Source organism: Acinetobacter sp. WCHAc060006, assembly GCF_004209135.1.
Classification (GTDB): Bacteria; Pseudomonadota; Gammaproteobacteria; order Pseudomonadales; family Moraxellaceae; genus Acinetobacter; species Acinetobacter cumulans.
Genome location: NZ_SGSS01000002.1, coordinates 1 through 218,489 on the forward strand (window position 1 = coordinate 1; position 218,489 = coordinate 218,489).

187 protein-coding genes, 7 tRNA genes, 2 other RNA genes, 2 pseudogenes and 1 riboswitch are annotated in these 218,489 nt (G+C 40.8%); of the genes and pseudogenes, 110 read left to right on the forward strand and 88 right to left on the reverse strand.

Features of this window, described 5'->3' with window-relative positions; translation table 11 throughout:
* Nucleotides 1–210: 210 nt before the first annotated feature.
* The 5 genes from EXE29_RS01685 to EXE29_RS01705 all read left to right on the forward strand — a co-directional run bounded on the left by EXE29_RS01685 (nt 211) and on the right by EXE29_RS01705 (nt 12,062).
* Entirely contained in the window at nt 211–4,275 is a 4,065-nt protein-coding gene (locus EXE29_RS01685; protein WP_120363848.1) for a beta strand repeat-containing protein, read from the forward strand.
* 118 nt (nt 4,276–4,393) lie between these two features.
* Nucleotides 4,394–5,578, forward strand: a complete 1,185-nt coding sequence (locus EXE29_RS01690; protein ID WP_120363847.1) for a low temperature requirement protein A — start codon at nt 4,394–4,396, stop codon at nt 5,576–5,578.
* 291 nt (nt 5,579–5,869) lie between these two features.
* Nucleotides 5,870–7,150: a carbohydrate porin gene (locus tag EXE29_RS01695; RefSeq protein ID WP_120363846.1), complete on the forward strand. Its 1,281-nt coding sequence runs from the start codon at nt 5,870–5,872 to the stop codon at nt 7,148–7,150.
* A gap of 165 nt (nt 7,151–7,315) precedes the next feature.
* On the forward strand, nt 7,316–9,718 hold the full coding sequence (locus tag EXE29_RS01700; RefSeq protein ID WP_120363845.1) for a glucose/quinate/shikimate family membrane-bound PQQ-dependent dehydrogenase: 2,403 nt from the start codon (nt 7,316–7,318) through the stop codon (nt 9,716–9,718).
* A gap of 235 nt (nt 9,719–9,953) precedes the next feature.
* Nucleotides 9,954–12,062, forward strand: coding sequence for a TonB-dependent receptor family protein (locus tag EXE29_RS01705; protein WP_120363844.1), 2,109 nt, complete (start codon nt 9,954–9,956; stop codon nt 12,060–12,062).
* A gap of 47 nt (nt 12,063–12,109) precedes the next feature.
* On the opposite strand, the gene EXE29_RS01710 is transcribed toward EXE29_RS01705, so the two are convergent.
* The 3 genes from EXE29_RS01710 to EXE29_RS01720 all read right to left on the reverse strand — a co-directional run bounded on the left by EXE29_RS01710 (nt 12,110) and on the right by EXE29_RS01720 (nt 18,354).
* The gene (locus EXE29_RS01710) at nt 12,110–13,180 is read right to left on the reverse strand and encodes a hypothetical protein (RefSeq protein ID WP_106985475.1); all 1,071 of its coding nucleotides are present in this window, start codon (nt 13,178–13,180) and stop codon (nt 12,110–12,112) included.
* A 94-nt stretch (nt 13,181–13,274) separates the two neighbouring features.
* Entirely contained in the window at nt 13,275–14,564 is a 1,290-nt protein-coding gene (locus EXE29_RS01715; RefSeq protein ID WP_120363843.1) for a ribonucleotide-diphosphate reductase subunit beta, read from the reverse strand.
* Between the two features lie 958 nt (nt 14,565–15,522).
* Nucleotides 15,523–18,354, reverse strand: coding sequence for a ribonucleoside-diphosphate reductase subunit alpha (locus tag EXE29_RS01720; RefSeq protein ID WP_120363842.1), 2,832 nt, complete (start codon nt 18,352–18,354; stop codon nt 15,523–15,525).
* Nucleotides 18,355–18,954: 600 nt separating this feature from the next.
* Here EXE29_RS01720 and bfmR point away from each other — a divergent pair.
* Nucleotides 18,955–19,671, forward strand: coding sequence for a response regulator transcription factor BfmR (gene bfmR / locus EXE29_RS01725; RefSeq protein WP_106985478.1), 717 nt, complete (start codon nt 18,955–18,957; stop codon nt 19,669–19,671).
* A gap of 40 nt (nt 19,672–19,711) precedes the next feature.
* Entirely contained in the window at nt 19,712–21,370 is a 1,659-nt protein-coding gene (bfmS, locus tag EXE29_RS01730) for a sensor histidine kinase BfmS (protein ID WP_117006412.1), read from the forward strand.
* A 108-nt stretch (nt 21,371–21,478) separates the two neighbouring features.
* Here bfmS and EXE29_RS01735 read toward each other — a convergent pair whose 3' ends face one another.
* On the reverse strand, nt 21,479–21,835 hold the full coding sequence (locus EXE29_RS01735) for a hypothetical protein (protein WP_106985480.1): 357 nt from the start codon (nt 21,833–21,835) through the stop codon (nt 21,479–21,481).
* Nucleotides 21,836–22,444: 609 nt separating this feature from the next.
* Between EXE29_RS01735 and ndhC the strand changes: the two genes are divergently transcribed.
* The 24 genes from ndhC (at nt 22,445) to EXE29_RS01855 (ending at nt 48,669) form a co-directional block, all read left to right on the forward strand.
* Nucleotides 22,445–22,990 (forward strand): NADH-quinone oxidoreductase subunit A, encoded by a 546-nt coding sequence (ndhC, locus tag EXE29_RS01740; protein ID WP_106985481.1) that lies wholly within the window; start codon nt 22,445–22,447, stop codon nt 22,988–22,990.
* A 6-nt stretch (nt 22,991–22,996) separates the two neighbouring features.
* Nucleotides 22,997–23,674 carry a NuoB/complex I 20 kDa subunit family protein gene (locus EXE29_RS01745; protein WP_086212662.1) on the forward strand — a complete coding sequence of 226 codons (678 nt, stop codon included), beginning with the start codon at nt 22,997–22,999 and terminating at the stop codon, nt 23,672–23,674.
* Between the two features lie 87 nt (nt 23,675–23,761).
* Nucleotides 23,762–25,549, forward strand: a complete 1,788-nt coding sequence (nuoC, locus tag EXE29_RS01750; protein ID WP_106985482.1) for an NADH-quinone oxidoreductase subunit C/D — start codon at nt 23,762–23,764, stop codon at nt 25,547–25,549.
* A gap of 13 nt (nt 25,550–25,562) precedes the next feature.
* A complete protein-coding gene (gene nuoE, locus EXE29_RS01755) occupies nt 25,563–26,072 on the forward strand; it encodes an NADH-quinone oxidoreductase subunit NuoE (protein WP_106985483.1) in 510 nt (169 codons plus the stop codon).
* Nucleotides 26,069–27,400 carry an NADH-quinone oxidoreductase subunit NuoF gene (gene nuoF, locus EXE29_RS01760; RefSeq protein ID WP_106985484.1) on the forward strand — a complete coding sequence of 444 codons (1,332 nt, stop codon included), beginning with the start codon at nt 26,069–26,071 and terminating at the stop codon, nt 27,398–27,400. Before nuoE ends, nuoF begins: the two co-directional genes overlap by 4 nt.
* A gap of 11 nt (nt 27,401–27,411) precedes the next feature.
* Nucleotides 27,412–30,090, forward strand: coding sequence for an NADH-quinone oxidoreductase subunit NuoG (nuoG, locus tag EXE29_RS01765; RefSeq protein ID WP_120363841.1), 2,679 nt, complete (start codon nt 27,412–27,414; stop codon nt 30,088–30,090).
* Nucleotides 30,091–30,093: 3 nt separating this feature from the next.
* The gene (nuoH, locus tag EXE29_RS01770) at nt 30,094–31,101 is read left to right on the forward strand and encodes an NADH-quinone oxidoreductase subunit NuoH (protein WP_117006415.1); all 1,008 of its coding nucleotides are present in this window, start codon (nt 30,094–30,096) and stop codon (nt 31,099–31,101) included.
* A gap of 16 nt (nt 31,102–31,117) precedes the next feature.
* Nucleotides 31,118–31,660, forward strand: a complete 543-nt coding sequence (gene nuoI, locus EXE29_RS01775; RefSeq protein WP_106985487.1) for an NADH-quinone oxidoreductase subunit NuoI — start codon at nt 31,118–31,120, stop codon at nt 31,658–31,660.
* Entirely contained in the window at nt 31,660–32,178 is a 519-nt protein-coding gene (gene nuoJ / locus EXE29_RS01780) for an NADH-quinone oxidoreductase subunit J (protein ID WP_171406245.1), read from the forward strand. The genes nuoI and nuoJ overlap by 1 nt, the downstream gene beginning before the upstream one ends.
* Nucleotides 32,178–32,486, forward strand: a complete 309-nt coding sequence (gene nuoK, locus EXE29_RS01785; protein ID WP_005007970.1) for an NADH-quinone oxidoreductase subunit NuoK — start codon at nt 32,178–32,180, stop codon at nt 32,484–32,486. The genes nuoJ and nuoK overlap by 1 nt, the downstream gene beginning before the upstream one ends.
* The gene (gene nuoL, locus EXE29_RS01790; RefSeq protein ID WP_120363840.1) at nt 32,483–34,372 is read left to right on the forward strand and encodes an NADH-quinone oxidoreductase subunit L; all 1,890 of its coding nucleotides are present in this window, start codon (nt 32,483–32,485) and stop codon (nt 34,370–34,372) included. Before nuoK ends, nuoL begins: the two co-directional genes overlap by 4 nt.
* A gap of 1 nt (nt 34,373) precedes the next feature.
* Nucleotides 34,374–35,984: an NADH-quinone oxidoreductase subunit M gene (gene nuoM / locus EXE29_RS01795; RefSeq protein ID WP_117006418.1), complete on the forward strand. Its 1,611-nt coding sequence runs from the start codon at nt 34,374–34,376 to the stop codon at nt 35,982–35,984.
* Nucleotides 35,985–35,987: 3 nt separating this feature from the next.
* Complete coding sequence (gene nuoN, locus EXE29_RS01800) at nt 35,988–37,532, forward strand: NADH-quinone oxidoreductase subunit NuoN (RefSeq protein ID WP_106985491.1); 1,545 nt, start codon at nt 35,988–35,990, stop codon at nt 37,530–37,532.
* 123 nt (nt 37,533–37,655) lie between these two features.
* Nucleotides 37,656–38,291 (forward strand): uracil phosphoribosyltransferase, encoded by a 636-nt coding sequence (upp, locus tag EXE29_RS01805; protein WP_106985492.1) that lies wholly within the window; start codon nt 37,656–37,658, stop codon nt 38,289–38,291.
* Between the two features lie 83 nt (nt 38,292–38,374).
* A complete protein-coding gene (locus tag EXE29_RS01810; protein ID WP_106985493.1) occupies nt 38,375–38,668 on the forward strand; it encodes a cold-shock protein in 294 nt (97 codons plus the stop codon).
* A 379-nt stretch (nt 38,669–39,047) separates the two neighbouring features.
* Nucleotides 39,048–41,087 (forward strand): UvrD-helicase domain-containing protein, encoded by a 2,040-nt coding sequence (locus EXE29_RS01815; RefSeq protein ID WP_117006419.1) that lies wholly within the window; start codon nt 39,048–39,050, stop codon nt 41,085–41,087.
* 43 nt (nt 41,088–41,130) lie between these two features.
* On the forward strand, nt 41,131–41,583 hold the full coding sequence (dut, locus tag EXE29_RS01820) for a dUTP diphosphatase (RefSeq protein WP_106985495.1): 453 nt from the start codon (nt 41,131–41,133) through the stop codon (nt 41,581–41,583).
* A gap of 585 nt (nt 41,584–42,168) precedes the next feature.
* On the forward strand, nt 42,169–43,590 hold the full coding sequence (locus EXE29_RS01825) for a phosphomannomutase/phosphoglucomutase (RefSeq protein WP_117006420.1): 1,422 nt from the start codon (nt 42,169–42,171) through the stop codon (nt 43,588–43,590).
* Nucleotides 43,591–43,600: 10 nt separating this feature from the next.
* Nucleotides 43,601–44,509, forward strand: coding sequence for an acetylglutamate kinase (gene argB / locus EXE29_RS01830; RefSeq protein WP_117006421.1), 909 nt, complete (start codon nt 43,601–43,603; stop codon nt 44,507–44,509).
* Nucleotides 44,510–44,660: 151 nt separating this feature from the next.
* The gene (locus EXE29_RS01835; protein ID WP_120363854.1) at nt 44,661–45,440 is read left to right on the forward strand and encodes a GNAT family N-acetyltransferase; all 780 of its coding nucleotides are present in this window, start codon (nt 44,661–44,663) and stop codon (nt 45,438–45,440) included.
* A gap of 101 nt (nt 45,441–45,541) precedes the next feature.
* Complete coding sequence (locus EXE29_RS01840) at nt 45,542–46,390, forward strand: class II glutamine amidotransferase (protein ID WP_106985522.1); 849 nt, start codon at nt 45,542–45,544, stop codon at nt 46,388–46,390.
* 276 nt (nt 46,391–46,666) lie between these two features.
* A complete protein-coding gene (locus EXE29_RS01845; RefSeq protein ID WP_106985498.1) occupies nt 46,667–47,122 on the forward strand; it encodes a bacteriohemerythrin in 456 nt (151 codons plus the stop codon).
* Between the two features lie 141 nt (nt 47,123–47,263).
* Nucleotides 47,264–48,346: an SLC5/6 family protein gene (locus EXE29_RS01850; RefSeq protein WP_117006422.1), complete on the forward strand. Its 1,083-nt coding sequence runs from the start codon at nt 47,264–47,266 to the stop codon at nt 48,344–48,346.
* Nucleotides 48,346–48,669 carry an RnfH family protein gene (locus tag EXE29_RS01855; protein WP_106985500.1) on the forward strand — a complete coding sequence of 108 codons (324 nt, stop codon included), beginning with the start codon at nt 48,346–48,348 and terminating at the stop codon, nt 48,667–48,669. The genes EXE29_RS01850 and EXE29_RS01855 overlap by 1 nt, the downstream gene beginning before the upstream one ends.
* Nucleotides 48,670–48,712: 43 nt before the next feature.
* Here EXE29_RS01855 and EXE29_RS01860 read toward each other — a convergent pair whose 3' ends face one another.
* Nucleotides 48,713–49,111, reverse strand: coding sequence for an outer membrane protein assembly factor BamE (locus EXE29_RS01860; protein WP_106985501.1), 399 nt, complete (start codon nt 49,109–49,111; stop codon nt 48,713–48,715).
* Between the two features lie 112 nt (nt 49,112–49,223).
* Here EXE29_RS01860 and fur point away from each other — a divergent pair, with 112 nt between their 5' ends.
* Nucleotides 49,224–49,661: a ferric iron uptake transcriptional regulator gene (gene fur, locus EXE29_RS01865; RefSeq protein WP_067766225.1), complete on the forward strand. Its 438-nt coding sequence runs from the start codon at nt 49,224–49,226 to the stop codon at nt 49,659–49,661.
* Nucleotides 49,662–49,775: 114 nt separating this feature from the next.
* On the opposite strand, the gene EXE29_RS01870 is transcribed toward fur, so the two are convergent.
* Nucleotides 49,776–50,897, reverse strand: coding sequence for a PilT/PilU family type 4a pilus ATPase (locus EXE29_RS01870; protein WP_106985502.1), 1,122 nt, complete (start codon nt 50,895–50,897; stop codon nt 49,776–49,778).
* 31 nt (nt 50,898–50,928) lie between these two features.
* Nucleotides 50,929–51,966, reverse strand: coding sequence for a type IV pilus twitching motility protein PilT (locus tag EXE29_RS01875; protein ID WP_106985503.1), 1,038 nt, complete (start codon nt 51,964–51,966; stop codon nt 50,929–50,931).
* 123 nt (nt 51,967–52,089) lie between these two features.
* Between EXE29_RS01875 and EXE29_RS01880 the strand changes: the two genes are divergently transcribed.
* Entirely contained in the window at nt 52,090–52,779 is a 690-nt protein-coding gene (locus EXE29_RS01880) for a YggS family pyridoxal phosphate-dependent enzyme (RefSeq protein WP_120363839.1), read from the forward strand.
* Nucleotides 52,780–52,836: 57 nt separating this feature from the next.
* Here the strand turns inward: EXE29_RS01880 and EXE29_RS01885 are convergent, their stop codons facing one another.
* From EXE29_RS01885 to EXE29_RS01895, 3 genes are all read right to left on the reverse strand, one after another.
* Nucleotides 52,837–56,433: an AAA family ATPase gene (locus EXE29_RS01885; protein WP_120363838.1), complete on the reverse strand. Its 3,597-nt coding sequence runs from the start codon at nt 56,431–56,433 to the stop codon at nt 52,837–52,839.
* 9 nt (nt 56,434–56,442) lie between these two features.
* Nucleotides 56,443–57,696, reverse strand: a complete 1,254-nt coding sequence (locus tag EXE29_RS01890; protein WP_120363837.1) for an exonuclease SbcCD subunit D — start codon at nt 57,694–57,696, stop codon at nt 56,443–56,445.
* 139 nt (nt 57,697–57,835) lie between these two features.
* Entirely contained in the window at nt 57,836–58,213 is a 378-nt protein-coding gene (locus EXE29_RS01895) for a VOC family protein (RefSeq protein ID WP_117006426.1), read from the reverse strand.
* A 440-nt stretch (nt 58,214–58,653) separates the two neighbouring features.
* On the opposite strand from EXE29_RS01895, the gene EXE29_RS01900 reads away from it, so the two are divergent.
* Entirely contained in the window at nt 58,654–59,103 is a 450-nt protein-coding gene (locus EXE29_RS01900; protein WP_106985508.1) for an ABZJ_00895 family protein, read from the forward strand.
* A 65-nt stretch (nt 59,104–59,168) separates the two neighbouring features.
* Nucleotides 59,169–60,077 carry a TIGR01777 family oxidoreductase gene (locus EXE29_RS01905; RefSeq protein WP_120363836.1) on the forward strand — a complete coding sequence of 303 codons (909 nt, stop codon included), beginning with the start codon at nt 59,169–59,171 and terminating at the stop codon, nt 60,075–60,077.
* Nucleotides 60,078–60,144: 67 nt separating this feature from the next.
* On the opposite strand, the gene thiO is transcribed toward EXE29_RS01905, so the two are convergent.
* Nucleotides 60,145–61,254, reverse strand: coding sequence for a glycine oxidase ThiO (gene thiO / locus EXE29_RS01910; protein ID WP_120363835.1), 1,110 nt, complete (start codon nt 61,252–61,254; stop codon nt 60,145–60,147).
* Between the two features lie 199 nt (nt 61,255–61,453).
* On the opposite strand from thiO, the gene EXE29_RS01915 reads away from it, so the two are divergent.
* Complete coding sequence (locus EXE29_RS01915; RefSeq protein WP_120363834.1) at nt 61,454–62,695, forward strand: OmpP1/FadL family transporter; 1,242 nt, start codon at nt 61,454–61,456, stop codon at nt 62,693–62,695.
* Between the two features lie 64 nt (nt 62,696–62,759).
* Here the strand turns inward: EXE29_RS01915 and hemB are convergent, their stop codons facing one another.
* Nucleotides 62,760–63,773, reverse strand: coding sequence for a porphobilinogen synthase (gene hemB, locus EXE29_RS01920; RefSeq protein ID WP_120363833.1), 1,014 nt, complete (start codon nt 63,771–63,773; stop codon nt 62,760–62,762).
* Nucleotides 63,774–63,880: 107 nt separating this feature from the next.
* Between hemB and EXE29_RS01925 the strand changes: the two genes are divergently transcribed.
* From EXE29_RS01925 to EXE29_RS01935, 3 genes are all read left to right on the forward strand, one after another.
* The gene (locus EXE29_RS01925) at nt 63,881–64,378 is read left to right on the forward strand and encodes a thioesterase family protein (RefSeq protein ID WP_120363832.1); all 498 of its coding nucleotides are present in this window, start codon (nt 63,881–63,883) and stop codon (nt 64,376–64,378) included.
* A gap of 251 nt (nt 64,379–64,629) precedes the next feature.
* Nucleotides 64,630–65,781 (forward strand): HlyD family secretion protein, encoded by a 1,152-nt coding sequence (locus EXE29_RS01930; RefSeq protein ID WP_106985514.1) that lies wholly within the window; start codon nt 64,630–64,632, stop codon nt 65,779–65,781.
* Nucleotides 65,782–65,787: 6 nt separating this feature from the next.
* Nucleotides 65,788–67,317: a DHA2 family efflux MFS transporter permease subunit gene (locus tag EXE29_RS01935; protein WP_106985515.1), complete on the forward strand. Its 1,530-nt coding sequence runs from the start codon at nt 65,788–65,790 to the stop codon at nt 67,315–67,317.
* Between the two features lie 73 nt (nt 67,318–67,390).
* Here EXE29_RS01935 and glpK read toward each other — a convergent pair whose 3' ends face one another.
* Nucleotides 67,391–68,875 (reverse strand): glycerol kinase GlpK, encoded by a 1,485-nt coding sequence (gene glpK / locus EXE29_RS01940; RefSeq protein WP_120363831.1) that lies wholly within the window; start codon nt 68,873–68,875, stop codon nt 67,391–67,393.
* 129 nt (nt 68,876–69,004) lie between these two features.
* On the opposite strand from glpK, the gene ssrA reads away from it, so the two are divergent.
* Both ssrA and EXE29_RS01950 read left to right on the forward strand, forming a co-directional pair.
* Nucleotides 69,005–69,363, forward strand: a transfer-messenger RNA (tmRNA) gene (ssrA, locus tag EXE29_RS01945).
* Between the two features lie 514 nt (nt 69,364–69,877).
* Complete coding sequence (locus tag EXE29_RS01950) at nt 69,878–70,462, forward strand: TetR/AcrR family transcriptional regulator (RefSeq protein WP_120363830.1); 585 nt, start codon at nt 69,878–69,880, stop codon at nt 70,460–70,462.
* Nucleotides 70,463–70,477: 15 nt separating this feature from the next.
* Here the strand turns inward: EXE29_RS01950 and EXE29_RS01955 are convergent, their stop codons facing one another.
* Entirely contained in the window at nt 70,478–70,834 is a 357-nt protein-coding gene (locus tag EXE29_RS01955; RefSeq protein ID WP_228198699.1) for a MarR family winged helix-turn-helix transcriptional regulator, read from the reverse strand.
* Between the two features lie 227 nt (nt 70,835–71,061).
* On the opposite strand from EXE29_RS01955, the gene mhpT reads away from it, so the two are divergent.
* From mhpT to EXE29_RS02005, 10 genes are all read left to right on the forward strand, one after another.
* Nucleotides 71,062–72,279 carry a 3-(3-hydroxy-phenyl)propionate transporter MhpT gene (mhpT, locus tag EXE29_RS01960; RefSeq protein WP_120363828.1) on the forward strand — a complete coding sequence of 406 codons (1,218 nt, stop codon included), beginning with the start codon at nt 71,062–71,064 and terminating at the stop codon, nt 72,277–72,279.
* A 70-nt stretch (nt 72,280–72,349) separates the two neighbouring features.
* Complete coding sequence (locus tag EXE29_RS01965) at nt 72,350–74,419, forward strand: 3-hydroxyacyl-CoA dehydrogenase NAD-binding domain-containing protein (RefSeq protein WP_165382472.1); 2,070 nt, start codon at nt 72,350–72,352, stop codon at nt 74,417–74,419.
* A gap of 71 nt (nt 74,420–74,490) precedes the next feature.
* Nucleotides 74,491–76,146: a long-chain-fatty-acid--CoA ligase gene (locus EXE29_RS01970; RefSeq protein WP_120363826.1), complete on the forward strand. Its 1,656-nt coding sequence runs from the start codon at nt 74,491–74,493 to the stop codon at nt 76,144–76,146.
* Nucleotides 76,143–77,933: an acyl-CoA dehydrogenase gene (locus EXE29_RS01975; RefSeq protein WP_120363825.1), complete on the forward strand. Its 1,791-nt coding sequence runs from the start codon at nt 76,143–76,145 to the stop codon at nt 77,931–77,933. Before EXE29_RS01970 ends, EXE29_RS01975 begins: the two co-directional genes overlap by 4 nt.
* 3 nt (nt 77,934–77,936) lie before the next feature.
* Nucleotides 77,937–78,341, forward strand: coding sequence for a PaaI family thioesterase (locus EXE29_RS01980; protein WP_117006439.1), 405 nt, complete (start codon nt 77,937–77,939; stop codon nt 78,339–78,341).
* A gap of 214 nt (nt 78,342–78,555) precedes the next feature.
* Complete coding sequence (locus tag EXE29_RS01985; protein WP_165382473.1) at nt 78,556–79,818, forward strand: OprD family outer membrane porin; 1,263 nt, start codon at nt 78,556–78,558, stop codon at nt 79,816–79,818.
* A gap of 374 nt (nt 79,819–80,192) precedes the next feature.
* Nucleotides 80,193–82,313, forward strand: coding sequence for a TonB-dependent receptor (locus EXE29_RS01990; protein ID WP_120363823.1), 2,121 nt, complete (start codon nt 80,193–80,195; stop codon nt 82,311–82,313).
* Nucleotides 82,314–82,432: 119 nt separating this feature from the next.
* On the forward strand, nt 82,433–82,720 hold the full coding sequence (locus EXE29_RS01995; protein ID WP_120363822.1) for a hypothetical protein: 288 nt from the start codon (nt 82,433–82,435) through the stop codon (nt 82,718–82,720).
* Complete coding sequence (locus EXE29_RS02000) at nt 82,686–82,976, forward strand: hypothetical protein (protein ID WP_120363821.1); 291 nt, start codon at nt 82,686–82,688, stop codon at nt 82,974–82,976. The genes EXE29_RS01995 and EXE29_RS02000 overlap by 35 nt, the downstream gene beginning before the upstream one ends.
* Before the next feature lie 6 nt (nt 82,977–82,982).
* Nucleotides 82,983–84,596, forward strand: a complete 1,614-nt coding sequence (locus EXE29_RS02005) for a PepSY-associated TM helix domain-containing protein (RefSeq protein WP_120363820.1) — start codon at nt 82,983–82,985, stop codon at nt 84,594–84,596.
* A gap of 565 nt (nt 84,597–85,161) precedes the next feature.
* Here the strand turns inward: EXE29_RS02005 and EXE29_RS17445 are convergent.
* A pseudogene (locus tag EXE29_RS17445) lies at nt 85,162–85,578 on the reverse strand (guanosine-3',5'-bis(diphosphate) 3'-pyrophosphohydrolase); the annotation flags it as partial.
* 663 nt (nt 85,579–86,241) lie between these two features.
* Entirely contained in the window at nt 86,242–86,436 is a 195-nt protein-coding gene (locus EXE29_RS02015) for a hypothetical protein (RefSeq protein ID WP_106984439.1), read from the reverse strand.
* 584 nt (nt 86,437–87,020) lie between these two features.
* On the opposite strand from EXE29_RS02015, the gene sbmA reads away from it, so the two are divergent.
* From sbmA to EXE29_RS02035, 4 genes are all read left to right on the forward strand, one after another.
* Complete coding sequence (gene sbmA / locus EXE29_RS02020; RefSeq protein WP_106984440.1) at nt 87,021–88,217, forward strand: peptide antibiotic transporter SbmA; 1,197 nt, start codon at nt 87,021–87,023, stop codon at nt 88,215–88,217.
* Between the two features lie 317 nt (nt 88,218–88,534).
* Nucleotides 88,535–89,488, forward strand: a complete 954-nt coding sequence (locus EXE29_RS02025) for a hypothetical protein (RefSeq protein WP_120363818.1) — start codon at nt 88,535–88,537, stop codon at nt 89,486–89,488.
* An 89-nt stretch (nt 89,489–89,577) separates the two neighbouring features.
* Nucleotides 89,578–90,093: a hypothetical protein gene (locus EXE29_RS02030; RefSeq protein ID WP_120363817.1), complete on the forward strand. Its 516-nt coding sequence runs from the start codon at nt 89,578–89,580 to the stop codon at nt 90,091–90,093.
* 145 nt (nt 90,094–90,238) lie between these two features.
* Nucleotides 90,239–90,631, forward strand: coding sequence for a lysozyme inhibitor LprI family protein (locus tag EXE29_RS02035; RefSeq protein WP_120363816.1), 393 nt, complete (start codon nt 90,239–90,241; stop codon nt 90,629–90,631).
* Nucleotides 90,632–90,818: 187 nt separating this feature from the next.
* Here the strand turns inward: EXE29_RS02035 and EXE29_RS02040 are convergent, their stop codons facing one another.
* Nucleotides 90,819–91,436: a hypothetical protein gene (locus EXE29_RS02040; RefSeq protein ID WP_120363853.1), complete on the reverse strand. Its 618-nt coding sequence runs from the start codon at nt 91,434–91,436 to the stop codon at nt 90,819–90,821.
* Between the two features lie 360 nt (nt 91,437–91,796).
* Here EXE29_RS02040 and EXE29_RS02045 point away from each other — a divergent pair, with 360 nt between their 5' ends.
* Nucleotides 91,797–92,720 (forward strand): hypothetical protein, encoded by a 924-nt coding sequence (locus tag EXE29_RS02045; RefSeq protein ID WP_117006450.1) that lies wholly within the window; start codon nt 91,797–91,799, stop codon nt 92,718–92,720.
* A gap of 47 nt (nt 92,721–92,767) precedes the next feature.
* On the opposite strand, the gene gatB is transcribed toward EXE29_RS02045, so the two are convergent.
* From gatB to gatC, 3 genes are read right to left on the reverse strand one after another with little or no spacing between them, the layout of a single operon-like run.
* Nucleotides 92,768–94,243 (reverse strand): Asp-tRNA(Asn)/Glu-tRNA(Gln) amidotransferase subunit GatB, encoded by a 1,476-nt coding sequence (gene gatB / locus EXE29_RS02050; RefSeq protein ID WP_117006451.1) that lies wholly within the window; start codon nt 94,241–94,243, stop codon nt 92,768–92,770.
* The gene (gene gatA, locus EXE29_RS02055) at nt 94,243–95,721 is read right to left on the reverse strand and encodes an Asp-tRNA(Asn)/Glu-tRNA(Gln) amidotransferase subunit GatA (protein WP_117006452.1); all 1,479 of its coding nucleotides are present in this window, start codon (nt 95,719–95,721) and stop codon (nt 94,243–94,245) included. Before gatA ends, gatB begins: the two co-directional genes overlap by 1 nt.
* Before the next feature lie 52 nt (nt 95,722–95,773).
* Nucleotides 95,774–96,088 carry an Asp-tRNA(Asn)/Glu-tRNA(Gln) amidotransferase subunit GatC gene (gatC, locus tag EXE29_RS02060; RefSeq protein WP_106984448.1) on the reverse strand — a complete coding sequence of 105 codons (315 nt, stop codon included), beginning with the start codon at nt 96,086–96,088 and terminating at the stop codon, nt 95,774–95,776.
* A gap of 133 nt (nt 96,089–96,221) precedes the next feature.
* On the opposite strand from gatC, the gene EXE29_RS02065 reads away from it, so the two are divergent.
* The 6 genes from EXE29_RS02065 (at nt 96,222) to EXE29_RS17450 (ending at nt 100,983) form a co-directional block, all read left to right on the forward strand.
* On the forward strand, nt 96,222–97,268 hold the full coding sequence (locus EXE29_RS02065; protein ID WP_106984553.1) for a rod shape-determining protein: 1,047 nt from the start codon (nt 96,222–96,224) through the stop codon (nt 97,266–97,268).
* 16 nt (nt 97,269–97,284) lie between these two features.
* A complete protein-coding gene (gene mreC, locus EXE29_RS02070) occupies nt 97,285–98,142 on the forward strand; it encodes a rod shape-determining protein MreC (RefSeq protein ID WP_117006453.1) in 858 nt (285 codons plus the stop codon).
* Nucleotides 98,129–98,620, forward strand: coding sequence for a rod shape-determining protein MreD (mreD, locus tag EXE29_RS02075; RefSeq protein WP_117006454.1), 492 nt, complete (start codon nt 98,129–98,131; stop codon nt 98,618–98,620). The genes mreC and mreD overlap by 14 nt, the downstream gene beginning before the upstream one ends.
* The gene (locus EXE29_RS02080) at nt 98,608–99,174 is read left to right on the forward strand and encodes a Maf family nucleotide pyrophosphatase (protein ID WP_117006455.1); all 567 of its coding nucleotides are present in this window, start codon (nt 98,608–98,610) and stop codon (nt 99,172–99,174) included. The genes mreD and EXE29_RS02080 overlap by 13 nt, the downstream gene beginning before the upstream one ends.
* Nucleotides 99,175–99,212: 38 nt before the next feature.
* A complete protein-coding gene (gene rng / locus EXE29_RS02085) occupies nt 99,213–100,667 on the forward strand; it encodes a ribonuclease G (RefSeq protein WP_117006456.1) in 1,455 nt (484 codons plus the stop codon).
* Between the two features lie 142 nt (nt 100,668–100,809).
* Complete coding sequence (locus EXE29_RS17450) at nt 100,810–100,983, forward strand: PA1571 family protein (RefSeq protein ID WP_165382474.1); 174 nt, start codon at nt 100,810–100,812, stop codon at nt 100,981–100,983.
* Between the two features lie 119 nt (nt 100,984–101,102).
* Here the strand turns inward: EXE29_RS17450 and EXE29_RS02090 are convergent, their stop codons facing one another.
* Both EXE29_RS02090 and EXE29_RS02095 read right to left on the reverse strand, forming a co-directional pair.
* Nucleotides 101,103–102,482, reverse strand: a complete 1,380-nt coding sequence (locus tag EXE29_RS02090) for a WS/DGAT/MGAT family O-acyltransferase (protein WP_120363815.1) — start codon at nt 102,480–102,482, stop codon at nt 101,103–101,105.
* A gap of 167 nt (nt 102,483–102,649) precedes the next feature.
* The gene (locus tag EXE29_RS02095) at nt 102,650–103,384 is read right to left on the reverse strand and encodes a phosphoadenylyl-sulfate reductase (protein ID WP_120363814.1); all 735 of its coding nucleotides are present in this window, start codon (nt 103,382–103,384) and stop codon (nt 102,650–102,652) included.
* 211 nt (nt 103,385–103,595) lie between these two features.
* Between EXE29_RS02095 and thrH the strand changes: the two genes are divergently transcribed.
* Complete coding sequence (gene thrH, locus EXE29_RS02100; RefSeq protein ID WP_106984455.1) at nt 103,596–104,213, forward strand: bifunctional phosphoserine phosphatase/homoserine phosphotransferase ThrH; 618 nt, start codon at nt 103,596–103,598, stop codon at nt 104,211–104,213.
* Between the two features lie 85 nt (nt 104,214–104,298).
* On the opposite strand, the gene EXE29_RS02105 is transcribed toward thrH, so the two are convergent.
* The 4 genes from EXE29_RS02105 to EXE29_RS02120 form a co-directional block, all read right to left on the reverse strand.
* Nucleotides 104,299–105,429, reverse strand: a complete 1,131-nt coding sequence (locus tag EXE29_RS02105) for an OmpP1/FadL family transporter (protein ID WP_120363813.1) — start codon at nt 105,427–105,429, stop codon at nt 104,299–104,301.
* A 295-nt stretch (nt 105,430–105,724) separates the two neighbouring features.
* A complete protein-coding gene (locus EXE29_RS02110; protein ID WP_120363812.1) occupies nt 105,725–106,972 on the reverse strand; it encodes an OmpP1/FadL family transporter in 1,248 nt (415 codons plus the stop codon).
* Between the two features lie 607 nt (nt 106,973–107,579).
* Nucleotides 107,580–107,655 (reverse strand) — tRNA-Arg (locus EXE29_RS02115).
* Between the two features lie 86 nt (nt 107,656–107,741).
* Nucleotides 107,742–109,097 carry an amino acid permease gene (locus EXE29_RS02120; RefSeq protein WP_106984458.1) on the reverse strand — a complete coding sequence of 452 codons (1,356 nt, stop codon included), beginning with the start codon at nt 109,095–109,097 and terminating at the stop codon, nt 107,742–107,744.
* A 328-nt stretch (nt 109,098–109,425) separates the two neighbouring features.
* Between EXE29_RS02120 and prpF the strand changes: the two genes are divergently transcribed.
* Nucleotides 109,426–110,616 (forward strand): 2-methylaconitate cis-trans isomerase PrpF, encoded by a 1,191-nt coding sequence (prpF, locus tag EXE29_RS02125; RefSeq protein ID WP_120363811.1) that lies wholly within the window; start codon nt 109,426–109,428, stop codon nt 110,614–110,616.
* A 371-nt stretch (nt 110,617–110,987) separates the two neighbouring features.
* Nucleotides 110,988–111,899 carry a polyprenyl synthetase family protein gene (locus EXE29_RS02130; protein WP_120363852.1) on the forward strand — a complete coding sequence of 304 codons (912 nt, stop codon included), beginning with the start codon at nt 110,988–110,990 and terminating at the stop codon, nt 111,897–111,899.
* Between the two features lie 94 nt (nt 111,900–111,993).
* Here EXE29_RS02130 and putP read toward each other — a convergent pair whose 3' ends face one another.
* From putP to EXE29_RS02155, 5 genes are all read right to left on the reverse strand, one after another.
* Nucleotides 111,994–113,484 (reverse strand): sodium/proline symporter PutP, encoded by a 1,491-nt coding sequence (putP, locus tag EXE29_RS02135; RefSeq protein ID WP_120363810.1) that lies wholly within the window; start codon nt 113,482–113,484, stop codon nt 111,994–111,996.
* A 219-nt stretch (nt 113,485–113,703) separates the two neighbouring features.
* Nucleotides 113,704–114,558 carry an SPFH domain-containing protein gene (locus tag EXE29_RS02140; protein ID WP_106984461.1) on the reverse strand — a complete coding sequence of 285 codons (855 nt, stop codon included), beginning with the start codon at nt 114,556–114,558 and terminating at the stop codon, nt 113,704–113,706.
* Between the two features lie 15 nt (nt 114,559–114,573).
* Entirely contained in the window at nt 114,574–115,041 is a 468-nt protein-coding gene (locus tag EXE29_RS02145) for an NfeD family protein (RefSeq protein ID WP_106984462.1), read from the reverse strand.
* 222 nt (nt 115,042–115,263) lie between these two features.
* On the reverse strand, nt 115,264–116,181 hold the full coding sequence (locus EXE29_RS02150; protein ID WP_120363809.1) for a patatin-like phospholipase family protein: 918 nt from the start codon (nt 116,179–116,181) through the stop codon (nt 115,264–115,266).
* Between the two features lie 83 nt (nt 116,182–116,264).
* Entirely contained in the window at nt 116,265–116,891 is a 627-nt protein-coding gene (locus EXE29_RS02155; protein WP_106984464.1) for a 1-acyl-sn-glycerol-3-phosphate acyltransferase, read from the reverse strand.
* Between the two features lie 131 nt (nt 116,892–117,022).
* Between EXE29_RS02155 and EXE29_RS02160 the strand changes: the two genes are divergently transcribed.
* From EXE29_RS02160 to EXE29_RS02175, 4 genes are all read left to right on the forward strand, one after another.
* A complete protein-coding gene (locus tag EXE29_RS02160; protein ID WP_117006465.1) occupies nt 117,023–118,276 on the forward strand; it encodes an MFS transporter in 1,254 nt (417 codons plus the stop codon).
* Between the two features lie 183 nt (nt 118,277–118,459).
* Entirely contained in the window at nt 118,460–120,121 is a 1,662-nt protein-coding gene (locus EXE29_RS02165) for a phosphoethanolamine transferase (RefSeq protein ID WP_120363808.1), read from the forward strand.
* A 13-nt stretch (nt 120,122–120,134) separates the two neighbouring features.
* Entirely contained in the window at nt 120,135–120,809 is a 675-nt protein-coding gene (locus EXE29_RS02170; protein WP_106984467.1) for a response regulator transcription factor, read from the forward strand.
* Nucleotides 120,810–122,147, forward strand: a complete 1,338-nt coding sequence (locus EXE29_RS02175) for a sensor histidine kinase (protein ID WP_120363807.1) — start codon at nt 120,810–120,812, stop codon at nt 122,145–122,147.
* Nucleotides 122,148–122,576: 429 nt separating this feature from the next.
* Here EXE29_RS02175 and EXE29_RS02180 read toward each other — a convergent pair whose 3' ends face one another.
* Nucleotides 122,577–123,284, reverse strand: coding sequence for a phosphatase PAP2 family protein (locus EXE29_RS02180; protein ID WP_106984469.1), 708 nt, complete (start codon nt 123,282–123,284; stop codon nt 122,577–122,579).
* Between the two features lie 189 nt (nt 123,285–123,473).
* Here EXE29_RS02180 and EXE29_RS02185 point away from each other — a divergent pair, with 189 nt between their 5' ends.
* A complete protein-coding gene (locus EXE29_RS02185; RefSeq protein WP_120363851.1) occupies nt 123,474–124,181 on the forward strand; it encodes an HAD family hydrolase in 708 nt (235 codons plus the stop codon).
* Nucleotides 124,182–124,382: 201 nt separating this feature from the next.
* Here EXE29_RS02185 and EXE29_RS02190 read toward each other — a convergent pair whose 3' ends face one another.
* From EXE29_RS02190 to EXE29_RS02210, 5 genes are all read right to left on the reverse strand, one after another.
* Nucleotides 124,383–125,570: an ammonium transporter gene (locus EXE29_RS02190; protein WP_120363806.1), complete on the reverse strand. Its 1,188-nt coding sequence runs from the start codon at nt 125,568–125,570 to the stop codon at nt 124,383–124,385.
* 499 nt (nt 125,571–126,069) lie between these two features.
* Nucleotides 126,070–126,795, reverse strand: a complete 726-nt coding sequence (locus tag EXE29_RS02195; protein ID WP_171356292.1) for an amino acid ABC transporter ATP-binding protein — start codon at nt 126,793–126,795, stop codon at nt 126,070–126,072.
* 14 nt (nt 126,796–126,809) lie between these two features.
* Entirely contained in the window at nt 126,810–127,493 is a 684-nt protein-coding gene (locus tag EXE29_RS02200; RefSeq protein WP_120363805.1) for an ABC transporter permease subunit, read from the reverse strand.
* Entirely contained in the window at nt 127,493–128,236 is a 744-nt protein-coding gene (locus EXE29_RS02205; protein WP_106984473.1) for an amino acid ABC transporter permease, read from the reverse strand. The genes EXE29_RS02200 and EXE29_RS02205 overlap by 1 nt, the downstream gene beginning before the upstream one ends.
* A 68-nt stretch (nt 128,237–128,304) precedes the next feature.
* Nucleotides 128,305–129,255 carry a transporter substrate-binding domain-containing protein gene (locus tag EXE29_RS02210; protein ID WP_106984474.1) on the reverse strand — a complete coding sequence of 317 codons (951 nt, stop codon included), beginning with the start codon at nt 129,253–129,255 and terminating at the stop codon, nt 128,305–128,307.
* 631 nt (nt 129,256–129,886) lie between these two features.
* Here EXE29_RS02210 and EXE29_RS02215 point away from each other — a divergent pair.
* The 3 genes and pseudogenes from EXE29_RS02215 to EXE29_RS02225 all read left to right on the forward strand — a co-directional run.
* Nucleotides 129,887–131,557 (forward strand): sensor domain-containing diguanylate cyclase, encoded by a 1,671-nt coding sequence (locus EXE29_RS02215; protein ID WP_120363804.1) that lies wholly within the window; start codon nt 129,887–129,889, stop codon nt 131,555–131,557.
* A 112-nt stretch (nt 131,558–131,669) separates the two neighbouring features.
* On the forward strand, nt 131,670–132,713 hold the full coding sequence (locus tag EXE29_RS02220) for a molecular chaperone DnaJ (protein WP_120363803.1): 1,044 nt from the start codon (nt 131,670–131,672) through the stop codon (nt 132,711–132,713).
* 252 nt (nt 132,714–132,965) lie between these two features.
* A pseudogene (locus EXE29_RS02225) lies at nt 132,966–133,082 on the forward strand (DUF559 domain-containing protein); the annotation flags it as partial.
* A gap of 41 nt (nt 133,083–133,123) precedes the next feature.
* On the opposite strand, the gene EXE29_RS02230 reads toward EXE29_RS02225, so the two are convergent.
* Nucleotides 133,124–133,732 (reverse strand): hypothetical protein, encoded by a 609-nt coding sequence (locus tag EXE29_RS02230; RefSeq protein WP_120363801.1) that lies wholly within the window; start codon nt 133,730–133,732, stop codon nt 133,124–133,126.
* 74 nt (nt 133,733–133,806) lie between these two features.
* Here EXE29_RS02230 and EXE29_RS02235 point away from each other — a divergent pair, with 74 nt between their 5' ends.
* The gene (locus EXE29_RS02235) at nt 133,807–134,175 is read left to right on the forward strand and encodes an endonuclease domain-containing protein (RefSeq protein ID WP_120363800.1); all 369 of its coding nucleotides are present in this window, start codon (nt 133,807–133,809) and stop codon (nt 134,173–134,175) included.
* Nucleotides 134,176–134,241: 66 nt separating this feature from the next.
* On the opposite strand, the gene EXE29_RS02240 is transcribed toward EXE29_RS02235, so the two are convergent.
* Nucleotides 134,242–135,354, reverse strand: a complete 1,113-nt coding sequence (locus EXE29_RS02240) for a hypothetical protein (protein WP_120363799.1) — start codon at nt 135,352–135,354, stop codon at nt 134,242–134,244.
* Nucleotides 135,355–135,412: 58 nt separating this feature from the next.
* On the reverse strand, nt 135,413–138,307 hold the full coding sequence (locus EXE29_RS02245) for a valine--tRNA ligase (protein WP_120363798.1): 2,895 nt from the start codon (nt 138,305–138,307) through the stop codon (nt 135,413–135,415).
* Nucleotides 138,308–138,485: 178 nt separating this feature from the next.
* Here EXE29_RS02245 and EXE29_RS02250 point away from each other — a divergent pair, with 178 nt between their 5' ends.
* Nucleotides 138,486–139,151 (forward strand): hypothetical protein, encoded by a 666-nt coding sequence (locus tag EXE29_RS02250; protein WP_106984481.1) that lies wholly within the window; start codon nt 138,486–138,488, stop codon nt 139,149–139,151.
* A 41-nt stretch (nt 139,152–139,192) separates the two neighbouring features.
* Nucleotides 139,193–139,999, forward strand: coding sequence for an SDR family oxidoreductase (locus tag EXE29_RS02255; RefSeq protein WP_106984482.1), 807 nt, complete (start codon nt 139,193–139,195; stop codon nt 139,997–139,999).
* 91 nt (nt 140,000–140,090) lie between these two features.
* On the opposite strand, the gene EXE29_RS02260 is transcribed toward EXE29_RS02255, so the two are convergent.
* The 9 genes from EXE29_RS02260 to sdsA all read right to left on the reverse strand — a co-directional run bounded on the left by EXE29_RS02260 (nt 140,091) and on the right by sdsA (nt 151,184).
* Nucleotides 140,091–140,516: a type II secretion system pilot lipoprotein GspS-beta gene (locus tag EXE29_RS02260; RefSeq protein WP_120363797.1), complete on the reverse strand. Its 426-nt coding sequence runs from the start codon at nt 140,514–140,516 to the stop codon at nt 140,091–140,093.
* Nucleotides 140,517–140,548: 32 nt separating this feature from the next.
* Nucleotides 140,549–140,983 carry a YbjQ family protein gene (locus tag EXE29_RS02265; protein WP_106984484.1) on the reverse strand — a complete coding sequence of 145 codons (435 nt, stop codon included), beginning with the start codon at nt 140,981–140,983 and terminating at the stop codon, nt 140,549–140,551.
* Nucleotides 140,984–140,987: 4 nt separating this feature from the next.
* Nucleotides 140,988–141,344 carry a YbjQ family protein gene (locus EXE29_RS02270; RefSeq protein ID WP_106984485.1) on the reverse strand — a complete coding sequence of 119 codons (357 nt, stop codon included), beginning with the start codon at nt 141,342–141,344 and terminating at the stop codon, nt 140,988–140,990.
* A 107-nt stretch (nt 141,345–141,451) separates the two neighbouring features.
* Nucleotides 141,452–142,900 (reverse strand): multidrug efflux RND transporter AdeIJK outer membrane channel subunit AdeK, encoded by a 1,449-nt coding sequence (gene adeK / locus EXE29_RS02275; RefSeq protein ID WP_106984486.1) that lies wholly within the window; start codon nt 142,898–142,900, stop codon nt 141,452–141,454.
* Nucleotides 142,900–146,079: an efflux RND transporter permease subunit gene (locus tag EXE29_RS02280; protein ID WP_106984487.1), complete on the reverse strand. Its 3,180-nt coding sequence runs from the start codon at nt 146,077–146,079 to the stop codon at nt 142,900–142,902. The genes adeK and EXE29_RS02280 overlap by 1 nt, the downstream gene beginning before the upstream one ends.
* Nucleotides 146,080–146,091: 12 nt before the next feature.
* The gene (locus tag EXE29_RS02285) at nt 146,092–147,339 is read right to left on the reverse strand and encodes an efflux RND transporter periplasmic adaptor subunit (RefSeq protein WP_117006479.1); all 1,248 of its coding nucleotides are present in this window, start codon (nt 147,337–147,339) and stop codon (nt 146,092–146,094) included.
* A 32-nt stretch (nt 147,340–147,371) separates the two neighbouring features.
* Nucleotides 147,372–147,977, reverse strand: coding sequence for a phosphatase PAP2 family protein (locus EXE29_RS02290; protein WP_120363796.1), 606 nt, complete (start codon nt 147,975–147,977; stop codon nt 147,372–147,374).
* A 153-nt stretch (nt 147,978–148,130) separates the two neighbouring features.
* Entirely contained in the window at nt 148,131–150,182 is a 2,052-nt protein-coding gene (locus tag EXE29_RS02295; protein WP_120363795.1) for a site-specific recombinase, read from the reverse strand.
* Between the two features lie 24 nt (nt 150,183–150,206).
* Complete coding sequence (gene sdsA / locus EXE29_RS02300) at nt 150,207–151,184, reverse strand: All-trans-nonaprenyl-diphosphate synthase (protein WP_106984491.1); 978 nt, start codon at nt 151,182–151,184, stop codon at nt 150,207–150,209.
* A gap of 453 nt (nt 151,185–151,637) precedes the next feature.
* On the opposite strand from sdsA, the gene rplU reads away from it, so the two are divergent.
* From rplU to EXE29_RS02340, 8 genes are all read left to right on the forward strand, one after another.
* Entirely contained in the window at nt 151,638–151,949 is a 312-nt protein-coding gene (rplU, locus tag EXE29_RS02305) for a 50S ribosomal protein L21 (protein ID WP_106984492.1), read from the forward strand.
* Nucleotides 151,950–151,968: 19 nt separating this feature from the next.
* Nucleotides 151,969–152,223 carry a 50S ribosomal protein L27 gene (rpmA, locus tag EXE29_RS02310; RefSeq protein ID WP_106984493.1) on the forward strand — a complete coding sequence of 85 codons (255 nt, stop codon included), beginning with the start codon at nt 151,969–151,971 and terminating at the stop codon, nt 152,221–152,223.
* A 209-nt stretch (nt 152,224–152,432) separates the two neighbouring features.
* Complete coding sequence (lolA, locus tag EXE29_RS02315; protein WP_120363794.1) at nt 152,433–153,128, forward strand: outer membrane lipoprotein periplasmic chaperone LolA; 696 nt, start codon at nt 152,433–152,435, stop codon at nt 153,126–153,128.
* A gap of 203 nt (nt 153,129–153,331) precedes the next feature.
* A complete protein-coding gene (locus EXE29_RS02320; RefSeq protein WP_106984495.1) occupies nt 153,332–154,120 on the forward strand; it encodes an RsiV family protein in 789 nt (262 codons plus the stop codon).
* A 131-nt stretch (nt 154,121–154,251) separates the two neighbouring features.
* Nucleotides 154,252–155,523: a serine--tRNA ligase gene (serS, locus tag EXE29_RS02325; protein WP_106984496.1), complete on the forward strand. Its 1,272-nt coding sequence runs from the start codon at nt 154,252–154,254 to the stop codon at nt 155,521–155,523.
* Nucleotides 155,524–155,600: 77 nt separating this feature from the next.
* Nucleotides 155,601–156,977, forward strand: coding sequence for a siroheme synthase CysG (gene cysG / locus EXE29_RS02330; protein ID WP_117006481.1), 1,377 nt, complete (start codon nt 155,601–155,603; stop codon nt 156,975–156,977).
* Nucleotides 156,978–157,013: 36 nt separating this feature from the next.
* Nucleotides 157,014–157,493, forward strand: coding sequence for a tRNA (cytidine(34)-2'-O)-methyltransferase (locus EXE29_RS02335; RefSeq protein WP_106984498.1), 480 nt, complete (start codon nt 157,014–157,016; stop codon nt 157,491–157,493).
* Nucleotides 157,494–157,656: 163 nt separating this feature from the next.
* Nucleotides 157,657–158,124: a hypothetical protein gene (locus EXE29_RS02340; RefSeq protein WP_227865864.1), complete on the forward strand. Its 468-nt coding sequence runs from the start codon at nt 157,657–157,659 to the stop codon at nt 158,122–158,124.
* A gap of 148 nt (nt 158,125–158,272) precedes the next feature.
* Here the strand turns inward: EXE29_RS02340 and EXE29_RS02345 are convergent, their stop codons facing one another.
* From EXE29_RS02345 to rpoD, 6 genes are all read right to left on the reverse strand, one after another.
* Complete coding sequence (locus EXE29_RS02345; RefSeq protein ID WP_106984499.1) at nt 158,273–159,661, reverse strand: APC family permease; 1,389 nt, start codon at nt 159,659–159,661, stop codon at nt 158,273–158,275.
* A 277-nt stretch (nt 159,662–159,938) separates the two neighbouring features.
* A complete protein-coding gene (locus EXE29_RS02350) occupies nt 159,939–161,123 on the reverse strand; it encodes an iron-containing alcohol dehydrogenase (RefSeq protein WP_117006482.1) in 1,185 nt (394 codons plus the stop codon).
* Nucleotides 161,124–161,126: 3 nt separating this feature from the next.
* Nucleotides 161,127–161,660 (reverse strand): hypothetical protein, encoded by a 534-nt coding sequence (locus tag EXE29_RS02355; protein WP_106984501.1) that lies wholly within the window; start codon nt 161,658–161,660, stop codon nt 161,127–161,129.
* A gap of 75 nt (nt 161,661–161,735) precedes the next feature.
* Nucleotides 161,736–162,386 (reverse strand): lipoyl(octanoyl) transferase LipB, encoded by a 651-nt coding sequence (gene lipB, locus EXE29_RS02360; protein ID WP_410159304.1) that lies wholly within the window; start codon nt 162,384–162,386, stop codon nt 161,736–161,738.
* A gap of 144 nt (nt 162,387–162,530) precedes the next feature.
* Nucleotides 162,531–162,818 (reverse strand): YbeD family protein, encoded by a 288-nt coding sequence (locus EXE29_RS02365; RefSeq protein ID WP_106984557.1) that lies wholly within the window; start codon nt 162,816–162,818, stop codon nt 162,531–162,533.
* Nucleotides 162,819–162,944: 126 nt separating this feature from the next.
* The gene (gene rpoD / locus EXE29_RS02370) at nt 162,945–164,834 is read right to left on the reverse strand and encodes an RNA polymerase sigma factor RpoD (RefSeq protein WP_106984503.1); all 1,890 of its coding nucleotides are present in this window, start codon (nt 164,832–164,834) and stop codon (nt 162,945–162,947) included.
* 407 nt (nt 164,835–165,241) lie between these two features.
* Between rpoD and EXE29_RS02375 the strand changes: the two genes are divergently transcribed.
* Together EXE29_RS02375 and EXE29_RS02380 are read left to right on the forward strand one after the other, a co-directional pair.
* Nucleotides 165,242–165,451: a PA3496 family putative envelope integrity protein gene (locus tag EXE29_RS02375; RefSeq protein WP_106984504.1), complete on the forward strand. Its 210-nt coding sequence runs from the start codon at nt 165,242–165,244 to the stop codon at nt 165,449–165,451.
* 69 nt (nt 165,452–165,520) lie between these two features.
* Entirely contained in the window at nt 165,521–166,045 is a 525-nt protein-coding gene (locus EXE29_RS02380; RefSeq protein WP_106984505.1) for a YecA/YgfB family protein, read from the forward strand.
* Between the two features lie 80 nt (nt 166,046–166,125).
* Here the strand turns inward: EXE29_RS02380 and EXE29_RS02385 are convergent, their stop codons facing one another.
* From EXE29_RS02385 to trhO, 3 genes are all read right to left on the reverse strand, one after another.
* A complete protein-coding gene (locus tag EXE29_RS02385; protein ID WP_213072624.1) occupies nt 166,126–166,545 on the reverse strand; it encodes an ABZJ_00895 family protein in 420 nt (139 codons plus the stop codon).
* A gap of 147 nt (nt 166,546–166,692) precedes the next feature.
* Entirely contained in the window at nt 166,693–167,319 is a 627-nt protein-coding gene (locus EXE29_RS02390) for a DedA family protein (RefSeq protein ID WP_106984507.1), read from the reverse strand.
* 194 nt (nt 167,320–167,513) lie between these two features.
* Nucleotides 167,514–168,446 (reverse strand): oxygen-dependent tRNA uridine(34) hydroxylase TrhO, encoded by a 933-nt coding sequence (gene trhO / locus EXE29_RS02395; RefSeq protein ID WP_106984508.1) that lies wholly within the window; start codon nt 168,444–168,446, stop codon nt 167,514–167,516.
* Nucleotides 168,447–168,636: 190 nt separating this feature from the next.
* Here trhO and EXE29_RS02400 point away from each other — a divergent pair, with 190 nt between their 5' ends.
* Together EXE29_RS02400 and EXE29_RS02405 are read left to right on the forward strand one after the other, a co-directional pair.
* Nucleotides 168,637–169,128 (forward strand): DUF1289 domain-containing protein, encoded by a 492-nt coding sequence (locus EXE29_RS02400; protein ID WP_120363792.1) that lies wholly within the window; start codon nt 168,637–168,639, stop codon nt 169,126–169,128.
* Nucleotides 169,129–169,177: 49 nt separating this feature from the next.
* The gene (locus EXE29_RS02405; protein ID WP_117006486.1) at nt 169,178–169,789 is read left to right on the forward strand and encodes a LysE family translocator; all 612 of its coding nucleotides are present in this window, start codon (nt 169,178–169,180) and stop codon (nt 169,787–169,789) included.
* Here EXE29_RS02405 and EXE29_RS02410 read toward each other — a convergent pair.
* Nucleotides 169,781–170,344: a TetR/AcrR family transcriptional regulator gene (locus EXE29_RS02410; protein ID WP_120363791.1), complete on the reverse strand. Its 564-nt coding sequence runs from the start codon at nt 170,342–170,344 to the stop codon at nt 169,781–169,783. The genes EXE29_RS02405 and EXE29_RS02410 overlap by 9 nt on opposite strands.
* Nucleotides 170,345–170,449: 105 nt before the next feature.
* On the opposite strand from EXE29_RS02410, the gene EXE29_RS02415 reads away from it, so the two are divergent.
* Complete coding sequence (locus EXE29_RS02415) at nt 170,450–170,974, forward strand: HPP family protein (protein ID WP_117006488.1); 525 nt, start codon at nt 170,450–170,452, stop codon at nt 170,972–170,974.
* A gap of 94 nt (nt 170,975–171,068) precedes the next feature.
* On the opposite strand, the gene ribB is transcribed toward EXE29_RS02415, so the two are convergent.
* On the reverse strand, nt 171,069–171,728 hold the full coding sequence (gene ribB, locus EXE29_RS02420) for a 3,4-dihydroxy-2-butanone-4-phosphate synthase (RefSeq protein WP_120363790.1): 660 nt from the start codon (nt 171,726–171,728) through the stop codon (nt 171,069–171,071).
* A 104-nt stretch (nt 171,729–171,832) separates the two neighbouring features.
* A riboswitch (FMN riboswitch) is annotated at nt 171,833–171,982 on the reverse strand.
* 269 nt (nt 171,983–172,251) lie between these two features.
* Between ribB and EXE29_RS02425 the strand changes: the two genes are divergently transcribed.
* Together EXE29_RS02425 and EXE29_RS02430 are read left to right on the forward strand one after the other, a co-directional pair.
* Nucleotides 172,252–174,051 (forward strand): DUF2157 domain-containing protein, encoded by a 1,800-nt coding sequence (locus EXE29_RS02425; RefSeq protein WP_120363789.1) that lies wholly within the window; start codon nt 172,252–172,254, stop codon nt 174,049–174,051.
* The gene (locus EXE29_RS02430) at nt 174,048–174,581 is read left to right on the forward strand and encodes a GDYXXLXY domain-containing protein (protein WP_117006490.1); all 534 of its coding nucleotides are present in this window, start codon (nt 174,048–174,050) and stop codon (nt 174,579–174,581) included. Before EXE29_RS02425 ends, EXE29_RS02430 begins: the two co-directional genes overlap by 4 nt.
* A 112-nt stretch (nt 174,582–174,693) precedes the next feature.
* Here the strand turns inward: EXE29_RS02430 and panD are convergent, their stop codons facing one another.
* From panD to EXE29_RS02485, 11 genes are all read right to left on the reverse strand, one after another.
* Entirely contained in the window at nt 174,694–175,074 is a 381-nt protein-coding gene (panD, locus tag EXE29_RS02435; RefSeq protein ID WP_067668515.1) for an aspartate 1-decarboxylase, read from the reverse strand.
* Nucleotides 175,075–175,225: 151 nt separating this feature from the next.
* The gene (gene pth, locus EXE29_RS02440; protein ID WP_106984516.1) at nt 175,226–175,801 is read right to left on the reverse strand and encodes an aminoacyl-tRNA hydrolase; all 576 of its coding nucleotides are present in this window, start codon (nt 175,799–175,801) and stop codon (nt 175,226–175,228) included.
* A gap of 19 nt (nt 175,802–175,820) precedes the next feature.
* Nucleotides 175,821–176,117, reverse strand: a complete 297-nt coding sequence (gene rplY, locus EXE29_RS02445; RefSeq protein ID WP_106984517.1) for a 50S ribosomal protein L25 — start codon at nt 176,115–176,117, stop codon at nt 175,821–175,823.
* Nucleotides 176,118–176,216: 99 nt separating this feature from the next.
* Entirely contained in the window at nt 176,217–177,170 is a 954-nt protein-coding gene (locus EXE29_RS02450; protein ID WP_106984518.1) for a ribose-phosphate pyrophosphokinase, read from the reverse strand.
* A 37-nt stretch (nt 177,171–177,207) separates the two neighbouring features.
* Nucleotides 177,208–177,282 (reverse strand) — tRNA-Gln (locus EXE29_RS02455).
* A gap of 91 nt (nt 177,283–177,373) precedes the next feature.
* Nucleotides 177,374–177,448 (reverse strand) — tRNA-Gln (locus EXE29_RS02460).
* An 18-nt stretch (nt 177,449–177,466) separates the two neighbouring features.
* Nucleotides 177,467–177,541, reverse strand: a tRNA-Gln gene (locus EXE29_RS02465).
* A 28-nt stretch (nt 177,542–177,569) separates the two neighbouring features.
* Nucleotides 177,570–177,644 (reverse strand) — tRNA-Gln (locus EXE29_RS02470).
* The gene (ispE, locus tag EXE29_RS02475; protein WP_106984519.1) at nt 177,643–178,479 is read right to left on the reverse strand and encodes a 4-(cytidine 5'-diphospho)-2-C-methyl-D-erythritol kinase; all 837 of its coding nucleotides are present in this window, start codon (nt 178,477–178,479) and stop codon (nt 177,643–177,645) included. The genes EXE29_RS02470 and ispE overlap by 2 nt, the downstream gene beginning before the upstream one ends.
* A 323-nt stretch (nt 178,480–178,802) precedes the next feature.
* Entirely contained in the window at nt 178,803–179,414 is a 612-nt protein-coding gene (lolB, locus tag EXE29_RS02480) for a lipoprotein insertase outer membrane protein LolB (RefSeq protein ID WP_106984558.1), read from the reverse strand.
* A 9-nt stretch (nt 179,415–179,423) separates the two neighbouring features.
* Nucleotides 179,424–181,136, reverse strand: a complete 1,713-nt coding sequence (locus EXE29_RS02485; protein ID WP_120363850.1) for a tetratricopeptide repeat protein — start codon at nt 181,134–181,136, stop codon at nt 179,424–179,426.
* 78 nt (nt 181,137–181,214) lie between these two features.
* On the opposite strand from EXE29_RS02485, the gene hemA reads away from it, so the two are divergent.
* On the forward strand, nt 181,215–182,498 hold the full coding sequence (hemA, locus tag EXE29_RS02490; RefSeq protein WP_106984520.1) for a glutamyl-tRNA reductase: 1,284 nt from the start codon (nt 181,215–181,217) through the stop codon (nt 182,496–182,498).
* A 63-nt stretch (nt 182,499–182,561) separates the two neighbouring features.
* Here hemA and EXE29_RS02495 read toward each other — a convergent pair whose 3' ends face one another.
* Nucleotides 182,562–184,496: a DNA primase gene (locus EXE29_RS02495; protein WP_117006491.1), complete on the reverse strand. Its 1,935-nt coding sequence runs from the start codon at nt 184,494–184,496 to the stop codon at nt 182,562–182,564.
* Nucleotides 184,497–184,718: 222 nt separating this feature from the next.
* Nucleotides 184,719–185,711, reverse strand: a complete 993-nt coding sequence (locus tag EXE29_RS02500) for an outer membrane protein assembly factor BamD (RefSeq protein WP_120363788.1) — start codon at nt 185,709–185,711, stop codon at nt 184,719–184,721.
* Between the two features lie 71 nt (nt 185,712–185,782).
* Between EXE29_RS02500 and rluD the strand changes: the two genes are divergently transcribed.
* The 4 genes from rluD to EXE29_RS02520 all read left to right on the forward strand — a co-directional run bounded on the left by rluD (nt 185,783) and on the right by EXE29_RS02520 (nt 189,927).
* Nucleotides 185,783–186,835, forward strand: coding sequence for a 23S rRNA pseudouridine(1911/1915/1917) synthase RluD (gene rluD / locus EXE29_RS02505; RefSeq protein ID WP_120363787.1), 1,053 nt, complete (start codon nt 185,783–185,785; stop codon nt 186,833–186,835).
* Nucleotides 186,836–186,937: 102 nt separating this feature from the next.
* Nucleotides 186,938–187,678, forward strand: coding sequence for a peptidoglycan editing factor PgeF (gene pgeF, locus EXE29_RS02510; RefSeq protein WP_120363786.1), 741 nt, complete (start codon nt 186,938–186,940; stop codon nt 187,676–187,678).
* A 40-nt stretch (nt 187,679–187,718) separates the two neighbouring features.
* The gene (locus EXE29_RS02515) at nt 187,719–188,270 is read left to right on the forward strand and encodes a flavodoxin family protein (protein WP_117006494.1); all 552 of its coding nucleotides are present in this window, start codon (nt 187,719–187,721) and stop codon (nt 188,268–188,270) included.
* 232 nt (nt 188,271–188,502) lie between these two features.
* The gene (locus EXE29_RS02520) at nt 188,503–189,927 is read left to right on the forward strand and encodes a hypothetical protein (RefSeq protein ID WP_120363785.1); all 1,425 of its coding nucleotides are present in this window, start codon (nt 188,503–188,505) and stop codon (nt 189,925–189,927) included.
* A gap of 86 nt (nt 189,928–190,013) precedes the next feature.
* Here EXE29_RS02520 and smpB read toward each other — a convergent pair whose 3' ends face one another.
* Nucleotides 190,014–190,493, reverse strand: a complete 480-nt coding sequence (smpB, locus tag EXE29_RS02525) for an SsrA-binding protein SmpB (RefSeq protein ID WP_086176263.1) — start codon at nt 190,491–190,493, stop codon at nt 190,014–190,016.
* Nucleotides 190,494–190,629: 136 nt separating this feature from the next.
* On the opposite strand from smpB, the gene coaD reads away from it, so the two are divergent.
* The 5 genes from coaD (at nt 190,630) to EXE29_RS17680 (ending at nt 192,876) form a co-directional block, all read left to right on the forward strand.
* Nucleotides 190,630–191,121, forward strand: a complete 492-nt coding sequence (gene coaD, locus EXE29_RS02530; protein WP_106984528.1) for a pantetheine-phosphate adenylyltransferase — start codon at nt 190,630–190,632, stop codon at nt 191,119–191,121.
* A 1-nt stretch (nt 191,122) separates the two neighbouring features.
* Nucleotides 191,123–191,386 (forward strand): YfhL family 4Fe-4S dicluster ferredoxin, encoded by a 264-nt coding sequence (locus tag EXE29_RS02535; protein WP_120363784.1) that lies wholly within the window; start codon nt 191,123–191,125, stop codon nt 191,384–191,386.
* A gap of 26 nt (nt 191,387–191,412) precedes the next feature.
* Nucleotides 191,413–191,790: RNase P RNA component class A (rnpB, locus tag EXE29_RS02540), an RNA gene on the forward strand.
* Between the two features lie 73 nt (nt 191,791–191,863).
* Nucleotides 191,864–191,940 (forward strand) — tRNA-Met (locus EXE29_RS02545).
* Between the two features lie 99 nt (nt 191,941–192,039).
* A complete protein-coding gene (locus EXE29_RS17680; protein WP_228198698.1) occupies nt 192,040–192,876 on the forward strand; it encodes a hypothetical protein in 837 nt (278 codons plus the stop codon).
* A 14-nt stretch (nt 192,877–192,890) separates the two neighbouring features.
* On the opposite strand, the gene EXE29_RS02555 is transcribed toward EXE29_RS17680, so the two are convergent.
* The 5 genes from EXE29_RS02555 to carA form a co-directional block, all read right to left on the reverse strand.
* Nucleotides 192,891–193,517, reverse strand: coding sequence for a CatB-related O-acetyltransferase (locus EXE29_RS02555; protein ID WP_120363783.1), 627 nt, complete (start codon nt 193,515–193,517; stop codon nt 192,891–192,893).
* A 56-nt stretch (nt 193,518–193,573) separates the two neighbouring features.
* Nucleotides 193,574–194,446: a class I SAM-dependent methyltransferase gene (locus EXE29_RS02560; protein ID WP_120363782.1), complete on the reverse strand. Its 873-nt coding sequence runs from the start codon at nt 194,444–194,446 to the stop codon at nt 193,574–193,576.
* 178 nt (nt 194,447–194,624) lie between these two features.
* A complete protein-coding gene (gene greA, locus EXE29_RS02565; protein ID WP_106984533.1) occupies nt 194,625–195,104 on the reverse strand; it encodes a transcription elongation factor GreA in 480 nt (159 codons plus the stop codon).
* A 91-nt stretch (nt 195,105–195,195) separates the two neighbouring features.
* Nucleotides 195,196–198,426: a carbamoyl-phosphate synthase large subunit gene (gene carB / locus EXE29_RS02570; protein ID WP_106984534.1), complete on the reverse strand. Its 3,231-nt coding sequence runs from the start codon at nt 198,424–198,426 to the stop codon at nt 195,196–195,198.
* Nucleotides 198,427–198,439: 13 nt separating this feature from the next.
* Entirely contained in the window at nt 198,440–199,582 is a 1,143-nt protein-coding gene (carA, locus tag EXE29_RS02575) for a glutamine-hydrolyzing carbamoyl-phosphate synthase small subunit (RefSeq protein WP_106984535.1), read from the reverse strand.
* A 308-nt stretch (nt 199,583–199,890) separates the two neighbouring features.
* On the opposite strand from carA, the gene EXE29_RS02580 reads away from it, so the two are divergent.
* Nucleotides 199,891–200,370, forward strand: coding sequence for a hypothetical protein (locus EXE29_RS02580; protein WP_120363781.1), 480 nt, complete (start codon nt 199,891–199,893; stop codon nt 200,368–200,370).
* Nucleotides 200,371–200,693: 323 nt separating this feature from the next.
* On the opposite strand, the gene EXE29_RS02585 is transcribed toward EXE29_RS02580, so the two are convergent.
* The gene (locus EXE29_RS02585) at nt 200,694–201,233 is read right to left on the reverse strand and encodes a DOMON-like domain-containing protein (RefSeq protein ID WP_120363780.1); all 540 of its coding nucleotides are present in this window, start codon (nt 201,231–201,233) and stop codon (nt 200,694–200,696) included.
* Nucleotides 201,234–201,242: 9 nt separating this feature from the next.
* The gene (locus EXE29_RS02590; RefSeq protein WP_120363779.1) at nt 201,243–201,566 is read right to left on the reverse strand and encodes a YhbY family RNA-binding protein; all 324 of its coding nucleotides are present in this window, start codon (nt 201,564–201,566) and stop codon (nt 201,243–201,245) included.
* 194 nt (nt 201,567–201,760) lie between these two features.
* Between EXE29_RS02590 and rlmE the strand changes: the two genes are divergently transcribed.
* From rlmE to EXE29_RS02610, 4 genes are all read left to right on the forward strand, one after another.
* Nucleotides 201,761–202,411, forward strand: a complete 651-nt coding sequence (rlmE, locus tag EXE29_RS02595) for a 23S rRNA (uridine(2552)-2'-O)-methyltransferase RlmE (protein WP_106984539.1) — start codon at nt 201,761–201,763, stop codon at nt 202,409–202,411.
* 131 nt (nt 202,412–202,542) lie between these two features.
* Nucleotides 202,543–204,432 (forward strand): ATP-dependent zinc metalloprotease FtsH, encoded by a 1,890-nt coding sequence (ftsH, locus tag EXE29_RS02600; RefSeq protein ID WP_120363778.1) that lies wholly within the window; start codon nt 202,543–202,545, stop codon nt 204,430–204,432.
* A gap of 125 nt (nt 204,433–204,557) precedes the next feature.
* Nucleotides 204,558–205,415: a dihydropteroate synthase gene (folP, locus tag EXE29_RS02605; RefSeq protein WP_106984541.1), complete on the forward strand. Its 858-nt coding sequence runs from the start codon at nt 204,558–204,560 to the stop codon at nt 205,413–205,415.
* Between the two features lie 117 nt (nt 205,416–205,532).
* A complete protein-coding gene (locus tag EXE29_RS02610) occupies nt 205,533–205,847 on the forward strand; it encodes a DUF5713 family protein (RefSeq protein WP_106984542.1) in 315 nt (104 codons plus the stop codon).
* A gap of 495 nt (nt 205,848–206,342) precedes the next feature.
* Here EXE29_RS02610 and EXE29_RS02615 read toward each other — a convergent pair.
* Nucleotides 206,343–206,429, reverse strand: a tRNA-Leu gene (locus tag EXE29_RS02615).
* Nucleotides 206,430–206,628: 199 nt separating this feature from the next.
* Between EXE29_RS02615 and EXE29_RS02620 the strand changes: the two genes are divergently transcribed.
* Nucleotides 206,629–208,407 carry an alkaline phosphatase D family protein gene (locus EXE29_RS02620; RefSeq protein WP_120363777.1) on the forward strand — a complete coding sequence of 593 codons (1,779 nt, stop codon included), beginning with the start codon at nt 206,629–206,631 and terminating at the stop codon, nt 208,405–208,407.
* A 58-nt stretch (nt 208,408–208,465) separates the two neighbouring features.
* On the opposite strand, the gene EXE29_RS02625 is transcribed toward EXE29_RS02620, so the two are convergent.
* Nucleotides 208,466–209,200: a hypothetical protein gene (locus EXE29_RS02625; protein WP_106984544.1), complete on the reverse strand. Its 735-nt coding sequence runs from the start codon at nt 209,198–209,200 to the stop codon at nt 208,466–208,468.
* A 179-nt stretch (nt 209,201–209,379) separates the two neighbouring features.
* Between EXE29_RS02625 and EXE29_RS02630 the strand changes: the two genes are divergently transcribed.
* Nucleotides 209,380–209,886: a hypothetical protein gene (locus EXE29_RS02630; protein WP_106984545.1), complete on the forward strand. Its 507-nt coding sequence runs from the start codon at nt 209,380–209,382 to the stop codon at nt 209,884–209,886.
* An 80-nt stretch (nt 209,887–209,966) separates the two neighbouring features.
* Here EXE29_RS02630 and EXE29_RS02635 read toward each other — a convergent pair whose 3' ends face one another.
* The 4 genes from EXE29_RS02635 to EXE29_RS02650 form a co-directional block, all read right to left on the reverse strand.
* The gene (locus tag EXE29_RS02635) at nt 209,967–211,307 is read right to left on the reverse strand and encodes a CitMHS family transporter (RefSeq protein ID WP_120363776.1); all 1,341 of its coding nucleotides are present in this window, start codon (nt 211,305–211,307) and stop codon (nt 209,967–209,969) included.
* 293 nt (nt 211,308–211,600) lie between these two features.
* The gene (locus EXE29_RS02640; RefSeq protein ID WP_106984547.1) at nt 211,601–211,885 is read right to left on the reverse strand and encodes a hypothetical protein; all 285 of its coding nucleotides are present in this window, start codon (nt 211,883–211,885) and stop codon (nt 211,601–211,603) included.
* An 84-nt stretch (nt 211,886–211,969) separates the two neighbouring features.
* Entirely contained in the window at nt 211,970–213,295 is a 1,326-nt protein-coding gene (gene paeA / locus EXE29_RS02645; protein ID WP_120363775.1) for a polyamine export protein PaeA, read from the reverse strand.
* A 126-nt stretch (nt 213,296–213,421) separates the two neighbouring features.
* Entirely contained in the window at nt 213,422–214,411 is a 990-nt protein-coding gene (locus EXE29_RS02650; RefSeq protein ID WP_106984549.1) for a LysR family transcriptional regulator, read from the reverse strand.
* 645 nt (nt 214,412–215,056) lie between these two features.
* Here EXE29_RS02650 and EXE29_RS02655 point away from each other — a divergent pair.
* The gene (locus EXE29_RS02655) at nt 215,057–216,661 is read left to right on the forward strand and encodes an isocitrate lyase (protein WP_106984550.1); all 1,605 of its coding nucleotides are present in this window, start codon (nt 215,057–215,059) and stop codon (nt 216,659–216,661) included.
* Between the two features lie 155 nt (nt 216,662–216,816).
* On the opposite strand, the gene EXE29_RS02660 is transcribed toward EXE29_RS02655, so the two are convergent.
* Complete coding sequence (locus EXE29_RS02660) at nt 216,817–217,200, reverse strand: diacylglycerol kinase (RefSeq protein ID WP_120363774.1); 384 nt, start codon at nt 217,198–217,200, stop codon at nt 216,817–216,819.
* Between the two features lie 258 nt (nt 217,201–217,458).
* On the opposite strand from EXE29_RS02660, the gene EXE29_RS02665 reads away from it, so the two are divergent.
* A partial coding sequence (locus EXE29_RS02665; protein ID WP_130125642.1) for an MBL fold metallo-hydrolase occupies nt 217,459–218,489 on the forward strand: 1,031 nt, incomplete at its 3' end.

Here is a 218,489-nt window from a genome sequence, read left to right on the forward strand (position 1 = left end):
CAAATAGAAAGTTGACCATGAGATGCCTGTGTATCGCTTGAACTGAGGATCAGAAAGCTTGTTTGAATCGATGTATTTCATCCGCAGATTATGCACGAATGCTAAGAAATCCGGAGTGCAAATATTAACCAAAAAGAAGATCGTTTTTTGATTTATGAAAGAGATCTTTTGAAGAGCGGTGAAATAATTACAGTTGATAATTTTTTTACAATGCCAGTGAATTCAAATTATTTCGTATTTGAGCATGATAATAAATTATATTGGGCTGAGTTTACGGATGCTCAAGGCAATGTTTTTACCGATCTTATCCGTTATCATCCATTAGATTCGAGCTTGGTTGGAGCAACAGGTGGTGGAGGTGTTTTTGCTGGAATATGGCCTTGGGCTTTAGGGGCTGTAGCTATTGGAGGTGGTGTTGCAATTGCCAGTAATAACTCAAACTCAAAAGATTCAGTACCTACAACCAGTGATACGACAGCACCTGATAAACCTCAAATTACTGCTTTCGACGGTAAGGTGCTACAAGGCAAAACTGAGCCAAATGCTGTTGTTAATGTGAAGGATACTACGGGAAATTTGCTCGGTTCTGCAATTGCAGATAGTAATGGTAATGTCACTATCAATTTTCAGCCACCTTTGACTGAAGGTAAAATTGTAGATGTCACTGCTGTAGATCAGTCTGGTAATATTTCAGATAAAATTCAAACATCTGTGCCAGATAGCACAAGTCCGCAGATGACCAGTGCCGTGGTAAATGCTGCAGGCGATATTATTTTAGGTTTTAACGAAGCACTAGATCCAAATGCCAATATAAATCCAGCAAAATTTATTGTTGTTGTGGATGGAAAAGTTGTTTTACCTGCCGAATATTCAGTAAGCATCAATGGTCAGCAAATAGAAATAAAATTAGATAATAAAATTTATGCAGGTCAGGATGTTCAAGTTATTTATACAGATACAAACCCCAATGTGAATGACAGCACTGGCGTCATCCAAGACATCGCAGGCAATGATGCCAATGGCTTTAGCACCAACAACTTAATTGGTGGTCTGGTCAACGGCTCGACCCAAACCCCGCCAGCGACACCAGACACCACAGCACCGTACTTAAGCAGTGCAAGCGTTGCGACGGATGGTAAGAGCATCAGCCTAAGCTTCAGTGAAACATTAGACTCTGGGGTAAAACCAGCAGGGGCACAATTCAATGTCTTGGTGAATGGCCAATTACAGACCATTAGCGATACAGATGCCAGCATCAACGGCAACACCGTGACTCTCATACTGCCACAAACCATCTACAGCACCGATGTGGTGAACGTGGTCTATGCAGACAAAACACCAATCCTGAATGACAGCACTGGCGTCATCCAAGACATTGCAGGCAATGATGCCAATGGCTTTAGCACCAACAACTTAATTGGTGGTCTGGTCAACGGCTCGACCCAAACCAAGCTTATTGCTACAGATGATACGCTTATACTTGATATTATTTCTAAAACAACAGTAGCCCATGCAGCACAAACCAGTAGCAATTTAGATGTGATTGGTCTTTTGGATTCAAACTACAACGCTGGCAATAGTGCATCCGTTACCGTTGCAGCAAATAGTGCAGGTACGCTTTCGATCCAAATTAAGCAGACAGCGTTAGTATCTGTTGCCAATGCTTTTAGATTGGATGTTATTGATGCGACAGGTAAGGTGGTTTATTCAGCAGTAACATCGAATTCTTTACTTGGTAACGTCGCTGGCTTGCCTGTTTTAGGTTTACTTGGAAATGATACTTTAGCTGCCACAATTAATGGACTTGAACCGGGTACTTATAATGTTGTGGTACGTAGCGACTCAAGTCAGTTAAATCAATTGGTACAAGGCTTAACGATTGCCGATTTGGGTGCCAATGGTATGGTTTTAGGTGCTGATAATCAGGTATTGATCGTAAATGCTGTTAAAAGCGCACTCGGTGGCGGTGCAATTGCAGATAGTATAGGTGTGCTATTAAATGGCATATTAACACCATTGAATGGCTCGGGTTTGGGTGTTGTTGTTGGTGAAATTACAACATTGCTAAATGCTCAAAGTGGATTGTTAGCACCGTTATTTGTTACAGGTGGGTTATTAACATTAACGGATAAAGTCTTGGATGCTGTATCGCAGGCTTTGTTAAACAATACTTTGACTATACTGCAAGATACGAACATTACTACGCAGTTAACCGAAACTGTATTTGGTAATTTTGATCAAGTGGGTAACGTGATTACAGGTGTTGGCGGTGCTTCAGCAGATACGCCAGCTATAGGCTCTGAGCTTATAAAAGTTACCTTCAATGGCAAAGATTATTTCCCAGATAGTCTTACAAATAAAATTACGGTTTATGGTGTGTATGGCAAGCTCGTTATTGATAAAACAGGGGATTATACCTATATAGTCACTAATGCAAATTCTGTTGGTCAGTCAGATAGTTTTAGCTATACCATCAAAAACGGTACAGATCAGGCCAGTGCAGTCCTTAAAATCAATATTGTTGATCATACAGTGGGACAATTAACTGCTGTACTTGCTCAGGATACGGGATCTCTCGCGACGGATCATATTACTTCAAATGGTAAAATCAATATCGATGGGCTTGAACAAAGGGCTACATGGTATTACAGCAAAGATGGTACGACATGGGTTCAAGGTTCTGGCAAAAGCTTCACTTTGACAGATGGAACTTATAATAATCTGCAAGTTAAACAGGTTGATACAGCTGGAAATAGTTCAGTTACAAACTTACCTGTGATTACGGTTGATACGACAGCACCTAAGCTTGCCATTTTAAGCGCGCAGGATGACACAGGTTCAAGTCAAGGAAGCTTATACAGTGGTGGCTCAACCGATGATACGCAGCCGACTTTATATGGTACTGCTGATCCTGGTGCAAGTATTAGTCTTACATTGCCAGATGGTACGTTAACATCTGTAATAGCTGATGCAATTACAGGAAAGTGGTCTTATACACAACCTACAGCTTTGGCGATAGGCACACATACTTGGTCGGCAACTACGACAGATGTAGCTGGAAATCAATCAACATCTACTTTTGATTTATCAGTAAAAGGTGCTGACCCAGTGATTGCCAATACACTACCTGTGGCGATTATTCAAACAGGTTCTTTACTTGGCTTGGTTGGCGCAGATTTACTTGGTGTTCTGAAATTGGAAGATCGACCATTTGCTGCCTATGATGTAAATAATGATTTGAAACAAGTAGAAATATCTCTTGTTTCAGTAATGACTTTAGCTGGAGGCTGGAAATATTCAACAGTACTTGCAGATCAGTTAGGTCTTCAAGTTGTTCAAACTTATGATGCAGGTGTATTAGGAGCTATCGCTGCAACTTATGGATTAAGAATTTCGGCGTCGGATGGGGGATTGGTTTCTAATGCTGCTATTTTAGAATTCTTAAGCACAGTCCATCAGTCAGCCTTACTTGGATTAAATGTGGCAAGTACATTAATAGTAGATGTGTGGGATGCGACACAATCAGGCATACCTAGTCCTACTTCTACAATACCTACATTTATTGCAAATGCATCCCCAATATTACCGCTCGTACCGATAATTCCGACGCCTCAGTCTCCAACAGGTCAATCCACTACAACCTTAGCCGATGTGAAACTGTTGGGTGCATCGCCGACTTACTTTGATCAAGCCGCTGATTATGATCAGCACGCTAATAGTACAGATGTCCGAATTTATGGATCAACTGGAAATGACACGTTAACAGGCGGTTCAGGTCATGACTTGTTAAGAGGTGGTGACGGCACAGATACATTAAATGGTGGTGCTGGTAATGACACACTCTTTGGGGGAGCAGGCGATGACGAATTGATTGGTGGTACAGGCAAAGATCTTCTGATTGGTGGTGCAGGGAATGATCTGTTAAGTGGTGGCGCTGGTTCAGACACCGTAATCTTTGAATTGCTGAACGCGGCGGATAATGATGGTGGCAATGGCCTGGACACATGGAATGATTTTCATCTTGGCAATGTAAATACTGATACAGAGGCAGATAAAATAGATATTTCTGCGCTACTGGATAGTAATGTGAATGCAGGTAATTTGGATCAGTTTGTGAAGTTGACTTATGACAGTGGCAATAAAACAATGACTGTTTCAGTCGATCGGGATGGTTCGGCAGGAGCACACGCTGCTGTTGATTTATTAATTTTAAACAATCAAAACACAGATTTTTCACTGGAAGATTTACTGAAAAACCAACAAATTTTATTTTAATTCATGAGATAGAAAATCCCGCCTTGCGCGGGATTTTTTTATTTTGTAATTCAACTTGTATGAAAGGAGTGAATTTGAAAAAATTTGTTTAAATAACTTTAAATAAAAAGCGTATTGAATGCCAAATACTCCTCCTACAATTGCACAGTGGTTAAAGCCACTATCAGCACGTGATCCCCACGAAAAGCACCGTGTTGCGACCTCGCTCGAATTACTTTTTGATTTAATTTTTGTGGTTGCCATCGCAACAGCAGGGCAACAGCTACACCATGCAATTGTTGAAAATCATTTAGCTCATGGCTTAATGCTCTATGGCATGGTGTTTTTTGCGCTTTGGTGGGCATGGATGAACTTTAGCTGGTTCGCTTCTGCTTATGACAATGACGATGCTTTTTATCGCATAGTGACTTTTGTACAGATTATTGGTTCATTGGTCATTGCCGCGGGCATTCCTAGCGCATTTCAACAGCAAGACTTCGATGTGATTATTATTGGTTATGCCATTATGCGTTTGGGGCTAGTCACACAGTGGTTTAGGGTGGCCAAGCATGATCCCGAACGGCGTAAAACTGCATTACGTTATGCAAGCGGTATTATTTTAGTGCAATTGGGCTGGTTGTTTTTTCATTTTTCCCCTGTCAATTTTACTGGTTATTTGTTCATTTTACTGGTCATTGCGGAACTGTGTGTGCCTATGTTTGCAGAATCAGCCAGCCGTACGCCATGGCATGCCCATCATATTGCTGAGCGGTATTCGTTACTGACCATTATTGTATTGGGTGAATCTATTGTGGGATGTTCGATTGCCATGACAGATGCATTATCCAATCAGCGCTTTAGTACTGAGCTTATTTTTCTCATGATTGGTGGCTTGGTCATGATGTTTACCATGTGGTGGGCATATTTCGACAGTGAAATCGCGGAGCGATTAAATAGCAGAAAAATGGCCTTTGCATGGGGTTATGGGCATTTCTTTGTGTTCATTAGTATTGCGGCCTTAGGTGCCAGCTTGGCTGCGGCCGTAGATGTGGTTTCACATGAGGCTTTAATTAGCTCAATGCGTGAAAGCTATTTTGTGGCAACTTGTTTGGTTTTATACACCACCAGTTTATATGTATTACATGAGGCACATCATCAGGTAGGTTTTAAAAAGCTGTTGTATCCACTGATTGTCGTGATTGTGCTAGCTATTCCGCAGTTTATTGAGCCTGCTGGCTATGCCATATTTGCCATGGCCGTAGCGTATGCTTTACGCTTGATTTTAGCGAAAAGCTTTATTGCACAGCCGAAGAATCAAGTCTGATTGAGTGAATTTTTCACATCTTCCACAATAAAAAATCCTGTCTCGGCAGGATTTTTTACATAAACAGAATTGAAAGTTTGACTAAGATTTTATTTATCTTTTTGTGTTTATTGGTTTTAATTTTACTATTTATTAATAATCAAATATTTAGTTCTAGATTTTTAAATTATTAAAAATATGTATTTTACAAAAAAATCACCAAAACTAATACTTTTTAAATATTATTTACATTAAAAAAATATAAAGGGAGTACCATAAATATACATAAATTGTGATCTAGGCACTATTTAAATGAACCTCTCTTCATTAAATAAGGCTGTATATGCAACTTTAGTGGTTTTTTTATTTTCTAATTCAGTTGTTTATGCGGCAGATGCATTTAATCCAGAAAGCCAATGGATGTTGGGTGACTGGAATGGACAACGTACCGATCTGCAAAACAAGGGTTATGACTTTAGTTTTGGTTATACCGGTGAAATGGCAACATTGCTTGATGCTAAAAATACATCTAATCATGGCACGGAGTACGCCGACCAATTTGCAATTGGAACACATCTTGATTTAGAAAAAATTGCAGGTTGGAAAGACACCGAAGCACAAATTACCGTGACACAGCGTAATGGGCGCAATCTTTCAAATACTTCTGAAGCTTTAGCAGGGCATTTGAGTTCCGTTCAAGAGGTGTGGGGCCGCGGTCAAACATGGCGCCTAACAGACTTTTGGATTAAGAAACAATTCTTAGATCAGAAATTAGATGTGAAAGTGGGCCGTTTTGGTGAAGGTGAAGATTTCAATAGCTTTGACTGCGATTTCCAAAACCTTGCACTTTGCGGTTCACAAGTCGGTGATTGGGTAGGCGACCAGTGGTACAACTGGCCTGTCAGTCAGTGGGCTGCTCGTGTGAAATACAGTATTCGTCCAGATGTGTTTGCCCAAGTTGGTGTGTATGAATACAACCCTGAAAACTTAGAACGTGGTAAAGGCTGGAATTTAAGTACGGATGGTTCACATGGTGCCATTATTCCTGCAGAAGTGGTTTGGTCACCTAAACTGGGTACAGCCAAACTGCCGGGTGAGTACCGTGTGGGTTACTACTACAGCACAGCAGATGCGAATGTCATCAACAGCCCAGTGAATGAACAAGACCATCATCAAGGTGGCTGGGTGGTTGCTAAGCAACAACTGACTGCACATAAAGATGATGCATCACGTGGTTTAAGCGGTTTTGTTAATCTGACCATGCATGATTCAGACACCAATAATGTCAGCAATATGCAAAATGTCGGTTTGGTCTACAAAGGTGCATTTGATGCCCGTCCGAAGGATGAAATTGCAATTGGTGTAGGCCGAATCAGCATTAATGATGATGTGAATGACGCCAAAATTGCCAATGGCACCGTGGATGCCCGTGGTCTGCAAAGCGAAGAGTATGACGCAGAAATTTATTACGGTTTTCATGCCGCAAACTGGTTAACCATTCGCCCGAATGTCCAATATGTACGCCACGTGGGTGCATATAAAAATGGCGAAAATGCTTGGATTGGCGGTATTAAATTCAATACCTCATTTTAAGTGCGTGTTCTTAGTTGCAAACGTACTATTGATTCATACGGCACTTTGATGCATTCATAATTCATGCATGTTGATGGTATCACTGCATTTGGAACTAAGAATAATAAGGTGCCCGTGGATTCCCCATCCATCGGCTTTCTATAGAATCTTTTAAAGGTGTTCAACATGAATACTTCGACATCAGGTTCAGTGCTTAAAACGATTTTAGCAGTCATTGCTGCAATCTTCGGTTTAGGCCTACTGATTGGAGGGATTTATCTTGCAGTACTGGGTGGGTCTTGGTACTACATCATTGCAGGTATTCTCTTCATCGCAACTGCAGTTCTATTACAAAAGCTAAAAAGTTCTGCACTTATTGTCTATGCCGTACTTGTACTCGGTACTGTGGTGTGGGGGCTTTGGGAGGTTGGTTCAGACTTCTTTGCGCTTGCACCGCGTTTAGATATTTTAGGTGTTTTTGGTTTATTGCTACTTATTCCAGCAGTAACCCGTGGTTTTGATGCATCGAAAACCGCAAAAATGGTGCTGGGCGGTTCATTGCTAATTACGATTTTAGTGATGATCTACTCTATTTTTAATGACCCGCAAGAAATTCATGGTGAGTTAAAAACTCAGCAACCCGCACAGCACGCAGCAATTCCGGGTGTAGCGGATGAAGATTGGCCTGCTTATGGCCGTACACAATCAGGTTTGCGTTATTCTCCTTTAAAACAAATTAACTCAGACAACGTCAAAGATCTGAAAGTGGCTTGGGAATATCACACAGGTGAGTTTAAAACTGAGAATGACTCAGGTGAAACCACGAACCAAGTCACACCAATTAAAGTGGGCGACAACATGTACATCTGTACAACCCACCAAAAATTGACAGCGTTGGACCCTGCTACGGGTAAGGCGAAATGGACTTTTGATCCGAAGTTAGTCGCAGACAATACATTCCAGCATTTAACCTGCCGTGGCGTATCTTATTTTGATGCAAATAATACCGTTGGTTTTGAAGCAAGCTTAGCTGCCAAAAAAACTACATCTGTTGAATGTCCACAAAAAGTGATTCTTCCGGTGAACGATGGCCGACTTGTTGCGGTAAACCCAACTACAGGTAAACCATGTTCTGACTTTGGTCATAATGGTGAAGTTGATCTGCAAAAAGATATGCCATTCCCTTATCCAGGCGGTTATGTGCCAACATCACCTCCAGTGGTCACAGGTACAACCATTATTATTGCTGGTTCAACCACAGATAACTTCTCTACAGAAGAACCATCTGGTGTGATCCGTGGTTATGACGTAAATACGGGTGCGTTACTTTGGGTATTTGATACAGGCGCGGAAGATCCAAACAAAATTCCAGCACCAGGTCAAAAATATGTTCAAAACTCACCAAATGCATGGGCACCTTTAGCATACGATGCAAAACTTGATATTGTGTATGTTCCTACAGGCGTAGGTACTCCAGATATTTGGGGTGGTAACCGTACCAAGTTACATGAGCGTTATGCAAATTCAATGCTTGCCTTGAATGCCACTACAGGTAAATTGATTTGGAATTTCCAAACCACACATCATGATTTGTGGGATATGGATGTACCATCTCAACCATCACTGGCAGATATTAAAGACAAAGATGGCAATATTGTTCCTGCAATCTATGTTTTAACCAAAACTGGTAATGCCTTTGTGCTTGACCGTCGTAACGGGAAAGCGATTGTGCCAATCACAGAAAAGCCTGTTCCTCAAACAGTGAAACGTGGTCCGCAAACCAAAGGTGAGTTCTATTCTAAAACGCAGCCATTCTCTGACTTTGATATGGCACCTAAAGACAAACTGACTGACAAACAAATGTGGGGTGCCACGATGTTTGACCAATTGGTGTGCCGTGTTGCGTTTCATAAATTGAATTACGATGGCATTTATACACCGCCATCTGAAAATGGCACTTTGGTCTTCCCAGGTAACTTGGGTGTGTTCGAATGGGGTGGTATGTCGGTTAACCCTGATCGTCAAATCGCTGTAATGAACCCTATTGGATTGCCATTTGTCACCAAGTTGATCCCTCAAGATCCGAACCGTAAACAAACTGCAAAAGGTGCGGGTACAGAAGCAGGTGTTCAGCCAATGTATGGCGTGCCATACGGTGTTGAAATCAGTGCGTTCTTATCGCCATTTGGTTTGCCATGTAAACAGCCTTCTTGGGGCTTTGTGGCGGGTGTAGATTTGAATACACATGAAACAGTTTGGAAACGCCGCATTGGTACCATTCGTGACAGTATGCCGGGTATTCCATTGCCACCATTTAAAATGGGTGTGCCAATGTTGGGTGGTTCAATCTCAACTGCAGGTAATGTCATGTTTGTAGGTGGTACACAAGATAACTATATCCGTGCCATTAACGTGACTAATGGTGATGAGCTTTGGAAAGGTCGTCTTCCTGCGGGTGGTCAAGCAACGCCAATGACTTATGAAATCAACGGCAAGCAATACGTTGTGATTATGGCAGGCGGTCATGGATCATTTGGTACCAAAATGGGTGACTCACTGGTTGCCTATGCACTGCCTGATCAAAAATAAGTAAGCCGATGACTCATATAAAAAAAGCCTGATTCGTCAGGCTTTTTTTATCCAGATTTCTAGAGAGCATCGAAAGTGATTGACGCATAAAAGTAGTGTTGATTTGTTGCTTAAAAAACCAATAAGCTGAATGTCACTTTAAAATGTTCAGAAAATACAGATTTCAAAAAAAACAGATGATGTACTCATGTTGCACCATTTTTATTGAGTGACTTAAATATAAGGTTTGTCATTTATGTATGATCAGCAGAATTTCCCTTTTTTTAAAACAACGTTATCTTTATTGATCGCATGTATTGGGCAGAGTGTTTATGCAGTAGATGACACAACAAAAGTTCAAACATTAGATACCATTGTCATAGAAGCCACACGCACAGATCATGATGTTATGGCAACGCCTGCATCTGCGTATTACATCCAGCAGGAGCCACAAAAAGGCATGAACGTTAACCTGTCCGAAGCCTTAAAAGGTGTGCCGGGTTTACAGCTGAATAACCGTGAAAACTATGCACAAGATTTGCAAATTTCCATGCGGGGTTTTGGCGCTCGTTCAAGTTTTGGTGTACGTGGAGTGCGTTTATATGTTGATGGCATTCCTGCGACCATGCCAGATGGACAAGGCCAAACGTCGAATATTGATTTAAATAGCCTTGATCATATTGAGGTTTTGGGTGGCGGACTGTCTTCACTATATGGCAACTCATCAGGCGGCACAATTCTAACCACAAGCCGTGAAGGGCAAGGGCAGGACTCCATTACGTTGGGTTACTCAGGCGGTAGCGAAAATAAAGGTCAGGCCAGTGTTGTACTGCAAGGCGGTGCAAAAAATGCCAACGAACCGAGCTATATCTTTAGTTCATCTTATTTTGATACCGATGGCTTTCGAGATCATAGCGCAGCCAATAAAGTTTTAAGCAATGCCAAACTGACTTGGAACTTGGATGATGGTTCTAAAATTAATTGGATTAATAATTACGTTAAAATTGATGCAGATGATCCGGGTGGTTTAACACGAGATCAATGGAAAGAGAATCCAAAGCAAGTGGCGGGCAATGTGTCCCTTTATAATGCCCGAAAAGAAATTGAGCAGCTGCAAACGGGTTTAACCTGGAATAAACCGATTAATGATCAGCAAGAAATTTATGCCATGGCCTATGCGGGTCAGCGTTCTGTAACGCAATATCAATCGATTCCGCAAACAGCGCAGGGCGGTGCCAATCATGCAGGCGGTGTGATTGATTTTGATCGTAATTTTTATGGTACAGATCTGCGCTGGACAGGCAAAGAACTTTTGCCTAATTTAAAACTGATTGCGGGTGTTGCAATAGATGCCATGACGGAAGAACGCCGTGGTTATGAAAACTTTGCTGGAAGTGTATTGGGTGTAAAAGGCGATTTACGGCGCAATGAAGACAATAGCTTATGGAATATTGACCCTTATGCCCAAGCTTCTTATGCCTTAACTGATGCCGTAAATGTAGATGCAGGTTTGCGTTATAGTAATGTGCATTTTAAAACCGAGGATCATTTTTTAAGTAATGGTGATAACTCAGGTAAAACGGATTATCAAAAACTGTTGCCCTCACTGGCTTTGAGCTGGCAGATTGCTCCTGAACTGATGGCTTATGCGAGCTATGCGCAAGGTTTTGAAACGCCTACATTTACTGAAATGGCTTATCCAGCAGTCACAACAAACACGCCTTTTAGTTTAAAAGCGGCCGAAAGTGAAACCTATGAGCTGGGTTTAAAGTCGGATAATGCACTGGGGAAATTTACCGCTGCTGCGTTTTATACCCTGACTCAAGATGACATTGTGCCTCTTAAAAATGAAGGCGGTAAGGCAACCTTTCGTAATGCCGACCAAACTTTAAGACAAGGCATTGAATTGTCATGGCAAAAAGATGTATGGCGTGATTTGACCGCACAAGCCAGCTATAGCTATATAGATGCAACTTTTGATAAAGACACGGTAGATATTGCAGGGATTAGCCCAATTCCAAACGGCAACAATATTCCGGGGATTGCCAAAAATCAGGCGTTTTTAGCTTTAGGGTGGAAACCTGAAACTGGTTTACACGCAGGTGTTGATGTGCGTTATAGCGATAAAGTTTATGTAGATGATATTAACTCGGATACAGCACCGAGTTATGTGGTTGCTGTTGCAAATATTGGCTACAAATGGACAGTGAATGACTGGGCATTTAATACCTTTGCCCGTGTCGATAATTTATTTGATAAAGATTATTCGGGTTCTGTGATTGTGAATGAAAGTAATAAGCGCTTTTTTGAGCCAGCAGAAGGGCGAAATTGGAGTGCGGGCTTGAGTGTGACGAAGAGTTTTTAATAGAAATATCATTGTTGCAGCTTTTATTTTTATTTATGTTGAAAAGATCATTCGATGGCTAACTGCGGAGAGTCATCGATATTCGATTCAGGGGGGTTACGAAAATAATCAATCTGTAAAAGCATTGGCCCTAAATAAAGAGGTAACAGTATTAAGAATAGATAAATAAAAATGGTATTTTTCTGCTCTTGATAGGTATTGATCATCGCACTTTTTGGGATAGATAGATCAGTACTGCTAAGTGATAGCAAAAGTACATGGTGAGTCGTATATTGATTTATATTTTTTGCATAACCAATGCGGACAGGTTTTTCTGAAAGTGAACTGAGACGATCACAGGAGTCGTAAGTATCTATGAAATCGCAGTAAATCGTGAAAATATCCCCTTGTGCAGTATGTAGTTCGGTATCTGTCCACGACCTGCGACTTTTACCTGAACCGACGGATTTATATTCATTATGGATGATCCCTTCAACAAAGTTTTCCCGAATAGATAAGAGTTCTTGGCTTTGAAACTTTAGTGTTTCTGGGTATTTATGTAATTCATAGAGTGTTAATTGAAAGAATAATAATGTAAAAACAAAACTATGCCAGATCAATCCAGTATGGGTTAATTTATTATCTTGTATAAAGATGATCATAAAAATGATTGCAATGATAAGTAGATAACAAATGTGAAATTTTAAGCCTAGAAAACGATCTGAATTACACACCCACAATGCAATACAGGAGTAATACATACTACAACTATAAAAGATGAGTTTTTGGCGTTTATTGAGAACTTGAATACGTTTAATTTTGTCTTTTAAAGAAGTTTCCTTTTTGTCACATTTTTCTGTACTAGAACTTTCAACTTCTATCAGTTTGTTATGGTCTTGGTCGATTTGTTGTACATACGAGACTAGCTGATTTTTATCAGAAGAAAGGGCTGTAACTTTTTTACTATCTGCTTGATAGTAGAAATAGACCGAAGCATTTTTATATAAAGTTGTGTCTTCAATTAAAATGGTGTCAGCATCAAAAATATAATGCTGTTTTTCAGATTGAATGATGCCTGAACGATTATTTCCAGAATAATAGTGAATAATGCCTTGCTGAATCAGCGGAGCTTCTGTCATATTTTATTTTAAGTTTTTGATTTTAATGAATTCTAACATTATTTATTGAAATAAAAAATCCCGCCATTAGGACGGGATTTTTTGAATCTTTCGATTACCAGCTTAACGCACCACCAGTTTGGTAGTCAGTTACGCGAGTTTCAAAGAAGTTCTTCTCTTTACGCAAGTCCATCATTTCTGACATCCACTGGAATGGGTTATTCACACCAGCAAATTGCTCAGGTAAACCAAGCTGACTTAAACGACGGTTACAGATGAATTTCAAATATTCTTCCATCATGCCAGCGTTCATACCCAATACACCACGTGGCATCGTGTCACGCGCATATTCGATTTCAAGCATTGTACCTTCAAGAATCATTTGAACAACTTCTTCTTGGAATTCAGCAGTCCAAAGGTGCGGGTTCTCAATCTTGATTTGGTTAATCATGTCGATACCAAAGTTCAAGTGCATAGATTCATCACGTAAGATGTATTGGAATTGCTCAGCAACACCGTTCATCTTGTTACGACGGCCCATAGACAAAATTTGACTGAAACCACAGTAGAAGAAGATACCTTCAAGTACACAGTAGAATGCGATCAAATTGCGAAGCAAGATTTGGTCAGTTTCAGCTGTACCTGTTTGGAAAGTAGGATCACTTAACTGTTGAGTATATTTTAAGCCCCACGCAGCTTTACGTGCTACAGATGGAACTTCGCGGTACATGTTGAAGACTTCGCCTTCATCCATACCCAAAGATTCGATACAGTATTGGTAAGCATGAGTGTGAATCGCTTCTTCAAACGATTGACGTAAAATGTACTGACGGCATTCAGGGTTGGTAATGTGACGGTAAATCGCTAATACCAAGTTGTTTGCAACCAATGAGTCAGCAGTCGAGAAGAAACCAAGTGAACGCATTACAATCGTACGCTCATCTTCAGTTAAGCCATTTTCAGACTTCCATAACGCGATGTCCGCAGTCATGTTAACTTCTTGAGGCATCCAGTGGTTTGCACAACCGTCTAGGTATTTTTGCCAAGCCCATTCGTATTTGAACGGCACAAGTTGGTTCAAGTCAGCACGACAGTTAATCATCGCTTTGTCGTCAACTTGAACACGTTGCGCACCCATTTCCAACTCTTCTAAGCCTGGTGCTACATCTAAATTACTTAGGGCAGCAGATGCTCTTTCCAACGAATTGGTTGAATGTGCTGTTGCTCCTCGGGCTGGATTGGTTCCAGCGGGTTGTGTAGCTGCCAAATTCGTCTGTGGTTGCTGTGCATGAGATACCACTTGCGAATCAGCCGCTTTTTGCGGTTCGACGGGCGCAGGCTGCTGTGCTGGTGCAGCTTGTTTCGGTTCATCATCTTCGAAATCGTCCCAACTTAGGATAGACATATCAATTCTCACAAATTATACGCTTCACTTATTTACAAAACATGGATGAATGTCTTAAAAACAAACAAACATTTTGTAAAGTTAGGCGATTTAGTTATTTAATAAATTTGGGAGGTATTGTAGTTTTTATTGGCTAAATTTGATAGATGAGTCGGATGCTAAATTAACCATTGAAGTTATAATTGTCATATAATTTTTTGATTTTTATAGCATTAGTTGTTGTTTATGTTTTATTGAAAAAATCAATAAAAATCATTGACTTATATTTTTAATCCACGTCGAAAATCCCCGATAGAATCGAGGTCTTTAAGAAAAACTAGTCGGTGTTGGTATGATCGAATTCACGCGGTGACTAGGAAATAAATAAGTTTTAAGTCTAGATAAACACGCAGTATTATTTATGTTGATTACGCGATTTATGGGCTTTGAACCAGAAATAAGCAATTGGAACGTAAAAGGTCAAAATAAAGGAAACTACCAAAGCAATTAGCCCTATTTGATAGTTATGAGTCATGTGCATCATGGTTCCCCCTTTACAGTTAAAGTTGAGAGGCTAAAGAGCCTCTCTAGTCATCTCAATTACTTGGGTTGACTACGATAGTGTGCACATACATTTTCGAATCGATTAAATCGACGTCGAATATATGAGCGAACATGTACACTTTTGATATGTCCCATGGCTCGTTCCTTTACAAATCAAAATGACTTGTACTGGCTCGAATAATAATTCAATGGTAGAATTATCACCGCATTGATATATGCCAGCCTCTTCGTGACCATTTTGGTATCACTTCGAGATTGTAAGCCTTCTAGTTAGTTTTGACGGACGCTAGAGGGCTTTTTTATTGCTTAAATTTTGAATCCCCCTAAATCCCCCTTTTGCAAAGGGGGACTTGCATCCCGCCATTTGCTTCAATGAATCTCTCTCCTTTGAAAAAGGAGGGTCGGGGAGGATTATTTACTGACAAGCCTCACAATCAGGGTTGTCAATTGAACATGCTTGTGGCACTGGCGCTGCATTTGCAAAGCCGTCTTCCTCTGCAGGAACTTCTGGTTTTGCTTCAGGAGCTGCAACCGCGGCTACAGGCGCTGCAACAGTAGCAGGTTTAACTGCGTTTAATGCGCCCGTATTAATGGTTGATTTCTCAGCAGAAGTCGCACCCAATGCACGTAGGTAATAAGTTGTCTTAAGACCACGTAACCACGCCATTTTGTATGTCATGTCCAGTTTCTTACCATTTGCACCAGCGATGTAAAGGTTAAGAGACTGTGCTTGATCGATCCATTTTTGACGGCGTGATGCAGCATCCACAATCCAACGTGGCTCAACTTCGAACGCAGTCGCGAAGATCGCTTTAAGCTCTTCAGGAATACGCGAAATCTTTTGAACAGAACCTTCAAAGTGTTTCAGGTCGTTCACCATCACAGAATCCCAAAGACCACGGTCTTTCAACGCACGTACTAGGTACGGGTTGATTACAGTGAATTCACCAGAAAGGTTAGATTTCACATATAAGTTTTGGAATGTTGGTTCGATTGATTGAGATACGCCACAAATATTCGAAATGGTTGCAGTTGGTGCAATTGCCATCACGTTTGAGTTGCGCATACCGTCTTTTTGAACTTTAGTACGTAAAGTATCCCAGTCCAAACGTGTTGTACGGTCAACTTCAAACATGCGCTCAGGGCGTGCTTTTGCAACAAGGTCAAGCGAGTCAATTGGTAAAATACCTTGATCCCACAATGAACCTTTAAATGTTTCGTAAGTACCACGTTCAACAGCTAAGTCGCTAGATGTTGCAATTGCGTAGTAAGAAATAACTTCCATTGATTCGTCAGCAAACTCAACCGCAGCTTCTGAACCATAAGCCAATTTCATTTCGTAAAGTGCATCTTGGAAGCCCATGATGCCCATACCAACTGGACGGTGTTTCAAGTTCGAGTTACGCGCTTGAGGAACAGCGTAGTAGTTGATGTCAATTACGTTGTCTAACATACGAACCGCAGTTTTCACTGTGCGCGCAAGTTTTTCACGGTCTAACACACCACCTTGAACGTGTTGTACAAGGTTAATCGAACCTAAGTTACATACTGCAATTTCATCTTTGCTTGTATTCAGCGTAATTTCTGTACACAAGTTAGAAGAGTGAACTACACCCACGTGTTGTTGTGGTGAACGTAGGTTACATACGTCTTTGAATGTGATCCAAGGGTGGCCAGTTTCAAACAACATAGAGAGCATTTTGCGCCACAAATCTTTTGCACGGATTTTCTTGTGCAACATATTTGTTTCTTTCGCAATGCCTTCATAGTAAGCATAACGCTCAGCGAATTCAGCACCTGTTAAGTCATGCAGATCAGGCGTTTCAGAAGGCGTGAATAGTGTCCATTCAGCATCTTCAAATACACGTTGCATGAATAAGTCAGGAACCCAGTTCGCTGTGTTCATGTCATGCGTACGACGGCGGTCATCACCTGTGTTCTTACGAAGTTCTAGGAATTCTTCGATATCCAAGTGCCAAGTTTCAAGGTATGCACATACTGCACCTTTACGTTTACCACCTTGGTTTACCGCTACAGCAGTATCGTTGGCAACTTTAAGGAACGGTACAACACCTTGTGACTTACCATTCGTACCTTTAATGTATGAGTTAAGCGCACGAACTGGTGTCCAGTCGTTACCTAAACCGCCTGCCCATTTAGACAACATTGCGTTATCACGCATTGCGCCATAAATATCAAACAAGTCATCATCAATGGTTGTTAAGTAGCAGCTAGATAACTGTGGACGAAGCGTACCTGAGTTAAATAGGGTGGGTGTAGAAGCCATGTAGTCGAAGCTAGACAATAGGTCATAGAATTCGATCGCACGTTCTTCACGGTTTGCTTCATTGAGTGATAGACCCATAGAAACACGCATGAAGAACAATTGCGGTAATTCAAAACGTACGCCATCTGAGTGGATGAAGTAACGGTCAAATAAAGTTTGTAGACCTAAATATGTAAATTGGTTTGAGCGTTCAGGTTTGATTGCAGTAGCCAATTTTGCAAGGTCAAAATTAAGAAGTTCTGGAGAAAGTAAATCAAGCTCGATACCTTTCTTTAAGAAAGTCTCAAGTGCATCACCTTCAGCGGTTTCTACATCTAAACCTAAAAACTCTAAGCCAGTTGCTACAAGCTCGTTACGGAGTAAACGCGCAGTCACGTATGTATAATTTGGTTCTTGTTCAATACGTGTACGTGTTGCCATCATCATTGTTGTAGAGATGTCTGACTCTTTTACGCCGTTGTAGAGGTTTTTAACGGTTTCTTCAACAATCGCTTGAACGTCAATGCCTTCTAAGCCTTCAGCTGCTTTTACAACATTGGCTTCTAAAGCGCTCAAATCTAGAGGTTGAAGCTGGCCATTCGCACCTGTGATTTGTAGTGTAGGGTGATGGTGTGCACCTGTCGCTTTACGCGCTTCTGCACGTTGATCACGGTAAATAACGTATGCACGAGCAACTTTTTGCTCGCCTGTACGCATTAGTGCAAGTTCAACTTGGTCTTGGATTTCTTCAATGTGGATTGTGCCACCAGAAGGCAAACGGCGATTGAACGTATTTAATACCATCTCGGTAAGTTGAGAAATACGGTCGTGGATACGGCTAGAGTCAGTACTTTGTTGACCCTCAACAGCCAAGAACGCTTTCCCAATTGCTACAGAAATTTTTTCTGCATCAAAAGTAGCCACGTCTCCGGTGCGTTTAATCACCTGAATTTGGCCTGGGGTTGAAGTAATTACGCTCATGTCAGCATAGCTCCATTATCATCTATTGTTATGTTCATGGCCGTTTGAACTGGGCAAAAAATGTGCCACAGTGTTTGAGGAATAAACACAAGACTTAGTGGTTTAAAAGTGAATTGGACACAAGATACGGGAAAAAATTGGCTAGATCAATATTGACATTTATCTAAATGTTTTGGTCAGTTTTGGCTTGACGCAATCGCAAAAAAATCCATTTTTTTTATGATTCTTGTATATGCCTTATTAGACAAGGCACTAGCATAACAAAGCTAGGATTAAGTGCTTATAGATAACCTTGTGGATAAGTGAAAATGCACAAAAACTTATTTGAACACAGAGTCACCAGATGTATAAAAATGTTGCAAGCCGATATTCATTTCATCGCTTAATTTTTAAATAAAAGGCAGGAATTTGTGGGTGTATAAAGAAAAAAGATAAGGAATTCAAAGTCTCCATAAGTTTTAATTAAAAGTTGCATTGATGTATCAGTTTGGTGAACGCCCCCTTGTTTACAATGTAAACGTGTGTATATTGCAAATTATATTTAGCCGTATCTATTGGATTTCAAAAGGATACCTAAGCACTACTATAAAGGGGCTTCACATGAGTCAAGAAGAAAAGTTACCAAAAATTTTAATTGTTGAAGATGACGAGCGTCTTGCACGTTTAACGCAAGAATATTTAATCCGTAATGGATTAGAGGTTGGGGTAGAGCCAGACGGTAATCGTGCGATTCGTCGTATCATTGCTGAACAACCAGATCTTGTTGTGCTTGATGTAATGCTTCCAGGCGCTGATGGTTTAACCATTTGTCGCGAAGTGCGTCCGCATTATCATCAACCTATTTTAATGTTGACTGCACGTACTGAAGATATGGACCAAGTATTGGGTCTAGAAATGGGTGCAGATGACTATGTAGCAAAACCTGTGCAACCACGCGTATTGCTTGCACGTATTCGCGCATTGTTACGTCGCACAGACAAAGCACCAGAAGAAGAAGTAGCGCAGCGCATTGAATTTGATGATCTCGTAATTGATAACGGTGGTCGTTCAGTCACTTTAAACAATGAACTTGTTGATTTTACTAGTGCGGAATATGACCTTTTATGGTTGTTGGCATCGAATGCTGGGCGTATCCTGTCGCGTGAAGATATTTTTGAACGCCTACGTGGTATTGAATACGATGGCCAAGACCGTTCAATCGACGTACGTATTTCTCGTATTCGTCCAAAAATTGGTGATGATCCAGAAAATCCAAAACGAATTAAAACAGTTCGTAGTAAGGGTTATCTTTTTGTTAAAGAAACCAACGGCATTTAAGCGATGCCGTTTCACCAGTTTGAGCTGTAGGACACCCTAATTGTTAAAACATAGTATTTTTTTGCGCATATACACAGGTTTAGTCATACTTGTGGTGCTGGTAGCGCTGTTCAGTTATTTACTGGTACAGATTATTAACTATCAGCGTGCGCAAGAATATCGCGAGACTTTAACCGATGGTATGGCGTATATCATCAGTGAAGGGGTGGCACGTCAGAACAATCCACAACAAAAAATGGATTGGATTTCAGATGCATCAGCTTTGCTGGAATTACCTATTTACTATGTGAAAGCTGAAAAAGTTGATTTAACACGTGCAGAAGCCAAGCGTTTAGAAAAGCGTAAAGCCGTGGTGCGTTGGGATGCTCAGACGAATGTTGCTTATATTATTATGGGCTTGCAGGAAGATCCTGAGCACTTGTTATATATTAAGGCAGATAAAATTACAGAACGGCAAATGAAGGCATTGCCGGTATTTGTATTGGATTATTTGGTTTACTATCCTGGACAAGAAAAGAAATATCTAGAAAAGATTCAACATTATTTTACTTATCCAATTGAAATTCAAAATGTGCAAGATTTGCCTCTAGATTCAGAGCAAATAGGACGCCTACGTTTAGATCACAGTATTATTTTATATCGCGACAGTGCTTCTGTACGTGGTACAACCATCTCTATCGTTTCTCCTATTCCAAGTTCAACGTCTGAAGTCTTGGTTATGGGGCCTGTACCGTTATTTAATTGGATGCCTTTTCAATTGGCAGCAGGCATTACTTTATTAAGCTTATTTGTCTTAAGTCTTGGTGTGTATGGCTTGCTGGTGCCGATGCAGCGCAAACTACGTGCGGTTAATTTTGCCTTAAATAAAATGAAAACAGGCGATATGACGGTTCGTTTACCTGTAGATAGTGCGGACGAAATGGGTTCCTTGGCATCCAGTTATAACAATATGTCTGATCATATTGAACGTCTCATAGAGGCGCAGCGTGAATTAATGCGAGCGGTATCGCATGAGCTTCGTACCCCAGTTGCACGTATTCGTTTTGCCATGGAAATGTTGGCCGACGAAGATGACTATGAGTACCGTTTACAACAGGTAGAAATGATTGATAAAGATATTGAGGCACTCAATACCTTAATTGATGAGATCATGACTTATGCAAAACTAGAGCAGGGCATGCCTTCTTTAGAATTTGAAAAAGTTTCATTGTTTGAGCTCTTGGATCAGGTGGTTATAGAAACTGAAGCTTTAAAAACAGGCAAAACCCTTGAGCTACAAGCACCACCTTTGCATATAGAAGTTGATGCAGAGCGACGCTATTTGCATCGCGTAGTACAAAACTTGATGGGCAATGCTGTGCGCTATTGCGATAATCGCGTGGTAGTTAGTGGTGGTTTAGATGAATTTGGCAATGCCTATGTCTGTGTAGAAGATGATGGTCCGGGTATTCCTGAAGAAGAGCGTACTCGTATTTTTGAAGCGTTTGCCCGCTTGGATGATAGTCGTACTCGTGCTTCAGGTGGCTATGGTTTAGGGCTTTCAATTGTGAGTCGTATTGCTTACTGGTTTGGTGGACAAGTGGTGATCGATGAAAGTCCGCGTTTGGGTGGGGCACGCTTTACCATGACATGGCCTGCAAATCGCTTTAAACGGACAAAGTCTGTTGAGCGCAATGAGTCAGACAATACAGATTCATAGTAAATATAATATTAAAACCATAGGTGACTGAGTTTTCATTGCAGATCACATAAAAAGCCATTCTTTCAAGAATGGCTTTTTATACGCTCTTTTAAGCTAGGTCGTACTTTATTCATAAACTGTTGCATCAGGCGGAATAATTTTCTTGCCATTTTTTAGGCTATCTAATGCGTTACTATTAAAGTCAATCAGCAGTGAGTTATTTTGAGCATCAATGTTATAGCGACTAATGAGCTTTTCATCGCCATTGAGTGTTTCCACTTTATATTCATCAGCAATATTTAAAATTCCATCGAGATTTGTGGTGGCAGAGGCTTTATCTTGACGGAACAATTCATAGATATCGCGCAAATCAAAAATGGCATTGTTCGCATCTGGGTGCTTTTCAATATAATTTTCAATATGACGAACAATCAGCTGGGCAAACAAAAAATAGTTTGGTTTGTGTGTGAATTCTAAATTCATTTCTTGCTCCCTCAGGTTCTATTTAAGTTGTTTTAATTAGGAATAGCATAATTCTTTTTAAAAGCAGATAGGTCACTTGAATTTGTTGCAAAAAAATACAAATGTGCCTGCGTTTGAATATGAGCTATGTTTAAAAAAAAGAGGATTAATTCTTATCGCAAGCTAAACTATTGGTGAAAAAATAAATTGAATAATGTTTCATTGGGGGATAATTGATGTGGTAAAAATTATTAAAATTATCGTATTGTGATATTTTTATTGAAAATAATAAATTATTTAACATATTTTTTTATTTGATCGGTTGGTGATATTTTTTATTAAAATATGTGTTTTTGTGGTGTGTTGGCGTGAAAATGATGAAAATTTATAAAAATAATCATAACTTGGAAAATTATTTAATAAAGCGATGATTTGCTTGAAAATACAGCCAGAGCGTAGCTTATAGCTAAAAATGTCCAAAAAATCATCCAAAAGACTAAGGCTTATGAACTAGCAAGTGAAATCAGAAATCAGGTACAATTGGCGGGATTAATTTTGTGTTTGGTGTATTTGAAGGCCAATACATACATTCTTTGTTAATAAATTAGGCCTGCCAGGAGTTATCCCCGCATGAGTGCCATTACTCCATACGAATGGGCAATTATTGCCTTCGTGATCGGCGTTACGTTTCTATGCGTCTTTATGCTCACTGTCCCGTTACTCCTAGGGGGTAAATCGTGGGGCCGTGCTAAGCAAGAGCAGTTTGAGTCAGGTGTTGTTGGTGCAGGCGGTGCTCGTATCCGCTTGTCTGCAAAATTCTATTTAGTGGCTATTTTCTTTGTCGTTTTCGACTTAGAAGCACTATACCTTTATGCATGGGCTGTATCAGTGCGTGAAGTGGGCTGGATTGGTTTTGCAGCTGCTGCCGTATTTATTTTAGTTTTACTCGTTGGTTTGATTTACGAATTCTCTACTGGTGCTCTGAACTGGTCACCATCAGACAAACGTAAAGCAGCAGGGATTAAACCTAAAATTGGTTCACCAACTATGGACCTTGCTGAAATTACCCGCTTTAACTCAATTGAAGAATTGGTAATTGACCCTACTGGTCAAATTCCAGCTCAATCTTCTGGCCGTGTGAAAAAATCAGCGGCTGCGTCATCTGATAAGGAGTAAGACGGGATGAAATATACATTAACCCGTGCGAATCCGGATGCTGATCAATATCCACTTCAAGAGCGTCAAATCGTTACTGATCCGCTTGAAGAAGAAGTGAATAAAAATGTATTCATGACTCGTTTAGAGGACTTGATGCATACAGCAGTAAACTGGGGTCGTAAGAACTCAGTTTGGCCGTTTAACTTTGGTACATCATGCTGCTACGTAGAGTATGCAACGACCTTAACAGGCGTGCATGACTTATCACGTTTTGGTGCCGAAGTAATTCGTGCTTCACCGCGTCAGGCCGATGTGATGATTGTTGCTGGTACATGTTTCATGAAAATGGCCCCTGTAATTCAACGTTTGTATGAACAAATGCTTGAACCTAAGTGGGTGATTTCTATGGGTGCATGTGCAAATTCAGGTGGTATGTACGACATCTACTCAGTTGTACAAGGTGTGGATAAAATTATTCCTGTGGATGTGTACATTCCGGGTTGCCCACCACGTCCTGAAGCGTTAATTCAAGCATTAATGTTATTGCAAGACCAAATTCAACTCGAGCGCCGCCCATTGTCTGCGGTAATTGGTGATGATCTTAAGCCAGTGTATAAGCCAAAGATGCAGCCAGAACGTGACCGCAAACAAGCACAGCGTATTGCTGTGAAAAACCTGCGCTCTATGGATGAAATTAAATAATTTAAACGACAAATGTTTGATGCACCCTACATGGGTGTAATTGTCGTTTAGGTTGACTGAATTTGTATTAAATAGGAAGCCAAGCTAATGGCTGAAACTGAAATTGCTATGCCAGAATCAACGCCTGTTGATTCACGCCCAGCATTTGCAATTGTAGAAGAGCTCAAAGCCAAATTTGGTGAGAACTTCTATGTGCAAACGACTTTCGAAGACTTTCCAACAGTCTGGGTTGAGCGCGCACGTGTACAAGACGTATTAATGTTCTTGCGTACAGTGTCACGTCCTTACGTTATGCTGTTTGACTTGTCTGCGGTAGATGAGCGTTTACGTACGCACCGCGACGGTTTACCTGCGTCTGACTTCACCGTGTTCTATCACTTGTTATCGCTAGAGCGTAACAGTGACATTCGTATCAAAGTTGCGTTAAGCGAATCGGACTTAAACATCCAAACTGCAACCAACATTTGGCCGAATGCGAACTGGTATGAACGTGAAGCTTACGACATGTTTGGTATCAATTTCGAAGGGCATCCAATGCTCCGTCGTATTTTGTTGCCAACATATTGGGAAGGTCACCCACTTCGTAAAGAATATTCTGCGCGTGCAACTGAATATACACCGTATATGCAGAACCAAGCGAAGCAAGATTTCGAGCAAGAACACCTACGTTTTGTACCTGAAGATTGGGGTCTAAAACGTGGCAATGCTGACGAAGACTTCATGTTCTTGAACTTGGGTCCTAACCATCCATCTGCGCATGGTGCATTCCGTGTAATTTTGCAGTTGGACGGTGAAGAAGTTAAAGACTGCGTACCAGACATCGGCTACCACCACCGTGGTGTAGAGAAGATGGCTGAGCGTCAAACTTGGCACTCATTCATTCCGTATACAGACCGTGTGGACTACTTAGGTGGTTGTGCACAAAACATGCCTTATGTGATGGGTGTGGAGCAAATGGCGGGTATTACTGTACCTGACCGTGCGCAATGTATCCGTGTCATGATGTCTGAATTGTTCCGTATTAATAACCACTTGCTGTTTATTGGTACTGCGATTCAGGATGCCGGCGGTATGACGCCTGTATTCTATATGTTCGCCGATCGTCAAAAAATCTATGACGCAATCGAAGCGATCACAGGCTACCGTATGCACCCAGCATGGTTCCGTATTGGCGGTACTGCGCATGACTTACCAAATGGTTGGGACAAACTAATCCGTGAAATTTTGGATTGGATGCCAGGTCGTTTGAAAGAGTACTATACTGCTGCGCTTAAAAACTCAGTATTCATCGGTCGTACCCGTAATGTTGCTCAGTACGATGCAAAATCTGCATTGGCATGGGGCGTAACAGGTACAGGTTTACGTGCTACAGGTATCGATTTTGACGTACGTAAGTACCGTCCATACAGTGGCTATGAAAACTACGACTTTGATGTACCGTTAGAGTACGAAGGCGATGCTTATGCACGTGTTCTTGTTCACTTCCGTGAAATTGAAGAATCACTCAAAATCATCAAGCAATGTTTAGACAACATGCCTTCTGGTGCGTACAAAGCAGATCATCCACTGGCTGTTCCACCACCAAAAGATAAGACATTACAAGATATTGAAACGCTGATTACGCACTTCTTGAGCGTATCTTGGGGTCCTGTAATGCCTGCAGGTGAAGCATCTGTAATGGCAGAAGTGGTGAAAGGTGCGTCGAACTACTACATCACGTCTGATAAGTCGACGATGAGTTACCGTACGCGTATTCGTACACCAACCTTCACGCACTTACAGCAAATGCCTTCTGTGATTAACGGCAGTCTTGTATCTGACTTAATCATTTATTTAGCGACAATTGACGTCGTAATGGCTGACGTGGATCGCTAAGGGGTAACGCATTATGATGATTTTGACTGATAAAAAGCCACGTGTGAATGTTGAAGGGATTTTGACTGCGGACGAAATTCACGATATCCAACATCACATTGAGCATTATCCGTACCCACGTGCAGCGTGTTTGGATGCATTAAAATGCGTTCAACGTCGTAATGGCTGGGTAGATGATGCACAAATGAATGCGATTGCTCAATTGCTGAGCATGACACTTGCTGACCTTGAAGGTGTAGCAACATTCTATAACCGTATTTACCGTCAACCAGTTGGCCGTCACGTAATTTTATTATGTGATTCAATTGCGTGTTTCTTGATGGGTGCAGAAACTTTAGCGGAAGCTTTTCAACGTGAATTAGGTATTCAGTTTGGTCAAACGACTGCTGATGGCCGTTTCACTTTGCTTCCAATCTGCTGCTTAGGAAACTGTGATAAAGGTCCAACGTTGATGATTGATGAAGATACTCACGGATTAGTTGAAGTGACATCAATTAAACAGTTATTGGAGAAGTATGTATGAATACTGAACCAAAACCAATTTATGGCGACGGTAACCCAGAAACTCATCCGCTCACTTGGCGTTTAAGCAAGCAAGCGAATGTTCGTGGTGCAGACGACTATGAAGCACTTGAAGGCTATGCAGGCTTCAAAAAAGCTTTAGGTATGCAACCGAAAGAAGTACTGGACGTGATTAAAGCTGCGACTGTAAAAGGCCGTGGTGGTGCAGGTTTCCCAGCAGGTATTAAATGGTCGCTTATGGCGCCAAATGATAACTCAGGTCCTCGTTACCTCATCTGTAACGCCGATGAAATGGAACCAGGTACGTTCAAAGACCGTTTGTTGATGGAAGATCTTCCTCACCAATTGATCGAAGGGATGTTGATTGCGGGTTATACGCTTGAAGCAACTCACGGTTATATCTTTATTCGTGGCGAATACATTGAAGCTGCGAAATACCTGAACGAAGCATTAGAGCAAATTCGTGCCAAAGGTTACTTGGGTGAAAACATCCTCGGTACAGGTTGGAGCTTTGATCTACATGTGCATACAGGTGCGGGCCGTTATATCTGTGGTGAAGAAACTGCATTGATTAACTCGCTTGAAGGTCGCCGTGCGAACCCTCGTACTAAACCGCCATTCCCGCAAGTTGCAGGTGCTTGGGGTCGTCCTACAATCGTAAACAACGTAGAGACCTACAACAACTTACCAGCAATTATGCTTCGTGGTCCTGAGTGGTATGTTGGTTTATCTCAAGGTAAATCAAAAGATCCAGGCACAAAAATTTATGGTGCTTCAGGTAAAGTGAAATTCCCTGGTTTATGGGAACTTCCATTTGGTACAACTGCGCGTGAAGTGATTGAAGATCATGCCGGTGGTATGCGTGATGGCTTAACGCTAAAAGCATGGTTACCAGGTGGTGCATCAACTGACTTCTTGGCTGCTGAACACATCGACTTACCGATGGATGCAGAAAACATCATGAAAGCGGGTTCACGTTTAGGTACGTGTTTGCTCATGGTTGTAGACCAAACTCAATGTATGGTTTCAGCAACACGTAACCTCGAAGAATTCTTTGCACGTGAGTCATGTGGTTTCTGTACGCCTTGCCGTGACGGTTTACCTTGGGCGGTTAAAGCGCTTAAAGCATTGGAAGATGGCACGGGTAAAAAAGAAGATATTGACCATTTACAAGAGCTTACTCGTAAGCTTTGGATTGGTAAAACTTTCTGTGCTCACGCTCCAGGTGCGATGGAACCATTAATGGGCGCACTCAAACATTTCCGTGGCGAATTTGAAGCAAAAGTAGTAAATGCTGCTGCTCAAGTTAGCAACGTAGAACAAGCTTAAGGAATTCGACTATGGCTACAATTCATGTCGATGGAAAATCGTATGAAGTCAACGGCTCGGAAAACTTGCTACAAGCATGTTTGAGTCTTGGTATTGACATCCCATACTTTTGTTGGCACCCATCCTTAGGTTCTGTCGGTTCTTGCCGTCAATGTGCTGTGACTCAATATGCGAACCCGGAAGATACCCGTGGTCGTTTAGTGATGTCGTGCATGACGCCTGCATCTGACAATACCTACATCTCAGTTGAAGACAAAGAAGCCAAAGATTTCCGTGCTTCGATTGTTGAATTCTTGATGACCAACCACCCACACGACTGTCCAGTGTGTGAAGAAGGTGGTCACTGTCATTTACAAGATATGACTGTGATGACACAACACGACCGCCGTCGTTACCGTTTCACAAAACGTACGCACTACAACCAAGAGCTAGGCTCTTTCATTTCACATGAAATGAACCGTTGTATCGCATGCTACCGTTGTGTTCGTTACTACAAAGACTACGCGGGTGGTACAGACTTTGGTGTGTATGCCAATGCGTCACGTGTTTACTTTGGTCGCCCAGAATCAGGTACTTTAGAGTCTGAATTCTCTGGTAACTTAACTGAAGTTTGCCCAACAGGCGTATTTACAGACAAAACTCACTCAGAACGCTACAACCGTAAATGGGACATGCAGTATGCGCCAAGCGTATGCCAAGGCTGTTCTTCTGGTTGTAACATCTCTCCGGGCGAACGTTATGGCGAATTACGTCGCGTAGAAAACCGTTTTAACGGTGAAGTTAACCAATACTTCCTATGTGACAAAGGCCGTTTTGGTACAGGTTATGTGAACCGTGCTGATCGTCCACGTCAACCGCAGTTCCGTAATGGTTCAACTGTAGAAACTGTATCTGTAGATACAGCACTTGATACTGTAATTGCTAAAGTTCAAGGCAAAAAAGTATTGGGTATTGGTTCTCCACGTGCATCACTTGAATCAAACTTCGCGCTTCGCGAATTGGTTGGTCAAGACAACTACTCAACAGGTATGTCTCAAAAAGAGCAAAGCCTTGTTGAATTAGCCGCTTCTATTATGCAAACCGAGGGTGTTTACAACCCAGGTATGCGTGAAATTGAAAGCTATGATGCAGTGTTAATTTTGGGTGAAGATCTGACTCAAACTGCGCCTCGTATGGCTTTATCTGTTCGCCAAGCTGCGAAAAATAAAGGCAAAGAGATGGCTGCAGAGCGCCGTACACAAGACTGGTTGGCTGAACCTGTACAACGTATTGCTCAAGATGCTAAATCTCCAATTTACATTCTTGCTGCGACACAAACACGTTTGTCTGATATTGCTGAAGGCGAAGTGGTTGCATCTCCAAACGACATCGCGCGTTTAGGCTTTGCAGTTGCAGCTGCGGTTAAAGGTGAAACAGTGACTGGTCTTGCTGACGATGCGAAAGCATTTGCACAAACCATTGCTGACACTTTAAAAGCAGCGAAAAAACCACTGATCATCTCAGGTACAAGCTTACAAGACGCATCAATCATGGAAGCTGCAGCACAAGTTGCACAAAACCTTGGTAATGCAGGTCTTACATTGACTGTTCCAGAAGTGAACTCAATGGGCTTAGCAATCTTTGGTGGCCAAAGCTTAGAGCAAGCATTTGCACAAGACTTTGATACTGTTGTTGTGGTTGAAAATGACCTTTACCGTCGTTTACCTGCAGCTCAAGTAGATGCAGCTCTTGCTGGCAAAGAAGTAATCGTACTTGACCACTCAGAAACTGCGACTGTTGCAAAAGCAAATATCGTACTTTCTGCAGCAAGCTTCGCTGAAGGTGATGGTACTGTTGTTTCTCAAGAAGGCCGTGCACAACGTTTCTACCAAGTGTATGACCCAAGCTATTACAAACCTGAACTTGCGATCAAAGAATCTTGGCGCTGGTTACATGCCATTGAAACCGGTGTGAAAGGTAAAGCGATTTCTTGGACACTTCTTGATGATGTCATCGAGTCAGTTGCGAAAAACGTACCTGCACTTGAAGCAATTCAAGATGTAGCACCAGATGCGGGCTTCCGTGTACATGGTCTTAAAGTGGCACGTGAACCACGTCGTTACTCTGGTCGTACAGCAATGCGTGCACCACTTTCAATTCATGAGCCTAAACAGCCAACAGACAAAGATTCTGCATTAACGTTCTCTATGGAAGGTTATGTGGGTAATCAAACGCCATCACCATTGGTGCCGTTTGCTTGGTCTGCAGGTTGGAACTCACCACAAGCTTGGAATAAATTCCAAGACAACGTGGGTGGTCACTTGAAAGGTGGTGATTCAGGCGTTCGTTTATTCGATCGTTTAGCGAAACGTCCAGCACGTACTTTTGTTGCTCCAGCAACAGTAGTAGCAAACGCTGAAAGCTTCCGTTTAGTGCCTATGCATCACATTTTTGCATCTGGCGAATTTACAGTGAAAACACCTGCAATGGAAACACGTATTCCTGAAGCAGTATTTGCTGTAGGTGAACAAGATGCGACTCGCTTAAATGTTCAAGACGGTCAAACAATTACAGTGAAAGCTGGCGAAACAGAAATCGTATTGCCAGTACAAGTAATTGAATATTTACCGACAGGTTATATTGGTTACCCAATTGGTCTAGCACCAACGGTTTCTCTTGCTGAGCCTGTTTCAGTCGCGGTAGGAGTGTAATTCATGCAACAAGAATTAATACGTCAAACGCCGCTTTGGGCTGAGAACTGGCCGATTGCCTACTCTGTAGTTCAAGCGATTGTGATCTTACTGGTTGTAGTTTTGATCGCTGCGTTAATGTCGTTTATTGAACGTCGTCTACTTGCATTGTGGCAAGACCGTTATGGTCCGAACCGTGTAGGTCCGGGCGGTATGTTCCAGATTGTTGCCGACATGCTTAAAATCATGTTTAAGGAAGACTGGACACCAAAATTTGCTGACAAATTAACATTCCGTTTAGCACCAGCTGTTGCAATGGCAACTGCGGTGTTATCGTTCATGGTTATTCCGGTATCGCCTTATTTAGGCGTATCGGACATGAGCATTGGCTTGTTGTTCTTTATGGCAATGGCAGGTATTGCGGTTTACGCAGTATTGTTTGGTGGTTGGTCTTCAAACAACAAATATGCATTACTTGGCGGTTTACGTTCTGCTGCTCAAACCATTTCGTATGAAGTGTTCTTGGGTATCTCGTTGATGGGTGTAGTGGCAATTGCTGGTTCATTCAACATGCGTGAAATTGTTGAAGCGCAAAAAGATGTTTGGTTTGTTGTTCCTCAATTCTTAGGTTTCTTAATCTTCGTGGTTGCGGGTGTTGCGGTAACTCACCGTCATCCATTTGACCAACCAGAAGCAGAACAAGAATTGGCGGAAGGTTACCATGTCGAATATGGCGGTATGAAATGGGGTATGTTCTTCGTTGCGGAATACGTAAACGTAGTATTGATCTCTGCTTTAATCGTAACTTTATTCTTCGGTGGCTGGTTAGCGCCATTCAACCTTGAAATTCCGTATGTTCCAGCAGCATTCTGGTTCATTATCAAAACAGCATTCTTTGTAATGATGTTCGTTTTAGCGCGTGGCTCTTTAATGCGTCCTCGTTATGACCAAGTAATGAACTTTGGCTGGAAAATTTGCTTGCCATTAGCGTTAGTTAACTTGCTAGTTACTGCCGCAGTTGTGTTGTGGTAAGGGCAGGGAGAACAAAATGTTTAAATTTCTAGCCGGGTTTGGATCGATTGTACGTTCGCTTTGGATGGTGTTTAGCCACGCAACGCGTAAACGTGACACGATTCTATATCCAGAAGTGCCAGCCGAAGAAATCGTGCCACCACGTTTCCGTGGTCGTATTGTATTGACGCGTGACCCAGATGGCGAAGAGCGTTGTGTTGCATGTAACCTATGTGCGGTTGCATGTCCAGTTGGCTGTATTTCACTACAAAAAGCTGAACAAGAAGACGGTCGTTGGTACCCAGAATTTTTCCGTATCAACTTCTCACGTTGTATCTTCTGCGGTATGTGTGAAGAAGCATGTCCGACAACTGCTATTCAGTTGACGCCAGACTTCGAATTATCTGAATACGTTCGTCAAGACCTTGTATATGAGAAAGAACACTTACTTATCTCAGGTCCTGGTAAATACCCTGACTACAACTTCTACCGTGTAACCGGTATGGCAGTTGCAGGTAAAGACAAAGGTCAAGCACAACGCGAAAGTGCGCCTGTTGATGTACGGAGTCTATTACCATGATGTGGCCGTTTTATTTGATGGCACTTGTGGCCATCGTCTCTACGATTCGTGTTGTGACTAACACGAATCCAGTACATGCTTTATTAAGCTTAATTGTTTCATTACTTGCTGTTGCTGGTATGTTCATGATCGTGGGTGCGCCGTTTGCTGGTGCACTTGAAATCATCGTATACGCAGGTGCCATTATGGTTTTGTTCGTATTCGTTGTGATGATGTTGAACTTGGGTCAACAAACCATGGAACAAGAAAGCAAGTGGCTAACTTCATCTGCGTGGGCTTATCCTGCGTTGATGAGCTTCCTCATGGGCCTCGTTCTTGTATGGATGTTGGGTTCAGACTACACCAAACCTTCTTTGGTGATGGGTGCGGAAATTGTTGGTCCTAAAGCTGTAGGTACAACACTCTTTACTCAGTACTTATTATTGGTTGAAGTTGCCGCGATGTTATTGCTTGGTGCACTAGTTGCAGCATTCCATCTTGGTAAACGTGAACCAAGTGCAGAAGAGGAAAAAGAATAATGGGCAACATCCCTTTAGAACATGGTTTGATCGTTGCAACCATTCTTTTTGCACTGGGTTTTTACGGTGTAATGGTACGACGCAACTTACTATTTATTTTGATGAGCCTTGAAATCATGATGAACGCTGCTGCTTTGGCGTTCGTTTTGGCAGGGAGCGCATGGGCGCAACCAGATGGCCAAATCATGTTCATCTTGATCTTAACGCTTGCTGCGGCAGAGGCTTGTATCGGTCTTGCTATCGTCCTTCAGTTCTATCATCGCTTCCATCATTTGGATGTGGATGCTGCTAGTGAGATGCGCGGATGAGCTATTTATATTTAACAGTATTATTTCCGCTCATTGGTTTTATCCTTTTAGCGGCAGGTCGTAATAACCTACCTGAAAAACTTGTAGCGGTTATTGGTGCAGGTTCTGTTGGTCTATCTGCATTATTTGCTTTGATTGCTGGCTTGGACTTTGTAAATAACGGTTCAGTTGCAACAACACAGCATTTGTGGACTTGGTTTAGCGTTGGTGGTTTAGCACCAGGCTTCTCACTACATCTTGATGGTCTGTCATTACTGATGATGGGCATGATTACAGGTGTAGGTTTCCTTATTCACATCTTCGCAACGTGGTATATGCGTGGTGAAGAAGATTTTGCACGTTTCTTCTCTTACTTCAACCTATTCGTAGCAAGCATGTTGCTTCTCGTTTTGGGCGATAACTTGGCGTTATTGTTCTTAGGTTGGGAAGGCGTAGGTCTGTGTTCTTATCTATTGATTGGTTACTACTACCAAAACCCTGCAAATGGCTTTGCTGCGATTAAAGCGTTCACTGTAACGCGTGTGGGTGACGTATTCTTACTAATTGCATTGTTCTTAATCTACCAACAGTTTGGTACTTTAAACATTGCAGAAGTGGTTGCGGCTGCACCGACTGTATTGGCACAAAGTTCATCGATCGCAATCTGGACAGCATTAATGTTGTTCTTGGGTGCGGCAGGTAAATCTGCGCAAATTCCATTACAAACATGGTTGGCAGATGCGATGGCTGGTCCTACACCAGTATCTGCATTGATCCACGCAGCAACAATGGTAACAGCAGGTGTTTACCTGTGCTGCCGTATGTTCACTGTGTTTGAACAAGCGCCTGAAGTGATGATGTTTATCTCTATCACAGGTGCGGTAACATTATTGGTTGCTGGTTTTGCAGCATTGGTACAAACCGACATCAAACGTATTCTTGCTTACTCTACGATGAGTCAGTTGGGTTATATGTTTATGGCAGTGGGTGCTGAAGCTTACCAAGCAGGCCTATTCCACATGCTTACGCATGCGTTCTTTAAAGCGTTATTGTTCCTTTCTTCTGGTGCGGTAATTCTTGCTTACCATCACGAACAAAACATTTTCAAAATGGGTGGCTTGTTCCATAAGAACAAATTCCTATTTGCATGTTTTGCAATTGGTGGTGGTGCCTTGGCAGCAATCCCATTCATCACAATCGGCTTCTTCTCTAAAGATGCGATCTTGGGTGCGGTATGGGTGAAAGGCCAAGCTGTTGCAGTATATGATTGCTTATACTGGACTGGTGTTGCAGGTGCATTCTTAACGTCTATTTATACATTCCGTTTAATTTGGGTTGTATTCTTTGGTAAAGAAAACACGCCTTACCATGAAATTAAAGGTGTAACTTACTGGGGTCCATTGGCCATCCTTGCGGTGTTGTCAACAGGTCTTGCTTATGTATTAAAAGCACCAGTAACTAATATTTTAAATGCAGCTCAAATCCCTGCGTTTAATGTTCCTGAAGCGCTTGAGCATGGTATGCACAGTGCTGAATACACAGCTGTAGGTATTGCACTTGCAGGTCTTGTGGTTGGTGTTGTGTTATTTGCCTTCGCATATAATGCAGTTAAAGCATTTGCTAAAACTTCTTTGGGTGCGGGTCTTGCGAATATCTGCCGTAATGCACTTGGTTTCGATGCGTTATACAACCTTGTATTCGTGAAACCATATTTGCTTATCGCGAAAATCTTAGGTCGTGATCCAATTGATGGCTTGTGGCTAGTATTGCCTGCACTTGTTAAAGCAGGTAACAGCTTCACAAGTTCACGTCAAACGGGTTCTTTGCGTGAATACGCATCGAGTATGGCATTCGGTACGGTTGTCCTACTGTTGATCTTGGTCGTGATTCAGGTCGTGGGGAAATAAAATGGAAGCTAATAATTTAATTTTACCCGCTCTGATCCTTATTCCGTTCATTGCAGGTTTCGCATGCTGGTTGGTCGATAAACTCGACCAACACTTGCCACGCTATATCGCCTTGATTGGTATGCTTGTGACTTTGGGTTTAACCATTGCACTTTGGCAAACAGGTACATATAGCTATGAATTAGGTAGCCAAGCACCAACTTGGGCTGCTCAATTCAATATTCCTTGGATTCAAACACTCGGAATTAACATTCACCTTGCGGTGGATGGTTTATCACTTCTTATGGTGGGTTTAACTGCACTCCTTGGTGTGTTAGCAGTAGGCTGTTCATGGGGTGAGATTCAAAAGAATGTTGGTTTCTTCCACTTAAACCTTTTATGGTCTTTGGGTGGTGTAATCGGTGTATTCCTTGCGATTGATATGTTCTTGTTCTTCTTCTTCTGGGAGATGATGCTTGTACCTATCTACTTCTTAATCGCACTTTGGGGTCACCGTGGTGCGGAAGGCAAGTCACGCGTTTACGCAGCAACTAAATTCTTCATCTATACACAAGTTGCTGGTTTAATCATGTTAATCGGTATCCTTGGCTTAGTTGCTGTAGGTTACTCATTAAATGGTCAACTTAGCTTCAACTACAACTACTTAATGGGCGTTGCTCATACAGTAGAAGCTCAAGCACCAGCACTTGCTTATGCATTTATGGTGTGTTTGTTCATTGGTTTTGCGGTAAAACTTCCAGTTTTCCCATTACACGGCTGGTTACCAGATGCGCATGCTCAAGCACCAACAGCAGGTTCTGTTGACTTAGCGGGTATCTTGATTAAAACAGCGGCATACGGCTTACTTCGTTTCGTTATTCCATTCTTCCCAATGGCTTCAGCACAATTTGCTGATATCGCGATTATTTTGGGTCTGATTGGTATTTTCTACGGCGCGTGGTGTGCATTCCAGCAAACAGATATGAAACGTCTTTTGGCGTATACGTCTATTTCGCACATGGGCTTTGTCCTTCTAGCGATCTACGCTGGTAACATCTTAACCTTCCAAGGTTTGATGATTATGATGTTGGCGCATGGTCTTTCATCTGCTGCCTTGTTCATTATGTGTGGTCAGGTTTACGAACGTCTTCATACGCGTGATATGCGTTTGATGGGTGGTATCCGTGGTCAGTTTAAATATCTTGCATTCTTCTTGATGTTCTTTGTTGCTGCGCTTGTGGGTATCCCAGGTTTAGGTAACTTCATCGGTGAATTCCTGATTTTGATGGGCTCATACGCAAAATTCCCTGTGTATACAATTCTTGCTGCAGTAAGCCTTGTATTCGCTGGTTTGTATGGTTTGATCCTGATTCACAAAGCACTTTTTGGTACGCCAAATGAAGTGCAAAAAGCACATTATTCATCTCCATTAAAAGATTTGAATGTACGTGAAGTTGTGATTTTACTGATCTGTGCGTTGGGTCTGGTGTGGTTGGGTCTATTCCCACAAACGTTCCTTGACGTTTCTAATTCAAGCATGGCGTGGTTAGCGAATAGCTACATTCCTGTTCAAGAAACAGTTGAGACAGTTCAGCAGGCTGTCGTTTCAGCTGAAAATGTGGAGATCCAATAAGTCATGAACTTCACAATGTCATTTGCAGAGCTTATGCCTCTAGCGCCAGTCATGATTGTTGCTTTAACAGCAGTAGTGGTGATGTTGCTGGTTGCGATTAAGCGTAATCATAATTTAGCAGCAACGACATCCGTTATTGGTTTGAACCTTGCTGCCTTATATATCGTATTTATTGTGCTTGCTGGTCAATATGCACCTGCAAACGTAATGAATTTGTTCATCGTAGATCCGTTTACGATGCTGTATCAGTTTGTGATTGTGGTGGCAGCGCTTGCATGCTGCACACTGTCACATGCGTACATCGAAACGTATAAAGACAACCGCGAAGAACTTTACATCCTTATGCTTGTATCTGTAACAGGTGCAATGCTTATGGTTGCAAGCACGCATTATGCGTCGTTCTTCATCAGCCTTGAGTTAATGTCGATTCCTGTATACGGTCTATTGGCGTACACACATCAACGTTCTCAATCGCTTGAAGCGGGTGTGAAATACCTTGTACTTTCTGCAACAGCTTCAGCGATGTTGTTGATGGGTATGGCGTATGTATATGCATACACAGGTTCATTAAACTTCGTTTCTGAGCCAGGTAAATTATTTACAACATTTGGTCAACCAGCTGTTGTACTTGGCTTAGCGCTTATTGTATTTGCAGTTGCATTTAAATTGTCTCTTGCGCCATTCCATAAATGGACACCAGACGTATATGCAGGTGCGCCAGCACCAATCGCTACATTCTTAGCAACTGTTGCTAAAGTGGCGATGATTGGTTTATTTGTTCGTTACTTATTGTCTTCAGGTTTAATCCTTGCAGACAGCTTCGTAACACTATTAACCATTATTGCAGTACTTTCGATTCTTGCAGGTAACTTACTTGCAGTTCGTCAAGTGAACTTGAAACGTATCCTTGCATACTCTTCAATTGCACACTTTGGTTATTTATTGGTTGCAATTATCAGTGCAAAAAATACTGATTTCTTACAACTTCAAGGTTTTGCAACTTTCGAATCTGTAAACATTTATGTGATTACTTATGTGTTAACAACAATCGGCGCGTTCGGTGTAGTAACACTTATGTCTAGTCCATATAACAATACAGACGAAGCAGGTAGCTTGGCTGAATACCGTGGCTTGTTCTGGCGTCGTCCAGTACTAACTGCAACTTTAACTGTAATGATGCTGTCTCTTGCAGGTATTCCATTAACTGCGGGCTTCATTGGTAAGTTCATGGTTGTGAAAGCTGCTGTTGCTGGCCAAGAATGGTTCCTTGCAGCTATGGTTATCGTTGGTTCAGGTATTGGTTTGTACTACTACTTACGTGTAATGGTTGTACTTTATATGACACCACCAGAAAACCCACGTATCGATGCTGTCGATCACTGGGGTCAAAAAGTGGGTGGTATCATGGTGTTAGGCGCTGCTGCATTAGTATTGTTGATTGGTGTGTATCCAGACCCAATCATTGCAATTTCTAAAGTTGCTTTCTTTGCGATTTCACCAGAATTACAACAATTCATTTTGTCTTTAGTACAAAGCGGATTTAACTAATTTAGCTATTTAGCTCAGTTATTACAAAAAAGCCTCCTGTAAAGGGGGCTTTTTTAATTTTATCGTACGGCAAAATTTACTATAATAGATAGAATTTGATCTTAACCTTTTAGGTGTTCTCCCGTGGCTATCCATGAAATCCGTCATCCATTAATCCGTCATAAACTTGGCTTATTGCGCCGTGCTGACATCAGCACTAAGAATTTCCGTGAACTTGCGCAAGAAGTCACTATGCTTTTGACTTATGAAGCAACAAAAGATTTACCTGTGTGTGACCATGAAATTGATGGCTGGGCAGGTAAAGTAACTGTAGACCGTATTGCGGGTAAAAAAATTACGGTTGTGCCAATTTTACGTGCAGGTATTGGTATGCTGGATGGTTTCTTAAACCTCATTCCAAGTGCAAAAGTATCAGTACTTGGTTTAGAGCGTGACGAAGAAACACTTGAAGCGCGTACTTACTATAAAAAATTAGTACCAGACGTACAAAACCGTATTGCGATGATTATCGATCCAATGCTTGCAACAGGTTCATCGCTAGTTGCTGCTATTGATGTATTAAAAGCAAGTGGCTGTAAAGACATCCGCGTGATGGTATTGGTTGCTGCGCCAGAAGGGATCAAACGTGTTGAAACTGCACATCCAGATGTGACCATTTTTACGGCTTCTGTAGATAACGGTATTAATGAAAATGGCTACATCGTTCCTGGTTTAGGCGATGCGGGTGACAAAATTTTTGGTTCAGTACAAAAAGACTAATTTTAGTACCGAATGAAAAAAGAGGCTTTCATAGCCTCTTTTTTATATAATGATGAAAAGATATTTGAGCATAGGACAGTAGCATGAAAGATGAAGTGTACGTAGGTAAAGTCAAACAATATGATCCTGAAAAGGGCTATGGTTTTATCGGTTCATCTGAGGGAGATATTTTCTTCCATATTTCAGATTTTCCATCTGCAGATGGTGAACCAAAACGTCATGATCGTGTGAAATTTACCGCAGTGAAAAATGGTGATAAATTTAAAGCGGTCAAGATTGAACGTGTAGAAGACAATTCAGCCAAAGCGAAAAAAACGAAAGTTGTGCAAAATAATAAATCAATTACATCAGCTTTGCTGTCTAACTTTAAACGTTAAGTCATTTTTTGCTGTTTTAGATGCTGTATAACAGATTCAATTCAGTAACATAAAAAAGGGGCAACGTGCCTCTTTTTTATTGGCTTTGTGCGGGTCTAATTTTTAAATATGCAGGGGTATTTTTTACTGAATGGTATTCAGAACAGTTAAAAATTTAGCTCAATACATTGCGTTTGTATCTGGCAGGTTTTTAGAGTTTATGCCTGAAAAACAGACAACAAGCCTATGTGTATTTTTAAAATAATTTATAGATTATCAATATTTTGCATCTTTAAGCACTCTGAGTTTTTAAATTTCAATCGCGCTAAATCATCTTTAGGGTTATACAGCGAACACTGAGATGACTATAATCGACACCGAATCAGGATGAGGAATCACTATGTCACTCGCAAGTCAGTTAAACGACAAGCAACTTGAAGCCATGAAATATACTCAAGGACCCTTGTTAGTACTTGCAGGTGCAGGTTCAGGCAAGACCTCAGTGATTACCCGTAAAATTGCGTATTTGGTGAAGCACTGCGGTATTCCTGCGCATCGTATTACTGCGATGACCTTCACCAATAAGGCTGCACGTGAAATGAAAGAGCGTGTGACCAAATTATTAACACGTGAAGAAGCCAAGGGCTTGTCGGTGTCGACCTTCCATACCTTTGGTTTAAATTTATTACGTCTTGAACTTAAAAATACACCTTTAAAAAATAACTTTTCCATTTTAGATGCAGATGACTGCAAACGCATTTTGATGGACTTAATGCATCGTGACAATTTATCTGGTGCTGAAAGCAAAGAATTGATCGCGAAAGCCATGAAAATGATTTCGGATTGGAAAAACGACCTGATTCCACCTGAGCAAGCTCACACCACTTGTGAAACAGCAGAAGATGTTCAATTTGCACATTTATACCAATTGTATGAGCGTAATTTACGTGCATACAACGCCGTAGATTTTGATGATCTAATTGTAATGCCAACACGATTATTACAAGAAAATGCAGAAGTACGTGATCGTTGGCAAAACCGAATTCGTTATTTGTTGGTGGATGAATATCAAGATACCAATACCGCGCAATATATTTTGGTCAAGCTCTTGGTGGGGGTGATGGGCCAATTTACTGCGGTAGGTGATGATGACCAATCCATTTATGCATGGCGTGGTGCAAAGCCTGAAAACATGGCTTTGTTAAACGAAGACTTCCGTAATTTAAAAGTGATTAAGCTCGAACAAAATTACCGTTCGACCAGTCGCATTTTAAAAGCCGCGAATACTGTGATTGGCAATAACCCACATATTTTTGATAAAAAATTGTGGTCAGACAAAGGCCATGGTGAAGTGATTCGTGTCATTACTTGCCGTAATGATGATGATGAAGCGGAGCGCGTCGTAAAGGATTTAATTACGCACAAATTAATGAATGGTAAAAACTGGAAAGATTATGCCATTTTGTACCGTGGTAATTTCCAAGCGCGAATTTTGGAAACGCAGCTTCGCCAAATGCAGATTCCGTATAAATTATCGGGTGGTCAGTCGTTCTTTGCGCGCTCAGAAATTAAAGACATGATGAGCTATTTACGTCTGATTATTAACCCAGAAGATGACAGCGCATTCTTACGTATTATTAATACACCTAAACGTGCGATTGGCCCTGTGACCTTAGAGAAACTGGGGCTGTTTGCACAAGAAAGTAATTTGTCCTTGCTAGCAGCATCGGGTGATCAGCGTTTAACTATGGCGATTCCCAAAAAAGCCACCACGCAATTGGCCGAATTTCATGACTTCATTGAGCGTTTCACACGTAATTTAATCGAAGATGATGAACCTGTACCCATTATCCGCCAAATGATGATTGAAGCTGGCTATATCGATTATGTGAAAGAAACGGCAGCCACACCAGCACAGGAAAAAACCAAGCTCGACAATATTGAAGTGTTGTACAGCAGTATCCAAAGTTTGATTAACCGTGCTGAAGATGTCGACGAAAAAAACATTGAAAGTGTCATTCGTAAAATGGTGTTGCTGGATATGTTGGAGCAACAGCAAGAAGAGGAAGATACAGATAAGGTCAATTTATTAACCTTACATGCATCAAAAGGTTTGGAGTTTCCTTATGTCTACCTGATTGGTTTAGAAGAGGAAATTTTGCCTCATAAAAACTCAATTGCGGCCGAAACTGTTGAAGAAGAGCGCCGCTTAATGTACGTGGGTATTACCCGTGCACGTCAAGGTTTGACCATCACCTTGGCAGAACAACGTAAAGCGGGTGGGCAAATGAAACAAATGACCCCGAGTCGCTTCTTGGATGAATTGCCACAAGATGAACTGGATTGGTTAGGTCGTAAGAAAAAACTGGCGGGTAATATTGATCCAAAATTGCAAGCACAGCATTACTTAGAAAATTTACGTGCGTTGATTAAGCGCTAATAAGCAATTTGTAAAATAAGTTACATTGAAACAGGAATGAAACATGAAAGTTCAAGTTAAAGTACTCGACTCACGTCTAGGTACAGAATGGCCAATGCCTGCGTATGCTACAGCAGGTTCTGCAGGCTTAGATTTACGTGCTTGTGTTGCTGAAACGACAGTGATTGAACCAGGTCAAACTGTGCTGATTAAAACAGGTCTTGCAATTTACATTGAAGATGTCAATTTTGCAGGTATGATTTTGCCACGTTCTGGCCTTGGTCATAAGCACGGCATCGTGTTGGGCAACTTGGTAGGTTTGATTGATTCTGACTATCAAGGCGAATTAATGGTTTCTGTATGGAACCGTAGTCAGACTGCTTTTAGCCTAGAGCCAGGCGAGCGCTTAGCGCAGTATGTACTGGTACCTGTGGTGCAAGCACAGTTTAATTTAGTTGAAGAATTTGAAGCAACTGAACGTGGTGCTGGCGGTTTTGGTCATACTGGCAAAAACTAAGCAGGCAATGCATGTAAGGTAATGTTTTCATTGCTTTACATGCATATTGACGATTGATTTATAAAAATAATAGTCATAGAAATAGATTAAAAATTAAAAAGTGTGAACCAGTTTGCGTATTAATGGGTGGCTTTATCAAATATCCCTAATATTAGTGATTGTTGGTATTATGTAATTCTCATAAACTATTGGGCAGATCAAATAGCCTAATATAGAAATAGGATAGTGCGATATTTGAGGTGCATAAACTATTCTATCTGTTTGATATATTTTATCTTTTAACTTGAACCGACTGTTTTTTTGTAATTACGTATTATTTTCACGCTTAAAATTTTTATCTTTTATAATTATGGGGTTAATAATTTTTTAAGGAATTTTGGATAAAATATTTTTTACTCAATGGTCAATTGATATTAACTATTTTATATTCAAAAGCTTAAGTTTTATTAATTGATTCTTAAACTAAAATGATTTAAAAAAGGAACACTTTTTTAAAGTATTTATGTGCTTAATTGTTTAATCAAACTGATTGTTCCTCCTAAAGTAGGCCACTGTTGATACGGGCAATTAAAAGAAGAATATCTTATGGGTTTACTCTATAACAATTTTCCGTCTCATATTTTCCGCGCGTACGACATCCGTGGTAAATCTAGTTTATTAACCAGTGATATGGTGGGTTCGATCGCCCATGGTTTAGCTCAGCAATATTTAAAACGTGGCCAAACATGCTTGGCTATTGGTTATGATGCACGTATCAATAGCCCGTTATATGCTTCAATTATTCAAGACGTGTGCGAAAGCTATGGGCTTGATGTGACGATTATTGGTTGTTGTTCTAGTCCAATGTTGTATTACATTGCACGTGATTTTTCTGGCAATGGTGTAATGGTGACTGCCAGCCATAATCCAAAAACAGATAATGGTATAAAGTGGATTGTGCAAGGCGAACCACCCACACCTGAAATGATTCAGCATGTTGCAACAGATGCAAAACATCATTTTGTGCCTAAGAAATCTGTAACACCACTTGAATTACCACACCAAATATTGCCTCAATATTGCTTACAATACCAACATGCATTATTGGCTGATATTCAGCTTCAAGCACCAATAAAAATTGTATTAGATGGTATGCATGGTTCAGCAGGTCGCTGTGCAAATTTAGTTTTAAATAAGTTGGGTTGCGAAGTGAGTGCCTTGCGTTGTGTGGCGAATGGTGAGTTTCCAGACCATGCACCAGATCCATCACAAATTGCCCATTTAAGCCAGCTACGAAATGCGGTTGTTTCACAGCAAGCAGATATAGGCATTGCGCTAGATGGTGATGGCGACCGTTTGGTGTTAATTGATGCACAAGGTACGGTCATTACTGCCGATCGTTTGTTATGTTTATTTGCGGAAATGTGTTTAAAAACGCATCCGCAAGCCGAAATTGTTTATGACGTAAAATGCTCGACGATGGTGCGTAATACAGTGCAGGCACTCAATGGCCAAGCAACCATGTTGCGCACGGGAAGTACCTTTTTACGCAAGTATTTGGCGCAATCAAAAGGTCACGCGGTATTTGGTGGCGAATATGCAGGGCATTATGTATTTAATGACGGGCGTGGCTGGGGCTATGACGATGGCTTATATGCAGCACTGCGTGTGATTGAATATATGCAAGCAGAGCAATTAAGTTTGGCTGAACTCTTGGCGCGTTATCCAGAACGCGTGGGTACGGAAGATCTTTATATTTCCACCCATCATGTCGACCCAAAAGCTGTTTTGGCCGAAGTAGAACGTCAATCTCAACAGATTCATGCAGAAATTAGCAAAATTGATGGGATACGGCTTGATTTTGATGATGGATTTGGCATCATTCGAGCATCGAATACAGGCGAGTATTTCACCCTTCGTTTTGATGCGGATGATATGACGCGTATGCGCCAAATACAGCGCCTGTTTGTCAATATGTTAGTTGAGCAGTATCCAGACATCGCTCAAGACATTTCAGATGCTCAATAAGGAGAGGCGAATGCCACATCAGCATACCGGCATCGACAAAGCACAGATTTTGACAGAGGCTTTGCCGTACATTCAACGTTTTTCAGGTAAAACGCTGGTTGTAAAATATGGCGGCAACGCAATGACTGATCCTGAGCTAGAAAGCTCATTTGCACGTGATATTGTTTTATTAAAAACTGTAGGTTTAAACCCTATTGTGGTTCACGGAGGTGGCCCACAAGTTGATTCGTTTTTGAAGCAATTAGGCCGTGAGTCTGACCGTATTGACGGTATGCGCGTAACTGACCCAGCTACGATGGAAGTTGTAGAAATGGTGTTGGGTGGTAGTGTGAATAAGTCCATTGTGAACCTGATTAATAAGCATGGTGGCCGTGCAATTGGTTTAACAGGTAAAGATGGTAATTTGCTTCGTGCACAGAAATTATTGATGCAGAAGACGGCAGAAGATGGTTCTATCAAAGAAATTGATTTAGGTCTAGTGGGCGAAGTCGTTGGTGTAAAAACTGATGTCTTGGAAATGTTCACGCAAGGTGATTTTATTCCAGTGATTGCACCATTGGGTGTAGATGAAGAAGGCAACACCTATAACATCAATGCAGATTTGGTTGCGGGTAAAGTGGCTGAAGCACTCGGTGCGGAAAAACTTATCTTGTTAACCAATATCAGCGGTGTATTGGATGAAAACAAAAACCTACTGACTGGTTTAAGCACACAAGAAGTTGACCGTTTAATTGAAACGGGCGTGATCTATGGTGGCATGATTCCTAAAGTGGGCTGTGCATTAGATGCAGTGAAGGGTGGTGTGGTAAGTGCACATATTGTCGATGGTCGTGTACCCCATGCAACGTTGTTAGAAATTTTTACTGATCATGGTGTGGGTACTTTAATTACCAACCGTCAAGCTGCTAAAAAAGCTTAAGCCTTCAAGATCGTCTGCTGTAAATATAAAAAGCCCCATTTCGATGGGGCTTTTTTTGTAGGTTTGAATTGCAACAGAATGCTATGTGGTCATGAAAATGTCATCGCGTACACCTAGTGTAAAACAACGTCAAAGAGCTGAGGTTGTGCACATGTTGGATAAACTAAATCAGTACCGTCAAAATTTTGCCTTACCCTTTTATAAAAAAAACCACAAAGCAACCAGTTATAGTTTTGAGTGGGTTGAAGACTTAGCTGGCCTTCAGCAAGTACAACAATTTAGAGCAGTGCAATTTGGGGCACAGTTTAATTTGCACTTTGCAAATGGGCTAGATCAAGATTTATATGATTTTAATTGTGAACACGCCGTATTACGTGACAAAGTCACTCAAGAAATCGTAGCGTATACCAGAATTAAGCGCTTACAAGGCTATGAGTTAGTCACAAAGAGCTATAGTCAACATGAATTTGATATAGCCAGCCAATTGGGCCATTTAGAGCATATTGTGGAAATTGGACGAACCTGTGTGCATCCACGCTATCGTTCAGGCAAAGCATTGTCTGTGTTGTGGCTAAACTTACTCCCCAAGGTGTTGTGGGAAATGAAAGCCAAATATGTCATTGGTTGTGTGAGTGTGCGGCTCAAGGGCAATGAAGCGCAGGCTTATTACACCCATCAATTTATAAAAAACTTAAAGCAAGGTACGAATTCTATACGGGCACAACAGTCGTATGAACCTGCATATCCGCAATATAGCTTTAAGCAGGATGAACGTATTCCAAAATTGTTTGATGTGTATTTAAAAATGCAGGCAACTTTGTCGCAACAGGCCTATTACGATCAAGAATTTAATTGTGTGGATTATTTTGTTTTTTTAGAGGTAGCCAAAATGGCAAAAAACTTTATTTTTCATCAAAGAATCACGCAATAGCGCTCAAAATAGCGAGCTGTGATGGATTTTGTTATTTGTAATCGTTTCAGGACTCATGCAGAATAGCGTTATCATTGACCACACTTATGATGATGACGCTTATGTGCCAGCTGTTAGGGATGAATTGTGCGACACCAACGGATATTACGTTTTCTTTCCGTGGTTTCTCTCAGCGTGCAGGTATTACATCGGATCATTGTGATGGTTTTGGTATCGCTTTTTTTGAAGATAAAGCCTGCCGTTTATTTGTAGACAATCAATCCGCCGTTGAATCACCGATTGCTGAATTGATTCGTAATTATCCAATTAAATCACGCAATGTGATTGCGCATATTCGTAAAGCGACCCAAGGTAAAATCAATTTAGAAAATTCGCATCCATTTAGTCGTGAGCTTTGGGGGCGCCAATGGATTTTTGCTCACAATGGTGATTTACATGATTTTTCACCTGAATTAGCAGGTCGTTTTACGCCTGTAGGCAATACAGATAGCGAATTGGCTTTTTGTTATTTGCTCGAACAATTGGTTAAACGTTTTGGCTATGAAGAGCCCAGCTTAGACCAAATCTTTGATGTACTCATTGAGATTTCTCCGCAAATTGCTGAACATGGCACGTTTAACTTCTGTTTATCCAATGGCCAAGCTTTGTTTAGCTATGCCATTACCAAATTACATTGGTTGGTACGTGAGTACCCATTTAAACCTGCACAGTTAATTGATTTAGATGTGGAAGTCGATTTTAGTGAAGTGACGACTGCTGATGATCGTGTGGCAGTTATTACCACAGAGCCTTTAACTCAAAATGAAGTTTGGACGGCATTTAAACCCGGTGAGATGATTCTCTTTCAACATGGTAAGCCTATTCGTCATGCTATGAGTGAAATTGCGCGTTTAGAGCGTGAGCGTTTAGATCCATCTTTGCGTCGCGTGACATTGGCAGATCATTATTGATTGCATTCAATATTCAAAATAATTGAGCTCTATATTTTAAATGACTGTTTTTTTGAAAATAGATGTAATTATTTATATGATTTATACTTGAATTGATTAAAAAATATCCGACTCTTGTGGTCAAGATTAAATATTAAAACAATAATAAACAATGATTTACATAATATTACTTTAAATACACATAATTCCGAGTAAATCACTTCATTTTTATTTAATCTATTTCGCTATATGATTAATTTTATGTGATAAATAATTCAAAAGTGGTAGGTGGTCGTAATGAAAATGAAATGGATTCCAGAATATAATACTGGCATTGATGTGATTGACGATCAGCATAAACGTATTCTTGATTATATTAATGAAATTGATAGTGTAGATGCCAATACGGATCGTGCACGTATTCAAGAAGTATTGAATAATATTATTGACTATACACAGTCTCATTTTACCTTTGAAGAGTCTCTTCAAGAAGAAGCGGGTTATAAATACCGTGTACCACACAAACGTGTACACGATTTATTTATTAAAAAGATTGAGTCATATCGCGATCGTTTTAATATGGGCCACGCGATTGAAGCAGAACTTCATGAAGTATTATCTAAATGGCTCATTAATCATATTCAACACGATGATGCAGATTATGTCGGCGCCGTGAAAGAAAATATGATGGGAATCATTAAAGAAAAAGAACAGAAAAAAGGTAAAAACTGGTTCGCTCGCTTCTTCTCATAATTCAAGATGAACGAGATAAGAAGAACTAAAATCTAATAATGATTTAGCGCAGCAAATCACCGTAAGGTGGTTTGCTTTTTGTTTTTGATTTTCCAGACAGAGCAGGGCAAAATAGCGCTAGCTTTTTTAAAGGAACGCCTCATGCAGGATAATGCTATGTCAAAATGGTTATCGCCTCTGATGGCTTTTTGTGTCTCATTTATTATTATTGCGACTCTTGCGCCAATAACGGGGATTCAAATTGACCGTCAGCTAGATTTCTGGTTGCTCTGGCTTGCAACAATGCTCATTTTAGCATTGCCATTGTGCTATTTAGAAATCGCACTTGCAAAACGCTCAAATACCACCGCTTTACAGGCATTATCTAAATTAACACGCGATGCAGATGCATCTGCGAAATGGCGTTTGGCAGGCTGGTTAGCTGCTGTTTTTATTCCATTTTTGGTGGGTGGTGTACTGTCTAATATTAGTCAGCTTTTACAAGCTACGGCAGTTCCTGCGCTAGGAACACCTATTGTATTGGCAGGTCTTGCAGTATTGGCAATTGTTTTGTCCTTTATCCCACGCCAAATTACGGTACTTCTAACAGCTGTAGGTGTATTGGCTTCTTTAGTGTTGGCCAATGTTATGGGCACACAGCTTCCAGCATGGCATGTTACACCTGTTGAATTTAGTGAATGGGGAAGTGCAACAGTATTGGCTCTAGTTGCGAGTGGTTTAGGGCTAGGCCTATATTGGCAAAGTAGTTTATTCGCAACACAAAGCCAAGAATCTGCAACTCAAACTGCACTACCTATTTGGTTCGCACAATTATTGGCAGTTGTTGCGTTTGGTTTCTTTGCTGTCAAAACAACCGTACCTGCGTATGCATTAGCATTTGCAGCAACAATGTTTGCAGCTTTAGTGCTCAATTTAGCACGTGAACAATTACAGCAGCGCCAAATTGCAATGCCTGTGCAGTGGCTCGTAATACTGGTTCCAGTATTTATTTGGGCAATTCCAAGTATTAGCCCTATTTTCAACACAGTGTTGATTCTCTGGGGCTTGGTGATTTGTTTGGTATATGCGGTTTTCGTTGGTTGGATTATGAAAATTAGCCATTTGCGTAAAGCACTGAATTTTTCAAATGAAGCGTTTTATAATATTTGGCGTATAGCGGTGCGTATTGTTATTCCACTATCGATTGTGTTGGCGATTGTGGCTGTATTAGGTCGGATGCTCTAATGGCGGTACAAAAAATTTGGGTGGCTTATGCTGGCCCGACAGCTCAATTTCATATTTCAGTCCCATTTAATGAAGGCATGACTGCATTAGATGCGATTCGTCTTAGTGGGATTGAGCAACAAACAGAACTCCCCGAAAACCTTCAATTGGGTATTTTTGGTGTGCGTTTAAAAGATCATCAGCAAATTTTACAGGCGGGTGATCGCGTTGAGATTTATCGTGCATTAACGATTAATCCAAAAGAGATACGCCGTAATCGGGCTGCAAAAAATCCGGTCAGTCGTTATTGTCGCGGAAATCGCTTTAAACAATTATGGTCATAAAAAAAACCCCTCAACAGAGGGGTTTATTTTTATATGAAACTGATTATAGTGGCGGTGCAGTTAAAATTGCTTCTTTTGAGCCAGGTAGACCTGGTTGTGATTCTGGAATAGTGTCCAAACCTTCGATTTTTTCGACGATGCCGTTTTGGTTAAAATAAACTTTTAAATGCTGACCAGATGCAGCAGGAATCTTCGCTTTTTTAGCATAGGTTCCTGGGGTATAATTGTAGATGTAGTCCCAGCGCAAAGGATTCATTGGATCTGTAATTGTTGGGCTTCCAAGCACAAAACGAACTTGTTGGAATGTCATACCCACTTGGATTTTTGATGCTTGCGCCTTAGTTAACGGCGTTCCTTGTGGAATATCAACTTTATAAACGCCCAAGGTTGAACAGCCTACGAGCAATGAAGTGACGAACAACGTCAGCATGAGTTTTTGCATTTTGCTACACTATCCCAAATTAATTATGATGCATTTGATCCAAGGATAGATCATACTGCATCTAAAGTTTGTTGCCTATTCCAACTTTAATTTTGTTGAGAGACCTTTTTTCATGCCAATATCAAACCAAGATTTACGCAAAGCTGGACTTAAAGTTACGCTTCCACGAATTAAAATATTGGAATTACTAGAAAATTCAAGACAACATCATTTAAGCGCGGAAGACATTTATAAGACTTTACTTGAACAAGGTGAAGATGTGGGTTTAGCAACTGTGTATCGCGTGTTAACACAGTTTGAAGCTGCAGGGATTATTCAGCGTCATCACTTTGAAAACAATCATTCTGTATTTGAAATTATGCAGGAAGATCATCACGACCATATCGTGTGCCAAAACTGTAACAAAGTGGTCGAGTTTACCAATGATGTGATCGAGCACGAACAGCACGAAGTGGCGAAAAAATTCGGTTTCGAACTGACAGGCCATTCATTAAATCTATATGGTTATTGTGATGCGCCAGCATGCCAAGAAGCATACCGTAAAAAATAATGCCAAACTGGATTTGATTTAGCTTTATGTAAATCAAATCCAATAAGCACAAAAAAAGGCTGAGAGATCAGCCTTTTTTTGTGCTTGAATTTCAGAATCTTAGTAAATTACCGCCTACACTTGACCATCAAAGGTAATGTTGGTGCTGGCATTCATTAAGCGATCTCCACCTTCTTCAGACAATTTGATTTGTAGGCGTAAGTCGTTTGGTGAATCGGCGTGTTTGAGTGCATCTTTGTAGCTAATTTGTTTGGCTTTATAAAGGTCAAACAGGGCTTGGTCAAAGGTTTGCATGCCTAATTCACGAGAACGTTTCATCAGGTCTTTAATTTCATGTACATCACCTTTACGGATCATGTCTGAAATTAAAGGTGAATTGATCAAAATTTCAATCGCAGCACGGCGAGAGTTACCATCAATGGTTGGAATCAACTGCTGTGCAACCACGGCTTTTAGATTTAACGATAAATCCATAAACAATTGGTTGTGACGATCTGCTTCAAAGAAGTGAATGATACGATCTAATGCTTGGTTGGCGTTGTTGGCATGTAGTGTCGCAAATACCAAGTGACCTGTTTCAGCAAAGGCAATGGCATAGTCCATTGTTTCACGTGAACGAATCTCACCAATCAAAATGACATCAGGTGCCTGACGTAAGGTATTTTTCAGTGCGATTTCAAAAGAATCGGTATCAATACCCACTTCACGCTGGGTAATAATGCAACCTTGATGCTCGTGTACAAATTCAATCGGGTCTTCAATGGTGATGATATGACCTTTTGAGTTTTGGTTACGATAACCCACGAGTGATGCTAGGGATGTTGATTTACCTGTACCTGTTGCACCCACAAAGATGATGATACCGCGCTTGGTCATCGCTAATTCTTTTAAAATTGGCGGTAACTTGAGTTGCTCCATAGTCGGAATGATCGTTTCAATACGACGGAGCACCATGCCTGGCTCATCACGTTGCTGAAATGCACTCACACGGAAACGCGCTGATTTAGATGGATTGCTGATTGCAAAGTTACATTCACGTGTTTCTGCAAACTCTTTACGCTGTTTGTCGTTCATTATGGCATTTAATAATTGGCCAACAGTTGAACCTGGCAGTTTTGTAGAGCCAATAGGTACAATTTGACCATTAATTTTCATGGACGGCTCGACATCGGCAGTAATAAAAAGGTCAGAGGCCTTTTTTTCCACCATAAAGTCGAGCAAACCGTTAAAATCCATAAGGTTTCCCCAAATAATATAATGCTAATTTTTATAAGAAAGATTCTGGCTGTTTTGCTGCAGTACGTGCAGTTTGTGGGCTAATGATGCCTTTAGACACTAAAGTTTTTAAGCTTTGGTCTAGCGTTGTCATGCCGTAGTTTGCACCCGTTTGAATGGCAGAGTACATTTGCGCGACTTTGTTTTCACGAATCAAGTTACGGATTGCAGGAATACCGATCATGATTTCATGCGCTGCTACACGGCCACCACCATTTTTCTTTAATAGTGTTTGTGAAATAACCGCTTGTAGTGATTCTGACAACATGGCACGAACCATATCTTTTTCTTCAGCAGGGAATACGTCAATCACACGGTCAATGGTTTTAGCCGCAGATGTAGTATGTAGCGTACCAAATACTAAGTGACCAGTTTCAGCTGCTGTAAGCGCCAAACGAATCGTTTCAAGGTCACGCATCTCACCGACCAAGATAATGTCAGGGTCTTCACGCAGTGCTGAACGAAGTGCTTCGTTAAAGCCGTGGGTATCGCGGTGGACTTCACGCTGGTTAATTAGGCATTTTTTTGATTGGTGTACAAATTCGATTGGATCTTCGACCGTCAAAATATGGTCATAACGGTTGTCATTGATGTAGTCCATCATGGCTGCCAATGTCGTCGATTTACCAGAACCTGTAGGCCCAGTCACCAGTACGATACCGCGTGGGTATTCACAAATCTCTTTAAAGATTTGCCCCATGCCCAAATCTTCCATTGAAAGTACTTTTGATGGAATGGTACGGAAAACCGCACCAGCACCGCGGTTTTGGTTAAATGCGTTCACACGGAAACGTGCCACGCCTGGAACTTCAAATGAAAAGTCTGTTTCCAATTTTTCTTCATAATCACGGCGTTGCTTGTCATTCATAATGTCGTACACCAATTTGTGTACTTCTTTATGTTCTAATGCAGGCAAGTTAATACGACGAACTTCACCATCTACACGGATCAGTGGAGGCATACCTGCTGATAAGTGTAAATCTGAAGCGCCATTTTTAGCCGAAAATGCCAATAATTCTGTGATATCCATAAAATCCCCGAGTACGTCTAAATCTTAATTATTTTGGTAGAATAATAAGGCTTTCCCTCAGCTTAACCAACTGTTAGTTAAAGGGCAAAGGAAAAAAAGATGAATGAAATGAGAACCTCGTCAATGAATACACTTCAACACGCAAAAGAGCAGGTACTAGAGCAGATTAATCAGGCATGTCTGAAGGCTGGTCGTGCTGGTGAATCTGTACAGTTACTGGCGGTATCTAAGACGCATCCGAGTGAAATGCTGCGTGAAATGTATGCGACGGGGCAGCGTGCATTTGGCGAAAATTATTTGCAGGAATCTTTAGATAAAATTGAAGCACTCAAAGATTTAGAGATTGAGTGGCATTTCATTGGTCATGTGCAGCGCAATAAAACCAAACATTTGGCTTCAAGCTTTGCTTGGGTGCATGGTGTCGACCGTTTAATTATTGCAGAGCGATTATCAAGCCAGCGGGAAGCAACTCAAGCGCCATTAAATATTTGTCTGCAAGTGAATATTGATGCGCAAGATACCAAAGATGGCTGTCAGCCGAATGAAGTTGCAGATTTGGTCGCACAGATTTCAGTATTGCCGAATTTACGCTTACGCGGTTTGATGGTGATTCCTGCACCCAACAATCCGCAGGCTTTTGTTGATGCCAAAGCGCTCTTTGAGCAAGTCAAAGCACAGCATGCAAAACCTGAGGATTGGGATACCTTAAGTATGGGCATGTCGGGTGATATGACAGATGCGATTGCTGCAGGTTCAACTATGGTTCGCGTGGGGATAGCACTGTTTGGTGCACGCGATTATTCGCAGCAATAATAAATTTAATCCTCCCTAACCCTCCTTTTTCTAAGGAGGGGATTTTCAACGCTTGATTTATCCCACGACTTGAATGGTACTTGCACCTGCACCGATCGGATTGACCTGAATTTGCACTGGGATTCGTTCGTGCATTTCTTGAATATGTGAAATTAATACCACTTTACGACCTTGGTTTTGTAGCTGATCTAGCGCATTCATCACCATGTGCAGACTTGAGGCATCGAGCGTACCAAAACCTTCATCAATAAACAGGCTTTCGATTTTCGTTGTTCCTGATGCCATGCTGGCAATAGCTAAGGATAAAGCGAGCGCGGTTAAGAACGACTCACCGCCTGAAAGAGAAGAAACAGATCTGGTTTCACCATCCATATCATGATCGACAATGGCTAGGCTTAAAGAGTTTTCAAGGCGCTTTAAGGTATAGCGCTGAGAAAGCATCGCCAATTGCTGGTTAGCATACTCAATTAAAATATCGAGGTTATATTGCTGCGCCAAATCACGGAATTTCTTGCCCGTTGCATCGCCCATTAAGCTCGAAATTTTATTCCAACGGTGCTCTTCAGATTGGATCTGTTTTATCTGATCGGCAAATTGCTGCTGTTTTACGACATTGCGCTGATGTACTTCGAGTTTAAGTTTCATCTCATCTCGTTGTTCCATCACTTGGGTCATTTGTTCTAATAAGCTTTGCAATTGTGCAAGTAGGGTTTCAAATGTGATTTCAGGCTGCAGTGTTAAGTGCTGCTGTAATTGTTCATCCAATGTTTTTTTGGCAGATTGTGCATCGCTATATGCACGTTCAGCCGCGATAATTTGCTGTTTCAGTTGCAGCTCTTGTTCATGCGAAATTTCGCTTAGTTGCTGCAACAAGGCATCATTAAACTCAATATGCAGCGATAACCACTGTTGAATACTTTGTGCAGCTGCTTCCTGTTGATTTTGCAGCTGTAGTTGCTGTGCCTGATACTTTTGCAGCGCTACTTGTGCGGCATCAAAGGTTTGGCGTCGTTGCTCAAACTGTTGACGCACCGTATTAAACTGAGTTTGCAGCTGTTGTCGGCTTTGCTCAAACTGCAATAACCACTCATGCGGTTTTTCAACGGTTACTTGGGTCATGGTAAAAATAGCTTGAATCGCAAGATCGCTATTTTGTTTACCTTCTTCTAATAGTTTCGCAATTCGTTTTTCAGTTGTAGCAATATTCTCTAGACTGAATTTAGTTTGCTGTTTCGCCTGTTCCAGTTGCTGCATTTTCTGATTCAGTTGCGTATCTAGTTCATTGCGTTGTTTTAGGGTGTTGAGGCGCTGTTGTAGTTTCTCATAAACCTGTTCAGTAGCGGTGCGGGTCGATTGCTGCCATGCATGTTTTTCAGTGTCATTGAATAAAGACAAAATAGGTTGAATATTTTGTTCTGCATGCTGTACATCGGTCAGCTGCTTTGTCGTGTGCTGAATGTATTGAGACAAAGTCTGGCTGTTTTGCTGTGCCCGTTCATGGGTTTTTAAATCAGCTTCTGTTTGCTGTAAAGACTGCTGTGTTTTTTCAATATGATGCTTTACAGCTGTTTCAAGTAAGCTCAAATCTGCACTTAAATCATAAGGGATGCTCAGTGCATGAAGTGATTGTTCAAGCTGGGTTTGGACATTGCTCTGCTGCGTGCCGATTGCAATGAGTTGCTGTGCATTGGCTTCAAAAGCAGTGGACTGCTGTGTGCATTTTTTTTGCAGTTGCTGCCACAGATCAAAGGCTATTTTTTCCTGCGCTAGCGCTTGTTGTTCCTGCTGTTCTTGCAGTTTTAACAGTTCATGGGAAAGCACATCTTGGTTATGTGTATAAGGGTGCTCGGTGCTGCCGCAGACCAAACATGCTTCTCCTGCGACCAGATTAGCTCTGAGCTGTTCTATATTGTCTGCATGCAGTAATCGCTGCTGCTGTAACACTGTTTGCAAACTTTCTCGAGCCGATTTTTGTGTATGAAACTCAGTTTCAGCTGTGCTGCATTGTTGCTGATGCTGTGTGAGATCGCTTTGCAGTTTTTGCTGTTCTTGCAATTTTTGCTGCTGTTCAACATGAATAGCGTGGTAACGCTGCCAATGACTCTTGGTGACATCCAACTGATTAAGACGATTTATTAGGTCTTCACGTGATGTACGTAAGCCTGTAATTTTAGAATTGAGCACTTGGTCTTGCCCAAATTGCTGAATAAGCTGTTCAAGCTGTTGCTGTTTTTGAGCGACTTGCTGCGTAGCTTGCGCGACATCACCATATTGCTGCTCAAATTGCACATAACTTTGAATAAAGCGCTGTAAAGGGCTGAGATGTGCAGACAGCGCTTCATCTAAAACTTGAAAATGTGCTGTTTGCAGCAGTAGGGTATTTTGCTGTGCTAAATTTTGTTCTAACTGCTGCTGTGCTTGTAGCAATTGCTGTTCGGATTGAAGCAGCGGGGCATGCTGATCTTGCAGTTTTTTGAGTTCATCTTTCACAGCAATGAGCTGATCGCCTAGCACTCGGCGGTCGGCAATCCGCGCACGTACTACATCAATTTGATCTTGATAATCCACTTCAAATTGGTGCTGCTGTTTTTGCTGCAGATCAATTTGTTCAAATTGCGATTTTTCATGATTATACTGAATTTCAATTGCGCTGAATTGCTGCTGTGCCTGAGTCAATTGAGGCTGCAGCGCCACCATTTCTGTATTTAAATTTTTCTGCTGAATGATGCTTGGACGGATTGAGGCGAATTTTTCCAGTTGTTGCAATTGCAGCTTCTGTGGCTGCAGTGCATCAAGTTGCTCCTGTTGAACAGCCAAATATTGCTCACGCTGCTGAATATCCGCAATCAGTTTGTCTTTGTGTTGAAACCATTGCTGCTGTTTGAGTAATTGCTGCTTTTCACTATCAAGTTTTTGGTAAGTATCTGCATGGCTTTGAAATTGCGCCGTGTGTAAGGCAATATCTTCATCAGACAATATTTCAATATGTCCTAAAACATTTTCCAGCTCTTTACGCTGATTGGCAATTTCTTTGGTTTTATCAAAGGCCAATTGACCAATTTTTGCGAAGATTTCAGAGTTGGTTAGATATTCTAAAAGTTTTCCACGTTCATTATCACGTGCTTTTAAAAAAGCAGTGACCTCTGATTGTGCGAGTAGTACTGTACGGGTAAATTGTTCGAAACTGAGTTTTATAATTTCGGGGATATGCTTTTCAACCTGTTTGGTTTGATTAGCAATAATTGTTTCGTCCGTTAAGCATTTTAGTGAACGCTGTACACTTTGCAATTTACCGTTTGGGTTTTCACGTGCACGTTTAATTTCCCAACGTGCAGCATAGACTTTTTGGTCTTGAGCAACAAAGCTGAGCTCGGCAAAGCCTTGGGCTGTACCACGGCGCAATATTGTTTGTGTTGATTTCGTGAGGAGTTCTGATCCATCTACATCAATAAGTTTACCATCGCTGTTTTTAAGACGTGGTACCTCGTTGAATAACGCCAAACACATGGCATCTAAAATGGTCGATTTACCTGCACCAGTTTTGCCGATAATTGCTACCAAACCTGCACTGGCTAAAGGTTCAGATTCAAAATCAATAAAATGCTCACCCGCTAAAGATGCCAAGTTTTTAATACGTATAGATAAAATTTTCATGGCAATTCCTTAAGCGTTCGCATCATCTTCAAGTGATTTTTGAGCTTCATCGATCAAACTTAAAAAATCTTTAATTACGGTATCATCAGCACCGTAACCTTGTTTTTCCCAAAGATTTTGGAATAATTTTTCAGGCGTAGGCGGATCAAGGTTGATAGCAGCTTGCTGCTGATTATTTTGATCTGAAGTTAAATAACGGCGGCTGATGCGCACCAAACGATAACGGTTTGGCGCTAAAGCCTCTTCAAACTGCTGTCTTAAATTAGGTGCAGGCGGGGTGTCGGTATGATATTCAATTTCGACATATTCACGCTGATCAATATCTTCAATTTCACCGCTCGTCAAAGCGGATAATTGTGCCAAAACTTCTGGAATTGTGCCTTTGATTCGATGCAATTGCACACTGCGCGGAATCGCTAAGGACTCCATTTGAAAGCGTGATTCATCGCTTTGAGTCGGGTCAATACTGATCTCAAGCACTTGGTGCTTATAATTAATTTCACTAAATGACAGGGGAATCGGTGAGCCGCTATAACGGATATGAGCCTGTCCGACTTTTTGCGGTTTATGCAAATGCCCAAGTGCAACATAGTCGATTACATCATCAAATAGCGCAGTCGAAAGCGCTTCTTCATTGCCAATAATAATTGGGCGCTCTGAGTCCGACGTTTCACCGCCTTGCATGTGGGCATGTGACATTAAAATTAAGGCTTGATCTGCTGTTTTACGTGCTTTGGCTTCTGCAATTAATTGCTGATGTACATAGGCAATGGCGCTTTGGCTATTGGTGGTTTGATCATTTAAACCAGTAATCTCGGCAGCACGTAAAAAAGGTAAAGTCAGACACCATGCCACGATATTTTTTTGTTCATCTAAAATAGGTACGAGCAGGCGGTCTAAATCAAGCTGACCTTCGGTATTTTTATGGACCACACCTACAGCTTTGGCATGGTATTTTTCTAATAATGGCTCAACTTGTTCAATACGGTAACCTGAGTCATGGTTGCCTGCGATCATCAGGGTTTGCATGTGCGGGGCACGCACATGTGCATCAGCTAAAAACTGATACAGCTGCTTTTGTGCTCTAGATGCAGGGTTGATGACATCAAAAATATCACCTGCAATGAGCAGGGCATGTGGCTGTTTTTGTGCTATTTGCTCAAGTAGCCAATTGAGAAACTGTTCATGTTCGTAGTCACGCGAATGGTTATAGAAGAATTGTCCTAAATGCCAATCAGAAGTATGAAAAAAACGAACAGTCATGCTAGCCCCAAAACATCAAAAGATTTGATTGGGCTCTAAAGTATCATAAATACTGAATATTCCGTTGGTTATTGATTATTCATGCGTCAAGCTAAGTCGCTTAGGGCGTTGCTAAAATATGAGCATTTGTACAAAGTGGTTATGCTGCATTGGGATCGACTTGCACAAGTCCAAAAGTATTGTGGTCGGGATCTAAGAAATAGCCTTGCCAGCATTTGCCTGCAATGGCGAATTTTTCCATAGCGACTTGACCGCCATTCGCTAAAATTTTAGCTGCTGTTGCATCAAAATTTTTAACTTCAATCGAACAGGTAAAGGCATTGGTGCCACAATGTGTGGGCGGGGTCTGGGCAGGTCGCTCGAGTAAGCCACCATGTATACCCGCAGTTTCAATTTGATAATATTGAATGGGAAGGCCGTCTACACGATGAAAAGTCCAACCAAATATTTCACTGTAGAATTGTGTGTCTCGTTCAGGATTTGAAGATTGAATTTCAAAATAAATAACAGCATTCATGCGGAGATGCTCCAGCAGAAGGAATGAGATGAGATTGATCTTAAGGTATAGCTTTGCAGACGATGTGCGTTTTTCTGTAAAGATGAGTGCTTGGATTGAAATTTTAAAAATTGAGTTAGAATGATAAGACTGAGTTTTGTGTTGAAATAAAAAACGCAGAAAATAAAAGACCGACGATTCGAGTGATGGTGAAATCGTCGGTCAAAAAATCTATTTCAAGGTTTAAGATTTGGCTGCTGTTCAAAGGCTCAAACCTGAAAAGAAAATTATTGCTTTAAGAAAGGTCACCGAAACATTGTGGATGCCAGTACAAATCATCGGCTGCTACAGACCTTGTACCCTATATAACGCTACCTATGAGAGATTGGTTGACAATAAAATGAAAAAAAATTCATTTTTTTTTATACTGAACTGATTTTATTTCTTAGGTCATCATTCAGATGTCGCTAACTCGTTATTTTGTCATGTTTTTTATCATTTGCTTGGTGCTCAGCTGTGTTTGCGGTGTGTTGGCCGCGCTACTACCAATGGGTGTAGGCGGTATTTTAACAGCTGTACCCTATATCGTGGCAATGGTTTGGGTGCTTTATATCTTTTTAAAGCGAAATCAACGTGCACCAACACAGGCAGAGCGTAAAAAAATCACTTTAGGCTTTACCTTAATTTTTTGGGGTTACAACATTGCCTTTCAAATTTTAGGCGTTGCTTTATTTGCGATAAAAGATCCTGAAATTTGGCAAAACTTTATATCGTACTTACAACAGCCTAAGTTTATGAGTTTGGTGGTTATTATGGGTATGCTGTTGGCGATTCCATTGTATTTACTTACCTATTGGTTTTATGGCGCGCAAGCAAAGCGCATGTCAGTTAAAATGTTTGGCCATGAATAAGGCTTGAACAAAACATGAACTTATCTTATAGATGGTAGGGTATCTCCATTTATTAGAGACGGTTTATGCTGAAGGAACGGGTGTTAATTACAGGGGCGAGTGGTTTTATTGGTACACGCCTGACGGAATACTTGTTAGCTAAAGATTATGCGGTTATTGGTTTAAGTCGTAAAAAAGATTTGGTTTCGCCGCATCCTGATATGCAATGGATAACAGCGCTCAGTGAGTTAAAAACAGACCAGATTGATTATGTGATTAATTTGGCGGGTGAAAGCATTGGGCAGGGGCGCTGGACGGCTGCGCGTAAGCAAAAATTAATTGCCAGTCGAGTACAAACAACTGAGCAATTGTACCGGTACTTAGAACAGCGCCGTATTGTACCTAAATGCATTATTTCGGGCTCTGCAATTGGTTATTATGGAATAGACACCACTGAGCAGTGGCAACAGGCATGTACCGAGCAGTCGCCGGCCCAAACCATCTTTCAATCTGAGCTGTGCCAACAGTGGGAACAGACTGCGCTACAATTTTCGAATCAAAATACTAAAATCATTCGGCTGGGGATTGTGCTGTCTGCAAAAGGTGGCATTTTACCGCAAATGTTATTGCCTATTCGATTGAATGTGGCTGGAAAAATAGGTAACGGACGCCAACCCGTGGTATGGATTCATATTCGTGATGTATTGCAAAGCATTGAATTTATAATGACATCGAATGTACCCAAACAGGTGTGGAACTTGGTGGCACCTGAGCGAGTGAGTCAGGCAGATTTTGTCTCTTTAGCATCCCGACAATTAAATAAACGACCACTATTAAACTTACCTGCAGGTTTAATGAAGTTAGTGCTAGGTGAGCAATCACAATTGATTTTAAATGGTCAATATGTCAAACCCCAAGCTTTACTCGATGCTGGCTATACGTTTCAGTTCTCTACACTCAAAGAAGCATTAGCCAATTTATTAGCGTCACATTAAGTTCATATAAGCGAGCAATAAAAAATGCCTGATGAACAGGCATTTTTTATATGGCGCGCTGTGAGGTTTAATGGAGGCTCGTTAATGCTAAAGGGCTGTAAGCCTGTGGATTAACAAGGGTGTCTTGTTGTAGCACCAGCTGACGCAGTAACTGTGCAGAAGCAGGCCCCATACATAAACCATTCCGATAATGACCAAAATTCGCCCATAAGTTGGTAGTATTAGGCATTTGTCCAATATAGGGAATACCTGTGGGTGAGCTTGGGCGTAAGCCAGCCCATTGCTTTACAATCTGAAGTTCTGCAAGTGCAGGAACCATTTTCAGGCTAGCCTTATAAATATCTTGTTGAACGTGTGTAGATGGACGGTGATCAAATCCTAAATGATTCATGCTAGATCCACAGACAATATGCCCGTCGCGACGTGGAATTAAGTACATTACTTCATTCATACACATGGTCGGTAGCCAATTTTCTGGGCCTTTAAACAGGAGCATTTGACCTTGAACGGGAGCTATAGGAATCTGTAGCCGAAGTTGGCTAGACCAATGTTCTGACCATGCACCTGTGCTAATGACATAATGATCTGCTTCAAAACGTTCACCACGTGTGCTTTCGATTGCTTGAATTTGTGTATCTTGAATAATGAATTTTTCAATCCACGTCTGTTCATAAAACTGCACCTGCGGATGCTGTTTTAAGTAGCCAATGATGGATTTAAGCAGGCGAGGATTACGCACATTGGCAATTTGAGGAAAATAAATAGCTTGTTCAAATTGATGAGAAATCCGTGGATTCAGCTGTTTTATTTTCTCGTATTGTAGATGTTCGCAGTATTGCATAGGTTCATCATGCAATTTGGCATAATTCAAACCAATCTCAAAATCAGCTTGATCAAAAATCAGCATGCCTGTTTCATGTATTTCGAAGTCGATACCAGAAATAGGGCATAGTTTTTCATTCCATGTGCGATATAAGTCTTTACCGTGTTTGGCCAAGTCATTGACCGCTTGCGGGTAGCGCCAAGGATACATCGGAGAGAGAATACCGCCCCCTGCCCAAGAGGCTGCTTTACCCGCAGATTGTTGATCGAAAATTGAAACTGAACAGCCTTGATCTATAAATTCTAGGGCAGACAATAAGCCGCTAATGCCTGCACCTATGATGGCAATATGCATTCCGTGTTACTGCATCTTCAAAAATAAGGGCAATTATAAAGCATCTGATTGGCTTTTGAGTTTTAGAATGCCTATATGAAAAATCGATTTGTTTTCTTTTTTCTATATCTCTAAAAAAGATAAGCTTGTTGTTTTTTATTCGATTACAAAATATCGCAAACAAAATATGATTTCCTTAATTAAAAATAAGGGCGTCACGATGAAAACAATTTATAGCGCATTATCTTTGGGGATATTGGCAATATTCAGTAGTGCAACACATGCGACGACTGGATATTTTATGCATGGTTATGGTGTTAAAGCGCAGGGTAATGCAGGTACATCAATTGCAAATTTTAATGACGCATTAACAATTGCCAGTAACCCAGCAGGTTTGAGTTGGGTGGGGCAGCAAGTCAATGTTGGCGCAACAGTATTTGCGCCAGATCGTTCTGCCAATATTCAAGATAGCCCGCAAGCCAATGGTGAATATGATGCCAATGGACGTGAATATTTTGTGATTCCAGAAGTGGCTTATAGTCATCCAGTGAATGATCAAATTGCTGTAGGTTTTGCGATTTATGGCAATGGCGGGATGAACACCAGCTATAAACAAAGCCCTTTTGAAAAATATGGCAGTACAGGCCCTGCTGGCGTAAATTTATCTCAAGTATTTTTCTCGCCTGCTGTGGCATGGAAATATGCACCGAACCAATCTGTGGCGGTCGCATCGAATATTATGTATCAGCAATTTGAAGCCAAGGGCATTGATGGTTTTGCCCAGCTTTCACAAGACAGCAGTAATTTAAGTAATCGCGGAAAAGATTCGTCAACGGGTATTGGTTTTAAATTGGGATGGTCTGGGCAGTTCTTTGATGACCAATTGACCTTAGGTGCTAAATATTCATCTAAAGTTAAAGCTGGTACATTTGATAAATACCGTGGTTTATTCGCAGAAAATGGTGGTTTTGATGTGCCTGAAAGCTATGGTGTAGGCGCTGCATTTAAACTTACACCCGCATTAACGCTGGCAGCTGATGTTGAACGGATTAACTATTCAGATATTGCTTCCGTGGGTAATCCGCTCAATTTAACCCAACCGCTGGGGACTGCTCAAGGAGCGGGTTTTGGCTGGCAAAATATTAATATTTATAAAGTGGGTGCAACTTATCAGGCTACACCTAAACTTAGCTTACGTGCAGGTTATAGCCATAATGATCAGCCCATTCAAGCGGATCAGACCTTCTTAAATATCTTAGCTCCAGGCGTGGTACAAGATCATTTAAGTCTGGGGGCTACATGGTTAATCGACACACATCAGGATGTCAGCATTGCATATACCCATGCTTTAGAAAAAGAAGTGAAGGGGCAAAACTCTATTCCCGCAAACTTTGGTGGGGGCAATGCCAACCTAAAAATGAATCAGAATATTTTAGGTTTAGCCTATAGCTATAAGTTTTAAGCATCTTAAGCAAAATAAAAAAAGCATCTGATCAGATGCTTTTTTTATGGCTAAATGAAGACACTTATTTCATGTCTTTTAACATGAGCGCGGCTTCTTCGGCAAAGTAGGTCCAAATACCATCAGCACCTGCACGGCGACAGCTCATCAGTGATTCAATAATCACATTTTCAGATAACCAACCGTTTTGAATGGCACCCGCCAACATGGCATATTCACCGCTGACTTGATATACAAAAGTTGGAATACCAAAAGTATCTTTGACTTCACGGACAATGTCGAGATAAGGCATACCAGGCTTCACAATCACCATGTCTGCACCTTCTTGGATATCTAAGGCGATTTCATGGAGTGCTTCTGCGCGGTTACCAATATCCATTTGATAATTGTACTTGTTGCCACCTTTTAAGTTGCTTGAAGACCCGACAGCATCACGGAAAGGGCCATAGAAACTAGATGCATATTTTGCAGAATACGCCATGATATTGGTATAGATATGGCCATTGGCTTCAAGTGCTTGGCGAATCGCGCCAATACGACCATCCATCATATCGCTCGGTGCAACAACATCTGCACCCGCTTCAGCATGACTTAAAGCTTGTTTAATTAAACATTCTACAGTTTCGTCATTTAACACATAGCCTGTGTCATCAATAATGCCATCTTGACCATGAGTCGTGTACGGATCGAGTGCGCCATCGGTAATCAATACCATTTCAGGCAATTCTTTTTTAAGCAGGCGAACTGTATTTTGGACTAAGCCATTGTCTTGCCAAGCGGCTTCAGCGCTCAGACTTTTGTCTTCTTGTGGTGTTACAGGAAACAGCGCTAATTTTGACACGCCTAATTCCAATAAGCTTTCAGCTTTTTTAAGCAGTAGATCTGCAGATAAACGCTGAACATTTGGCATGCTTGGAATATCTTGGGTTTGATTTTGACCAGGCAATACAAATACAGGATAAATAAGGTGATCAGCCGTCAGTTGGGTCTCTCGAACCATGGCACGCAATTTATCATTTTTACGAATGCGGCGCATACGAGTGGCAGGAAATGCTGGACGATTGAACGTATAGGTCATAACAATCTCAATGATCAGTCTTAAACTAGAGCTATTGTAGACTTATAATCCTGTTTTAGGACAACACGCTTCATTTTTTTATTCAATTAAGGTAATTCGAGCAGACTATGACGGACGCAGCAAAAAATTGGACAGGTAATATGGATTTAAGCTCGAATGTAGACATGACACAAATTTTACAAGGTTTGTGTCAGGCGTTTAATGCATCGCCATTTTTTGCTCATAGTCTCATGCACATGTCAGTGGTAGACGGGCAAATCGAAGCACGTGTAGATATGGCACCAAATTTGGTGGGTAATGTGGCATTTCAAATTTTGCATGGCGGTGTGGCTGCAACTTTGCTAGACAGCATTGGCGGCATTTCTGCAATGGGTGAGCTCTATAAGCATGCAAAAGCTGAAGATATGACCGAAACCAGTAAAAAGGTATCCCGTTTGGCAACAGTGGACATGCGTGTAGATTATTTAGCACCAGGCCGTGGCCAATATTTTACAGCCCGAGCAGAAACTTTACGTTTAGGTCGTAAGGGCTGCACCATGCGTATGACTATGCACAATGATGAAGGCAAAGCGATTGCAACAGCGATTGCATCGTATGCATATTAATATTGGCTTAAGCTAACTTTATAATAATACAGAATAATTGACAGCACAGGATGCGAATCTTGTGTTGTTTTAAAGAAATGAAGACTGAACAGTTACATTTATATTCTCAAAACATGATTATCTCGCTATAAAATGCGTCAAATTTAAAAAATGACTTTTTCATCGACATCATAGAGGACAAAAATGTCCGATATTTGCGGGATGCAAATATGTTGCCGTTTGAGTAAGTCTGTTGGATTTAGGAAAAATCAATGACAGATGCCCAAGAAACACTGCCAGAGACTCAAACAGTGCCTCAACTCAGCGATTCAGAACTGAAAGCCAAACGAAAGAAAAGTTTGACCTTTGTTGCATTAATTTTAGTGATTGCTGTAGCGATTTATCTGATTTGGAAATTATTTTTTAACCAAAGTGTATCAACCGATAATGCTTATGTGGGTGCTGAAACAGCATCAGTCACATCGATGGTGACAGGGCAAGTGGCTGATGTATTGGTTAGTGATACGCAGCAGGTTAAAAAAGGTCAGGTCTTAGTTCAGGTTGATCCACGGGATGCTGAAATTGCCTTGGCACAAGCAAAAGCAGAATTAATGAAGGCACAGCGTCAATATAAACAAACGGCAGCCAACAGTAGTGCTTTAAATTCACAAGTCTTTGTGAGCGATGATGGTATTCATAGTGCTGAAGCACAAGTGGCCAAAGCTAAAGCAGAACTCAATAAAGCACAAGATGAACTGAATCGTCGTCAGCAATTGAGTGCTTCGGGTGCAATTTCTAAAGAAGAATTAAGCACCGCACAAAGCGCCGTAAATAATGCACAAGCAGGGTTTGACCTCGCTCAAGCAGGTTTAGCGCAGGCGAAATCGAGTCAAAAAGCAGCGCAAAGCTCTTTAGCAGCCAACAATGCTTTAATTCAAGGCAGCAATGAACATTCAACCCCTGATGTATTGGTTGCTCAAGCAAAACTCAAACAGGCTGAATTAGATCTAGAGCGCACAGTCATTAAAGCGCCTTTTGATGGTGTGGTGACCAGTCGTAAAATTCAGGTTGGCCAGCGTGTGGCACCGGGTTCAGTGTTATTAATGGTTGTGCCAATTTCACAGTTATATGTCGATGCCAATTTTAAAGAAAGCCAATTAGAGCGTGTCAAACCAGGGCAAAAAGTCACACTTACGTCAGATCTATATGGTGATAGCGTGGAGTACACAGGCACAGTGGTGGGCTTTTCTGGTGGAACAGGCGCAGCTTTCGCTTTAATTCCAGCACAAAATGCAACAGGAAACTGGATTAAAGTTGTACAGCGCTTACCTGTTCGTATTCGTTTAGATCAACAGCAATTGGCCGAACATCCACTGCGTGTGGGCTTGTCGATGGAAGCAAAAATTGACTTAAGCACGAAGTAAACACCTATGAATAGCTATGTTCCTTATGGTGATTTAAAAGGTAGCCGATTGATATTGGCAGCCTTTGTGCTGGCATTGGCAAACTTTATGGTTGTGCTCGACATGACCATTGCCAATGTATCGGTCACACATATTACGGGTAGTTTGGCTGTTTCTAGTTCGCAAGGGACGTGGGTCATTACATCCTATGCGGTGGCAGAGGCCATTTGTGTACCTTTAACAGGTTGGCTGGCAGGACGCTTTGGCGGGGTCAAAGTTTTTACTGTGAGCTTAATCGGGTTTACGGTATTTTCGGTACTATGCGGTCTATCGACCAGTTTAGAAATGCTGGTGTTTTGCCGAATAGGTCAAGGCTTGTTTGGTGGCCCAATTATGCCACTCAGCCAAATGTTGCTACTTCGTATTTTTCCACCTGAAAAACAATCACAAGCCATGGGCATGTGGGCGATGACTACCGTCGTTGGGCCAATTTTAGGGCCAATTTTGGGTGGTTCCATCAGCGATAATTTGTCGTGGCACTGGATTTTCTTTATCAATATTCCAGTAGGTATTATCTGTGCGATGGCGGCGATGCGTTTATTAAAACCCGCTGAAACAGAAATCGCGAAGCTCAAAATTGATATGGGCGGCCTCGTTTTATTGGTGTTATGGATTGGCGCATTGCAGTTGATGTTGGATTTGGGCCATGAACGAGACTGGTTTAATAGCCCAGTGATTATGGTTCTGGCGCTGACCGCACTGATTGGATTGGTGATTTTTACCATTTGGGAGCTGACAGAGCGGCATCCTGTGGTCAATATTCAAATCTTTAAATATCGAAGCTTTACTATATCAGTTGTGGCATTGGCCTTAGGCTTTGGTGCATTCTTTGGCAGTATTGTACTGATTCCACAGTGGCTACAAATTAATTTAGGCTATACCGCAACTTGGGCTGGTTATTTAACTGCAACCATGGGCTTGGGCAGTTTAACCATGTCGCCATTGGTGGCGAAGTTAGCGACAAAATACGACCAACGTGCACTAGCGAGTTTTGGTCTTAGCATATTGGGTGGCGTAACCTTAATGCGCGCCTTTTGGACCACAGATGCAGATTTCTTTTCTTTAGCACTGCCCCAAATTCTACAAGGTTTTGCGGTGCCATTTTTCTTTATTCCACTGTCTAATATGGCTTTGGCTTCAGTTCAACCACAAGAAATGGCTTCTGCTGCGGGCTTAATGAACTTTTTAAGAACCATGGCAGGTGCAATCGGCGCATCGATTGCAGTTACAATTTGGGATGACCACACCAAACTTGCACGCGCCGACATGGTGGGAAGCTTACATGTAGAAGATACACAAGCGACGTTGATGCAACAAGGTATGAGCTCACAAGGAGCTTTGGGGTATATCACCAGCTTAGTCGATAAAGAAGCCTTAACTCTATCTGCCAATCATGTATTTTTACTGTTGGCGATGATCTTTATATTCGCAGCCCTCATCATTTGGTTATGCCCACGACCTAAAATTGTGGAAGGGGCAGGCGGACATGCACATTAAGCCTTAGCCTTAAATGAACATCATATAAAAAACCGCATTGATTGCGGTTTTTTATATGTCGAGAATGATGTGTTTATAAATCAGATTTGGCACGTTTTAAAGCAGACTGCCAGCGGTTTAAATGATATTCGCGTTCATCAACTTGCATGTTTGGCTCAAAAGCACGTTCTAATTGCCAAGATTGCGCTATTTCATCTAAGTTTGAAAATACGCCTGCCTTTAAGCCTGCTATAGCTGCAGCACCCCAAGCGGTTGATTCTAAAAGTTTAGGACGAAGTACAGGCACATTTAAAATATCGGCTTGAAATTGCATCAGCATGTCATTGGCACAGGCACCGCCATCTACACGTAACTCTTTTAAAGGTTTTGAAATATCTGACTGCATAGCGCTCAGCACATCAGAGACTTGAAATGCTATTGATTCTAAGGCTGCTCGTGCGATATGTGCTTTACCTGTGCCCCGTGACATTCCACAAAGTAAGGCACGTGCTTCACTGTCCCAATGCGGTGCGCCAAGTCCAGTAAAGGCAGGGACTAATACGACGCCTTCGGTTGAGGAGACTTGGCAGGCTAGCTTTTCCACATCACCACTTTTTTGAATAATTCCGAGTCCATCGCGGAGCCACTGCACAATAGCGCCAGCCATAAATACACTGCCTTCTAGGGCATAGGTGGTTTGACCTTGCGCTTGCCAAGCAAGCGTCGACAATAATTTATTAGTGCTATATTGGACTTCATTTCCAGTATTGAACAACATAAAACAGCCAGTACCATAGGTGTTTTTGGCTGTACCAGCTTCAAAACAGGACTGTCCAAACAATGCAGATTGCTGGTCACCCAATATGCCTGTAATTGGAATATTTGCCCCCAGTAGCCCCGTAGCTGTATCTGCTACATAGCTGTCGGAACTGATAATTTTAGGCAAGATGGATGCTGGAATATTAAATAATTCGAGTAATGACTTATCCCATTGTTGCGTTTGTAAATTCATGAGCATGGTACGTGAGGCATTACTGGCTTCAATTATATGCTCAGCACCTTGAGTCAAATTCCATACCAACCAGCTGTCGATCGTACCAAATGCCACATGGCCTTGCTGTGCTAGTTCTCGTAAGCCTTGGGTATTTTCGAGTAGCCAAACCAGTTTCCCTGCGCTGAAATAGGGGTCGACTCTGAGCCCAGTTGTATGGTGAATTGATTCTTGTAAATTTTGTTGGATAAGTTGATTACACCAGTTCGCTGCACGACGGTCTTGCCAAACAATAGCAGGAGCGAGAGGCTTACCCGTGCGTTTATCCCAAACCACAGTGGTTTCACGTTGGTTGGTGAGGCCGATTGCTTTAATATCTTTAGCTAGAATACGCGCAGAGGCTAGAGCTTGCTGCACTACGGCAATTTGAGAGCTCCAAATTTCTTGAGCATCTTGTTCGACCCAGCCAGAGTGTGGGGTTTGAATATGTGTTTCACGTTGAGCTGTTGCCTGAACTTGTCCATGTTCATTAAATATGATTGCACGACTAGAGGTCGTACCCTGATCGAGGGCCAGTAAATAGCTCATATCTTTTTCTTTTGATGTCTTGAAAAATAAAATATTAGCGCAATTATGTAATTAAGCGCATTCAATTGTGTAATTGTTCAGAAAATACATCGTATTTTTTATCAGTTATGCTATGATTGCTCTAACTTTGGGGATGTTTCTGGCTTCGACGCTGGTGATGAAACTCATAGATGCATGTCGAGAGCGCATTTTCTCTCGTAAATCAAATTTGCATTTTTTAGTCGCAAACGACGAATCATACGCTCTAGCTGCCTAAGGGCAGCTTGTCCGCATCTCTGAATACTTGTGGTTAGAGATCCCGACTGAAGCGCAAGCACACAAGTCCGTATAAAGCCAAGCCTCGGGGCTTTGTACTAAACTTAGAGGATCGCGATTTGTACCCTGTTCGTCGGGTCACAAAGAGTTAAAACAATAGACGATATCTAAGCATGTAGTATTCTCGAGTGTAGTGCTGGCGGACGCGGGTTCAACTCCCGCCATCTCCACCAAAATTCTTGTTTTAAATCAGTCACTTATATTAAGTGGCTTTTTTATTGCCACAAATTTCTCACATAAATATTCTAATAACAGCTTTTTTAGACATGAGTATTCACTATTTATTAATGTAATGCTCGAACAAATAAAAAATCCAAAACATATATCTATTTGTTTTATTTTAATTTTCTCTATTTAATTCTATCTTTTAATCGTATGCCCACTCAAAATCAAATGGCTATTTGAATTTTTGTTAATACCAGTCAGAGAATGTATGCGAATCTTCATAAGCCCATTAAGCGAGTACAGAGAGATAAATGAATGATTCAAAGCAGTGTGCTTCCGAGCTTAGATCCTGTGCTAGACATTTTTGAGCCTCTCATTTGAGCAAAGAGTGTACCTTCACTATGCTCTATCATTCAAAACTAAACATTATGTTAAGCTTGCTTGACATGATGCAATGTGGTTATTCATTATAGGCGTACATCAATGTATCTAAATTGATTGCTTCCGAAGAGTTGAAATCCTATGACCATATCCCGCCACGAAAAGATCTTTTTGCTAAAACAGAAGATTTTAGAAGTGACCGAACAGCTACTGCTCGAAAATAATCAGGATATTGTGGTTGGGGAATTAGCAGAAGAATTAGACATTGCGAAGGGCACTATTTATAAATATTTTAAATGTAAAAACCAGCTCTATCTCGAATTGCTCATTTTGAATGAAACGCGACTCTTGGAGATCGCTCAAAAATTTAAAACGGATGTGCAAGAGGGAATTCGGCAGTTCATGCTTTATCATCTGATGAATTCAAATCGAACTGTATTACTGCATAGTATTGAAGAGCGAATTACCAGTCAGGAAAGAGGAATAAAAAATAAGTTTGAAGAACTGTACGAAGTTCGAGAAAAAAGAATAGTCGAGGTTAAAGATATTACAGTCGAATATCTAATTTCTCGCAATTGTGCCATTAGCCTGCGTGATTATCTTTCTTATGTTTGGACCATCACACATGGTGCCTGCCTATTGTTAAGTTCAACTTATTATCAAAAATCTATTGGCGAACGTCAAAATCTAATAAATTTTTATATAAAACAAGCTATTAATGTATAGCTTGTACTTTCAGTATTAACTTTTTGGCCAATCTAATTCCAAGATACGTCTGAGCTGTTTAACGTTGTCCTCACCCAAATGTTTTGCGAGTTCTTGCTCGGCTTGATGAATTTCTGCCAATGCAACATCCGACATTTCTTTACCGTTCGTCGAAAACTTAACCATTTTGATGCGTTTGTCATTTGGACTATCAATAACTTCTAAGAACTTAGAATTAAGACCTTCAGCGACTAACTGATGCACCGCTTGGCGGGAAATTTTTAAGCGACGAGCCAATTCAGACATTGGCACAGGTGTTTCGCCAAGATAACTATAAAGCCTCGCCATAGATGGTGTTACGTAGCCATAACCATTTTTTTCTGCATTTTTCATTAAATGGTCTTCGATCCATTCAAGGCGAGATCGAAGCAAAGTTCTTAGAGATTTCACGGCTAATACATGGCTAAAAATGAGCTCTCAATATAAGCAATATGATTTTTTTTTTCCATTTTTATCTACGACTTTTTTCTAATTTTTAAAACGTCAAGTATACTTGACAATATATTCATATCAAATTAGTTTGTTTTTGCTAGGAACGCAAAACAAGAAGGGTACGTTGTATGGAACAACAACAAAATACACAGCGTAATGCTGTGATGACGATTTTAATCTGCTTTCTGATCGCCTTGATTGAGGGGATTGATTTGCAGTCTGCAGGTGTTGCTGCTGCAGGTGTTAGCGCACATTTTGGTTTAGATAAATCAAGTCTGGGCTTATTTTTTAGTGCTGCAATTTTAGGCTTATTGCCTGGTGGTTTAATTGGTGGTCGATTAGGGGACCGTATTGGCCGTAAAAAAGTACTGATCATTGCTGTTGCATTATTTGGTTTATTTTCAATTCTCACCGCTTGGGTAACGTCATACTCAGGGCTGTTATTTGCACGCTTTATGACAGGCTTAGGGCTGGGCGCTACATTGCCAAATTTAGTGGCATTGGCTTCTGAATCAGTGAGTGATAAAGCACGTGGACGTGCAATTTCATTGATGTATTGCGGTATGCCAATTGGTGGTATTGCAGTATCACTACTTGCGAGTACGCAATTGGCTGCAGACTGGAAAGTCATTTTTTATGTGGGTGGTGTTTTACCTTTGATGGTCATTCCGCTCATGATGGCATTCTTGCCTGAATCACGTGCATTTCTTGCAACGCAGCAAAGCGCTGATACCGCTCAGCAAAGCAAGTTCAGTGATTTGTTTAACCAGTATTTCCGCATGCCAACGATCCTACTTTGGGTGGGTTATTTCTTCACCATGATGGTGGTGTACATGCTACTGAACTGGTTGCCGTCATTACTTATGGAGCTCGGGTTCCAGAAAAAAGATGCAACCATGGTGCAAATGTTCTTCTCGGTCGGCGCTTTTGTCGGAACGATCGTACTGGGCTTGCTGGTTGACCATTGGAAAATGAAAAACGTCATTTTACTAATGTATAGCGGCATCATTTTAGGTTTGATCGCGCTGAACAGCTTTAGCACCGTAAATGCGATGTATTTTGCTGGTGCATTGGTGGGTTGTTTCACGATTGGTGGACAGATGGTGCTGTATGCATTAGGCAGTCAGGTTTATCCAACTCAAATGCGTGGTACAGGTGTAGGGACAGCAATGACTGTTGGTCGCTTTGGTGCGATGGCAGGTCCTGCTGGTGCGGGTCAATTCCTTGCAATGGGGAATGGCGCAACCGGTCTGATTGCGACCTGTATTCCGGGCATTATTATCGCAGCTGTTCTGATTCTGATCTTACTGGGCACAATGCAAAAACGTGCTCAAGTACAAGCATAAAACAATTTTGTAGTGCAAATTTTAACTGATTTGCACTGCATTTATTCAACTGAAAAAATGGAAGATGAGCATGGGTTCTGTAAATCACATTCTGATTGAAACACACGGCAATGTGTCTGTAGTGAATTTTCAAACTGAAAAATTAAATGTACTTTCACATACATTACGCTCAGATCTCTATCAGGCAATTGAGCAATTGTTAGCAGATGATCACGTTAAATCTATCGTCCTAGCAGGTTCAGCGAAAGTATTTAGCGCAGGTGCAGATATTGCAGAGTTCTCAGCTGGAACTCATCTTAACTTTCCATCATTACATGATTTAATTCATCAGATTTCAGATGCCCAAAAGCCGATTGTGGCGGCAGTTTCTGGTACTGCGTTGGGCGGCGGTTTAGAGTTAGCTTTGGCTTGTCAGCACCGTGTGGTACATGCAAAAGCACAATTGGCTTTGCCTGAAGTACACTTGGGTTTATTGCCAGGGGCAGCAGGTACACAACTGTTACCACGTTATATTGGTGCAGCATTGGCTTTAGACGCTATTTTAACAGCGAAACCTTTAAAACTCGCGACACTAACTGACTCAGCACTCATTGATGTATTGACGGAAACTGATGCTAAACAAGCAGCAGTTGAATTTGCTCAGACATTAACAAATTCGACACATATTAAGCATCAAAACTTAGAACTCACAGAAGAACTACAGGCCTTATTGCAAGCAAAACGTGATGCTTTAGGGAATAAGCCACAACATGTGGTGCAGCACGCTATTCTCTCAGCGGTTGAAGCTGCATTAACTTTAGACTTTGTCGCAGGTTTTGACAAAGAACAGGCTTTGTTCCAAGAACTGACATCCTCGGATGTGTCTAAAAGCTTGCGTCATGCATTTTTTGCAGAGCGTGAAGCAAAACATATTCCAGATTTAGATGTGGCTGTACAAGCCAAAGCCATTGAACGTGTAGCTGTGATTGGTGCAGGGACTATGGGCAGTGGTATTGCCATTTGTTTCTTGCAAGCAGGTTTTCCTGTGACCCTCATTGAAAATCAGCAAGCGGGATTAGACCGAGGTTTAGCATTGATTGCTAAACACTTTGCAGGACAAGTGGCTAAAGGTCGTTTGACTGAAGAAAAAGCCACAGCGATTCAAGCGAATCTTGCAACCAGCCTAGAATATTCTGCACTTGCAACGGTGGATTTAGCCGTGGAAGCGGTGTTTGAAGATTGGGATGTAAAAACTTCTGTGCTCAAGCACATGGATACCCATTTACCAGCACATGCGGTTTTGGCAAGTAATACCTCTACTTTGGATTTGAATCAACTTGCGGCGCAAACCTCTCGTCCTGAATCTGTGGTGGGCTTACATTTCTTTAGTCCTGCGCAAATTATGCCACTTCTCGAAATTGTCCGCACAGACAGCACAGACCAAGCCACTTTAAAAACCGCTTTAGAAATTGGCAAACGTCTGAAAAAAACTGCAGTGGTTGCAGGAGTGTGTGACGGCTTTATTGGCAACCGTATGTTAAATGCCTATTTGCGCATTGCAGGACTACTCATTGATGCAGGTGCATCGCCGTATCAAATTGACCGCGCTTTGGAAAATTGGGGTATGGCAATGGGGCCATTCCGCATGTGTGACATGGCAGGTAATGACATCGATTACATGATTCGTAAGCATCAGTTGAAGCTTAATCCAACGAAGAAATTCTCAGGCTTTGCCGACCAGTTATTTGAGCTGAAACGTTTTGGTCAAAAAACACAAAAAGGTTGGTATGACTATAGCCAAGGCAACCGCCGTGGGGATGTCGATGCTGAAGTCATTGCATTAATTGATGCCTACCGAGCAGGAAAAGGCATTCAAGCACAACAGTTTAGCGATGAAGAAATTGTCGCGCGTTGCATCTACGCCTTAGCCAATGAGGGCTTCCGTTTACTCGAAGAAGGAATTGCACTCCGCCAGTCAGATATTGATGTGGTGTATTTGGCAGGGTATGGCTTCCCGCGCTGGCGTGGTGGTCCAATGTTCTACGCGACAGAACAGGGGCTCAACACAATGATTTTGAACATGCAGCAATTTGCTCAAGACCCAACAACGGATGCGTCTTTTTGGCAAGTACCCGCATTGTTAGCACAATCAGTAGCTTAATTCGCGACGTTATAAAAAATAAATTTGGTGACCCAGTTGGGAACATGACTGGGCACTCAGAGGGTTAAATAATGAGTACATTACATTTTGAACATTGGCCACGCCATCATTCTAAAAACTTGTCGTATCCACAGACAGGTTTATATGAACATTTGGCCACCAATACACAGCGCTATCCAGATAAAGTGGCAGTGAATTATTACGGTAGCCAAGTGAACTATGCAGAACTGAATGCACGCGTGGAACGTTTTGCGGGTTATCTACAAGCCCAAGCCAATGTTCAGGCGGGTGACCGTGTTGTGATCAGCATGCAAAACAGCGTGTCATTTATTATTGCCTATTATGCAATTTTGCGTTGTGACGCGGTGGTGGTGCCTGTCAATCCAATGAACAAAGCTTTGGAACTGGAATGGTATGTATCCGATACAGAGTCGAAAGTTGCTGTGGTCGGTTCTGAACTTGTGGCCGAGTTTGAAACTTTATTGGGTAAAACCTGTTTAGGAAAAATTATTGCGGCACGTTATGGTGATGATATTTTCACGCCGACCAACTTTGTAATACCTGAAACAGTGATTCAAGCACCTGCAGTTGCTGAAACTGAATATGTAACCGACATGCGAACTGCTTTACAGCATTCAGCAATTGAAACGCAAGCTGTTCGAGCAGGTGAGGATTTAGCCGTTATTTTATATACATCGGGTACAACAGCACATCCAAAGGGGTGCATGCTGAGTCATCGTGCTTTGGTTGCGCAAATTTTGACGCAAATCAATTGGAGCCCATGGAACAACACGGCAAAAGTATTGTCTGTCACGCCATTCTTCCATGTTACAGGCATGGTGAATGCCATGTGCTTGCCTATTTGGCTCGGTGCAACATCCTTCCTGATGACTCGTTGGGATCGCCTTTGTGCTGCACAAGTGGTCGATTTACATGGCCTAACACATTGGTGCTGTATTCCAACCATGGTGGTGGATCTGCTGGCAATGCCGGATGTGAATAAATTCAATTTTAAATCCTTTACCCACGTTTATGGCGGCGGTACAGGTATGCCACATGCGATTGCCCAAGACTTTGAAACACTTACAGGTATTGAGTTTATTGAAGGCTGGGGTATGACTGAAATGGCAGCCGGTGTGCATCTCAATCCTTATGGTCGTGGTAAGCGCCAATGCTTAGGTGTGCCACTGTTTGATGTGGATACCCGTGTGATTGACCCAGAAACAGGTGCAGAACTAGGCATTCGCCAAAATGGTGAAATTATTTCGACTAGCCCATGCTTATTTAGTGGGTATTGGAAAAATCCCGAAGCGACCGAAGCTTCATTTATTGAACATGATGGCAAACGCTTCTTTAAAACAGGTGATGTTGGTTATTTCGATGAAGAAGGCTACTTCTTTATGGCTGACCGCTTAAAACGCATGATCAATGTATCGGGTTACAAAGTTTGGCCATCTGAAGTCGAAAGCATTTTGTATCAAAACACCAAAGTTTTAGAAAACTGCATTATCCCATGCAATAAAAATGACCGTGGCGAAAGTGTAAAAGCCATTGTGGTGTTGAAAGCCAATCAAATGATGACTGAAGACGAATTAAGACAGTGGTGCCGAGACAATATGTCGGCCTACAAAGTGCCAAAAGTGGTGGAGTTCGCATCTGAACTGCCAAAAACGGCAAGCGGAAAAATTAACTGGCGTTTACTGCAAGACAAGGAAATGAGCGCATGAATAGCTACAAAGCCCCTCTCAATGATCTAAGCTTTATCTTTAATCATTTATTAGATCAAGAGCAATTGGCTCAGCTTCCGGGTTTAGAGGATTTAGGCGTAGATCTATATGAATCTATTTTGGATGAAGCAGGTAAATTTGCCACCAATGTACTGGATCCGATCAATGCCAGCGGTGACCGTGAAGGTTTAAAAATAGCTGATGGCGTGGTGACAACACCAAAAGGCTTTAAAGAAGCGTATGCGCAGTATACGCAAGCAGGCTGGAACAATATTTCCTTAGAGCCTGAATTTGGCGGACAAGGCTTACCTTATATTTTGTCGACTGCGGTCAATGAAATCATGATGTCTGCGAATAAGTCCTTTGTGATGTGTTCTGGTTTAACCATTGGCGCGATTGAAGCAATTAGCCATGCAGGTTCTGATGAGTTAAAGCAAAAGTACTTACCTAAGCTGGTTTCTGGCGAATGGGGCGGCACCATGAACCTGACTGAGCCGGGTGCAGGTTCAGATGTTGGTGCTTTAAAAACCAAAGCGATTGATCAAGGTGATGGGACATACCGTATTAGCGGTCAAAAAATCTTTATCACGTTTGGTGAGCATGACTTTACTGACAACATCATTCATTTAGTGTTGGCACGTTTGCCAGATGCACCTGAAGGCGTGCGCGGTATTTCATTGTTCCTTGTACCGAAATTTTTAGTCAATGATGACGGTTCATTGGGCGAGCGTAACGATGTACGCTGCGTGTCGATTGAACATAAGTTGGGTATTCATGCCAGCCCAACCTGTGTGATGGCTTATGGCGATAATGAAGGCGCTTTGGGTTACCTCGTTGGCGAGAAAAACAAAGGCTTAATGGCGATGTTCGTGATGATGAACATGGCGCGTTTAACTGTAGGCATGGAAGGTGTTGCTTTAACAGAGCGTTCTTACCAAGCTGCTTTAGATTATGCGCGTGAACGTGTTCAAGGTGCGGATGTCGAAACAGGCAAACCAGTTGCCATTATTGAACATGCAGACGTGCGCCGTCAGTTGCTTAGCATGAAATCCAATGTTGAAGCGATGCGTGCATTGTCCTTGTTTATTGCACAAGCGCAGGACATTAGCTTCCGTCATACCGATGCAGATGTGCGTAAGCATAATCAAGGCTTGGTTGATTTACTGATTCCTGTATTTAAAGCATGGGCAACAGAAACAGCATTAAAAACCACAACCACAGGCATTCAAGTACATGGCGGTATCGGCTTTATTGAAGAAACTGGCGTGGCACAATACTTGCGTGATGCAGTCATCAGCGTGATTTATGAAGGCACAACTGCGATTCAAGCTGCGGACTTAGTTGGTCGTAAAGTGGTGAAAGACCAAGGCAAAAACTTAAGTGTGCTGATTGGCCTGATGAAAGAGACTTTGGCTCAAGTTCAAGCCAATGCTGAGCTTGCAGATGTGGCCAAAGCGTTTGCAGCTGCTATCGAGATTTTGTCTGAAAATAGCCAGCAAATAGTCGCTCAGTTCTTGCAATCGACTAAGCAAGCATTGTCTGTTTCTGTACCGTATCTAATGCTCGTGGGTAATGTCGTGGGTGCATGGCAATTGGCACAAAGTGCAGCCAAAGCTTCTGAATTGCTCGCAGCAGGCGACAGCAATATCAATTTCTTAAAAGGCAAAATTCAAACCGCGCGTTTCTATCACAGCATGGTATTACCAGAAATTCATGGTTTGGCGTACAGCGTAAAACATGCGGGGACTGCTGTGACCGCATTTGATAATGCTTACTTTGGTGAATAAGTCATGAGTTTTGATGTACAAGCTTTTTTAGATCAAATGCAAGCGCCACCGATCCACATCTTTTTGGGTGGAAAGGTGGAGCAGGTTGAGCATGAAAATGACTGGAAAGCCCGTATCAGCTACCAACCACGTGCTGAATTTGCCAACCCGATGGGGCATGTGCAAGGCGGCATGCTGTGTTCCATGCTGGACGATGCCATGGGTCTATTTGCGATTATTGCGCAAGAAGGCCAGCCATCGGCAACGGTCACCATGAATGTTTCATTCTTACGTCCATGCAATATTGCACCTGTTGAGGTGGAAGTTTACTTCGTGCGCCAAGGCCGCCGTATTTCAAATATTGAAAGTGTGGCTTATCAAAACGGTAAAGAAGTGGGTAAAGCCAGCGCTGCATTTACCCTCGTGTAATGGAGTTTTGGAGTATTCATTTTAATGGGTACTCCATTTTTTGCGCATCAGGATGATGTTTTATAGGGGTTCTATGGAGAGTTTAATGAAAAATTATAGCGCACGTTAATGCATTGCCGTGAGGCAGTTCTAACTTTATATCACTCATTTTTATCACTGTTTCTATTGATTATTCATCAATGGAATAGAGGTTTTTTGTCTTAGGGAAATGACAATGAAAACATTCGTACTATCTACTTTATGTATAGCGACAACATTACCAAGCTTGTGTTTTGCAGACTTTGTGAAAGACCGATCTGTCACATTGACGGCACGTAATTTTTATTTGGATCGTAATTTTACCGAGCCAAACGCAGCAGCACCTGCAGCCAAACAATGGGTGCAAGGTTTTATTTTAAATGCCAAATCAGGTTTTACCGAAGGCACGGTGGGTTTTGGTGTTGACCTCTATGCAGGGGTGGGCATTAACTTGTGGGGCGATAAAGACTATGCACCGGGTGTAGTGGGGCTTTCACCGCTCAAAGACAATGGCGATCCTGTAGATACATGGGCAGAAGCGAGCTTAACAGCCAAGGCAAAAATTTCTGAAACAGAAGTTAAAGTGGGTACTTTACAGCCGCTGAATCCAGTCATTGTCGGTTCGCCAGCCCGCTTATTGCCTCAGCAATACCGAGGTGTCGCGGTTGAATCAAAAGATGTAGACAACATTAAAATCGAAGCGGGTTATGTGAACCGCGTGAATCATCGTAACTCGACTGATTGGGAAAAGATTCGCTTATCAGGCGCTAATATGAAGTATAAGTCCGTCGAAACTGATGGCTTATATTATGTGGGTGGTTATTATTATTTAAGACCTGAAACAACCTTTGCTTTATATACTGCAAATTTAGTGGATGTGTATGATCAATATACATTTTGGGTACGCAATACACATCATTTTAATGAATGGGTAAATCTGTTTACCGACTTCCGTTATTTCCGTACGGTGGAATCAGGTGCGGAGCTGGCAGGTGAGGTCGATAGTCATCATGGCAATATGGTATTGGCACTCGGCGTGGATAACCATAAATTTACCACGGGCTATATTCATAACTCGGGCGATACAGGTTTTCCATATTTAAGTGGTGGTGAGGCCAATACCTATATTGATGCGTGGGCAACGGACTTTTTAAACCCGAATGAAAAAGCATGGTCTGTGCGTTATGACTATGATTTTAAAAATCAGGTTCCCGGTTTAAAACTTATGACGCGCTATACCAAAGGCACAGACATTAAGCTTGAAAACCTAAAACCGCGCGAAACATTGGAAGAGCGAAAGTTTGGTATTGAGTTGAGCTATCAATTGCAAAGTACCAAATTAAAAGGCTTATTTATTCGTTTACGTCATGAAGATTATAAAAATGACTTTGGCCCTAAAGCGACATTCCAGCCAGCGAAAGAGCAACGTGTAAATATTGATTATACGTGGAAGTTTTAATTAATTTGAATTATCGAGAAGAATTGACGGGTACTTTAGAGTCCTCAATTCTTCGCTTTTGATCGAGCGATTATAATTAGCAACAATTTTTCTGCTGTTATAACTCCTTATGTTTTTTATTTAATTAAGTTTAAATAAATTAAATACTTATTATATTTGCTTGGCATATTAAGTAGCACTTAAGCACTGATTAAGTCGCGTTAAAACCTTAAAAATAAATTGATGTGGTTGCTTCAAACTCGCTTGCCATAAAGCTATATAAATAAAACTAAAATAAAGTATTAAATAATAATGTAAATGATAATTGTTATTATTATGATATAGTCACCTTTTGCGATTATTAAAATTTAAATTGTTGAATGAGGGGTTTGACTGTGGAACGTAAAATATTAATTTTAGCTTTGCTTGCTTGTCCGTGTTTTGTTGTGGCTGCAGAAGCTGAAAGCTTCTCCATGCCGACCATTGTGGTGAAAGCAGATTCACAAGAAACAGATGTGACGGGAAAGCTCAAAAGAAAGGCGACACTTAATATTTTGGGTGAAAAAGATATTTTAGATACGCCCTTTACGATTCGTAACTACAGCCAACAAGCCATAGAAGATGCACATGCACATACCATTATGGATGTGCTGAAAATTGATCCAAGTATTCGTACCACAACCAACAGTGGACATTTAAACGAAAACTTTAATATTCGAGGTTTTAATGTCAATTGGGATGATCTTAATTTAAACGGCGCTTATGGTATGGCACCATCTGGTCGAGTATCTACCGATATTTTAGGTTCAGTCACTGTTTTAAAAGGCCCTAATGCCTTAGTAGCTGGTATGGCACCGGGTGGTAGTGTGGGCGGTGTCGTTATTGCCAATACCAAGCGTGCAGATAAAGAATTGACTCGTGTTACAGCAAATTTTGAAGAAGAAGGATTTTATAAATCAGGCTTTGATGTTGCACGCCGATTTGGACAAGATCAAGAATTTGGTGCACGTTTAAGTGCCAATTATGGTCAGGGTGAACATGTTGTCGATGGTCTAGAAGATGAAACAGTTTCTGCTGTTTTAGGTCTTGATTGGACAACCGATAAAGCCAAAGTTAATTTTGACGCTTATTCTACGAAAGACAAACGTGAAGGTGGTTCACCAGCGATGGTCTCGTTTGCAAGTGGAGTTCCTGTACTTGATGCACCAGATGGCCGAACAAACCTTTTCCCTAAATTATTTGGTAATCAGTCTGCAACGCATGTTGGAGTTTCTGGGGAATATAAATTATTAGATAATCTAAAAGTGATTGCAGGCGTGGGAACGACTGAACAAAAGTATCAAGGGCATTTGTTTGGAACACGTGTCATCGTAAGTAATGAGCAAGGTGACGTGAAAAATGCGCAGTATTTCCACGTAAAAATGAATCAACGTAATACGGCGGCAAATTTAGGATTAGAAGGAGCATTTGATACTGGATTGGTTCAGCATGTTGTTGGTTTAAGAGCAGATTATCTACATAGAGATACAAAACAGCATGATGCTGCAAATTCAACTAAATTTGACACCAATTTGTATAATCCAGGTCAGACAGGAGCTATGCCTGTTAATGCACCAGAGATGTACAATCTTGCTGATAATACGTTCACCAGCTACTCTTTAACGGATCAAATCTCGTTATTAGATGAAAAGCTACAATTTATTTTGGGTTTACGTTATCAAGATGTAGATGTAAAAAATCCATTCAAAAATACCGAATACAAATCCGATAAGGTTTCTCCAAGTTTAGGCGTAGTGGTTAAACCTTGGGGTGAAGATATTTCTTTATATGCAAGTTATGTTGAAGGTCTTTCTCAAGGCAATACTGTTAACAGCACTATTGATGCCAATAATGGTAAAACTTTTGCACCTTTCGAGACAAAACAATATGAAGTGGGTGCAAAATATCAGCATGGTTCATGGCTACACACTTTAGCCGCTTATCAAATTGAGAAGCCAAGTACACTAACATCTCCATATTCTGATCCAAGTAATTCAACCATCACTCAGATTACAACGGATGGTGCTGAAACTACTTCTAAAGGCGTGGAATATGGCTTCTCAGGTAATGTGACGGATGATGTGATTATTTGGGGTAACCTTGCATATATTGATGTGAAATACACCAAAAATACCACGGCAAATATTGTAGGCAAAACAGTTGAAGGTCAGCCTGAGTTTACAGCAGGTCTGGGTGTGGAATACAAACTCCCTGTGGATGGTTTAAGTATCAATGCACGTGGCAACTATGTAGATAATCAATATCTAAATAATACCAATACCCTAGAGTTACCAGACTATGCCTTGCTTGATGTAGGTGCAAAATATAAAACCAATATTGGTGGTGTAGACACGACTTTCCGTGCCAATGTCGATAATGTGACGAATGAAAAATATTGGGCGGGTGTATTTAACAGCGGATACACAACTATTGGTTCAGGCCGTACCTATAAGCTTGGTGTAAGTTTCGACTTCTAATTTAAGCCTTTAGGGTTTATTAAAATTGGCATGAGACAGTCCCCTCAAGTGGCTGTCTCATGTCTATATCAACCCTTACTGTTTTGACATCACTCGTTCTCTCCATAGGGTTTAGATCCATGAAAATCCTTGCTGTCATTCTCTGTATGATGGGGTGCTTGTTATTGTATTTCAGCCATCGCCATCAAAACCTACTTCAGCAGACGCTGGGCAAACGTTATGTATATGTAGGTTTCTGCTTCATCATCATTTCGCTCATCTTTCTGTTGATATCTGTTCCTAAGCTGGTTGCCGTGTATATGTGGCTCATGACGCTACTGGTGGCTTGGTCATTAATTCCTTTTGTGGCTTTATTTAAGAAAAATACTTCAAATGAAATTTCTCATTCAACAAAAAATCCAAGCTGATTGGTGGTCGAAAAGCTTTGCAGGCTGGGTTTTAGGTTTAAGCCTATCGATTGCAGGGGCATCTTTTATTACGATTTGGGGACTTCAGCATTTAGACAAAGCCTTAGCGCCACAACTGGGCATGTGGTCTGTACCTTGGCTGTATTTGCCTTTGGTATTTATTGCTTATTTCATTCCCAAAGGTTGGCAAGCTGTTCTAATTTATAGCGTATTGAATTGTATAGCCTATGGCATTTTATTGGCGCTTCGAGGATAAATCATTGTGAAAGTTCGTACCGATATTATTCGCCATGCCAAAGAATTACATACATGGGTGGGGATTACATCTGGCGTTTTATTATTCATCTGCTTTTTTGCGGGTGGGCTGAGCATGTTTCAACATGAAATCAGTCGATGGGCGACACCACCAGCGCAAAGCTTAAATACTATTGAAACGCATCAATACAATGAATTGGTTGAAAAAGTACAAGCACAGCATCCTGAAACTCTGAAAAGTTTTCAGTTGAATCTCGACTCTAAAGAGTTTCACTATGCGCCAATGCAATGGAAAGCCACAACTGAAGTCAAAAATGATGAGCATAGTATTGATCTGCATCAAAATGCGATGTTGGCAACTTTAGAACAAGATGGAATTTTGCATGTTGAGCAGGAAAACTTATCTAAGTTGGGTTGGCTCATTGAACAACTACATGAAACAGCAGGTATTCCAGGTTCTTTGGGCGATCATACCGTTGGTATGTATGTCATGGGCTTTGTTTCGGTTTTGTACTTTTTAGCTTTAATGACAGGTTTAATTGTACTGCTACCTACTTTGGTGAAAGATTATTTTGCCATTCGGGCAGGGAAAAATAAAAAGCGCTTTTGGCTTGATGCCCATAATGTTATTGGTATTACCAGTTTACCTTTTCATATTTTAATCTGCGCGACAGTTATTGCTTTTGCTTATCACGATGTTATTTATGGCGCGATTGGTGGCTTAGTCTCAAAAGATAGGCCTTTATCTGCACGTCCACCCGCAATGAAAGTGGTTGAACCTGTCGAGCCCTTAAATGTAGAAAAAATCTTTGCCAATATTCAGCGCCAAGCACCTGAATATCAAATTAGCTCCATCAGCTTTAACAATTTGGATAAACCAGAGAAAGCTTCGGCACGTGTCAATTTATACAGTTCAGAGCAAATGCTGCGTGGCGATCGCTTTGATGTGATGATGTTTAATCCTTATCAAACGCAGCCGTATAGAACCAATAATTTAAATACGCATGCCACCGCGATGGATCAAGTGATACGCTCTATGTTTAGTTTGCATTTTGGTAATTATGGTGGCGACTTGACCCGTTGGCTGTATTTTATCTTTGGGATCGGCGGGGCATTTTTATTTTATTCTGGTAATATTTTATGGATTGAGTCGAGGATTAAACGTCAAAAAAATCCACAACTTGCTCCAGTACAACAACGTAAAGATGTGCGCTTTATTGCAAATTTAAGCATTGGTGCATGTTTGGGGTGTGTGTTTGCAGTTGTGGTTAGTATGGCGATTGGGCGCTGGGGCAGTTTAGCGAATCTAGGCTTAGAAAGTATGAACCATCTGCTGGTCTATAGTTATTACCTGATCTTTATTTTCAGCCTAATATATAGTTTTATGGTGGGCGCGGCCAAAGCATTACCTGAGTTGTTATTGGCTATTGCTGTAGTTTTAAGCTTAGTTGCACCTGTAAGTTTTATAATTAGTTTGATCGCTTCAACCCCTATGACTTTATGGTGGATTGATCTAATCGCTATCGTGTTTGCATTGGCATTTTTACGCTTCTATCAACAAGCCAAGATACGACAATGCAACGCGGAGGCAGGTGCGATTTGGTCTAAAACGTCGCTGTAATTAGATCAAGCGCTTGCGGATGAGCCGTGAGCGCCCACACAATTGTGAGCATTAAAGAATCGTTACACACCTGTATTTTTATCATCATCCCTTTCTAAATGGTTTGAATGTATATGCTCATACATGCAGTTGAATCAAACCGATTTGAAAGGGAGGGTGGGTATTATTTGGCAGTTGATTTTAAACGCCTGATTTAAACTTTTTTATGCTTTGGCACGAAGGCTTATGGCTCAAGTATAGCCACCTGAAATTGCTCAAATATCCGTTTAAATACAGCATGGTAATGTGCATCCACAAATTGACCATCGAAAAATACGCGATCCGTACAATGAATTAATGCTAAAAAATAAGACAGTTCAGCAGGCTGTTGATGACGCTTACACCAGCTTAAATACTGTGAGGCATCTTCAAATAAAATCCACCATTCTTGAGCTAAGTAGGGAACAGTCTGATCAAACATCAAATTTAACAAATATTGATAGTTTTGTGCTCGTGTTGAATAGTGAAAAGCAGGGTAGTCCGTGCTTGGCTTCAAAGCTTGAATACAACCATAAATTTGATCTGCTTCGAGTAATTGAGCTTTCACAATGTTGTATTGTGCGAGTCGGGCAAGGTCTTTGGCTTGAATCGTGCCTAAGCGTGATAAGTTCATATTGTCGGCCAGATCGGCCAGTTTCACTTTACATGCCAAAGCATTTTGCTTGGTTCTTTGTACTGCTGTAAAACGGTTCTCATGTGGCTGTTTGGTAAGCGCAAGTAGTGCCTGCAAAATTTCAGGTTCAAAGCCCAATTCAATCAGGTCATTGGTACGGACTGAAGTATCTTCTAATAAGTCATGCATGATGGCGACGGTTTTAGCCTCAGTGCCTTCAACTTGATGCATCACTCGCATTGGATGCTCAATATAAGGTTGGCCCGCTTTATCTACTTGAGTCGCATGGTGTTGTTTTGCCAGTGTAATGGCCAGTTCTAAACTAGAAATATCATCACTCCTGCGTGTGATTCACAAAATAAGTTGTTGCTTGATATGGCTGTTATTCTGTGGTTTTTTAAAAAAAATTAAGCAGATGAAACTTTATGGTTTGAATAAGAGAAAAGCAGAACTTTGTGCTTTCTATTACTAGCAACAGCTTGCTTTATATGCATATTTTAACAGATGGGTTTTATTTTTAAAGCGTGAAGCGACATAGCTTGACGTTTTTATTATTCCCTTGGCCATGGATCAAAGCATATCCATGAAAATGATCTGCTACAGATCATTTGGTGTAATGATGTCAGATAGCGTTTTAGATTTTAAAGAAAATAATAATGATAGAAATAAGAATGTGTCGATGTGAAAGTTTAGACCAATACAAAAAATATAGGCCTGCCAAAATATGGTAATAAGTCATCTGCTTTAATCTTATTTCGCAGTATATAAGAAAACTAGATGAATCTTGACTGAGTGATTAATTCTCTAAATCACGCAAAATAACTTGATGTATAACTGGAATGGATTACTAGACCGTAGGGAGAGCTGATAAATCTGTTTAACTCAATCACAAGTTAAATCCTTTTTAGAATGTGGATAAAACGCTGAATGCTGTACCTGAGTGTGTGGAGCTTTGGGGGAAGCTCATGAAAGATACAGCAATACAGTTTTAATTTAAATTTCGCGCCAAATCGTGTTTTGGTCTTTCATTGAAATGGTGAAGTTAAAGTTCGAATCATCAGATACCAATAGGCCTTCAGGTGTATGCATGATCACTTTAAGTACTGTACCTGATTCAAAAATCATTGGGTTACAGTTTTCTTTTTTAAGTGTCACAGGTTTAAGCAATTCAATGACAAGGTTTTCCATATATACCTCCCCGAGTGGTGTTGTATTTTTAATAAGCATAACATAATTTTTATTATTTAACCATTTTTGTAAATATTGAGCGATAGTTCAATAAAATAAAAACAGCTTAATAATTTGGTCATACTTTAATACATAATTGTGATCATTCTTGAGTTATATTTTAAACAATGATTTTATAAAAATATTTTTAGAATTTAATATTTATTGCTATTTTATAGGGGGTATAAAAATAATCGTTGTAGGCGTATAAATATAATCAAAGAGGCTGGTTTTTAGGTTGCCCATAGCGAAACGAGCTGAGCAAAAACAGATTGTTAGACTATGAAAAGTAAAAAAGGCTTGAATTGAACTGTAGGAAAATAGTTTACTTTGTACTGCTTGCAATGGATGTCTGTTTTTACTTGTAGGGATTGGCTAGATTTATTGGGATATGTAGTCACAAGCAAATACGATGGAACTGAAAATAGACTTAATTTTTACAAACGAATCATCAAAATACTGAAATTATCATAATAAAAATTTGATTAAAGCTTTATGATCAGCCCCTATGCTAAGAGCAATAATAAAAGGAAATTTATTCGCTTATGTTCAAGTCTTTTTTTCCAAATCCAAAATGGTTTTTTGGATCGCTTATTCTGTGGTTTGTCATCAATTTAGCCCTTTGGTATAGCGGTGGCGAAAGCTGGGGAAGTTATTTGGGTTTTGCAGAAGGTTATGCCACCGCAGAGCTTCCAATTGGAATTAGTCGTTTTTGGACAGCCTCATTCTTATGGTTTTATTTATGGTTTTTTATCTCCACTGCACTATTTGCGCTGTTTTGGAAATGGAAATCAAATAATCCATGGCAGGCTTGGTCTGTTTGGGGGTCGGCTTTTATCTTGTTTAACATCTGGTTTGGTGTGCAAATGAGTGTTGTGGTCAATGCATGGTATAACCCATTTTATGACCTGATTCAAAAAATGCTCAGTAGTGGTGGCGGTGATGTTAATCAGCTCTATAGTGGCGTATTGACTTTTTTATATGTGGCGATGGTGTATGTGACCACAGCTGTATTTAATCTATTCTTTGTAAGTCATTATGTATTCCGCTGGCGTACTGCAATGAATGACTATTATACAGCACATTGGGAACAGTTACGCCATATTGAAGGGGCATCACAGCGTATTCAAGAAGACACCATGCGCTTTGCCAAAACTGTTGAAAGTTTAGGGGTAAGCTTGGTTGAAGCACTCATGACCCTGTTGGCTTTTTTACCCGTATTGCTGAGTTTATCTTCACATGTGAAAGCATTACCTATTGTAGGTGAAATACCCTACGCCTTAGTGTGGGCTGCGATTTCGTGGGCGGTTTTGGGTACAGTGATTTTAATGTTAGTGGGTTATAAACTGCCTGGCCTTGAGTTTAATAATCAGAAAGTAGAAGCGGCTTACCGTAAAGAATTGGTTTATGGTGAAGACTATGAAAACCGTGCCGATCCACAAACGCTGAAAGAACTTTTTAGTAAAGTGCGCTTTAACTATTTCAGATTATATTTCCATTATGCTTATTTTAATTTAGTCCGTATTTGGTATATGCAGTTAGATAATCTCTATGGTTTATTCGTGTTGTTTCCAAGTATTGCCGCCGGTGCGATTACTTTAGGTTTAATGATGCAGATTAGTAATGTATTTGGCAAAGTACGCGAATCGTTTCAATATTTAATTTCATCGTGGCCAACGATTATTGAATTATTGTCTATTTATAAGCGTTTAAAAGCATTTGAATCGACACTTGATAAATAAGCTTCATTGATTGCATGATAAATTTAGCCTGCTTTACGCGGGCTTTTTTTTGAAACGATCTGTTCTGGCTTAAGGTTGGTCGTAAAACGTATAGGCAAGCAAATGTAGGTGGGCATGTAGTAGCTTGAATGCTATTTGATAGGTTTGAACAGAAGCGTTAGCTAAGTCTATTTTTGTGCTAAAAAGCGTAGGTTATGTCGCTTTTTGGGAATAAAAACAGTACGCCGTTCATGTAAAAATAACTTTTAAAACAAATACTTATAATTGAATTTTTAGGCTACTTCGTTTAAATTTAGCGTTCCATCATAAGTGAGTAGATGGCTGTGAAAGCTAAAGCTTTGGTAGTGATTGGTAGTGCAAGTATGCTACTGCATGGTTGCGCCACGATGAATTCTTTGGGAGCAGACCCAATGACGCGTTATACATCTGCAGAGCAGTTTATTACGCAAAATCGTTTAAGCGATCAAGACTACGTATATGCATGGGGACGTGCCAATAAGCAGGCCGAGCCACAATCACTCATACCCCGTGCACAGCTGGCAAAGTACTGCCATGCCAATGGTGGGCATTTTACGCTACTGCATAAAAGTAATTTGGCCAATATCAAAAATACTAAAACTAAAACCAGCTTGAACAATGAGCCTAATGTAAAACAGGCAATTGGTGCGTATCAATGCCAGCAGAGTAATAGCTGGATTGTGTCGATTGAACCTACGGCGGATGTACGTTCAACGCAATATCCCGATGCACGCGCTATTCGCTTAAATGTACAGCTCATGAGTGCCAGCGAAGCCAGACAATTTTATAAAAATACCGGGCTCAGCACAGTCAATACTAAAAAAACACCAGTAGCAACACCCAAAGCCATCGCTACAAAAGCGAGCTTGGTAAAAGAAACGAAGGAAGTTAAAGAGCCAGCAGAGAAAAAAGAAACCCCTGTAGTAGAACCTATCAGAGCGAGTGTTATTGACAGTTCACAGCAACAGCAGATGAAGCTATATGTGGCTGCACGCCGTGATATTAACAGCGGTAAAAATTTAAATAACGCATGTAACAATGCACAGTTGGCTTATAACTACGGCAAACAACAAGGCACCGATGGTACTCGCATTTATACTGAATCTGGCATGCTGGTGGCGCGTTGCTTAACCAGTATTTCAAGCTATAACTCGCGCTTTCCAAATGCTAAGGGACAAGCCAAACGTGTACTACAAAACCTTGCTACGAATTATAATCATGCAGGGGCAAAGCACATGCTGAGTCAAATGTAAGAGACTTGCTTTAAATATTTACAAGAGTAATAACAGCCTAGTTCTGCCAATGTGGTACAACTAGGCTGTTTTCGTTTTGGAGTAAGCACATGGCATTGGTGGTAAATCAAAAAATTAATAAACGCTCTGGTTTAATTTGCTCGGCTATTATGGCCTTTACTATGCTGACGGGCATGCAAGTGGCGAATGCAGAGCAAACTGTAGACCAGTTGAGTCAGTGCTTAGTGAAGTCCACCACAGCTGCAGATAAAACTGCGGTATTGCAATGGACTTTTGTGGCGTTGTCGGCGCATCCAGAATTAAAAAAATTTAGTAATGTGAATGAAGAACAGCGTACACAGTTAGATAAAAACTTAGCGCAAACTTTGCAACGAATTTTGACTGAGCAATGCTCTGCGCAAACACAAGCAGTGATTAAAGCTGAAGGCTTTCAGGCGGTAGGTGAAAGTTTTCAGGAGTTAGGCAGTATTACGGGGGAAGAAATTTTAAAAACCCCTGAAGTGAAAGATCAGCTAAAAGGTGTTGTGCGTTATATCGATTTAAATAAATTGGTGACGACATTTTTAACGCCTGAATTATTTAATAAGTTAGGCGTGATTCGTTAAGTTTGCTGTTAAAGCTTAATCTGATTGATTATCTAGTGAGCCACAGTATTTTGAAGTGAGTTTGAAATGCTGTGGTGCCTAAGTTTATATAAAGGCTTTAAGCCTATAAATATTGCAAAATAAAATAAAATGAATAGAGAGCGCTATGTTCAAGAAAATCATGTTTTCGTTGTTATGTGCTTTTGGTTTTATGCAAATGGCGCAGGCAGATGATCATGCGTTGAGTAAGCAATTTACAGTGTGTATGGATAAAGCTGGCGGTGTGACCACAAGCATGGTGGAGTGCATAGCAGCAGAAACAAAACGGCAAGATGTGCGCTTGAATAAGGCTTATAAAAATTTGATGAATACCTTAAGCGCAACACGTAAAAAAGAGCTACAAGATACACAGCGTTTATGGATGAAGTATCGGGATGCGAACTGTAACTTTTATTATGACCCTGATGGCGGTTCGATTGTACGTGTGACCAGTGCAGGCTGTTTTATGGATATGACAGTGGAAAGGGCAGATGAGTTGGAGAATTTTTTAAAGTATTAATGATTAGCTCTCCTGATCCTCACTTGCGCATCGTTTTAAAAGCAATGCTTTAAAACTTGCTCAGGAGAGGGAGCTAATAAAACCTCTCCCTAACCCTCTCCTAGAAGGAGGGGGAATTTCGCGTATCTAAGAAATTACGTGACACTCTTTCGCCCATTGGGATGAGAAGCATTTTCGCAAGGGGGAATCACAGTAAATCAGGATACAACTTTTCATAGTCTAGGTTTGGGTCATGTGTTACTTTCAGCTTGCCTTTCGATCCCGTCACATAGCTATTGATTTCTTTAAGCGGCTTTTCATGCCAACCAATATTGAATGCACAAAACGTATTTTCTTTTTTAAAGAATTCGAGACGACTGTACGGCAAGTGATTGTGAATCCAGTATGCAATCTGTTTCCAATTATTTGGATCTTTTTCAATTAAAGTTATGAGTGAAGGAATAACGATACAAGCCGTTGCACCATAGCCATTAGTATCGGGATAGTCCCAAATATGACTGGCAAAGTTTTTTTCGTTGCTTGCACAGTTATGCCCTTTTTCATTGCCAAGTTGGTTCACGCTTGGTGAGCGATAAGCGGAGCGAATGGCGATACGTCCAAACTTATCTTGTAGTGGTTCAAGCAGTTGTTGGCAGAGTTCTGTGCCTGTACGGATGGCAATATTAGGATGGTCGGGGATGTTGGGTACACCGTACCAGTTTGCGATTTCACTATAGAGAAAGTCACGCATAAAGAAAGACTTTGACAGTTGAACGCGACCTAAGTCTTCGAGTTTGGCGAGAGAGGATACTTTTTTAAATGTCATGTTGTTTTTAGTGTGAAGTGTTTGAATTGATTTTATAATTAAATTCATGAAAATTAAATGATTTACCTCTCCCTAATCCTCTCTTTAAAAGAGAGGGGATTTCTTTTACAGAATCCATAACGGTATTAAATTAGTAATGGAAGCTCCTTCTCCCACTGGGAGAAGGCGGGGAATGAGGGTAGAAGTCACGCATAAAAAAAGACTTTGAAAATTGGATACGTCCCAAGTCTTAGAGTTTGGCGATAGACGATACTTTTTTGCTCTTCATATTTTTAGGATCATTTATATTTCTCTCAGTTATAAAAGAATTAATCATTTATATATTTTTAGGGTTTAAATATTTAATAAGAGGAGAGTTTCATGACATCAGTTGCAGTTTGGTTGAATAAAGAAGAGAACTCGTCAGATGTATGGGCTACTGCAGATAGTAGAATTACTCATCAAAATTCAGATGGAGGGATAGTAAGAAGTTTAGAGATTTTTCCTAAAATCTACGAACTTGAATTAAAAGTTACATTAGATCCAATGCGTATCAAATATGAGCGTGCTCATAGTCTAGGTATGGCTATAGCAGGTAACGTTCTACTAAGTATGGCTGTTAAAAATACTGCTGAATACTTATTTAAACACTTAAGTTTGATAGATTCACTAACTACTATCTTGGAACCAACTAACCTGAAACAAAAACTACCGCCAATCACTCATGTTGTTTATTTAATAAATAATATTGCTAAACAAGTAATGTATTCTCATGTAAAAAATACTGGCAATAGAAAAGAAAAATTTGAAATTTGTATTTTTGGATTTTGTCCTATTGAGGAAACTTATCAGGCTCATAATATCGTTTGTCAGACATTATCTGATACTGAATACAATGCATTGTCAGAAGATTTTGAGTGTTTCGATAATTTTATCGAAAGAACGATTTTTGATTTAGATTCAGAAGAACTGCAATATATTTTACTTGGTGATCGCAAGGATAATATTAATCAATTAATACAGCATGAGATACAAATACAACGATCAGAAAACCAATCTATTTATCGTACTCCGATGCGAGTTATGCAAAAAATTGTCGATGGTGAAGAATATTTTACTACTATTGGAAGTTATGCTCAGCATGCTATAGCGAATAAATATTTTGTTAGAGTTGGGGGTGGAGTTACTCCTGAAACAGGAATTTCATATTTTGGTTATCGTTTAGGTGGAGTAGATCATCAGGGAAATTATACAATGCCATTAATGGGGGAATGTATTATTACACCTCCGGCAATGTGTTTTTAATACAAAAACCCGCTCTAAAGCGGGTTTTCTTTTAGAAAATAATTAGATTAACCAATCAATTTCTTCATCAATTCATTCACTTGCGCAGGGTTAGCTTTACCTTTCGCTGCTTTCATCACTTGACCAACTAGACCGTTGAAAGCTTTCTCTTTACCAGATTTAAACTCTTCAACCATCTTTTCGTTAGCAGCAAGCACATCTTTAATAATCGCTTCAATTGCGCCTGTATCAGTTTCCTGTTTCAAGCCTTTTTCCGCAATAATCTCGTCTGCAGTTTTGCCTTCTTCCCACATAAAGCCGAATACTTGCTTCGCAATCTTACCGTTAATCGTGTTATCCACAATACGTGCAATCATGCCGCCAAGTTTTTCTGCTGTTACAGGAGCATCTGCTAGTTCTAGGCTCGCTTTGTTTAAAGCACCAGAGAATTCGCCCATCACCCAGTTCGCAGCCACTTTACCTTGCGCAGCACCGCCAGCAGCTTTTACTACGTCTTCGTAAAACTCTGACATTTCACGAGTAAGCGTAAGCACGTGAGCATCGTACTCAGTCACGCCAAAGTCAGCGACAAAACGTTCACGACGTGCCGCAGGCAACTCAGGAAGGGCAGCACGTGCTGCTTCAATTTGCGCATCTGCAATGATCACAGGCAACAAGTCAGGGTCTGGGAAGTAGCGATAATCGTTCGCTTCTTCTTTCGAGCGCATTGAACGCGTTTCCATCTTCACCGGGTCAAACAAACGTGTTTCCTGATCAATGGTGCCATCCCATTCCAAAATTTCCATTTGACGTTCAATTTCAACATTGATCGCTTGTTCAATGAAACGGAATGAGTTCAGGTTTTTCAATTCACAACGTGTACCGAAAGGTTGCCCCGGACGACGTAATGACACGTTACAGTCAGCACGGAATGAGCCTTCTGCCATATTACCGTCAGAAATACCTAACCAACGTACAAGCGTGTGAATCGCTTTGATGTAAGCAACCGCTTCTTCAACCGAACGCATATCGGGTTCAGATACGATTTCAAGCAAAGGCGTGCCTGCACGGTTGAGGTCAATACCTGACATGCCTTCAAACTGATCGTGAATCGACTTACCAGCATCTTCTTCAAGGTGTGCACGGGTTACACCAATGCGTTTGGTCGTGCCATCTTCAAGTTGGATGTCGATATGACCCAAACCGACAATTGGGTTGTCCATCTGGCTAATTTGGTAGCCTTTAGGCGAGTCAGGGTAGAAGTAGTTTTTACGTGCAAAGACAGAAGCTTGATCGATATAAGCATCAATCCCTAAACCGAAGCGAATCGCTAAATCTACCACTTCTTTATTTAAAACAGGCAGTACACCCGGCATGGCTAAATCAACAAGGCTGGCTTGTGTATTTGGGTCTTGACCAAACTCGGTGGATGAACCTGAGAAGATTTTAGAATTGGTTGCAAGTTGCGTGTGAATCTCAATACCAATCACGACTTCCCAACCATCAATCAGGTTTGATTTTGGTTTAGCAGTATTCTTCGCCATTATGCGTTCTCCTCAGCAATTGCAGCGCGTTGAGTATGCCAATTGGTCGCTTGTTGATACTGATGTACCACAGATAGCAGTTGTGATTCAGACCAGTAATTGCCAATTAATTGTAAACCCACAGGCAAGTGATCTTGGTCAAAACCAACAGGCGCACTAATTGCAGGTAAGCCCGCCAAGTTCACCGCGATGGTGTAAATATCGCCCAAATACATTTCAACAGGGTCTAAAGACGCGCCAATTTTATATGCAGTGGTTGGTGCAGTCGGTGCAGCAATTACATCTACCTGTTCAAAGGCTTTTAAGAAGTCTTGCTGAATTAAACGACGTACTTTTTGCGCTTTCACGTAGTAGGCATCGTAATAACCTGCAGAAAGGGCATAAGTACCAATCAAGATACGACGTTGTACTTCTGCACCAAAACCTTCAGAACGTGAGCGTTTGTAGAGGTCTAAAATATCTTGCGGATTTTCTGCACGGTAGCCATAACGCACACCATCGTAACGTGAAAGGTTAGATGATGCTTCTGCAGGCGCAATCAGGTAGTAAGTTGGCACGTAGCTTTCAGTCATGTTGAGGTCAATTTCAACAAGAACTGCGCCCAATTCTTCTAATTTTTTCAGTGATTCTTCAACACGTGCTTTAACTGCGGCATCTAAACCAGCCACATTGAAGTATTGTTTTGGAATACCAATACGTAAGCCTTTAACAGAAGTACCGTTAAGGTTCGCCACGTAGTTGTCGATGTCTTTTTCAACCGAAGTTGAATCTTTCGCATCATGACCTGCCATCACATTCATCAAATATGCACAGTCTTCAGCCGAACGCGCCATTGGGCCGCCTTGGTCTAAAGATGATGCGTATGCGATCATACCGAAGCGTGATACACGACCGTAAGTTGGTTTAAGACCAGTCAAACCACAGAAAGATGCAGGCTGACGGATTGAACCGCCTGTGTCTGTACCTGTGGCAAACGGTGCGAGGTCAGCTGCTACAGCCGCTGCAGAACCACCAGATGATCCCCCTGGTACATGGCTTAAGTTCCATGGGTTAGCAGTTGCGCCGTAGTATGAGTTTTCAGAGGTTGAACCCATGGCGAATTCGTCCATGTTCACTTTACCTAAAGTGACAAGGCCCGCAGCTTTACCTTTCGCTACAACGGTTGCGTCGTAAGGAGAGATAAAATTATCCAGCATTTTAGAACCAGCTGTGGTTTTAATGCCTTGGGTACAAAAGATGTCTTTGTGCGCAATTGGAACACCAGTCAAAACAGATGCAGTGCCCGCTTTGATGGTAGCATCAGCAGCATCGGCTTGAGCAAGTGCTTGTTCCGCAGTGACGGTCACGTATGATTTGACTTGAGCATCGATTTTTTCAATGCGTTTTAAATAATGTTCGGTCAATTCGCGTGAAGAAAATTTAGCGCCCGCCAAACCTTCAGACAATTCACGAATTGATAAGCGATGTAAATCTGTCATGAGAAATATTTCTTTACGTTTAATTTGAAACAATAGTGCGTTTGATCGGAAATTACTCAATTACGCGAGGTACAAGGTACAAGCCTTCTTGCACGCTTGGCGCAACTGCTTGATATTCATCGCGATGATTGCTTTCTGATACCACGTCTTGACGTAATGGTTGTGGATGATCAAATGGGCTCTTTAATGGTTCAACACCATCTGTATTGATACCTTTTAAGGTGTCCATCATGCCTAAAATTTTATTTAAACTTTGAGCATATTCAGCAGATTGCGTGTCATCTAGCGACAATCGAGCCAGATGGGCAATCGATGAAACTGTTTGTGCATTGAGATCTGCAGAATGCTGTGCATCCGTTGTAGACATAACATTACCTAATCAGTATTAAAAAAATTCAAAATATCGAGGCTTATAATAAGCGATTGACTTGTTCAAATCATCACATTTAGTTAAAGTTGCCACCTTGCGTCCATATAAAAGTTTAACTGAGAACGTCCCCGTGATTCTAAAACGACTAATTGGCTTGTTTTCGCCTGATCTAGCCATTGATTTAGGTACTGCAAATACACTTATTTATGCGCCAGGACGAGGCATTATATTAAATGAACCCACGGTTGTGGCTATTCGTCACAGTGGTTCACAAAAAATCGTTGCCGCAGTAGGTCTTGACGCGAAACAAATGCTAGGTCGTACACCAGCCAACATTTCTGCTATCCGTCCAATGAAAGATGGTGTGATTGCAGACTTTGAAGTGACTGAAACCATGCTGAACCAATTTATTGGCAAAGTGCATGAAAAACGTCTCTTCCCACCAGCGCCACGTGTTGTGGTATGTGTGCCATGCAAATCAACTTTGGTTGAACGTCGTGCTATTCGTGAAGCCGTGTATAACGCTGGCGCACGTGACGTACGTTTAATTGAAGAGCCAATGGCGGCTGCAATTGGTGCGGGCATGCCTGTAGAGCAAGCATGTGGTTCTATGGTGGTTGATGTGGGTGGTGGTACAACTGAAATTGCGATTATTTCGCTACAAGGTTGTGTATATGCAGATTCACTCCGTATCGGTGGTGATGTATTTGATGAGCAAATCATTAACTACGTGCGTAAAGCGCATGGTTGTGTGATTGGTGAAACCACTGCTGAAAATATTAAAAAAGAAGTGGGTATGGCATTGCCTGATGAAGGCCAAAAACCACTTGAGATTGAAGTTCGTGGCCGTAACTTGGCAGAGGGTGTACCTCGTGCGATTACAGTAACATCGGATGAAGTTACTCAAGCGATTTCTGATCCATTACAAAGCATTGTTTCAGCAGTAAAATCTGCTTTGGAACAAACGCCACCAGAGCTGTCTTCAGACATCGCTGAGCGCGGTATTGTGCTTACAGGTGGTGGTGCATTACTACGTAACCTAGACAAACTTCTTGCGAAAGAAACGGGCTTGCCTGTGGTGGTTGCTGAAGATCCTCTAACTTGTGTCACTCGTGGTGGTGGAAAAGTTCTAGATTTCTTTGATAATCCAAATCACGACATGTTATTTGTAGGCTAAGAAAAGGACTGGGCGGGTGCAAACTCAACTGTTTTCTAGACAACCGCCATCTTTTCGCTCATTTATCATTGCGGTAATTACGTGCTTGGTTGTGCTGTTCTTTGACTGGCGCATGCCACACGTAATTCAACCGGCCAGAGACGTCTTGTACGCGGCATATAATCCTATTTATGCCATGGCAAGCTATCCAGTGTTATCGCGAGAATGGCTCAACCAGCAAACCAAATCAGAAGCACAACTGCGCCGTGAAAACACTGCTATGCAGGCAGAGCTATTGCAGGCACAAGTGCGCTTGCAAAAGCTTTCTGAGCTTTCTGCAGAAAATACACGCTTGCGTGGTTTACTCGATACACCGCTTATTATTGATGGGCGTATGGAGATTGCAGAAGTGATTGGTACAGATGCTGACCCTCTACGTCATATTATTGTGATTAACCGCGGTTCAACCAGTCAACTGCGCGTTGGCCAAACCGTGCTTGATGATAAGGGCGTGATGGGGCAAATTATCAATGTCTATCCGCATAGTAGTCGTGTGATGTTGCTCTCTGATAAAGAACATTCTTTATCGGTACGGCTTGAACATACGGGTATGCGTGCAATTGTTACGGGTACAGGCGATTTAGGCCATTTAAAAATGGAATATGTACCAACCAGTGCCAACATCAAAGTAGGTGAAAAAGTGTATAGCTCAGGCTTAGGCACACATTTTCCAGCGGGCTATTTGGTGGGGACAGTGGCAAAAGTGAGCCGTCATAATTCAGGCGAGTTTGCTAAAATTGATGTGATACCTGCAGCCCAATTGGCAGGCGGACATCACGTTGTGGTTTTATTTTCAGATTCTTTAGCGATGGAGCAACCGAATGCTGATCGCTAAACAAAGTCCAAAAGTACAACGCGATCCTTTAATGGCCATTATTTTTTCGGTCATTTTAGGGTCGATTCTGATGGTATACCCTTTATCTTATGAGATCACGGGGTGGCGACCATTATTCATGTTGTTAATCATGCTCTTTTGGGTATTGTGTCAACCTACATGGTGTGGTATTTGGTTCGCTTTTGGCACAGGTTTATTTGCAGATTTACTTTTAGATTCCCCATTGGGGATGAATGCACTAAGTTTTGTACTTATTGCCTTTCTTTCACGGTTTTTAACCCGTGAACGCCGTGTACTGACGTTTAGCAATTTATGGATTATTAGTGCTTTGGCTGTTTTAGCGCACTTAACCATTGTTTGGCTGACGCAGGTCATGAGTGGTGTTCACTTTTCATTTGCGCGCCATTGGCAACCTTTGCTTACCAGCATTTTGTTTTGGCCTGTCATTTATTATTTTCTACATAAATGGCGCATCTAGTTCTTGCCTCAAGCTCGCCACGGCGCCGTGAATTGCTCACACAGCTCGGGCTTGCGTTCGATATTTTTAGCCCAGACATCGACGAGTCGGTTCGAGCACATGAACATGTTGCAGACTACGTCGAGCGTCTGTCGCTTCAAAAAGCTGAAGCTGTCCAAGCGCATTTTCCTGATTCCGTGATTATTGCTGCCGATACCAGTTTAGGGGTAGACGGTATAATTTTAGGCAAGCCTATATCTAAGCAACACGCATTTGAAATGTGGCAACAGATTTCTGGCCGCACCCATGATGTGTATTCTGGCGTTTGTGTACGTACAAAAGATAAAATTTACAGTATAGTAGTGCGTACACAGGTTGAATTTCAAACACTTACTGTGCAAGATATGGAAGACTATTGGGCAACGGTTGAACCTGTTGGCAAGGCGGGAGCCTATGCGATACAGGGAATAGCTGCGCGCTATATTCCCCGCATTGAAGGAAGCTATTCCAATGTGGTTGGCTTACCTTTGCACGAGACAGTAGAGTTATTAAAGACAGTTAAGGTACTAAATTAACTGCAATACAGAATTTTTATAATGTTTTGAGTCTTATTATGTCTGACGAATTGTTGATTAACGTCACACCGATGGAATGTCGTGTGGCTTTAATTGAAAATGGCACCGTCAATGAGCTATTTGTTGAGCGCACTGTTAAACGTGGATTGGTGGGCAATATTTATAAGGGAAAAGTGGTGCGTGTGCTTCCGGGTATGCAAGCTGCTTTTGTTGATATTGGTCTCTCACGTACAGCTTTTTTGCATATCAATGATATGGTTTGGCCACGTAATCAACCCACACCCAATGTCTTTGAATTACTCCAACCTGGGCAGATCCTGACGGTTCAAGTCATGAAAGATATGCTCGGTACCAAAGGCGCACGATTAAGCACAGACCTATCTATTCCTTCTCGCTACTTGGTCATGATGCCTTTTGGTAGTCATACAGGTGTATCACAGCGCATTGAGTCTGAAGAGGAGCGTGATCGCTTACGTGGCATTATCGAGCGTATTCAAGCCGAGCATAAGCTTCCTGGTTCAGTTATTGTGAGAACGGCAGCGGATGGTATTGAAGAAGCAGCCATTGCACAAGACATGGCTTATTTGGCCAAGCTGTGGGAATACATACAACGTAAGCAAAAAAGTATTGCAGTTCCATCGCTAATTTTTGAAGAGCTACCTTTACCACAGCGTGTTATACGTGATTTGGCCAACGAAAACACCGCTAAAATTCATGTCGATTCACGAGAAATTCACGGCAAACTCAAAGAGTTTGTAGACGTTTTTGTACCGAATATGCGCGATAGCCTCATGCACTATCCAGGTGAGCGTCCAATTTTCGACTTGTATAATGTTGAAGAAGATATTCAAAAAGCCTTACAGACGCGTGTGGCTTTAAAGTCGGGCGGTTATCTGATGATTGACCAGACCGAAGCAATGACCACCATTGATGTAAATACAGGCTCTTATGTCGGTGGTCGTTCACTGGAAGATACTGTTTTTAAAACCAATATGGAAGCAACACAAGTGATCGCCCGTCAATTAAGACTGCGTAACTTAGGTGGCATTATTATTATTGATTTTATTGACATGCAAGAAGCACAGCATCGTGAACAGGTGATGAGCCAGTTTGAAAAAATGCTCGAACGTGATCATGCCAAAACCAAAATTACCCAAGTCTCTGAACTGGGTTTGGTGGAAATGACACGTAAGCGCACACGTGAGTCATTAGAGCACTTGTTGTGTGAGTCCTGCCCAACTTGTCAGGGACGCGGTTATGTGAAAACTGCAGAGACAGTATGTTATGAAATATTTCGAGAAATCTTACGATATGCGCGTGCTTTTGAATCGCAAGGTGGCTTTACCGTGGTTGCACACCCGTCAGTGATTGACCGATTGTTAACAGCCGAAGCACCTGCAGTGGCCGATTTAGAGCACTTTATTAGTCGTGTAATCAAGTTTCAGGTGGAAAATCTGTATACGCAAGAGCAATACGATATCATTCTGAGTTGAAATTGTAACAGAATATCGTTAAACACTTGTTACATCTGAAATTTTACTTTTAATCTCAGATTTACAATACTAGACACATCGAATAGCCAAAGCCATTTCTCAATTGAGAGAGGGGAAATGGTTTAGCAAAGTGAGGTGTGTGATGGGTGTAAGTAAAGCAGTGATTGAAACAGGCTTAAAACATGTACTAGATGCAAAAAATATGCATACGGCTTACATCGTAGATGAGCGTGGTAATGAAGTACAAATTACAGCATCTATGATTCGTTCAGCTTGTCATGAATTATTAAAACAGTGTAGACACATTAAAAAATAAGGGGCATATAGAGCCCCTTATTTTTTTGTCATTTTGAAGTCTCAACCCTCAAGCTGAGGGGGAGTGAGATGATTTAAATTTGATTGCTAAGTTCTTTTAATGCGATCAGATTGGAGAATCTAACTGACCGCTTGCAACTTTGGGTGATTGGCATTCACAATTGCTTCAAAGGTTTGAATCTCATCTTCTAAATGGGTAAGTAAGTTCTGCATTTTAGGTAATGCATTACGACAAGCAGTTAAACCCACTTCCAATTTATCCATATAACTGGTCATTGTAATGTTCAGCGCTTGGCCATCCAAAATAATAGAAGCAGGATACAAGGCTTCTAAACGTGCACCATTCCAATACAAAGGTTCTTGAGGGCCTGGCACATTTGAAATAACAAGGTTAAACGCTTGACGTTTTGGCATCAGGCCAGACGCAATATTTAAGCCAGCGGCACCATAAATAAACGCACTATAGTTTAAAATTTGATTCGCATTCATGCGTTTAAAGCGTTGTTTGGCATTCAGTACACTGCGACGCACTATTTTTAAACGCTCTAGTGGATCATCTTTATGTGTACCCAAATTCGCTAAAATCATGGTGATACGGTTTGATGTTTCTGAGTCATCATCACGAATAGAAGCAGGGACCATGGCGATCAATGGTTTTTTCGGAAGTGCATTTTGATGAATTAAATATTCACGCAGTGCGCCTGAACAAATCGCCAGTACGGTATCGTTAATCGTCACACCCAATGCATTGGAAATATGACGCAAACGCGAAAACTCAAATGATTGTGCTGCAAAACGACGTGAAGAGCTGACACGCTGATTTAAAATAGAGCTCGGCGCTTGGAAGCTAGACACGTAGTCAGGATTGCGTCCCATGTCTTTCATGATGGTTTGAGACAGCTCGTAGGCAACACGTGGTGTGGCTTGTAGCTGGCTTTTTAGACCATCTAAAATACTTTTTGCCCGGCTGACTTTGGGCTGTTTTAAGCGTTTTGCACGCGGGCCTTCAACACACCAAGGCGGTACAATACTTTTGGTTGTTGGATCATGCGCAAGAGATTTTTGTACCAGACGCATACCTGCAATACCATCCACCATGGCGTGGTGGATTTTGAAATACATGGCAAAGCGGTTGCCTTCTATTCCTTCAATAATATGGCAGGTCCATAAAGGTTTAGCACGGTCGATGAGTGCGCTATGTTCTTGTGAGATATAAGTAAGTAATTCACGAATTCGACCAGGCTGTGGTAAGGCAATATGGCGAAAATGATGATCTAAATCAAATTCTTCATCTTCATCCCAAAAGAACCCATTCAATTTGTTATTAAAAGGTGGAATGGGAATCGACTTTGAGTTTCGAATATCTGAGACTAAATCTTGAATAAAAGATGTGGCTGCGTTGTCTGGAATTTGAAATAAAAATAGACCGCCCACGTGCATGGGTTGTTGCCGTTTTTCCAAAGATAGAAAAATAAAGTCAATTGGGTGTAATGGACGCATAGGGGTGATTGCCTCATTGCAATATCTATGGGAACTCTTGTCTGAGTTACCTTGTTAGAATTATATGATTTCTTATGCAGTATAACGGGTTTAGCTTAAAAAAAAATGAAATTCTGTGCATTTATAAGGTGAAAAAAACCACTGCATGGGCAGTGGTTTTGATGGGCTTATTTTTTCATATTGCCTGCATGCAAACCGCATTCTTTATGCGTGGCATCTTCCCACCACCAACGACCTTCACGTTCGTGTTGGTTTGGAAGAACGGGGCGAGTGCAAGGCTCACAACCAATGGAGGTGAAGCCACGTTCATGCAATGGATTGTATGGAATTTCCATGAGACGGATATAATTCCAAACATCTGCGCTAGACCAGTTAGCTAATGGGTTATATTTGATGAGTTGCTTGCCAGGACCTGAAAAACCAGGGTCGGCTTGAACCACAGGAATTTCATTACGCGTACCTGGACTTTGGTCTTTACGTTGACCTGTAATCCAACCATCCAAAGTTGCTAGTTTTTTACGTAGTGGCTGTACTTTACGAATACCACAGCATTCTTTGTGGTCATCTTGATAAAAACTGAAAAAGCCTTTTTCGGACACAAGTTTTTGTACAGCTTCAGACTCTGGGAAGCAAATTTCAATATCAATTTTATAGTGTTTGCGCACGGTATCTAAAAATTGATAGGTCTCTGGGTGTAAGCGACCAGTATCTAGGCTAAAGACACGAAAAGGAATACCTAAATTAGATGCAAGATCAATAAGAACAACATCTTCTGCACCAGAAAAAGAAATCGCAATTTCGCCTTGTTGGCTCAGTGCAAGTTTCATAATTTCAGACGGAGATTTGTCTGCATATTCAGATGCAAGTGCATCTACGAGATCAATACTTGGGATTGTAGTCATGTGTGTCCTGGCAATAGGCTTGGAAACGGCAAACCTATATTAATTTATTTCACATCTATTTTAATAGAAATGCTAAAGATGACTTATTAATAAAAATTAGATTGATATGAAAAAAATAGAATTAATAAAGCTGAGCGTTCATATATAAACATCGGCTATGATAGATACAACTTTTAATAACTTTTTACAACACTGACATTTGGGAGAACCCATGGAAATCGTATGTCTAGATCTTGAGGGCGTGTTAGTTCCAGAAATTTGGATTAACTTTGCAAAAAAAACAGGGATTAAGGAGCTTGAGGCGACCACACGTGATATCCCAGACTACGATGTGCTAATGACACAACGTTTAAACATTCTTAAACAACATGGTTTAGGTTTAAACGACATTCAAGCGGTTATTGCAGATATGGGGCCATTTGAAGGTGCGAAAGAGTTTGTAGAATGGGTGCGTACGCATTTTCAACTCATTATTCTTTCTGACACATTCTATGAATTTGCTCATCCATTAATGAAACAATTGGGATGGCCAACGATTTTCTGTCATAAATTAGAAACTGACGAAAATGGCATGATCACTGCGTATAAACTGCGTCAGCCTGATCAAAAACGTAAAGCAGTACAAGCATTACATGGTTTGAACTTCCGCGTAATTGCAGCGGGTGATTCTTATAATGATACGACAATGCTAGGCGAAGCAGACAAAGGTTTCTTGTTTGATGCACCTGCAAACGTTATTGCAGAATTCCCGCAATTCCCACCAATTCATGGTTATGCAGCATTAAAACAAGCGATTCGTGAAGCATCTGTACGTGATATTCCTGAATAATCAAATGTGATTGTGAATTTAGCAATCAATAAGAGAAGGGCGCCAATGGCGCCCTTTCTTGTTTAATCCTAATTTGTAATGTCAATTAGAAGCGGTAACCAATTTTTAGACCGTATGCGATAGCATTGTTATCTGAAAAGCTACCTACATTTGGTGTAGTACCTGTTTTAGCTGTTGCATCACCTAGCCACATATATCGAATGCCAGCTTGAATGAAATAGTTTTCTTCAGGGCTATATTGACCACCTAAACCTACACCCCAATACCCTTCGGTTGGTCCAAGTGTGGTTACAGGATTGCCAGCGCCTGTGTCATAGCTTACAAGTGCTGAACCTGACCATTTTTCATTAAACTTACGACCTACACCAACATTCGCAGACCATTGATCTTTCGAGTAATCAAGAAGGTTTGCACCGCCAGAAGCTGTTTGTAAGTGTTTTGGAGTAATAGCAAATTGGCTCCATTCAACCCATCGAATATTAGCAAAGGCAATTGTATTAGCTGCAATACCAGTTTGAAGGTCAAGATTGACAGACTGAGGGGTTGTTGCATTGATTGGATTTGTAACCGTATTTAGACCTGTAAGCAATGATTTTTCTTTTGATGTAGCTTCATGCTCTATTTCTGAACGATAGGTTAATGCTGCTTTTAGTGCAATATCTGGAATTGAGTATGCGAAGCCTGCAACCCATCCCCATGCCTCTTGTGTGTCTATGTCAAGATTATAATTTAAGCCACCATACACTTTACCACGTAAGCGTACATTTGCTTCCACTGTTTGCCATGCTGGTCCAGCATAGATATTCCAGTTTTCATTGGGTTGATAACCAATAAGAGCTGTAATATTTTCTGTTTTAACAGTTACAGCAGTACCTTCGTTATTTTGCTCAAAAATTGGATTTTCAATGCTGTATTGTGCATCTGCACCAAAAGGTTGGTCATATAATAAACCGAGCGAAATTTTATCTGTTACTTGTACTTTTACAGCTGCAGAAGGGAAGTAGTAGTCTTCCGCCATATCTGAGACATTACTTTTAAGAAAATTATCTTGCCCTTTAACGGTTGGGTCGATAACTGTAATCCCAGCTTCAGCATAATTTCCATTTTGCAAAAATGCAGAAATAGATTGACCAGAGCGATCTAAACCAGCAGCAAAGATTGATGATGTTGGTAAAGCGGTGAGTAAAATAGCTAAGCTAAGGCGATTTAGTTTCATACATTTCCCTGTTTGTAACTTTTGGTAGAAGTTCAATGAGGGAAAAGTAACACATAAAAAAAATGAGTAAATACTCAGATTCGCTCTAAAAATGAACTTATGCATGCATAGAAAAGGGTTGTCTAGAGTAAAAATACTATTTATGTGAACTTATCTAAATGATTTTGAATAAAAAAATAGAGTAATTATTTTAATTTTTAGCGTATGGAGGGTAGTGAACTGTTTGCTTATAGTTTGGTCAATTAGAAGTTAAACGACTGCAACGTACTGCAGTCGTTTAAATATAGAGGGTGAATTAGAAGCGGTAACCCATTTTTAGGCCATAGCCCCAAGCATTGTTGTCTTCAAATTTCGCAACTTGCGCTTTTTCAGCATTACCAGGGATTGAGTAAGCACCTGAACGAGCAGTTGCATCGCCTAACCAGAAGTATTTTATACCACCCGCAATGAAGTAATTAGGTGCAGGGCTGAATTGAAGGCCTAGACCAATATTCCAATAACCTTCTGTTGGGCCAAGTGTAGACACAGGATTGCCTGCACCCGTGTCATAACCTACAGATACGTTACCCGCCCACTGTTCATTGACTTTACGGCCTACGCCTACAGTTGCACTATATTGGTCGTCTGAGTAGTCAATTAAGTTGAAGCCTTTAGTATAAAGATTATTTGTAGCTTGAGCAGAAGCTAGTTTAGACGCTGTGTCAAATTTATAAGGGCGAATTGAAAAGTCTTTCCAATTTACCCAGCGCAAATTAGCAAATGCGACTGTATTAGCCATGATACCAGTTTGGAAATCTAAGTTTACAGATTGCGGTGTTGTAATGTCAGTGTTGCCATTTGGTGCTACATTTAAACCAGCAAATGCAGAAGTTGCGGCAAAGGTTTCATCACTTGCTACTTTGTGATCAATTTCAGAGCGGTACGTAACAGACGCTTTTAATGCGATATCTGGAATTTGGTAAGCAGCACCAGCTAACCAGCCTACAGCACCATCTTCTTTCATGGTGGCATTATAGGCACCAAATGTAGTAGCTCCACCGTATGCAAGACCACGAAGCTGAAGATTACCTTTTACAGTTTGGTAAACGGGGCCTGCATAGAAGTTAAAGTTTTCAGTTGGCTGATAGCCAAAAATCATTGAAATACTTTGAGTTTTAACATCTACGGTAGTAGATTCGCCATTGCCACCATGGAATAGACCTTCACCTGTTGCTGATAAAGGTGCATCGGTTGTAGCGTAAGTTACTGCTGCACCGAAGGGTTGGTCGTAAAGTAAACCAAAAGAAACATTATCAGTTAACTGTAGTTTAAGTGCGGCATGCGGGAAATAATAATCATCAGCCATGTCCGCAAGGCCTGAACCGTTGGCGTTTGCTTTACCTGAAACAGTTGGGTCAAATACAGAAATACCTGCTTCGAAATAGTTGCCAGGTTGTAAAAAAGCTGAGATTGATTGGCCAGAACGGTCTAATGCTGCTGCAAATGCGCCCGCAGTTGGTAGTGTTGCAAGTAGTACTGCTGTAGATAGCGTTTTCAATTTCATTCTTCATCTTTCCTTGAGGTGAAAATTCGTTCGGTTACTGCATTTTTATAAGTGACGATTGTTATATTTTATGGAGAATTTCCTGCTTTTATGTTGCCTGGCTGTTTACTCCATGTCACAAAAATAGCACAAATTAAATAAGAGTAAATGCTCTAGAAATAAAAAAACGAATAATTTGTAATCTATTAGAGCTAATATTCTAAAAATTTAAAATATGGTTAAATTAAGCTGTTGTTCTGTAATGGATAAAGGTGTTATTTGGAAATTTATTTTTTATTCAATTGGTTGAAATATTAAGTGTTTTTATTGTGTTGCGTGTCACATAAATTCAGGCTGAGGTTTTTTAAGCGTGTATTTGATGATGTTGAAGAGCAAGAGCGCAATCATGATGCCAGCTGGTTTAATTGAAAATTGAATCCATTAAACTTTTGCTTATAACTGAATGACATTTGGTTTGAAATGATGTGCTGTGGACTGAAATCAATACAATGGAGTGCCATTTAAGCTTAAATACACATGAGTTTTTGGTTGTATTTATGCTTCTTAAAAATATCGCATTGATGTCATTTGAGGGAAATAATTTTAAATATTTAGAGAAAAGAGAGAATGGTGCGCTCTGCGGGACTTGAACCCACGCCGGTCGCTTAGGAGGCAACTGCTCTATCCAGTTAAGCTAAGAGCGCAAGTGCGGCTTAATTTACTCTAATTTGAGATAAAAAAAAAGTTATTGCCGAAACAATAACTTTTTATTTTAAAGCAATGCTGTAATTTATGCTTTTGATTTATTAAGTGATTTAAATAAACCAAACATAACCAGAATCCAAACTGGAATCATGTATACAGACTCTTTAAATCCTTGAGTCCACATAATGTAAAGAATGGTCGCAATGAACAACAAAACCACAAAGTTACTTACTGGTGCCCAAAGTGCAGGGAATTTTGTTTTCTCACCAATTTTTTTCATGTGTTGCATGAATTTGAAGTGAGTCAATGAAATCATTGCCCAGTTTAATACTAATGCACCTACCACGATGTAAATTAAGTGACCTAAAGCATCTTCTGGGACGAAGTAGTTTAAAAGTACGCATCCAAAAATGAGCAGTGCAGAGAACAATACTGCTGGAATTGGCACACCTTGACGGTTTACTTTTAAGAATACTTTGGGTGCATTTCCTTGCTGTGCTAAACCAAATAACATACGGCTATTGGCATACATACCACTGTTATATACAGAAAGAGCCGCGGTTAAAATAATGAAGTTGAGTAAATGTGCCGCCCAGTTAATGCCCAATTGACTGAAAATCATTACAAATGGACTTTTATCTAGACCACCTAAATCTAATTGATTCCATGGCACTAAAGACAAGAGAATTGTTAGAGAGCCGACATAGAAAATCAGAATTCGGAAAACCACTTGGTTGATGGCTTTAGGAATTGTTTTTTCTGGATTTTCTGCTTCTGCAGCGGCCATACCAATTAGTTCAATACCACCAAAGGCAAACATTAAGAATGCCAGCATGTAAAAGAGACCATCAAAACCATTCGGGAAGAATCCGCCATGACTCCATAAATTAGAGAATGACGCAGTAGAACCCGCATCTGCTGTCAAGAGCAGATACAAACCGAATAGAATCATCGAAACGACAGCAGTCACTTTGACAATTGATAGCCAAAATTCAGATTCACCATAAAACTTCACATTGCCGAGATTGACTAGAGTAATCACGATAAAAAAGAATAAAACTGAAGACCATGCAGGGATGTGAGGCCACCAATAATTAATATATTTAGCGACAGCAGTCAGCTCAGTCATTGCAACTAGGACATATAAAATCCAATAGTTCCAACCTGCTAAAAAGCCTGGAAATTTACCCCAGTATTTGTTTGCAAAATGACTGAAAGATCCCGCAACAGGTTCATGAACAATCATTTCCCCGAGTTGGCGCATAATTAAAAATGCGATCAGGCCGCCAATGGCATAACCTAAAATAATAGAGGGTCCTGCAGATTGAATGACCTGGGCTGAACCCAAGAATAGGCCTGTACCGATCGCTCCGCCCATCGCGATGAGCTGGATATGACGGTTTTTTAAGCCGCGCTGCAGTTGTGAAGATTCGTTATTCAAAGTACTCACCCGACAATGGAGTAAGTGAAAGATTGTAATAGATTGAGAAGAAATAGCCTAGTAGCTCAAAATTTATAAAATATTTTTATCAATTGAATTAAAATTAGTTAACATGAATTTTCATATTAAAAATATATGAATCAATATATTAATTTTATTTGTTTAGAAATAGGCATTAGAAATGTATAAGATTTGAAAATACAAATGCTGTTTTTTTATACTTAAGTCATGGGTTAGATAAAAGATTGACAAAAAAAGGTATGATTCTTTGTGCTCAAATAGCGCTATTTGACTCAACACAATGATAAATATGAAGGACTGAATAAAAATGAGTTATGCACCCCAAATCCGTATTCCTGCAACTTATATGCGTGGTGGTACCAGTAAAGGTGTGTTTTTTAAGCAAGATGACTTGCCAGAAGCTGCACAACAAGCAGGATATGTCCGAGACCAAATTTTATTACGTGTGATTGGGAGTCCAGATCCATACGCTAAGCAAATTGATGGCATGGGTGGTGCAACTTCAAGTACCAGCAAAACGGTAATTTTATCTAAAAGTACACAACCAGATCATGATGTCGACTACTTATTTGGTCAGGTGGCTATTGATAAAGCCTTTGTCGATTGGAGTGGTAACTGTGGCAATTTAACCGCAGCAGTTGGTGCATTTGCTATTTCTAATGGTTTAGTTGACAGCACACGTATTCCAAAAGATGGGATCTGTACGGTTCGTATTTGGCAGTCCAATATTCAAAAAACGATTATTGCGCATGTCCCGATGCATGATGGTCAGGTGCAAGAGTCTGGGGACTTTGAACTTGATGGTGTAACTTTTCCAGCAGCTGAAGTACAAATCGAATTTTTAGACCCTGCAGATGATGGTGAAGATGGTGGTGCTATGTTCCCAACGGGCAATGTCGTTGACGAGTTTGAAGTTCCAGACATTGGCACTTTTGAAGCGACGTTTATTAATGCGGGCATTCCCACGATTTTTATGAAAGCTGAAGCATTGGGGTATATTGGGACTGAATTACAAGACGATATAAACAGCGATGCCAATGCACTGGTTAAATTTGAGAAAATCCGTGCGTATGGTGCCAAATTTATGGGCTTGATTCAGGATGTATCAGAAGCAGCACAGCGTCAGCATACCCCAAAAATCGCTTTTGTTTCTGAGCCTAAAGCTTATGTATCTTCAAGCGGTAAGCAGCTTGAAACTGGCGATACAGATTTATTGGTTCGTGCACTATCAATGGGTAAATTACACCATGCCATGATGGGAACAGCAGCTGTTGCCATTGGTACGGCAGCTGCTGTACCAGGAACTTTAGTGAATTTGGCAGCAGGCGGTGGTGAACGTGAGGCTGTACGCTTTGGACATCCTTCAGGCACACTCCGTGTGGGTGCTCAGGCCGAATTGGTCGAAGGGCAGTGGGTGGTGAAAAAAGCAGTAATGAGCCGTAGTGCTCGTGTATTAATGGAAGGTTGGGTACGTATTCCTGCGGAAACCATCGCTTAAGTTGAATCATTAATATTTTTAATCTCTAAAAGCCCTTGTATGCTTCAAGTACAGGGGCTTTTTTAATGTAAACAAGCGTGGCAATAGTTTTTATTGTTCAGTTATGCTTGGAATGAATTTGAAAAGCATAAGCTTATATAAAAATAAAGCGAGCTTTAGCGGTTAGCATATTGAGGTTTAATGATTTGAATCACACGCTTTGATGCGATCATGGATGGTTAAATGCTAATTTAGCTGCAAGAAACATCAAGTTGCATAGAGAATAGCCCCAGAAAGCAGTATGATGCTGGCAACCAGATGCGATGCTTTGGCGCGACGACGTGCTGAACAGCATTTTAAAATAAAAGCTTAATCAGGTAATCGAGGTGAATGTGTCAACCTTAACTGACATTTCTGTGCATCCACTTAGTGAAGCACAGCAGCGAATTCAGCAGGATTTGTTAACAGCCTTAGATGCTTTTGCAATTCCAGAGCCTTTAAAAAGTGCAGTCCATCATGCGGTGATGTTGGGTGGCAAGCGTGTACGTCCAGCACTATGTTATGCAACAGCAGCGATTCAGCCGAATGCCAATGCTGCAGCAGTACGTCGTGCTGCGGTTGCAATTGAATTTATCCATTGCTATTCCTTGGCACATGATGATTTGCCTTGTATGGACAATGACCTATTACGTCGTGGCCAACCGACATGTCACGTGGCTTATGGTGAAGATACTGCATTGCTCGCTGGTGATATTTTACAATCAATGGCCTTTGAGATTTTGGGAAGTCGTTTGTTTGATCAAGGTCCTGCGGTTGAAGCCAGTATTGTGTTAAAGCAAATGCAAATACTTGCAACAGCTTCATCTAAAATGGTGAATGGACAGGTGCTTGATTTACAGGCTGAAGGCAAACATGTCGATCAGCAAGCCTTGGAAAATATTCATACCAATAAAACAGGTGCACTTATTTCTGCGGCAGTTTTGATGGCGGCAGTGACGATTTTTGAAGGCACAGATATTGCCATTCCAAAGTTACGCGAGTTTGCCCAAATCATTGGTTTAGCCTTTCAAGTGCAGGACGATATTTTAGATATTACTTCAGACACAGCAATGTTAGGTAAAACCGCTGGTAAAGATCAGCAAGTGGATAAATCGACTTATCCTGCATTGATGGGGCTTGAAGCGGCACAGGCTTATGCATTGGAGTTGCATCATCAAGCAATGAATGCCTTGGCGCATTTTGATGAATCGCAAGTTACTGAACTGACCAACATTACGCAGTTTTTACTGACACGTAAAGCATAGGTCTGTATATCTAGTATGTAAAACTGATAGTTGAACAGCAATAAAAAAGAGGACATGGCGTCCTCTTTTTTATTGCACTACTTTAAGACTGCATTTATACGCTGTCTTTATAAAGCTGATCGGCTTGTTCAAAACGATCTGTGACATCTTTAGATGGAGCTTTGCCCATTAAGCTCACCACAACAATTGCGATTAATGAACAAATGAAGCCTGGAACAATTTCGTATAGGCCTGTATCACCCCATACATTTTTCCATACAATGACCATGACAGCACCCACAACCATGCCTGCAAGCGCGCCATTTAAGGTCATGCGTTTCCAGAACAGTGACAAAATAATCAGTGGGCCGAAAGCTGCACCAAAACCTGCCCAAGCGTATGCAACTAAACCTAATACTTTAGATTCAGGATTGCCCGCCATATAAATAGCCAATAGGGCAATTGCCAATACCATCAAGCGACCTACCCAAACAAGTTCCTTTTGAGAAGCATTTTTGCGCAGGAAGGCTTTATAAAAGTCTTCAGTTAAAGTACTTGAACATACTAAAAGCTGGCAACTTAAAGTACTCATTACAGCGGCTAAAATGGCTGCTAATACAATACCAGCAACCCAAGGGTTAAACAGAATTTTAGTGAGTTCCATAAATACTGTTTCAGGGTTGGCATTGACCACCGCAGCCAATTCAGGATGCTGTTGGAAATAAGCGATACCAAAGAAACCTGCTGCAACAGCACCACCAAGGCATAAAATCATCCAAGTCATGCCAATACGACGTGCATTTGGAATCGATGTTACAGAGTCTGCAGCCATAAAGCGGACTAGAATATGGGGTTGACCAAAATAGCCTAAGCCCCAAGCCAATAATGAAATAATGGCAACAAAACTTAAATTACCCAAGACATCTGTTGCATGTGGGCGTGCAGCATCCAGTGCAATACTGATTTGGCTCAAGTCTGAGAATGATAAAATTACGACCAATGGCGTGAGCAAGAGGGCAAAAATCATCAGCCCCGCTTGAATGGTGTCGGTCCAACTCACCGCAAGGAAACCACCAATAAATACATAACTGATGGTTGCAACAGCGCTAATCCATAAGGCCGTGCTATAAGAAATACCAAACATGCTTTCAAATAATCGAGCACCTGCCACCATGCCTGAAGCACAGTAAATAGCGAAGAAAATTAAAATGACAAAGGCCGAAACAATGCGCAAAATCTTCTTTTGGTCATTAAAGCGATTAGAGAAGTAATCTGGCAAGGTGAGGGCATTGTTTTGAACTTCTGTATGCACACGCAAGCGACCAGCCACTAAAAGCCAATTCAGCCAAGCACCAATAATGAGGCCAATGGCAATCCACATTTCAGATAGGCCAGAAAGATAGATAGCACCGGGTAGGCCCATGAGTAACCAACCACTCATGTCTGATGCACCCGCAGATAGCGCTGTGACAAAACTGCCTAAACGACGGCCACCTAAAATATAATCTGAGAAGTTGCTGGTCGCACGATAAGCCATCAGGCCAATCGCAATCATGGCGAAAATATAAAAAAGAAACGTGATTAAGGTGGGGTCGAGGGAGCTCATACGATATCCGTTTTTTGAGTTGCGTAGTGCTTGGGAGGATGAAATAACAATAGGTAATTTCACAAGTCAAAAAGCTGTTGCTTGTGATGAACCCATATAAATAATTTCAAAAATAATGTGAAATTTAACCATAAATTAACGAAACATACAGAAATTTATAGTCAGAAATAAAAATAGACAGCATGAAAGCTGTCTATTGGATTAAAAATATTCAAAGTTTTATTGGCCGCGACCCATGATGCCACGAATGGTACTCATGACGTCCGCAGGTAAAACCACGGTTTTGGCATTATTGGATTTTGCCATATCTTGCATTGCTTTAACGTATTGTTCACCCAATAAATAAGCCACTGGAATTTCTTTTTCGCCTACAGCTGAAGTGACCAATTCAATTGCTTTTTGCGATGCTTGTGCCAAGACAACTTGCGCTTCTGCGTCACGGCGTGATGCTTCTAAACGACCATCTGCTTCTAAAATAGCAGCTTGTTTTTCACCATCGGCTTTGGTTACTGTCGCACGACGTTGACGTTCGGCAGCTGCTTGTTCTTCCATTGCAGCTTGCATGGTGTGTGATGGTTTAATATCTTGAATCTCAACTGTTTTAAGGGTAATACCCCAATCAGCGATGTCATCAGAGATACTGGCTTTTAGGCGTGCTTTAATATGATCACGTGAAGACAGGGCATCGTCTAAATCCATTTCGCCAACAATTGAACGCAATGATGTTTGTACGAGGTTTTGGATTGCCCAAGAGTAGTTTTCAATACCATACACCGCATTTACTGGTGTTGTAATATTAATATAAGCCACGGCATTCATGACCAATACGGCGTTGTCTCGGGTAATGACTTCTTGAGAAGGAATATCTAATACGATGTCTTTGGTGGTGACTTTATAAGCCACTTCATCAATGTAGGGAATGACAAAGTTAAGGCCAGGTTCAAGTACGGTATGGTATTTCCCCAAACGCTGTACGATCCATTTATAGCCTTGAGGGACAATACGGACACCTTTAAAAATCGTAATGGCAACAAAGGCCAAAAAGGCTAAAACAACAATAGTAGCTCCGCTCATTCAAATACTCTCTTGTTAGTTGTCGTTATAACTGTGTGCTTGCACGATCAAATCATTCCCCATAATGTCAATGACACGCACGCGGTCACCCACTTGTACATCAGAGCGTGATCGGCATATCCATTCAGCATTGCCCAATACGGGAATCGGAAAGCGAACTTTAATTTGTCCTAATTCTAGGTTGGTTTGAATGACCATACCAACTTGACCGACGGTTGCTTCACGAGAAAGGCCAGCTTTGGTTTTGTCTTTTGAAAGTGGTTTAATGAATTTAAACCATGCAATGGTGCAAAGGATGGAGAGAATGATCCAAGTCACGAGTTGAGTTGTTGTGCTCAACATTGGAAACAGAAAATATAAAATACCCACCATGATTGCGCCAATACCAAACCAGAGGGCGGCGAAAGCTGGAAGGATTAATTCTGAAATGATCAGTAGAAAGCCTAAAACAAACCAGTGCCAAGGTTCTAAAATAAATTCCATACCGCTACTCGTGTCGTTGTCAAAGATCGTGGGTGTGTATTGATATCAATGTAACAGATGAAAAAGTTTTTGAGTATAAATAAAATTTATTTTTGTATTTTATACAGACATACCAACTGCTCGATTTTGAGCAAGTTATAGCATTTTATTCTATGCAGAAAAATGAACTATACCATAGCGCTAAATTGGTTGAATCAGCACTATGGTATATGGGGCTTATGCTTAGATTTTGGCCACGGGTGCAGGCTTAAAGGCTGCAGGTGATGCTTTAAAGTCGCTCACTAATTTTTGAATCGCTCGGATCTTTAATTGAGTGGCTTTTTCGCCTTCCAAGATCGTTTCATTACTGGCTTTTAGATCTAAAGTCCCAATGTGGCCCACTTTAGGCTGAATCACAATGTTGGCCTGTTGAAGCTCTTCATTAATACTTTGCTGTCCCATAATATTAATGGTTTGATCCAGTACGCCAAACATATTCATGGCTTTCGTGCCATCAGGGCGCGCTGAAATATCCACAGCAATCACGATGTCTGCACCCATATTTTGAGCTGTTTTTACAGGAATTGGACTGATTAAACCACCATCAACATATTTTTGCCCACTAATGAGTGCGGGTACAAATACGTTTGGAATACTACATGAGGCACGCACTGCCTGACCTGCATTGCCTTTAATAAACTCCGCTTTACGGCCAGTATCTAAACGTGTAGCAACGGCAGCAAAGCGAATGGGAAACTGCTCAATCGGTTTATTGGCTACATTTTTGTTTACGTAGTCTTGTAGCTTTTGTCCCAATAAAAAGCCTTGGCGGTTAAGCGTTAAGTCTCGAATGTCGGACTCTTTAAAGCCAAGTGCAATTTGTTGTAATTGATAGGGGCTTTTACCACTGGCATAGAGGCTGCCCACAAAGCTACCTGCACTGGTACCTGTCACAATTTTTGGTTTAATGCCATGAGATTCAAGTACTTTGAGTACCCCAATATGTGCAAAACCTTTGGCACCACCGCCACCTAAAGCAACAGCAATAACGGGTTCACGTGCTTTGAGGGGTGTGGTTTGAACGGGTGTTTGTGTGGCTTTGTCACAGCCAGCAAAACTGAGCGCTAAAACGCTCAGCAAAGAATATTTTAGTAGTTTCATTATCTGGAACAATCAAGAAAAGTTTAGCAAAGTCGCATCAGTATTGAGCTGTATGATATCTCATCAAAAAATACAACAATTTGCTAGGGCTTTTTCCAGTGCTTTTGTAACGGCTTGGCTAGCCAGTCGGGGTTTTTAGGTGAAAAATGGCCTTCATAGCACTGTAGAATTTCAGCTAAATCCTGTTCGAAATTGCCTGTTGTGTGATAGGCGCTTAAGCATCGGATGGCTTTGTTTTCATAATCGAATGCAAACATCACAATAGGGATCTGGGCTTCATGTGCGATGTAATAAAAGCCACTACGAATTTTTTCAGCACGCTTTCTTGTGCCTTCGGGTGCCATGGCAATCCAAATTTTTTCTTGTGCTTGGATGATCTCAACAATTTGTTGAGTTAGCCCACTGGCGTGTTGGCGTTCTACTGGAATTACACCAATCCAATCTAAAATAGGCTTCAGAGGGGTCTTAAATAAAGTATTTTTACCAAACACTGTGACTCGAATGCCTAAGCCAAGTAAAGCGAGAAAGGCATACCATGCATCAAGATTTGATGTATGTGGAGAAACAATGGCCATGGCTTTGGGGAAGTTTGGGAATTCTCCAGTAAAGCGCCAGCCTTGTGCCAAAAATAAACGCTTAAAGACAGATTGACTCCATGCAGTGCCGCGTGAGGGCACAGAATTAGGTAAATGAGGAAAGTCTTGTGTCATAGAAGTCATGCACTTTTACTTGGCGATAAGGTTAATATAGGCGCTGTAAATAAGAACTGCATTGGCAAAAATGAGCAGTTCCATTGCATATAAAAGAGTTAGCTTAACCAATTGAATAATGGGGAAATGCAATGCTGCAAATGCGGAACATTTATGTGTTGTTATTTTCTCTATATTGGGCGCAAGGTTTACCTGTCGGTTTTATGACCCATGCATTGCCTGTGATTTTACGTGCGCAGGGTGTGTCTTTGGCACATATTGGTGGTTTTGGCCTATTAATGTTGCCTTGGTCAATTAAAGTATTTTGGGCACCTTGGATTGATCGAATTGGACATCATAAACATGGGCATTATCGCTCATGGATTTTACCCTTGCAGGGCATGAGCATTGCAATTTTAATCCTGTTGTCTTTTATGCCTATACAGGCCTTGGATCAGCCTTTATACCTCATGGCGCTATTTGTTGCTCTTCTGAGTATGAATATGGTGGGTGCTACGCAAGATGTTGCAACAGATGGCTTAGCCGTGAGTTTACTTAAATCAGAACAACAACATTGGGGCAATATGTTTCAAGTGGTTGGGTCGCGTTTGGGCTTTATTATAGGGGGGGGAGCCATACTATGGGCTTTAGATTGGTTAGATTGGCAAAGCACCTTTTTAGCCTTGGCTGTATTGGTTTTTTTCAATAGTTTACCTATTCTTTTTTTTAAAGAGCCTGTACGTCAAGTTACCACACCATCCACTCAGCAAGCTTTTCACTGGCAGTCTGTACGTGATTATTTAACTTATTTTGTAGGTCAGTCACACATGTGGTGGTGGTTGATGGTGCTACTGAGTTTTAAAATTGCGGATGGCTTGGCGGGGCCCTTGCTAAAACCACTGATGGTGGATTTGGGCTTAAGTTATAGTCAAATTGGCATTTATGTCACCATGCTGGGTGCCTTGGCCGCGTTGTTGGGAGCTGGATTGGCAGGCTTACTGCTGAAATATATTGGGCGCTTTCAAGCTTTATGGCTGTTTTCAGTGCTCAAGGTTTTCAGCTTGGGTGCTTATGCATGGCTGGCGTGGCAGTACCAAAATCAGGTGCTGGTGCATCCGTGGCTCATTTATACCATTAATGCTGTAGAAGACATGCTTGCATCGATGTTGTTGGTGGTCATGCTGACCTTGGTGATGCAATATAGTCGTAAACCTATGGCTGGCACAGATTTTACTTTTCAGGTAAGTGTTATGGCGACTGTCAACGGTGGGTTATATATTGTCAGTGGCATCATTGCAGATCAGTTGGGGTATGCGCTGTATTTAAGCATGATTTGTGTTGTTGCCTTATTGAGTATTATTCCGATGATAATTTGGCATAAAGAAAGTCAAAAAAATATTGCTTAAACTGAGCTGAATTCAGCGTTCAAACTGTAGTTTGAAAAGCAGTTGTTTGAATAATAATTATTTTTAACTCATTGAAAACATAATTTAAATAATGGATTTAAGAATAAATTAAGCTTGTTAAGCATCGATTAAGTTTGCACGATTAATTTAGCTTCATTCGTAAAATATTTGAAGAAATTTTGCATGTTTGAATCACTGAAAAGAAAATGGCAAACATTCATGACAATGCCAGTTTCACGCTTTAACTTATTGGTGAGTGTTTGGTTGGCCTTCGCCCTCAATATTGGGTTTTATCAAAAATTGCATCAACTTACGCCGTATCAAGGGATGAAGTCGTGGCTATTTTTGATCGCATCTGTATTGGTGGTGACAGCACTGTATAACATCTTATTGCAACTTTTGCAGTGGCGTTGGACTGCAAAGGTGGTTGCATTAATTTTACTATTTATTGGTGGTTTTAGTGCCTACTTTGTATGCAGTTTGGGGGTTGTGATTTCGCCAGATCAGATTCAAAATGCCATGCAGACGGATCCACAAGAAGTGAAAGGCTTAATGTCTATACGCTTGTTGTTCTGGAGCATATTTATGGTGGCCTTACCAATGTTGGTGGCGACTTGTATTCCACTTAAAGTTGAAACTAAATCTAAAATATTGATCAAAAAAGGCGTGCATCTTATTGCATCCTTTGCAGTGCTGGCAGCAATGCTTTTTGTATTCTATGTAGATTATGCTGCGATTTTCCGTCAACACCGCGATTTAAAAGGCATGATCTCGCCACAAAATGCGATCGCTGCAGGTTTTTCATATTTTCATCATCAAGCGCCAAAAGAAAATTTGCCTTTGGTTAAATATGGCGAAGATGCGCATTTGGTTGAGAAAACTGCGCAAGCTAAAAAGCCAAAACTGATGGTATTGGTGGTGGGTGAAACAGCACGTGCTGAGAGTTTTTCTTTAAATGGTTATGCAAAAAATACCAACCCTGAGCTGTCTAAATTAGACGTAATTAACTTTAGTCAGGTAAGCTCATGTGGTACGGCAACTGCAGTTTCGGTACCGTGTATGTTCTCTGGTATGCCTCGTAGTGACTATGATGAAAACTTAGCAAACCACCGTGAAGGCTTATTGGATATTGCACAGCGTGCTGGATATAAAGTGACATGGATTGATAACAACTCAGGTTGTAAAGGGACGTGTACCCGTGTTGAGCAAGTTGAGATTTCGCCTGAATTGAAGAAAAAATGGTGTACGCCAGAAGGTGAATGTTATGACCAAATTTTAGTAGATGCGTTGAATCAATATATCGAAAAAATTCCAGCAGATGACCAAACACCACGCTTGATAGTATTACACCAAGTCGGTAGCCATGGACCTGCATACTACGCCCGTGCAACGCCAGAATTTCAAAAATTTAAACCCACTTGCGATACCAATGCCATTCAGGGTTGCACACAAGACGCTTTAATCAATAGTTATGATAATAGTATTGTTTATACAGATCATATCTTGAGTGAAGTGATTCAGTCATTAAAAGCCAATAGCAAGTATCAAACAGGTTTCTGGTATTTATCGGATCATGGTGAATCAACTGGTGAATATGGGATGTACTTACATGGTGCACCGTATGCGATGGCTCCATCACAACAGACGCATGTTCCAATGATTATGTGGTTTTCAGCAGAATGGAAAGCCCATCAAGCGGCCAATGTAAGCTGTTTAAGCCAACAAAAATCCAAAGTGTTGAGTCAAGATAATTTATTCCCAAGTCTCTTGAGTATATTGGGTGTACAAACTCAAGTGATTGATGCTAAAAATGATATGCTACAAAATTGTAAGCCTGCTGCTTAAGTGAGTTGATGCCATGACAAAAATTTTAATCATTGAAGACGACTTTATGATTGCTGAGTCTACTCAGACTTTATTGAAGTATCAGGGCTTTGAAGTAGAGTGGGTAAATAACGGAATTGATGGCTTAAAACTCTTACAGCAAAGTGAATTTGATGCTGTATTGCTAGATTTGGGTTTGCCTTTGATGGATGGTATGCAAGTGCTTAAGCAGATTCGTCAAATTCAGCCGAATTTACCAGTCCTGATTATTTCTGCACGTGATCAATTACAACAACGTGTTGATGGTTTAAATCAGGGGGCAGATGATTATTTAATTAAACCGTATGAGTTTGATGAACTGATTGCCCGTATTCATGCATTGCTACGCCGTAGTGGAAAAGAGCAACAGGCCAATCAGCAACACATTTTAACCTATGGTGAGTTGGTGCTCGATGTCGAACAGCATTTGGCTAAATACAAAGGTCAGTATATTGATCTGTCAAATCGTGAGTGGGCCATTTTAATTCCACTGGTGACACATCCGAATAAGATTTTTTCTAAAACCAATTTAGAGGACAAACTGTATGATTTTGATAGTGAAATCAGCAGTAATACCATTGAAGTATATGTACATCACTTAAGAAATAAATTGGGCAAAGATTTTATTCGTACCATTCGTGGTTTGGGTTATCGCTTAGGACAACTCTAAATGGCGTTCAGCACACACAGTTTTGCAAATTCACTAAAGACCAAACTGATTTTTTACATGTCTTTTTTCAGTCTTATTGTAGGCTGTGTGTTGATGATGTCGGCTTATAAAATTTCTTTGGAAGAAACCAATGAAATTTTAGATCAACAAATGAAGAATTTGGCGGAGCGAGTGGTTCGGCACGGTTTAGAGCCAACTAAAAATGATTTTGAGCCTACACAGCGCTATGCTGAGCAAGATTTATTTGTTGATGTGTGGTCTTATAAAGATCGCATACAAAATCAAAAACATAGTGATATTTTGGTGCATTCTGTACCGAAGGCAGGTTTTTATCGTCACAAAAATGCTGATGATGTTTGGTATACCTATGTATTGCCTCAAAAAGACTATCAAATTCAGGTCAGTCAGCAACAATCAGTCCGCCAAGATCTCGCTTTAGAATTGGCTGGCAGTATGCTGATTCCGTATTTGGTGCTCATGCCTTTTGTGATTTGGGGCTTGAGTTGGATGATTAGCCGAATTTTACAGCCTTTAGATGACTTTAAAGCAGAACTGGCACAGCGTAATTCCAAAGATTTACAGCCAATTTTGGCAAGAGATTATCCTGTTGAAATTATTCCAACCATTGAAGAAATGAACCATCTGTTCGAGCGTATTAGTTTGTCTCAGCAAGAGCAACGCCAGTTTATTGCAGATGCGGCGCATGAGCTTAGGACTCCGATTACTGCATTGAGTTTACAAATGCAGGTGTTATTACAAGAGTTTCCAGAACATGCCGATTTACAACGCTTAAACTTAGGATTAGTTCGTATTCAGCATTTGGTGACGCAGTTATTAAATTTAGCCAAACAAGATGCCTCTATTGAAGATCTTGAACGTTTACAGGATTTTGATGTTTCAACGACAGCAGTCAATTGTGTAGAGCAACTTATTCACTTGGCGATGCAAAAAAATCTGGACTTAGGTATGGAGCAGAGTGAAGCATTGAAACTGCATAGCCAAGAGTCTGCTGTGCATTCCATTATTTATAACCTGATTGATAATGCCATTAAATATACGCCCAATAATGGCGTGATTAATGTTTCGGTCTATCCAAAAGACGATCATGCCATGATTGTGGTAGAGGACAGTGGACCTGGGATTGACCCTCAATTACATGAACATATTTTAAAGCGATTTTATCGAGTGCATCATCATCAAGAGGTGGGTAGTGGTTTAGGGCTATCCATTGTAGATAAAGCCGTGCAACGGATTCATGGACAACTGAGCTTTGGTACAAGTGAAAGCTTGGGCGGGTTGAAGGTCAGTATTGAATTGCCACTATCGCCAAAAGCATAAAAATTAACTTCACCGCGCTTGAATCTGTGTGGTGTTCTTTTTATTTGAGTATGTAATATTTAGAGATTTATCTTGTTTAAATGAAACATTTACAAAAGCCTATGCAATATTGTATGGGCTTTTTTTTTTGCGCTGTATCATCCGTTCTGTACTCAACGTAAACGATAAAGTGTATTTCAACCAATTGGACAAAGTTAAATACAAGGATATTGAATGAGCTGTATATCTCATTCATAAATTAGCCATGTCAAATATGAGAAAAAACGAGTAGATGTAGGATGTTGAGTAAACGCTAATAGATGACAATTGTTGATGCCCTAAGGCATTTTTAGTCTGAAGTATTGTGTAAAAGAGCAGGGATGTTCGTACTGGCATGTGTAGAACTGCAAAAATTAAATCACAGATTGATGATTTAAGCTCAGATTGTGATTAAAGCACCAATTGCGTGTTATGAGGTTCTAAGAACACGGATTGCTTTTTGCATAGATAGAAAATGACGTAACACAGCATATTGGTACAATAGCAGATCCATAAAGTCCATAAGTTATGACTCATGAAGTGTGCACCACGCATCATTTGCGCCCAGCCCATGCTAAGGCCTAAGACGAGCCCTGCAAGCAAATAAAAATAAGCACGTTTAGGCTGTGAAATATGATAAAGGAAATAACCCGTTATAAAAGAAAAACCGAGTGAGGCATGACCACCGGGGAAGCAATGACCAGACATTGCAGAAAAGTCCCAAAAGAAACCATCTGTATCTGGAATAGTCATAGACCAAGGGCAGGCATGACTGGATTGAGACTTTAAGATGCTCACTACAATAGTGCAGAGCATAGAGACCCAAAATAAGTAACCTAGTTCTGTGCGGCGAGGTTTTAAACGTTCAACTTTAAACGATGCAATCCAAGCAAAAAATATGAAAACATAAACGACAATTAAAATGTCTTTAATGTACTTGTGATTTAATTTAGCTAAGTACCAATTGTCTCTTAATAAAAACTGTCCAGACTCACTAATCCAAGGATGAATCAAGCTTAAATCAAGATCTCCGCCCACAGGAATCACAGTTTGTAGTAAACCGAAACTAATTAATAAGATTCCAATATGAAAGAGAATGAATTTGGGATGATTTTGCATACTTAGCTAAATAGTTTTCCTTTTGAGCTATTAAGGCAAAAACAGCTTAACTAAAACTTAAAGATGGATATTTTAGTCAGATCTTTAGTCAACGTCTTGCAATGCTTAGCACAGAACCAGCAAAACGCCTTTAACGGTCTGTGCTACATTGCCTATTCATTTCAATTTGTTCGTGTAGGCCAGTTTGCCATGTCCATTCGCGCAGTGATCTTTGACTTAGACAATACCTTAACGCATCGTGATTTAAGCATCGTGGCCTATAGTCAGTTTTTAGCGCAGCATTATGCCCATCATTTAATTGCACCTGATCTGGCACAGATCAAGCACATCATCAATTCAATTGATCGGGGCGGTTATCCGATTGCAGCTGATTTAACCCATGCAAGTATTGGTGCTTCGGTGGCCTATGCACTGCAACAACAATTAATTTGGCACCAGCCAGTTGATTTTGATGAATTGACACAATGCTGGTTCCGTTTTTTTGGTGCACATGCTGTTGCGATGCCCGGGGCACACGAACTATTAAGTCAACTTAAAGCGCAAGGCTTTCAATTGGCTGTGGTGTCAAATGGAGGCCATACAACCCGTTTAAATATTTTAAAAGGCCTTAGCTTTGAAGCGTATTTTGATGTGATTGTAAGTTCAGAATTGGCAGGTGTAGCAAAACCCAATATACAGATTTTTAACTACACCCGTGAGCAATTGGGCTTAGATGCAAGGCAATGTTTATTTGTAGGTGATCATCCCATCAATGATTTTTTTGGGGCAGAACAAGCGGGCATGCATGCCGTTTTATTAGAAGGCTTTCATGATGATGTGAACAGAGTCGCGACTGAGCGACGCATTCAAAACTTGGCACAGGTCTGGCAATATTTAGAGCCCTTATCTTTGGCTTAATATGGCCCACACTTTTTAAACAGTCATTGGAATAGTGATTTAAATAGCAATTTACACAGCTATTTTTATAAGCATGATGCATGCGAAGCTGTGTTGCAAAGTTAAAAATGCGAACAATGATGAGATAAAAAAATTGGATAATCCTAAAGAGTCATGGATTATCCAATTGAAGGTTAAATGATTCTCCGAAGCTGTGTTGACTTAGAACATATTATCTTCTGAGTTTGCGGTAATACGGTGAATCGATAGATCGGCACCGCGGAATTCTTCTTCTTGGCTTAGACGGATGCCCATAATTGCTTTAAGTGCGCCGTATACACAGAAACCACCAGCCAAGGCAATAATAACAGCAAAGACTGTGCCAAAGACTTGTGAAAGCATGGATACGCCACCGAGGCCACCTAGCCATTTTTGCCCAAATAAACCGACAGCAAGACCACCAAAGGCACCGCATACACCATGTAATGGCCAAACACCCAATACATCGTCAATTTTTAGTTTGTTTTGTGTGTAGGTAAATAATTTAACAAAAATCACTCCAGCCACCATACCAATAAACAGTGCACCAACAGGGTGAACAATATCTGAGCCTGCACAGATGGCCACCAAACCTGCCAATGGGCCATTGTGTAAGAAGCCTGGGTCATTGTCGCCAACCAAATGGGCTGCAAATGTACCGCCAACCATTGCCATGAGTGAGTTAATCGCAACGAGACCTGAAATGGCATCTAAACGTTGAGCACTCATTACGTTAAAACCAAACCAACCGACAATTAAAATCCAAGAACCCAGCGCTAAAAATGGAATTGAAGATGGTGGGTGTGCACTGATACGGCCATCTTTTTTATAACGACCATAACGAGGCCCAAGTAAAATAACCGCAGCAAAAGCAATCCAGCCACCCATTGCATGCACCACGACAGAACCTGCAAAGTCATGAAAGCCTGCGCCAAAAGTTTGAGCTAACCATGCTTGAATACCTAGATTGCCATTCCATGCAATACCTTCAAAAAATGGATAGACCAAGGCCACTAAAATAAGCGTTGCAATGGCTTGAGAGCGCATTTTCGCACGCTCGGCTATTCCACCTGAAACAATCGCTGGAATTGCAGCTGCAAAGGTGAGGAGAAAGAAGCAGCGCATGAGGTTATAGCCGTGATCAGCAGCTAAGGTTGTTCCAGTATGGAAAAAATGCTGACCATAAGCGATGTAATAACCGACAAAAAAGTATGCAATGGCTGAAATTGCAAAGTCAGAGAGAATTTTACTTAAAGCATTTACTTGGTTTTTATGGCGAACAGTTCCGAGTTCTAAAAAAGCAAAGCCTGCATGCATTGCAAGCACTAAAACAGCACCAAGGAGGAGAAATAATAAATCTATATTTTGCATGTAGTGCTCCAATATAGTGCGGTATGTCACAAAAAGAAGTTCAGTATAGCGAGGTAGTATTTTTGGAACAGGGGGGAAGCAAGGGAAATTTTGATTAATAAATTTCAAAAACTTACAAGACTCGATATAAAGCAAATTAACACAATATGCACTATGTTGGTGCGATTTTAAATGATTTTAAAGTCAGATTAATACAATAAATATGAATGGCTTATATATAATTTTAATGTATTTTTATTTAAATGAATTGCAATAGTGCATGTTTGGCACAGGGCAAGTTCTATAGAAAATCTGTAATTTTTATCTCAGTAGGTTGAGTTTAAGTTTTAATTGAGCTTAGATTAAAAAGAAGCGTTAATGAAATGATCATGTGGTTCATTTTTAAGTAATCATTAAAAAACACTCTAAAGTCTGAGGTTTAAAATAGCACGACAGTCAGAAATTATCTGACTGCCGTGGCTTAGTTTTAAAGCTCTGCAGATGAATGGAATGTTTAAAATTAGTGCAAAATTTTGTTTAAGAATTGCTGTGCACGTTCACCTCTTGGTGCATTAAAGAATTCATCTTTACTGCAATCTTCCACAATTTTCCCCTGATCCATAAAAATAATGCGGTCTGCAACTTGGCGGGCAAAGCCCATTTCATGCGTGACACACATCATAGTCATGCCTTCCTTGGCTAAACCGACCATCACATCTAGTACTTCATTAATCATTTCAGGATCGAGTGCAGAGGTGGGCTCATCAAAGAGCATGGCAATTGGGTCCATGCTAAGCGCGCGGGCAATCGCAACACGTTGCTGCTGACCACCAGAGAGTTGTGCTGGAAATTTTTCTGCATGTGCACTCAGGCCAACACGCTCTAAATAGGCAAGGCCTTTCTTTTTTGCTTCTTCTTCAGAGCGCCCTAGCACCTTGACTTGAGCAATGGTGAGGTTTTCTGTAATGGATAAATGTGGAAACAACTCAAAATGCTGAAACACCATCCCGACACGGCTACGTAGTTTACTTAAGTCGGTTTTGGGGTCATGAATACCAATCCCATCGACAGAAATTTCACCTTGCTGAAAAGGTTCAAGCCCGTTGACGGTTTTAATCAGGGTGGATTTGCCAGAACCTGAAGGGCCACAGACCACCACCACTTCACCTTGTTTAATTTGCGTGGTGCAATCGGTTAGTACTTGAAATTCTTTATACCATTTACTGACATTTTGGAGGTCAATCATTACTTTTTGTTCACTCATACAGTTAACCTCCGTTGTAATTTTTTCACTGCATAGGTTGCAAGCATGCTGATGGTGAAGTACACCAAGCCAGCGAATAGAATGTATTGGGTCAGTAACGACATGAGGTCACCACGGACGTAGTTGGTGCGGAAAAAGTCTAATAGTCCAATGGCATACACCATGGTGGAGTCTTGAAACAAAATAATGGTCTGTTGCAACAGGAGGGGCGTCATTTTACGGAAGGCTTGCGGCAAAATAATCAATCGCATAGTTTGCGGGTAAGTCATGCCCAGTGCATAAGCAGCAGATGTCTGACCTTTAGGAATAGACTGAATGCCAGCACGGACAATTTCCGAAAAATAAGCTGCTTCAAACAGCATGAAGGCCACAATGCTCGATACCAGCGCTGTATCAATGGTGAGGTAATTACCTGTGATCCCGTTATAAATAAACGGGACAGCAAAATAAAACCACATAAGTACCAGCAGGAGTGGAATGGAGCGGAATAAATTGACGTAGCCTTTAGCAAACCAATTGAATGCTTTAATGGAAGACAGTCGCATGAGTGCAAGTAGGGTGCCAATGATAACCCCACCAATGGCTGCACTAACCACTACTTTTAAGGTAATGCTGAGCCCATGCCAAAGCGCAGGCCAAGACTGTTGTAAATCTTGTGTAAATGCAGTGAGCCATTCCATTATTTATCTCCTGCGATTAAACCTGGAACACGCAAGCGTTTTTCCAGAAAGTTCATAAATCCAATCAGGCAGATATTAATCAAAATAAATGCAATGGTAACGTAGGTGTATATTTCAATCGTATTTTGCGTGTATTCACTGATGGTTTTCATCTGCGAGATAATTTCTGCAACACCCACTAAAGATGCAACAGAGGTATTTTTAACGCAGTTGGTCAATTCAGAACTCAGCGGGGGCAAAATGGTACGAAATGACTGTGGCAAAATCACGTAGCGGTATAATTGCGCCGTACTAAAGCCCATGGCATAACCCGCATTGGTCTGACCTTTGGGCACCGCTTCAATACCTGTGCGTACTTGTTCACAGACACGGGCTGCGGTAAATAAGCCAAGCCCAATACTTGCAGAAATTAGTGCTGTGGTATTGGCACCTAAGTCATTAATCCACCAGTTTCGAATGCCTTCTGGTAAGAAGTTTGGCACGACATAAAACCAGATAAACAATTGAACCAGCAATGGAATATTACGGAAAATGGTGACATAGGCAGTGCCGATTGAACGTGCTAATGGACTAGGGAGAGTGCGCATAATGCCTAAAATGCTACCCAGTACCATCGCAATGCTCCACGCGACAGCAGCAATCACCAGTAGCCAGCCTAAGCCTGTGAAGACCCAGTTCAGGTAAGTGGTATCGCCAATGCCCGTGGATTGGAACAATACGCCCCAATTCCAACTATAATTCATAGTGACTCCTTTTACGGCGTCAGCCAAAGTTAGTCGGCTGACGCAAAGGCATGTATGGCGGTTAAGGGTTAAGCATCACGGTCATGCGGGTTGCTAATCAGCTGTTTCAGCTGTTCAGACATCTCAAAGTTCAAATTAATATTTTTTGGTGGAATTGGAGAAAGGAACCATTTCTTATACATTTGGTTGATTTCACCAGAGCTATATACCTCTTTAATTGCGCCATCGACCACTTGTTTGAAGCTTGTATCGCCTTTACGTAGCATACAACCATAAACTTCATGAATTGGTGGTGTACCCACAATTTCCCATTTGTTTGGATCTTTGGCTTTCGACTTTTCACCTGCCAGTAAAATATCATCCATCATAAAGGCCGCCGCACGACCATTTTGTAGCATAAGGAATGATTCAGCATGATCTTTGGCTGAAATTACTTCGCCAATGCCTAGCTCTTTTTCATGCTGGCGAATATAGCGCTCTGACGTTGTACCCGCTGTAGTTACCAGTTTTTTGCCTTTTAGGTCTGCAAAGTCTTTCACCCCCGAATCTTTAGCGGTGAGCAGGCGAGAGCCGACTTCAAAGAATCCGACAGAAAAGTCGACCTGTTGTTGGCGTTCTTTATTGTTGGTGGTTGAACCACACTCTAAGTCGACAGTACCGTTAGACACCAATGGAATACGGTTTTGGCTGGTCACAAGGTTATAGCGAACTTTCAAATCTGGCATGTTCAGCTGTTTTTTTAGCGCTTCAACCACTTTGAGTTGTAGATCATGTGCATAACCTACGGGTTGGTTTGGATTGTCTGCAATATAAGAAAATGGAATAGATGAGTCGCGGTAGCCCAGCACAATGGTGCCTGACTTTTTGATTTTATCCAGCGTACCCGAATTTGAGGAAGCTGCTGAATCTGTACTTGCACCTTGTTCTGCGGATGGTGCTTTATTGTTACCACAAGCAGTTAAACCGAGCATTAGAGAACTGGCGCAAAAAAGCGCAGTCAGTGTACGTTTTTGTGTCATGAGCAAAACTCCTTTTATTGTGCTGCATTGTTTGCTGTCATTTTCGATGGAACTTTTAAAATCCTAAATTCCTTGTTATGCAAAAATGCTTTTCTTTTATGTATGAAAAACATACTGAAAATCATCTTAAGCGAGATTTGAATGCTTGCTCAAGCAAAATTCTTTACCGAATTGTTAACGGTAACTCTTTAGGAATTAACATAATTTCAAATTTAGGTTTATGAGAAAGGTGGAGCAAAAAATATGCCATTCTTAGCTTTTTAAAGTGATCTTTATTTGCTGAAGTACTTGTGTTTATGGTGTTTTTACGGATAAAACAGGTTTTACTGCCAATGCATTATTTAAATTAAGCACGGCATAAATAATTTGGATTTTGCATGTATTTTGTTCAGCATATACTTTTTAGCATCATGTTTTTGCTTATGGGTATAGACCAAAGTATAAGCAATAAAAAACCACTATGGCTTTGCTTATATACCCAAGCATGCACATTGAGATGATTCATTTCGGCCGAGTGCTGAAATGAGCGTAGAAAAAAATGATGGAAGGTTAGCTTTGGGGCAGACGTTGCAATTTTTTTTGTTATATAGTTATTCTTAAATCAATCACTTGAGTACTGGAGCTGTAGGGAATGCTGAATGTAGATACTTTCCGCAACCGCCTGCTGGTTTTATTTGCTGGCCTAGCATTTGTATTGGGTTTATCCATTACCTTATATATTGGCCACAAAGCCTCTGCGCAGATGACCAAAGCCAGTGCTCAAACTTTGAATTTGGTTGCCAAAAGCATCAGTACGACCTTGGCAAATTCGCTGACAGAACGTGAACGGGAAATGGTGCTACTGAGCGAATCGCCATTTTTTATGGCCACAGATTTTAAAAATGAACAACTGCAAGTGAAGTTGGATCAGGTTAAAAGTTCGTATAAATATTATGCATGGTTAGGCATTGCCAATGTAGATGGTGTGGTAGAAGTCGCTGCAAATAAGATGCTTGAAGGGGCAGATGTTTCTGCTCGACCTTGGTTTAAGGAAGGCTTACAACGCGTATATTTGGGCGATGTACATGAAGCGATCTTATTAGCAAAGAAACTCAAAGCTATTAACCCGAATGAGCCAATGCGTTTTATTGACTTTGCCACGCCCATTTATGATGTCAAAACTCAGAAAATTCGTGGTGTGCTTGCAGCACATGCGGATTGGAGTTGGGCTAGCCAAGTACTACAAAGTGCACTGCCAGAAGATGCTGCTCAGCAAGGGATTGAAGTCTTTATTGTTAATGGCAAAGGCGAAATTCTGTATCCTTATAAGAGTATTGGACAAGTTCAGCTCCCCAATCAAAAAACTTCTGCACAGCCTTATTTTATTGATGACTGGCATGAAGGGCAGAACTATGTGACCACAGATGTACCTGTGGTCTCTAACACGCAAATGAGCATGGGTTGGCATGTAATTGTGCGTCAGCCAGTATCTGCAGCATTGGCAGATGTACGTGCCATGCAAAAACAAATTGGCTTGATTGGTTTGATTGTGACTTTGCTGATGCTGGTGGTGACTTACCGTTTAGCCAACCGTTTTAGTCGCCCGATCGAAAATCTGGCAAAAAGTGCTTATGCAGTGGAAAAAGGTCAAGATGATGTACATTTTGAGGCACAGAGTAGCATTCGTGAAATACAAGGGTTGTCTCAGTCTTTAAATAGCATGACCTCCACGCTACTGACTCAAAAACACCAATTGGAAGAGGCAAACGCTACTTTAGAACAGAAAGTGCAAGAGCGTACGCTGGCATTAAAAGAAGCCAATTTGGAATTGGAAAAATTAGCCAATCATGATGGCCTGACTGGTCTGTATAACCGTCGGGCATTTAACGACTATCAGGCTTATTTGTTTGGTCAGTTTCAGCGTCAGCAACAAGCCTATGCTGTGCTGCTGCTGGATGTCGATTTCTTTAAAAAGGTTAATGATAGCTTTGGTCACGAAACAGGGGATCATGTACTGCAAAGTGTAGCCAGCTTAGTGGCAACAGCTGTACGCTCGACAGACTTTGTGGCACGCTTTGGGGGCGAAGAGTTTATTGTGCTATTGCCAGCAACTGAGCAAGATGGTGCAGTATTACTGGCTGGAAAAATTCGTCAAAGTATTGAAAATGAAAATATTATTCAGGACTACCCAATTACTGCCAGTATTGGTGTGAGTGTTGTATTGGTTTCGGATCAAGATGGTAATGATGCGATCCGTCGCGCTGACCAAGCTTTATATACAGCGAAAAAACAGGGCCGTAATCGAGTTGTATCCGATGCATAGTTGGTGTAAATACAAGCCTGTTGTCTTAGGCTTAAAGGACATGTAGCTACTCGGATAGTCGTGCCATTTGTTTTATAATAGGCTTAAATTTATCTGTTCATTTCGCCTAAGTATGTCTTTCGATTTAAAAATCAGTTTGTTGCCTGAAACTGCAGCAACGCTTTCACCGCAGCATAAAAAGCTGAATAAACTGATTGAGCAAATTGAACAGCAAAAGCTGGATTTAGCGCTTTGGCAAAATGCCAAAAGTGAAATTCAGAGTTATATTCAGCTTAAACTTGTGCCGATCTATCGTGATTTGCATGCGGTGTATTATCGCCAGCTTAATCAGCTTTGGCAGCATCTACAGCAAGAAGACTTCGCTAAAGCAGATTTAGCACAGCTGGATGCCAAACTGACAAAACTGGCAAAGCAGCTGAAAAAATCTAATTACTTAAATACTGGCGAAATTGAAAAAGTCACGGAAGTGGATGCCTTTTATCAACAGCATCTTGTGCATAATCAAAAGCCAAATAAAAAGGCCAAGTCAGCACAAGCAGAACAGAGCAAAGTAGAAGGTCATGTTGATATAGAACAAGAAACTGCAGAAGAACACAAGTCTTATGAAGCGTGGGACAGCGAACAATATCAACGTGAGAAAGAAGAGCATCAGCGTAAACGCTTAGTGCAAAAGCGCGAGCAAGCTGAAAAGTTAGTGAACCAATCACTGAAAACCGTATATTTAAAAATCATCGCTATGATTCACCCTGACCGTGAACCTGATGAAACTAAAAAAGCGGAAAAAACTGAATTGCTGCAAGTGGTGAACCAAGCCCATGAAGCGCAGGATTTGTTTTATTTATTAAAGCTGCAATTACAGCTTGAAACCAATAAGGGCAAAAGTCCTAAAGCTTTAGGCGATGAGCATTTAAAGTTTTATAAAATGGCTTTAGAGGCTCAAAGCCAACGCTTAGCCAGTCAGATAGATGACATTACCGATAGTTTTCACTGGAGCGAACAACCAAAGCCGAAAAATATGCAGGTGAAAGATGTGTATAAGGTAATTGATGGCGATGTTTCAGTGCTAAAAGAACAAGTGAAGTGGGAAAAAGAACGGCTGAAATATATGGGAAAGGTGAAAGGGCTGGAAGTGTTGTTGGCACAGAGTGTACTTTGATGCTTTTCTCTCTCTCCTTTGGGATGAGAAGCACTGCTTCGCAAGGGGGTGAGGGCTGAAGTTATAATGAAAAATATTTAAAAAGCACCTCTCCCTAACCCTCTCCTAGGAGGAGAGGGGAAATCCATTACATATCAAATTTAAGTTATAAATTTCGATATATTGGTGGGGCTAAAATTTCATAATAAAAATTAGATTCACAATGAATGTTCCCTCTCCCTATGGGAGAGGGCTAGGGAGAGGGAAATAAAAATGAAAATTGACCCTGCATTATTAGAATTTGCCAAATCTATGCGCCACACCGCCACTGATGCAGAGAACCTGTTGTGGCAACTTCTACGTGCCAAGCGTTTTATGAGTCTTAAGTTTATTTTTGGGCATGATTTTGTTCGTTTTAATGAAATCAGTCATTAATCAAGGTACATACGATGAATTTTATCCTTGTCTAAATAAAATAATGACGTGCCACAAGATTCGGGGTAGCCAACGGTTATCCCGTCCGTTTTTAATATAAAGCGAGCTTTCTCTGGTGCATCCTCATAAGCAACGATCTCAGAATCATCAAGCTTCGACATATCTACAAATTTTTCACCATTTTCAGCTTTTTCAAATACTTCAAAACCATCTAAATCATATTCAGGGTTTTCATTTTCATACCAGTAAACATTTGCACTGTCTGCTATACGAAATTCAAAAAGATATTTCTTTCCAGATTTACTTGGGTTTTTTAGTACACGAAAGGCATCAAGTTTGCCATCACCATTAAAGTCGATCAGTTTTGCTTGTTTTAAATGTGTGGTATCAACTTCATAGCCTTGAGGTAAAGGTGTTGGATTATTCACTAACATAGTGGATTGTACGGTTGGTGGAATCACTACAGTATCTTGTATGATAGTTTCTGATGTTGCTTGTTTTTCAGCTTTCTGCGCTATTTCTTGTTGAGGTTGCTCTGTGCAGGCAATAAGTATCGATGTTGAAATGATGATGCATGTAAGCATTTTTTTATTTTGTTGTTTCATGTGGATTTTTTATAAGTTTTAGTTTGGATGTGATTATACTGGTTTAATAAAAATAAAGAATATAGAAAAATAAAATGTCTATAAATGTGCAATTACTAGAATTTTCTCGTCAATTAAGATCCGATTCCACCGATGCTGAAAACCTGATGTGGCAACTTCTACGCGCTAAGCGTTTTATGAACCTTAAATTCCGCCGTCAGCATGTGATCAAACTTTATATTGTGGATTTTTACTGTCATGAAATTGGTTTAGTGATTGAGTTGGATGGTAGTCAGCATGGAACGAATGATGCGATTGAATACGATGCTGAGCGAACTAAGTTTTTAGAGGCTTTGGGTTTAACTGTTGTACGATATTGGAATTATGATGTGTTGGGGAGGACGGATGTGGTGTTGGAGGATTTGTGGAATTTATGTCTTGAGCTGAAAGTAAATCAAGAATGAAAAATTCCCTCTCCCTCGGGGAGAGGGCTAGGGCTAGGGTGAGGGTGAGGGTGAGGGTGAGGGTAATTATTCAAGATTAAATGATGCATCTAAACCTATTAATGTATGGTCATTAATAAAAATTTGTAGCTCTCCAGATTGTTCACATTTGACAATGTTATATATATCTTCAACTGAGCTAATATAATCATCACATGGATTATAGTTTCGCCCAATATGAATTACTAATTGGTGCTCTGATAGATAAACATCTTCTTCAAGAAAGCAGTTATAAGCATCCTCAAAAATTCTATGAATTGCTAGTTTGATGCTTTCCTCATCCGATAAAGGAATCTGCGATGAAACTTGCATAATACCTTGTGTATAACTTTTACCTGAAATTTTACATAAAAAATTTTCTAGTTTTCTAAAAGCAAATGGTCTATTAAAATCTTCATTAATCATAATAGAAAAAATTAAATTTTTTATAAAAATTTTAAAAATGTTATCAAAAGGCTTTAGTAAAGAATGTCTTAAAAACTTATAATCCTCTAGCTTTTCTTGATCAATTAGATAGATATTCGCTTTATTTTTAAAATTTTTTAGCTCTTCATCAATGGATTGATCAATGATACCTTCATATTTACTCTTAAATAATGACAAACGGTTTTCAATATAACTATCAACTCTTTTCTTCTTGAATTTAGGTTCAAATTTCACTTCATTAAAGATCTTATATAAAAACAAAAAAATTATAATCCATAGTTCATTAGCAACGGTCTCTAAATCAGGGAAAAGTGGTGTTTTCGGTAAAATTAAATATTTATAAGCTAAATATGTGGCTAATATTGCGATGGTCGCATATCCAATTTGTGCATACCAATTTATTAACTTAGTACGGTTATGTACTAAATTCCAAACAGCTCGAAATGCAAAACTGTATACTACTAATAAGTAGATGTTAGTTACTAAACAGTCATATTTGAAGTAAAAAATTACTGAAGAAACAAGGATGGTAAAGACTACGGGGGTAAGTATCCTGAGAATAAAATTAAACCCTACGAGTTCATCACTATGAATATCAAATTTAATTTCTGCATACCCAAATCCTTTTGAATATTTACCTATAAAATTTACTGTAAAAAATAAGATTATTCCTAATGTAATTAAGAAAATATGATGCCCTATTATTGTTTGCATAAAAATCCCCTCAAAAATGAAGGGATTTTATCTTATTTGTTAAATATTTAAAAAGAAATCAAAGCGCCGCAATCTGCTCCATATTCGCTTTAATCTTCGCTAACTGATCAGCAAACTCAGCAAGTTTTACTTTCTCACCTTCAACCACAGCAGCGGGTGCTTTTGCCACAAAACCTTCATTACCAAGTTTAGTTGCAATTTGGTCATGCTGTTTTTGAACCTTGTCTAAGTCTTTTTGCAAACGACCCAATTCCGCTTTAGGGTCAATTAAGCCCTTCATCGGAACGAATACAGACACATGACCAACTACAGATGAAGAAGACAATGGCGGTTGTTCACCATCTGCAAGGAAAGTAATGCTTTCAACTTTAGCCAATGCTTTAAACAACGGTTCAATACGCGCGATTTGCGCTTTTTCAGCATCAGTCGTGTTTTGAAGTAGAACAGGCAACAAGCGAGCATTACCTAAGCCCATCTCACCACGGATGTTACGTACCGCACCAATCAAACCTTGCAGCCATTGCATATCTGCTTCAGCTTGGTCGTTAATGAGTGCTTGCTCAGCAACAGGGTACTGCGCAAGCATAATCGTTTCGCCAGAAATGTTCAGTTTCGGCGCAAGCGTTTGCCAAATTTCTTCTGTTAGGTAAGGCATCAACGGATGAGCCAAACGTAAAGACGCTTCCATCACAGCAAGTAGAACACGACGTACTTCAGCTTTACGCTCAACCGATACGTTTTCATCATTTAGAACAGGCTTAGTCAGCTCTACATACCAGTCACAGTATTCATTCCAAATGAACTCGTAAATCGCTTGCGCAGCCAAGTCTAAACGGTACGTTGCAAATGCAGTTTGCACCGCTTGTTCCGCTTTTTGTAAACGGCTCACGATCCACTGTTCAGGCAATTCCCAAAGGTCTTGACGTACTTCTTGACCGATCACTTGCTCTTCACAGTTCATCATCACGAAACGCGTAGCGTTCCAGATCTTGTTGGCAAAGTTACGGTAACCTTCAACACGTTTCATGTCGAACTTAATGTCACGGCCTGTGTTGGCAAGCGCACAGAATGTGAAACGAACAGCGTCTGTACCGTAAGATTGAATACCTTCAGGGAACTCTTTACGGGTTGATTTTTCAATCTTGGCTGCTTGTTTCGGGTTCATCAAACCAGTCGTACGTTTTTGTACTAAAGTTTCAAGATCAACACCGTCAATCAAGTCTAATGGGTCAAGCACGTTACCCTTAGATTTAGACATCTTCTGACCTTCGCCATCACGTACCAAACCGTGAACGTACACAGTTTTGAACGGAACTTGCGGTGTGCCATCTTCATTTTTCATGAAGTGCATGGTCATCATGATCATGCGGGCAACCCAGAAGAAGATGATGTCAAAACCAGTCACAAGCACATCAGTCGGGTGGAAAGTATTTAAGAAATAGTTTTCTTTATCTTTCGCCGCATCGCCAGTCCAACCTAAAGTTGAGAATGTCCAAAGACCAGAAGAGAACCATGTATCAAGCACGTCTTCGTCTTGTTTCAATTCAACTTCAGGTGCAATGCCGTTTTTCGCACGAACTTCAGCTTCATCACGACCTACAAATACGTTACCTTCAGCATCGTACCAAGCAGGGATACGGTGACCCCACCACAATTGACGCGAAATACACCAATCTTGGATGTTGTTCATCCACGCCATGTACATGTTGCTGTATTGCTCAGGAACGAATTTAATCTCGCCATCTTTCACTGCTTTAATTGCAGGCTCAGCAAGCGGCGCAATTTTTACGTACCATTGGTCAGTCAGTAGTGGTTCAACGATCACGCCTGAACGGTCACCGCGAGGTGGCTTCAATGTGTACGGTTGAATTTGGTCTAACCAGCCTTCAGCTTCTGCTTGAGCAACCAATTGTTTACGTGCAGCAAAACGTTCTAAACCAATGTAGTCCGCAGGTGCAGGAATGGTTTTAGAAATTTGCTCGCCCGCTTTCGCGATGTATTCAAACTCAGCAAGAACTTCCGCATTTTTGTTGAAGATGTTGATGATTGGAAGTTCACAGCGTTTGCCCACTTCATAGTCATTGAAGTCGTGCGCAGGGGTGATTTTCACACAGCCTGTACCAAATTCTTTGTCTACATATTCGTCTTTAACGATAGGAACAGCACGGCCTGTAATTGGCAAGATAATGTTTTTGCCAACAAGTGCTGCATAGCGTTCATCATCCAGTGCAACTGCAACGGCTGTATCGCCAAGCAATGTTTCAGGACGAGTCGTCGCAACAACGATGTGATCTTTACCGTCGTGGGTACGAAGTGACTTATCTTCAAAGAAATATTTGAAGTGCCATAATGAACCTGCTTCTTCTTTATCAGACTCTACTTCTAAGTCAGAAAGGGCAGTTTGTAGTTTAGGGTCCCAGTTTACAAGGCGTTTACCGCGGTAAATTAAGCCTTCTTCATGTAGCTTAACAAATACTTCTTTCACCGCATTTGATAAACCTTCGTCCATCGTGAAGCGTTCACGAGACCAGTCTACAGAAGAACCTAAGCGACGAATTTGACGGGTAATGTTACCGCCAGATTGTTCTTTCCATTCCCACACTTTTTCAATGAACTTTTCACGGCCAAGGTCATGACGGCTAATACCTTCAGCACCCAACTGACGTTCAACAACCATTTGCGTTGCAATACCCGCATGGTCCGTACCTGGTTGCCAAAGCGTATTTTTGCCAGACATACGGTTATAACGAGTCAGAGCATCCATGATGGCATTGTTAAAACCATGACCCATGTGCAAGCTACCAGTGACGTTTGGCGGTGGAATCATGATACAGAATGATTCACCTTTTTCAGACGGTTTGAAGTAACCGCGCTCTTCCCAAGTTTGGTACCATTTTTTTTCGATCTCGGTTGGATCGTAGGTCGTAGCAATATTTTGCGCTGAATCAGTCATAGTCTAAACAGATCAAAAGTGGATAAAAAATTAGACCTATTGTAGCAAAAAAAATGGAGATTTAGGGATGTTGCAAGAATGTAAACTTTCGCCAATTGGCAGTACCAATCCTTAGCATTATGATAGGCTTAAGAAAAGAACACGTAGACCGTTAAACACTATAACAAGGAGGCCTGCAATGAGTTATACAATTTTCCTTAAAATTCAGCCAGAAACACACCAACGTTTTATGGGCATACATCAAAAAATCAACGAAAATAATACCGATAGCATGGCAAAGCCCTTGGGGGATACTCTGGCGGATATAGCCTGCGATATTATCGATCAAGTCTTTGGAAGTATGGCAAAAATGTCCAGCTCAAGTGATCATGAGTCAGAAAAAATCATTAAGCAGGTGACTGAAATGACCCGCAAATATATGCCGTGGTCGGTGTCATTTTTTGGCAATGATCGTCTCAAACCCATGGTCAATTATCTGCATGAGCTGACTGTCGATCAAAATGGCAACACCTTTGTAACTTATCCAGTCGACAATGCCTTGATTACAGAATTACTGGGCTGTGTTGAACAGATTAAACTGGGTAATAACCAATATGTACCGACTGCACTGAAGGCATTTACCGAAGTGGTCGATCAAGGGGTTACACATTTGGTGCGTGAGCCTAAAAAAATGTTGAAATTCAATATAGTAGTGGATAAAACCTTAAATGGGGTGATTAATCTAACTACTCAGCTGGGCTATAAGCGCTTTGATAAATTGGGTTCAATTTATAATGCCCAAGCAATAAGCCCATATTTTGATCATTTTATTGGCTTTATTCAGCAAGAAGCAGTAAAAAGTTAAATATCGAGTTTGATTTGCAGTTCGCATAACAGGGGAAGAACATGGCGCAACTGAAAAGTTTGCAAGACAAAGTTGTTTGGATTACAGGTGCTTCATCTGGTTTAGGCAAGGCGCTGGCACAGGAATGTGCATTGCAAGGTGCACACGTTGTGCTAACTGCACGTCGTTTTGAGGAGTTGGAAAATGTACGTGTTGGCTTACTAAAACCTGAACAGCATTTATCTATAGCAGCGGATATTACTGATGAAAATCAAGTCCGCCATGCCTATGAACAGGTCTTACAGTGCAAAGGTCGTATCGATTGGCTGATTAATAATGCAGGCTTAAGCCAGCGCGCGCTCATTACAGAAACCACCATGCAGACTGAACGCGCCATTATGGAGCTGGATTACTTTTCACAAGTATTTTTGACCAAAACAGCATTACCATCTTTCTTGCAACAAAAATCAGGCCGCATTGTGTTTGTTTCTAGCGTGGCTGGTCTATTGGGTACGCAGTATCGCGCTTCATATTCGGCAGCTAAAGCAGCCATTCACTTATGGGCCAACAGTTTACGTGCAGAAGTTGCTGAGCAAGGGGTCGATGTATCTGTCATTTTCCCAGGCTTTGTCAAAACCAATGTCTCTATTAATGCTTTAAATGGAGAGGGCAAGGCGCAAGGCTATGATAATGAAGCCACGGCCAATGGTTTAGAAGCAGATGAGTTTGCAAAAATTACAGTAAATGCATTGCTCAAAGGGGAAGAATACATTGTGGTTGGTGGTCGTAAAGAAGTTTTGGGCACATGGGTATCACGCCTGTCGCCAAGTACGCTATATAAAATGATCCGTAAAATGAAAGTGAAGTGATTTTTTGATCTCACATTCATTAAATTAAATATAAAGTGAAATGACGCTTATTTAAATTTAAGCGTCATGAGATATGCCACTACATTGGGCATCAAATTCTGCACAACTTTTTATCAATTGGAATAGTTTGTAGAATTTGGTTGTTGGTATCCTTATAAATAAAATCGTAGTGAATGTTATGTTCAAATGTATGAGCAACTGATGCGCATAAATTTTCCTTGTGTCTTTGAGTTGAATAATTCATTAAAGGACTATTCTGAATCTGTGCAGCATTCAGTTCGTATGTGTAGGCAACACTTAATTCACGTCGATCAATAGCAATTAACGTACTATATTTATCTATTCTTAGTGGTAATTTACGACGTAAATGATTTAATTCTTCATCAAGTGCTATTGTGATCTGCTCTTGAACTTTATCTACATTGCTTCCAAAAAAATAAGGTGAAATCACATAGTGACTAAATATATACCCACCAATTCCACCTAAAATATAACCAATAACTTTTTTCTTATTCATGATTTAAGCCGAATATTTTTTCTAACGATTTATCATTTTTGAATGGCTGTTCCATAAGCAAATACTTCTACCATACCACCTTCCATGCCCATTTCAGTGGTGCTGAGGCGTAACCCTAATATTTCAGATGCGCCGATTTTTTCTGCTTCAAGCTTTAAGCGAACTACGGCTTCGCGGCGCGCACGTTCTACGACTGTTTCGTAGCTGCTCAGGTTGCCGCCAAAAAAATTCTGAATATTGGCAATCACATATTTAAAATAATCATGAGAAATGACCACATTGCTGCTGATCATTTGTCCCGGCTGTTCGCTGGTTTTAAAACGACTACTGTCTAAGCGGATATAGGCAAGACGTTTTTCCTGTACCTCAAGCTCAGCCAAGTGTTTACTTTCGGCACGACGGCCAAAACCCCAACCGATAGCAAATAAAATAACAAAAATGACAACTTTAAAAAGAAAAGCATCCATAGCCTTAGCCTTGTGTTGGGAATGGATCAGGCAGTTTTGGCTGATTGGCTTCTACGCGCACAGCAGTCCCATAAACAAACAATTCAGATGCACCTTGCGCAATATTTGAAGTCGAAAAGCGAATACCCACGATTGCATTGGCACCCAAAGCTTGCGCCTTTGCCACCATACGGTCCATGGCTTCTTGGCGTGATTCTTCTAATAGTTCGGTATAGGCTGTAAGTTCGCCACCAACAATATTTTTAAGTCCTGCTAATAGGTCACGTCCCACGTGTTTACTACGTACAGTGCTCCCATAAACCACATCAAGTTGTTGGGTAATGGTATGGCCAGGTACAGATTCAAGATTACTCAGTAGCATTTTTAGTGATCAATATCAAAAAAAGAATACAGTGAAGATAGAAAAGTTATAGCTAAAAAGCAATAAAAAAGCCCACCGAAGTGAGCTCTTTATTAAGTGTCGCGCAATTATTTGGTAGTTGCTGCTTTACGTTCTGCACTTGATGGCTGTTGTTGTACAGCATCGCTAGTGTTAGCCTTAATACCACCACCGAGTGTTTTGTATAACTCAACTTGGTTGTTTAAATTTGCTTGCTCAAGGAGCAACAAGCCTTGTTCAGAAGCATAAGACGTACGCTGTGCATCTAATACAGTTAAGTAGCTATCAATACCAGCACGGAAGCGGGCATTCGATAGTTTGTAAGTCGTATTGGTTGCATCAACTAAGCGTTTTTGTGCAGATAGACGGTCGCCAATGTTTTGACGTACAGCTAGTGCATCATTCACTTCACGGAATGCTGACTGTATTGATTTTTCATAATCAGACAAAGCAATTTGCTGGTCTGTTTCTGAAATTTTAATGTTGGCTTGACGTGTACCCCAATCGAAGATTGGTAAGTTTATGCTTGGACCTACACCCCAAACAAAGCTACCTGACTTAAATAAATCACCTAAGTCTGTAGACGCATAACCCGCAGAGCCTGTGAGGCTAATCGTTGGGAATAAACGTGCTTTGGCTGCGCCAATATTTGCACCTGCAGCTGATAATTTATATTCAGCAGCGCGAATGTCAGGACGGTTGTTCAGGAGTTCGCTTGGTAGACCAGAGCCAATAGTATTGTTTGACGTAATACGTGTTACACGTTGTTTCGCTAACAAACTCTCAGGCACTTGCTCACCCACCAAGAGGTTGAGTAAGTTTTGTGCTTGAGCAACTTGGGTCTTGTAGTTCGCAACATCATTACGTGCAGTTTCTACAGAAATTTGTGCCTGACGAACAGGAACTTCACTGTCAATACCTACATCAAAGCGTTTTTTGTTGAGGTTATAAGACTCAAGCTGTGCTTTTAAAGTTTGATCAGCAAGCTTTAGATTCGCATTGGCAAATGAGTAGTTTAACCATGCTTGTGCAACTTGGCCGATGAGTGCAATTTGAGTCGCATCACGTGCGCTGGCAGTGGCAAGATAACTGTCTAAAGCATTGTCTTTTAAGCTACGTACACGACCCCAAAAATCAAGCTCATAAGCAGTCACACCAAGGCCGACGTTATAACGTGTTTGGGCACCCGCACCTTGGTCTTGGCGTAGCACATCACCACTTGCACCAATGGTTGGAAGTTGGTTATTTGCCGTAATTTGATACTGTTGTTGTGCACGTTGAATGTTGAGTGCAGCAGTACGTAAATCACGGTTGTTTGCTAAAGCCAAATTAAGAACTTGAACCAAACGCTGGTCAGCGAAAAAGTCTTTGTAACCTTGCGCAGCCACAGACGTGCCAGAAGCACTTGCTGTATAGCTTTGTGGGATATTTGCCTGTGCGACCGGTTCTGGACCGCGCATGCTTTGGCAGGCAGCCAAAGCAAGCGCAAGTGAAGAAACCGCAATGCTACGACCTGTAATAGACCATATATTTTGCATCACGATGTGTGCTCCTGATTGTTTTGTTGTTTTGGTTTGTATTTAAAGATACTTCGAATCCATACGTAGAACACAGGAATGAAGAAGATACCTAACAGCGTCGAGCTGATTACACCACCCAAGACACCATAACCTACAGAATGCTGACTACCTGCACCCGCGCCAGAAGCTAAGGCAAGCGGTAATACACCAAAACCGAAAGCTAAAGTTGTCATAATGATTGGACGTAAACGCATTTTTGCTGCATGCATTGTTGCATCAAATAGCTCTTCGCCTTTTTCCTGAAGTTCTTTGGCAAATTCTACAATCAAAATCGCGTTTTTGGCAGCCAAACCAATGACTGCTACGATCGCGACTTGGAAGTAAATGTTATTTGACAGGTTCGGATCTTTAAACAACACCATACCTAAGAATGTTAATGCAACAGCACCCATTACACCCAAAGGTACGACCAATAATACAGAGAATGGAATAGACCAGCTTTCATACAACGCTGCTAAGCACAGGAATACGATAAGCAATGAAAGTGCGTATAAGAATGGAGCTTGTGCGCCAGACTCACGTTCTTCAAGAGATAACCCAGTCCATTCGTAATCGAAACCTTGTAAGCCCATAGAAGGCAATTTCGCAATGATTTCTTCCATAGCAGCCATCGCATCACCCGAGCTCACACCTGGTGCTGGCGTACCCTGAATGTTCATGGATGAAATACCATTATAACGCTCAAGACGTGGTGAACCATAAGTCCATTCGCCAGTAGCAAATGTTGAGAATGGAATCATTACACCTTGTTTATTACGTACATACCACTTATTCAAGTCTTCAGGCATCATGCGTGAGTCTGATTCACCTTGAACATATACCTTTTTCACACGGCCACGGTCAATGAAGTCATTGATATACGAACCGCCCCAAGCCATACCCATCGTGGTGTTGATTTCAGAAATACTGACACCCATTGCACCTGCTTGCGCTTGGTCAACAATGATTTTGTACTGAGGTGTATCTTCTTGGCCGTTTGGACGCACACCCATTAAGCGTTTGTCTTGAGCAGCCATGCCTAAGATTGCATTACGTGCATTTAGAAGCTGTTGATGACCAGCACCACCAGAATCTTTCAACTGTAAGTTAAAGCCTGCGCTCACACCCAATTCAGGCATTGCTGGTAGTTGTAATGGCATGATGTAAGACGCATCTTTAACAATCATGTTTAATGCCATACCACGGCCAATAATTGCACCTACTTGAGACTCAGGTGAAGTACGTTCAGACCAATCTTTTAACTTAATAAATGCCAAACCGGCATTTTGCCCCACACCTGTAAACGAGAAACCAGATACGCTGAATACAGATTCAACATAATCTTTTTCTTTATGCAGGAAGTAGTCTGTCATGGTGTTAATGGTTTTGTCAGTACGTTCTAAGGTTGCGTTAGGTGGTAACTGAACCAAAGTCATGACTACACCTTGGTCTTCATCTGGTAGGAATGAAGAAGGCAGTTTGGTAAACAAGAAGCCTAAAATAACGATTACAACACCGTATAACAAGCCAGAGAAGAGCTTGGCATGGGTCATGCGGTTAACGCCGTTTTGGTATTTACCTGCAACTTTATCGAAGCTTGTGTTAAACCAACGGAAGAATCGGGCAGGTAAGCTGTTACTCGGCGCTTTGTTTGGATCATGTTGTTTCAACAAGGTCGCACAAAGGGCCGGGGTAAAGGTAAGAGCCACAACTAATGACAAAATCATTGCCGTTACAAGCGTAATAGAGAATTGACGGTAAATAACACCTGTTGTACCACTCATAAATGCCATAGGTACGAATACCGCAGACAATACAGAGGTAATACCAATTAATGCACCCGAAATTTGCTTCATTGAAATTTCAGTCGCATGTACTGGGTCTAGGTGTTCTTCCACCATAATACGTTCAACGTTTTCGACCACAACAATCGCGTCATCCACTAAAAGACCAATGGCAAGTACCATCGCAAACATAGTGAGAGTGTTGATTGAGAAACCAAATACATTAATTACAGCAAAAGTACCAAGTACAACAACTGGTACAGCCATGGTTGGAATGATCGTTGCGCGCCAGTTCTGTAAGAACAAGAACATCACAAGGAATACCAAGATCACCGCTTCAATCAGTGTATGTACAACACTTTCAATTGAAAGTTGAATAAATGGTGTTGTATCAAAGGCCAATTGGTCTTTCATACCTGTTGGATAGTTCTTGCGCAGTTCAACCAAACGCGCTTCTACTGCTTTTGCAGTATCTAGGGCATTTGCGCCTGTAGCCAGTTTAATGGCTACACCACCAGCGGGCTTACCATTGAACTTAGAGTCGAATTGATAGCTATCGGCACCAAGTTCTACGCGCGCAACATCGCCTAAGCGAACTTGAGCACCATTAGATGTATTTTTTAAGAAGATATTTTTAAATTCATCAGCCGTTTGCAATAAGCTTTGTGCATTGACTGTCGCATTTAGCACTTGGCCTTGTACCGCAGGTGCACCACCTAACTGACCCACTGCAACTTGTGCGTTTTGGGTTTTGAGCGCACTTGCAATATCGCTAGGAGTGACTTGTAAGTTGGCCATTTTGGATGGATCCATCCAAATACGCATAGCGTATGACCCACCAAATACTTGTACTTCACCTACACCTGCCACACGGCTTAGAGGTTCAGAAATATTTGAGTTTACATAGTCTTTAATGTCATCTGCTGACAAGTTGCCATCTGGTGAGTAAAACGCTAAAACTTGTAAGAAGCTTGCGCCAGACTTGGTTACTTTTACACCTTGACGTTGTACGTCTTCAGGTAAAAGTGCAGTAGCAGATTGAAGTTTATTTTGTACTTGAACTTGGGCGATATCTGGATCAACGCCTTGTTCGAAGTTTAACGCAATCGATGCTTGACCATTACCTGCGCTGTTTGAAGAAATGTAGCGCAAGCCATCAAGGCCATTCATTTGCTGTTCGATAATCTGTGTAACTGTGTTTTCAACAGTGGCAGCAGATGCACCAGGATAAGTCGCAGAAATCGTGACCGTTGGTGGAGCAATGGTTGGGTACTGTGCAATCGGCATTTTTGTCAGCGTGATAATACCCGCCAACATAATGACTAATGCAATCACCCACGCAAAAATGGGGCGATGAATAAAGAATTGTGCCATTCAGTCTACCCCTTATGTATTTGAAGTAGCTTTTTGTTCAGGTTTAGCGGCAGCTTCAGAAGCTGGTTTGGCTTGACCTTGAGCACCTTGTGGAGCAGCAGCTTGAGGCTGGTAAGGTTTAGCAACCACTTGTTGCTCAGGTTTTACTTTTGCAATACCGTCTACAATCACTTTATCACCTGTGGTTAGACCTTCAGTGATAATCCAATCTTTGCCATGTACACCAGCTGTGGTTACAGGGCGAGACTCTACAGCACCTTTAGCATTCACAATCATGGCAATTGCTTGGCCAGTAGGTGTGCGTGTAATCGCAATTTGTGGTACCAAATATGCATTTGGAATTACGCCTTGAACGATTTTAGCATTGGCAAACATACCAGGAAGCAAGAGGTGATTTGGGTTAGGGAACACCGCGCGCAGTGTTACTGTACCAGTATCAGGATTCACGCTGGCATCAGAGAAAGCTAAACGACCTTCTTGTGAATACTCACTACCATCTTCTAGCGTTAACTTCACTTTAGTGTTGTTACTGCTGTCCAAAGAACCTTTGCTTAATTGCTGGCGTAGGCGAAGCAATTCTGCACTTGATTGGTTAATATCAACATAAATTGGATCTAAACGCTGAATTGTGACCAATGGGCTTTCTTGGTTCATTGTTACCAAAGCACCAGATGTCACTGTAGAGCGGTTAGTTTGACCAGAAATTGGCGCACGAACTGTAGAATAACCTAAATTGATTTCGGCATTTTTCAGTGTTGCACGGCTTGCATTTAATGTAGCTTCAGCAAGTTTAACCTGTGCAACGATATCGTCGTATTCTTGTTTTGAAATCGCATTGCTACCAACTAATTGGCGGTAACGACCTTCTTTAACACGTAATACGCCTAAATTCGCTTCTGCACTTGCAATCGAGGCACGTGCATTGTCTACATTAGCGCGATTGGTACTTGAGTCGATTTCATATAATGCTTGACCTTCGCGTACATAACTTCCTTCAGCAAAAAGACGTTTCAGAACGACACCGCTGGTTTGCGGACGCACTTCAGAAATTTCAAATGCTGTCGTACGGCCTGAAAGTTCAACAGACTGTTCAACGCTTTGCGGTTGCGCAACGATAATTCCAACTTCAGTTGGTGGCATTTGCTGAGCAGCGCCTGCTTGCTGTGCCTCCTTTGGATCTTTACTGCAACCAACAAGTGCAATACTTGTTGCTAATGCGCAAGCGGTTAGGGCAGGGGCCCAAAGCTTTGCAGACATCATTCTTTCACCTCAATTAGATTTATATCTAAAGTTTATTTTTTATTTGCGCTTTGGTATTTGCTTATCGCGAGATATAAAAGCGTGATCCAAATAAAACTTATGCTCCAGCCAGAAAGGACATCGGAAGGATAATGCGCACCTGCGTACACTCTGGATATACCCATAACAATCATCCATAAACTCATCGCTAAACAAATGAGTTTATGGTGTGTATGCTGCAGATATACGTACATTGCAAGACACCCCAGCGTTGCCGCATAGAGGCTATGTCCACTTGGAAATGAATCTCCATAGGTTTGCACTAAGAAATACATTTCAGGTGGACGTGGTCGAGAAATGAAGTATTTGAGTGCCCAAGTGAGAACAATACTTCCAATAATTCCTATACTGATAAAAACAATATTTATATATTTTTTATACCATGCCAAAGTTAAACACCATAGCGTGGTCATAAATAATACAAATGGCATGCCACCAATAATTGATAATCCAATAGCGATTGTGTTGAGACTGTGGCTACGATGAGCAAACATCCATTGCACTGCACCTAAATCAGAAGCTTTAAATGCAGGAATTTTCAGTAAAATTATACTGATTAACAACAACAAACCGCCGAGGAACAGCAATTGCTTTGGCATGCATGTATCCTTGTCATGTTAACCGAGTGAAACTGGGTTAAATAATGGGTTAAAGTGTACTCATCAGTACACTTTATTTCAAGTGTGTGTAAATTATGCTAATTTCTTTTTCGTACTTTTTTAACACTGTGTAAAATAAAATAACAAATCCTTTTAGTGGGAACTCTTTTGAGGGGCGTTATTTTCACGAATTTCTAAAGCTTGCTTAGGTGGCCAGAAAAAATCACTTGGACGTGTGAGGAAATGTGTTAGCACTAGTTTTGCGAGCGGTTTCCATTGCTCAAATCGTACCCGACGTGCACGAAGTGCCACAATAATGGTTAAAGTAAAACTCACAAATAAGTTGGTTAAACCAATCATGAGTACGCCCATAAAGGACACAATAATGAGTCCGATATCTGGGCTACCATTAATTTGCATTAAGCCTTGAATAAAATTGGCAGACGCAAAAGCAATGTGTCGAATATCTAAAGGTAGACCTAAAATATAGCCAATAGTGCCCATGCTGCCGAGCATAATCCCGAATAAGAAGTTACCTGCTAAAGCACCTAAATTCCGTTCAATATAGGCTGCAAAGGCGTTTAAGCGCTCTTGGCTCATTATTTTTTTCAGCTTAGGATGAGCTTTAATTCGAGGCCCAACCTTACGATAAATGGCCATATTGTCAAAATACCCTGCCAACAGGCCTGACAAAAACAAGCAAATACCCGCAATGGCTGCATGGGGAACGGCCAAAGAGGTAAAGGGGTTGAGGTCATGCAAAGTTTTGGTTGCTTTGGCATGTGTCATGAGGTGTTCATGTAACACCACATCCCAAAACATCACAATGAGCGCGGCCACGGGAATCGCAATTGAAATATTACCTAGAATTGCAATAAATTGAGTGCGGATAATATTAATAATCAGGGCGGCCAATTCTGCAATTTGCGTGGTCTTTGAGCCTTTACGATGTTGTACTGTGGCTGCAAGTGCTGCCGCTGTCATAGCTGGCTGTTTGGTAGCTACGGTAAAGTGCATCACATGTATGAGCATAAAGCCTAAAGAATAATTCATGCTATAGCTAAAGGCCTGCATTAACGGGGCCATCGATACGCGTGCCATCAGGGTTTTAAGTGTTGCCATAATGGCAATAATCACACCGGCACCTGCTGCCGATTTGTACATCGAAAAAAAGCCTTTTTTGTCTGTACTTACATAATGTTCACCAGTTTTACTGGCATTTTCTGTGACCTGTAAGGCCATCAATTCACTGTTGGTTGCCAGTAAAGAGCGTACGCTTTGCTCACTGTAGATTGCATCAGTGATATCTGCAAGGAGTGTGCCTAAGGCAAAGTAACGCTCGTTGTCTTCTTCAACAATGAGTTTTAAGAGAAGTTCTACGCGGTCGAGGCACTGTTCTAATAAAGACAACAAATAGGTGAGGCTGACGCTCACGCCAATTCGTTTAGTGGCACGGCGAATTTTAAGGACGACTTCACGACATTGATCCAACATGACGAGCGCTTGTGATGCGTCGGGTGGGACAACTGCATGCATGAGTTCTGTCGATTGGTGAAGTTGTTTATATTGATGAATAAATTCGTTTATTTCTCGGTTTTGAACCAAAAAAGGGGATTCGTATTCTGTTAAATCTGGCTGTGCATTAATAAACTCGGGGTATAGACCAATTCCACTCACACGATAGGACAGTACCGTTATAGCTTTAATTAATTCACGGCGAATTTGTTTTTTTTCGTCTTGGTTACTGTGGCCTTGATTGAGAAGCTTAAACAGCTTTTGCCATTCATGCGCATCAATTTGATCAAGCCAATATTTATCACTACGTTCGTGAAATACACGGCGGACTAAGTCTTGTAACTGGCTTTGATCATTAATCAGCGGTAAAAAATGTGCACCTAGACGTTGTGAGAGCTGATTCCAAAAGCCATCGAGCGATAAAATACCTGTATCAGCATACAGACCTGTTTGCTTATATTGGCTAATGAGCTTTAAAACAAAGCTTTGCAGTGTAGATGCTGCATCTGGTGTTAGTAGGAGTGCTTGTAAAAAAGCATTAAACTTCGTATGTATTTCTTCGTTATTTTTACTGTTTTCTGGACGGATACGATCAACTAGATCAATCAGTAATTGGTCATCTAACACAGCCCGAGGTTGCTCGAGCTGATGTTGCATAGATAAAAATAAATCGTTGAAATTTATATGCATAGGCAAAGTAAAAATGATAAAAGATTACTGAATTCGATGAAGTGCCAACTGTGCCAAATTCATCAGCGCTTGGCGGTAAATTGTATCGGGTAGAGCTTGCAGTGCATTTAATGCTGCTTGTGTTTCTTCCTCAGCACGTTTGCTGCAGTAATCGAGTGCGCCTGAGCTTTGTACGATAGCAATCACGCGCTCTAAATCTGCTGTTCCACCAGTGGCAATACTACGACGAATAATGTCGTGTTCTTCACCTTGTGTATTTTTCAATGCTGAGATTAAAGGTAAAGTTGGTTTACCTTCCATTAAATCATCACCAATATTTTTACCTAATGTTTCAGCATCTGAGGTGTAATCTAAAATATCATCAATAATTTGGAAGGCATTACCAAAGTGACCCGCAAATTTGCGTAGCGGTTCACGGTAGTCCTGTGTGCCTGTCAAAATAGCAGCACCTTCAGTTGCTAATTCAAACAAACGTGAAGTTTTGCCGTGAATAATATCTAAATAGGTCTGTTCATTTGTATCTGGTTGATGCTGTGCTTGTAATTGTAGGACTTCGCCTTCAGCAATTTCGCAAGTTCCAGTCGAAAAGTCTTTGAGCAAGACCATATTGTCCAAATCAACCAATAAGTCAAAAGCACGAGAAATAAGAAAATCGCCCACTAATACCGCAGTTTGATTGTTCCATGTTGCATTTGCTGTCGGACGACCACGTCTTAAACCAGATTCATCAACCACGTCATCATGAACAAGCGTTGCTGTGTGCAACATTTCAATAATTGCGGCTAATTTACGGTGTTTTTCTAAATCTTCTGCACCACACGCTTTGGCTGCCAGTAAACACATAATTGGACGCATGCGTTTACCGCCTGCTTCTACAACATGCTTACTTACGGCCATGACTAAAGCCACTTTTGAGGTAATTCCTTCATTAATAAATGTGTCCATCGCGGCAAAATCAGTTGCAACAGGAGCGAGTATATCTTGCTTAAAGTCGATGGTCATGTGAAGAAAAACCTCATTTGGTTTGAAACTACTCTAAATTTTAAAAGAGCAATTGTGGTGGTATTTACAGATAGAAGCGACCAGTTTTGTCGCAAGCATAAGGCTTTCATGCGACAAAAATCATCCTTCTAATCTCCCTATGCGAATGCACATGGCTGATTTCTGGCAATAATAGCGCATGTGCTTATGTTTATAAGGACTATAGTAACGAATAGTTTTTAAAAATCTATGTCATTTTTCAAAGAAGTATAAGCCTTAAGCAATATTTAATCATGTTCTAAGATATTGTTTATTAAATAATCGTTAATTCTAGATAATTTTTTGTGCAAATGACTTGTTGTTTGTTCTATTATCACTTAAAATCCTTGCCCTTGTATAACCCCAGTGGCGATCGTATTAAGATCGGTATATTCCTTTATCGGCACGACGACACGGGCATGTTTGGAGTACGTTATGTACGCAGTTATCCAAAGCGGTGGTAAACAACACCGTGTAGTTGAGGGTGAAACCCTTAAAGTAGAATTATTGAAAGCTGAAACTGGCTCAACAATTACGTTTGATGACGTATTGATGCTTGTAAACGGCGACAGCATTCAAATCGGTGCTCCAGTTGTTGCTGGCGCTACTGTTACTGCTGAAGTAGTAAGCCATGGTCGCCACGACAAAATCCGCATCATCAAAATGCGTCGTCGTAAACACTATCGTAAACAACAAGGTCACCGTCAATGGTTCACTGAGTTGAAAATTACAGCTATTTCAGGCTAATTACGAGGAGTAAAGAGACATGGCATCTAAAAAAGCCGGTGGTTCGACTAAAAACGGTCGTGACTCGAACCCAAAAATGTTGGGTGTTAAAATCTACGGTGGTCAATCTGTGACTGCTGGTAACATCATCGTTCGTCAACGTGGTACTGAATTCCACGCTGGTCAAAACGTAGGTATGGGTCGTGACCATACACTTTTTGCTACTGCTGATGGCGTAGTAAAATTTGAAGTGAAAGGTCAATTTGGCCGTCGCTACGTATCTGTTGACGCGTAATCGCTGAAATAGAAAAAAGCCCGCCGTAAGGTGGGTTTTTTTATGCTTAAAATTTGACAAACGTCTTCATCATGATGAATAAAACTATGCATTTTGCATTAATAACAATACAAAACTTCTTATTTTCTCTCATTTTAGTGATTCAAATTGGTTTAAGATGTGTGCATAGTTTGAAATTGCGATCACGCAAATATTAGAAAAGGTGAATTATGAAAATGCTTCGTAAAACCGTATGTGCAATGACATTGGGTGCAGTAATGTTAGCACCAGCCATGAGTACGACTGTGTTTGCTGCTACAGCAGCATCGGAGCAGCAAGCGACAGCAAGCTTAGTTAAACAGTTAAATGGCATTCGTAGTCTAAGTGCAACATTTGAGCAAACCTCTAAAGCAACTGCAGGTGCAAAGCCTGTGCAGAAAAAAGGTTTATCTGCACAGCACATGAATCAAACTTTTAAAGGGGTGATGAAAGTAGAACGCCCAGGTAAATTCTACTGGGAAACCACCAGCCCATCTAAGCAGACTATTGTGACTTCGGGTAAGACGGTATGGATTTATGATCCAGACTTACAGCAAGCAGTAAGACAAGGTTTGGATGATCAAGTTGCAAATACACCTGCATTGTTACTTTCGGGTAATACCAATCAAATTATGAAGTCATATCGTGTAACACAGCCAAACAAAGCTAAAACTTACTACACGCTATATCCAAAACAAAAAGATGGTGTTTTTCAAAGTTTAACCATCAGCTTTGGTGTCAATAAAGCACCAAACTTAATGATTTTAGCGGATTCTTTAGGTCAAACCACTTATGTGCGCTTTAATAATGTAAAAGTGAATGCGTCTATTCCAGCATCGACCTTTAATTTTACCCCGCCAAAAGGCACAGATATTATTGATCAGTAAGATGATGATCTTGAATAAATCTGAGATACAAAAAGCAAGCTGAGGCTTGCTTTTTTTATGTCTATGCTGAGTGAGTTAAGTATATAACGCTGATGCATCAATGAATTATTTTTAGGAGCTTTGGTGTTTTGGCTATACTTTTGACTTTGAATAATGTGAAAATTCAACTTTACTTCGGCTAGAAATAACCATAGGGATTTCGGATGAACTCAGTACAACTTAAACCAGTGTTGTTAATGACCTTGCTGGCGACAATGTTTGTAGGTTGTCAGCGCCATGACTTACCTAAAAAAGATCAAGAGGCTGCAGCATCTGCGCCTGTGGTCGCTGAGACACCATCTGTTCCGTTGTTACAAGTTAAAGCGGTGAATGTAGCGAATTACCAGAAGAATGTTTGTGAAAAAGAAGGTTGTACTCAGTTTGTGTTGCAAACCGTTGAGTCGGGTGTGCCTTGGATCGATGATTATTTTAATGATCGTATTCGTAAGGCTGAACCGATTGCATTTGCAGAACATGCGCCACAAAAGGTGGATGTTTCTGAAGGGAGTCAAGCGGGTTTAAATCAGCAAAATATGTCTGTTCGTTATATTGGTCAGCAGTATAATCTTGCGACGTTTGCAATTTATAGCTATAGCTACAGTGCAGGGGCTGCACATGGTATGTATCATATTGAATATGTAAATTTTGATTTAAAAACGCATAAACGATTGTCTTTACAAGATATATTGAAAAAAGGTGCGGAGCAAAAAGTACTAGATTCACTCTATGATGCCAATATCAACTGGTTATATAACCATAAAATTGAAAAGGCGCAGTTAAAACTCAGCGATAATTTTTATTATGGCCCGAATGGTCTGATGTTTGTTTATCCATTGTATGAATTGGCCAGCTATGCTGAGGGAATGTCTGAGCTTAAATTGCCCTATGAATCTGCGGGTGAAGTGATTCAGGCGCAATATTTGCCAAGTTTGCCAAAATATAACAATCAATAATCGCGATGAGGATTTGTACAAAATCCTCGCAATATTGTTCTAATAAGGCACAGCTGTATGCCCAGTCACTGTATTTTTTAGCATGAAGAGCTTACACTATAGCCAGTTTTTTTCTTATTCCAAGACTGGCTATGATCGACCCGAAATTACTCAGAAATAATATTGAGGCTGTAAATTTAGCCTTAGCTAAACGTGGTGTGCAATTAAATGTAGAAGAGTGGGCATCACTTGAAGCACGTCGTAAAGAAATTCAATCAAAAACTGAATCTTTGCAAGCAGAGCGTAATGCGGGTGCGAAGCAAGTGGGTCAGCTTAAAAAAGCAGGCGAAGATGCTTCTGAAATTATGGCGCGTATGTCGGCTATTGGTGATGAAATTAAAGCCGCTGAAGTTGCTTTAGCAGAATTACAAGCAGAGTTAGAGGAAAAATCATTATCGATTCCAAACTTGCCAGATGAGTCTGTACCAGAAGGTAAAGACGAAGCGGATAACGTTGAGATTCTAAAGTGGGGTACACCACGTACATTTGATTTTGAAATCAAAGACCATACTGACCTTGGCGAAATGATGGGCGGTTTGGAATTTGAAACTGCAACAAAATTAACAGGTTCGCGTTTTAGTGTATTAAAAGGGCCTTTAGCGCGTTTACAACGTGCGATTACTCAGTTCATGTTAAATACGCATACTGAGCAAAATGGCTATACAGAGGCGTACGTACCTTATCTTGTTAATGCGGATTCTTTACGTGGTACAGGCCAGTTGCCTAAATTTGAAGAAGATTTATTCAAGCTTCAAGGCGAAAAAGAATTTTATTTAATTCCTACAGCTGAAGTGCCAGTAACGAACTTTGTTCGTGACGAAATCATTGATGCAGATCGTTTACCACTTCGCTATGCGGCGCATACACCGTGTTTCCGTAGTGAAGCAGGCTCATACGGTCGTGATACACGTGGTCTGATCCGTCAGCACCAATTTGACAAAGTAGAAATGGTTCAGATTGTAAAACCTGAAACTTCTATGCAAGCGCTAGAAGATCTTACAGGCCATGCAGAAGGTATTTTGCAAGCTTTAGGTTTGCCATACCGTAAAATCATTCTTTGTGGTGGTGATATGGGCTTTGGTGCAACCAAGACTTACGATTTAGAAGTTTGGGTGCCGAGCCAAAATACCTATCGTGAAATTTCTTCATGTTCAAACATGGGTGATTTCCAAGCACGTCGTATGAAAGCGCGTTACCGTGCAGACCAAAAGAAAACTGAATTTGTGCATACACTTAATGGTTCAGGTTTGGCTGTCGGTCGTACTTTGCTTGCAGTGATGGAAAACTACCAACGTGCAGACGGTTCGATTGAAATTCCAGAAGTATTACGTCCATACATGGGTGGTAAAACTTACATCGACTAAGTTCGAGTTGAATCAAGTGCACACAAAAGTGTGCACTTTTTTTTAAGCAGTCAGATATAGTTTTTTTGAGGTCTCTTGTGGATATTTTTCCAATCTCGTTAAAGTTGCAACAGCAACCTTGTCTGATTGTTGGCGGTGGTCATATTGCCTATCGTAAAGCAGTCTTATTGGCCAAAGCAGGCGCGGTAGTCAATGTTGTTGCACCAGCAATTGAAGCTAACTTATTAGAGATCGTTGAGCAATCGCAGGGGCAATATGTACAAGCACCATTCAGTGCTGACATACGACTGCGTCAATATCGCTTGGTGATTGCGGCTACAGATCATGCTGAAGTCAATCGTCATGTATTTGAAGCCTGTGAAGCTGAGAATGTGTTGGTAAATAGTGTTGATGATCCGCCACATTGTCGTTTTATGGTCCCAGCCATTATAGATCGTTCACCCTTGGTCGTGTCTATTGCCAGTAATGGCACATCACCTGTGTTGTCTCGTCAAATTCGTACCCAGCTTGAAGCCAGTATTCCGCATGGAATGGGAGCTTTGGCCGAGTTTTCGGGAAAATGGCGCAGTGTCGTAAAAGCCAAAATTATCAATCCAGATGAACGCCGTATTTTTTGGGAAGACTTATATGCTAGTCCACTCAAAGAGCAGGTATTTAATGGCAATCTTGCTGAGGCAGATCGTTTAATTGAACAAGCTTTAATTGAATGGACCAAGCCGAAAGGTGAGGTGTATTTGGTTGGTGCAGGGCCGGGCGATCCAGAGCTTTTGACGTTGAAAGCCTTACGTCTGATGCAACAAGCTGATGTGGTGATTTACGACCGTTTGGTCTCTGCCCCAATCATGGATTTGTGTCGTCGTGATGCAGAAAAAATCTATGTGGGTAAGGCGCGTTCAAACCATGCTGTGCCCCAAGAAGGTATAAATGCCTTATTGGTTCAATATGCACAGCAAGGTAAGCGTGTTTGTCGCCTAAAAGGTGGCGATCCGTTTATATTTGGACGTGGCGGTGAAGAAATTGAAGAGCTGTTTGCAGCAGGTATTGCTTTTCAAATTGTACCTGGGATTACCGCAGCCTCTGGCTGTTCTGCTTATGCGGGTATTCCTTTAACGCACCGTGATTATGCGCAAAGTGTACGTTTCTTAACGGGCCATTTAAAGGAAGGTTCACCTGAACTCCCTTGGCAAGAATTGGTTTATGAAAACCAAACACTTGTGCTGTATATGGGCTTGGTTGGATTGGAAAAAATCTGCCAACGCTTGATTGAACATGGTCAACGTGCAGATATGCCAGTGGCTTTGGTGTCTAAAGGCACTACACCTGATCAAAAAGTTGTGGTCGGGACATTGGCAGATATTGCCTCCAAAGTGAGTGATCATCAAATACAAGCGCCAACGCTAACCATTATTGGTGAAGTAGTACGCTTGCGTGAACAATTACAGTGGCAAGGCTAAGCGCCTTGCGACATTGAAAAGAGTAGAGTAAATCCTGTGATTCATGTTGTTTTATACGAGCCAGAAATTCCAGCAAATACAGGGAATATCATTCGTTTATGTGCCAATACAGGAGCGCAATTACATCTGGTCAAGCCATTAGGTTTTGAGTTAGATGATAAAAAATTGCGTCGTGCTGGATTGGATTATCATGAATGGGCACACATGAAAGTATGGGAAAATTTTGCTGAGTGTCTAGCACATTTAGATAGCGTAGGCATTGCAGCAGATGCGATTTATCCTTTGACGACCAAAGGGACAGAAACGCCACATACTTCTAATTTAAACCGTCCTGTTGCCTTGCTGATGGGGCCAGAAACACGTGGTTTACCTGAAGATGTACGTTTAATGTTCCCACAGTCTCATTGGATTCGCTTACCAATGGCTGCGAATTCGCGCAGTCTAAATTTATCTAATGCGACGGCTGTGATTTTATACGAAGCATGGCGTCAGCAAGATTTTAAAGAACTGGTTTAAAACTCCATAAAAAAACCACTCGAAAGAGTGGTTTTTTTATGCCATTTCATAAGCAAAAGGCGGGACTAAAGTTTGTGTTTTATGTAAGTAAAATGTGTTGAATATTTTGCTTGATGTTGAAACTGTGTATAACTAAAAACAATAAAAACTGAGCTGATGAGGGATGATTTTGAAATATCGCCAATGGATCAATGTAAGTAGTATGTTGTTCGTTAGTTTTTTGTTCTCTCAGTATGCATCTAGTGCTACAGATAGCGAGCCGAGTGCGAGTGCTACACAAGCAACAACAACTGTCTCTCCAATCACTTCTGCCGAAATGGAGCAAGGTTTAGCACAAATGATGCAACGTCAGAACCAGCGTATTGAAGATTGGGGGAAGACTTTGACAGATAAGGACTTTGAACGTAGCTTTTTGTTGGGGCGTCAATTGAATAAAACCAAGCGACAAGAAGTCTGCGGTATTTTTCAACGTACAGTCGATGAAATGTTTAATAGTGCTGTTACTAATCGTGAACGTTTGAGTGAGCAAGATCAGAAGCTTTTGACCGATCGAAATTTATTTATTCAAAGCTTGGGCTATAAAGATAATATTGTAGATACGCGCATGGGCTTTAATTGTCGCTTACGTTAAGAAAATATAGTACGTAAAGGTTTGAGTGGATATTTTAAAGCAATATTTTTAGATCATTTATAAGTTAGTTATTTTGAAGTGTTCTTTTTCCGTCCCGTTGAACGGAAAAAGAATTTATTTGATTAATTAAGCATGAATCATCTTAAAATTATTCAAATTCATTATGCTGTGGTGCAGGGTGTTTAAAGCCCTTGGTTTTGTAGCCTAAGTACAAGATACCAAACATCGCCCACCATAAACCATATTTCAATGCTGTTTCTTCAATCTCTAACCACATGGCAAAGATACTGAGGAAACCACACATTGGGATGACGACAAAACTGAAGATATCCTTGAAGTTTTTAGTACGACCATCACGTAGTGCATAGCGTGAAATGACAGAAAGGTTCACAAACGTAAAGGCAGTTAAGGCACCGAAGCTGATCATAGAAATCACAATATCAAGATCCATGAAACCAGCAGTTAAAGCAACAACGCCTACAATGATAATGTTATAAGACGGTGTGAAGCTTTTTGGACTGATATGACCAAAGATCTTCTTGTTAATTACGCCATCACGACCCATAACATACATTAAACGTGATACACCTGCATGCGCAGAGATCCCTGATGCCATAACGGTAACGATTGCAAATGCAAGTACATACGATTGGAATAAAGAGCCACCGACAAGCAGTAAAATTTCTGGTTGTGTTTCGGCAATATTCTTAAAGTACGTTCCTGGTGCAGAAGGGAAGTACAATTGCATGAAATAAGTACTGATAATGAAAATTACACCTGCAATCAACGCTGTTAAGAAAATCGCTTTAGGTAGGGTTTTTTCAGTATCTTTGGTTTCTTCAGCCAGTGAACTTAATGAGTCAAAACCGGTAAATGAGAAACACAGTAAAGTTGCACCAGTAATGAGGGCACCAACGCTAGTGAGTTCATTCCAAAATGGTTCGAGACTCCACAATTGCGCACGTGTTTCTGCTGTAATTGGGCCATCTGCATTGAATCCAGCTTGAAGCTTGCTGTATACCAACCACGTAAATGCGCCAATCACGATCAGCTGAATCAATACAATTAAGCTGTTAAAGTTGGCAACAAAGCGTGCACCACGAAGGTTAACACCCGTCATAAATGCTGTAAGCACAATGACCCAAACCCAGTGGTTTACAGAAGGGAATAATGCTTCAAGATAAATAACGGCCAAAATAATGTTGACCATTGGCGACAATAAATAGTCAAGCCAAGACGACCAACCCACCATAAAACCGACGTTTGGGTGAATTGACTTTTGTGCGTAGGTATATGCCGAACCCGAAGAAGGGTAGCGACGGATCATATGACCATAGCTAATAGACGTAAATAAAATTGCAATTAAAGCAATAATATAAGAGGTAGGCACATGAAAATGACTTTCTTCAGATACTAATCCGAACGTGTCAAATAAGGTCATCGGTTGGATATAGGCCAAACCAATGATAATGATGTGCCAAAGCCCGAGTGTTTTTTGCAGTTTAGCTGCCGATTGAGTCCCAGATAAATTTGTCAACGGCGTTATCCTCTTAATCGTTGATCAAGGATCAGTCTTATTGTGTCAGGATCGTTTGAGACGAACGATCCCCCCTACATTTTGAAACAAAAGCGCGCCAATTTACTCCAAGATGTAAATTTTTGCCAGTGATTTTATTTCTTTTCTGAGCAGAAAACATGCCAACTTACATGAAGATAAAGTGAAAGTCGCTGTTTTTAAGGCTTACAGATAAAAGCCTGATGCTTAAAAAAACATCAGGCTGGAATTTTCGCTATATTGGCTTATTTTTCAGTAATTACCAAGCTTTTTCTAAGATAGTTTTTAAATCTTTGAGTGTTGCTTCTTTCGGATTGTAAATGATCGAACCATCATTTAAAGCCTTTTCTGCAACATCGTCGAGCTGAGCTTGAGTTACTTTGCCAGTCTCACTCAGTGTACGTGGTAATTTTGTTAGGCTATAGATACGATCACGCATGGCTAAAATAGTTGAAATCGCCTTATCTGCACGTAAGTGAGCAGGGGTTTGCGAGTAAATATCTGGGCCAGCAAGTGGAAGTAAAAGATCTGCGATTTTATCGGCATTCACTTCTTTGTTGTATTCCAGTACATAAGGCAAAAATAGATTCATACATAAGCCGTGGGGCAGATGTGCAACTGCACCTAAAGCGTGACCAAGAGAATGTACTAAGCCAACCATCGAGTTTGAAAATGCAATGCCTGCCATTGTAGATGCTTGAGCTAATTCTAAGCGGCCTTGTGCATCAGTTGGGTTATCCAGTACGTTAAATAAATGATTACTTACCTTTTTAACGGCTGCTGTTGCATAAGCATCAGAAATTGGATTGGCTGCAAGGCAGGTATAGGCTTCTACTGCATGTGTCATGGCATCCATTGCCGTCATCGCAGTGAGGTGCGGTGGCAAAGTTTGCGTCATACGCGGATCTAAAATAGCTGCATGTGGCATCAAGTAATAAGATGCAAACGGCATTTTGACATTTTTTTGGTTATCGGAAACCACGGCAACCATGGTCACTTCTGAGCCTGTGCCTGATGTGGTTGGAATCACAAAAAAAGGTTTTAAAGGTTTTGGCAGATTATGTGCACCCGAATATTTCAGCAGGTCATCACCACCTTCAGACACTAAAATATTAGTGGCCTTAGAAGTATCAATGACTGAACCACCACCGACAGCAATAATCGCGTCGCAATTGTTATCGCGATAAAGCTGAGCGGCTTTACGTACAGTTTCAAGGCTTGAATCGGGTGGTACATCGTCAAAAATATGCCCAATAACGGCATCTGTAGATTCAAAAGCCGCTTCAATCGGTGCCAATAGGTTGTTACTGCGTACGCCTTTGTCTGTAATAATTAAGGGACGAGTAGCACCTAAAGTTGCAAGTTCAAAAGGGATATGCTCTAGCGCAGCATGCCCAGCAATGACTTTAACTGGACAAAAAAATTCGTAATATGGTTTAGCCATGTGTTATGCGCTCCGCTTGAAATAGGATTGAGCTACCTTAAGATAGATATTTGCAGCTCCAGTTAATTTTTCTTTTAGGCTTAAATCGCTTGGATATTCTTTGACTGCCAGCTCTGCAACCAGTTTTGGCAAAATCAGCGCTTCCATTTTATTTAGGCAACGAACCAGTCGAATCGCATAAGAAATATCACCATTAGCAATCATGCGGTCATTGGCAAATGCTTGCGCAGTACTTTCTTGGAAAGAAAATACTAAAAATGCATGATTAAGATGCTTAAAGGTAATCGTTAAATCTGGCTTTGTTGCTAAATCAGGAACCAATTCTAATTGCTTATTTGCCGTCACACGTGCAATGAATGCTGGCCCATTGGGGAATACATTCATTGAGAGTGTGAAATGATCTGGAAACTGAGCGACTTCCTGTTTAACTTCTGCATCGACTTGACTCGCCATCACTAAGCCTCTGCCAATCACATCCATCATGAGTTTGACATAGGCTAGCTGCAAAGCGGGCTTGACGGATTTAGTTGCAATCACGTATTCATCCCTTTTCAAAATATTATTTATTTAGAGTAAATACTCTAATTTATTTTATGTATGAAAGCAAAGGTTTTATTTTTGTTCGACGTGAACGTCTTTAAAGTAACCGCTGTTCTGCAATGTTTCAATCATATCGACGCATAAGTTTTCAAATTTAGGGTAGTCTGCTACCAGATCTTGTATGCGGACCATTTCTAAACCTGCATAACCGCATGGATTGATGGTATGGAAGCCAAATAAATCACAGTCAATATTCAATGCTAGCCCATGATAAGAGCGACCTTTGCGGATTTTAAAGCCGAGTGAGCCAATTTTACGCTCGTCTACATATACACCGGGTGCATCTGCTTTGGCGTATGCTTCAATGCCATATTTTTTAAGCAGATCAATCATGAGGTTTTCAGCATAGCTGACCAGAGTACGTACATTCCAGCCTAAGCGATTTAAATCAAACATGAAGTAAGCCACCAATTGACCTGGGCCATGCCAAGTGACTTGTCCACCGCGATCGCTTTGTACAACGGGGATGTCACTGTGCAATAAAATATGTTCGGGTTTGCCAGCTTGGCCCTGTGTAAGGACATCATGATGTTGCAAAATCCACAATTCATCTGGTGTGTGTTCGTCACGTTGTTCGGTCAATTGTTTCATTTCCAGAAAACGCTCTTCATAAGAGGTTAACTGAGTGTAATGACGAATGATCAGTTGTGGTTTAGCCTCAATCTCCACGATTTTAAGTCCTTAAGGAATGCATGATAAAAATCTATTATAGATAAATTGGATGAGATAGGGGGCGAGAATGGACAGATTTTGTCTGTTCGTTTGGTGAGGTTTGCATAAAAAAACACGCCCGAAAGCGTGTTTTTCTTAGAGTGCTGTTTTGATCAGTGGACAAGCTGCAAGGTCTGCATAGACAGCATGTACTTGCTCAAGTTCTTCAAAACGCAGTTGTGCAGTAATTGAGTGGTATTTCCCTGTCCGTGATGGTGTTACAGTCATTTTTGCACCATCAAATTCTGGAAAATGTTTCACGAAAATTTCATTTACTGCTTGGCGTAATTCATCGCCTGCATTACCAATGAGTTTAATCGGGTAGTCCATTGGGAAGACCCAAAGATGCTCTTGTAATTCACGTGATGGAGTACGATCAGTCATGTCAGTCATAGGACACCTCAATATTAAAAATACCTGCAATGTGCAGGTATTTTGATTCATTTGCTACATGCTCTTATTATGGGGGAGCTTCCCCCATATTCAAGCCTGTATTATCCCACTGATGGGTTAGTCATTCTCAAGGAATGAACGTAAGTGTTCAGAGCGAGAAGGATGACGTAATTTACGTAATGCTTTTGCTTCAATCTGACGGATACGTTCACGTGTTACGTCAAACTGTTTACCAACTTCTTCCAAAGTGTGGTCGGTAGGCATATCAATACCAAAACGCATTTTCAACACTTTCGCTTCACGTTCAGTCAAGTTTTCCAGTACTTCGCGTGTTGCTTCTTTTAAGCCTTCAGATGTTGCGGCATCAATTGGAGAGGTAATGTTACCATCTTCAATGAAATCACCAAGATGCGAATCTTCGTCATCGCCAATCGGCGTTTCCATAGAAATCGGCTCTTTGGCAATTTTAAGTACTTTACGTACTTTGACTTCGTCCATTTCTAGACGTTCGCCCAATTCTTCAGGTGTTGGCTCACGGCCCATTTCTTGAAGCAATTGACGAGATACACGGTTGATCTTGTTAATGGTTTCAATCATGTGCACAGGAATACGAATCGTACGTGCTTGATCGGCAATTGAACGGGTAATCGCCTGACGAATCCACCATGTTGCATAAGTCGAGAACTTATAACCACGGCGGTATTCAAACTTATCTACCGCTTTCATCAAGCCGATGTTACCTTCTTGAATCAAGTCGAGGAATTGTAGACCACGGTTGGTATACTTTTTCGCAATCGAGATTACAAGACGTAAGTTCGCTTCAACCATTTCTTTTTTAGCACGGCGTGCTTTCGCTTCGCCTACAGCCATACGTTTAGAAATTTCTTTAATTTCTTTAACGCTTAAATTAAGGTCTTTTTCAATGTCTGAGATTTTTTGCTGGAAAGCTAAAATATCAGGGCGTACTTTTTCTAAGTAGCCTTTCATTTCTGCAGGTGCTTTCGCAATTTGCTCATCTAACCATGCTTGGTTTGATTCTTGACCTGGGAATGAGGTACGGAATTGCGTACGATCCATACGACCACGACGTACTGCATAACGCATCACTTCACGTTCTGAGGTACGAATTTGTTCGTGTGTACCGCGAATCATTTCACTAATGATATCAAATAGGCGCGGTGTAAATTTAAACATCATAAACACAGAAGCTAAATCTTCGAGTGCTTGTTTGCCTTCTTTACTGTTACGACCATGTTTTTCAACCAGTAATTTGGTATTGGTCCACGCATTTTCTAGTTCAGTAAAACGTGCTTTGGCAATTTCAGGGTCTGGGCCTGAATCACCTTCAGAGTCGTCATCACTTTCAGATTCTTCGTCTTCATCATCATCATCCAATTTTACATCTTTGGTTGATTTGTTTGATGATGCATCGTCTTCGTCTAGATCTTCAGACTCATCTTCTAAAACTTCAGGAATATCATCGTCAGTTTCAGGGTCTAGGTAACCCGATAAAATATCAGCAAGGCGACGTTCACCTGCTTCATAATCTTTATATTCTTTTAAAACGACTTCAACTGCATTTGGCCAATAAGCGATTGAATTTAAAACGTCACGAATACCTTCTTCGATACGTTTTGCAATGCTAATTTCGCCTTCGCGTGTAAGGAGTTCAACTGTACCCATTTCACGCATATACATACGTACAGGGTCAGTGGTACGGCCTGGTTCATTTTCAACTGATGCAAGTACAGCAGCGGCTTCTTCTTCAGCAACTTCATCCGTTGCGTCGCTGCCACCTTCAAACATGGCATCATCAGTTTCAGGTGCACGGTCATGTACAGGAATACCAACGTCATTCAACATTTGAATGATGTCTTCAATCTGTTCGCTTTCTGTGATTGAATCCGGGAGATGATCGTTGACCTCAGCGAAAGTTAAGTAACCTTGTTCTTTGCCTCGGCTAATCAGCGCCGCTACTTGTGAAGTAGGGGAATTCATATCGCTCATCTATGCTTACTCTTCGTTGAATCTGTGACAGTAAAAAATCGTATAGTAGACTTATACGATTCATCTCAATAAAAATTTATCAATAGCTTGCTTATTCCATCAAATATTCAGTCTTATTTGAAAGACGATTCGATGGAATATTAAAAAATTAAATTCAGTAATTTAGGTGGGGCTGAAATTGTTGTTTTCAAGTTCATCCCGTACGTATTTGGTCAGATGAAATCATCTCGATATTCATAAAACTGAAAGACGCAGGGTGGATTATATCATGCCATAACTTAGGTTAAGAAAAAAGCCCAATTTACGGCTTTAACAGCTAAAAATACAAATAAAACTTGACAAGGTTCTATAACCCATATAAATAGCGCCTAGACCCCTTTAAATTTTTTCATTATGAGGTAGTTTCAGTGTCTTCGACAGATTTTGAACTAGATGATAACTACGGTGATGATGATGTTAATTTCGATGAGGCCGGCGGAAAAATTAGCGCTAAAGAATCGCTAGAAAAACGTCGCTTGATTGATGAACTTCTTGCACAACGTCGTTTAGAGCGTGAACTCAAAGATTTTGACTATGACTTTGACGATGACGACGATTTTGGCGATGAAGACGACTAAAATCAGTTTTGGCGTAGTGTTTTTAAATGCTATGCTTACACATTAAGTTTCTATGTTTGTGGATGTAAAATGAGTGCTTTAGATTTAGACCGTTTGAGCGACTATCTAGACGGCGATCAGAATGAGTTTGGTCTGGATTTTGCTGCAACTCATGGTTTTTTGTGTGCAATTGCAGTTGGCCCGCAATTTGACAAATGGTTAGAAGAACTATTTGACAATAACCATAAAAAAGTTCCTGCAGACATTATTGCTCAGGTGAAAGCTTGGTTAGAATCACTGCGTCAAAACTTAGCCAATGAAGAAGGAATTTCATTTCCTTTTGAAGTGGAAGAAGCAGATGTAGAGTCAAGCCTAGGCGACTGGAGCGTTGGTTTTGTTGATGCAATGTTCTTAAATGAAGAAGCGTGGTTTGCGCCTGAGTTTGAAGAACAATTGGTTGATTTGACTTTGCCAATTATGGTGTTTAGCGGTATTGATGAAGAAGATCCTCAAATGGAAACCTTCCGCCGTAATGGTCAATTAATGGATGAACTTGCAGAAGAGATTCCAGAGAACTTAAACGAATTGTATTTGATGTATCACACACCAAACTAATTCAAATAAGTTATAAAAAAAGCACCGAACTCGGTGCTTTTTTTATATAAGTTTATAGTTCAGCTGATTTAGGATTTACGTTACTTTTGTTTTTGTAAACCTTTGACGGCATTATTTGCCATCCAGCCAAAACTCATGGCAAGAATTAAATAATGAATAAATAAGGTAAAGCCGACTGCAACACAGATGATCCAAAGTGGTAGTGCTGTGAATAAAGTGAAAATAGCAAGCGATTTAAATACTACAAGTATAATGATGATGGTGGTGATGAGACTGATTGCAATAGAGGTTGCAAGACACCCCCAGATGAGTTGTATTTTCTCTGCTGCTTCAGGCGCTCTTTGATGGTCTTGCACGAATTTATTGGCAGTTACAAAGCCTGCAGTCATGATGCAGGCAACAGATGTACCGTTAGGTAGGTTAAAGAAATAAATAATTACTGCCATGATGGCCATAGCGATTAAATAGGTTATAGCAAAATATATAATGTATTTTTTCATCAGTTTTAGGTTCGAATGTTATTGGTATAAGGCGTCACCACAGTAGGGTGTTAAGCATTTTTTTTGTGATGAATGAGTATAAGGGATTGTTTATTCATGTAGAAGTGACATTGAGCGATTTGATATATCACTCAATTGGCTGTGCATTTATTTTTGTTGTGATGCGGCTTTTTTACGTTGCTGGCGACGGTATAAAATCCATAAGATGATCATGATGGCGATCGCAATAATCACGTAGCCAACGCGACTGAAGATTTCATGCATGAGTGCTTGGTTTTCACCAAAGTAATAGCCAACACAGGCTAAAAAGGTGGTCCAAATAATGGTGCCTAAAGCGCTGTAAAGCATGAATTTCCAAAAAGGCATTCGGCTCATGCCTGCAGGAATGCTGATCAGTGAGCGTACAGCAGGGATCATGCGACCAAAAAATACAATACGATGACCATATTGCTCAAACCAAGCCAATGCTGTTTTAACATCTTCTGTTTTAATGAATAAATATTTTCCATATTTATCAACACAGCGAAAAATATGCTCGTTATTGAACTTATAGCCCACCCAGTAGAGTACAGCGGCTGCAATCAATGAACCAATACTTCCTGCAATAATGACCCCTGTGAGCAGAAGCTGGCCCTGCGATGCGGTATAACCCGCAGAAGGCATAATGATTTCTGAGGGAATGGGCGGGAAAACATTATCTAGAAACATGAGGAAGGCGATACCCAAATAACCGAGCTGTTGCATGATGGTTAATATCCATTCGGTTAAATTCATGGGCCTTCCAAAAGTAATAGGGGTAAATAAAAGGAAAATCTCATTTGAGTATGCAAGATATTCCGCATAATGTGTGTTACAAAATCATGAAATTTGTGTTTAAGGCAGATTTGGAGCATGTGTTTGCCATTTAAATAAGGGCCAATAAAAAACCCTCCTGAGGAGGGTTTTTCAAGCTGTTAGTTCAATACAACTTAGAGGCGTTTACGTTTAGCCGCTAAAATTTGTGATTGACGCATACGGAAGCCTTCTTTTTGCTTATCGGTTGTTTTGTCGATGCAGTAGACACAAGATACACCATGCTCGTAGCTAGGCAGTTCAACTTCTGCAGGAACAAGTGGCCAACCACATGCGTGACATTTAATGTTAGCGCCTTCTTCCATGCCATGTGTTACTGCGGTACGGCCGTCAAATACGAAACATTCACCTTCCCACATGCTTTCGTCAGCTGGGGTTTCTTCTAGGTATTTAAGAATACCGCCTTTGAGGTGATAAACTTCATTGAAGCCTTCTTGAAGAAGCAATGATGTTGATTTTTCACAGCGAATACCGCCTGTACAGAACATCGCAATTTTTTTATCTTTGTGTTGTTCCAACTCTTTTTTTACGTAGTCTGGAAATTCACGGAAAGTTTCTGTTTGTGGGTCAATCGCGCCTTTAAACGTACCCGCTTTGTATTCATAGTCATTACGTGTATCAATTAAAATCACGTCATCACGCGCAATCAGCTCATTCCATTCTTTCGGGTCTAAGTAATGGCCTACTAGATCACGTGGTTTTACTTCTACACCTAAAGTGACAATTTCTTTTTTGAGTTTAATTTTCATTTTACGGAAAGGTTTTTCCGAACTGTGAGACTCTTTATATTCCATAGACGTAAAGCCTTCGTCTAAAAGAAATTGGTGTACAGCGTCAACTGCAACGCGGTCGCCCGCAACAGTGCCGTTAATACCTTCGTCTGCCACAATAAGAGTACCACACAAATTGATTGAGCCGACTAAGTTCAATAGGCGTTCTTTTAACGCAGCTGCGTCTTGAACTTCTTTAAATTGATATAGCGCGGCAACAACCCAACCTGTGGTCGCTTGCTGTTCTACAGGTGCAAGCTGTTCTACAGTAGCGTTCATGGAGTACTCCAAAATAGAAAAATAAAAAAAACAGGAATTTCGAAAGGCGCATATTTTAACGTGTATTGATGGAATATGCGAGTAAAACAGTACATGCAGATGACTTCTATTCATGTGCAACTGCGTGTATATTCGGGGCCTCACGTTGTGTTTTGTTTTAATAGCAACAGCAGAATTTTAGGAGTTTGTTTTGAGTAATGACCGTCGAATTGCTTCACTTACGCCATGTGCAGGGCGTTGTTCAACGGTATTTGGTGATGCAGTGTGTCGTGGCTGTCGCCGATTCAATCATGAAGTTATTCAGTGGAATACTTATAATCCAGTACAACAAACCGCTGTGTGGAAGCGCCTAGACACACAGTTAGATCAAATTTTAGTGCCCATGCTGCCCTTTGCAGATCTTCGTCATGTTGAAGGTTTTGTTTTGTCTAAGCGTGTGCGTCTGCGTCCAGATGCGAGTAAAGGGCGTAAGTTGTACCATGCCTTAAAGTTGTGTGAAAAAAACCGTCATTTTACCGACGAGAGTGGACTTGGAATTCACTACAAACAAGTGCGCCCATTGTGGGAAGAATTCGAGCGTCGTGTGTTGGCACTTGCGACAGCCAGTTATGATTTTGCCTTTTTGCGAGCAGATGGCATCAGTCATCATTTATTGAAAGGATATGAAGAAGAGGACGAATAGTCCTCTTTTTATTTAATGAGGGAATATAAGCTGATCTTGGTCTTTAAATATGAACTACTCTGAATATTTTTTATATTGCGTGGCTGTGATTGTGATGATTGCAACGCCTGGCCCAGTCATGCTTTTGGTGGCAAGTGCTGGTTTAAAAGGTGGATATAAAAAAGCCTTACAAACGATTTTTGGCACGAATCTGGCCTCATTGGTTCTTATTGTATTTTCTGTATTGATTTTAAAAGGTGCGTTAAATATTAATGAGCAATGGCTCAATGCAATTAAGGTGCTGGGATGTATCTATATTGCTTATATTGGTCTACAGGTTTTAAAAGAAGCACGTGAAGCTCAGCCTGAGCAAAGTCAGGTGGTACTCCCAGATACGCAAGGTGGCTTTAAGCAAGGCTTGCTGGTGGGTATTTCTAATCCTAAAGATATTATTTTCTTTGCATCTTTCTTTCCGCAATTTACAGGTATTACAGCGGATTTAAATTTGAGCCTGAGTATTTTAACCATCAGTTGGATTATTCTAGATTTTGCTACGTTGTCTTTAGTTTATTTAGCTTTTAATCGTTTATCGCGCTCAGCAGTCTATCCAAAATTATTGGGAATCTGTGGCGCGGTATTGGTAGTGGTGGCCTTATACGGCATTTACAGTGCTTTATTTTGAAGGCTGAGCCATCAGTAAATGGATTAATTGAAAGATCAGCGTTTTTTGTTGGTTGCAGGTTTGGGTATTAAAACCATCGACCAGTACAGTACTAATGAGTCCTTCAAGCTGAAGATAAAACAAGGCACTTATTTTCTGCTGCTGAGGAAGGCAGGTAGTTTTGCTTTGAATTAAATCACGGATCCATTGTTTATGTGCCTGAGAAATGGCAAGTATATCTGTGTCTGCAGCATTTGATTCACCCACAGCTCGAACAAATAGACAGCCTTTGAAATGATCTGCTTGAAACCAGTGGATATGCCAGTCATAAATTTTTTCTAAAGCCTCTAGACCTTCAAACTCTTGAACGGCTGTCAGTAAGCTTTGCCTAAAGCGTTCATCTCGCGCTTGCAAAACGCTGTAAACCAGCTGGTGCTTATTTTTAAAATAGGTATACAGCGTAGTTTTAGAACAGCCTGATTCATCTCGAATCAGATCGACACCAACAGCACTAAAACTTTGCTGATTAAACAGCTGTTCTGCAGTATTTAAAATTTTCTGTGCTGATTTAGACATCGCGGTTTTACCTCATCTGAAATAGCATATTTACAAATAGTACAGATCTGTACTATTTTAATTATAGCGCGCGCTGTATCTAATATCAATCAAGAGGAAATCAGCATGAATATATTCGCGGGTAAAGAGAAACTAGCACCTCGACCATCAGGGCGGGCCTTGCTGCGTGGATTTTGTGGGGGAACGCTCAGTATCTTTATTTTGTTGCTGATTGGGCAGTATTCACATCATGCATGGATCATGGCACCTTTTGGTGCGAGCTGTGTACTGTTGTACGCTGCAGCGCAGTCGCCATTGGCCCAGCCACGCAATCTTATTTTTGGTCATGTCATTTCTGCGACAATCGGTTTATTTTTTGCTTTATATCTTCCTATTAATATTTTCACAATTGCAATTGCGGTAGGCCTTGCTATTGTTGGTATGCAATATCTACGCTGTGTGCATCCGCCCGCGGGAGCGAATCCATTGGTTATTTTATTAACTGCGAGTACAACCGCTTATGATTGGAGTTTTTTGCTTTTTCCAGTGCTTTCGGGCGCGGTGAGTTTGGTATTGGTTGCTTATGCTGTAAACAATATTGGCAAAGGAGCAGTGTGGCCTGAATATGGTTTAGGCTTGATGAAAAAGTAGGAAAATAAATTTTGATCTAAAGCTGATCTTGCATATCCATAAAAAATCCCAGCAGGAGAGTTCCAACTGGGATGCATTTTAAACTGCGTATGAATTATAGATTGTGTGCTTGACGATACTGTACCAGTTCTTCAATGTTAATGAGCGTGAGCTTGTGCTCATTCGCATAATCTAAGACTTGCTTGCCTGAGGCCATACTGCCATCTGGATTTGTGACCTCGCAGAGTACACCTGCGGGCTGAAGACCTGCTAAACGGGCTAGATCAATAGAGGCTTCAGTATGACCACGGCGGCTAAGTACGCCACCATCACGTGCACGTAAAGGAAATACATGTCCTGGGCGGTTTAAATCACTTGCTACAGCACCTGTTTTAATTGCTGCATGAATGGTGGTCGTGCGGTCTTGTGCAGAAACACCTGTGGTAACCCCTTGAGCAGCTTCAATTGTGACAGTGAATGCTGTTTTGAATTGGCTAGAGTTGTTTTGCACCATAGGTGGAAGTTCAAGGTGATCTGCGAGTGCATTGGTGAGCGTAAAGCATACAATTCCAGATCCATCACGTATCATACGTGCCATGGTTTCGACATTCAGTGTTTCAGCTGCAACGATAAGATCGGCTTCATTTTCACGGTCAAAATCATCCATGACTAAAACAGGTTTGCCTTGACGAATATCTTCCAGTGCTTGTAAAACACGCTGTTCTGATGGGGGAAGGGCTCTAAAGAAAATTTCGGGTTGAATTAAATTAGACATTGAAACGCTCGCGTAAGTTTTAAGGTACGGTTGAACATTTCAGGACATGTGAAATAGTGTGGCGTTACGGCATAGCTTGAAAATATCAAGCCATTAAAATGTGACGTCGTCTTCTTTCATCCGGACTATACCGTCGGCTTTGGAATCTCACCAAATCTGCCATCTCATGCAATGAGATCGGCTCGTGGGCTATGGGGGATTAATATCCAACCAATTACCACCGGTGGGGAATTACACCCCGCCCTGAAGCGATGTCATTTGATTATAAGCCGATTGCGCATAAAGGCCAGCTTTTCTATATGACTAGTCAAGCTATACATATTCAAAATATGGGAAAGTCTTTTGTGAAGCTAGGTTTATAGTGCTTTATCACTGGTATTATTGGGTGTGTCGCTTTAAGCTTTAGCATTAAAATATAGCGTGCTATGCACGTTATTTACGTATGATAAAAATAAAAATGTATATGTAGCACTGAGCTTTTACGGGCCCAAAGATAAAGAAGAAAAGGGTTAAAACAGAAATTATGGAAAATTTACTGAATCGGCAGAATTTTCAGCATCATTTAGCTGCAATTGGTTTTGGCTTATTGGGCGTGAGCATCCTGTACTTAATTGCAGCCAATTGGTGGATGCTACCTCAGATTGTACAACTGGCTTTACCACAAGTATTACTGTTGATTATTGCCGTACTGAGTGTGTATTTTTCTCGTGCGTCTGAAGCGGTGATACAAACATTACATGCTTTGTGTGGGTTAATGCTCGGTTTGTCTCTTGCAGTGATTGGGCAGGTGTATCAAACAGGAGCAAACAGTTATTTGTTATTTCTGTTGTGGTCTATTTTGTTGCTTCCTTGGTTGTATCGGCAGAATGCAGGGATTTTTATTTTATTGGGTTTGACTGGTTTTTTAGCACTTTACTTGGCCTCGGTGCAGTTGGGTTTTCATGATTGGCAGAGTATTGTGTTATTGCAAATTTGGTGGTGTGGCATGTGGTTGCTGGCTTATTGGCAATATCATGCTTTAGAAAAATATACTTTGCTTTGGATCGTGGTCTTATCTGTAGTGAGCATGGTTGGCTTTTTCTATGCAGACCACCTAAGTGCTGCTGTTTTATTGATCAGTGCTTTTGTGCCACTTTCTTTGCTGGCTTGGCAAAGCTACCGCAAGCAAGATACCTTGGCTGTGAGCTTGCTCAGTGCAGGCATAGGTATCAATATTTTAATGTGGGTAGCGTATGGGCTGATTGATCAATTAAATTTAGGCACCTTCGGGTTTTTAATTTTGGTCATTTTGAGTCTTGGAATTTTTTATTTAATTACACGATTTATATTGCAGGTCTTACCAAAATCTTATGTGAGTACTATTCCCTTGGGGATTGGCGCATGGTTAGCAGGCATATTTCTCTCGGCCTTTATTTTTGGCATGGTGCGCTCCGCATGGGGTGCATTGCTGTGTGGCGCTATTGCGTATGTGGTAGTAGTTTTTCAATTCAGAAAGGGAGAGCAAATCGGCCATCATTTTAAAAATCAATTACTGTATTGCTTACTGATTTTTTCACAAGTTGGCATGTATGGTGGGGTACTTGGGCTGACAAAAAATCCTGTGTGGGCAATGCTAGTAATGCCTCCATTGATTCTGGTTAGTTATGTATTACGTCTACGCGCTTGGTTGCTGTGGTTACAGTTGATTTCTTTTTATTCGATGTTATTGCTGTGTTTGAACTTCGCAGTTTATGAATGGCAGATGGGGCAGGAGCTGTTTAGTTGGCTTTGGTATGCCTTGCATTATGTTGTGTATAGTTTGGTCGTGGTTGGTTTATTTGTTTTAGATCAAAAATATCAGCGTAGTTTATTGTTTTGGGGTTTAGCAGTTTTATTAATTGGCCCAGCATCACTCATGATGGGGCGTGACTTGTTTGCCCCATCAGGCAGTTTAATTACTGTTGAGTGGTGGGCTAAGCTGATCTTTGTAAGTCTATGGTGGCTTGCATTTGCCTATATATATCAACACTTTTGTTCGCAACGATTTACGATTTTTCAGTGGGCGCTGTGGGGGATATTTTCCATAGTTTTATTGGCTTTAGGGTATTTTGAAATTTTTCTGTGCATGTTGATGCTGGCATGGGCGTTGGAGCGCAAAGATCGGCTGATCTATGCATGCAGTATTGTCGTACTATGTCTATTGCTTACTCATTTATATTATTTCTTAGGGCTGAGCTTTTTGGTGAAAAGTCTGAGCATTTTTATTTCTGGTCTCGCTGTATTGTTATTGGCTTATTTGGTGCGCCGTAATCAGTTGCCAAATACTCAGCAGGAGCAGATATGAAAAAAATAATTCCGATCTTGTTGACCATCTTAAGTCTGATTTTATTTGAAACCTTAATTGCAAAGAATGAGCAACATTTAGCAACAGGTCAAAGCATTTATGTTTCTTTGGCACCAGCTGACCCGCGTGCATTGCTTCAAGGGGATTATATGGCGCTACGTTATAACTTAAATTTTGTGGGTGCTATAGTGCAAGCCCCCTGGGGTGCATTGCCTTTGGCTTATGTGCTGGTTGACTCACAAGGGCGTGTTTTAAAAACCAGCTTTAAACAAGATATATTGCTGGGGCAGGGCCGTGTTTATCCTTTACAGCTCAAAATGGGGCATGGTGAGCGCCCATTTCCAGCATCAGACAGCTACTTTTTTGCAGAGGGTTTAGCAGGTTGTTATGAACAAGCACGGTTCGCCTTATTTAAAGTGTCGGCTGAGGGTAAACCATTACTGGCGGATTTGGTGAATGAGCAATTGCAACCACTGCATTGTGAAGCACAACAAAAATGGCAAGAGGGTACTGAAAAACCAGTGAGTTAAATAAAATTAATGGTTTTTTTTGAGTCGTTGTGAGCAAGCGTGATGCAATTAATTATGAGTGTTTAGGTATAAAAAAACCCGCAGTTTACGGGTTTTTTAAAATCTTGGACTTTTAAGCCACTTGAACTGGAATACAGTTAGCTGTGTGGTTTACAGTATTGTTTGGGTTTGCATATACCAAACGAGGTTTATGAGCATTTGCTTCAGCTTCAGTGAAATCACCAAATGTTGCAATAATCATTAGGTCGCCAACGTCAGCTTGAAGTGCTGCACCACCATTGACAGAAATGATGCCTGAACCTTCTTCGCCACGAATTGCATACGTTGTAAAACGCTTACCATTAGTCACGTTCCACATGTGAATTTCTTCATATTCGCGGATACCGGCTAAATCCAAAAGAATGCCATCGATCGCACAAGAACCTTCATAATGTAATTCTGCTTGTGTTACGACACAACGGTGGATTTTTGCTTTTAATAAACGAGATAGCATGGCTAGCGTCTCCTTAGTGGACCTAAGATTTTGATCTTATGGTTAAATCAGTTTTCTACTTACAGATTACGTTCAGCAAGCAAGCGCATTTTGCTCTGAAATGAGCAACATGGCAAGAAACATTGTTCAACAATTTATGGATTGATCAGTTCTATTTGTAAGCATTGATTTGGTTCATGGCTTGTTGTATGTCTCCGTTTATCAGTAGTTTGCTACGTGATAAAGCATGAGCAATAGCATCATCCATTAAACCTTGTTCACTGCTAGGGGCTTTACCCAATACATGTCCAGATACACGGTCTTTAGAACCTGGGTGACCAATACCAATGCGTAAGCGATGGAAATTAGGACCTGTATGCGGAACGATATCACGTAAACCATTATGACCACCGTGACCACCACCTGTTTTAAGGCGAATGACACCTGGGTTCATGTCCAGTTCATCGTGTGCAATGAGCATTGCTTCAGGAGCAATTTGATAGAATTTTGCGAAGGGAACAACACTTTTACCAGAAAGGTTCATAAAGGTTGTAGGTAATAACAGACGAACGTCCTGACCTTCAATATTACCGCGACCACTAATTCCGTGAAATTTTGGGTCTGCTTTGAGCGAGATACCATAAGCTTCGGCTAAACGTTCTACGAACCAAAAGCCAGCATTATGGCGGGTTTGGGCATACTCAGAACCTGGGTTACCCAAACCTACAATCAGTGAAATATTTGACACTAATTTACACCATTAACACTTATGCGCGTTTGAAGTCAGCGTGCATAGGAGTGTTTTTAGACGGGTGACGTTGTAAAGCTTGGATTTTAACGCTTTCAACTTTACCGTCGATGTTGATTTCTACAGTTTCTTCAAAGAAAGCTTTGTTTTCTAAAGCTTTAACAAGCTCACGAAGCTCTAAAGTTACTGCTACAGGAGCTGCTTCGCCACCGTAGATGATTGCTGGAACTTTAGCTTGAAGACGAAGGCGGCGGCTCGAACCTTTCCCTTGTACTGCTTCTTCACGTGCTACTGCATTTAATACGAAGTTTGCCATGATAGACATCCTTAATTTAAGTTTAATTGACTAGACCTTCGACCAGTCTAGTGAGTAAAAGCCCCGCCAAAAGGCAGGGCTTCGGAATTCAGCGCTATATTATAGATAAGAATCAAACATTGCGCTAATAGATTCTTCGTTGTTAATACGACGAATCGTTTCAGCAACCATACTTGCTACTGAAACTTGACGAATCTTGCCAAGAGCTAAAGCTTCTTCTGAAAGAGGAATTGTGTCAGTAACAACAAGTTCATCAATAACAGAGTTCTTTAAGTTCTCAATTGCTTTACCAGACAATACTGGGTGAGTTGCGTATGCAACAACTTTACGCGCACCAAAAGTTTTTAATGCGTCAGCTGCTTTACACAAAGTACCCGCTGTATCTACCATGTCATCAACAATGACACAGTCACGGCCTTTTACATCACCAATCAAATGCATCACTTGTGATTCATTTGCTTTTTGGCGACGTTTATCGATGATTGCAAGATCGATATCACCCATTTGTTTAGCAACAGCACGCGCACGTACTACACCACCAACGTCAGGAGATACAACCATAAGGTTGTCATGTGACTGTTGACGAAGATCAGCTAAAAGAGCAGGTGTACCGTAGATGTTGTCTACAGGAATATCGAAGAAACCTTGGATTTGGTCTGCGTGAAGATCGATCATCACAACACGGTCAATACCTACAGTAGTGAGCATATCTGCTACAACTTTAGCAGTAATAGGCACACGGCTTGAACGAGGACGACGGTCTTGACGAGCATAACCAAAGTAAGGGATTACAGCAGTGATACGGCCAGCGCTCGCACGGCGTAAAGCGTCTGCCATAACCAAGACTTCCATAAGGTTGTCATTTGTTGGGGCACACGTAGGCTGTACGATAAATACGTCTTTACCACGAACATTCTCAGTGATTTCTACAGCAATTTCACCATCAGAAAAGGTAGAAACGGCAGCAGCACCTAGAGGAATATGTAAATGGCTTACGACTTTTTGAGCGAATTGTGGATGCGCAGTTCCACTAAAAACGACAAGATTGGGCATGAAGCACCCTTGGCGGTTGATATATAGGGAAAATAGATGGCAGGGGTAGCTGGATTCGAACCAACGGATGCCGAGATCAAAACCCGGTGCCTTACCACTTGGCGATACCCCTAATGCGGCAGAACTTTAATATTTTTACAGCTTTTTGTCAAGATTATTTAACATCGAAGCTACAAAAGAATGTTCTGTCTTTTTTGAGAAAATGGCAGGGGTAGCTGGATTCGAACCAACGGATGCCGAGATCAAAACCCGGTGCCTTACCACTTGGCGATACCCCTAATTTGATGACTGTAAGATGGCAGGGGTAGCTGGATTCGAACCAACGGATGCCGAGATCAAAACCCGGTGCCTTACCACTTGGCGATACCCCTAATACAGTACATCTACAGGTGAATTAAATGGCAGGGGTAGCTGGATTCGAACCAACGGATGCCGAGATCAAAACCCGGTGCCTTACCACTTGGCGATACCCCTAACACACCTTGAATTTGCGTAATGGCGATTCTTGTAAACTATTGACCAAGTAAGCTTTACATGGTGAATTTTCAAGAATGTCATTTACATTCAAATTTTCGGTTAACTCAATAAACACACAAGCACCTGTACCTGTAAGTTTTGCAGTACCGAACTGATCTAAGTATTGCATTGCTTCATCTACTTCTGGATATAAACTTCTTGCCAGTGGCTCAAAGTTATTGCCGAAACTCGATGGCGTTAACTGATAGGCGCAAAATTTAGAGGGCTTTGAGTTTCTTGTCAACGTTTTTTGTGAAAAAAGTAGTTGAGTGCTGATAAAACAGTCAGGTTTGAGCACAATGAACTTTTTTTGAGCTAAATCTATGAATGTTAAGTGTTCACCGATGCCTTCAGCCCATGCATTTTGACCGTGTACAAAGATTGGAACGTCTGCACCCAATTGAACGCCGAGTGCTGCGAGTTGTTCAATTGTTAGCCCGCACTGCCAGAGTTGATTCAAAATAAGCAGTGTAGTGGCCGCATTAGATGACCCACCGCCCAGACCTGCACCCATTGGAATATGCTTTTCGATGCTTATTTTTAAGCCAGTCGGTGTTTTTGCATACGGTTTTAGGATTTGTGCGGCTTTGTAAATCAAGTTTTGTTCTAATTCAACCGAACCAATGCCATCAATTTCGATGTTCTCTGAATTTGTTTGTTTAAAATCTATCCAGTCGTATAAATCGATTAGCTGAAAAATGCTCTGCAATTCGTGGTAACCATTTTCACGGCGCCCCGTAATGTGCAAAAACAAATTTAATTTGGCTGGGGACGGAACTCGAATTACATTCACGATCGTTTTTTCCTAAAGCTTTGTGCTTATAAATGCATCATATATAGGCTGGCATTATAGTCGAATATTGTTTTGTGTTGATTGCAATTTGAAATTGTGAGGGATGTGCTTAGTTTGAAAAAAAATAAGTGATGGAATTTTGCTCGAAAGAAATGGGCATGAGTTGTTTAGTACTTTGCTTGTTTGTGCTTGTTTTAGGTTGAGCAAATTAAAAAAAGCTCATGATGTATTCATTTGCTGTTTTATTATCAAAATAAAAGATTAGCCACTGGTTATAGCCAAGCACTTGTTGATTGGGCTTGGCTATACCTTAACTCTGGTGTTTAACGATTTTGAATTACCATGGTAATGCGGTTTTCTTTACCCGATTCGAGGGCTTGTTTCAAAATCAATTTATTTGGCAAGGTTGCATGTTCTGCATAGCTTAAGTCAACATTCCAGTCATCTTCAATAATTTGAGTTATGCGTTGCTGTTCATCTTTGTTTAGTTGGGCAGATGCTGTCGCGGGTTTTGCTTGTACCCATTTGATTAAATGTGTAATAGGTGCATGCCATCCTGTTGCGCGTTCGAGTAGCTCTTCGGGGCTATCTGCGTGGATTTCACCAGTTTTAGCACTGTTAAGCGTTACTTGGCCTGTGTGGCCTGTAATTTGCGTTTTACCCACGCCTAAGATGCCACTTAGCTCGATATCAAATTTATCTTGTTGCTGTTGCCACGTAAAAAATGCACTACCAGATTGTTGTGGTGTACGTACACCAATTTTTCCTTGTAGGGCAAACTGATCTTTAGCTACGTTTTGCGTTTGGGTTTCTTCAGGCGCGGTTGGTTGGATAGCTTGTGGGGGAAGCTGTGGTTTACTAAATTGTTGGCAACCTGTCAAAGCCAAAGTACTGCATGCAAAAAAGGGAAGGGTGTATTTGGACAGTTGGCGCATCATGCGGGTTTAACTCTTTTTAATATATTGAGGTAACAATAGCGAATTTAATTGATCTAATTGCGGATCATTTGGGTATTTTTGTTGCAGTTGCTGTAACACTTGGTTGAATTTATTCATATCACCTTGCATAAAAATAGCACGAGCATAGCGTGTGCCAATATTGACGCTATGGCTTAAGTTGTAAGCTTTTTCGAGCACTTGTGCAGAGGTGATAAAGTCATTTTGTAAAAAGCAAATATAGCCCAATGTATCTAAAATAGATGCTTGTTCTGGTGCATATTCCAGCGCATGTTCGACATAACTACGCGCTTCATCTAAGCGTCTATTTTGCATTGCCAAGGTGTAGGCATAAGCATTGAGATAGGTTGGGCTATTGGGTTCTAATCTGAGTAGTTTTTTGAGTAAGTTGTCGAGTTTTTCCCGATCTTGAAAAGGATCAAGCATCAGCACTTCGGCATAAATCAGCTCTGGATCATCAGGCAAGTTTTTAACGGCTTCATCTAATAAGCGCACAGCTGCTTTTTTATTGTTCATTCGCTTTAAAATATCAGCCTGAGCAAGATATAAAAAGCTGGCATGCTGGGGGTAGTTCACACGCTCTTGGGTTAAAAATCGTAGTGCATCGTTAAGTTTGTCTTGTTCAGCAAATATATGAATCATATTGCGACGTGAAACCGTATATAAACTGCCGTCTACTAAGCGATAGTAGGCTTTAGCAGTTTCAAAGTGTTGTTTTCGCTCAGCATTGACTGCAAGATAATAGTAGGCTTCATTTTGATATTGTGCTGAATAACGTAGTTCGACCAAATATTTTTCGGCCTGTTCATAATGCTCTAAATCAATACTGGTTAAGCCTGCAATAAAAAGTGCCTCATCGGTTTTTGGCCATTTCTTGAGTAAATCTTCTAGTTTGCTCAGGGCTAATTCTGATCGATTGATATTGATTAAATACTTTGCTTCCGCAAGGCGAATATCGATATTGTTGCGATGCTTATGACTGGCTTTAGCATACCAATTGACGGTGTCATCCACATTGCCTAAAGCATTTAAAATATTGGCTTTTAATAAAATATAACTGGTGACTTTAGGGCGCTTATTGAGTGCAAGATTAATAGTGCTGAGGGCATTCTCTAGCTGGTTGTTTTGAGCTTCTAAGCCTGCAATAAGTACCAAAATAGATGGGTTGGAACTCTCTTTGCTTGCCCTTAATGCGCGAATTAAAAAGTCACGATCTTCCTCAGACTCAGGAGAAATTCCAGTTAAAATTTGAGCTAAATCAGCATTTGGATCAATATTTAATATCTTATTTAAGGTATCTGCAGCCAAATCATATTCATGTGTTTTGAGGGCAATATGCGCCAAGTAGAACATGGCTGGCACATCTTCAGGTTCTTGTACCACCCAAAATGTTGCGATGTCTAAAGCCGCACGTAGATCATTTTGTTCAATTGCAATATTTAATGCGCGTTGTTTAACCGTTGTTGAATTGCTTTTTATGGCCAAAACAGTGTAATTATGAACTGCGGTAGGAATATCGTCATAAGCCAGTGCAAACTCAGCAATCATGCTTTGCTTGAGTGCATCATAATTTGAATTTGCATGGTAAAATTCTCCAGATGCTCGAATTTGAGCACTAGAAGCCATGCTACCAAGTAACAAGAATGTGGTAGAATAATGCTTTATTGTCACGCCGCTAATTCGGCTATTTGTTTGACGCAATTTTTCTTGATCCAAGTAATGCTTTTTATGACACCGATGTTGCACAATAGCATAAATTTAGCGAAATGATGACCTGATATGTCTTTCTTTGCATTAGGTGTCAATCATCAAACCGCCTCTGTAGAGCTACGCGAACAGATTGCATTTAACCCAGAAAAGTTAAGTGCTTTACTCGCGGAGCAGAGTCAGTGTGCCGATTTAAACGACATGGTTGTGGTCTCGACTTGTAATCGGACTGAAGTCTATGCGATGTCTGAAAATGCAGACATGGTGATGAATTGGCTCGCACAATCAAATGGTTTAGATGTTCGGCAGTTAAGCAATCATGTTTATCGCTATGAAAATGCCAATGCGGTAACACATCTGATGCGTGTGGCAAGTGGTCTTGATTCATTGATGTTGGGCGAGCCACAAATTTTGGGTCAAGTCAAAACAGCATTGTCTTTGGCCAAAGATGCTTCTACCGTTTCACCAAATTTAAACCGTATCTTTGAATATGCCTTTTATGCAGCCAAGCGTGTACGCTCGGAAACTGCTGTAGGTAGTCATGCTGTATCAATGGGATATGCTGTAGCGCAACTGGCGTTGCAGGTGTTTAGTAAGCCTGAACAGCTGACCGTCATGGTGGTGGCTGCTGGCGAAATGAATAGCTTAGTGGCAAAGCATTTGGCTGAAATGGGTGTGGGTAAAATCATTATCTGTAACCGTACTCGCAGTCGTGCCGAAGCATTAGCACAAGAAATCGCACATCGTGTTGATGTAGAAATTATCGAATTTTCTCAGTTAGCAGAAAATCTGCACCGTGCAGATGTGATTTCGAGCTGTACGGGGAGTTTGCATCAGGTCATTCATTTTGCAGATGTAAAAGCAGCACTCAAAAAGCGCCGTTATAAGCAGATGTTATTGGTTGATTTAGCTGTACCACGTGATATTGAACCTAAAGTTGAAACACTAGATGGCGTATATTTATACGGTGTAGACGACTTACAGTCTGTAATTGATGAAAACCTTGCACAGCGCCGACAAGCTGCAGTAGAAGCAGAGGTGATGGTCAATCAATTGGCCACAGAATTAATCACGCAACAAAAAGTAAATCTTGCGGGTGAGACGATTCATGCTTATCGTCAGCAGGGGCAAGAGTTGGGTCAAGCAGAGTTGAGTTTGGCATTGGCGCGTTTGCAAAAAGGTGAAGATGCGAGCAAGGTGGTAGAAGAGCTAACGCATCGACTTACTCAAAAGCTACTCCATCCGACATCTGTATTATTACGTCATGCAGCAGCATCAGAAGATCCAGCATATTTTGAAATGCTTCAGCAAGATTTAATTGAAACAGCAGAAAAGCGTCGTAAACCTAAAAAGTAAATACATGAAAAGGTTGCTTAAAGTTTGTGCTGTATTTTAAGTCAAAAAGAAAATGAAGATCGCTTATTCGTCTATGAGGGTAAGCGATCTTTTTTTATCAATATCATAAATGCGCTGTTTTAAATTTCTCATCTCAGACAAACTGGCAAATTTTTTCGATTTTAATTTTTGCTGTAGGAACTGATATTGCAGTTTGGTCGAAAAGTCGGCTGCAAGTTTATCAGCCTGTTCGGGTGAAGAAGTATAGTCGTCTACATTGGCCTGAGGCAGAATCTGGGCTAATTCATGATGATAATTCGCACAAGCGCCCATCACATAATAACTCGACAATTCTGGATCATCAGGTAAGTCATCAAAAATGATGTTTAAGACATTTAAGATTTTAAATAACAGTTGATCTTGTGGAACCAACGCACGTAAAGGTTCAAAGTGAATATATAAGTAAGGATGATTCATTAAAATTGCGATGACATATTCTTCAGCATCAATTTTAGTACTAAAGCTGAGGGAAGCATCTGTGTTGACTTGAGGTTGCCAACGTTTATTAAAACCAAGCTTTTCTCGGAAATACTGCTGTAATAAGTAGCGATATGACCCCGCTTTTGGTAAAAGTTCAGTTAAGTTGCGTAGTTCACCCATCACCTGACTTTTGCCTTCAGGTGAAGCAATATCTTGTTCACGTGTCAGCTGTGCAAATACAAATTCGGACAGAAGCGGAGAGGTGTCTAATAAACGACGGAAGTTTTCAATTCCTTCACGACGGATTAATGAGTCTGGGTCGTGATCATTTGGTAGTACAAAGAATTTTAATTCACGACCGTCATTGAGTAAGGGTAAGGCAATTTCCAGTGTGCGACGGGCAGCTTTTTGGCCTGCAGCATCACCATCAAAGGCCAAAGTAATACGGTTATTCTTTTTATCATTTTGATTAAACAGAATATTGAGATGTTCTGTATTGCTGGCTGTTCCTAAAGTCGCTACAGCACCAGCAACACCATATTGCTGCAAGGCGATCACGTCCATATAGCCTTCGACCATAAGCCAGTCATGGGCTTTTTGCTTACGTCCTTCATATAGGCCGTACAGCAATTGGTTTTTATGGAAAACTTCGGAATCAGGGGAGTTGATATATTTGGGTTTAATTTCGTCGTTAAGTGCACGACCACCAAAGCCAACAACCCGACCTTTTACATCTCGAATTGGGAAAATCACACGGTCGCGTAATAAGTTAAAGCTACGGCCATTATCATTGGTACGAATAAGTCCCAGTAACTTAATGCCTTCAATATCTTGCGGAAATGCTTTTTCTAAATGTTGCCAATCTTCGGGTGCATAGCCCAAACGCCAATAAGCAATGGTGTCGCTTGTTAGGCCACGTTGTTTAAAATATTGCTGTGCTGTTTGGCTTTGAGGTAATTTTTGTTCATAAAATTGCGCAATATTTTCCAACAAATCATACAAATTACCATCTTGAGCAGCCTCTTCAGGCACATTGAATTGATCAAAGCCTACGAATGGGTCTTGAAAAGCAGATTCGTCAAATGCTTGAAATTCAGCAAATGGGTCATGTTCTAAATTAGGGGTAAATGCGTCATTGCTGGTTTGTGCTTTAGTTGGATTGTCTTTATTGGGCGCAACTGTAGCTGCAGTGACTTTGGGTTTGGCTGCTTCGCGTTTGTATTTAAGTTTATTGGCGTCGCGGTTATCTTTAGGTAACTCAATTCCTGTCTGACTCGACAAATCCTTCATGACATCCACAAAATTGCGACTGCCAATATCCATTAAAAAGCGAATGGCATTCCCGTTGGCTTGGCAACCAAAACAGTGGAAATATTGTTTATCGCGATAAACATGAAAAGAAGGTGATTTTTCTTGATGGAAAGGGCAACAGCCTGAATAGGTACGGCCAGTCTTTTTCAATTTCACGAATTGACCAATCACATCGACAATGTCGGTGCGATCTAAAATTTGATCAATTGTATGTTGAGGGATAGCCATGCCGTTGCCGATTTAATCTAGAAATTTAATGTGAAACAAATAAGATATTGTTTTTACAGCACAAATATTGAGTGATTCAATAAACGTAGCTGTAGGGTAAAAGGTTTAAGTCTATCTTTTATACAATTGTTGAGCTGTTGAGCACAAGCCCAAAACTAAAATATAAAAGGGCAAGTATGATAACTTGCCCTATGAAAAATTGCACCCAGAATAGCGGTGGAATTACTCAGCTGGTTTCTCAATGGTCGTCGTTTCAGTTTTTGGACGGTCCAGTAGGCCGAAACTCAAACGATTTGTGAGGCTACGCTCGTCATTGTCAGCAGAAGACTGCGTTTTGCTGTCTTGCTCAGAGTGGGTACGACCTTCTTTACCAAAAATACCAAGGGTGGCACGGTTGATTAAACTGCCGTCACTACGTGCTGCACGCATATTCACTGTGCCATCTGCTTTTACAAGCTCAGGATAGTTTTGTTTTAAAACGTTAATATATTGTTGAGCAGTGGCTTTATCACCAAGTTTTTCATAACCGTATGCTGTGGTTGCCAGTGCTTCTGGAATTTGTGGGGTTTGAGGATAGTGTTCAATGACCCAAAGTGAACGTTCAACAGCAGCTAAATAAGCCTTACGTTTGATATTAAAACGAGCCGCATTCATTTCACTTTCAGCCAATTCTTGGCCAATAAATTTCATGCGCTGTGCTGCATCTACCGCATATTCGCTAGATGGATAGCGACGAATAAAGTCGACAAAGTTTTGATATGCAAGTTTTAAATAGCTCACATCACGATGTGCTTGCTTTAAAGAAGTGTAACGAAGTAGGCCATCATAGTTTTGTTCCATGTTTGAAACGCCACGAACATAATAAGCATAGTCTACTTTCGGGTGTTGTGGGTTTAGGCGAATAAAGCGGTCTGCTAAAGCCACTGCACCTTCATAATCTTTTTGCTGGAATTTCACATACAACAATTCAAGCTGCGCTTGTGTTGCATAATTACCTGTTGGGTAATACGTTTCTAAAGCTTCTAGGTGTTTTGCGGCATCTGTATATTGATGACGATCTAACGCTTTTTGTGCTTTTTCAATATAAACTTGCTCACTAGAGAGTGGGCCAGTATCTACAACTTCTTTTTTGGGATTGCTGCTGCAGCCTACCATTGCCGATGCAATGCCAATTGTTAGAGCAAGCATTGTCATTTTATAATGTGGTAGTGACATAAAAATTCCTCTGTTATTACGGGCAATGAGCTACAATTGCACTATTAAACCACTTTTGTCTGAATGAGCAAATGAGTCAAGCACAATCTTCCAATTCTACTTTCCCTGAAACTGATTTCAATTTACTTGAAGATTCTGAGGATGCAGATAACCATACTTCAGACTCAACTGCAACACGTTTATCGTTGCAATTTCAATTGGATGAAAGCTATCTGGGACAGCGTATAGATCAAGTTGCAGCAGCAGTTTGGTCAGACTTTTCACGTGAGAAGCTAAAACAATGGATTAAAGACGGCAGTTTGCTGGTCGATGGCGTAGTCGTAAAGCCAAAATTTAAATGTGAAGGTGTTGAATTATTAAGCCTTGATGTTGAATTAGAGCCTCAAACACGCAGTTTGCCTGAAAATATTCCACTGGATATTGTTTATGAAGATGATGATATTATTGTCATTAATAAACCCGTAGGTATGGTTGTACACCCAGGTGCCGGTAACATTACAGGTACTTTGGTGAATGCCTTGCTGTATCACTATCCAAAATCTGTTGAACTTGCACGTGCAGGTTTGGTACATCGTATCGATAAAGACACGTCAGGCTTATTGGTTGTTGCAAAAAACCTAGAAGCTCAGTTTGCGTTAAGTCGCCAACTCGAGAAAAAATCGGTTTACCGTATTTACGATTTAGTCGTGTACGGCAACATTATTGCCGGTGGCACGGTTGATCAACCGATCAAGCGCCATCCAGTTGACCGTATTAAAATGGCTGTATTGCCAGGCGGTAAAGATGCAGTAACACACTATAACGTTAAAGAACGTTTCCAACATTTTACACGTGTACAAGCTCGCTTAGAAACAGGTCGTACGCACCAAATTCGTGTGCACTTTACCTATATTGGTCATGGCTTGGTGGGCGATCAAGTATATGTGCCACGTGTGCGTTTACCTGCGGGTGCTTCTGAGTTATTAGAAGACACTTTACGTGGTTTTAGACGTCAAGCACTTCATGCAGCTAAACTCGGTCTAGTGCACCCACGTACACGTGAAGACATGATGTTTGAAGCACCTTGGCCTGAAGACTTTACACAATTGGTTGAAGTCTTACGCACAGAAAATAAAGCGTACTAATTTCAATATGAAATTAAGCCCATATAAAGGCAATCTAAGTTGCCTGAGTATGGGCTTTTTTCGTTATGATGGGTTTAATGTTGTAAATGAAAGGGAATGGACATGCAGTTTGTTGAAGGCTTGCCGAAAGGGATCTATGTTGGTCAGACCCGTGTACACCACGCGCAGACCTTGGCAACTAGCAATGAAGCACTCAGTGGATTTAATTTAGCATTACATGTTCAGGATGATGCACAGCGTGTGCAACGCCATCGTATGGCATTGCTCAACGATTTTGCTACTTATGGCGTAAATAAAGTTACATGGATGACGCAAACCCACAGTACGATGTGTCATACCATTAATGAACAAATTCCTTTTGAAGCATTAGAGGGAGATGGCTTGGTCACTCAGCGTCAAGATCATGCGCTGATGATGATGACAGCAGATTGTTTACCTGTGGTTTTGGGCAATGCAATGGGCACTGAAGTTGCGAATTTGCATGCAGGTTGGCGCGGTTTGGCAGGCGGTATTATTGAAAACACCATTGCAGAAATGCAAACAGCGCCAACATGGGCGTGGTTAGGTGCGGCCATTAGCCAAGCGTGTTTTGAAATTGGTGCAGAAGTAAAACATGCATTTTGCTCAAAATATCCTGCCTTAGAAGATGCCTTTAAAACAGGTGAAAAAGACGATAAATATTATGCAGACCTATATGCTATTGCACGTTACATTTTAGCCCAACATGGGGTACAGACCATTTTAGGTGGCGATCAATGCTCATACAGCCAAGCAGACGAGTATTTTTCATATCGCCGTCATGCCGAAACAGGGCGCATGGCAACATTCGTGTTTATGGCTTGAAAATGTTAAACTTGAGTGAATCTTTCAGCTTTTAATTGTTATGTCTTTGTCTGATCAATCTCTCGCTATTGTTTATCACAGTCCATACGGGCATACCGCTAAAGTTGCTGATTTTATTGCACAAGGGGCTAGAAAAGTCGGGGTTCAAGTTCATTTAATGGATATTGAACATTTAGATTGGGAAGCACTAGATGCAGCTCAAGCGATTGTATTTGGTTGCCCAACTTATATGGGTAATCTTACCTCGGGCTTAAAGCTATTTATGGAGCAGTCTTCTAAGCGTTGGCTCGCGCGTTCATGGCAAGGCAAATTAGCTGCGGGTTTTACCAATGGTGGTGGATTGAGTGGTGATAAGTTGGCTGTCTTACAGCAAATTAACTTATTTGCCATGCAACATGGCATGTTGTGGTCAGGCTTACCGATGATGCCTACAGGCCGTGGCACTCAAGATTTGAATCGTATGTCGAGCTTTTTAGGATTAATGACACAATCTGACAATGCACCTGTAGAAGTAACACCACCTTCAGGAGATTTGGAAACTGCACTTTGGTTTGGTGAGTATTTGGGCTTATTGTTAAGTCGCCTTAAATAATAATGTATTGTTGGAATTAATTGTTAATATATATTTCAACTATAAATGAATGAAAAGCCAAAAGAAATTGCTTGCTTTTGGCTTTTTTTTGCCTTGAAATTGGCATTTTATAGGGTTTTAGTGTGATTTTAGTCACATAATGATATATAAATTTGAGATATTTCTTGTTCTAATCTTCTCATAAAACCGCCGAGGACGGCGCGATTAAAAAAGAAAAGAAGGATGAGCTAAAATGAAAAGAACAACACTTGTCGTTGCGCTTACGCTCTGTTTTGCAAATAGCGTATATGCAGCAGATGGGCTAAATCTCTTGGACGATCAGGAGCTCTCCAAAGTCAATGGTCAAGCTTTACTGAGCATAACCGTAACCGATCCAGAATTTACCAATGCGCAAATGAAAGCAGAAAATATTGGCTTTTATAAGCTTGGTATGGATGCTGTCATGGATTTAAATATTAATGTGAAGAGCTTAAAACTCGGCTGTGGCGGTGTAAATGGTGCAGGTGGCTGTGATATCGATATTGATAATTTAAGCCTGAGCGGGCAAAGCAATACTGCAGATGGACGAGCATCATCTTCTGCTCAACTCACCAATCCGTTTATTGAATTTGCAGTGAAAAACCCTAAAAGTGCAGCTGCACGTGAAATCGTAGGTTTCCGTCTTAGTGCAGATAAAGTTGTGGGCTTGCTCACCACGGGGACAGAAAATAGTTCTAAACCCAATGGGATTAATAGTTTATCTGGCTATATGAAAGTACAGTCAGACAGCAGTGGCACCATTAAAGGCTTAGCCAGCACAGCGGCGACGCGATACAACTTATATGGCTCAAATCAATACGGCAATCTTTCTGTAAATGGTCGATTACAAGCCTTAGGTTTAGGCGGAATTGCAGAAGTTGCATTTACCACCACGGCGGGTGGTTTTAATATTCCAGATATCAATAACAACCCATTTACCACGCCCGCAATTGTGGTGAATGGTACGCGTATGAAATCCGTCACACTGGTATCTCGGGTAAATGTACCTGATATTTTGTTGGGCGATGATAAGAGTGGTTATGCGCCTGAAGGTAAAGTTAATTACGACCCAACCACTGGATACCCAACAGGTGTTACTGCTTTGGGCGGAAAGGTAACAGCAACCGTGACCAGTTGTAATTTATTGGCTTGTTTATTGGCACCAACAAACTCTAAGTTTGAAAATGTATATATGAACGGAAAAATTACAGGCGTAACTGCGGATTTAACATTGAATCAGTCTTTGGGCTTAATTCATAATTTACCGATCAACTCCGCCGTATCCCTAAGTTTGCAAAAGCAAGCGGTCAAATGGTTGGGCACCAATGATGATGATATTGCACAAAAAGGTTGGTGGTTGTCTGCAAAAGATCCAGTCAATATTGGTGAAGTAATCCCACAAGATTTGATTAATATTGATCAACTGTTCCCACAAATTGGTACGGCCGTCAGTGATTATTTACAAAAGAATCCTGCCAAAACCAATGATTTGGGGGGCTTGTTAAAGCTAGGTGCATTAACTGCCAATATTGGTAATATTGATTTGAGTAACACGCCATTGAAATTAAATGTTGAAAACTTAATTTTAAAAGGCCAAAGCTTTGCATCTAACTGCTATGGTGGTTTGAAATTCTGCTAATCCAACACATTGAACTGGTTTAGTTAAAGCATATAAGTAAAAAACCTCCGCATTAGGAGGTTTTTTTACAGATAAAAAATAAATTTTTATTTGTGCATAATGCGGGCTTTGTCACGTTGCCAGTCACGGTCTTTTTCAGTTGCACGTTTATCGTGCAATTGCTTACCTTTTACTAAGGCAATTTCCAGCTTGGCATTTGGACCTTTCCAATAACATGCCAGTGGTACACATGAATAACCTTTTTGATTAATCGCGCCCATGAGTTTTTCAATTTCACGGCGGTTGAGTAAAAGCTTACGTGTACGCGTTGCTTCAGGTACAACATGCGTAGAAGCACTGAGTAGGGGCTGAACCTGCGCGCCAAATAGAAAAGCTTCGCCATTTTTAAAAGTAATATAACTTTCAACAATGGTCATACGGCCTGCACGCATTGATTTGACTTCCCAACCTTGTAAAGAAAGTCCTGCTTCAAATTTTTCTTCAATAAAATAATCGTGGCGTGCACGCTTGTTGAGTGCAATAGTGCCGCCGTTATTTTTTTTAACTACAATACTTGCTTTCGCCATAATCTGATACTTCCAAACTTAAGACTATTGTACCCGAACTTACATAGATATGAAGTTTTTAAATGATGGAGTTTCTTCACCCAAAAACAAGATTTTGCTAAAATATAGTCCTACAAAATAAACTGAGTACAAATGGATGTCTAAAACTCGCGTAATTTATCCGGGTACATTTGATCCCATTACCAATGGTCATATCGATTTAGTGACACGTGCAGCCCGCATGTTTGATGAAGTTGTGGTTGCAATTGCGATTGGGCATCATAAAAATCCGGTATTTAGTTTGGAAGAACGTGTCGAGTTGGCAAAGGATTCTTTGAGCCATTTGAACAATGTTGAATTTGTAGGATTTGATGGTTTGCTGGTGAATTTTTTTCATGAGCAAAATGCCACAGCGGTATTGCGCGGTTTACGCGCCGTATCGGATTTTGAGTATGAGTTTCAATTGGCCAACATGAACCGTCAATTAGACCCACACTTTGAAGCGGTGTTTTTAACACCATCTGAACAGTATTCATTTATTTCAAGTACTTTGGTACGTGAAATTGCTCGCTTACAAGGTGATGTAACGAAATTTGTTCCTGCAAATGTCGAAGCTGCCTTTAAGCGCAAACTTAAACAAGGCTGGTAGAGTGTCTTTATATATCACCGATGAATGCATCAATTGTGATGTTTGCGAACCTGTATGCCCCAATGAGGCAATATTTATGGGGGAAGTCATTTATGAAATTAACCCTAATTTATGTACAGAGTGCGTCGGGCATCATGATAAACCGCAATGCCAATTGTTTTGTCCTGTCGACTGTATTCCGCTTGATCCCAATCATGCGGAAACGCCGGATGAGCTATTTGCAAAGTATGAAAAACTGACTGCTCAAAAAACATCAAGCAATTAGTTCAAATTTTTGCTAAGATGCGCCTCGAAGTGAGCCAGACGATCGCTGCTGTGGAAATCTCCGTGATTGAAGCAGGGGAGGAAAGTCCGGGCTTCATAGGGCAAGGTGCCAGGTAACGCCTGGGCGGTGTAAACCGACGGCAAGTGCAGCAGAGAGAAGACCGCCTTCATTATGTTTTCGAGCAATCGGAATCGGAGGTAAGGGTGAAAGGGTGCGGTAAGAGCGCACCGCATGGCTGGTAACAGTTCATGGCGAGGTAAACCCCACCGGAAGCAAGACCAAATAGGGATCCAATAGGCATGGCCCATGCTGGATCCGGGTAGGTCGCTTGAGCGTATGAGTGATTGTGCGCCTAGAGGAATGATCGTTCTAGACAGAACCCGGCTTATCGGCTCACTTCAACAAATTTTGATCAATTAAGCGCATTAGGTACTTGACGTACCGTGGATAAAACCACATAATGCGCGCACAGTTTAAGGCTATGTAGCTCAGTTGGTTAGAGCACCGCACTCATAATGCGGGGGTCACAAGTTCAAGTCTCGTCATAGCCACCATATTCTGAAAAAACCCGCTCCGATTGAGCGGGTTTTTTTATGTTTAAAATAATGAGTGTGATTATAATAATTGAAATGTAAGAGAATGAATTCTAAAAAATGCCTAAACATGATGAAATTGGTAAATGGTTTAAAAAGAATATAGGGAGTTGTCTTTCGTGGGCAATAACTTTTGCATGGCTTATTTTTATTTATTTTAAAATTCATAATGGGATATTGCCTACAAACTTAAATGAATTCGGTGATTTTATTGCGGGAGCTTTTGCACCTTTGGCATTTTTTTGGTTGGTAAGAGGATTTTATCAACAGGGTAAAGGACTTGAGCAAAATTCTGAGGCTCTAAATATGCAAGCAATAGAACTAAAGAAAACAACTGAAGCTTTGGAATTGCAGGTGCAAGAAATGAAAGCTTCAGTTGAGCAACAGTCAAGATTAGCTAGGGTGTATGAAGAGGAGCTTCAGCAGAAGCATTTTCAGGTTCAACCATACTTTGAATACAGTTTTCAGTTAACAGATAACTTTCTTCATGATGAACCTATTTGTGATGACGATGGAAATGTAATCGATCATTATAAAGATAGAGTTATCAAGTTTACTTTGAATATTAAAAATATAGGTGGAACTTCTAGAAATTTATTTATAAAACATCGTAAGGACCAACCATATCTTCAACAAACACAATATAAATTGGAACACGCAGATATCATGACTATATTATTTGATGTTGACGGTCAAATGGCCCAGGAACTAAATGATGGAATAGAGGATTTAACAAGAACATTTAGAATTAGATATCAAGATATATATGGCAAGCAATACGAGAATTATATTGCTTGTGATGTAATTACCTATATTGATGACGAAACAGGCCAGGTTTATTTACAACCAAACCTAAAAATACTTAGTCAAAGCCAAGCTTTAAACCATACAGTTTAAAAAAGAATGAATAGCTAATAATCTAAAGTTAAAAAATCGGATAACTCCTTAATTTCAGCCGTCTGCAACTGCTCACGCATCTTTAAAAACTGCTTTTCATCGATATCATAAATTTTAAGGGAAAGCAGTTTTTCGATATCTTCTTGTGGGAAGCGGTATTTAATAATTTTGGCAGGTACACCACCGACAACAGCATAAGGTGGCACATCTTTGGTCACGACTGCACCTGTAGCAACGACAGCACCTTCACCGAGTGTCACGCCTTGCATAATCATGGCGCGCGAGCCAATCCAGCAACCATCGCCAATGATTGTATCGCCAGCAGGTACAAAACTACGCGTATCGAATGGAAAAGCTGAAATCCAGTCCGTACGGTGCAATTGATTGCCACCCATCATAATCACGCACTCTGCGCCAAAACAGACAAAATTACCGATATGTAGCTGATCAATTGGTTTATCTACAGTTGAAGGCTTGTCATGCAAATAACGCACGACACAGCGCTCAAAGCCCTGATCCCAGTAAGCTGAGTAATAGCTGTAATTGCCCTTAATATGAATATTGGGGTTTTTAACTGTTTTAGAGATAAACTCAAATTCACACCAATGATTCACAGGAGAATTAATCAATTTTTCAGACATACAATTTAAAAAGCTAAACAAGTGCAGTGCTATTTTATATCACTGGGTGCAAAAGTCTAAATAAACTGTAAACGGATTAAATGTGCTGCATCTGTATGACGCATTCCATTCTTACGCCATGCGAGATAACGCTCTGTAATATCTTTTCCAGATAAATCTTCTACAACAAGATAGCCCAAATCCCACATTAAGTCGTGCAGTTGTTGTGTATTAAAAAAACCAATGATTGGTTCATTGAGTAAGTGTGTCACTTGACTGAGTAACATGGTGCCAAGGCGTTCAATACCCTGTAAATTTTGATATGGCACCGAATAATCAAACACAAGTTCACTGTCAATGGCGGCGCAACTTGCCAGATCTTTTAAAGTACTGAGTGTTGTTTCTGGTTTAAGATAATGTGTTGTGCCTAGCCAAGAAAAATGTGCAATTTGATTGGCATCGTAGCTACTTTTTCCAAGTGCCTCACTGAGTTTTTCTTGTTCAAAATTAATGGGCACAAATTCGACATTCTCTGGAATTTTTCCATGTTCGCTTAAAATCTTAATTTTCAGTGCTTGAGTATCTGGATGATCAACTTCGTAAATTTTGACATCAGGGTATTTGGCTGCAGCACGTAAAGCAAAAGAATCTAGGCCAGCGTCAATCATCACATATTGTTTTACGCCACGATCGAGCGCTTCGAATAGCCAGTCCTCACTATAAGCCGAACGTAATGCAACTTGTGTGACCAGCAAATCCCATGCGTGTCGTACGGGCGATGTTTTTAATAGTCGCATGAGCGCCTTATTTGAAAGTATAAATCTCCATGCGGGACTGGTCATGTTGATAGCATAAGCATCATGAAATAACGGTCGCTGATTGCTAAGGTTGTCGTAAGCGCGAATAGCGGCTGCTGCTTGAGCGGTATTGCTGGCACGTCCAGTTTTCATAATGCATGCACACTTCAATTATTTTAATTCGATGTGATTACACTAATAGAATGCGCAAAATTTGCAATGACAATAATGATTTAAACATTTGAATGTTGTTGCAAGTTGGCAAGTAAGTATTTTCAAATGGCAATAAAAAACCCCTCTAAAGAGGGGCTTCAATGGTGAATCATTTCAATTAAGAAAGGTATTCAACTTTAACAACTTCATATTCAACTTCACCATTTGGTGTTTGAATTTTTGCTTCGTCGCCTTCATTTTTACCCAAAAGACCACGTGCAATCGGTGAGTTCACAGAGATTTTATTAATTTTAAAATCAGCTTCGTCATCACCAACAATACGGTAAGTTTTTTGTTCTTCAGTGTCTAGGTTTTCAATCGTCACTGTTACACCAAATACGACACGACCGTTTTGCTCAAGGTCTTTTACATCAACAACTTGGCATGCACCTAGTTTGCCTTCGATGTCTTGAATACGACCTTCACAGAAACCTTGTTGCTCACGGGCTGCATGATATTCTGCATTTTCTTTTAAGTCACCGTGTTCGCGTGCTTCAGCAATAGAAGCAGTAATACGTGGGCGATCCACAGTTTTAAGTTGGTGTAATTCTTTCTCTAAGGCAATTTTGCCTTCAGGAGTCATAGGATAACGTTGCATGGTTGTCCCTCAAAAAATTGTCAAAAAGACAAAGTATATAAATGAAAAAAGCCCGCCACCAAGAAGGTGACGGGACTTCTCGGTAGCTTAATTAACCTTTGGTAAGGTCTTGCAAGCGGTATACATCCATTGGCAATTTAATTGCTAGGGCTTGGCATACAGCATCTGCACCGTTTAATGTAGTGGTGTTGTACACTTTACCTTGGAGTGCTGAACGGCGGATAGAGAATGAATCCTCTTGTGCCTTTTTACCTTCAGTCGTGTTGATCACAAGGTGGATTTCGCCGTTTTTAATACGGTCCACAATGTTAGGACGACCTTCAGTGACTTTATTCACGCGCTCACATTCAAGACCAGCTTCACTGATAACGTTAAATGTACCATCAGTCGCAAGAATCTTGAAGCCTAAATCAATAAGTTGTTTCGCAATGCCTGCAGCACGTGGCTTGTCTGAATCACGCACTGAAATAAATGCATGTTTCACTTCACCTTCAGTTGGTAGGCCAGGTAAACGTTCGTTTGCACCTAAAACAGCTTTGTAGAATGCTTCACCAAATGTTTTACCCACACCCATTACTTCACCTGTAGATTTCATCTCAGGTCCAAGAATTGGGTCAACGCCAGGGAACTTGTTGAATGGGAACACTGCTTCTTTTACAGAGAAGTGCTCAGGGATAATCTCTGCAGTGAATCCTTGAGATTCTAGAGATTGACCTGCCATACAACGTGCAGCCACTTTCGCTAAAGATTCGCCGATGCACTTAGATACGAATGGAACAGTACGTGATGCACGTGGGTTCACTTCTAAGATGTAAACGTCATTACCTTTAACAGCAAACTGTACGTTCATCAAACCAATTACGCCAAGCTCTTTCGCCATTGCAATTGTTTGACGGCGCATTTCGTCCTGTACTTCTTTAGATAAAGAGTAAGGAGGGATAGAACATGCAGAGTCACCAGAGTGAATACCAGCTTGTTCGATGTGCTGCATGATACCGCCGATCACAACGTCTTTACCGTCAGATACGCAGTCTACGTCAACTTCGATTGCGTCATCTAGGAAACGGTCAAGAAGTACTGGCGCTTCGTTTGATGCTTGAACCGCATCACGTAAGTAGCGTTTTAATTCTTCGTCGTTGTAAACGATTTCCATTGCACGACCACCCAATACATAAGAAGGGCGTACTACAAGTGGATAACCAACTTTCGCAGCTTCAGCCATACCTTCTTCAGCAGATTTTACGATGCTGTTGTTTGGTTGGCGAAGTTGTAGACGTTGAATCATTTGTTGGAAACGTTCACGGTCTTCTGCACGGTCAATCGCGTCAGGTGAGGTACCAATAATTGGCGCACCAGCTTCTTCCAAAGCACGAGCCAATTTTAAAGGTGTTTGACCACCGTACTGTACGATAATGCCTTTAGGCTTCTCGATACGCACGATTTCAAGTACATCTTCAAGTGTAATTGGTTCGAAGTACAAACGATCTGATGTGTCGTAATCTGTAGAAACAGTTTCAGGGTTACAGTTCACCATGATTGTTTCATAGCCGTCATCACGCATAGCAAGCGCTGCGTGTACACAGCAGTAATCGAATTCGATACCTTGACCAATACGGTTAGGACCGCCACCAATTACCATGATCTTGTCACGAGTTGAAGGATTTGCTTCACATTCTTCATCGTAAGTTGAGTACATGTAAGCTGTGTCAGATTCGAATTCTGCAGCACATGTATCCACACGTTTGTAAACTGGCGTTACGCCCAAGTTCCAACGGTGTTTACGGAATTGTTTTTGTGAAATGCCCATCAAGTTCGCAATGCGAAGATCTGATAAACCTTTACGTTTGAATGAACGGATGTTGTCCGCGTTCAAATCACCAAAACCTAAAGTTTTGATTTGGTTTTCAGATTTGATGATGTCTTCGATTTGGATTAAGAACCAACGGTCGATATTGGTTGCAGCAAATACTTCGTCTAGTGTGAAACCATGACGGAATGCATCGCCTACATACCAAATACGCTCAGGACCTGGAACTTTAAGCTCTTGTAAGATTTTCTCACGCGCGCCCTCAGAACCCACTTCGATTTTTTCGTCAAAACCACAAGCGCCAACTTCAAGACCACGAAGGGCTTTTTGTACAGACTCTTGGAAGTTACGACCAATCGCCATCACTTCACCTACAGATTTCATCTGAGTTGTAAGCGTTGCGTCAGCTTGTGAGAATTTTTCGAAGTTGAAACGTGGAATCTTTGTTACAACGTAGTCGATCGCAGGTTCGAACGAAGCAGGAGTTGTACCGCCAGTGATGTCATTTTTCAATTCATCAAGGGTATAGCCAACAGCCAATTTCGCAGCGATTTTTGCAATTGGGAAGCCAGTTGCTTTAGATGCAAGGGCAGATGAACGAGAAACACGTGGGTTCATCTCGATCACAACCATACGGCCGTCTTTCGGGTTGATACCAAACTGAACGTTAGAACCGCCAGTTTCAACACCAATTTCACGAAGTACAGCTAAAGATGCATTACGGAGTAATTGGAATTCTTTGTCTGTTAATGTTTGTGCAGGAGCAACAGTGATTGAGTCACCTGTGTGCACGCCCATTGGGTCAAAGTTTTCAATGGTACATACAATGATACAGTTGTCGTTTTTGTCACGAACAACTTCCATTTCGTATTCTTTCCAACCAATTAACGATTCATCGATCAATAATTGTTTAGTCGGAGAAAGATCGAAACCGCGTTCACAGATTTCAATGAACTCTTCACGGTTGTAAGCGATACCACCACCTGAACCACCCATCGTGAATGATGGACGGATAATTACAGGGAAGCCGAAACGTGCTTGGATTTCCAAAGCGTGTTCCATGCTTTCTGCAACGTCAGCACGTGGGCATTCCAAACCGATTTTGCGCATTGCGATATCGAAAAGTTTACGGTCTTCCGCTTTTTCGATTGCTTCTTTGGTCGCGCCAATCAATTCAACATTGTATTTTTCTAAAATACCGTGCTCATCAAGTGCAAGCGCACAGTTCAATGCAGTTTGACCACCCATTGTAGGAAGAACAGCATCTGGGCGTTCTTTCTCAATGATTGCAGCTACAGTTTGCCAAGTGATTGGCTCGATGTAAGTGGCGTCTGCCATAGCAGGGTCAGTCATAATCGTAGCAGGGTTCGAGTTTACAAGAATAACTCGGTAACCTTCTTCACGAAGCGCTTTACACGCTTGAGCACCTGAGTAGTCAAACTCACATGCCTGACCGATGACAATCGGACCAGCACCAATAATTAAGATGCTTTTAATGTCAGTACGTTTAGCCATGATGCTTCCTTAATTACTTCTTAGATGCTTCGATAAGTTCGATGAAATGATCGAACAATGGTGCGCAGTCATGTGGACCAGGGCTTGCTTCAGGGTGACCTTGGAAACTGAACGCAGGTTTGTCTGTACGATGAATCCCTTGAAGAGTTTGGTCGAACAGTGATTTGTGCGTAGCTTTAAGGTTTGCAGGAAGAGTTTCTGCATCCACTGCGAAGCCGTGGTTTTGCGAAGTAATCATCACTGTGCCAGTTTCAATGTTCTGTACAGGATGGTTGGCACCGTGGTGACCGTGAGGCATTTTCACAGTCTTAGCACCGCTTGCAAGTGCAAGAATTTGGTGACCCAAGCAAATACCAAATACAGGTACGTTGCGAGCGTCTTCTACAATTGTTTTTACAGCTTCAATTGCGTAGTCACATGCAGCTGGATCGCCGGGGCCGTTCGATAAGAACACGCCATCTGGATTCAACGCAAGTACGTCAGCAGCAGGAGTTTGCGCAGGCACGACAGTCAATTTACAACCGCGGTCTGCGAGCATACGCAAGATGTTGGTTTTGACACCGTAATCGTATGCAACAACATGGAATTTAAGTTCAGGCTGAGAAAAGCCTTTGCCAAGTGTCCAAGAGCCTTCAGACCATTCAAAGCCTTCAGGGTCGCAACATTCTTTTGCGAGGTCTAAACCATTTAAACCACCAAAAGCGCGTGCTTTTTCTAATGCTTGTTCTTCAGTGATATTTTCACCAGCAAGAATACAGCCGTTTTGCGCGCCTTTGTCACGTAAGATACGTGTTAATCGTCGGGTATCGATATCCGCAATGGCAACAACATTATGTTCTTTTAAGTATTCACCTAATGACTGCGTAGATCGGAAGTTGCTATGCAATAAAGGTAGGTCACGAATGATCAATCCGTTGGCCCATACTTTATGAATTCGACCTGACTCAGCGTCTTCATCATTACAACCTGTATTACCGATATGTGGGTAAGTTAGGGTTACAAGTTGTTGTGCATAACTTGGGTCAGTCAAAATTTCTTGATAGCCAGTCATGGCAGTGTTGAAAACGACTTCACCAGTCGTACTACCCGATGCACCAATAGAAGTACCTTTAAAGATAGTTCCGTCGGCAAGGGCTAAAATTGCTGGGGTGCTCAAACCAAAGCTCCTGAAATTTAGGCTGTAAAAAAGCGAGAAGACGAAAAAAAAGGAAGGTTACTTTAAAACCTACCCTCCCTATGTCTGCTCGCTTGAACTTAACACGGCATTATACGCAGGAACCCCTTGAAAGTCCATTCTAAAAGTCGTGAATATATGAGATAAAGCGCTTGCATTTCTTTAAAAAGTTTGTTTTTGCTGTTTGTCAAAAAATGTAAGCAATTAATTATTGTCTGACAAATCATAAATTAAAATTTATCAACAATCGCTAATATGTAGTTTCATGAATAACTATAGGTATAACAATCATGGCAACTCAAGAAAAAGCAAGTACAGAGAAAACGACCCTGAAGGCTATTGCAACAGAGGGTGCTGATAAGCTTGAAAAAGTGGCGAAAGAAGCAACTGAACAAGCTGTAGAGGCAGTTGTAGATAGTAAAGAAAAACTTCAGGAAGAAGCGAAAGTGCTGAATGCAAATGTGCAAGGTCAACTACAGCAATTGAAACAAGACATTTTGCAAAAAATTGAATTGTTAAAAAGTCATTTTGGTACATCGCAAAAAGATTTCACTGAGTTGAAAACATTTGTCAAAACTGAATTTAATGCTGTATTAGATGATTTATCTAAATTAGGTAAAGAATTGAAAGCAGATGTCTCTGAAATTTCAGGTAAGCACAAAGAGCAAATTACGGAAACGTTTAAGCGCTCAAAAGAGCATACGCTAGAAGCATGGAAAAAAGTGAATCCAGTTAAAGCAGATGCTCAAGATTCAACGTTAAAAAACTAAATATTTCAGCTGAAGTTCACTTGAAAGGGAAATTTACTGAGTAATGAATACACATAAGTAAACTCAAGTGGGTGTTTAGTATAAAAAATGGGTAGGGCAGGGACTGCCCATTTTTTTTGTCTTAATTTGGATTTTTGAATTTAGCCTAGTTGTTGTGTTAGTTCTGAGTTTGGCTATGCGTGCAAAATTTAAGGTAAAACAAATAAAGAAATAAGTTGTCGTTGAATGACGATTAACATGAGTGAAGTATTTGTTATTAAAGCTAAGTTCTAGGCGAAAAAAATGAGGCTAATCGCCTCATTTTTTTGTGCTTTTGATGGACATCAAAATTGATGTAGCCAGTCGCGCTTGTTATGAAAATCTGCTTGTGGGCTACTATGTTGCATTGCGTAATACTGTTCACCTTGTGAGGTTTGGAGTACTGCGCTTAGACCAATATAAAGATCGCTCCACTTTAATTTATGAACCAGCATAAATTCGGTCAGATCAAGACTGACATTTAATCCGTAATGCGTGCGCTTTAATTGGTTCAGCTCAATATCATACGCTGCTTGCGGCGGCATATTTTCCGGATAGCGGTATTCTTCAAACTGATAGGCTTGCCATGCTTCGGAAGGAGAAAGATTGATTTCACGGTAATAGTCTTCACCGTGTACACCAATAAAAATCTCGAAGCAGGTCTGTTCCCATAGAAAGTCACGGCGCGGATTAGATGCAGCAGCTTCTGGCCATTGGATCAGTTGATTAGGGTCACGTATCCAAAAACCTGTGTTTAAGGTAAACGGACTTTGTTGTTCAATTGCACCAACTACAGAAATCGCTTGAAACCGGCGATCAAAGGCACTGAGTTCGAAACTAGCCATACAGGGAGATTAGTTTGACAAATGTGCGTGACGAACAAGATTTGAAAGTTTTGGATTTTGCTTTGGTGCTTTTTTGTAAAGCAATGCAATTTTACCAATTGTTTGTACAACTTCAGCACCAGACACTGCAGCCACTTCAGCAATAAGCGTAGCACGTGCTTCACGGTCTTCAGCTACAATTTTAACTTTAATCAGTTCGTGGTCGTTAAGCGCGCGGTTTAATTCTTCAGTTACGCCTTCAGATAAGCCTTTGTCGCCAAGCATTACAACAGGATTTAATGCATGACCAATTTGACGTAAGCGTTTACGTTCTTGAATAGATAAAGCCGCCATAAGTATAACCTAAATTTTAAAACGGCTTAGTATAACAAAAGTGAGATTGAAACGCTGTAAATTCTATGCAATTTATCGATGTAATTTATTGGAAAAACATGTGTTGGATAATGATTTATATACACATGCATACTGCAAAAAGTGTGTTTTTCACGTACAATAAAATATTAGAAGTTATTTTTATTTAGAGAGTTATGGCGACGCGCATTACCAACCAAAAGTTATCTAAAAGTAGTCGTGATTGGATGCGAGAGCATTTAGATGATCCTTTTGTGAAAAAAGCACAAAAGGAAGGCTATCGTGCTCGTGCAGCTTACAAGCTTCTAGAAATGCAAGAAAAATATAAGCTTATTAAGCCGGGCATGGTCGTTGTAGACTTAGGTGCTGCACCAGGCAGTTGGTCGCAAATTGCGGGTAAATTGGTTGGTGAAAAAGGCTTAGTTATTGCTTCAGATATTTTGGAAATGGATGCATTGCCCGATGTTACTTTCTTGCAAGGTGACTTCCGTGAGCAAGAAGTGTTCGATAAATTGTTAAATATTTTAAATGGACGCAAAGTTGACGTTGTAATTTCTGATATGGCCCCCAATACATCAGGTAATAAGGCCGTAGATCAGCCACGTCAAATTTATCTTTGTGAGCTTGCGCTTGATTTTGCGAACAAAGTACTTGGTCCAAATGGTCAATTTGTTGTTAAGGTTTTCCAAGGCACAGGTTTTGATGAGTTTCGTAAGCAGATCGTAGACAGTTTTGATGTATTAAAAACTGCTAAACCTGCTGCATCGCGTGCTCGATCTAAAGAAGTATTTTTAGTCGGGCAGGGGCGTAAGAAAGCTTTGAAATAAAGTTTACTTGCCAATGCGTTAAAAATTGTGCATTTTGTACGGTTTACATTATTGCTTGCTGATCTGCAGCGTTAAATTAGGGTCACCCAGTATTGGGCATGATCAAATTAGATTGAAATGGGAATAAAGCTTTGAGCGATCTTTTTAAGAATGCCGTGTTGTGGCTTGTCATACTGGGTGTGCTGGTGCTTATCTTCAGCAACGTCAGTGACCGCAATCAGCCGACAGCGCTGAATTATTCAGAGTTTGTTGCAGCGGTGAATGCTGGTCAAATTAAACGCGTCACTATTGATGGTGAAAGAATCCGTGGTGAAAAATCAAACGGTTCTGAGTTTGAAAGCATTCGCCCAGCGGTTCAAGATCCTGAACTGATGCCGAATTTGATTAAAAATAACGTTGTTGTTGAAGGTACTGCACCTCAGCGTCAAGGTTTATTGATGCAACTTTTAATTGCAAGCTTCCCAGTATTGTTAATCATTTTGTTATTCATGTTCTTTATGCGGAATATGGGTGGCGGTGCTGGTGGCAAAAATGGTCCGATGAGCTTTGGTAAGTCTAAGGCCAAAATGCTGACAGAAGATCAAATTAAAGTAACATTTACCGATGTTGCTGGCTGTGATGAAGCGAAGCAAGAAGTTGTTGAAATTGTTGATTTCTTAAAAGATCCTGCAAAATTTAAACGCTTAGGTGCAACAATTCCTAAAGGCGTGTTGATGGTTGGTCCTCCGGGTACAGGTAAAACTTTACTTGCGAAAGCCATTGCGGGTGAAGCCAAAGTTCCATTCTTTAGTATTTCTGGTTCTGACTTTGTTGAAATGTTCGTGGGTGTGGGTGCGTCTCGTGTACGTGATATGTTCGAACAAGCAAAACGCCATGCACCATGTATCATCTTCATCGATGAGATTGATGCAGTCGGTCGTCATCGTGGTTCGGGTACAGGTGGTGGTCACGATGAGCGTGAACAAACACTGAACCAAATGTTGGTAGAAATGGACGGCTTTGAAGGTAATGAAGGTATTATCGTGATTGCTGCCACTAACCGTGCAGACGTTCTCGATAAAGCTTTACTGCGTCCAGGTCGTTTTGACCGTCAAGTGATGGTGGGCTTACCAGACATTAAAGGCCGTGAACAAATTTTAAATGTTCACTTGAAGAAATTGCCATCAACAACTGGTGTTGACGTTAAAGTATTAGCTCGTGGTACACCAGGATTCTCTGGTGCGCAATTGGCGAACCTTGTAAACGAAGCTGCATTATTTGCTGCTCGTCGTAATAAAAACACTGTCGATATGCATGATTTTGAAGATGCAAAAGACAAGCTTTATATGGGCCCTGAGCGTAAATCGATGGTACTTCGTGAAGAAGAGCGTCGTGCAACGGCTTATCATGAAGCAGGCCATGCAATTGTTGCGGAAATTTTACCAGGTACTGACCCTGTACATAAAGTAACGATCATGCCACGTGGTTGGGCATTGGGTGTGACTTGGCAGTTACCAGAGCATGACCAAACGAGCCATTACAAAGACAAAATGTTGAATGAACTTTCTATTTTGTTTGGTGGTCGTATTGCGGAAGAAGTCTTCATTAATCAAATGTCGACTGGTGCTTCAAATGACTTTGAGCGTGCAACTAAAATGGCACGTGCAATGGTAACGAAGTACGGTATGTCTGATAAATTAGGCGTTATGGTTTACGAAGATGATTCTCAACAGTCGTTTATGGGAAGCATTGGTAGCCGTACGATTTCTGAAGCAACGCAACAACAAGTAGATGCTGAAGTTCGTCGTATTATTGATGAGCAGTACCGTGTAGCTCGCAATATTCTTGAAAACAACATGGATATTGCACATGCAATGGTGAAAGCTTTACTTGAGTGGGAAACGATTGATCGCGAACAAATTCGTGACATTATGGAAGGTCGTGAGCCTCAACCACCTAAAGTATATGTAGCAGAAAATCCTGTGATTGATGTTACGCCTACAGATGGTCCAGCTACGCCACCGCCGTTACCTGCAAATTAATGCATTAACTGCGTAAGTTTAAAAAAGAGTCTCAATGAGGCTCTTTTTTGTTTTTGGGTTAGCACAATTGCGCCTTCACATACACAAAATTGATAACATAGTCAGATTCATGTAGGAGATGTTGTATGCGCTTAATGCCTTTACCAAATAAAATCTTAAAGTGTGGCAAATTGACATTAGATCTGTCGACACCACATGTGATGGGGATTTTAAATGTGACACCAGATTCATTTAGTGATGGCGGGCAACACAATGGTAAAGATGAAGCGGTAGCACGTGCAAAGCAAATGATTGCCGAAGGGGCAACAGTCATTGATGTAGGGGGCGAATCAACCCGACCAGGTGCATCTGTAGTTGCTATCGAAGAAGAAATCCGACGCGTGGTACCAGTAGTAGAAGAATTAGCAAAATTAGGTGTGGTGATCTCAATTGATACCTCTTCACCAGAAGTGATATCTGCAGCTGTAAATGCTGGAGCACATATTTGGAATGATGTACGTGCCTTAACTCGTCCACAAGCATTAGAAACTGCAGCTCGCTTAGACATACCCGTGATTATTATGCACATGCGTGGTGAACCAACCACGATGAATCATTTGGATCAATATAATGATGTGACTACGGATGTCATGGCGGAAATCTTACAGCGAGTACAAGATGCTCTAGATGCAGGTGTAAAAGCTGAAAATATCATGATTGATCCAGGCTTTGGTTTTGCTAAAAATGCCCAGCAGAATTTAAAATTATTAAAAGAGTTATATCAGCTGAATGTACTGGGTTATCCAATTTTGTCAGCGTTGTCGCGTAAACGTTTTATTGGTGAAGCTGTGGGGGCTGTGGATGCAAAAGACCGTGCAGTTGGATCTGTAGCAGCACATTTGATGAGTATTCAGCAGGGTGCTTGTATGGTGCGCGCGCACGATGTAAAAGCCACTAAAGATGCAATTTTAGTGTGGAATGCTATGCGTTCGGCCGAAGACTAAACATAACATGACACAGGAGGTAAATCTTGTGGTATGAAATTTTAAGCGGTTTCATTTGGCGAAATTTAATCAATATGGTATATAAGCTCGCTTAATGTGTTTGTATTGAGAACCTGTATGTTTGCAGATCTTCTTCTCCCGATGTTTGACGATGATTATTACCCAGATATCTTGGTTGCTGAAGTTAAACAATTGATTGTCCTGTTTGCTAAAAAAGTCGCTAAAGCGAATCTTTCTGAAACTGATATTTATCAATTTGCCAATGAAACAATTTCACTGGTGAATAAGATGAAACCTCAGTTTGAAGATTTGGACTCTTCACTTGATGATACGGCTGCTGATTATATTGCTGAAGCAATGATGATGGCTGTACAAGAGGAAGGGTATATGGATATTGAAATGGAAGAGTTGGTTGCAAATAGAGAGTGGTAAGCCACTCTCTTGTTGTATCTGGCTATTGGATTTTTTAGTGATTGAGTCTTAGGAGTCGCTTAGTAAATTAATCAGTGGTTGGTTGAGGTGAGGCGTTCAGAAATCTTTCTGCAATTTTAAGTACTGATAAGTTGTAGTGATCATTTTTATTTCAGTCTATACACGTAAATCTAGCTAAAAATTTTATGTCTCAGCATGATTTTTATTAACTGTAATTTATCTGACTTAAGCTTAGAGCTGGGTGCGAATTTCGAGCTTTATTGTTTGATGGTTGTATGGTTAACGTTGAGGATGTATTTTCTCATGGTATGACGGCACATTGATCACAATAAATCTTCATATTGGGTTTTAGTTAAAAACAGAGAAATGAAGATCTAGAGGGTTGAGAAAGTTTTAATTATTTTTTGATGAGATATTTTTATTAAATTTTAGACATAAAAAAACCAGCTTAAAGCTGGATTCTTTATTTGTACCATCGTTTCTATAGTAGAAGGATGGTGCCCGAGGCCAGACTCGAACTGGCACGACTTGAAGGTCGGGGGATTTTAAATCCCCTGTGTCTACCGATTTCACCACTCGGGCATGAGCGCAATAATAGAGGAGCAAATGTAACTTGGCAAGCATAAATAACATTAATTGCTTTATTTTCAAGCAAAACATAAGTTTATGTCTAAAAAAAAACCAAAAATAGCCATTAAGTATGAAAATTAATCAAATATTCATGTGTTTGAGATGAAATTGAAATACGGATTTCTTATTTTGCTTAAAAAAGGAAATCTTTATGAAACCAATTTTAAATCGACGTGAATTGATTCAGCGTGCATTGGCTGGAGTGAGTGCGGTGTCATTGCCTATCGGTTTAACCGCCTGTGGCAGTGATGATGCATCTGACGCATCTAATACAATTGCATTACAATTTTTGCATGGGGTTGCAAGTGGGGATCCGCTCCAAGATAGAGTCATTCTTTGGACGCGGGTAACGGTCGCTGATGTAAATTTACGTTTGGAACTAGATTGGGAAATTGCCACAGACTCCGAATTTAAAAATATACAAAATCGTGGTAAGGCCCAAACCAGCAGTGCAGATGACTTTACCGTGAAAGTAGATGCCGATAAATTAAAAGCCAATCAAAATTATTATTATCGTTTTAAATTTGGTGCTGTCATTTCAGCTGTGGGGCGTACCAAGACTTTAGCTGAGCCGTCTACAGCGCTCGAGCAAGTCCGTTTTGCTGTGTGCTCGTGCTCAAATTATCCAGCGGGTTATTTTCACGTGTATAAAGAAATGGCCACGCTTGATGTCGATGCAGTCTTACATCTAGGCGATTATATTTATGAATATGGCCAAGGTGGCTATGCGACAGAAGATGCTAAAGCATTAGGTCGTGAGTTTGCATCTGACAATAGTCAAGAAATTCTCAACCTCAATGACTACCGTAAACGCTATGCCTTGTATCGTTTAGATCCAGATTTACAAGCTTTACATCAGCGCCATCCTTTTGTTGTTATTTGGGACGATCATGAGCTAAGTAACGATACATGGTTAGATGGTGCAGAAAACCATCAAGCCAATGAAGGCAGTTTTGCCGAACGGAAAGCTGCCGCTTTGCAAGCCTATTTTGAATGGATGCCAATTCGAGCTAAAAGCGCTGAAGATCATTTACATATTTACCGTCAGTTTAATTATGGCAATTTAGTGCAACTAAATATGCTAGATACACGCATACTAGCGCGTAGCGAACAGCTTGATTATGCAAACTATATGACAGCAGTAGGTGGCTTAGAGAGTGCAAAATTTACCTCTGATTTGTATAACAGTTCTCGTACTTTAATGGGTGCTGAACAATTCGCATGGTTAAACACGTCGCTTGCTAATTCTCAAGCAAAATGGAATGTACTAGGCCAGCAGGTTTTAATGGCTAAAATGCTGATACCCGCAGAAGTATTAACTATTTTAGCAAAAGTGCAAAGTGGTGTGGCTGGTGCTACAGAGCTAGCAGCAATTAAGCAGATGATTACAGAATTATCTGCAATTAAAATCCAGTATTTAACAGATCCATCTAAATTGACAACACAGCAATTGACACGGATTCAAACGGTATTGCCTTATAATTTAGATGCTTGGGATGGCTATGCCTATGAGCGTGAAGCGTTGTATGGCATGTTACAAAAGCTGAAAAAGCAAGTGGTGGTATTGGCTGGAGATACACACAATGCTTGGTATTCGACCTTGTATGCACAAAATGGCCAGCAAGCAGGTCTAGAGTTGGCAACCAGTTCTGTGTCATCTCCAGGGATGGAAAAATATTTGCAAATTAGCCCAACAGATTTACACAGCTTTGAGCAAGCATTTGCTTTATTGATTGATGAATTGCAATATTGTAATTTGAGTCAACGTGGTTATTTACTTGTAGAGTTTAAGCAAACTGCTGTAAATGCAAATTGGGTTTTTGTTGATACGGTAAAAAATAAAAACTACCAAATAGACTCAACAACAGCGAAAGCCGTATCTTTCGACTCAAACTTCAAAACTGTTGTGACGGTTGCAAATAGTGCTTAGACAGTTGTAAAGAGCACTTAGATGTTAAAACTAAAAACTGGGCATGTTGCCCAGTTTTTTATTTGCTCATTTCTTCTAAATAAGCATCGATATCAATATGTTTAATGCTTTTACATAGTTTATGTTCAAAATGTAGGGTTTCTAAATGTAAGTCCTGCATTTGTTTTAGTTGTTGTGTAAGGGTAGTGTACTGAGCAGATTGGCTTTTGCAAAAGCGCAAACGGAGTTTGGTTTTTAATATCTGCTTATAGGTCCAATAATTGACGCGACGTATTTCTTGTAAGCAAAAATAACCAGTAGTTTCACAATCTGAACGGAATAAATTTTCTTTGTAAAATTTAACAAAGCCAAAGCTTAGCGCAAAGAAAAACAGCAAAGCTTGTAAAAAAGAACTTTCGATATAAGCAATATTGATAGCTTGTATAATAATCAGCACAGTGAGCTTAATGGGGGTATGGCGCACTTGCTTATACAATGAAATTGAGCTGTGCTTCATTTGCTTAATAATCAGTGGGCATATCAGCATAAAAAAAAGCATGATAGCAAGTACAGCAAGGCCTTCAGCGCGAAACTCACTCCAATTGGGTAATGTCTTTTGCAAAAAATCTCCGAGTACCATGCTACTCGAAACAAAAATCATAGCTGCCAATAACCATGGCAAAAGCTCTTTGATTTCATCAATTAAGCCTTTGGTTTTAATGAGGCTATAAAATAGAAAATTACGCTTAAAGGCTGCAGGATACTGTGATTTTAATTGTTCTAGATACTGTAAAGCCTGTGGAATTTTAAGCATGGAAAGAATAAACGATTTAAAGACGCTTCAATATAAAACAATTTTTACACGGATGAGCAATTTTTTATTCGCCAATTGAATTATCTAGGCTAAAAAGCAAAATGCAATGAAAGATATTTCCCTTTTTATAAGCTGAATATGAGAAAATACTGCTTTAAGAATTTTTGTAAAGGCAGTGTATGGCTGGTCAATCTCCTGAATCTTTAAGCGATATCGAAATTTTAGATATTTTAACATCGATGAAAAGTGATGTTTTAAATACTGAGGCTGCGCAAATTATCCGTAATGGGGGTAAAGCAGGCCGTCAAGAATCGCATAAGCAGGCATTGGTCGCACTCAACCAGTCTTTTGAAGATAAATTTGTTGAAGCGGTAACTTTGGCTTTAAATCTTAATGAAGCACAAAGTAAAAAAATTCGTTATAAAAAAGACCGTATCCGTATTTTAAAAGTACGTGGTATTGATTATATGGCTGTAGATGGTGCTGAAACAGCTCAGGTGTTGTCACAAGTTGCTCAAGCTATTCTGCGTGAAGACGCAACAGTAACGCATGATTTGCATAATATTTTCCCATTCTGGAAAGAAGGCTGGCCAATGGTTCAGTTTGATAATGCCTATGCTATTTTAGAAGATGATATTTCAATTCATTATCAAGCACTTTTGGATGCGTTAATCAGTAAACACTGATATGTATGTAGCCACAAAAAAAGCGCCTTTTGGCGCTTTTTTTGTGGTTATTTTTGAATAATGTACAGAATATATCGCGTTTAGCTAATGGATGAATAAAACGGGAACATGCCAAAAACTAAGCCAGATACCAGCATAACCAAACAAGTGATAATGGCCCAAAGAATCGTAAAGCGTTGATGTTGACCAAATTCAATCCCTGCTAAGCCACAGAGTAAATAAGTTGAAGGAACCAGCGGCGAAAGTAGGTGTACGGGTTGCCCGACAATGGATGCACGTGCCATTTCGACAGGTTCAATACCATAGTGCATGGCAGCATCAGATAAAATTGACAGTACCCCATAATAAAATGCATCATTCGACATAAAAAAGGTCATAGGCATACTAATGACCGCTGTAATAGGTGCTAAGTAGGGGCCCATGCTGGTTGGAATAATGGCGACCAATTCTTTAGACATTGCTTCGACCATACCTGTACCAGCCAAAATGCCAGTAAAAATGCCTGCAGCAAAAATAATCCCTACGACATTAAGCGCACTTCCTGCATGGTGTGCGACCAATTGTTTTTGCATCTCAATTTGGCGGTAATTAACTACCAGTGCAATACATAATGCCACCATAAATAAAATAGGCATAGGTAGTACATTCATGACTAAACAAACCATGAGTGCAACAGTAAGCAAGCCATTAAACCAACGTAGATGTGCACGATTTGCTTCGGGATTTGTCGAAATTTGGATATTGTCGCCATGGCTAATATCGAGTTCTATAACGCCTAAGCGTTTACGTTCCATACGGCCATACATATAACCTAAGAAATACACCCAAGCTATTGCAAACAGCATGGGTAAAACCATCGGAATGAAGACATCGCTAGGATCAACATGTAAAGCACTGGCTGCACGTGCGGTAGGACCACCCCACGGTGTTAAGTTCATAATGCCACTCGAGAGCATCATCAGGCAGGCCATAATTAGTGGGCTCATATCGAGACGACGATACAAGGGAAGCATGGCTGCCACACAAATCATATAAGTTGTTGAGCCATCACCATCTAGCGACACAATAATAGTAAGGGTAATGGTACCTAAGACAACTTTGAGCGGATCACCTTTAACCAAACGTAAAATAAACTTAACTGAGGGATCAAATAATCCTGTATCAATCATAATGGCAAAATACAGAATCGCGAATAACAGCATAATCCCCGTTGGCGCTAATTTTTTAACGCCTTCAAGCATCATTTCGCCAATTTCATGAATTTGAATATGAGCAAGGCTGTCGAAATAAAAACCCATTAACCATGCAAGAAGTGCAAACAATAGGGGAATTAGGGTGAGTGCGACGAGTGGACTCATTCGGCGAGACATAATCAAATACATAAAGCAGATGATCATGCCAAGGCCAAGTAGCGTTAACATGGTTTTTCAATCCTTTGAGTTTTTATTCATGAGGGCTTTCAAAGCGTTCATGGAGGATATAAAAAAAACAACAGGGGCAAAACTATGTAATTAAAATGTGAATTTCATCATTATTTTTTGAAAAAATAAAATTAATAAAACAAAAGCTTAGTTGATTGAAAAATCATGTGATTGAGGCTGTGGAATTTTATAATGTAAGTCATTGTAATTTAAATAAACACAACCATAAGTGCTTTGATGTAGTTTGGTAACTAAGATGGATGATGTTGTGGCTACATAAAGCATCTTAATAGCTAATCATGCAGCCAAAAACGAAAGATAAAGCGAATAGGAAACATAAACAGACGCCACCAAAAGATGAGTGGATCAAAGAGCATTGAATCCCAGCCCATTTGCATCGTTTGGTCGTAATTTCTGCGCTTTCGACTGTTATGACTTGGAACGACTAACCAAGAACAAATAAATAGGATTACCGCAAAAATTAAATATAAGGGTTGGGGCTGAACCGCAAAAAAGCGGTAAATTAAATACACTGCAGAATAAAAACTAAAGCAGGCGATTAAAGCATGTATCGACATGAGGTAAATCCGTTATTTTTTATTGTTTTGTCTTTTATGGTTGAAGTTGTAGGGCACGCTTGTGCCCTACATTCAATCGTTTATTTAACTTGTTGCTTCTTCAGGTGGTACTTCAGATTGCTCTAATAAGCGCGTTACCAGTAATTGGTCAATTTTAAAATGATCGACATCGACCACTTCGAATTTATAACCACCATAAATGACTGCATCAGCAGGGCGTGGAATTTTGCGAAGCTTATACATCATAAAGCCCGCTAAGGTTTCATAATTGTCTGTATCTGGCATTTCATCAATCGCTAGCGCATGCATCATGTCTTCAATTGGTGTACTACCTTCAATCAGCCATGAATTATTATCACGTTTAATAATTTGCTGATCTTCCTCAATCGGCGTAACCCAATCACCCATTACAGTAATCATGATATCTGACAAGGTAATCACACCAACAACCAGTGCATATTCATTAATAACGACGGCAAATTTCTCTTTGGTCGAGCGGAAACGGTCGAGTAATTCAGACAGTGTGAGCGTGTCTGGAATGGTGAGTACATTACGAATCGTATTTTCGTTTAATTGTAAAAGTGATTGATTGTTGAGGATACGGACCAAAATATCTTTGGCATCCACATAACCAATTACGTCATCAATATTTTCGCTGCAGACTAAAAATTTAGAATAGGGATATTCCGCCAGCTTTTGACGAATACTGGCTTCAGATTCTTTTAGGGTGAAATACACCACGTTTTCACGTGTGGTCATACTTGAAGGGACATTACGTTCTTCAAGTTCAAATACATTTTCAATGAAATGATGTTCTTGTTTTTGCAGTACGCCTGCTTGTGCACCAGCATCCATCACCGCTGAAATATCGTCAAAGGTAATATTATCGTCGCGGGTGGTGTTCACTTTAAATAAGCGGAACAGCATATTGGCTATGGCATTGATAAACCATGCCAATGGTTTGCAGACCACAATAAACACTTGAATGGGATTAATGACCGACACCGCAATTTTTTCAGGTGCAATCATTGCCAAACGTTTTGGCATGAGGTCTGCAAATAAAATAAATAAAGAAGTAACTAATGTGAAAGACAAGGCAAAGCTAATACTTTCCGTCCACGGGCCATGATAAAAGCGTGCAACCATGTCATAGAAATAAGGGCGAAATGCACCTTCACCCAAAATACCGCCGAGAATTGCGACTGCATTTAGGCCAATTTGCGAGGCAGCAAAGAAATCTGCTGAATTTTCTTGTAAATCGAGCACTTTCTGAGCACGCTCATCGCCCGACTCTGCCAAGATTTTTAATTTAACTTTACGTGCACCGGCAAGGGCGATTTCAGTTAAAGATAAAAAACCAGCTCCCGCAATAAGGATGACGATGATTAGGATGTTTTGGAAGAGGCTCACTGAGGCACCTGTGGATCATCATTATTTTGAATATTTTTAACATAAAAAAACTCAAGGAGATCAGTTTAATGATTTCCTCGAGTTCTAGTATAAGCTTAAAAAAGAAGAATTTAAGAAAATTTATGTTTAATAATGAGAAAATTGAGAGTTATTCATTAAAAATTCACGGTTTTCTTCTTCAATCATTTGGCGTGCAACATACAAAATAAGCTGACGTAACCAACGATGTGCAGGGTGATGATGTAATAAAGGACACCAAGCCATTTTTAATTCAAATTCTGGAATATAAAATGGTGGGTCTTTAATCAGTAAGTTTTGGCTTTTTGCTTGAAGGCGCGCAATACGTGTCGGTAGGGTCGCAACTAAATCAACATTGGAAGCCAATAGCCCAGGCATTTGATAATGACGTGTAAATACAGAAATTTTACGCTTTTGGCCAATACGTTCTAAGGCTTGGTCAATCCAACCTAAGCCTGCTTGCTTTTCTGGATTGACACCAAAGCCAACGCCCATACCTGTTTTAGATACCCAGATATGTTGAGCATCTAAATAGCTTTTTAAATTGAGGTTATTGGCTGCGGGGTGTTTACCATTGAGTAGGCAAGAAAAACTGTCACGCCAAACCAGAACTTGGTGGAAACTTTGCGGTATTTCATTAAAACGGTTAATTGCAAGATCGACCTTACCTTGTTCCATATCACGATAAGACACATCACTTGGCGTTAAAAAGTCGAGTACGACATTTGGTGCTTCTGAGCGGAGTGCTTTGACTAAGCGAGGTACTAAAGTCGCTTCGGCATAGTCAGAGGTCATAATGCGAAAAACGCGATTAGAGGTATAAGGTCGGAATTCGGTACGCGGTTCCAAAATCATTGAGAGATCAGAAAGTGCATCGCGAATACGCGGTTGTAATTCTAAGGCACGTTCTGTCGGTGTCATACCTTCAGAAGAACGAATCAAAAGCGGATCATTAAATAAATTACGTAGACGACGTAAAATATTACTCATTGCAGGTTGGGTTACGCCTAATTGTTCTGCAGCACGCGTTACATTTTTTTCACGAAGTAGCACGTCAAGGTAAATGAGTAGATTAAGATCGACACGCTCCAGATTCATAAAATAAATACCGAAAATAAAATCATGAAATTATTTTGATTATGCCATAAGCCATCCGCCTTGTGTAATAAACTGATGAAAAAAAAGACGTCCAATTGCAGGCTAAAAAATACAGTTAGCCTAATAAATTCAACTGTTCCGCGAGGGCATGAGCGCTACATAGCGTCTTAAAGAAGATAAAAATTCGCATTCACATGTGAATATGAACAGGAATATTTAATACTTATTTTTACTGATGAAATTAGCATTTAAAAGCTAAAAACAAACCGCTCAGTTAAGTTAAAAAGTGTTGTGATATTGATCAGTTTTGCCAATTTTTAGTAAAAATTCACATTTTTAAAGTCTTTCAAGACTTAAGTCTAATGAATAAAAAGAAAACAACTTGGGTGAAAAGTAAACTAAAAATAAATAACATAAATTATTTAAAAACAACAACTTATATAATTTTGGTTAAAATATATTTAGACTTTGATCTACCCATTTTTTAAATAAATATCGAAAATTAATACAGAATATTGGATTAATTTTATTGGCCAATCTAATCTAAGTTCATCGAAACGAAGCGCTCTAAATCTGAACAATAAATTGAGGGTATGATTTTAGCCATTCGTTTGGGAAATCCTAATATTATTACAGGAAAATATCATGACTACATATTTATCAGCGATTGATGCAATCCGCGAATTAAAAGCAAAATTCGGTGCAACATGGCGCGACATCAGCCCAGAAGATGCTGCACGCATGCAACTGCAAAACCGTTTCAAAACTGGTTTAGACATCGCGAAATACACAGCTGCAATTATGCGTCGTGATATGGCTGCATACGATGCAGACTCTAGCAAATACACTCAATCACTAGGTTGCTGGCACGGTTTCATCGCACAGCAAAAAATGATTGCGAACAAAAAATACTTCGGTACTACAGAACGTCGCTACATCTACCTTTCTGGTTGGATGGTTGCTGCGCTTCGTTCAGAATTTGGTCCACTTCCTGACCAATCTATGCACGAAAAAACTTCAGTACCTGCATTGATCGAAGAAATCTACACTTTCCTTCGTCAAGCTGACGCTAAAGAATTAAACGACTTGTTCCGTGCGCTTAAAAAAGCAAACGAAGCTGGTGATACTGCTAAAGCTGCTGAAATCACTGCTCAAATCGACGGTTTCCAAACTCACGTTGTGCCAATTATTGCGGACATCGACGCTGGTTTCGGTAACGAAGAAGCAACTTACTTACTAGCTAAGAAAATGATCGAAGCGGGTGCTTGTGCACTTCAAATCGAAAACCAAGTATCTGATGCTAAACAATGTGGTCACCAAGCTGGTAAAGTAACAGTTCCACACGAAGACTTCATCGCGAAAATCCACGCTCTTCGCTATGCATTCTTAGAAATGGGTCTTGACGACGGTATCATCGTTGCACGTACTGACTCTGAAGGCGCTGACTTGACTCAAAAAATCCCAGTGGTTAAAGAGCCAGGCGACATCGCTTCTCAATACATCAGCTACTTAGATACTACTGAAATCGACATTTCAGAAGCTCAAGAAGACGAAATCCTAATCAAGCGTAACGGTAAACTTCACCGTCCAAAACGTCTTGCTTCTGGCTTGTACCAATTCCGTCCAGACACGCAAATCGACCGCGTTGTACTTGACTGTGTATCTAGCCTTCAAAACGGTGCTGACCTTCTTTGGATCGAAACTGCAACGCCAAACGTTGAAGAAATCGCTCACATGGTTAACCGTGTTAAAGAAACAGTTCCAAATGCTAAGCTTGTTTACAACAACTCGCCTTCATTCAACTGGACTTTAAACTTCCGTCAACAAGCTTACGACCGTTGGGTTGCTGAAGGTAAAGACGTTTCTGCTTACGACCGCGCTAAACTAATGAGCGCTGAGTACGATGCTACTGAATTAGCTGCTGATGCTGACGAAAAAGTACGTACATTCCAAGCAGATGCTTCTCGTGAAGCTGGTGTGTTCCATCACTTGATCACACTTCCGACTTACCACACAGCTGCTCTTTCTACTCACGAGCTTGCTCAAGGTTACTTCGGTTCTGAAGGTATGTTGGCTTATGTTGCTGGCGTACAGCGTAAAGAAATCCGTGGCGGTATCGCTTGTGTTAAACACCAAGCAATGGCTGGTTCGGACATCGGTGATGACCACAAAGAGATCTTCTCTGGTGACAACGCTCTTAAAGCGCACGATGATGCTAAAAACACAATGAACCAATTCGCTGCTCACTAAGCACTGAACTGATTCGAAAAAACCCAGCATAAGCTGGGTTTTTTTATTCCTATTACTTAGTTATTTAAGTCAAAAATATATACATAAAAAAAGCAGGCTTTGGCCCGCTTTTTATTGATTATTCGCATTAGTCTTGCACTATATTTATAGAGTATTTAGCTTTGATTTGGCCAAAGAATAATGAGCCAAGTAAAGAAAATAATGGCTAATGCGACAAATTGTGCAGCACTGCCCATATCTTTGGCATTTTTAGAAAGGGGGTGTTTATCTAAAGAAACCCGATCTACAACAGCTTCAATTGCAGAGTTAAATAACTCAACAATAAGTGCAAACAAGCAGACCGCAATCATCAGGGCATGTTCTATGCGACTCACCTGAAGAAAACAGCTGATTGGAATAAGGATCGCATTTATCAACACGATTTGTCGAAATGCGGCTTCATTTTGAAATGCGGCTTTAAAACCAGCGATAGAATATTGAGTTGCGTTTAAAATACGCTTAACGCCAGTTTTGCCTTTGTATGGGGAATAGCTACTCATGTGTCATGGTGAAAGTTTTATATTTCATTCATTTTATGAGGCATAACTTAAATGTGACTGAAAATTGAGTAAGACAATTACACTAAAACACATGCTTTTAGCAGTAAATTTAAAATTTAATGTGATTAAAGTCAGTTTAAGACTTAAAAAATGCATAAAAATCAGGCAAAATTGCCGCACAAAATTCCTATAACGACATTGAATAATAAGATTACTACTTCAGTTTAGATTGAGGTAGCGTTTTGATAAGGCAGTACCATGAAAAATAATATATTCCTCATCCTATTGGCTTGTTTGACTTTTCAGGCCAATGCCACCGAAGTGCAACCTACAACAGCGACAGTCGTCAATGAAGCACTGACTGAGCAAGGTTATTTTGCATTTAACTTTGGTGAATATAAAGTGATTGCGCTACGTGATGGCTCGATTGATCTAAAAGGAAGTTTGTTTAATAAAAATCTGAGCCCAGAAGAGGTACAACAAGTTTTTGCAAAAGCCAACTTGTCTCAATCCCAGTATTTGCCTACCAGTGTCAATGCGTTTTTAATTGATGATCGTCACGGTAATTTAACCCTTGTAGATAATGGTGCAGGGAGTTGTATGGGCGATAAACTCGGTGCGATGGCCACGAATATTCAGGCAGCAGGTTATAAACTATCGCATATTAATAGCATAATGCTGACGCATTTACATTTAGATCATGTATGTGGTTTGACGCAAAATAATGTCGCTGTTTTTCCACTCGCGACGGTATATGTGAGTGAGCCCGAGCTTGCTTTTTGGTCGGCAGAGCAAGTTCCGCAAAGTGTTGCAGAAGACAAGCGAGCAAATTATCAAGCTACAGCAGCGCAAATTAAGGCGGTATTGGCACCTTATCAGTTGTCTAAAAGTTTAAGGACATTTAAAGCAGGTTCAGATATTAATGGCATAGAGGTTATACAAAGCGCTGGACATACACCTGGGCATTATTCTTATTTGTTAAAGAGCCAAAATAAGGCATTGGTCTTTGTTGGTGATATTGTCCATTCGCATACTTTACAGTTTATTGAACCTAAACTTTCGGTTGATTTTGATACTGATCCTGTACAGGCCAGTCACACACGTGAATCATTATTTGCACAGTATGCACAGGCTCATACTTGGATTGCTGCACCGCATTTGCCTTTTCCTGGGGTGGGTCAAATTGTAGAACTTAGTACTGGTCATTATGAGTGGAAGCCTTTAGGCTCACCTGCAACACCTGCAACACCTGCAACACCTGCAACACCTGCAACACCTGCAACACCTGC

Bases quoted from the DNA above. Each gene is read 5' to 3' on its own strand.
- EXE29_RS02255 (WP_106984482.1), top strand. From the start codon at position 139,193: ATGGCGCAACTGAAAAGTTTGCAAGACAAAGTTGTTTGGATTACAGGT.
- EXE29_RS02290 (WP_120363796.1), bottom strand. From the start codon at position 147,977: ATGCCAAAGCAATTGCTGTTCCTCGGCGGTTTGTTGTTGTTAATCAGT.
- EXE29_RS02105 (WP_120363813.1), bottom strand. From the start codon at position 105,429: ATGAAACTAAATCGCCTTAGCTTAGCTATTTTACTCACCGCTTTACCA.
- EXE29_RS02500 (WP_120363788.1), bottom strand. From the start codon at position 185,711: ATGTCACTACCACATTATAAAATGACAATGCTTGCTCTAACAATTGGC.
- EXE29_RS02090 (WP_120363815.1), bottom strand. From the start codon at position 102,482: ATGCGTCCATTACACCCAATTGACTTTATTTTTCTATCTTTGGAAAAA.
- EXE29_RS02635 (WP_120363776.1), bottom strand. From the start codon at position 211,307: ATGTTAACGCTACTTGGCCTTGGCATGATCATCTGCTTTATGTATTTG.
- EXE29_RS01930 (WP_106985514.1), top strand. From the start codon at position 64,630: ATGACAGATGCCCAAGAAACACTGCCAGAGACTCAAACAGTGCCTCAA.
- EXE29_RS01700 (WP_120363845.1), top strand. From the start codon at position 7,316: ATGAATACTTCGACATCAGGTTCAGTGCTTAAAACGATTTTAGCAGTC.
- EXE29_RS01735 (WP_106985480.1), bottom strand. From the start codon at position 21,835: ATGAATTTAGAATTCACACACAAACCAAACTATTTTTTGTTTGCCCAG.
- nuoN (WP_106985491.1), top strand. From the start codon at position 35,988: ATGAACTTCACAATGTCATTTGCAGAGCTTATGCCTCTAGCGCCAGTC.
- rng (WP_117006456.1), top strand. From the start codon at position 99,213: ATGTCTGACGAATTGTTGATTAACGTCACACCGATGGAATGTCGTGTG.
- EXE29_RS02235 (WP_120363800.1), top strand. From the start codon at position 133,807: ATGTCTATAAATGTGCAATTACTAGAATTTTCTCGTCAATTAAGATCC.
- EXE29_RS02560 (WP_120363782.1), bottom strand. From the start codon at position 194,446: ATGAAAACTGGACGTGCCAGCAATACCGCTCAAGCAGCAGCCGCTATT.
- glpK (WP_120363831.1), bottom strand. From the start codon at position 68,875: ATGAGCTATTTACTGGCCCTCGATCAGGGTACGACCTCTAGTCGTGCA.
- EXE29_RS02425 (WP_120363789.1), top strand. From the start codon at position 172,252: ATGGAAAATTTACTGAATCGGCAGAATTTTCAGCATCATTTAGCTGCA.
- nuoC (WP_106985482.1), top strand. From the start codon at position 23,762: ATGGCTGAAACTGAAATTGCTATGCCAGAATCAACGCCTGTTGATTCA.
- EXE29_RS02030 (WP_120363817.1), top strand. From the start codon at position 89,578: ATGGCATTGGTGGTAAATCAAAAAATTAATAAACGCTCTGGTTTAATT.
- EXE29_RS02410 (WP_120363791.1), bottom strand. From the start codon at position 170,344: ATGTCTAAATCAGCACAGAAAATTTTAAATACTGCAGAACAGCTGTTT.
- adeK (WP_106984486.1), bottom strand. From the start codon at position 142,900: ATGCAAAATATATGGTCTATTACAGGTCGTAGCATTGCGGTTTCTTCA.
- EXE29_RS02495 (WP_117006491.1), bottom strand. From the start codon at position 184,496: ATGGCTATCCCTCAACATACAATTGATCAAATTTTAGATCGCACCGAC.
- folP (WP_106984541.1), top strand. From the start codon at position 204,558: ATGCGCTTAATGCCTTTACCAAATAAAATCTTAAAGTGTGGCAAATTG.
- EXE29_RS02320 (WP_106984495.1), top strand. From the start codon at position 153,332: ATGAACTCAGTACAACTTAAACCAGTGTTGTTAATGACCTTGCTGGCG.
- greA (WP_106984533.1), bottom strand. From the start codon at position 195,104: ATGCAACGTTATCCTATGACTCCTGAAGGCAAAATTGCCTTAGAGAAA.
- EXE29_RS01975 (WP_120363825.1), top strand. From the start codon at position 76,143: ATGAATAGCTACAAAGCCCCTCTCAATGATCTAAGCTTTATCTTTAAT.
- EXE29_RS01745 (WP_086212662.1), top strand. From the start codon at position 22,997: ATGAAATATACATTAACCCGTGCGAATCCGGATGCTGATCAATATCCA.
- EXE29_RS01880 (WP_120363839.1), top strand. From the start codon at position 52,090: ATGAATACACTTCAACACGCAAAAGAGCAGGTACTAGAGCAGATTAAT.
- mhpT (WP_120363828.1), top strand. From the start codon at position 71,062: ATGGAACAACAACAAAATACACAGCGTAATGCTGTGATGACGATTTTA.
- fur (WP_067766225.1), top strand. From the start codon at position 49,224: ATGCCAATATCAAACCAAGATTTACGCAAAGCTGGACTTAAAGTTACG.
- EXE29_RS02260 (WP_120363797.1), bottom strand. From the start codon at position 140,516: ATGAATAAGAAAAAAGTTATTGGTTATATTTTAGGTGGAATTGGTGGG.
- EXE29_RS02220 (WP_120363803.1), top strand. From the start codon at position 131,670: ATGTCTTTCGATTTAAAAATCAGTTTGTTGCCTGAAACTGCAGCAACG.
- EXE29_RS02430 (WP_117006490.1), top strand. From the start codon at position 174,048: ATGAAAAAAATAATTCCGATCTTGTTGACCATCTTAAGTCTGATTTTA.
- panD (WP_067668515.1), bottom strand. From the start codon at position 175,074: ATGCTATCTCGTTTATTAAAAGCAAAAATCCACCGTTGTGTCGTAACA.
- gatB (WP_117006451.1), bottom strand. From the start codon at position 94,243: ATGGCGAAGAATACTGCTAAACCAAAATCAAACCTGATTGATGGTTGG.
- EXE29_RS01850 (WP_117006422.1), top strand. From the start codon at position 47,264: ATGCAGGATAATGCTATGTCAAAATGGTTATCGCCTCTGATGGCTTTT.
- EXE29_RS02265 (WP_106984484.1), bottom strand. From the start codon at position 140,983: ATGGATGCTTTTCTTTTTAAAGTTGTCATTTTTGTTATTTTATTTGCT.
- EXE29_RS02555 (WP_120363783.1), bottom strand. From the start codon at position 193,517: ATGTCTGAAAAATTGATTAATTCTCCTGTGAATCATTGGTGTGAATTT.
- EXE29_RS01915 (WP_120363834.1), top strand. From the start codon at position 61,454: ATGAAAACAATTTATAGCGCATTATCTTTGGGGATATTGGCAATATTC.
- EXE29_RS02620 (WP_120363777.1), top strand. From the start codon at position 206,629: ATGAAACCAATTTTAAATCGACGTGAATTGATTCAGCGTGCATTGGCT.
- EXE29_RS01845 (WP_106985498.1), top strand. From the start codon at position 46,667: ATGAAAATGAAATGGATTCCAGAATATAATACTGGCATTGATGTGATT.
- gatC (WP_106984448.1), bottom strand. From the start codon at position 96,088: ATGTCTACAACGGATGCACAGCATTCTGCAGATCTCAATGCACAAACA.
- EXE29_RS02230 (WP_120363801.1), bottom strand. From the start codon at position 133,732: ATGAAACAACAAAATAAAAAAATGCTTACATGCATCATCATTTCAACA.
- EXE29_RS02650 (WP_106984549.1), bottom strand. From the start codon at position 214,411: ATGAATCTGGAGCGTGTCGATCTTAATCTACTCATTTACCTTGACGTG.
- thrH (WP_106984455.1), top strand. From the start codon at position 103,596: ATGGAAATCGTATGTCTAGATCTTGAGGGCGTGTTAGTTCCAGAAATT.
- EXE29_RS02205 (WP_106984473.1), bottom strand. From the start codon at position 128,236: ATGAATTATAGTTGGAATTGGGGCGTATTGTTCCAATCCACGGGCATT.
- EXE29_RS02080 (WP_117006455.1), top strand. From the start codon at position 98,608: ATGGCGCATCTAGTTCTTGCCTCAAGCTCGCCACGGCGCCGTGAATTG.
- mreD (WP_117006454.1), top strand. From the start codon at position 98,129: ATGCTGATCGCTAAACAAAGTCCAAAAGTACAACGCGATCCTTTAATG.
- coaD (WP_106984528.1), top strand. From the start codon at position 190,630: ATGTCTAAAACTCGCGTAATTTATCCGGGTACATTTGATCCCATTACC.
- EXE29_RS01895 (WP_117006426.1), bottom strand. From the start codon at position 58,213: ATGAATGCTGTTATTTATTTTGAAATTCAATCTTCAAATCCTGAACGA.
- EXE29_RS01860 (WP_106985501.1), bottom strand. From the start codon at position 49,111: ATGCAAAAACTCATGCTGACGTTGTTCGTCACTTCATTGCTCGTAGGC.
- EXE29_RS01950 (WP_120363830.1), top strand. From the start codon at position 69,878: ATGACCATATCCCGCCACGAAAAGATCTTTTTGCTAAAACAGAAGATT.
- rplY (WP_106984517.1), bottom strand. From the start codon at position 176,117: ATGGCAAACTTCGTATTAAATGCAGTAGCACGTGAAGAAGCAGTACAA.
- hemA (WP_106984520.1), top strand. From the start codon at position 181,215: ATGTCTTTCTTTGCATTAGGTGTCAATCATCAAACCGCCTCTGTAGAG.
- smpB (WP_086176263.1), bottom strand. From the start codon at position 190,493: ATGGCGAAAGCAAGTATTGTAGTTAAAAAAAATAACGGCGGCACTATT.
- nuoJ (WP_171406245.1), top strand. From the start codon at position 31,660: ATGTGGCCGTTTTATTTGATGGCACTTGTGGCCATCGTCTCTACGATT.
- EXE29_RS02295 (WP_120363795.1), bottom strand. From the start codon at position 150,182: ATGCATATAAATTTCAACGATTTATTTTTATCTATGCAACATCAGCTC.
- nuoL (WP_120363840.1), top strand. From the start codon at position 32,483: ATGAGCTATTTATATTTAACAGTATTATTTCCGCTCATTGGTTTTATC.
- EXE29_RS02245 (WP_120363798.1), bottom strand. From the start codon at position 138,307: ATGACTGATTCAGCGCAAAATATTGCTACGACCTACGATCCAACCGAG.
- EXE29_RS01815 (WP_117006419.1), top strand. From the start codon at position 39,048: ATGTCACTCGCAAGTCAGTTAAACGACAAGCAACTTGAAGCCATGAAA.
- EXE29_RS02580 (WP_120363781.1), top strand. From the start codon at position 199,891: ATGGCAACTCAAGAAAAAGCAAGTACAGAGAAAACGACCCTGAAGGCT.
- EXE29_RS02165 (WP_120363808.1), top strand. From the start codon at position 118,460: ATGTTTGAATCACTGAAAAGAAAATGGCAAACATTCATGACAATGCCA.
- EXE29_RS01905 (WP_120363836.1), top strand. From the start codon at position 59,169: ATGCTGAAGGAACGGGTGTTAATTACAGGGGCGAGTGGTTTTATTGGT.
- nuoF (WP_106985484.1), top strand. From the start codon at position 26,069: ATGAATACTGAACCAAAACCAATTTATGGCGACGGTAACCCAGAAACT.
- EXE29_RS02095 (WP_120363814.1), bottom strand. From the start codon at position 103,384: ATGACTACAATCCCAAGTATTGATCTCGTAGATGCACTTGCATCTGAA.
- EXE29_RS02000 (WP_120363821.1), top strand. From the start codon at position 82,686: ATGAAATTTCTCATTCAACAAAAAATCCAAGCTGATTGGTGGTCGAAA.
- EXE29_RS02160 (WP_117006465.1), top strand. From the start codon at position 117,023: ATGCTGCAAATGCGGAACATTTATGTGTTGTTATTTTCTCTATATTGG.
- EXE29_RS02035 (WP_120363816.1), top strand. From the start codon at position 90,239: ATGTTCAAGAAAATCATGTTTTCGTTGTTATGTGCTTTTGGTTTTATG.
- ndhC (WP_106985481.1), top strand. From the start codon at position 22,445: ATGAGTGCCATTACTCCATACGAATGGGCAATTATTGCCTTCGTGATC.
- EXE29_RS02520 (WP_120363785.1), top strand. From the start codon at position 188,503: ATGAAAAGAACAACACTTGTCGTTGCGCTTACGCTCTGTTTTGCAAAT.
- EXE29_RS02110 (WP_120363812.1), bottom strand. From the start codon at position 106,972: ATGAAATTGAAAACGCTATCTACAGCAGTACTACTTGCAACACTACCA.
- EXE29_RS02340 (WP_227865864.1), top strand. From the start codon at position 157,657: ATGATTTTGAAATATCGCCAATGGATCAATGTAAGTAGTATGTTGTTC.
- EXE29_RS02415 (WP_117006488.1), top strand. From the start codon at position 170,450: ATGAATATATTCGCGGGTAAAGAGAAACTAGCACCTCGACCATCAGGG.
- hemB (WP_120363833.1), bottom strand. From the start codon at position 63,773: ATGACCTATACGTTCAATCGTCCAGCATTTCCTGCCACTCGTATGCGC.
- EXE29_RS01835 (WP_120363854.1), top strand. From the start codon at position 44,661: ATGTTGGATAAACTAAATCAGTACCGTCAAAATTTTGCCTTACCCTTT.
- EXE29_RS01935 (WP_106985515.1), top strand. From the start codon at position 65,788: ATGAATAGCTATGTTCCTTATGGTGATTTAAAAGGTAGCCGATTGATA.
- EXE29_RS02170 (WP_106984467.1), top strand. From the start codon at position 120,135: ATGACAAAAATTTTAATCATTGAAGACGACTTTATGATTGCTGAGTCT.
- EXE29_RS01710 (WP_106985475.1), bottom strand. From the start codon at position 13,180: ATGACAGAAGCTCCGCTGATTCAGCAAGGCATTATTCACTATTATTCT.
- EXE29_RS02195 (WP_171356292.1), bottom strand. From the start codon at position 126,795: ATGATTGACCTCCAAAATGTCAGTAAATGGTATAAAGAATTTCAAGTA.
- EXE29_RS02155 (WP_106984464.1), bottom strand. From the start codon at position 116,891: ATGACACAAGACTTTCCTCATTTACCTAATTCTGTGCCCTCACGCGGC.
- trhO (WP_106984508.1), bottom strand. From the start codon at position 168,446: ATGAACGCTACTGTAGAACAGCTTGCACCTGTAGAACAGCAAGCGACC.
- EXE29_RS02145 (WP_106984462.1), bottom strand. From the start codon at position 115,041: ATGGAATTTATTTTAGAACCTTGGCACTGGTTTGTTTTAGGCTTTCTA.
- serS (WP_106984496.1), top strand. From the start codon at position 154,252: ATGATCGACCCGAAATTACTCAGAAATAATATTGAGGCTGTAAATTTA.
- EXE29_RS02175 (WP_120363807.1), top strand. From the start codon at position 120,810: ATGGCGTTCAGCACACACAGTTTTGCAAATTCACTAAAGACCAAACTG.
- EXE29_RS02140 (WP_106984461.1), bottom strand. From the start codon at position 114,558: ATGAGCGGAGCTACTATTGTTGTTTTAGCCTTTTTGGCCTTTGTTGCC.
- EXE29_RS02625 (WP_106984544.1), bottom strand. From the start codon at position 209,200: ATGCTTAAAATTCCACAGGCTTTACAGTATCTAGAACAATTAAAATCA.
- EXE29_RS01690 (WP_120363847.1), top strand. From the start codon at position 4,394: ATGCCAAATACTCCTCCTACAATTGCACAGTGGTTAAAGCCACTATCA.
- EXE29_RS01685 (WP_120363848.1), top strand. From the start codon at position 211: ATGCCAGTGAATTCAAATTATTTCGTATTTGAGCATGATAATAAATTA.
- EXE29_RS02185 (WP_120363851.1), top strand. From the start codon at position 123,474: ATGTCCATTCGCGCAGTGATCTTTGACTTAGACAATACCTTAACGCAT.
- EXE29_RS01995 (WP_120363822.1), top strand. From the start codon at position 82,433: ATGAAAATCCTTGCTGTCATTCTCTGTATGATGGGGTGCTTGTTATTG.
- sdsA (WP_106984491.1), bottom strand. From the start codon at position 151,184: ATGACCATCGACTTTAAGCAAGATATACTCGCTCCTGTTGCAACTGAT.
- putP (WP_120363810.1), bottom strand. From the start codon at position 113,484: ATGAGCTCCCTCGACCCCACCTTAATCACGTTTCTTTTTTATATTTTC.
- EXE29_RS02660 (WP_120363774.1), bottom strand. From the start codon at position 217,200: ATGAGTAGCTATTCCCCATACAAAGGCAAAACTGGCGTTAAGCGTATT.
- EXE29_RS02210 (WP_106984474.1), bottom strand. From the start codon at position 129,255: ATGACACAAAAACGTACACTGACTGCGCTTTTTTGCGCCAGTTCTCTA.
- ribB (WP_120363790.1), bottom strand. From the start codon at position 171,728: ATGTCTAATTTAATTCAACCCGAAATTTTCTTTAGAGCCCTTCCCCCA.
- rlmE (WP_106984539.1), top strand. From the start codon at position 201,761: ATGGCGACGCGCATTACCAACCAAAAGTTATCTAAAAGTAGTCGTGAT.
- prpF (WP_120363811.1), top strand. From the start codon at position 109,426: ATGAGTTATGCACCCCAAATCCGTATTCCTGCAACTTATATGCGTGGT.
- EXE29_RS01885 (WP_120363838.1), bottom strand. From the start codon at position 56,433: ATGAAAATTTTATCTATACGTATTAAAAACTTGGCATCTTTAGCGGGT.
- EXE29_RS17450 (WP_165382474.1), top strand. From the start codon at position 100,810: ATGGGTGTAAGTAAAGCAGTGATTGAAACAGGCTTAAAACATGTACTA.
- EXE29_RS02215 (WP_120363804.1), top strand. From the start codon at position 129,887: ATGCTGAATGTAGATACTTTCCGCAACCGCCTGCTGGTTTTATTTGCT.
- EXE29_RS02405 (WP_117006486.1), top strand. From the start codon at position 169,178: ATGAACTACTCTGAATATTTTTTATATTGCGTGGCTGTGATTGTGATG.
- EXE29_RS02280 (WP_106984487.1), bottom strand. From the start codon at position 146,079: ATGGCACAATTCTTTATTCATCGCCCCATTTTTGCGTGGGTGATTGCA.
- nuoI (WP_106985487.1), top strand. From the start codon at position 31,118: ATGTTTAAATTTCTAGCCGGGTTTGGATCGATTGTACGTTCGCTTTGG.
- EXE29_RS01925 (WP_120363832.1), top strand. From the start codon at position 63,881: ATGACGGACGCAGCAAAAAATTGGACAGGTAATATGGATTTAAGCTCG.
- lolA (WP_120363794.1), top strand. From the start codon at position 152,433: ATGAAAATGCTTCGTAAAACCGTATGTGCAATGACATTGGGTGCAGTA.
- EXE29_RS02045 (WP_117006450.1), top strand. From the start codon at position 91,797: ATGACATCAGTTGCAGTTTGGTTGAATAAAGAAGAGAACTCGTCAGAT.
- pgeF (WP_120363786.1), top strand. From the start codon at position 186,938: ATGCAGTTTGTTGAAGGCTTGCCGAAAGGGATCTATGTTGGTCAGACC.
- EXE29_RS01855 (WP_106985500.1), top strand. From the start codon at position 48,346: ATGGCGGTACAAAAAATTTGGGTGGCTTATGCTGGCCCGACAGCTCAA.
- rluD (WP_120363787.1), top strand. From the start codon at position 185,783: ATGAGTCAAGCACAATCTTCCAATTCTACTTTCCCTGAAACTGATTTC.
- nuoM (WP_117006418.1), top strand. From the start codon at position 34,374: ATGGAAGCTAATAATTTAATTTTACCCGCTCTGATCCTTATTCCGTTC.
- EXE29_RS02150 (WP_120363809.1), bottom strand. From the start codon at position 116,181: ATGAAACTACTAAAATATTCTTTGCTGAGCGTTTTAGCGCTCAGTTTT.
- EXE29_RS02585 (WP_120363780.1), bottom strand. From the start codon at position 201,233: ATGGCTAGTTTCGAACTCAGTGCCTTTGATCGCCGGTTTCAAGCGATT.
- sbmA (WP_106984440.1), top strand. From the start codon at position 87,021: ATGTTCAAGTCTTTTTTTCCAAATCCAAAATGGTTTTTTGGATCGCTT.
- rplU (WP_106984492.1), top strand. From the start codon at position 151,638: ATGTACGCAGTTATCCAAAGCGGTGGTAAACAACACCGTGTAGTTGAG.
- EXE29_RS02190 (WP_120363806.1), bottom strand. From the start codon at position 125,570: ATGCAAAATATAGATTTATTATTTCTCCTCCTTGGTGCTGTTTTAGTG.
- EXE29_RS02515 (WP_117006494.1), top strand. From the start codon at position 187,719: ATGTCTTTGTCTGATCAATCTCTCGCTATTGTTTATCACAGTCCATAC.
- EXE29_RS01705 (WP_120363844.1), top strand. From the start codon at position 9,954: ATGTATGATCAGCAGAATTTCCCTTTTTTTAAAACAACGTTATCTTTA.
- EXE29_RS01695 (WP_120363846.1), top strand. From the start codon at position 5,870: ATGAACCTCTCTTCATTAAATAAGGCTGTATATGCAACTTTAGTGGTT.
- EXE29_RS02180 (WP_106984469.1), bottom strand. From the start codon at position 123,284: ATGCAAAATCATCCCAAATTCATTCTCTTTCATATTGGAATCTTATTA.
- EXE29_RS02365 (WP_106984557.1), bottom strand. From the start codon at position 162,818: ATGACTGATCGTACTCCATCACGTGAATTACAAGAGCATCTTTGGGTC.
- EXE29_RS02450 (WP_106984518.1), bottom strand. From the start codon at position 177,170: ATGCCCAATCTTGTCGTTTTTAGTGGAACTGCGCATCCACAATTCGCT.
- nuoE (WP_106985483.1), top strand. From the start codon at position 25,563: ATGATGATTTTGACTGATAAAAAGCCACGTGTGAATGTTGAAGGGATT.
- rpoD (WP_106984503.1), bottom strand. From the start codon at position 164,834: ATGAGCGATATGAATTCCCCTACTTCACAAGTAGCGGCGCTGATTAGC.
- thiO (WP_120363835.1), bottom strand. From the start codon at position 61,254: ATGCATATTGCCATCATAGGTGCAGGCATTAGCGGCTTATTGTCTGCC.
- EXE29_RS02040 (WP_120363853.1), bottom strand. From the start codon at position 91,436: ATGACATTTAAAAAAGTATCCTCTCTCGCCAAACTCGAAGACTTAGGT.
- EXE29_RS01890 (WP_120363837.1), bottom strand. From the start codon at position 57,696: ATGACTGTTCGTTTTTTTCATACTTCTGATTGGCATTTAGGACAATTC.
- argB (WP_117006421.1), top strand. From the start codon at position 43,601: ATGCCACATCAGCATACCGGCATCGACAAAGCACAGATTTTGACAGAG.
- EXE29_RS02200 (WP_120363805.1), bottom strand. From the start codon at position 127,493: ATGGAATGGCTCACTGCATTTACACAAGATTTACAACAGTCTTGGCCT.
- EXE29_RS02390 (WP_106984507.1), bottom strand. From the start codon at position 167,319: ATGAATTTAACCGAATGGATATTAACCATCATGCAACAGCTCGGTTAT.
- nuoG (WP_120363841.1), top strand. From the start codon at position 27,412: ATGGCTACAATTCATGTCGATGGAAAATCGTATGAAGTCAACGGCTCG.
- EXE29_RS01980 (WP_117006439.1), top strand. From the start codon at position 77,937: ATGAGTTTTGATGTACAAGCTTTTTTAGATCAAATGCAAGCGCCACCG.
- dut (WP_106985495.1), top strand. From the start codon at position 41,131: ATGAAAGTTCAAGTTAAAGTACTCGACTCACGTCTAGGTACAGAATGG.
- EXE29_RS02640 (WP_106984547.1), bottom strand. From the start codon at position 211,885: ATGTCGATACATGCTTTAATCGCCTGCTTTAGTTTTTATTCTGCAGTG.
- carB (WP_106984534.1), bottom strand. From the start codon at position 198,426: ATGGCTAAACGTACTGACATTAAAAGCATCTTAATTATTGGTGCTGGT.
- EXE29_RS01840 (WP_106985522.1), top strand. From the start codon at position 45,542: ATGTGCCAGCTGTTAGGGATGAATTGTGCGACACCAACGGATATTACG.
- EXE29_RS02380 (WP_106984505.1), top strand. From the start codon at position 165,521: ATGAGTGCTTTAGATTTAGACCGTTTGAGCGACTATCTAGACGGCGAT.
- EXE29_RS02285 (WP_117006479.1), bottom strand. From the start codon at position 147,339: ATGATGTCTGCAAAGCTTTGGGCCCCTGCCCTAACCGCTTGCGCATTA.
- EXE29_RS01900 (WP_106985508.1), top strand. From the start codon at position 58,654: ATGTCGCTAACTCGTTATTTTGTCATGTTTTTTATCATTTGCTTGGTG.
- EXE29_RS01970 (WP_120363826.1), top strand. From the start codon at position 74,491: ATGAGTACATTACATTTTGAACATTGGCCACGCCATCATTCTAAAAAC.
- EXE29_RS01965 (WP_165382472.1), top strand. From the start codon at position 72,350: ATGGGTTCTGTAAATCACATTCTGATTGAAACACACGGCAATGTGTCT.
- EXE29_RS02250 (WP_106984481.1), top strand. From the start codon at position 138,486: ATGAGTTATACAATTTTCCTTAAAATTCAGCCAGAAACACACCAACGT.
- EXE29_RS02015 (WP_106984439.1), bottom strand. From the start codon at position 86,436: ATGGAAAACCTTGTCATTGAATTGCTTAAACCTGTGACACTTAAAAAA.
- EXE29_RS02655 (WP_106984550.1), top strand. From the start codon at position 215,057: ATGACTACATATTTATCAGCGATTGATGCAATCCGCGAATTAAAAGCA.
- EXE29_RS17680 (WP_228198698.1), top strand. From the start codon at position 192,040: ATGCCTAAACATGATGAAATTGGTAAATGGTTTAAAAAGAATATAGGG.
- EXE29_RS02025 (WP_120363818.1), top strand. From the start codon at position 88,535: ATGGCTGTGAAAGCTAAAGCTTTGGTAGTGATTGGTAGTGCAAGTATG.
- nuoK (WP_005007970.1), top strand. From the start codon at position 32,178: ATGGGCAACATCCCTTTAGAACATGGTTTGATCGTTGCAACCATTCTT.
- EXE29_RS01985 (WP_165382473.1), top strand. From the start codon at position 78,556: ATGAAAACATTCGTACTATCTACTTTATGTATAGCGACAACATTACCA.
- bfmR (WP_106985478.1), top strand. From the start codon at position 18,955: ATGAGTCAAGAAGAAAAGTTACCAAAAATTTTAATTGTTGAAGATGAC.
- nuoH (WP_117006415.1), top strand. From the start codon at position 30,094: ATGCAACAAGAATTAATACGTCAAACGCCGCTTTGGGCTGAGAACTGG.
- EXE29_RS01825 (WP_117006420.1), top strand. From the start codon at position 42,169: ATGGGTTTACTCTATAACAATTTTCCGTCTCATATTTTCCGCGCGTAC.
- lolB (WP_106984558.1), bottom strand. From the start codon at position 179,414: ATGCGCCAACTGTCCAAATACACCCTTCCCTTTTTTGCATGCAGTACT.
- EXE29_RS02610 (WP_106984542.1), top strand. From the start codon at position 205,533: ATGTTTGCAGATCTTCTTCTCCCGATGTTTGACGATGATTATTACCCA.
- EXE29_RS02385 (WP_213072624.1), bottom strand. From the start codon at position 166,545: ATGAAAAAATACATTATATATTTTGCTATAACCTATTTAATCGCTATG.
- EXE29_RS01870 (WP_106985502.1), bottom strand. From the start codon at position 50,897: ATGGATTTTAACGGTTTGCTCGACTTTATGGTGGAAAAAAAGGCCTCT.
- EXE29_RS01810 (WP_106985493.1), top strand. From the start codon at position 38,375: ATGAAAGATGAAGTGTACGTAGGTAAAGTCAAACAATATGATCCTGAA.
- rpmA (WP_106984493.1), top strand. From the start codon at position 151,969: ATGGCATCTAAAAAAGCCGGTGGTTCGACTAAAAACGGTCGTGACTCG.
- EXE29_RS01720 (WP_120363842.1), bottom strand. From the start codon at position 18,354: ATGAGCGTAATTACTTCAACCCCAGGCCAAATTCAGGTGATTAAACGC.
- gatA (WP_117006452.1), bottom strand. From the start codon at position 95,721: ATGACAGATTTACATCGCTTATCAATTCGTGAATTGTCTGAAGGTTTG.
- EXE29_RS02270 (WP_106984485.1), bottom strand. From the start codon at position 141,344: ATGCTACTGAGTAATCTTGAATCTGTACCTGGCCATACCATTACCCAA.
- EXE29_RS02240 (WP_120363799.1), bottom strand. From the start codon at position 135,354: ATGCAAACAATAATAGGGCATCATATTTTCTTAATTACATTAGGAATA.
- EXE29_RS02630 (WP_106984545.1), top strand. From the start codon at position 209,380: ATGGCTGGTCAATCTCCTGAATCTTTAAGCGATATCGAAATTTTAGAT.
- EXE29_RS02350 (WP_117006482.1), bottom strand. From the start codon at position 161,123: ATGGCTAAACCATATTACGAATTTTTTTGTCCAGTTAAAGTCATTGCT.
- EXE29_RS02590 (WP_120363779.1), bottom strand. From the start codon at position 201,566: ATGGCGGCTTTATCTATTCAAGAACGTAAACGCTTACGTCAAATTGGT.
- EXE29_RS01715 (WP_120363843.1), bottom strand. From the start codon at position 14,564: ATGTCTATCCTAAGTTGGGACGATTTCGAAGATGATGAACCGAAACAA.
- EXE29_RS01875 (WP_106985503.1), bottom strand. From the start codon at position 51,966: ATGGATATCACAGAATTATTGGCATTTTCGGCTAAAAATGGCGCTTCA.
- EXE29_RS01955 (WP_228198699.1), bottom strand. From the start codon at position 70,834: ATGAAAAATGCAGAAAAAAATGGTTATGGCTACGTAACACCATCTATG.